At 60.0% G+C, this 194,933-nt stretch carries 176 protein-coding genes, 5 tRNA genes and 3 pseudogenes; 81 read left to right on the forward strand and 103 right to left on the reverse strand.

The window, feature by feature from the left end:
* The first annotated feature begins 111 nt into the window (after window positions 1-111).
* Together CKW11_RS04635 and CKW11_RS04640 are read left to right on the forward strand one after the other, a co-directional pair.
* The gene (locus CKW11_RS04635) at window positions 112-426 is read left to right on the forward strand and encodes a DUF2388 domain-containing protein (protein ID WP_025111286.1); all 315 of its coding nucleotides are present in this window, start codon (window positions 112-114) and stop codon (window positions 424-426) included.
* Window positions 427-494: 68 nt separating this feature from the next.
* Window positions 495-917 (forward strand): hypothetical protein, encoded by a 423-nt coding sequence (locus CKW11_RS04640; protein ID WP_095136594.1) that lies wholly within the window; start codon window positions 495-497, stop codon window positions 915-917.
* Here the strand turns inward: CKW11_RS04640 and ligD are convergent, their stop codons facing one another.
* Genes ligD through CKW11_RS04655 form a run of 3 tightly spaced genes read right to left on the reverse strand, consistent with a single transcriptional unit; the run spans window position 918 to window position 5,897 of the window.
* Window positions 918-3,536 carry a DNA ligase D gene (gene ligD / locus CKW11_RS04645; protein ID WP_095136595.1) on the reverse strand — a complete coding sequence of 873 codons (2,619 nt, stop codon included), beginning with the start codon at window positions 3,534-3,536 and terminating at the stop codon, window positions 918-920.
* A gap of 17 nt (window positions 3,537-3,553) precedes the next feature.
* Entirely contained in the window at window positions 3,554-4,507 is a 954-nt protein-coding gene (locus CKW11_RS04650) for a class I SAM-dependent methyltransferase (RefSeq protein ID WP_095136596.1), read from the reverse strand.
* 10 nt (window positions 4,508-4,517) lie between these two features.
* Window positions 4,518-5,897 (reverse strand): iron-containing redox enzyme family protein, encoded by a 1,380-nt coding sequence (locus CKW11_RS04655; protein WP_095136597.1) that lies wholly within the window; start codon window positions 5,895-5,897, stop codon window positions 4,518-4,520.
* 330 nt (window positions 5,898-6,227) lie between these two features.
* Here CKW11_RS04655 and CKW11_RS04660 point away from each other — a divergent pair, with 330 nt between their 5' ends.
* On the forward strand, window positions 6,228-6,686 hold the full coding sequence (locus CKW11_RS04660) for a transposase (RefSeq protein ID WP_095136598.1): 459 nt from the start codon (window positions 6,228-6,230) through the stop codon (window positions 6,684-6,686).
* A 92-nt stretch (window positions 6,687-6,778) separates the two neighbouring features.
* On the opposite strand, the gene CKW11_RS04665 is transcribed toward CKW11_RS04660, so the two are convergent.
* Entirely contained in the window at window positions 6,779-7,543 is a 765-nt protein-coding gene (locus CKW11_RS04665; protein ID WP_095136775.1) for a tellurite resistance TerB family protein, read from the reverse strand.
* Between the two features lie 250 nt (window positions 7,544-7,793).
* Here CKW11_RS04665 and pcsA point away from each other — a divergent pair, with 250 nt between their 5' ends.
* Entirely contained in the window at window positions 7,794-8,516 is a 723-nt protein-coding gene (gene pcsA, locus CKW11_RS04670; protein ID WP_095136599.1) for a phosphatidylcholine synthase, read from the forward strand.
* A gap of 137 nt (window positions 8,517-8,653) precedes the next feature.
* Here the strand turns inward: pcsA and CKW11_RS04675 are convergent, their stop codons facing one another.
* The 4 genes from CKW11_RS04675 to CKW11_RS04690 form a co-directional block, all read right to left on the reverse strand.
* Window positions 8,654-9,466, reverse strand: coding sequence for a class I SAM-dependent methyltransferase (locus CKW11_RS04675; RefSeq protein ID WP_095136600.1), 813 nt, complete (start codon window positions 9,464-9,466; stop codon window positions 8,654-8,656).
* 27 nt (window positions 9,467-9,493) lie between these two features.
* Window positions 9,494-9,766, reverse strand: a complete 273-nt coding sequence (locus tag CKW11_RS04680) for a DUF4242 domain-containing protein (RefSeq protein ID WP_095136601.1) — start codon at window positions 9,764-9,766, stop codon at window positions 9,494-9,496.
* Between the two features lie 250 nt (window positions 9,767-10,016).
* The gene (locus tag CKW11_RS04685; RefSeq protein WP_095136602.1) at window positions 10,017-11,228 is read right to left on the reverse strand and encodes a cytochrome c biogenesis protein DipZ; all 1,212 of its coding nucleotides are present in this window, start codon (window positions 11,226-11,228) and stop codon (window positions 10,017-10,019) included.
* A 26-nt stretch (window positions 11,229-11,254) separates the two neighbouring features.
* On the reverse strand, window positions 11,255-11,518 hold the full coding sequence (locus CKW11_RS04690; RefSeq protein ID WP_095136603.1) for a DUF2790 domain-containing protein: 264 nt from the start codon (window positions 11,516-11,518) through the stop codon (window positions 11,255-11,257).
* 297 nt (window positions 11,519-11,815) lie between these two features.
* Here CKW11_RS04690 and CKW11_RS04695 point away from each other — a divergent pair, with 297 nt between their 5' ends.
* From CKW11_RS04695 to CKW11_RS04710, 4 genes are all read left to right on the forward strand, one after another.
* Window positions 11,816-12,556, forward strand: a complete 741-nt coding sequence (locus tag CKW11_RS04695; RefSeq protein WP_095136604.1) for a response regulator — start codon at window positions 11,816-11,818, stop codon at window positions 12,554-12,556.
* Window positions 12,553-13,854: an ATP-binding protein gene (locus tag CKW11_RS04700; protein WP_095136605.1), complete on the forward strand. Its 1,302-nt coding sequence runs from the start codon at window positions 12,553-12,555 to the stop codon at window positions 13,852-13,854. The genes CKW11_RS04695 and CKW11_RS04700 overlap by 4 nt, the downstream gene beginning before the upstream one ends.
* A gap of 310 nt (window positions 13,855-14,164) precedes the next feature.
* Entirely contained in the window at window positions 14,165-15,211 is a 1,047-nt protein-coding gene (locus tag CKW11_RS04705) for a class I SAM-dependent methyltransferase (RefSeq protein ID WP_095136606.1), read from the forward strand.
* Between the two features lie 153 nt (window positions 15,212-15,364).
* Entirely contained in the window at window positions 15,365-16,207 is an 843-nt protein-coding gene (locus tag CKW11_RS04710; protein WP_095136607.1) for an NAD-dependent protein deacetylase, read from the forward strand.
* Window positions 16,208-16,331: 124 nt separating this feature from the next.
* Here the strand turns inward: CKW11_RS04710 and CKW11_RS04715 are convergent, their stop codons facing one another.
* The gene (locus CKW11_RS04715) at window positions 16,332-17,207 is read right to left on the reverse strand and encodes a LysR family transcriptional regulator (protein WP_095136608.1); all 876 of its coding nucleotides are present in this window, start codon (window positions 17,205-17,207) and stop codon (window positions 16,332-16,334) included.
* Window positions 17,208-17,468: 261 nt separating this feature from the next.
* On the opposite strand from CKW11_RS04715, the gene CKW11_RS04720 reads away from it, so the two are divergent.
* From CKW11_RS04720 to CKW11_RS04730, 3 genes are read left to right on the forward strand one after another with little or no spacing between them, the layout of a single operon-like run.
* Window positions 17,469-18,167: a CoA transferase subunit A gene (locus tag CKW11_RS04720; RefSeq protein ID WP_095136609.1), complete on the forward strand. Its 699-nt coding sequence runs from the start codon at window positions 17,469-17,471 to the stop codon at window positions 18,165-18,167.
* Window positions 18,168-18,191: 24 nt separating this feature from the next.
* A complete protein-coding gene (locus tag CKW11_RS04725; protein WP_003226176.1) occupies window positions 18,192-18,857 on the forward strand; it encodes a CoA transferase subunit B in 666 nt (221 codons plus the stop codon).
* Window positions 18,858-18,868: 11 nt separating this feature from the next.
* Window positions 18,869-20,050 carry an acetyl-CoA C-acetyltransferase gene (locus CKW11_RS04730; RefSeq protein ID WP_095136610.1) on the forward strand — a complete coding sequence of 394 codons (1,182 nt, stop codon included), beginning with the start codon at window positions 18,869-18,871 and terminating at the stop codon, window positions 20,048-20,050.
* A 226-nt stretch (window positions 20,051-20,276) separates the two neighbouring features.
* Here the strand turns inward: CKW11_RS04730 and CKW11_RS04735 are convergent, their stop codons facing one another.
* Both CKW11_RS04735 and CKW11_RS04740 read right to left on the reverse strand, forming a co-directional pair.
* Window positions 20,277-21,575, reverse strand: a complete 1,299-nt coding sequence (locus CKW11_RS04735; RefSeq protein WP_177439980.1) for an Nramp family divalent metal transporter — start codon at window positions 21,573-21,575, stop codon at window positions 20,277-20,279.
* A gap of 164 nt (window positions 21,576-21,739) precedes the next feature.
* Window positions 21,740-22,276 (reverse strand): chalcone isomerase family protein, encoded by a 537-nt coding sequence (locus tag CKW11_RS04740; protein ID WP_095136611.1) that lies wholly within the window; start codon window positions 22,274-22,276, stop codon window positions 21,740-21,742.
* Between the two features lie 131 nt (window positions 22,277-22,407).
* On the opposite strand from CKW11_RS04740, the gene CKW11_RS04745 reads away from it, so the two are divergent.
* Window positions 22,408-23,202: a hypothetical protein gene (locus CKW11_RS04745; protein WP_095136612.1), complete on the forward strand. Its 795-nt coding sequence runs from the start codon at window positions 22,408-22,410 to the stop codon at window positions 23,200-23,202.
* 75 nt (window positions 23,203-23,277) lie between these two features.
* A complete protein-coding gene (locus CKW11_RS04750; protein WP_095136613.1) occupies window positions 23,278-23,844 on the forward strand; it encodes a hypothetical protein in 567 nt (188 codons plus the stop codon).
* Between the two features lie 3 nt (window positions 23,845-23,847).
* Here the strand turns inward: CKW11_RS04750 and CKW11_RS04755 are convergent.
* From CKW11_RS04755 to CKW11_RS04770, 4 genes and pseudogenes are all read right to left on the reverse strand, one after another.
* Window positions 23,848-24,565: pseudogene (locus CKW11_RS04755) on the reverse strand (alpha/beta hydrolase).
* A gap of 170 nt (window positions 24,566-24,735) precedes the next feature.
* On the reverse strand, window positions 24,736-25,848 hold the full coding sequence (locus CKW11_RS04760) for a succinylglutamate desuccinylase/aspartoacylase family protein (RefSeq protein WP_095136614.1): 1,113 nt from the start codon (window positions 25,846-25,848) through the stop codon (window positions 24,736-24,738).
* 210 nt (window positions 25,849-26,058) lie between these two features.
* Entirely contained in the window at window positions 26,059-26,838 is a 780-nt protein-coding gene (locus tag CKW11_RS04765) for an ABC transporter substrate-binding protein (RefSeq protein WP_095136615.1), read from the reverse strand.
* A 318-nt stretch (window positions 26,839-27,156) separates the two neighbouring features.
* Window positions 27,157-27,585 (reverse strand): rhodanese-like domain-containing protein, encoded by a 429-nt coding sequence (locus CKW11_RS04770; RefSeq protein WP_095136616.1) that lies wholly within the window; start codon window positions 27,583-27,585, stop codon window positions 27,157-27,159.
* Between the two features lie 102 nt (window positions 27,586-27,687).
* Here CKW11_RS04770 and ftrA point away from each other — a divergent pair, with 102 nt between their 5' ends.
* Window positions 27,688-28,662, forward strand: a complete 975-nt coding sequence (gene ftrA, locus CKW11_RS04775; RefSeq protein ID WP_095136617.1) for a transcriptional regulator FtrA — start codon at window positions 27,688-27,690, stop codon at window positions 28,660-28,662.
* Between the two features lie 107 nt (window positions 28,663-28,769).
* Here ftrA and cobF read toward each other — a convergent pair whose 3' ends face one another.
* Both cobF and CKW11_RS04785 read right to left on the reverse strand, forming a co-directional pair.
* Window positions 28,770-29,525 carry a precorrin-6A synthase (deacetylating) gene (gene cobF / locus CKW11_RS04780; RefSeq protein ID WP_095136618.1) on the reverse strand — a complete coding sequence of 252 codons (756 nt, stop codon included), beginning with the start codon at window positions 29,523-29,525 and terminating at the stop codon, window positions 28,770-28,772.
* Window positions 29,525-30,094 (reverse strand): histidine phosphatase family protein, encoded by a 570-nt coding sequence (locus tag CKW11_RS04785; protein WP_095136619.1) that lies wholly within the window; start codon window positions 30,092-30,094, stop codon window positions 29,525-29,527. Before CKW11_RS04785 ends, cobF begins: the two co-directional genes overlap by 1 nt.
* 334 nt (window positions 30,095-30,428) lie before the next feature.
* On the opposite strand from CKW11_RS04785, the gene CKW11_RS04790 reads away from it, so the two are divergent.
* The 8 genes from CKW11_RS04790 to CKW11_RS04825 all read left to right on the forward strand — a co-directional run bounded on the left by CKW11_RS04790 (window position 30,429) and on the right by CKW11_RS04825 (window position 38,717).
* The gene (locus CKW11_RS04790) at window positions 30,429-31,283 is read left to right on the forward strand and encodes a MurR/RpiR family transcriptional regulator (protein ID WP_095136620.1); all 855 of its coding nucleotides are present in this window, start codon (window positions 30,429-30,431) and stop codon (window positions 31,281-31,283) included.
* 2 nt (window positions 31,284-31,285) lie between these two features.
* A complete protein-coding gene (locus tag CKW11_RS04795; protein ID WP_047601825.1) occupies window positions 31,286-31,930 on the forward strand; it encodes an isochorismatase family cysteine hydrolase in 645 nt (214 codons plus the stop codon).
* Window positions 31,927-33,258, forward strand: coding sequence for a glutamine synthetase (locus tag CKW11_RS04800; RefSeq protein WP_095136621.1), 1,332 nt, complete (start codon window positions 31,927-31,929; stop codon window positions 33,256-33,258). Before CKW11_RS04795 ends, CKW11_RS04800 begins: the two co-directional genes overlap by 4 nt.
* Window positions 33,242-33,994, forward strand: coding sequence for an N-formylglutamate amidohydrolase (locus tag CKW11_RS04805; protein WP_095136622.1), 753 nt, complete (start codon window positions 33,242-33,244; stop codon window positions 33,992-33,994). Before CKW11_RS04800 ends, CKW11_RS04805 begins: the two co-directional genes overlap by 17 nt.
* An 86-nt stretch (window positions 33,995-34,080) precedes the next feature.
* Window positions 34,081-35,430, forward strand: coding sequence for an APC family permease (locus tag CKW11_RS04810; RefSeq protein WP_095136623.1), 1,350 nt, complete (start codon window positions 34,081-34,083; stop codon window positions 35,428-35,430).
* Window positions 35,431-35,549: 119 nt separating this feature from the next.
* On the forward strand, window positions 35,550-36,566 hold the full coding sequence (locus CKW11_RS04815) for an arginine N-succinyltransferase (RefSeq protein ID WP_095136624.1): 1,017 nt from the start codon (window positions 35,550-35,552) through the stop codon (window positions 36,564-36,566).
* A 61-nt stretch (window positions 36,567-36,627) separates the two neighbouring features.
* Window positions 36,628-37,662: an arginine N-succinyltransferase gene (gene astA, locus CKW11_RS04820; protein ID WP_095136625.1), complete on the forward strand. Its 1,035-nt coding sequence runs from the start codon at window positions 36,628-36,630 to the stop codon at window positions 37,660-37,662.
* A 185-nt stretch (window positions 37,663-37,847) separates the two neighbouring features.
* Complete coding sequence (locus CKW11_RS04825) at window positions 37,848-38,717, forward strand: oxaloacetate decarboxylase (RefSeq protein ID WP_007968750.1); 870 nt, start codon at window positions 37,848-37,850, stop codon at window positions 38,715-38,717.
* A 710-nt stretch (window positions 38,718-39,427) separates the two neighbouring features.
* Here CKW11_RS04825 and CKW11_RS04830 read toward each other — a convergent pair.
* The gene (locus CKW11_RS04830) at window positions 39,428-40,663 is read right to left on the reverse strand and encodes a M20/M25/M40 family metallo-hydrolase (RefSeq protein WP_095136626.1); all 1,236 of its coding nucleotides are present in this window, start codon (window positions 40,661-40,663) and stop codon (window positions 39,428-39,430) included.
* A gap of 209 nt (window positions 40,664-40,872) precedes the next feature.
* Complete coding sequence (locus CKW11_RS04835; RefSeq protein WP_095136627.1) at window positions 40,873-41,946, reverse strand: diguanylate cyclase; 1,074 nt, start codon at window positions 41,944-41,946, stop codon at window positions 40,873-40,875.
* Between the two features lie 190 nt (window positions 41,947-42,136).
* Here CKW11_RS04835 and CKW11_RS04840 point away from each other — a divergent pair, with 190 nt between their 5' ends.
* The 18 genes and pseudogenes from CKW11_RS04840 (at window position 42,137) to CKW11_RS04925 (ending at window position 65,172) form a co-directional block, all read left to right on the forward strand.
* Window positions 42,137-43,588 (forward strand): NAD(P)/FAD-dependent oxidoreductase, encoded by a 1,452-nt coding sequence (locus tag CKW11_RS04840; RefSeq protein WP_095136628.1) that lies wholly within the window; start codon window positions 42,137-42,139, stop codon window positions 43,586-43,588.
* A 22-nt stretch (window positions 43,589-43,610) separates the two neighbouring features.
* The gene (locus CKW11_RS04845) at window positions 43,611-44,537 is read left to right on the forward strand and encodes an alpha/beta fold hydrolase (protein ID WP_095136629.1); all 927 of its coding nucleotides are present in this window, start codon (window positions 43,611-43,613) and stop codon (window positions 44,535-44,537) included.
* A gap of 184 nt (window positions 44,538-44,721) precedes the next feature.
* A complete protein-coding gene (gene glcD / locus CKW11_RS04850; RefSeq protein ID WP_095136630.1) occupies window positions 44,722-46,221 on the forward strand; it encodes a glycolate oxidase subunit GlcD in 1,500 nt (499 codons plus the stop codon).
* Window positions 46,221-47,270 (forward strand): glycolate oxidase subunit GlcE, encoded by a 1,050-nt coding sequence (glcE, locus tag CKW11_RS04855; RefSeq protein ID WP_095136631.1) that lies wholly within the window; start codon window positions 46,221-46,223, stop codon window positions 47,268-47,270. Before glcD ends, glcE begins: the two co-directional genes overlap by 1 nt.
* Before the next feature lie 2 nt (window positions 47,271-47,272).
* Window positions 47,273-48,493, forward strand: a complete 1,221-nt coding sequence (gene glcF / locus CKW11_RS04860) for a glycolate oxidase subunit GlcF (protein WP_095136632.1) — start codon at window positions 47,273-47,275, stop codon at window positions 48,491-48,493.
* A gap of 88 nt (window positions 48,494-48,581) precedes the next feature.
* Window positions 48,582-49,961 (forward strand): VOC family protein, encoded by a 1,380-nt coding sequence (locus CKW11_RS04865; protein ID WP_095136633.1) that lies wholly within the window; start codon window positions 48,582-48,584, stop codon window positions 49,959-49,961.
* Window positions 49,962-50,507: 546 nt separating this feature from the next.
* Window positions 50,508-51,023 (forward strand): Hcp family type VI secretion system effector, encoded by a 516-nt coding sequence (locus CKW11_RS04870; protein WP_003226246.1) that lies wholly within the window; start codon window positions 50,508-50,510, stop codon window positions 51,021-51,023.
* 133 nt (window positions 51,024-51,156) lie between these two features.
* Window positions 51,157-53,199, forward strand: a complete 2,043-nt coding sequence (gene tssI / locus CKW11_RS04875) for a type VI secretion system tip protein TssI/VgrG (protein WP_095136634.1) — start codon at window positions 51,157-51,159, stop codon at window positions 53,197-53,199.
* Complete coding sequence (locus CKW11_RS04880; RefSeq protein WP_095136635.1) at window positions 53,189-53,932, forward strand: DUF4123 domain-containing protein; 744 nt, start codon at window positions 53,189-53,191, stop codon at window positions 53,930-53,932. The genes tssI and CKW11_RS04880 overlap by 11 nt, the downstream gene beginning before the upstream one ends.
* On the forward strand, window positions 53,929-58,710 hold the full coding sequence (locus tag CKW11_RS04885; protein ID WP_095136636.1) for an RHS repeat-associated core domain-containing protein: 4,782 nt from the start codon (window positions 53,929-53,931) through the stop codon (window positions 58,708-58,710). The genes CKW11_RS04880 and CKW11_RS04885 overlap by 4 nt, the downstream gene beginning before the upstream one ends.
* 8 nt (window positions 58,711-58,718) lie before the next feature.
* Window positions 58,719-59,108: an Imm50 family immunity protein gene (locus tag CKW11_RS04890; RefSeq protein ID WP_095136637.1), complete on the forward strand. Its 390-nt coding sequence runs from the start codon at window positions 58,719-58,721 to the stop codon at window positions 59,106-59,108.
* A 32-nt stretch (window positions 59,109-59,140) separates the two neighbouring features.
* Window positions 59,141-60,155: pseudogene (locus tag CKW11_RS29005) on the forward strand (RHS repeat domain-containing protein); the annotation flags it as partial.
* Window positions 60,152-60,772, forward strand: a complete 621-nt coding sequence (locus CKW11_RS04900) for a hypothetical protein (protein ID WP_095136638.1) — start codon at window positions 60,152-60,154, stop codon at window positions 60,770-60,772. The pseudogene CKW11_RS29005 and the gene CKW11_RS04900, both read left to right, overlap by 4 nt.
* Window positions 60,773-61,089: 317 nt before the next feature.
* Window positions 61,090-62,343 (forward strand): annotated as a pseudogene (locus tag CKW11_RS29010) (RHS repeat-associated core domain-containing protein); the annotation flags it as partial.
* An 8-nt stretch (window positions 62,344-62,351) separates the two neighbouring features.
* Window positions 62,352-62,798 carry an SMI1/KNR4 family protein gene (locus tag CKW11_RS04910; protein WP_095136640.1) on the forward strand — a complete coding sequence of 149 codons (447 nt, stop codon included), beginning with the start codon at window positions 62,352-62,354 and terminating at the stop codon, window positions 62,796-62,798.
* Between the two features lie 720 nt (window positions 62,799-63,518).
* Window positions 63,519-63,989, forward strand: a complete 471-nt coding sequence (locus CKW11_RS04915) for a hypothetical protein (protein ID WP_095136641.1) — start codon at window positions 63,519-63,521, stop codon at window positions 63,987-63,989.
* A gap of 300 nt (window positions 63,990-64,289) precedes the next feature.
* The gene (locus CKW11_RS04920) at window positions 64,290-64,682 is read left to right on the forward strand and encodes an Imm50 family immunity protein (RefSeq protein ID WP_095136642.1); all 393 of its coding nucleotides are present in this window, start codon (window positions 64,290-64,292) and stop codon (window positions 64,680-64,682) included.
* Window positions 64,675-65,172 carry a hypothetical protein gene (locus CKW11_RS04925; protein ID WP_095136643.1) on the forward strand — a complete coding sequence of 166 codons (498 nt, stop codon included), beginning with the start codon at window positions 64,675-64,677 and terminating at the stop codon, window positions 65,170-65,172. The genes CKW11_RS04920 and CKW11_RS04925 overlap by 8 nt, the downstream gene beginning before the upstream one ends.
* A 38-nt stretch (window positions 65,173-65,210) precedes the next feature.
* On the opposite strand, the gene CKW11_RS04930 is transcribed toward CKW11_RS04925, so the two are convergent.
* Window positions 65,211-66,023, reverse strand: a complete 813-nt coding sequence (locus CKW11_RS04930) for a VanW family protein (protein WP_095136644.1) — start codon at window positions 66,021-66,023, stop codon at window positions 65,211-65,213.
* A gap of 215 nt (window positions 66,024-66,238) precedes the next feature.
* On the opposite strand from CKW11_RS04930, the gene CKW11_RS04935 reads away from it, so the two are divergent.
* Window positions 66,239-67,045 carry a glycosyltransferase family 2 protein gene (locus CKW11_RS04935; RefSeq protein ID WP_095136645.1) on the forward strand — a complete coding sequence of 269 codons (807 nt, stop codon included), beginning with the start codon at window positions 66,239-66,241 and terminating at the stop codon, window positions 67,043-67,045.
* 329 nt (window positions 67,046-67,374) lie between these two features.
* Here CKW11_RS04935 and CKW11_RS04940 read toward each other — a convergent pair whose 3' ends face one another.
* From CKW11_RS04940 to CKW11_RS04965, 6 genes are all read right to left on the reverse strand, one after another.
* Window positions 67,375-67,959 (reverse strand): hypothetical protein, encoded by a 585-nt coding sequence (locus CKW11_RS04940; protein WP_095136646.1) that lies wholly within the window; start codon window positions 67,957-67,959, stop codon window positions 67,375-67,377.
* 85 nt (window positions 67,960-68,044) lie between these two features.
* Window positions 68,045-68,227 (reverse strand): hypothetical protein, encoded by a 183-nt coding sequence (locus CKW11_RS04945; RefSeq protein ID WP_095136647.1) that lies wholly within the window; start codon window positions 68,225-68,227, stop codon window positions 68,045-68,047.
* Window positions 68,228-68,238: 11 nt separating this feature from the next.
* Entirely contained in the window at window positions 68,239-68,481 is a 243-nt protein-coding gene (locus CKW11_RS04950) for a hypothetical protein (protein WP_095136648.1), read from the reverse strand.
* A gap of 157 nt (window positions 68,482-68,638) precedes the next feature.
* Entirely contained in the window at window positions 68,639-69,709 is a 1,071-nt protein-coding gene (locus CKW11_RS04955) for a lipocalin-like domain-containing protein (RefSeq protein ID WP_095136649.1), read from the reverse strand.
* Window positions 69,699-72,170, reverse strand: a complete 2,472-nt coding sequence (locus tag CKW11_RS04960; protein ID WP_095136650.1) for an ABC transporter permease — start codon at window positions 72,168-72,170, stop codon at window positions 69,699-69,701. The genes CKW11_RS04955 and CKW11_RS04960 overlap by 11 nt, the downstream gene beginning before the upstream one ends.
* A complete protein-coding gene (locus CKW11_RS04965) occupies window positions 72,167-72,820 on the reverse strand; it encodes an ABC transporter ATP-binding protein (protein WP_095136651.1) in 654 nt (217 codons plus the stop codon). The genes CKW11_RS04960 and CKW11_RS04965 overlap by 4 nt, the downstream gene beginning before the upstream one ends.
* A gap of 138 nt (window positions 72,821-72,958) precedes the next feature.
* Here CKW11_RS04965 and CKW11_RS04970 point away from each other — a divergent pair, with 138 nt between their 5' ends.
* On the forward strand, window positions 72,959-74,932 hold the full coding sequence (locus CKW11_RS04970; protein WP_095136652.1) for an alkyl/aryl-sulfatase: 1,974 nt from the start codon (window positions 72,959-72,961) through the stop codon (window positions 74,930-74,932).
* A gap of 248 nt (window positions 74,933-75,180) precedes the next feature.
* Here CKW11_RS04970 and CKW11_RS04975 read toward each other — a convergent pair whose 3' ends face one another.
* From CKW11_RS04975 to CKW11_RS04995, 5 genes are all read right to left on the reverse strand, one after another.
* Window positions 75,181-76,572: a DUF1254 domain-containing protein gene (locus CKW11_RS04975; protein ID WP_095136653.1), complete on the reverse strand. Its 1,392-nt coding sequence runs from the start codon at window positions 76,570-76,572 to the stop codon at window positions 75,181-75,183.
* Window positions 76,569-77,918, reverse strand: coding sequence for a DUF1254 domain-containing protein (locus CKW11_RS04980; protein ID WP_095136654.1), 1,350 nt, complete (start codon window positions 77,916-77,918; stop codon window positions 76,569-76,571). The genes CKW11_RS04975 and CKW11_RS04980 overlap by 4 nt, the downstream gene beginning before the upstream one ends.
* A 145-nt stretch (window positions 77,919-78,063) precedes the next feature.
* Complete coding sequence (locus CKW11_RS04985) at window positions 78,064-79,401, reverse strand: DUF1329 domain-containing protein (RefSeq protein WP_095136655.1); 1,338 nt, start codon at window positions 79,399-79,401, stop codon at window positions 78,064-78,066.
* 11 nt (window positions 79,402-79,412) lie between these two features.
* A complete protein-coding gene (locus CKW11_RS04990) occupies window positions 79,413-81,239 on the reverse strand; it encodes a DUF1302 domain-containing protein (RefSeq protein ID WP_095136656.1) in 1,827 nt (608 codons plus the stop codon).
* A 98-nt stretch (window positions 81,240-81,337) separates the two neighbouring features.
* On the reverse strand, window positions 81,338-82,180 hold the full coding sequence (locus CKW11_RS04995; RefSeq protein WP_095136657.1) for an AraC family transcriptional regulator: 843 nt from the start codon (window positions 82,178-82,180) through the stop codon (window positions 81,338-81,340).
* Window positions 82,181-82,278: 98 nt separating this feature from the next.
* On the opposite strand from CKW11_RS04995, the gene CKW11_RS05000 reads away from it, so the two are divergent.
* Window positions 82,279-83,199 carry a LysR family transcriptional regulator gene (locus CKW11_RS05000; RefSeq protein WP_095136658.1) on the forward strand — a complete coding sequence of 307 codons (921 nt, stop codon included), beginning with the start codon at window positions 82,279-82,281 and terminating at the stop codon, window positions 83,197-83,199.
* 189 nt (window positions 83,200-83,388) lie between these two features.
* On the opposite strand, the gene CKW11_RS05005 is transcribed toward CKW11_RS05000, so the two are convergent.
* Window positions 83,389-84,321, reverse strand: coding sequence for a LysR family transcriptional regulator (locus tag CKW11_RS05005; RefSeq protein WP_095136659.1), 933 nt, complete (start codon window positions 84,319-84,321; stop codon window positions 83,389-83,391).
* Window positions 84,322-84,392: 71 nt separating this feature from the next.
* Here CKW11_RS05005 and CKW11_RS05010 point away from each other — a divergent pair, with 71 nt between their 5' ends.
* On the forward strand, window positions 84,393-85,487 hold the full coding sequence (locus CKW11_RS05010) for an AraC family transcriptional regulator ligand-binding domain-containing protein (RefSeq protein ID WP_095136660.1): 1,095 nt from the start codon (window positions 84,393-84,395) through the stop codon (window positions 85,485-85,487).
* Here the strand turns inward: CKW11_RS05010 and CKW11_RS05015 are convergent.
* A complete protein-coding gene (locus CKW11_RS05015) occupies window positions 85,444-87,141 on the reverse strand; it encodes a sulfatase-like hydrolase/transferase (protein ID WP_095136661.1) in 1,698 nt (565 codons plus the stop codon). The genes CKW11_RS05010 and CKW11_RS05015 overlap by 44 nt on opposite strands.
* A gap of 388 nt (window positions 87,142-87,529) precedes the next feature.
* On the opposite strand from CKW11_RS05015, the gene CKW11_RS05020 reads away from it, so the two are divergent.
* The 17 genes from CKW11_RS05020 to CKW11_RS27625 all read left to right on the forward strand — a co-directional run bounded on the left by CKW11_RS05020 (window position 87,530) and on the right by CKW11_RS27625 (window position 105,788).
* Entirely contained in the window at window positions 87,530-88,882 is a 1,353-nt protein-coding gene (locus tag CKW11_RS05020; RefSeq protein WP_095136662.1) for a UDP-glucose/GDP-mannose dehydrogenase family protein, read from the forward strand.
* Window positions 88,879-89,916, forward strand: a complete 1,038-nt coding sequence (locus CKW11_RS05025; RefSeq protein WP_095136663.1) for an NAD-dependent epimerase — start codon at window positions 88,879-88,881, stop codon at window positions 89,914-89,916. Before CKW11_RS05020 ends, CKW11_RS05025 begins: the two co-directional genes overlap by 4 nt.
* A gap of 18 nt (window positions 89,917-89,934) precedes the next feature.
* On the forward strand, window positions 89,935-90,681 hold the full coding sequence (locus CKW11_RS05030; protein WP_095136664.1) for a sugar transferase: 747 nt from the start codon (window positions 89,935-89,937) through the stop codon (window positions 90,679-90,681).
* Window positions 90,681-91,328 (forward strand): CpsD/CapB family tyrosine-protein kinase, encoded by a 648-nt coding sequence (locus CKW11_RS05035; protein WP_047601869.1) that lies wholly within the window; start codon window positions 90,681-90,683, stop codon window positions 91,326-91,328. Before CKW11_RS05030 ends, CKW11_RS05035 begins: the two co-directional genes overlap by 1 nt.
* Before the next feature lie 21 nt (window positions 91,329-91,349).
* Window positions 91,350-92,372, forward strand: coding sequence for a polysaccharide biosynthesis/export family protein (locus tag CKW11_RS05040; RefSeq protein ID WP_095136665.1), 1,023 nt, complete (start codon window positions 91,350-91,352; stop codon window positions 92,370-92,372).
* Between the two features lie 16 nt (window positions 92,373-92,388).
* Complete coding sequence (locus tag CKW11_RS05045; RefSeq protein WP_095136666.1) at window positions 92,389-93,978, forward strand: Wzz/FepE/Etk N-terminal domain-containing protein; 1,590 nt, start codon at window positions 92,389-92,391, stop codon at window positions 93,976-93,978.
* Complete coding sequence (locus CKW11_RS05050; RefSeq protein ID WP_095136667.1) at window positions 93,975-95,066, forward strand: glycosyltransferase family 4 protein; 1,092 nt, start codon at window positions 93,975-93,977, stop codon at window positions 95,064-95,066. The genes CKW11_RS05045 and CKW11_RS05050 overlap by 4 nt, the downstream gene beginning before the upstream one ends.
* The gene (locus tag CKW11_RS05055; RefSeq protein WP_095136668.1) at window positions 95,063-96,430 is read left to right on the forward strand and encodes an O-antigen ligase; all 1,368 of its coding nucleotides are present in this window, start codon (window positions 95,063-95,065) and stop codon (window positions 96,428-96,430) included. Before CKW11_RS05050 ends, CKW11_RS05055 begins: the two co-directional genes overlap by 4 nt.
* A complete protein-coding gene (locus CKW11_RS05060) occupies window positions 96,427-97,395 on the forward strand; it encodes a glycosyltransferase (protein ID WP_095136669.1) in 969 nt (322 codons plus the stop codon). Before CKW11_RS05055 ends, CKW11_RS05060 begins: the two co-directional genes overlap by 4 nt.
* On the forward strand, window positions 97,388-98,524 hold the full coding sequence (locus CKW11_RS05065; RefSeq protein ID WP_095136670.1) for a glycosyltransferase: 1,137 nt from the start codon (window positions 97,388-97,390) through the stop codon (window positions 98,522-98,524). The genes CKW11_RS05060 and CKW11_RS05065 overlap by 8 nt, the downstream gene beginning before the upstream one ends.
* 13 nt (window positions 98,525-98,537) lie before the next feature.
* Window positions 98,538-99,539 (forward strand): polysaccharide deacetylase family protein, encoded by a 1,002-nt coding sequence (locus CKW11_RS05070; protein WP_095136671.1) that lies wholly within the window; start codon window positions 98,538-98,540, stop codon window positions 99,537-99,539.
* Complete coding sequence (locus CKW11_RS05075; RefSeq protein ID WP_095136672.1) at window positions 99,536-100,843, forward strand: lipopolysaccharide biosynthesis protein; 1,308 nt, start codon at window positions 99,536-99,538, stop codon at window positions 100,841-100,843. Before CKW11_RS05070 ends, CKW11_RS05075 begins: the two co-directional genes overlap by 4 nt.
* Window positions 100,840-102,759, forward strand: a complete 1,920-nt coding sequence (locus CKW11_RS05080; protein ID WP_095136673.1) for a hypothetical protein — start codon at window positions 100,840-100,842, stop codon at window positions 102,757-102,759. Before CKW11_RS05075 ends, CKW11_RS05080 begins: the two co-directional genes overlap by 4 nt.
* A 61-nt stretch (window positions 102,760-102,820) precedes the next feature.
* Entirely contained in the window at window positions 102,821-103,510 is a 690-nt protein-coding gene (locus CKW11_RS05085) for a GNAT family N-acetyltransferase (protein ID WP_095136674.1), read from the forward strand.
* A gap of 4 nt (window positions 103,511-103,514) precedes the next feature.
* Window positions 103,515-104,705 (forward strand): GNAT family N-acetyltransferase, encoded by a 1,191-nt coding sequence (locus tag CKW11_RS05090; RefSeq protein ID WP_095136675.1) that lies wholly within the window; start codon window positions 103,515-103,517, stop codon window positions 104,703-104,705.
* Entirely contained in the window at window positions 104,702-105,394 is a 693-nt protein-coding gene (locus tag CKW11_RS05095; RefSeq protein ID WP_095136676.1) for an N-acetyltransferase, read from the forward strand. Before CKW11_RS05090 ends, CKW11_RS05095 begins: the two co-directional genes overlap by 4 nt.
* A gap of 193 nt (window positions 105,395-105,587) precedes the next feature.
* Window positions 105,588-105,788 carry a transcriptional regulator gene (locus CKW11_RS27625; protein WP_143499927.1) on the forward strand — a complete coding sequence of 67 codons (201 nt, stop codon included), beginning with the start codon at window positions 105,588-105,590 and terminating at the stop codon, window positions 105,786-105,788.
* A gap of 115 nt (window positions 105,789-105,903) precedes the next feature.
* On the opposite strand, the gene CKW11_RS05100 is transcribed toward CKW11_RS27625, so the two are convergent.
* The gene (locus tag CKW11_RS05100) at window positions 105,904-106,710 is read right to left on the reverse strand and encodes a class I SAM-dependent methyltransferase (RefSeq protein WP_095136677.1); all 807 of its coding nucleotides are present in this window, start codon (window positions 106,708-106,710) and stop codon (window positions 105,904-105,906) included.
* Between the two features lie 383 nt (window positions 106,711-107,093).
* Complete coding sequence (locus CKW11_RS05105) at window positions 107,094-107,981, reverse strand: LysR family transcriptional regulator (RefSeq protein ID WP_095136678.1); 888 nt, start codon at window positions 107,979-107,981, stop codon at window positions 107,094-107,096.
* A 236-nt stretch (window positions 107,982-108,217) separates the two neighbouring features.
* Here CKW11_RS05105 and CKW11_RS05110 point away from each other — a divergent pair, with 236 nt between their 5' ends.
* Window positions 108,218-109,234, forward strand: coding sequence for an alpha/beta hydrolase (locus CKW11_RS05110; protein WP_095136679.1), 1,017 nt, complete (start codon window positions 108,218-108,220; stop codon window positions 109,232-109,234).
* A gap of 207 nt (window positions 109,235-109,441) precedes the next feature.
* Window positions 109,442-110,869: a mechanosensitive ion channel family protein gene (locus CKW11_RS05115; protein WP_095136680.1), complete on the forward strand. Its 1,428-nt coding sequence runs from the start codon at window positions 109,442-109,444 to the stop codon at window positions 110,867-110,869.
* Between the two features lie 87 nt (window positions 110,870-110,956).
* Here CKW11_RS05115 and ycaC read toward each other — a convergent pair whose 3' ends face one another.
* The 6 genes from ycaC to CKW11_RS28775 all read right to left on the reverse strand — a co-directional run bounded on the left by ycaC (window position 110,957) and on the right by CKW11_RS28775 (window position 115,853).
* Window positions 110,957-111,580: an isochorismate family cysteine hydrolase YcaC gene (ycaC, locus tag CKW11_RS05120; RefSeq protein ID WP_007961287.1), complete on the reverse strand. Its 624-nt coding sequence runs from the start codon at window positions 111,578-111,580 to the stop codon at window positions 110,957-110,959.
* A gap of 67 nt (window positions 111,581-111,647) precedes the next feature.
* Window positions 111,648-113,486: an amidohydrolase gene (locus tag CKW11_RS05125; RefSeq protein WP_095136681.1), complete on the reverse strand. Its 1,839-nt coding sequence runs from the start codon at window positions 113,484-113,486 to the stop codon at window positions 111,648-111,650.
* Between the two features lie 30 nt (window positions 113,487-113,516).
* Entirely contained in the window at window positions 113,517-114,143 is a 627-nt protein-coding gene (locus tag CKW11_RS05130) for an antibiotic biosynthesis monooxygenase (RefSeq protein ID WP_095136682.1), read from the reverse strand.
* Window positions 114,136-114,552, reverse strand: coding sequence for a DoxX family protein (locus CKW11_RS05135; protein WP_095136683.1), 417 nt, complete (start codon window positions 114,550-114,552; stop codon window positions 114,136-114,138). Before CKW11_RS05135 ends, CKW11_RS05130 begins: the two co-directional genes overlap by 8 nt.
* A 188-nt stretch (window positions 114,553-114,740) precedes the next feature.
* Window positions 114,741-115,664 carry a LysR family transcriptional regulator gene (locus CKW11_RS05140; protein WP_095136684.1) on the reverse strand — a complete coding sequence of 308 codons (924 nt, stop codon included), beginning with the start codon at window positions 115,662-115,664 and terminating at the stop codon, window positions 114,741-114,743.
* A gap of 57 nt (window positions 115,665-115,721) precedes the next feature.
* Window positions 115,722-115,853 carry a hypothetical protein gene (locus CKW11_RS28775; protein ID WP_256582021.1) on the reverse strand — a complete coding sequence of 44 codons (132 nt, stop codon included), beginning with the start codon at window positions 115,851-115,853 and terminating at the stop codon, window positions 115,722-115,724.
* Window positions 115,854-115,972: 119 nt separating this feature from the next.
* On the opposite strand from CKW11_RS28775, the gene CKW11_RS05145 reads away from it, so the two are divergent.
* Complete coding sequence (locus tag CKW11_RS05145) at window positions 115,973-116,428, forward strand: helix-turn-helix domain-containing protein (protein ID WP_095136685.1); 456 nt, start codon at window positions 115,973-115,975, stop codon at window positions 116,426-116,428.
* A gap of 34 nt (window positions 116,429-116,462) precedes the next feature.
* Here the strand turns inward: CKW11_RS05145 and CKW11_RS05150 are convergent, their stop codons facing one another.
* Window positions 116,463-117,032: a flavodoxin family protein gene (locus tag CKW11_RS05150; RefSeq protein ID WP_095136686.1), complete on the reverse strand. Its 570-nt coding sequence runs from the start codon at window positions 117,030-117,032 to the stop codon at window positions 116,463-116,465.
* Between the two features lie 355 nt (window positions 117,033-117,387).
* On the opposite strand from CKW11_RS05150, the gene CKW11_RS05155 reads away from it, so the two are divergent.
* The gene (locus CKW11_RS05155; protein WP_095136687.1) at window positions 117,388-120,195 is read left to right on the forward strand and encodes a winged helix-turn-helix domain-containing protein; all 2,808 of its coding nucleotides are present in this window, start codon (window positions 117,388-117,390) and stop codon (window positions 120,193-120,195) included.
* Here CKW11_RS05155 and CKW11_RS05160 read toward each other — a convergent pair.
* The gene (locus CKW11_RS05160; protein WP_095136688.1) at window positions 120,160-121,629 is read right to left on the reverse strand and encodes a winged helix-turn-helix domain-containing protein; all 1,470 of its coding nucleotides are present in this window, start codon (window positions 121,627-121,629) and stop codon (window positions 120,160-120,162) included. The genes CKW11_RS05155 and CKW11_RS05160 overlap by 36 nt on opposite strands.
* Window positions 121,630-121,719: 90 nt before the next feature.
* On the reverse strand, window positions 121,720-122,670 hold the full coding sequence (locus CKW11_RS05165; protein WP_095136689.1) for a GlxA family transcriptional regulator: 951 nt from the start codon (window positions 122,668-122,670) through the stop codon (window positions 121,720-121,722).
* Between the two features lie 219 nt (window positions 122,671-122,889).
* Between CKW11_RS05165 and CKW11_RS05170 the strand changes: the two genes are divergently transcribed.
* Window positions 122,890-123,612 (forward strand): pirin family protein, encoded by a 723-nt coding sequence (locus CKW11_RS05170; RefSeq protein ID WP_095136690.1) that lies wholly within the window; start codon window positions 122,890-122,892, stop codon window positions 123,610-123,612.
* A 49-nt stretch (window positions 123,613-123,661) separates the two neighbouring features.
* Here CKW11_RS05170 and CKW11_RS05175 read toward each other — a convergent pair whose 3' ends face one another.
* Window positions 123,662-124,150 carry a hypothetical protein gene (locus CKW11_RS05175; protein WP_256582022.1) on the reverse strand — a complete coding sequence of 163 codons (489 nt, stop codon included), beginning with the start codon at window positions 124,148-124,150 and terminating at the stop codon, window positions 123,662-123,664.
* Window positions 124,151-124,321: 171 nt separating this feature from the next.
* Window positions 124,322-125,197: a LysR family transcriptional regulator gene (locus CKW11_RS05180; RefSeq protein WP_095136691.1), complete on the reverse strand. Its 876-nt coding sequence runs from the start codon at window positions 125,195-125,197 to the stop codon at window positions 124,322-124,324.
* Window positions 125,198-125,308: 111 nt separating this feature from the next.
* On the opposite strand from CKW11_RS05180, the gene CKW11_RS05185 reads away from it, so the two are divergent.
* The 3 genes from CKW11_RS05185 (at window position 125,309) to CKW11_RS05195 (ending at window position 128,613) form a co-directional block, all read left to right on the forward strand.
* Window positions 125,309-126,499, forward strand: a complete 1,191-nt coding sequence (locus CKW11_RS05185; RefSeq protein WP_095136692.1) for a YbfB/YjiJ family MFS transporter — start codon at window positions 125,309-125,311, stop codon at window positions 126,497-126,499.
* A 61-nt stretch (window positions 126,500-126,560) separates the two neighbouring features.
* A complete protein-coding gene (locus tag CKW11_RS05190) occupies window positions 126,561-127,559 on the forward strand; it encodes an NAD(P)H-quinone oxidoreductase (RefSeq protein ID WP_095136693.1) in 999 nt (332 codons plus the stop codon).
* A gap of 109 nt (window positions 127,560-127,668) precedes the next feature.
* The gene (locus tag CKW11_RS05195; RefSeq protein WP_095136694.1) at window positions 127,669-128,613 is read left to right on the forward strand and encodes an alpha/beta hydrolase; all 945 of its coding nucleotides are present in this window, start codon (window positions 127,669-127,671) and stop codon (window positions 128,611-128,613) included.
* Here CKW11_RS05195 and CKW11_RS05200 read toward each other — a convergent pair.
* From CKW11_RS05200 to CKW11_RS05225, 6 genes are all read right to left on the reverse strand, one after another.
* The gene (locus CKW11_RS05200; protein WP_095136695.1) at window positions 128,610-130,421 is read right to left on the reverse strand and encodes an ABC transporter ATP-binding protein; all 1,812 of its coding nucleotides are present in this window, start codon (window positions 130,419-130,421) and stop codon (window positions 128,610-128,612) included. The genes CKW11_RS05195 and CKW11_RS05200 overlap by 4 nt on opposite strands.
* Before the next feature lie 331 nt (window positions 130,422-130,752).
* Window positions 130,753-131,082 carry a hypothetical protein gene (locus CKW11_RS05205; RefSeq protein WP_041066178.1) on the reverse strand — a complete coding sequence of 110 codons (330 nt, stop codon included), beginning with the start codon at window positions 131,080-131,082 and terminating at the stop codon, window positions 130,753-130,755.
* Between the two features lie 106 nt (window positions 131,083-131,188).
* Window positions 131,189-132,217 carry an RNA 3'-terminal phosphate cyclase gene (rtcA, locus tag CKW11_RS05210; RefSeq protein ID WP_095136696.1) on the reverse strand — a complete coding sequence of 343 codons (1,029 nt, stop codon included), beginning with the start codon at window positions 132,215-132,217 and terminating at the stop codon, window positions 131,189-131,191.
* 8 nt (window positions 132,218-132,225) lie between these two features.
* A complete protein-coding gene (locus CKW11_RS05215) occupies window positions 132,226-133,014 on the reverse strand; it encodes a nucleotidyltransferase domain-containing protein (protein WP_095136697.1) in 789 nt (262 codons plus the stop codon).
* 14 nt (window positions 133,015-133,028) lie between these two features.
* Window positions 133,029-134,255 (reverse strand): RtcB family protein, encoded by a 1,227-nt coding sequence (locus CKW11_RS05220; protein WP_095136698.1) that lies wholly within the window; start codon window positions 134,253-134,255, stop codon window positions 133,029-133,031.
* 335 nt (window positions 134,256-134,590) lie between these two features.
* A complete protein-coding gene (locus CKW11_RS05225) occupies window positions 134,591-136,138 on the reverse strand; it encodes a TROVE domain-containing protein (protein WP_095136699.1) in 1,548 nt (515 codons plus the stop codon).
* Window positions 136,139-136,341: 203 nt separating this feature from the next.
* Here CKW11_RS05225 and rtcR point away from each other — a divergent pair, with 203 nt between their 5' ends.
* Entirely contained in the window at window positions 136,342-137,949 is a 1,608-nt protein-coding gene (gene rtcR / locus CKW11_RS05230) for an RNA repair transcriptional activator RtcR (protein WP_095136700.1), read from the forward strand.
* Between the two features lie 351 nt (window positions 137,950-138,300).
* Window positions 138,301-138,561 (forward strand): hypothetical protein, encoded by a 261-nt coding sequence (locus tag CKW11_RS05235; RefSeq protein WP_095136701.1) that lies wholly within the window; start codon window positions 138,301-138,303, stop codon window positions 138,559-138,561.
* A 31-nt stretch (window positions 138,562-138,592) separates the two neighbouring features.
* Here the strand turns inward: CKW11_RS05235 and CKW11_RS05240 are convergent, their stop codons facing one another.
* The 12 genes from CKW11_RS05240 to thrS form a co-directional block, all read right to left on the reverse strand.
* Complete coding sequence (locus CKW11_RS05240) at window positions 138,593-139,015, reverse strand: RDD family protein (RefSeq protein ID WP_095136702.1); 423 nt, start codon at window positions 139,013-139,015, stop codon at window positions 138,593-138,595.
* A gap of 99 nt (window positions 139,016-139,114) precedes the next feature.
* Window positions 139,115-139,459, reverse strand: a complete 345-nt coding sequence (locus CKW11_RS05245) for a hypothetical protein (RefSeq protein WP_095136778.1) — start codon at window positions 139,457-139,459, stop codon at window positions 139,115-139,117.
* Between the two features lie 96 nt (window positions 139,460-139,555).
* Window positions 139,556-140,218: a DUF2625 domain-containing protein gene (locus tag CKW11_RS05250; RefSeq protein WP_095136703.1), complete on the reverse strand. Its 663-nt coding sequence runs from the start codon at window positions 140,216-140,218 to the stop codon at window positions 139,556-139,558.
* A gap of 90 nt (window positions 140,219-140,308) precedes the next feature.
* Window positions 140,309-140,385, reverse strand: a tRNA-Pro gene (locus tag CKW11_RS05255).
* Between the two features lie 88 nt (window positions 140,386-140,473).
* Window positions 140,474-140,830: a MerR family transcriptional regulator gene (locus tag CKW11_RS05260; protein ID WP_003179985.1), complete on the reverse strand. Its 357-nt coding sequence runs from the start codon at window positions 140,828-140,830 to the stop codon at window positions 140,474-140,476.
* Entirely contained in the window at window positions 140,811-141,113 is a 303-nt protein-coding gene (gene ihfA, locus CKW11_RS05265) for an integration host factor subunit alpha (protein ID WP_002553164.1), read from the reverse strand. Before ihfA ends, CKW11_RS05260 begins: the two co-directional genes overlap by 20 nt.
* Window positions 141,114-141,116: 3 nt before the next feature.
* Window positions 141,117-143,495, reverse strand: coding sequence for a phenylalanine--tRNA ligase subunit beta (gene pheT, locus CKW11_RS05270; RefSeq protein WP_095136704.1), 2,379 nt, complete (start codon window positions 143,493-143,495; stop codon window positions 141,117-141,119).
* Between the two features lie 26 nt (window positions 143,496-143,521).
* Entirely contained in the window at window positions 143,522-144,538 is a 1,017-nt protein-coding gene (gene pheS, locus CKW11_RS05275) for a phenylalanine--tRNA ligase subunit alpha (RefSeq protein ID WP_003226365.1), read from the reverse strand.
* Between the two features lie 109 nt (window positions 144,539-144,647).
* A complete protein-coding gene (gene rplT / locus CKW11_RS05280; protein ID WP_002553161.1) occupies window positions 144,648-145,004 on the reverse strand; it encodes a 50S ribosomal protein L20 in 357 nt (118 codons plus the stop codon).
* Window positions 145,005-145,032: 28 nt separating this feature from the next.
* A complete protein-coding gene (gene rpmI / locus CKW11_RS05285; protein WP_002553160.1) occupies window positions 145,033-145,227 on the reverse strand; it encodes a 50S ribosomal protein L35 in 195 nt (64 codons plus the stop codon).
* Between the two features lie 60 nt (window positions 145,228-145,287).
* Complete coding sequence (infC, locus tag CKW11_RS05290) at window positions 145,288-145,839, reverse strand: translation initiation factor IF-3 (RefSeq protein WP_170929410.1); 552 nt, start codon at window positions 145,837-145,839, stop codon at window positions 145,288-145,290.
* Window positions 145,839-147,761, reverse strand: coding sequence for a threonine--tRNA ligase (gene thrS, locus CKW11_RS05295; RefSeq protein ID WP_003226368.1), 1,923 nt, complete (start codon window positions 147,759-147,761; stop codon window positions 145,839-145,841). Before thrS ends, infC begins: the two co-directional genes overlap by 1 nt.
* Before the next feature lie 372 nt (window positions 147,762-148,133).
* On the opposite strand from thrS, the gene CKW11_RS05300 reads away from it, so the two are divergent.
* On the forward strand, window positions 148,134-148,436 hold the full coding sequence (locus CKW11_RS05300; protein ID WP_095136705.1) for a hypothetical protein: 303 nt from the start codon (window positions 148,134-148,136) through the stop codon (window positions 148,434-148,436).
* A gap of 290 nt (window positions 148,437-148,726) precedes the next feature.
* Window positions 148,727-148,939: a cold-shock protein gene (locus CKW11_RS05305; RefSeq protein WP_003179963.1), complete on the forward strand. Its 213-nt coding sequence runs from the start codon at window positions 148,727-148,729 to the stop codon at window positions 148,937-148,939.
* A gap of 72 nt (window positions 148,940-149,011) precedes the next feature.
* Here CKW11_RS05305 and CKW11_RS05310 read toward each other — a convergent pair whose 3' ends face one another.
* Both CKW11_RS05310 and CKW11_RS05315 read right to left on the reverse strand, forming a co-directional pair.
* Window positions 149,012-149,329 carry an I78 family peptidase inhibitor gene (locus CKW11_RS05310; protein WP_095136706.1) on the reverse strand — a complete coding sequence of 106 codons (318 nt, stop codon included), beginning with the start codon at window positions 149,327-149,329 and terminating at the stop codon, window positions 149,012-149,014.
* 168 nt (window positions 149,330-149,497) lie between these two features.
* Window positions 149,498-149,803 (reverse strand): hypothetical protein, encoded by a 306-nt coding sequence (locus CKW11_RS05315; protein ID WP_095136707.1) that lies wholly within the window; start codon window positions 149,801-149,803, stop codon window positions 149,498-149,500.
* A gap of 132 nt (window positions 149,804-149,935) precedes the next feature.
* On the opposite strand from CKW11_RS05315, the gene CKW11_RS05320 reads away from it, so the two are divergent.
* Window positions 149,936-150,148 carry a hypothetical protein gene (locus tag CKW11_RS05320; RefSeq protein WP_027611555.1) on the forward strand — a complete coding sequence of 71 codons (213 nt, stop codon included), beginning with the start codon at window positions 149,936-149,938 and terminating at the stop codon, window positions 150,146-150,148.
* 33 nt (window positions 150,149-150,181) lie between these two features.
* Here the strand turns inward: CKW11_RS05320 and CKW11_RS05325 are convergent, their stop codons facing one another.
* From CKW11_RS05325 to CKW11_RS05360, 8 genes are all read right to left on the reverse strand, one after another.
* Window positions 150,182-151,210, reverse strand: a complete 1,029-nt coding sequence (locus CKW11_RS05325) for a nucleoside hydrolase (RefSeq protein WP_095136708.1) — start codon at window positions 151,208-151,210, stop codon at window positions 150,182-150,184.
* Between the two features lie 45 nt (window positions 151,211-151,255).
* On the reverse strand, window positions 151,256-151,660 hold the full coding sequence (gene rbsD / locus CKW11_RS05330) for a D-ribose pyranase (protein ID WP_095136709.1): 405 nt from the start codon (window positions 151,658-151,660) through the stop codon (window positions 151,256-151,258).
* Window positions 151,657-152,574: a ribokinase gene (gene rbsK / locus CKW11_RS05335; RefSeq protein ID WP_095136710.1), complete on the reverse strand. Its 918-nt coding sequence runs from the start codon at window positions 152,572-152,574 to the stop codon at window positions 151,657-151,659. The genes rbsD and rbsK overlap by 4 nt, the downstream gene beginning before the upstream one ends.
* A gap of 24 nt (window positions 152,575-152,598) precedes the next feature.
* Window positions 152,599-153,618 carry a LacI family DNA-binding transcriptional regulator gene (locus CKW11_RS05340; RefSeq protein WP_095136711.1) on the reverse strand — a complete coding sequence of 340 codons (1,020 nt, stop codon included), beginning with the start codon at window positions 153,616-153,618 and terminating at the stop codon, window positions 152,599-152,601.
* A gap of 3 nt (window positions 153,619-153,621) precedes the next feature.
* Complete coding sequence (locus CKW11_RS05345; protein ID WP_095136712.1) at window positions 153,622-154,599, reverse strand: ABC transporter permease; 978 nt, start codon at window positions 154,597-154,599, stop codon at window positions 153,622-153,624.
* Window positions 154,596-156,149 (reverse strand): sugar ABC transporter ATP-binding protein, encoded by a 1,554-nt coding sequence (locus tag CKW11_RS05350; RefSeq protein WP_095136713.1) that lies wholly within the window; start codon window positions 156,147-156,149, stop codon window positions 154,596-154,598. Before CKW11_RS05350 ends, CKW11_RS05345 begins: the two co-directional genes overlap by 4 nt.
* 57 nt (window positions 156,150-156,206) lie before the next feature.
* The gene (locus tag CKW11_RS05355; RefSeq protein ID WP_095136714.1) at window positions 156,207-157,163 is read right to left on the reverse strand and encodes a sugar ABC transporter substrate-binding protein; all 957 of its coding nucleotides are present in this window, start codon (window positions 157,161-157,163) and stop codon (window positions 156,207-156,209) included.
* Window positions 157,164-157,366: 203 nt separating this feature from the next.
* Window positions 157,367-157,822 carry a hypothetical protein gene (locus tag CKW11_RS05360; protein ID WP_095136715.1) on the reverse strand — a complete coding sequence of 152 codons (456 nt, stop codon included), beginning with the start codon at window positions 157,820-157,822 and terminating at the stop codon, window positions 157,367-157,369.
* Window positions 157,823-158,171: 349 nt separating this feature from the next.
* On the opposite strand from CKW11_RS05360, the gene CKW11_RS05365 reads away from it, so the two are divergent.
* The 3 genes from CKW11_RS05365 to CKW11_RS05375 all read left to right on the forward strand — a co-directional run bounded on the left by CKW11_RS05365 (window position 158,172) and on the right by CKW11_RS05375 (window position 160,421).
* Window positions 158,172-159,260 (forward strand): asparaginase, encoded by a 1,089-nt coding sequence (locus CKW11_RS05365; RefSeq protein ID WP_095136716.1) that lies wholly within the window; start codon window positions 158,172-158,174, stop codon window positions 159,258-159,260.
* 197 nt (window positions 159,261-159,457) lie between these two features.
* Window positions 159,458-159,727, forward strand: a complete 270-nt coding sequence (locus CKW11_RS05370; protein ID WP_371917862.1) for a DUF1654 domain-containing protein — start codon at window positions 159,458-159,460, stop codon at window positions 159,725-159,727.
* A gap of 4 nt (window positions 159,728-159,731) precedes the next feature.
* Window positions 159,732-160,421, forward strand: a complete 690-nt coding sequence (locus CKW11_RS05375; RefSeq protein WP_003226397.1) for an endonuclease — start codon at window positions 159,732-159,734, stop codon at window positions 160,419-160,421.
* A gap of 55 nt (window positions 160,422-160,476) precedes the next feature.
* Here CKW11_RS05375 and CKW11_RS05380 read toward each other — a convergent pair whose 3' ends face one another.
* Window positions 160,477-161,388, reverse strand: coding sequence for a siderophore-interacting protein (locus CKW11_RS05380; RefSeq protein WP_095136718.1), 912 nt, complete (start codon window positions 161,386-161,388; stop codon window positions 160,477-160,479).
* An 85-nt stretch (window positions 161,389-161,473) separates the two neighbouring features.
* Window positions 161,474-161,842, reverse strand: a complete 369-nt coding sequence (locus CKW11_RS05385; protein WP_095136779.1) for an SPOR domain-containing protein — start codon at window positions 161,840-161,842, stop codon at window positions 161,474-161,476.
* 250 nt (window positions 161,843-162,092) lie between these two features.
* On the opposite strand from CKW11_RS05385, the gene csrA reads away from it, so the two are divergent.
* Window positions 162,093-162,287: a carbon storage regulator CsrA gene (gene csrA, locus CKW11_RS05390; RefSeq protein WP_003179932.1), complete on the forward strand. Its 195-nt coding sequence runs from the start codon at window positions 162,093-162,095 to the stop codon at window positions 162,285-162,287.
* Window positions 162,288-162,501: 214 nt separating this feature from the next.
* Here csrA and CKW11_RS05395 read toward each other — a convergent pair whose 3' ends face one another.
* The 3 genes from CKW11_RS05395 to CKW11_RS05400 all read right to left on the reverse strand — a co-directional run bounded on the left by CKW11_RS05395 (window position 162,502) and on the right by CKW11_RS05400 (window position 163,560).
* Complete coding sequence (locus tag CKW11_RS05395; protein WP_095136719.1) at window positions 162,502-162,957, reverse strand: DUF2214 family protein; 456 nt, start codon at window positions 162,955-162,957, stop codon at window positions 162,502-162,504.
* Window positions 162,958-162,994: 37 nt separating this feature from the next.
* Window positions 162,995-163,258: a hypothetical protein gene (locus CKW11_RS27640; protein ID WP_143499929.1), complete on the reverse strand. Its 264-nt coding sequence runs from the start codon at window positions 163,256-163,258 to the stop codon at window positions 162,995-162,997.
* Between the two features lie 225 nt (window positions 163,259-163,483).
* Window positions 163,484-163,560, reverse strand: a tRNA-Val gene (locus tag CKW11_RS05400).
* A gap of 184 nt (window positions 163,561-163,744) precedes the next feature.
* On the opposite strand from CKW11_RS05400, the gene CKW11_RS05405 reads away from it, so the two are divergent.
* Complete coding sequence (locus CKW11_RS05405; protein WP_095136720.1) at window positions 163,745-165,028, forward strand: FAD-binding oxidoreductase; 1,284 nt, start codon at window positions 163,745-163,747, stop codon at window positions 165,026-165,028.
* Between the two features lie 147 nt (window positions 165,029-165,175).
* On the opposite strand, the gene CKW11_RS05410 is transcribed toward CKW11_RS05405, so the two are convergent.
* From CKW11_RS05410 to leuC, 23 genes are all read right to left on the reverse strand, one after another.
* Window positions 165,176-166,147: an XdhC family protein gene (locus tag CKW11_RS05410; RefSeq protein WP_095136721.1), complete on the reverse strand. Its 972-nt coding sequence runs from the start codon at window positions 166,145-166,147 to the stop codon at window positions 165,176-165,178.
* Between the two features lies 1 nt (window position 166,148).
* Window positions 166,149-167,384, reverse strand: coding sequence for a cytochrome c (locus tag CKW11_RS05415; RefSeq protein ID WP_095136722.1), 1,236 nt, complete (start codon window positions 167,382-167,384; stop codon window positions 166,149-166,151).
* A gap of 2 nt (window positions 167,385-167,386) precedes the next feature.
* Window positions 167,387-167,926 carry a (2Fe-2S)-binding protein gene (locus CKW11_RS05420; protein ID WP_095136723.1) on the reverse strand — a complete coding sequence of 180 codons (540 nt, stop codon included), beginning with the start codon at window positions 167,924-167,926 and terminating at the stop codon, window positions 167,387-167,389.
* A complete protein-coding gene (locus CKW11_RS05425) occupies window positions 167,919-170,750 on the reverse strand; it encodes a xanthine dehydrogenase family protein molybdopterin-binding subunit (RefSeq protein WP_095136724.1) in 2,832 nt (943 codons plus the stop codon). Before CKW11_RS05425 ends, CKW11_RS05420 begins: the two co-directional genes overlap by 8 nt.
* Window positions 170,751-171,246: 496 nt before the next feature.
* Window positions 171,247-171,323, reverse strand: a tRNA-Asp gene (locus CKW11_RS05430).
* Between the two features lie 94 nt (window positions 171,324-171,417).
* Window positions 171,418-171,494, reverse strand: a tRNA-Asp gene (locus CKW11_RS05435).
* Between the two features lie 55 nt (window positions 171,495-171,549).
* Window positions 171,550-171,625 (reverse strand) — tRNA-Val (locus CKW11_RS05440).
* Window positions 171,626-171,842: 217 nt separating this feature from the next.
* Entirely contained in the window at window positions 171,843-172,619 is a 777-nt protein-coding gene (locus tag CKW11_RS05445; RefSeq protein ID WP_095136725.1) for an SDR family oxidoreductase, read from the reverse strand.
* Entirely contained in the window at window positions 172,616-173,827 is a 1,212-nt protein-coding gene (locus CKW11_RS05450; RefSeq protein WP_027611539.1) for an O-succinylhomoserine sulfhydrylase, read from the reverse strand. The genes CKW11_RS05445 and CKW11_RS05450 overlap by 4 nt, the downstream gene beginning before the upstream one ends.
* Window positions 173,828-173,900: 73 nt before the next feature.
* A complete protein-coding gene (gene purF / locus CKW11_RS05455; protein WP_003226416.1) occupies window positions 173,901-175,406 on the reverse strand; it encodes an amidophosphoribosyltransferase in 1,506 nt (501 codons plus the stop codon).
* A 41-nt stretch (window positions 175,407-175,447) separates the two neighbouring features.
* Window positions 175,448-176,008 carry a CvpA family protein gene (locus tag CKW11_RS05460; RefSeq protein WP_045122548.1) on the reverse strand — a complete coding sequence of 187 codons (561 nt, stop codon included), beginning with the start codon at window positions 176,006-176,008 and terminating at the stop codon, window positions 175,448-175,450.
* A gap of 98 nt (window positions 176,009-176,106) precedes the next feature.
* Window positions 176,107-176,778, reverse strand: coding sequence for an SPOR domain-containing protein (locus CKW11_RS05465; RefSeq protein ID WP_095136726.1), 672 nt, complete (start codon window positions 176,776-176,778; stop codon window positions 176,107-176,109).
* On the reverse strand, window positions 176,762-178,069 hold the full coding sequence (gene folC / locus CKW11_RS05470) for a bifunctional tetrahydrofolate synthase/dihydrofolate synthase (protein WP_095136727.1): 1,308 nt from the start codon (window positions 178,067-178,069) through the stop codon (window positions 176,762-176,764). The genes CKW11_RS05465 and folC overlap by 17 nt, the downstream gene beginning before the upstream one ends.
* Complete coding sequence (accD, locus tag CKW11_RS05475; protein ID WP_027611535.1) at window positions 178,066-178,986, reverse strand: acetyl-CoA carboxylase, carboxyltransferase subunit beta; 921 nt, start codon at window positions 178,984-178,986, stop codon at window positions 178,066-178,068. The genes folC and accD overlap by 4 nt, the downstream gene beginning before the upstream one ends.
* Window positions 178,987-179,186: 200 nt before the next feature.
* Window positions 179,187-179,831, reverse strand: coding sequence for a phosphoribosylanthranilate isomerase (locus CKW11_RS05480; RefSeq protein ID WP_095136728.1), 645 nt, complete (start codon window positions 179,829-179,831; stop codon window positions 179,187-179,189).
* A 64-nt stretch (window positions 179,832-179,895) separates the two neighbouring features.
* The gene (gene truA / locus CKW11_RS05485) at window positions 179,896-180,720 is read right to left on the reverse strand and encodes a tRNA pseudouridine(38-40) synthase TruA (RefSeq protein WP_177439981.1); all 825 of its coding nucleotides are present in this window, start codon (window positions 180,718-180,720) and stop codon (window positions 179,896-179,898) included.
* Window positions 180,721-180,986: 266 nt separating this feature from the next.
* Window positions 180,987-183,623 (reverse strand): FimV/HubP family polar landmark protein, encoded by a 2,637-nt coding sequence (locus CKW11_RS05490; protein WP_095136730.1) that lies wholly within the window; start codon window positions 183,621-183,623, stop codon window positions 180,987-180,989.
* A 209-nt stretch (window positions 183,624-183,832) separates the two neighbouring features.
* Window positions 183,833-184,843 (reverse strand): aspartate-semialdehyde dehydrogenase, encoded by a 1,011-nt coding sequence (locus tag CKW11_RS05495; RefSeq protein WP_095136731.1) that lies wholly within the window; start codon window positions 184,841-184,843, stop codon window positions 183,833-183,835.
* Between the two features lie 247 nt (window positions 184,844-185,090).
* The gene (gene asd / locus CKW11_RS05500) at window positions 185,091-186,203 is read right to left on the reverse strand and encodes an aspartate-semialdehyde dehydrogenase (protein WP_003226428.1); all 1,113 of its coding nucleotides are present in this window, start codon (window positions 186,201-186,203) and stop codon (window positions 185,091-185,093) included.
* A gap of 66 nt (window positions 186,204-186,269) precedes the next feature.
* Window positions 186,270-187,352 (reverse strand): 3-isopropylmalate dehydrogenase, encoded by a 1,083-nt coding sequence (leuB, locus tag CKW11_RS05505; protein ID WP_003226430.1) that lies wholly within the window; start codon window positions 187,350-187,352, stop codon window positions 186,270-186,272.
* A 54-nt stretch (window positions 187,353-187,406) separates the two neighbouring features.
* The gene (locus CKW11_RS05510; RefSeq protein ID WP_095136732.1) at window positions 187,407-188,174 is read right to left on the reverse strand and encodes a class I SAM-dependent methyltransferase; all 768 of its coding nucleotides are present in this window, start codon (window positions 188,172-188,174) and stop codon (window positions 187,407-187,409) included.
* Between the two features lie 136 nt (window positions 188,175-188,310).
* Complete coding sequence (gene leuD, locus CKW11_RS05515) at window positions 188,311-188,955, reverse strand: 3-isopropylmalate dehydratase small subunit (protein WP_007969234.1); 645 nt, start codon at window positions 188,953-188,955, stop codon at window positions 188,311-188,313.
* Between the two features lie 11 nt (window positions 188,956-188,966).
* Window positions 188,967-190,385: a 3-isopropylmalate dehydratase large subunit gene (gene leuC / locus CKW11_RS05520; protein ID WP_095136733.1), complete on the reverse strand. Its 1,419-nt coding sequence runs from the start codon at window positions 190,383-190,385 to the stop codon at window positions 188,967-188,969.
* A 141-nt stretch (window positions 190,386-190,526) separates the two neighbouring features.
* Here leuC and CKW11_RS05525 point away from each other — a divergent pair, with 141 nt between their 5' ends.
* Window positions 190,527-191,417 (forward strand): LysR family transcriptional regulator, encoded by an 891-nt coding sequence (locus CKW11_RS05525; RefSeq protein ID WP_007969232.1) that lies wholly within the window; start codon window positions 190,527-190,529, stop codon window positions 191,415-191,417.
* Window positions 191,418-191,485: 68 nt separating this feature from the next.
* Window positions 191,486-194,764 carry a PAS domain S-box protein gene (locus CKW11_RS05530; RefSeq protein WP_095136734.1) on the forward strand — a complete coding sequence of 1,093 codons (3,279 nt, stop codon included), beginning with the start codon at window positions 191,486-191,488 and terminating at the stop codon, window positions 194,762-194,764.
* Window positions 194,765-194,798: 34 nt separating this feature from the next.
* Here CKW11_RS05530 and CKW11_RS05535 read toward each other — a convergent pair.
* Window positions 194,799-194,933: integrase core domain-containing protein (locus CKW11_RS05535; RefSeq protein WP_143499931.1), on the reverse strand; the 135-nt coding region annotated here is incomplete at its 5' end.

The raw sequence follows: 194,933 nt of genomic DNA on the forward strand, positions 1-194,933 counted from the left end.
TTCAGAGCGTTTCAGCAAGTATCCGCGCGTTCGACGGAACTCCGGCAAAGGTCGCACCTCTGAGATTATGTAGTCTTCCTTTTTGCTTCGCGCTTGTGGAGGAACACCGTCATGCGCAAGTTAGTGCTCGTTTCTTCTCTCCTGCTCTGCCTCCCTGTCGGCTCGGCGCTCGCCCGTGTCGATGCCGGCGATGTCGCCACCTCGGCGGGTGTTTCCGCGTCGCTGTACTCGACCTTCAAAGATCACAAAATGGTGATCCCGGCGCGCGACGACCTGTCAGCGTTCGTCGCCAGCGGCGGGGCCATCCGTGGGGTTTATCTGGAATCGGTGCTGCAACAGGTGCGTCACGATAACCCCGGCCTCAATGCCAGCGATGAAGATCTCGCCAACGCGATTCTGGTGCATTACGAAGGCCTGAATCAGTAATTCCCAGGGACGCAGCGGCCGATGGACGGCAGCTGAAGGCGCATAGGCAAAACTGTCCGACGGCCTCTATGATGGAGGCCATGACGACTCTTGCACCTGCTGCGCCTTTGCGCTCACCCTGCCCGCCCGGCGCCTGCAATTGCGGGCGCGAATCGTTGCTGGAAACGCCCGGCACCGATCTGCGCATTCTGCGCCTGACCCGCGAGCAGGAAAAAATCCTCTTGGCACGTCTGGAACAACTTAAAGACCTTGCGGACTTGCGGCATCTGCAACAGCGCATGCACGAACAGTTGGGCCTGCGCGTGGAAGTTGCTCCGGGGTTTCATGAGGTGCGCAGCATGCTCGGCATCGAGATTCAGATCGAGGCACTGCCGGGGCTGTGCCGCAAGACGCGCAAGTCCATCCCGGCCGCGATTCGCCGGGGCCTGAACAACCACCCCGAAATCGCCTTCGAACTGCTCAACGCCCACGACTTGCTGCGCGATACCTGATCAGCGTTTCATCCCGACCCGTTTGCGCATCTCTGCGGTGATGCTTTGGCGGGTTTTCTTCATGTCGGCCCACGGCTCATCGCCGACATCGTTCAAGCGCTCATGGACATTGCTGATGTTCCACTGATTGCCGCCCTTGATTTCACCCACTTCTTCGCGAAATAGCGGTACCGACACCGGCAGGCCCTCACGGGTACGCGCGGCATAGGTACAAATAGTGGTGGCGCCCAGACCGTTGCGCAGGTAATCGATAAAGATTCGCCCGACACGATTTTTCGGCCCGGACACCGCTGAGAAACGTTCCGGCAACAGCTTGGCCATGTGACTGACGATCGCATGGCTGAAATCCTTGACCTCGTCCCAGCCATGCTTGCGGGTCAACGGCACCACCAGGTGAATGCCCTTGCCGCCACTGGTCTTGAGAAAGGCCTTGAGCCCCAGTTCATCCAGCACGGTGAGGGTCAGTGCGGTGGCTTCGACCATGCTTTTCCACGGCAGCGCAGGGTCAGGGTCGAGATCGAGGACGAAGCGGTCAGGCTTGTCCAGATCGACGGTGGTGGCGTTCCAGGTGTGCAACTCGACCGTGCTCATCTGCACTGCGCCGATCAAGGCTTCGGCGTTGTTAATCAACATCACCGGTTGCCCGGTAACGTCCTTGTCCAGCGTGGTGATGCCGGGAATCGCCAGGCGCTCGGCGTTTTTCTGGAAGAACAGCTCGCCGGCAATGCCGTCCGGCGCCCGCACCAGCGCAACCGGGCGATCCTTGAGCTGCGGCAGGATCCACTCGGCGACGCTGGCGTAATACTCGGCGAGTTGCATCTTGGTGGTGCCGCTGACCGCATCGATCACCCGATCGGGGTGGGTGATGCGCACCTTGCCGCTGGCCAGCCCCAGCTGGGACGGCGCCGGTTCGGCTTTCTTCGGCTGAGTGGCTTTCTTTGATTCTGCAGTTTTCTTCGTCGAGGCAGCTTTTTTCGACGGGGTGGCTTTCGCTGAAGTCTTCACGGGTTTCGCGCGCTCCTCGGTAATTGACTTGGCCGGTTTGTCATTGCGCAGCCCATGGAACACAGCGTGGCGCACCGAACCGTCCTTGGTCATTTCGGCGAATGCCACTTCTGCCAACAGATTGGGTTTGAGCCAGTGCACACCTTTGGCCTCGAAGCCGCTCGGCGGATTGACCACGGCAGCCTTCTTCACCTGCAACGGCTTGAGCTGAGCGAGGATGCTTTTCAGTGTGGTTTCGTTGAATCCGGTGCCGACCTTGCCGGCATAGCGCAACTCGCCACTGTCGCGATCATGCAGGCCCAACAACAACGCACCGAAAGCACTGCGCGCACCTTTCGGATCGGTGTAGCCGACAACCACGAATTCCTGCCGATGTTTGCACTTGAGCTTGATCCAGTCACTGCTGCGCCGTGACACGTAAGGCGAGCCGAGGCGTTTGCCGATCAGCCCTTCCATCTGCATCTGGCAGGCGCTGTTGAGCAGCGCGTCCGGTGTTTCATCGAAGGCTTCGGAGAAGCGCAGCAACGGCTGTTCATGCCCACCGAGTACCGTGGACAACGCCGCGCGGCGTTCCTCGACCGGCACCTCACGCAGGTCGACGCCGTTGAGATAGGGCATGTCGAACAGGTAGTACATGATGCTGGCGCTGCGCCCGACTTCGAACGCGTTTTGCAGCGCCTGAAAGTCCGGCACACCGTGTTCGTTGGCGACCACCATTTCGCCATCCAGCCATGCCGATTCCAGCCCCAATTCGGCAAGCGCTTGCGCCTGTTGCGGCAGTTTGTGCGTCCAGTCGTGGCCGTTGCGGGTGAAGAGTTGCACCTGATCGTGATCGATGCGCGCCATGATCCGGTAACCGTCGAACTTGATCTCGTAACTCCACTGTCCTTCGGGTGCGCTGTCGACCAGAGTCGCCAGTTCCGGTTTGAGCTGCGCCGGCAGTTTGGCCTTGCGCGCACCGGTGAGCGTCCCGGACGCCGCCTTGCGCGGTTTGGCCGGGGACTTCTTCACTGGCTTGGCTTGCTCGGCGGCGAGCTTGGGTTTGCTGATCAGGGTACGTTCGCTGAGCACGCTATCCGGCTCGGCGCTGAGCACGTCGTAGTCGTCTTGCGGGCGCGCGGCGCTGTCCTGATGTTTGATCAGAAACCAGTTTTCCTTCTTGCCCGGCATGTGCGTGCGCACCAGGTTCCAGATCCCGGAGAGCTTTTCGCCCTGCAGCTCGAACTTGAGTTTGCCCTTGGCGTAAGCCTTGGCCGGATCCTCCAGCGGATTCCACACGCCACGATCCCAGACAATCACATCGCCGGCGCCGTAATGCCCTTCGGGGATGCTGCCCTCGAACGTCGCATAATCCAGCGGATGGTCTTCGACGTGCACCGCCAGGCGCTTGACCTTGGGGTCGAGCGACGGCCCCTTGGGCACCGCCCAGCTCTTCAGTGCGCCATCGAGTTCCAGGCGAAAGTCGTAATGCAGGTGCGAAGCGTCGTGCTTCTGAATGCAGAACTGCAGCGCATGTTCAGTGGCCTTGCTGCGGCCACGGCGTTTGACGGCGGCGGGCTCCGAGGTCGCCGAGAAATCGCGCATGCGGTTGTAATCGTCGAGGTTCCTGTTCATGGCGCACCTGCCTTGTGTCAGCCAATGCGGGTCACGGTCAGCGCGACCACGGCGATCCGGTCCACGCGCTGGTAACCGGGGTTCAACAACTCTTCACCGAACACGTCAGGATCCAGTTCGCGATAGGTCCAGCCGAATCGCGTCGAGTCCAGGCGTGGCACCACCGTGTCGAAAAACGGATCACGACCATCGACCATCGCTACCCCGGTGTACAACAGCAACGCGCCACCGGGCGCCAGTCGATTGAGCGCCTGCTCGACGATGCGCAGCGACAACCCCGCACCGAGCGAGCCACCGCCATGCCGATAAGCACGCCCGGCCGGATCGGCCATGTACGGCGGGTTGGCGACGATCAGATCGAAGTTGCCTTCAGTGCCCTGCAGTACATCACTGGCCAGCACCTCGACATTGGCGACCTCGGCCAATGCCGCATTGATCGCGGTCAGGCGCAGCGCGGCGGGATTGATGTCCACCGCAAGCACCTGCGCTTCACGGCGCGCGCGGGCAATCAGGATTGCGCCGACGCCAGCGCCGCAGCCAATGTCCACCGCACGCTGAATCGGCGCGAAGCTCTGTTGCAGATGCGCGTGAATCAGTTGCGCGAAACGGTAGGTGTCCGGGCCGAAAAACACCGAATCGGCGGCATCGGTGGGAAAGCCGGAATGCACGAACAACAAGTCATCCAGACTCGACCAGCGCACCCGGCTCTTCAAGCGGCCGTCGTAGACGTCAATCACTTGTGCCTCCTGCAATTGCCGCTGTTCGTCAGCGGACAACAGCCCCGGTTCAAACGGGCGCGACCAGCCGAACACGTCGCGCAGGGTATCGGCCACCTGCCCTTCGTCACGCTGGTTGACCCGCTGGTGGGTCAACGGCGTCGGCGTGATGAAACGGTAGCCGTCGGCCTGCAAGCGTCGGCCGAGTTGCAGCAGCGTCAGGTCGTTGGCGGACAGTTGTTCTTCCTGATTCATGGAGATTTCCTTAGCGCAGACTGGATTTGAGTTCGATGAAGCGACGTGTCGCCAGCAGCCCCGCCGGGTGGGCATGGCGGGCCGGTGCCAACCAAGGGATCAGCGTCGCCATTTGCGCGTGACCGCCCTGACCTTGCAGGGCAGACATCAGGCGCTGCACATCAGGATCGTGTTCGGGCACAGCGGCGTCCGGGGTGGCGACCTGACGGCTGCGCCGTGGCGCTTTGCGTTGGTCGGATGGGGTCCAGTCGCCGGCAATCCAGTTGTGCAGCAGCTGCTTTTCATACGGACTGAACACGCCGAACATCGCCGCACCGTCGCCGTCAATCAGTTGCCAGAAACGGCTGGCTTGCGGATCTTCGTTGCGTTTGATCCAGCCCTTGTCCTGCATCGCTTGAAGAAATCCGGGCAGTTGCTCGGGCGTGGCCAGCCATTGATTGACGGTTTTGCCTTCGAAACGGCAGTAGTCGGAGTGCATGTGCTGACCGAACGGGCGTTTGCGCTCAAGCATCGCCAGCACTTCCTGCTCCAGGTCAAAACCCTCGATGATCGCGCGACTGCCGTGCCCCAGGTCATTGAGTCGATAGCCCAGCGACACCCGGCGCAGAAATTCGTCGCGATCGGCTTCCAGCGGTAGCAGGTCGAGCACGGACTGCACGGCTTTTTGCGCATGGCCGGTGCTGGCGTTGTCGATGGTCACATGCAGGGTGAAGTAGTACGGATCGATGCCCAACTCGCTGAGTTCATAGGCGCTGATCAGCAAGTGCAGCGGCAGTTGTTCGTAGCCGAGGTTGTAGCCGATCACCTCCGGCAGCAAGCTTTCGCCACAGGCGCCGAGTGCCAGTTGCAGTGCACCTTGCAGGTAGCGTTCATCGGCGATGGCGCTGGCGTCCTGCAAACCGTGCTCAGCGAGCAGTTTGCGGTAGATCACCACGTGGTTTTGCGCCGGATTGCCGTCGCCGAGTTCTTCCAGATAGGTACACAGCAACCCATCGAAACGCGGGTCGCGCCACTGCGCCAACAAACCGTACAGCCAAGCACCATCGACCAGTTTGGTCGGCGCCACGGCTTGCAGAAAGTACAGCGCGTGAGCCTTGTTACGGAAGAACTGGCGCGGTCCGCCGGCCTGGCGCTGTTGCAGGTAATCGGCGTACTGCCGGGCAACTTCTGTGCAGTGCTCGGCGACCCAGCCTTGCCACGCCGACGGATCCTGCGGAAGTTCCTCGGGCAACAGCGCGGCGCGCTGCAACTGCTCGGCGAGAAAATCCTGCGCGAGGGTTTCAGGCGCATCCTCAAGCAGCAGTGCCTCATAAATGCGCCGCAGGTCACCGTCGGCAGTGATGGGCTGTTGCTGCGCACTCGGCGCATGCAGAGGGGTCAGGGCAGTCATGTCAGTGTTCTCACTCGGTTAGCCGGTCAGGGCGTTGTTTCACGCCTCTACATCAGCAGAGCAACCGCTACGGAGAAAAATTCAATCGACATGAAAATTACCCTGACGGACGGCCTGATCAGCGTCAGTTCTCTTTCACTTGATCAATTCATCACTTGGTCACTGTAGGAGCTGCCGAAGGCTGCGATCTTTTGATTTTGTCTTTTACGATCAAGATCAAAAGATCGCAGCCTTCGGCAGCTCCTACATTTACATCGTGTAATGGCTTGGGTTCGTGAACTGTCATTGGGCAGCTAGTGTTGAAGGACGATGGTTACAGAGGGCAATGGAATGCCTGAAGCTGCAAAAACCTGCGGTTTACGCAAGGGACGCTATTCGGAGGTTGGGCGGGTTTATTTGCTGACGGCGGTGATTAAGGAACGTCGACCGGTGTTTAGCGACTGGAGAATCGGACGACTGTTGGTTGAACAGATGCGCGCGACAGATGAGGCAGGATTGGTCGTGTCTTTGGCTTGGGTGGTCATGCCGGATCACCTGCATTGGCTGGTTGAACTGAAGCAAGGTTCTTTGGCGCAATTGATGTGTCGTGTAAAGGCAAGAAGTTGCCGGTCAATCAATTTGATTTCCGGTAGACAGGGCGGCCTGTGGCAACGCGGATATCACGACCGCGCTCTGCGTCGCGATGAAGACCTTAAAGTGGCTGCCCGCTACATTGTCATGAATCCATTGCGGGCCGGTCTGGTGCAGCGCTTGGGTGATTACCCGTTATGGGACGCAATCTGGCTTTGAAGAGCAAAAGATCGCAGCCTTCGGCAGCTCCTACATTTGGAACGCTTTTCCCCTGTAGGAGCTGCCGCAGGCTGCGATCTTTTGACTTTGCGTCAGGCAGTGCCCTTGGCCTGCTGTTCCAGATGCACCTGCAATTTCGGGTCAATCCGCAGCGCGGCAGCCAGTTCATCCAGGTAGTTGCGTTCGGCGTCTTGCTGGTCGTCTACCAGGATCACGCTGACCAGATACATTTCGGCGGCCATGGCCTGGTCGCCGTTTGCAGCCGTGGCGACTTCGTTGGCGTCCAGCGGTTTGGCAACTTCAGCGTTAAACCATTGCTGCAATTGTGGATCGTCGGTGTGTTTGCCAATCTCTTCATCGATCATCTGCCGTTCCCGGGCGTCAATCTCACCGTCAGCCTTGGCTGCGGCGATCAGCGCCCGCAGTACGGCATGACCGTGTTCTTCAACTTCGGGTCCGGCCAGCAGATTGGCCGTTTGCGGGATCTGTTGTGGCGCCGCCGAGGCCTGACTGCGTTGCCAGGCCTGATACGCCTGGAACGCCATCATCCCCAGCGAGGCCAGTGCCGCATAATTGGTGCCGCCGGAACGGTTTTGCGTACCGCCGCCGAGTGCTCCGCCAAGTGCACCGCCCAGGCCACCACCGCTACCGCCGCCGAGCAGGCCACCGAGCAAACCACCCAAACCGCCCAGCCCACCGGACTGCGCCGCTCTACCGCCGGAGCCTGCACCGCCACCCAGCAGACCGCCAAGCAAGCCGCCCAATCCACCCAGCCCACCGGCGGCCGGGCCAGCACCTTGTTGTCCCGCCGAGGCCTGGCCCCGTAGCAGCTGTTCGAGCAAATCGCTGGTGTTCATGATCTCGTCCTCAGCCATTGGCAATACATGCGTCAGGCAACAATAGACTGCCGACGCTGGCGCGCCAGCACCGTTTGGCTGACGCTGGAAGATTTCGCCGAGGTATTTTTCGAGCGGCGAGCTAAGATTCAAAGGTGGTGAACCTTATCCCGGCCAAACCGGTCGATAGCTGCAACCCCGACCCGGTTTGCCGGCGCCCTTTGCCCGAGGGTGATACCCGGCATGCTTCATTTTTCTGGAGAACGCCCCTGTGATATCGACCGTACACATCGCCAGGCTCAAAGCATGGGGCGCCCATGGTTTTACCGCGACCGGCGTGGTCACTGCATTTCTGGCGACCCTCGCCCTGCTGGAGAACCAGCCGACCCACTGTCTGATGTGGCTGGGCGTGGCGCTGATCGTCGACGGTCTCGACGGGGCGCTCGCACGCAAGGTCAATGTGCAGTCGGTACTGCCGAGTTTCGACGGCTCGATCCTCGATCTGGTGATCGATTACCTGACCTACGTGTTCATTCCGGCGCTGTTCATCTATCGCTACATTCCCCTGCCCGATTACACCCTGCTGCTGAGCGTGTCGCTGATTCTGGTGTCGTCGCTGTTCTGTTTCTGCAACGTCAACATGAAGAGCAAGGACAACTATTTCGTCGGCTTCCCCGCCGCGTGGAACGTGGTTGCCCTGTGCCTGTACATCATCAATCCGGGGCCGTGGATCACCTTTCTGACCATCATCGGTCTGGCGCTGCTGACCGTCACCCGCATGAAGTTCCTGCACCCGTTCCGCGTACGCCGGTTCATGCCGATCAACATCGCGGTGACAGCAATCTGGCTACTGTGCAGCCTGTCGCTGGTGCTCAATCACCCGGTGATCAATCCGCTGGTGATGGGTTTGTGGCTGCTGGCGTCGGCGTACTTTCTGGGGATCTGTATCTGGCGTACGGCGCTGGAGTGGTTTGATGGGGCGCACCTGAAATAGGCCCGATCACCATACCCAAAACCTGTGGGAGCGGGCTTGCTCGCGAATGCGTCTGTCCAGTCGATAACTCTGTCTACTGACCCACCGCATTCGCGAGCAAGCCCGCTCCCACAGGGGTTTGGCATGATTCTGAACATTCAGCGTTTGGTGATGACCACCTCCAGATACTCGCTCGGCACCACCAGCGACTTCTCTCCCACCCGGTTCGAACGGTTCAGCAGATCCGCCAGATCACTTTCCAGCGCCTGCCCGCTTTCCGGAGGCAATGCCGCAAAGGCCTTGTGCACCGGCCCGTACCAGTGGCGGAAAATGTCGATGAAGTGCGCCGCCGAGCGATAGCGGAAATTGAAGGTGCGGCGGGTGACCTGCAGCAGAAATTCACGCTCATCGAAGTGGCTGTGCAGCCACGCTTCGGTGCCCCAGTTCGACGGCGGCTGGGCCACGGCGGGGGGCGGCACGTGGCGACCGAGAACCTTGAACATCTGGCCGACGAAACCTTCCGGCGTCCAGTTCGCCAGACCGATGCGTCCGCCCCTTCGGCAGACCCGCGCCAGTTCCGCCGCCGCAGTCGCCTGATCCGGGGCAAACATCACGCCGAAGGTCGACAGCACCGCGTCGTAACTCTCATCGGCAAATGGCAACGCTTCAGCATCGGCGACCTGAAAAATTACATCCAGATGTTCGGCCCGCGCCCGATCCTGTCCGCGCTCCAGCAGCGCCGCCACATAGTCGGTCGAGGTCACCTGACAACCACGTCGCGCCGCCGCCAGTGTTGCATTGCCGTTGCCGGCGGCAACGTCCAGCACCTGCTCGTCATAGCGCAGGTCGCAAGCCTCGGCGAGATTTTCGCCGACGATTTGCAAGGTGGTACCGATCACCGCGTAATCGCCGCTGGCCCAGGCGACTTTCTGGCGCTCTTTCAAAGCCGTCAGATCAATGGCAGTACTCATCAATCGTGCTCCGCAAGTTGGAGAAATTCACTCGGCCGTGGTCGGGTCGATGACCGTCATCACCCGCGCCACACTGTCAGCCGGGAATCCACCCAGCCTGGCGTGCTCGCGCACCTGTTCTTCGTCAGGGGCGATGTAGACGCAATAGATTTTGTCGGCCGTGACGTAACTCTGCAGCCACTGCACCTCTGGCCCGAGGTCACGCAACACTTGGCAGGAGGTTTGCGACACGGCTTTGAGTTCTTGCTCCGACAGCTTTCCGGCCCCTGGAATCTCGCGTTCAATCACGAATTTCGGCATGGCAACCTCGCGTTCTTTTTATCAGCGACAGGGTCGGCAGTGGCCCTGCTTGTGCACTATCGCGCCGAGGGGCGATGGCGTCCCTGCCAATCGTCCGAAGAGCCCGGAAAACCGCGGCCGGGCCGATGAATGGCGGCTTTTTGTAAAGGCCTCGAAACACTCTCGGGATTGCCATGGCACGCGGGCAATCAGGTCGGACGAACAATGGCTCACGATTCGCGACCTGTGAGCCATTGATGAGTGTCGACACTTACGCCGCCGGTGCCTTGGCCTCCTCCAGCAACTGACGGATCATCTGCTCCTGCGTCTGGTAGCCGCCCTCGCCGAAATGGCTGTAACGCACCTGCCCTTTGGCATCGATCAGGTAATGCGCCGGCCAGTACTGATTGTCGAAATTGCGCCAGATCGCATAGTTGTTGTCGATCGCCACCGGGTAAGTGATGCCGAGTTTCTGCACCTGCTCCCTGACGTTTTCGATGATCCGTTCGTAGCCGTATTCCGGGGTGTGCACGCCGATCACCAGCAAGCCGTCTTTGGCGTATTTTTTCTCCCACTCTTTAACGTACGGCAGGGTGTGCTGGCAGTTGATGCAGTCGTAAGTCCAGAAATCCACCAGCACCACTTTGCCGCGCAGATCCTCAGCGTTCAACGCGGGTGAGTTGAGCCATTGCACCGCTCCGGACAGCGACGGCATGCTGCCCTGGCCTGTCTCCATCGGCGAGTCCGCGCGGACTTTGCTGACCAGGTAATCGAGCACTTTCGGTACGTTCTGCAGCACGCGGGTCTCGATGCCGGCGAGGCCTTCGGACGAGGTGCCGGCCAACAGGGTTTTGTCGGTGCCGGTCGCAATCAGCGCCGCGGCACCGAGCACCGCAACCCCGGCGCCACGGCGCAGCCAGCCGGTGAAGGGAATCGACGGCTTGAGCCGGTTGACCAGGCCCCGCCCGGCAAAAATCAAAATCCCCAGCGACAATGCACTGCCGGCGCCATAAGCCAGCAACAGCAGGCTGGTCTGCGCGTTGGCACCTTGCAGCATGGCGCCGGTGAGGATTACCCCGAGAATCGGCCCCGCACACGGTGCCCACAACAAACCTGTGGCCACGCCGAGCATGAGCGAGGTGAGCGGCCCGGACTTCTTGCGCATGTCGGGGTCAAGGCGATTGCCGAGCCAAACAAACGGTCGCGCCAGCCAGTCGCCGACCCGCGCCGAGATCAGCGACAGGGCGAACAGCGCCATCACCCCCAACGCGACGTGGCGTCCGGAATTACTGGCCTGAATCACCCATTCGCTGCTGACCACCGCCAGGCTGGAAATCAGCGCAAAGGTCAGCGCCATGCCAACCAGAGTCAGCAGGATCGACGAGCGCTGGCGCTGGGCACCGGCAAACAGGAACGGCACCACCGGCAGGATGCACGGGCTGAGGACGGTCAGCAGACCGCCGACAAATGCGATCAAGTACATAAGTTTCACTCCGAAAAAGGGCTCACTCAGTTCTCGTTGTTGCAGCCATCGGCGAATTTGCGGTAATCCAGCACCTGGGTTTTTCCGGCCGAATCCAGGTACGTCATGCGCGCATCGATAATGCCGCAGGTCAGCGAGTTGTCCTCGGTCATCGACAGCACTTTCTGGATGTCCAGGTGCGTGCCGTAGGTGTAGGTGTGCGGGCTGACATCGGCTTCGGCGCGGGCCGACAGGGTGCAGATGTTCAGGGCGGCGAACAGGCAGGCGGCGACAACGGTTTTGTGCGTCATGGTGGTTTCCTCAAGGCTTGTATGGGTTGAGCCGAGGCAAGCTGTGTGGGCCTCGATGGAGCCTATTTGAAGCGCTTGAGGTATCGCGTCTGTGTCAGGAAACGGTCGCTATCAATCGCTGTGTATCTCTGCCGCCCCGAGATACACAGCGATACAAAACCCTGAAAAAAATCGCGCTTTTGCGTGTGTATGTATCCGTCACGGCGCCAGATACACTGCAATACAAACCCGGGCAGGCAAGCCGGCGCAGGCTCGATAGACTGCATCGCATTGCCCTTTGATAGAGGTTCTGCACCGATGGAACATGTCGATCACATTCTCATCGTCGACGACGACCGCGAGATCCGCGAGCTGGTCGGCAATTACCTGAAGAAGAACGGTCTGCGCACCACTGTGGTCGCCGATGGCCGGCAGATGCGCAGTTTTCTCGAAGCCAACACCGTTGACCTGATTGTGCTCGACATCATGATGCCCGGCGACGATGGCCTGCAGCTGTGCCGCGAATTGCGCGTGGGCAAACACAAGGCCACACCGGTGCTGATGCTCACGGCGCGCAACGATGAAACCGACCGCATCATCGGCCTGGAAATGGGCGCCGACGATTACCTGACCAAGCCGTTCGCCGCTCGTGAGTTGCTGGCGCGAATCAACGCGGTGTTGCGGCGCACGCGAATGCTGCCGCCGAATCTGGTGGTCAGCGAAAGCGGCCGGCTGCTGGCCTTCGGCCGTTGGCAACTGGACACCTCGGCCCGGCATCTGCTGGACAATGACGGCACGCTGGTCGCCCTCAGTGGCGCCGAATATCGCTTGTTGCGGGTGTTTCTCGATCATCCGCAGCGGGTGCTCAGCCGTGATCAATTGCTCAACCTGACCCAGGGCCGCGAGGCCGATCTGTTCGACCGTTCGATTGATCTGCTGGTCAGCCGTTTGCGCCAACGCCTGCTCGATGATGCGCGTGAGCCGGCCTACATCAAGACCGTGCGCAGCGAGGGTTATGTGTTCTCGCTGCCGGTGGAGATCCTCGGGGCCTCGGCATGAGCCTCAAGCTGCATTGGCCACGCACCCTGGCTTCGCGGTTGTCGCTGATCTTTCTGGTCGGGCTGATCCTCGCCCAGGGCCTGTCGTTTGGCGCGCAGTATTACGAGCGCTACCAAAGCGCCCGCAGCACCATGCTCAACAATCTGCAAAACGACGTCTCGACGTCGATTGCGATTCTCGACCGCTTGCCCGCAGAGGAACGTCCCGCCTGGCTCACCCGGCTGGCTCGGGCCAATTACAATTATCTGCTGAGCGAGGGTGAACCAGGGGAGCCGCTGGACGCGGGCGAGATGCCGGTAGCCGGTACCTCGATCAGCGCCGCGATCGGTGATGCCTACCCGCTGACCTTCACCCGGTTCCGCGAGGAGAAAAAACACTTTCAGGGGCATTTGCGCCTCAGCGACGGCAGCCCGCTGACCATCGATGTGCGTCCGGCCATGCCTCCCCTGTCGCCGTGGCTGCCGGGGGTATTGCTCGGGCAACTGGCGCTGCTGATCGCCTGTACCTGGCTGGCGGTGCGCATCGCGATCCGCCCCCTCGCCCGCCTCGCCAACGCCGTGGAAAGCCTCGACCCCAATGCCCATCCAGTGATGCTCGACGAACACGGCCCGACCGAAGTGGCCTACGCCGCCCGGGCCTTCAACGCGATGCAGGCGCGCATCGCTGCATACCTGAAGGAGCGCATGCAACTGCTGGCGGCGATTTCCCATGACCTGCAAACCCCGATCACCCGCATGAAGCTGCGTGCAGAGTTCATGGACGACTCGGTCGAGAAAGACAAACTGTGGAACGACCTCGGCGAGATGGAGCACCTGGTGCGCGAGGGCGTGGCGTATGCCCGCAGCATCCACGGCTCGACCGAGGAAAGCCGGCGTACCGACCTCGATTCGTTCCTCGACAGTCTGGTGTTCGACTATCAGGACATGGGCAAGGACGTGCAGCTGAGCGGCAAGAGCGCCGCGGTGATCGATACCCGCCCCCAGGCCCTGCGCCGGGTGCTGGTGAATCTGACCGACAACGCACTGAAATTCGCCGGCGCGGCGCAGTTGCAGGTCGACACCGACGACGGTCTCTGCATCAGAATCCTCGATCGCGGGCCCGGCATTGCCGAAGCCGAGTTGCAACAGGTCATGCATCCGTTCTACCGGGTGGAAAACTCGCGCAACCGCAGCACTGGCGGCACCGGCCTGGGCCTGGCGATCGCCCAGCAACTGGCCATGGCCCTCGGCGGATCGCTGACCCTGAGCAACCGCGAGGGCGGAGGCCTGTGCGCGGAGTTGAAATTGCCCCTGCGCTGACCCCCACACCAATCCCCTGTGGGAGCGGGCTTGCTCGCGAAAGCGGTGTGTCAGCCCCTGATGCATCGACTGACCCACTGCTTTCGCGAGCAAGTCGAATCTTCGTACCGCCGCTCCCACATTGAAATTTGCACGGGGCACAAACACTGCATCTTGCCCCAGCACGACTAGACTGATTCATGACCCAGTCGAGGGGGAATGCAGGACGACGTCTGCTGTGCCCTGCCCACTTCTGTGACCACCGCCCTGCGGCCCATGCCTCGACAACGTTTTGCCACCGGACGGTGATCCTGTATCAGGAGCACTCGTGATGGACGAAACAAGACTCAACGCTTTCATGGGCAAGCTGGTCAACGACATGGGCGGCGCCGCGATGCTGGCGAACGTCATCGTTGGCGAAGAACTCGGGCTGTACCGGGCGATGGCCGACAGTCAACCGGTCACCCCGCAAGCCCTCGCCGAAAAAACCACCTGCAACCCGCGTCTGGTGCGCGAATGGCTCAGCGCGCATGTCGCGTCCGGCTACATGGAACATCACGATGGTCAGTTTCGGTTGCCGGAAGAGCAGGCGCTGGCACTGGCCGTGGAAGACTCGCCGGTGTACGTCGCCGGCGGACTCGGTGTGGTGGCCTCGTTTTTCCACGACAAGGACAAACTGGTCAAAGCCATGCGCGGCAACGGCGCCCTGCCCTGGGGCGATCACCATCCGTGCATGTTCAGCGGCACCGAACGCTTCTTTCGTCCCGGCTACAAAGGTCACTTGATCGCAGAATGGCTGCCGGCGCTGGACGGCGTGGTCGCCAAACTCGAAGCAGGCGCCAAAGTCGCCGACATCGGCTGCGGCCACGGTGCCTCGACGGTGATCATGGCCCAGGCCTATCCCAACTCGCGCTTCGTCGGTTTCGATTATCACGCGCCGTCGATCACCGTCGCCACTCAGCGCGCCGAAGAAGGCGGCGTCAGCAGCCGGGCAAAATTCTTCCAGAACAACGCCAAAAGCTACCCCGGCGACGACTATGACCTGATCTGCTATTTCGACTGTCTGCACGACATGGGCGACCCGGTCGGCGCCGCACGGCATGCGTTCGAATCATTGAAAGTCGACGGCACGGTGCTGCTGGTCGAGCCGTTCGCCAATGATGCGCTGGACGACAACATCAACCCGGTCGGACGCCTGTTTTACGCGGCCTCGACCTTTATCTGCACGCCGAATTCGCTGTCACAGGAAGTTGGCCTGGGGCTGGGTGCGCAGGCCGGTGAAATGCGCTTGCGCAAGGTGTTTACCGAGGCCGGGTTCAAGCATTTTCGCCGGGCGACGCAGACGCCGTTCAATCTGATACTGGAGGCGCGCAAGTAAATTACCGCTATCACCGGTGGCGAGGGAGCTTGCTCCCGTCGGATTGCAAAGCGAGCCCAAAAACAGGCCTGCTGCGCAGTCCAGCGGGAGCAAGCTCCCTCGCCACACGGTTAATGCTAACCTGCGGGCATCGTCCTCCCCGGAGTGCTGACCATGCTCGACAGCCCGACCCGCGAACACCTCGACACCCTGCACCAGGCCATGGCCGATGGCGATTTCCTGGTGCTGACCGGCGCCGGTATCAGCACGCCGTCGGGCATCCCGGATTACCGCGACAGCGAAGGTGTGCGCCGTGGCCGGCAGCCGATGATGTATCAGGAATTTCTCGCTGCCCCGGAATCCCGTCGTCGCTATTGGGCACGGGCCATGCTCGGTTGGCCACGGGTGCGCCAGGCGCGGCCCAATGCGGCGCATACAGCACTGGCCGAGTTGCAGCGCCAGGGGCGAATCAGCGACTTGATCACGCAGAACGTCGACACCCTGCACGATCAGGCCGGTAGTCAGAACGTGATCGAACTGCATGGCAGCCTGCACTGGGTGCTGTGCCTGGATTGCGGCCAGCGCAGTGCGCGCGATGACATTCAACAGCGGATGGTCGAGCAGAATCCGTACCTGGCCGGGGTCGACGCGGTGCAGGCGCCGGACGGCGATACCCTGCTCGACCCGGCGTTCGAAGCACGCTTTCAGACACCACAATGCCCTTATTGCGCAGGCGAGCGGATGAAGCCGGACGTGGTGTTTTTCGGTGAGAACGTGGCGCAGCCAACGGCAGCGCGGGCTATGGCCGCAGCGGAAAAAGCCGAGGGTTTGCTGGTGGTGGGGTCGTCGCTGATGGCGTATTCGGCATTTCGTCTGTGCCGGGTGATCGCCGATCGCGGCAAGCCGTTGCTGGCGATCAATCTGGGCAAGACTCGCGCCGATGATCTGCTGGATCTGAAGATCGAGGCGTCATGCGAACAGCTGCTGCCGTTGCTGGTGCAACGCCTGACGTCCTGAGTCCACAAATCCCCTGTGTAGGAGCTGCCGCAGGCTGCGATCTTTTGACTTTGTTTTTTAGAAGCAAGATCAAAAGATCGCAGCCTTCGGCAGCTCCTACAGGGATGGGATCTCAGTTCAGGGATCAGTGTTCGGCTTTGAGGATATCGAACAGTGCCTGCGCCGCTGCCGACAGCTCATTGCCTGGTTCCGTGAGCACACCAATCGCCCGCTCCACCGAATCATTCAAGGTCAGGCAACAGGCGCCCAGCTCCTGCATCTGCTCGGCACACAACGCCGGCACCGCGCTGACCCCCAGTCCGCTGGCGACCATGCGCCCAACGGTTGCCAGTTGATGACTTTCAAACTCCACCGGCAGTTTCATGCCCCGGGCCTGCAAGTGTTCTTCGAGCATTACCCGCACCGTCGACGGCCGTTGCAGGGTGATGAACGGTTCCTGCAGCAGGGTCTGCCAGTCGATCTCCGTGCGCTCGGCCAACGTGGAATCCTGCGGCACCACTGCGACGAAGCGATCGATGTACAGCGGGGTGAACGTCAGCGAGGTGTTCTGCATCGGTTCGAACGCCACACCCAGCTCAACGTGCCGGTCGCGAACCATTTCCAGCACTTGCTCGTTGATCACGTCGTTGACTGTGACGTTGACGTTCGGATAGCGCGCGCGAAAGGTCTTGAGGATCGGCGGCAGCAGGTTGCCGGCAAACGACGGCATCGCCGCCAGCGTCACCCGCCCGCGCTGCAGGCTGAAGCGCTGGCGCATTTCGTCTTCGGCGTTGTCCCAGTCGGCAATCAGACGCCGGGCCAGCGGCAGCAGCGATTCGCCCTCGGCGGTCAGCGCCACATTGCGCGTGTTGCGGCTGAACAACCGCCCGCCCAGCCCCTCCTCCAACGCCTTGATGGTCAGGCTCAGCGCCGATTGCGACAGGTGCAGACGCTCGCAGGCCACGGCGAAGCTCAGGCTCTGGGCGACAGCGAGGAAAGCACGGATCTGTTTGATGGTCATACTGGATACCTTACCGTTTCAACGTCGTACCCACTGTAGGAGCTGCCGCAGGCTCGGGCCGCGTTCGGACGATCTTTTGATCTTGATCTTTAAACAAAATCAAAAGATCGCAGCCTGCGGCAGCTCCTACAGGGAAAACACCAACTATTGAGCTTTATCAATCAATCGACCTTAAAAATCAACTTAACAAATATATCCTCCAGCGAGACACTCCAGTCATTCGGCTAGCCAGCCGCCCGACAAACAATAAAAGAGGTGCATATGGCAGGTTTCGACAAGCGCGTGAGTTCCTACGAGGAAGCCATGGCGGGTCTTGAAGACGGCATGACCGTGATCGCCGGCGGCTTCGGCCTGTGCGGCATCCCGGAAAACCTGATCGCCGAGATCAAGCGCAAGGGCACCCGCGACCTCACCGTGGTTTCCAACAACTGCGGCGTCGACGGTTTCGGCCTCGGTGTACTGCTTACCGACCGCCAGATCAGCAAAGTCATCGCCTCCTACGTCGGCGAAAACAAACTGTTCGAAGAGCAACTGCTCAAGGGCGACATCGAAGTCATCCTGACCCCGCAAGGCACCCTCGCCGAAAAAATGCGCGCAGGCGGCGCCGGCATCCCGGCCTTCTTCACCGCCACCGGCGTCGGCACCCCGGTCGCCGAAGGCAAGGAAGTACGTGAATTCAAAGGGCGCAAGTACCTGATGGAAGAGTCCATCACCGGCGACTTCGCCATTGTCAAAGGCTGGAAAGCCGACCATTTCGGTAATGTCATCTACCGTCACACCGCGCAGAACTTCAACCCGCTGGCGGCCACCGCCGGCAAGATCACCGTGGTCGAAGTCGAAGAAATCGTCGAGCCCGGCGAGCTGGATCCGTCGCAGATCCACACCCCCGGCATCTACGTCGACCGGGTCATTTGCGGCACGTTCGAAAAGCGCATCGAACAGCGCACCATCCGCAAATAATCCAGGCTGACGGAGAATAAAAACATGGCACTTACCCGCGAACAAATGGCTCAGCGCGTCGCCCGCGAAATGCAGGACGGCTACTACGTGAACCTCGGCATCGGCATTCCGACCCTGGTCGCCAACTACATTCCCGAAGGCATGGAAGTCATGCTGCAATCGGAAAACGGCCTGCTCGGCATGGGTCCGTTTCCGACTGAAGACACCATTGATGCCGACATGATCAACGCCGGCAAACAGACCGTCACCGCGCGTATCGGCGCATCGATCTTCAACTCCGCCGAATCCTTCGCGATGATCCGTGGCGGGCATGTCGACCTGACCGTGCTAGGCGCGTTCGAAGTCGACGTCGAAGGCAACATCGCCTCGTGGATGATTCCCGGCAAACTGGTCAAGGGCATGGGCGGCGCGATGGATCTGGTGGCGGGCGCCGACAACATCATCGTGATCATGACCCACGCCTCCAAGGACGGTGAGTCGAAACTGTTGGCCAAGTGCAGCCTGCCGCTGACCGGCGCCGGCTGCATCAAGCGGGTGCTGACCGACCTCGCCTATCTGGAAATCGAAAATGGCGCTTTTGTCCTCAAGGAACGCGCACCTGGCGTCAGCGTCGAGGAAATCGTCGCCAAAACCGCTGGTAAACTGATCGTCCCGGATCACGTACCGGAAATGCAGTTCGCTGCCCAGTGAGGAATTCGAAAATGCAAGACGTCGTAATTGTTGCCGCCACCCGCACCGCGATCGGCAGTTTCCAGGGTTCGCTGGCCAGCGTGTCCGCGGTGGATCTGGGCGCTGCGGTGATTCGCCAGCTGCTCGAACAGACCGGTCTGGACGGTGCGCAGGTCGATGAAGTGATCATGGGCCAGGTGCTGACCGCCGGCGCCGGCCAGAACCCGGCGCGTCAGGCCGCGATCAAGGCCGGCCTGCCCCACGCCGTGTCGGCCATGACCCTGAACAAGGTCTGCGGCTCGGGCCTGAAAGCCCTGCACCTGGGCGCACAAGCGATCCGTTGCGGTGATGCCGAGGTGATCATCGCCGGCGGTCAGGAGAACATGAGCCTGTCCAACTATGTGATGCCGGGCGCACGCACCGGCCTGCGCATGGGTCACGCGCAAATCGTCGACACCATGATCAGCGATGGCCTGTGGGATGCGTTCAACGATTACCACATGGGCATCACTGCCGAGAATCTGGTCGATAAATATGAGATCAGCCGCGAGCAGCAGGACGCCTTCGCCGCCGCCTCGCAACGCAAAGCCGCTGCGGCCATTGAAGCCGGACGCTTTGTCGATGAGATCACCCCGATCCTGATCCCGCAGCGCAAAGGTGATCCGGTGGCGTTCAAGGTTGATGAGCAACCGCGTGGCGATACCACCGCCGAATCGCTGGCGAAACTGCGTCCGGCGTTCAAGAAGGACGGCAGCGTCACCGCCGGTAATGCTTCGTCGCTGAACGACGGCGCCGCTGCAGTGATCCTGATGAGCGCCGAAAAGGCCAAGGCCCTGGGCTTGCCGGTGCTGGCGAAAATCGCCGCGTATGCCAACGCCGGTGTTGACCCGGCAATCATGGGTATCGGCCCGGTTTCGGCCACCCGCCGCTGCCTCGACAAGGCGGGCTGGAACATCGGCCAACTGGACCTGATCGAAGCCAACGAAGCCTTCGCTGCGCAATCGCTGGCAGTGTCCAAGGATCTGCAATGGGATCTGGACAAGGTCAACGTCAACGGCGGCGCCATCGCCCTCGGTCACCCGATCGGTGCGTCGGGCTGCCGCGTGCTGGTGACGCTGCTGCACGAAATGATCAAGCGTGATGCGAAGAAAGGTCTCGCGACCCTGTGCATCGGCGGCGGTCAGGGTGTGGCGCTGGCGCTGGAACGCGCTTAACCCCCGAGTTCACAGCGGGCGGTGGATCCACGACATCCGCTGCTCGCTGGCAACAAAAAACCCGGTGCGACTTACGCTGTACCGGGTGTTTTTTTGCCCATTCAAAATCTTCTTTGAATGGGCCTCCCTCTTCGCGAGCAAGCCCGCTCCCACAGGGGAATGCTTTCCAGGGTGGGAGCGGGCTTGCTCGCGAAGGGGCCAGCTCAGGCAACAGAAAAACCAGGGCTCACACCACCATCTGCAGAATCAACCACGCATTCGCCCCACTGATCACCGCAAACAGCCCCCACGCCAGCACCCGGGTCGGCAGCCGGTTCACAAACGGCCCCATCAGTTGCTTGTCGCTGGTCATGCGGATCAGCGGGTACAGCGCAAACGGCAGTTGCAGGCTCAGTACCACCTGACTCAGCACCAGCAGTTTGCCCACCGCGTTATCGCCCATCAGCCACACGCCGATGAACGCCGGAATCAACGCCAGCCCCCGGGTGATCAAGCGCCGCTGCCAGCAGGGAATCCGCAGGTTCAGATACCCCTCCATGATCACTTGCCCGGCGATGGTCCCGGTGAACGTCGAACTCTGCCCCGACGCCAGCAACGCCACGCCGAACAGCACACTGGCCAGCGCGCCGCCGACCAGTGGGTCGAGCAGGTGGTAGGCGTCCTGAATATCCACCACATCGGTATGCCCGGACTGGTGGAACGCGGCGGCCGCCAGAATCAGAATCGCCGCGTTGACCAGCAGCGCCAGCGCCAGCGAACCGATGGTGTCGATGCGCGCCAGGCGCACCGCGTCTTGCTTGCTGGCCAGATCCTTGCCGATCATCCGCGTCTGCACGATCGAAGTGTGCAGGTAGAGGTTGTGCGGCATCACCGTGGCGCCGAGGATGCCGATTGCCAGGTACAACGGCGCGGCATCGCTGATCGCCGAGAGCGACGGTTTGAACCCGGCGAACACGTCCGGCCAGTAAGGTTTGATCAGCACCAGTTCGACGAAGAAACACACGCCGATGGTCGCCACCAGCACCAGCATGATCGCCTCCAGCCGACGGAAGCCACGATTTTGCAGGGCCAGTACCAGCAGCGTGTCGAAGGCGGTCAGGGCAATGCCGAAGGTCAGCGAACAGCCGAGCAACAAGTGGAATGCCAGGGCGCAGCCGAGCACTTCCGCCAGATCAGTGGCGATGATCGAGACTTCCGCCAGCACCCATTGCAGGCGTGCGGTCGGGGTGCTGTAGCGCTCGCGGGACAATTGCGCGAGATCGCGGCCGGTGGCGATGCCCAGCCGCGAGCACAGGCACTGCACGACCATCCCCGCCAGACTCGCCAGCAACACCACGAACAGCAGGCTGTAACCAAAACGCGAACCGGCTTCGATGGCAGTCGCCCAGTTGCCCGGGTCCATGTAGCCGATCGACACCAGCAAGCCAGGCCCAGCAAACCGCAGCACGCGTTTGAAGAACGAAGCGTTCGGATCCACCGCGACACTGCCGGCCACTTCCGGCGGGCAGAACGGCGCGGTGGCGATTTTGGGTAAGCTGAATTTCACGCACACATCCAGAAACAAGTTCGAAAGACGCAGCTTAGAGGTTTCAGCTTCAGGCTTGAAGAGCAAAAGATCGCAGCCTTCGGCAGCTCCTACATTGGAATGCGTAGCCTGTAGGAGCTGCCGAAGGCTGCGATCTTTTGCTCTTACCGACTCACACCCAGTAACTGCTGACGCAACTCAGGGTTACGGGTACGCGGATCCAGCCAGATATCGAAAAACGCCCGGGCAAACTGCGGATCATCGATTTCATGCTGCAACTGCTGGCCGACAAAAAACCGCGCGCCCTGCCCCGGCAGATACACGCCGGTAATCCGCGTGCCGGCCTGCACATCGACGAACGATTGCTGCATTTGTTCTCGCCACCTGGCCAGTTGCGCAGGACTGACGCCTGCGCCTGCCAGCCGTTTGATTTCATCGACACTGGCCTGCACCAGATCATCACGGGAGATCTTGCGTCGGTAGATCAGCTCCAGAGCGAACGGCTGTTCGGTGGACAACGGACGTGCCGCGCTCCACAACCGCGCGTTGTAGACGTCGAAGCCGAACACACTGAAATCGCCGGTGCCGATGATTTGCGCGCCGGGCACGGCGTCCTGCCAATTGGCCCAGGTCGGCGTCAGCAACAGCGCCCACAAGCCAATGCCACACACCCCACGCATCACTTTTGATGGTTTTCTCATCGCGGCATCGACTCCGGTAAACCCTGATTTTCAGAGCATAGCGGATATCATCCACACACTTTGTATACAAAAATTGTCGATCAATGCAGCAATCGGTTACCTTGGCCATCCCATCCCCGGAGGCCTCCCGCGTGCTGATCCTCAAATTACTGCTGATCCCCGGATTTCTGCTGCTGATTTCTCTCGCCGGCAAGCGCTGGGGGCCGAGCGTGGCCGGGTGGCTGTCGGGGTTGCCGGTGGTGGTCGGGCCGATTCTGTTTTTCCTCGCTATCGAACAGGGGCCGCAGTTTGCCGCGCAATCGGCGGTAGCGGCGCTTTCGGCGATGTTCGCCATGATCGCCTTCTGCATCACCTACGCGCAGGTGGCACAGCGCGCGAACTGGCCGTTGGCGCTGACGATTTCCCTGACGGTGTGGGCGGTGCTGGCGCTGGGGTTGTCGCTGATTCCGTCGTCACTGACGTTCTCGGTCGCGGCGGCGGCGATTGCCCTGCTCGCCGCGCCGTACCTGTTCCCCGACGTGCAACCGGTGCTGAACGGCCCGGCACCAAAGTCGGACAAACTGCTCTGGCGGATGATTGCCGGCGCGGCCCTGACGCTGCTGGTGACGATGCTCGCGAGTACTGTGGGCGAGCGCTGGAGCGGCCTGCTCGCGGTGTTCCCGGTGCTCGGCAGTGTGATGGCGGTGTTCTCTCAGCAGACTCGTGGCCCGGCGTTTACCGCGGCATTGCTGCGGGCGACGGCGACCGGCATGTACTCGTTTTCAGCGTTTTGCCTGGTGTCGGCGCTGGCCCTGCCGAGCTTGGGCCTCAAAGGGTTCATCGCCGGTGTCGCAGTGTCGGTGGCGATGCTCGGGGTCACCCGCAAACTGCTGGCCCGGCCGGTCCCGGCAAAGGCCGACCAGCCCAAGGCTGACGCGAACGCCTGACAAACCGCGCTGGAATGCCAGGCATGCTCCGTGGGATCATCGCCGCCCTGGCGCGACCATCCCTCGGAGATTCACATGTCATTGCTCAGCAAGAAAGCCGTCGTCCTGTTGCTGGCGGCGGTCGCCGCTCTCGGTGCCCTCAATGCCCAGGCAGCCAAGCCCAAGGAAAAGACCTCGACCAACAACGTGTCGATGCTCGACGGCAAGTTCACCTTCGTTCTGCCCAAAGGCTTCACCGCCGACCCGCTGCCAGACGGGCCGACCGGTGCCAAGGGCACGATGTACACCAATCAGGCGACCAAGACCGTGGTCATCGCCGCGGAAAACCAGATCGCCGGTGGCGCCAGCGTCAAGGACAACGACAACGAATTTCTCGATGGCAGCCTGGCGAGTTTCATCGATGACCAGCGCAAGGCTTTGCCTGACTTCAACAAGCTCACAGAAAAGAGTCTGACCCAGAAAAGCAGCGGCCTCGGCGTGCGTCAGGTCGACAGCACCGCCACCCAGGGCGGCGGCCAGACCCTCAATACCACCCTGCTCGCGGCGTCCGGCAAACGCATGGCGCTGGTCCAGGTGATTTCCCGGGCCAGCGACAAGAGCGGTCACGATGCGCTGGTGAAAACCATCCTCAAGGACAAGTGATCCTTACGGATTGAGTTGCTGCAGCCAGGCATTCAGATCCCGCAGCTCGGCCGCACTGATGCTGTGGCCGACACCGGGATAGGCGTGAAACTCGGGGCTGTAGGCGAGTTTCTGCAGCAGCGCATTGGCCTCGGAGCCGTCGCGGTACGGCACTCGATCATCGGCGGTGCCGTGGCCGATGAAAATGTGCAGCGGCAACGGTTGCTGCTCGGCCTTGAGCTCGGCTTTCAACACCGGCAACAGGCGTCCCGCTCAACGCTGCGATGCCGCCGACCGCCACGGGCGGACGCAGGCCCACTTCGTAGCTCATCATCGCGCCCTGACTGAAACCGATCAGGTACACCTTGTCCGGGCTGGCGTGATATTTCTGCGCCGCCTGCGCGACAAACTCCCGCAACTTCTGGCCGCTAGCGTGCAGATCATCGGTTTCACCGTTGTAGGCCCCTTCGCCTTTCTTGCGAAACCACTGGAAACGCCCTTCGCCCAACGCCAGCGGCGCCTGCACCGACAGGTAGTTGTACTGCGCCGGCAACTGGAACTTCATGCCGATCAGATCGGCTTCGTTACTGCCGTAGCCGTGCAGAAAAATCACCAGCGGCCGGGTGTTCGCGTCCGGGTGGACCTGTTCGATGTATTTGAGTGGCAAGTCGCTTTGCAGCGTGGTTTGCGCGTGGACGGCGCTGGACGCCAGGAGGGTTAACAGGGCAAACGCCTTCAACATAAAGCCTTCCTTCACAGAGTGTCGGGTTCGTCGGTGAGCCTAACACTCTCTGAAGATTGTGGTGCTGGCGAGACCGCTATCGCGAGCAGGCTCACTCCTACAGGGACAACGCATTCCAAATGTAGGAGTGAGCCTGCTCGCGATGAGGCCGGAAAATCCAAGGAAATCTGTCAGTCGTTGATCAGCTTGCCCACCCGAATCGGCTCGCGCCCCGCGACCTTGGCCTGCCAGATCCCCGGCTGGGTGTAACGCCCACGATCGATCGCAAACAACACGCCGCTGGTGCCGGCACAAACAGTGGTGAGGCGGTCATTCAACGGGTCGACCACTTCGAACAGCGCGTCGCCCCGCTCGACCCACTCCCCGGCATTGCGCAGGAAACTGACCACGCCATGGTGCGGGGCGAACAGATATTCGGTGCCTTCGAACGGCATGCCTTCGCAGCATTCGCTCGGCGCCGCCGGCCATTCGCCGCTGATGAAGCCCTGTTCGGCGAGAAACCCCAGAATCGCCTCGCAATTGGCCTGCGCCTGATCAACCCGGGTGTCGCCCATGCTGCCCAGTTCCAGGGTGGTGGCGAGGTTGGCCGGGGGAATCGCTGCGTTCGGAAACGCCCGCGCCAGACGCAGCCACGGTGACGAACACGATTCGTCGAACGAACTGCCACCGGAGTCTTCGCACAGCAAGGCCACGCCGGCCTTCAGTCGCGCCGCCAGCGATTGCCAGCGCGGCCAGTGTTGCGGCAGCGCGTAGAGGTGAATAGCCGCGTCGAAATCGCAATGCAGGTCGAGGGTGATGTCGGCATCGCAGGCGTGGCGCAGCAGCAAGCGGTGCAGCGCTTCGAGTTGCGAGGCTGGGGCTGGCAGCTCATCAAGCACCTGACCCATGGTCTGGCGGATCAGCGCGATGTTGGCCTCGGCGTCGCTGCCCAGTTGCTCGCCGATTCGCGCCGCGACGGGCGCGCTGAGTTCGACAAACGAGCGGTTGAAATTCTTGCCGCTGCCCAGCTCGAAGCGCCCCATGTGACTGCCTTGCAGGTGCTGGTCGAGGCCGATCGGATTGGCCACCGGCACCAGCTCGATCACGCCTTGCAGACGACCCTGCTGTTCCAGCGCGTTGAGGCGTTGCTTGAGTTCCCACGCCGTGCGCATGCCCGGCAGCTCGTCGGCGTGCAGGCTGGCCTGGATGTACACCTTGCGGCTGCCGGCGCCGTAACGGAAGACGCTGAGGGAACGTTCGCTGCCAAGATGGCTCCAGGGCAGGACATGGTCGATGCGTTGCATGGGAAAACTCCTGCAGTCTGGTAGATCTGGATCGATGAGATCCCTGTGGGAGCGAGCTTGCTCGCGAATGCAATCTGACAGTCAATAAAGATGTTGAATGTTAAACCGCATTCGCGAGCAAGCTCGCTCCCACAGTGAATCTCCATCAGTAGAAAGAGAGCACAAAAAAAGTGGCCACCGCGCAAACGGGGCCACTTTTTTTACGGCGTATTAATGGCCGTACACGTCAAAGTCGAAGTACTTGTCCTGGACTTTTTTGTACTCGCCATTGGCGCGAATTTCGGTGATGGCCTTGTTGAATTTCTCGGCCAGCTCGGTATCGCCCTTGCGCACCGCGATGCCCGCGCCGCCGCCGAAGTACTTGGCGTCTTCGTAGGTCGGGCCGACGAATTCGAAGCCTTTGCCGGCGTCGGTCTTCAGGAAACCGTCGCTGAGGTTGACCGAGTCGGCCAGCATCGCGTCGATACGACCGGAGACCATGTCAAGGTTAGCTTCCTGTTGCGAGCCGTAACGCACCAGATCGATCCCGGCCGGAACCAGCACTTCAGTGGCATAACGGTCGTGGGTACTGGCACGCAGCACGCCGACTTTCTTGCCCTTGAGCTCGGTCAGCGGGTCTTTGACACCCGAGCCTTCCTTCATCACGAAACGTGCCGGGGTGTGGTAGTACTTGATGGTGAAATCGACGTTTTTCTTGCGGTCATCCGTAATGGTCATCGAGGACAGGATCGCGTCGATCTTCTTCACTTTCAGCGCCGGAATCAGGCCATCGAATTCTTGCTCAACCCAAGTACATTTGACTTTCATCTGCGCGCACAGGGCATCGCCGATATCGACGTCGAAACCGGCGAGTTTACCGTCAGGGGTTTTCATCGAGAATGGAGGGTAACCGGCTTCGATACCGATGCGGATCGGCTTGGCGTCTTCGGCCACAGCGGTGAGGGACAACATCGACAGTGCCAGGGCACCGAACATCACTAGCTTCTTCATTTATTACTCCTGTGTGCGGAGGTTTTTATTGGCAGCTTTCGATTGGCATTCGGTCATGGCCGTTGAGCAGCAAAAACCGAAGTGGACGGCAGTCTATGGCGGTGCGCACAGGGCAAATTGTGTTTAGGCGACAAATACTTACAGAAAATCGGCGCGCGCGTTGACCGGGATCAACGGTGCGCCGACATGGTGCAAAGGCTGTAGGACAAATCCTCAAAAAGGGTACCTATTGCTCATGTAGGAGCTGCCGCAGGCTGCGATCTTTTGACTTTAAAGAGCAAAAGATCGCAGCCTGCGGCAGCTCCTACAAAAGCATTTTCAGCATTCGCACGCGATGGGGGTTTTGGCGGGCTGTTCGACGCTCAGCGAAAAACCCTCATCCAGCCACCCGGTCACGCCGCCGATCATCTCCTTGACCGGGTAACCCAACGCCGCCAGTTTCACCGCAGCCTTGTTGGCGCCGTTGCAGTGCGGGCCGGCGCAATAGACCACGAACAGCGTGCTCGTCGAATACTCCGCCAAGCCCTCGGCGGTCAGCAAGCGCGTCGGCATGTTGATCGCGCCCGGCACGTGACCGCGCTCGAACGCCAAAGGGCCGCGCACGTCAACCAGAACAAAATCGACTTCACCGGCCTCCTGGCTGCTGTACACGTCAGAACAATCGGTTTCAAACGTCAGACGATTGCTGAAATGCATCAGGGCAATGGCCGACGGTGCAGCAGGAATGTCGCGAACCAGGCTGGTCATGTGGTGTGGCTCCTTCGTCTGTTGGGGTGTGAGCAGACTTTATCGGGCCGGCACTTGACGCTACAGTGGCGCGCAAGACACTCACCGGGAATTTTCCGCCAAATGCCTGACTCACCTGGATTGGTCGCGATTCTGGCCTACGATGGCCTCTGTACCTTCGAGTTCGGCATTGCCGTGGAGATTTTCGGCCTGCCCCGGCCGGAGTTCGATTTCCCGTGGTACGAGCACCGCATCGTCGCCGTCGATCAAGGGCCGATGCGCGCCATGGGCGGGATTCACGTACTGGCCGATGGTGGCCTGGAGCTGCTGGCACAGGCGCGCACCATCATCATTCCCGGTTGGCGCGACCGCGAGGCCCCGGTGCCGCCGGCACTGATCGACGCCTTGCGACAGGCCCACGCACAGGGTGCGCGGTTGCTGTCGATCTGCTCCGGGGTGTTTGTGCTGGCCGCCAGTGGCTTGCTCGACGGTCACGGCGCCACCACGCACTGGCGCTACACCGATGAACTGGCGCGACGCTTTCCGGCGATTGCGGTTGATCCGGATGTGCTTTACGTCGACTCCGGCCAGTTGATCACCTCGGCGGGCAGCGCCGCCGGGATCGATGCCTGCCTGCATCTGCTGGCACGGGACTTCGGCACTCAGGTCGCCAATTCGGTGGCTCGGCGGCTGGTGATGTCGCCGCAACGCACTGGCGGTCAGGCGCAGTTCATCCCGACGCCGGTCAGCGCGACGCCGCGCAACGACTTGTCGCGGGTGATGCAGTGGGCCCGCGAGCGCCTGCATCAACCGCTGGAAGTGCGCGATCTGGCCAGCGAAGCGGCGATGAGCGAGCGCACCTTTCTGCGCCGTTTCACCGAGGCCAGCGGGCAATCGCCCAAAGCGTGGCTGCAACACGAGCGGCTGGCCCGGGCGCGGGAATTACTGGAGAGCAGCGTGCATAACACCGAGCAGATCGCCCAGCGCTGCGGTTATCGCTCGGTGGAAAGTTTTCGCGTGGCGTTTCGCAGCGTGGTCGGGGTGCCGCCGTCGGTGTATCGGGAGCGGTTTGGGCGTGAGGTCAAAGCGATTTCTTGAGTTGACTGTGATGACCCCTTCGCGAGCAAGCTCGCTCCCACATTTGAAATGGGCACCCCTGTGGGAGCGAGCTTGCTCGCGAAGAGGCCAGTCCAGCCACAAAAAACCTACGGCTTGCGCAACAGATAGGTATCCATGATCCACCCATGCTCAGCCCGGGCAGCCTTGCGCACCCGCTCGATCTCAGCTGCCACATCCTTGAGCTTGCCGCTGATCAGAATCTCATCCGGCGTGCCCAGATAGGCCCCCCAGTAAATCTCTGTCTGCGGATCCGCCACATGGCGGTAGGAATCTTCCGCGTCGAGCATCACCACCAGGCTGTCCGTGTCACTCACCTGCCCCGCCGCCAGGCGCCGGCCCGTGGTGATTTCAATTGACCGGCCAATGCTGTTCAACGGCACCTTATGCTGCGCCGCCAGCGCCTGAACGCTGGTTATCCCGGGGATCACTTCAAACTCGAAAGCACAGCGGCCGGACGCCAGAATCGCCTGCAGGATACGAATCGTGCTGTCGTACAACGCCGGGTCGCCCCACACGAGGAAACCGCCGCATTCGTTTTCAGCCAATTCTGCATTGATCAGCCGCTCGAAGGTTTCCTGCTTGGCGCGGTTCAGATCTTCGACCGCGCGGCTGTAGTCCACGTCGCCACGCTCGCGTTCCGGGCTGTGGGCTTCAACGAAGCGATACGCAGGATCGGTGATGTAGCGCGCACAGATATCGCGCCGCAGATCGACCAGTTTGTTCTTGCTCTGGCCTTTATCCATCAGAAAGAACACGTCGACCTGATTCAGCGCCTTCACCGCCTGCATCGTGATGTAGTCGGGATTTCCGGCGCCGATGCCGATGACCAACAGTCGTTTCATCACAGTGCTCCCGCAAGATCGATACCCGCCAAGCGTAGCCGCCAGATGCCGTTGAACCGCAGTTCAACCACGGACAACGGTTCAACATCAATCGCGTTGAACGCCGCGCCCTGTAACACCTGCATCAGTGCCGCACGCACCACAAACGGATGGGTGACGGCGACGATGTGCCCCTGAACGCCTTGCAGACTGGCCAGCCACGCCGCCACACGCTCGCCCAATTGCCTCACCGACTCGCCACCATGGGGTGCCGCCTGCGGATCACTGATCCACGCTTGCAAAGCCTCGGCCTCGAGCACCTGCAGATCCTTGATTGCTTGCCCGTGCCAGCGCCCCAAATCGCAATCGCGCAGTGCTTCGTCCACTTGCGGCGGCGCACCGAACCATTCGGCGGTCTGGCGCGTACGCAATTCCGGCCCGCACAACAAACGGCTGGCACCGCTGAATTTCGCGGCGAACGCGCCGGCCGCCAATGGCGAATTTTCAACAGGCTCGTTCGTAGGAAAGCGCGACAATTTCTGTGCGACGGTTCGCGCGTGGCAAATCAAAGTCAAACGGGTGGACTGCACAGGATTTCACTCGATGAGCATCAACTGAATCGGCGGCAAATCGCCGGTCTTGTGGCAATTGTGCCGTAACCCGGGCGTTTCAGGGGATCTCGTTAGCTTCCAGCTCAGTACTCTGAAGTAGAAAAAGCGGCAATGTCTGACACGCCTAGAGGCAATGGCCTACAAGAGCCACAGACTAAGGTGTAGCCCCTGTTACACAGGACTCTGACCTTACTTAAACGTCGAATCGCCAGCGCTAAAAATTCACTAGACATGTAACCTGAGTTACATAAATACTGTTTTAACGGATTGTGAAACGAATTCAACACCCCCCCTTCATCCAGCAGGAGCCCGGATGCCCCCTCTCAGAGACTTGATCACCGACCCCGGCCTGGAGCTGACGCCGTCGGAGCGCAAAGTGATTCGCGCCCTGCTCGACCAGTATCCACGCAATGGCCTGGGACCGATGGCGCGGCTGGCCGAACACGCCGGCGTCAGCGATCCGACCATCGTGCGGCTGGTGAAGAAGCTCGGATTTGGCGGTTATGCCGAATTTCAGGACGCCCTGCTCAGCGACATGGATCACCGCCTGCGTTCGCCGCGCACCCTGTTGCAGCCACGCTCGCACCTCAATAAAGACGATGCCTGGGGCCATTATCTGGCTGACAGCCAACGCCTGCTGGTGGAAACCCAGGTTCTGACGCAACCCGAAGACGTGCGCATTCTGCTCGACTGGCTGCTCGATACACGGCACCAGATCTACTGCTTCGGCGGGCGCTTCAGCAGCCTGATGGCCAACTACCTGCTCAATCACTTGCGCCTGCTTCGACCCGGCTGCTTTGCCCTGGAAGACAACGCGCAACTGCCGGATCGCCTGTTCGATCTGCAACGCCAGGACGTGGTGCTGCTGTTCGACTATCGGCGCTACCAGTCCCAGGCCCTGCGGGTGGCCTCGGCGGCAAAAAGTAACAGCGCGCGGGTGGTGTTGTTCACCGACATCTACGCCTCGCCGCTGCGTGAACTGGCTGACCTGATCATCAGTGCTCCGGTGGAATCGGCCTCGCCGTTCGACACCATGGTGCCGGCACTGGCCCAGGTCGAGGCGCTGATTGCCTGCCTGACCCTGCGCAGCCCCGATCTGGCCGATCGCCTGGAAGGCATCGACGCCCTGCGCAACGACTTCAACACCCATTTGCTGGAGGATAAATAAGGATGTTCAGTCTTCCCCACCGCTCGCCGCGGGACTTGCCATTTGTCACCGGCCACACCGCGCTGTTGCTGGTGGACATGCAGCGTGCCTGGCTCGAACCGCAGTTCGACCCGCACCTGAACGGCCCGGACGCCGAGTATTTCCTGACCCGCGCGCACATGCAGGTGGTGCCCAACCAGCGCCGTTTGCTCAGTGCCTTTCGCGAAACGCGGCAGAACGTGCTGCACACCATCATCGAAAGCCTGACCGCCGACGGTCGCGACCGCTCGCTGGATCACAAACTGTCGGACATGCACCTGCCCAAGGGCAGTCAACAGGCGCGGATCATCGACGACCTGACGCCGGTGGAAAACGAGATCGTGTTGCCGAAAACCTCGTCCGGGGTGTTCAACTCGACCAACATCGATTACGTGCTGCGCAACCTCGAAACCCGCCACCTGATCATCGCCGGCATCGTCACCGACCAGTGCGTCGACATGGCCGTACGGGATGCCGCCGACCGTGGCTATCTGGTGACACTGGTCGAAGACGCCTGCGCTACTTACACCCCGGCGCGGCATGACGCCTGCCTCAACGCGATCAAGGGCTACTGCTGGATCAGCGACACGCAAACCGTGCTCGGCCGCTTGCAGGAGATGCGCCCATGAGCGAGCGCCTGACGCCGTTGCCGATGACCACCATCGTCACCACCGACCTGATCGGCATCACCCGTGGCCGCTCGTTTCCCACCGATCAGCTGGAGCACTATCAAGCTGCCGGTTGCGGCTGGGTGCCGGCCAACAGCGCGTTGACGCCCCAGGACATCATCGCCTCGACCAACCCGTGGGGCGCGTACGGCGACTTGCGGCTGATTCCGGATTTGAGCAGCCGCGTCACCGTCGGCAATGGCCCGGACGCCGCAGCACCGGCGCTGGACTTCATCCACGGCGACATCCGCGAGACCGATGGCCGGCCGTGGAGCGCTTGCCCGCGCACGCTGTTGCGCGATGAAATCGAACGCTACCGCGACGACCTCGGCTTGCAGGTCAACGCGGCGTTCGAACACGAATTCAATCTGCATGCCGGTTTTGCCGAGCATCTGGCGTTTTCCCTCGAAGCCCAGCGTCAGGGTGCCGAATTCGGCGGCTGGCTGCTCAGCGCCCTGCGCGCCGGCGGTGTCGAGCCGGAAATGTTCCTGCCCGAATACGGCAAGCACCAATACGAAATCACCTGCCGGCCGACCCTCGGCGTGGCGGCGGCGGATCGTGCGGTGAACGTGCGCGAGATCACCCGCGAAATCGCCCGGCAAATGGGCGTCGACGTCAGCTTCGCGCCGAAAACCAAGGCCGACGCGGTGTGCAACGGCGTGCACCTGCACGTAAGCCTGCTCGACCTACAAGGTCTGCCGCTGCTGTACGACGCCGGCACCAGCAACGGCCTGTCGACGCTCGGCCAGCATTGGGCTGCGGGGATCCTGCATTACTTGCCGGCGCTGTGTGCGTTCACCGCGCCGACACCGGTGTCGTACGAGCGTTTGCAGCCGCACCACTGGAGCGCGTCCTACGCGTGTCTGGGGCAGCAGAACCGCGAAGCGGCGCTGCGCATCTGCCCGACCGTTAGCCTCGGCGGCAAATCCGTGGCGGCGCAGTACAACCTGGAGTTCCGCGCCATGGACGCCACCGCCTCGCCGCATCTGGCGATGGCCGCGCTGCTGATCGCCGGACGGCTGGGTATCGAGCAGCGTCTGGCGCTGAACGCGATCACCGATGAAATTCCCGATTCTCTCAACGACGAGCAACGCAAGGCCCGGGGCATTGTGGCCCTGCCCGCCTCGCTGGCCCAGGCGCTGGATTGCCTGCGTGACAGTGCAGCCTTCAATCAATGGCTGCCCAAGCCGTTGCTCGACACTTACCACGCCCTTAAAACCGAGGAACTGGCGCTGACGGAACAGCTCTCGCCCGCTGACCTGTGTGAGCACTATGCACGCCTGTACTGAATCCGCCGAGCTGGGGTTGTACACCCGCCCGGTCTACAACCTGAGTCGCGAAGATTCATCGCATCCGTTGATTCTGGTGTGCGAGCACGCCAGCCGCTACATCCCCGAGGCCCTGAACAATCTGGGCCTGGACGATGCCGCCGCGCGCGAGCACATCGCCTGGGACATTGGTGCATTGCAACTGGCTGAAAAGCTCTCGGAGAGACTTGGGGCGACACTGTTGAGCGCCAACTATTCACGGCTGCTGATCGACCTCAATCGGCCCCGACATGCCCCCGACAGCATTCCGGCGCAGAGCGAGATTTATCAGGTGCCGGGCAACCGCGAGCTGGACGAAGCCACTCGCGAATACCGGCGCCAGACCCTGTTCAAACCGTTTCACGCCCGGCTGCAGACCCTGATCGACCAGCGCGTCGCACAAGGCCAGGCGGTGCGGGTAGTGGGGATTCACAGTTTTACCCCGGTGTACTACGGCCAGCCACGACCACTGGAAATCGGCGTGCTGTTCGGTCAGTCCAAAGCGTACGCCCAGCGCCTGCTCGACGGTTTGGCCGAGCACTCGCTGCAGGTCGCGGGCAACCAGCCGTATCGGGTTGATCCGCTGGGCGACATGACGGTGCCGGTGCACGGCGATGCCCGGGGGCTGGAATCGGTGCTGATCGAGGTGCGCAACGATCTGCTGCGCAACCCCGAAGCGGTATCGCTGTGGGCCGAGCGCCTGGCGCCGCTGCTGTAAACAATGCTGCAAGACTGCTGACGCGGTAACGATGGATCGACATAACAACTAAAAACGCTGGATAGGCTGACAAGGAGTTGCGCTTCATGGAAATAGAAGAGTTCGGCTACAAACAGGAGTTGAAACGTAGCCTGACACTGACCGACCTGGTGGTGTACGGGATGATCTTCATGATCCCCATCGCCCCGTTTGGCGTGTATGGCTACGTGAATGCCGAGGCGCCCGGGATGGTGCCGCTGGCCTATATCATCGGCATGGTCGCGATGCTGTTCACCGCGCTGAGCTACGGCAGCATGGCCAAGGCGTTTCCGGTCGCAGGCTCGGTTTACTCCTATGCGCAACGCGGCCTCAATCAACACGTCGGCTTCATCGCCGGCTGGCTGATGCTGCTCGACTACCTGCTGATTCCGCCGCTGCTGTATGTCTACGCGGCGATGGCTCTGAACCATTTGTACCCGGACATTCCGAAGGTCGGTTTCATTCTGGCGTTCCTGGTCAGTGCAACCTTCGTCAACCTGCGCGGCATCACCTTCACCGCACGGATGAACATCATCTTTCTGCTGGCACAACTGGTGGTGTTGGGGATTTTCCTGTTCTACGCCTGGAACGCCCTGCACAACGGCGGCGGCAACGGCGAGCTGACCCTGGCGCCGCTGTATCACCCGGAAACGTTCAACTTCGCCCTGCTGATGCAAGCGGTGTCGATTGCCGTGCTGTCGTTCCTTGGCTTCGATGCAATCTCGACCCTCGCCGAAGAAATCAAGGGCGATCCGGGCAAAAGCGTCGGCCGCGCAGCGCTGATCACTCTGGTGGTGATGGGCGTGATTTTCGTCGTACAGACCTGGATCGCCACCGATCTGGCCGCCGGCATGGGCTTCAAGTCCGCCGACACCGCGTTCTATGAAATTGCCGAAATCGCGGCTGGCAGCTGGCTGGCGACCCTGACCGGTGTCGCCACGGCGCTGGCCTGGGGCGTCGCCGTGGCGATCACCTCGCAAGCCGCCGTGTCGCGCCTGCTGTTCGGCATGGCCCGCGATGGCAAGTTGCCAAAAGTGCTGGCCAAGGTGCACCCGAAGCACAACACCCCGTACCTGAGCATTTATCTGGTGGCGGTGCTGTCGCTGGTGATCTGCTACCTGTTCATCAATTCGGTCGACACCCTGACCTCGCTGGTCAACTTCGGTGCCCTCAGCGGTTTCATGCTGCTGCACCTGACAGTGATCAACTACTACTGGCGTCGGCAGAAGTCCGGTCAGGTCGTACGCCATCTGATCTGCCCGGTGATCGGCTTCATCATCGTCGCCGCCATCATGTACAACATGGGCGTCGATGCGCAGAAACTCGGCCTGATCTGGATCGCGCTGGGTCTGGTGTACCTGTTCTTCCTGAACAAGCTCGGCGCCAGCACCGCGCTGCCTGACCCGAGCAATGGCTGACAAGAAAAAGAGCGGCGTCTGACATCAAATCAGGCGACCGCCGCTTTAAAGCGTGGCAACCGACAGTGATAGTCAGGTTCGGTGGGGAACACCGGACCCTTTGATACAGGAGTGCATCCATGCTGGTCTTACGCCCAGTCGAGACAACCGACCTGCCGCAATTGCAACAACTGGCCCGCGACAGCCTGGTCGGCGTCACGTCGTTGCCGGACGACAGCGAGCGCCTGCGCGAAAAAATCGCCGGGTCCTGTGCCTCGTTCGACAACGACATTCAGGTGCAAGGCCCGGAGAACTACTTCTTCGTCCTGGAAGATCTCGACACTCAACGGCTGGTCGGCTGCTCGGAGATCCTCGCCACGGCCGGTTTCAACGAACCGTTCTATAGCCTGCGCAACCGCCACTTCACCAGTGCCTCGCGGGAACTGAACATCGAACACGGCGTGCCGGCGCTGTCGCTGTGTCACGACCTCAGCGGACACACGCTGTTGCGCGGGTTTCACATCGACAACGCGCTGGTGCGCAGCGCCTTTTCCGAATTGCTGTCGCGGGCGCGACTGCTGTTCATCGCCGCCCACGCAGCACGTTTCGCCGATGCGGTGATCACCGAAATCGTCGGCTACAGCGACGAGAACGGTCATTCGCCGTTCTGGGACGCGCTGGGCAAGCACTTCTTCGACCTGCCCTACGTCGAGGCCGAGCGCCTGTGCGGCCTGCAAAGCCGCACCTTCCTCGCCGAACTGATGCCGCAATACCCGATTTACGTGCCGATGCTGCCCCCGGCAGCACAGGAATGCATCGGCCGGATTCATCCGGACGGTCAGGAAGCGTTCGACATCCTCGAACGCGAAGGCTTTGAAACCAACAGCTACATCGACCTGTTCGACGCCGGCCCGACCCTGTATGCGCGCACCGCGAATATTCGTTCGATTGCCCACAGCCAGACCGCCACAGTGCGCCAGCAAGCGCAAATCGACGCCCGTGGCCGTTACCTGCTGAGCAACGACGCACTGCATGGTTTCCGGGCCATCGTCGCCGAACTGGATTACCAGCCCGATCAACCGCTGTCGCTGACGCCGGCCCTGTGCGCGGCGCTGAAGGTCACCGATGGCAGCACGATCAGGCTGACCGCCCTGTGAATCGCGCCCGGTTGCATACCCAACGACAGTGCCCGAACCGGCGCGTACAAGGAGTTACCGCATGATCGTCCGTCCGGTCAAAGTCAGCGACCTGCCAGCGCTGATGACCCTGGTGCAACAGGCCGGCCCGGGGTTCACCACCCTGCCGGCCAATGAAGATCGCCTCGCCCACCGGGTGCGTTGGGCCCAGCGCGCGTTCTCCGGCCAAGTGGAACGGGCCGACGCCGATTATCTGTTCGTGCTTGAAGATGATGACCTGCGGGTGGTCGGCGTCAGCGCCCTGACCGGGGCGGTGGGCCTGCGCGAGCCGTGGTACAACTACCGGGTGGGGCTGACTGTGAGTTCGGCACCGGATCTGGGTATTTCGCGGCAGATCCCCACACTGTTTCTCAATAACGAGCTGACCGGCCAGTCGGAACTGTGTTCACTGTTCCTCCAGCATGAGCAACGCCATGGCAACAATGGCCGGTTGCTGTCGCTCGGGCGGCTGCTGTTCGTGGCCGAATTTCCGCAACTGTTTGGCGAGAAGATGATCGCCGAGCTGCGCGGCAGTGCCGATGAACTCGGTTGCTCGCCGTTCTGGGACAGTCTGGGCCGGCATTTCTTCCAGATGGACTTCAGCCATGCCGACCACTTGTCGGGTCTGGGCAACAAGTCGTTCATCGCCGAACTGATGCCGCGCCAACCGTTGTACACCTGCATGCTTACCGAACAGGCACAGGCGGCCATCGGCCAGGCGCACCCCAATACCGAGCCGGCGCTGAAGATCCTGCGCGAAGAAGGTTTTGTGCATAAGGGCTACATCGACATCTTCGACGGCGGCCCGGTGATCGAAGCACCGATCGGCAGCATTCGTACTGTACGCGACAGCCTGGCGCTGACCCTGAGTCTCGGCACGCCGGACGATCAGGCACCGTTGTGGTTGATCCACAACCGGCGCCTGGAGAACTGCCGCATCACCGTGGCGCCCGGTCGTCTGGTCGGCAATACCCTGGTGGTCGACCGCCTCACCGCCAAGCGCCTGCAACTGCAACCGGGCAATTCGGTACGCGCCGTGCTGCTGCCCAGGCAACAGCAACAGGCGGTAGCGGCCTGATCTGCGGTTTTGCCACTGAACATCCGCTGACTGTCGATGAAACCTTTCAGCCATTGGATCCGTCATCAACGCCTCACGCGCAAATTCGTCATGAACCTTGACCCATTCGCGTGATAGCCTTTTCATTCTTCGGCGTTGACACCTTTGCTCAAGCCGTTCCATTCCTTTGTATTGGTGGAACTCGTATGACCAGGCTTTCCCATCAAGATTTGCGCCGTAACTTCCGTCAATTGCTGGCTTCCGACACCTGCTACCACACCGCCTCGGTGTTCGACCCGATGTCCGCGCGCATTGCCGCCGACCTGGGTTTTGAGGTGGGGATCCTCGGCGGCTCCGTGGCCTCGTTGCAGGTGCTGGGCGCCCCCGACTTTGCCCTGATCACCCTCAGCGAGTTCGCCGAACAGGCCACGCGCATTGGCCGCGTCGCTCAGTTGCCAGTGATCGCCGACGCCGACCACGGCTACGGCAACGCCCTCAACGTGATGCGCACCATCGTCGAACTGGAACGCGCCGGCGTCGCCGCCCTGACCATCGAAGACACCCTGCTGCCAGCACAATTCGGTCGCAAATCCACCGACCTGATCTCGGTCGCCGAAGGCGTCGGCAAGATCCGCGCGGCGCTGGAAGCCCGGGTCGATTCGGAAATGGCAATCATCGCCCGCACCAATGCCGGGATTCTGCCGAATCAGGAAATCATCAGCCGCACCAAGCAGTATCAGGCCGCCGGTGCCGACGGCATCTGCATGGTCGGGGTGCAGGACTTCGATCAGCTTGAGCAAATTGCCGAACACCTGACGGTGCCGCTGATGCTGGTGACCTACGGCAACCCGGCGCTGCGCGACGACAAGCGCCTGGCCGAACTCGGCGTACGCGTGACCATCGATGGTCACGGTGCGTACTTCGCCGCGATCAAGGCCACCTACGACAGCCTGCGCGAACAACGCCAGATCTTCACCCAGGCCTCAGACCTGAGCGCCACCGAGCTGACGCACACCTACACCCAGCCTGAGGATTACATCCTGTGGGCGAAGGAATACATGAGCGTCAAGGAATAAACTGCTGTCAGGCCCGGCCTCTTCGCGAGCAAGCCCGCTCCCACAATGGATCTTCAGTGAACACAGCATTGGTGTTCGGCACAGATCCCATGTAGGAGTGAGCCTGCTCGCGATGACGTCGGCACATTCAACACCCATTTAGCCTGACCCGCCGCCTTCGCGAGCAAGCCCGCTCCCACAGTGGATCTTCAGTGAACACAGCATTGGTGTTGAACACAGATCCCATGTAGGAGTGAGCCTGCTCGCGATGACGTCGGCACATTCAACACCCATTTAGCCTGACCCGCCGCCTTCGCGAGCAAGCCCGCTCCCACAGTGGATCTTCAGTGAACACAGCATTGGTGTTTTCAGTGAACACAGCATTGGTGTTCGGCACAGATCCCATGTAGGAGTGAGCCTGCTCGCGATGACGTCGGCACATTCAACACCCATTTAGCCTGACCCGCCGCCTTCGCGAGCAAGCCCGCTCCCACAATGGATCTTCAGTGAACACAGCATTGGTGTTCGGCACAGATCCCATGTAGGAGTGAGCCTGCTCGCGATGACGTCGGCACATTCAACACCCATTTAGCCTGACCCGCCGCCTTCGCGAGCAAGCCCGCTCCCACAATGGATCTTCAGTGAACACAGCATTGGTGTTCGGCACAAATCCACTGTGGGAGCGGGCTTGCTCGCGAAGGCGTCAGTTGCAGCACCGCCAAACCGGGGAGTCAGCGTTTGGCCAACTCCATGATCATCCGCGACAACAGATAAATCCGCGGCGTCACGCTCGCCACTTCAGCGTATTCCTCCGGCGTATGAATATTGCCGCCGACAATCCCGAAACCGTCCAGCGTCGGCGTACCCACCCCGGCAGACAGGCTGGCATCCGCCGCACCACCGCTGCCCTCTTCGGTCAGCTTGCGGCCGATCTCGCCGTAAATCCCTTGCGCCATGGCCATCAAGCGATCCGACTCCGCCGTCTGCGGCATCGGTGGCAGCCCGCGTTTGAGGCTGGTGGTAACTTCGGATTCAGCGATCAGTTTGTCCTGCGACACTCGCGCCAGGTCTTTCTCGATCCGGTCAAACTCTTCCGGCACCGCCGCACGCACGTCAGCCTTGGCCGTGGCGTGATCCGGGATCACGTTGGTGCGATCACCGGCCTGGAGCACGGTGAAGTTGATCGTGGTTTTCTTCGCTTCGTCGCCGAGTTTGCCCAGTTGCAGAATCTGGTGCGCCGCTTCCATCGCCGCGTTCCGCCCCAGTTCCGGCGCGACCCCGGCATGCGCCGCCTTGCCTTTGACCTCGACCAATGCCGTCGCGCTGCCTTTGCGCCACACCACCAGTCCATCGGCCGGACGCCCAGGTTCGAGGTTGAGGGTCACGTCGTGAGCCTTGGCGGTTTTCTTGATCAGGTCAGTGGCGACGTCGGAGCCGGTTTCCTCGCTGGCGTCGAGCAGGAAGGTGATTTGCGCGTAGTCCTTGAAGTCGAGGTTCTTCAGAATTTTCAACGCGTAGATCCCGGCGACGATGCCGCCCTTGTCGTCCATCACCCCAGGCCCGTAGGCGCGGCCGTCCTTGATGTGGAACGGGCGCTCGGCGGCGGAGCCTTCCTTGAACACCGTGTCCATGTGCGCCATCAAGAGGATTTTCGCCTTGCCGGTGCCTTTGAAGGTGGCCAGCACATGATTGGATTTTTCCGGGGTGTTGGGCACCAGTTCGATGGTCGCGCCGAGTTTTTTCAGCTCGTCGATGGCGATCTCGCTGACTTGCTTGAGGCCGGGTTCATAACCGGAACCAGAGTCAATGTTGACCAGCCGCTCCAGCAGTTTCAGGGCTTCGGGCTGATACTGCTCGGCATCCGCCAGCACTTGCTTGTGCGGTTCGGCGAAGGCGCTGGCGGAGCTGAAGGCAAGGGACAGGCCGAGACTGGCGGCCAGCAGCGAGCGGGAAAATGAGAACGTCATGAATCGATCCTTGTTTCGCGTCGGGGGGATTGAACCGTACCTGACATCGACGCAAGGCTCTATACCGGATGCGACATCTCTGCGGCCGACACCGAACACCTGTAGGAGCGAGCCTGCTCGCGATAGCAATCTATCAGTACCGCGGATGTTGACCGATATAACGCTATCGCGAGCAGGCGAAGGCCTACAGAGGAAATTGTGCTGGGCAGTCAGACCGAATCGAGCACTTCCTGCTTCGGTAGATCATCACTGTTGCAGATCACCCGATTGCGCCCGGTCGCCTTGGCCTCATACAGCGCCTGATCCGCATCATTGAGCCAACGGGTCGCGTCGCCATGCGCCGGATCGTATGCCGCCAGACCAATGCTCAGACTGACCTTGAGCGCCGGGTTCTGCTCGTAACCCAGGGTAGCGAAACGCTCGCGCAAGGCTTCCATGGCCTGCGCGGCATTGAACAGCGGCAGGTCGGGCAGGATCACGCAAAACTCGTCGCCGCCATAGCGCCCGGCGACGTCCGCAGCGCGCAGGTTCTGCTTGAGCATTTTGCTCAACTGGCGCAGCACAATGTCACCCGCCACATGCCCGTAGGTGTCGTTGATTGCTTTGAAGTGGTCGATGTCGATCAACGCAATCGCTGCGCCCTGCTTCTGTCGGCGACAACGCTGAAACTCGACTTCCAGTTGATCCTTCCAGGCACCGTGATTGAGCAGACCGGTGAGGCTGTCGGTGCGGCTCAGCGCCAGTAGCTCACGTTTGTGCAGGCCAAGCGTGTAGGCCTGGCGAAAGCAGATCCAGCCCAGCGCCAACGGGTACAGCATCAGCAACGGCAGGCACGCATAGAGCTGCAACGGTGAGGTCTGCGGGATGAACGCCGGGGCGAACACCACCAGGCCGACGCCAATGCCGAGGATCTGCGCGGCCAGGCCCGCCGCGAGAAAACGCATACCGCCGATGGCGACGTTGTTCATCGCCATCATCGAGACGGTGGTGGCACTGGGCAGCGGATTGAAATGCATGGCGGCGACCCAGAAGCCGCCCATAAACGCGTCGATCAACAGATTGCGGTGTTCCGCGTGATAGGGAACCCTGGAGCGACGGGCCCATTGAAACGCCAGGTGCGGCCAGACCAAGCCGTTGAACAGCATCAGCGCCCAGGCCCACAACGGCGGGTCGAGCGGGTACATCGCCGCGCTCACACACAACAGCCCCAGCACCAGCCCGAGGGTTCGCGATGTATAAAGCCTCCTGGCCAATGAAAGTCCCTTTCCCCCCTTGTTTCGCATAAGGGCCTCGACCACTCAACGGAACCTGCGCACACCGTCAGACCGATGTGCTGGAAGTCTAACAGGCAGCCGTTAAATAGCCATCACCGGTCAGCCGCTGAATACCGCGCCATCGCCGTCGCGCACAGTGCAAATATTTAGCTATACCTGAAAGGACGAAAACGGAAAAACGACTATAAGAAGGAGGCCCATGCAGACGTTCCGAGTGTTGATCATCGGCAGCGGATTTGGCGGCCAATGTGCGGCGGTCAATCTGCTCAAGGCCGGTATCGACGATTTTCGCCTGCTGGAAAGACGCGACTTCCTCGGCGGCACCTGGTGCCAGAACACCTACCCCGGCGCGGCGGTGGATGTGCCGTCGCCGCTGTACTCGCTGTCCTTCGCGCCGTACCGCTGGACGCAGATGTTCGCCGCCCAGGCTGAACTGCACCAATACACCGAACATGTCATCGAGCGCTTTGGCCTGCGCGAGCGCGTGGAGCTGCAAACCAACGTCGAACGCATCGAATGGGACGACGCCGAAAAGCGCTGGTCGGTGCATACCAGCAAGGGGATTTTCTACGCTCAGTTCGTGATCAACGCCTCCGGACCGTTGAGCCAACCGGTGATTCCGCCCTTCCCCGGCCTGGATCGCTTTCAGGGCAAGACTTTTCATACCAACAATTGGGATCACAGCTACGACTACCGCGGTAAACGCGTGGCCATCGTCGGCAGCGGCGCCAGTGCTGCGCAGGTGATTCCGACGATTGCTCCAGAAGTCGAGCGATTGCACGTGTTCCAGCGCACACCACATTGGGTGCTGCCGCGCGCCGATCGCAGGTTCGGGCCTTTCCAGCGCTGGTTGCTGGGGGTGAAACCGGCCTACAAGCTGCTGCGCTGGTTGCTCTACTGGCAATTCGAAACCCGGGTCATCGCCTTCAAATATTCGAAACCGGCGATTCATCTGGTCCAGCGTCAGGCCCTGCGCTTTCTCAAACAGCAGGTGCCGGACCCGGTTCTACGCGCAAAACTCACCCCGGACTTCACTATCGGCTGCAAGCGCGTCCTGCTTTCCAGCACCTATTACCCGGCGCTGACCCGGCCCAACGTCACGCTGCACAGCCGCGAACAAGGCATCGCCGAAATCGACGAAACCGGCATCACCACCACCGACGGCCAGCACATTGAGGTCGACCTGATTGTCTGGTCGACCGGCTACGACGCCACCGACGGCGTGGTGTCCTACCCGGTCACCGGCCGTCAGGGCGTGCAGCTCAAGGATGTCTGGAGCGAGTACCCACGCGCCTATCTGGGCACCAGCCTGCCGGACTTTCCCAACCTGTTTATCGTCACCGGCCCCAACACCGGCATCGGGCATACCTCGGCGCTGTTCATCATCGAAGCGCAGATGAACTACATCCTCGACTGCATCCACACGCTGCAGTCAAAAGGCCTGCGCAGCATCGAAGTGCGCCCCGAAGCGGAACGTACCTACACTGCAATGATCCACCGTGAGATGGAACGCACGGTGTGGAAGTCCGGCGGCTGTCACAGTTGGTATCAGAGCAAGAGCGGTCATGTGATCGCGATATTTCCCGGCTTCAGTTTCAGCTACTACCGGTTGACCCGGGCGCTGAAACCGGCTGACCACATTCTGTCCTGAACAACGTAAAAGGAAGACGTCGATGCTTGTGCTGTTTGTCGCTCTCGCGGTTTTCGTGGCCTGGAGCTGGTTGAGTTACCCGGCGGTCGGCCATTTGCTGTACGACCTGAGCACGGCGCTCGAGGCCAAGTTGTACAAGTTGCACAAAATCGAGGTACCAATTGCCGAAATGACCGTCTCGACCTGGCAGGGCGGCCCCTATGAGGCGGCCAGCGCGATCCTGATGCTGCACGGCTACAGCGCCGAGAAAAATCTGTGGCTGCGCTTCGCCAGGCACTTTGTCCGCCAGTACCGGGTGATCATTCCGGACATCGCTGGTCATGGGGAAACCGGCTTCAAGGCCGGTGGCGGCTACGACATTGCGTTGCAAGCCAAGCGCATGATCCAGCTGCTGGACGTGTGTGGCGTGGAGAAAGTCCATGTAATCGGCAACTCGATGGGCGGCTACATCGCGGCGTGGCTGGCAGCGACTTACCCAGAGCGGATTGCCTCGGTGGCACTGATCGACCCGGCCGGCGTCACCGCGCCGCAGGCCAGCGACATGGAACGCCATCTGGCCCGTGGGCATAACCCGTTCCTGATCAACTCCCGGAAAGAGTTCCGCCAGTTTTACGCGATGACCATGGCCTCGCCACCGTGGGTGCCCGGGCTGGTGCTGGACGCCATCGCCCAGCGATACGAACGCCAGCGCGATGAACTGGAAGAGATCTTCCGCGACTTTCGCGCCAGCCCGCCGATGGAGCCGAAACTCGCAGACATCAAGTGCCCGGCGCTGCTGCTGTGGGGCCGCAAGGACCGCTTGATCGACGTCAGCAGCGTGCCGGTGTGGAGCAAGGGCATCGCCAATCTGCGGGTTGAGGTGTGGGATGGCGTCGGGCACATGCCGATGGTCGAACAGCCGGGGAATACCGCGCGGTTGTATCGGGAGTTTCTGGGCAATCAGCGATGAAACCCACCGCTGGCACTGTGGCGAGGGAGCTTGCTCCCGCTGGGGCGCGAAGCGGCCCTGCTCCAGCGCATGCGACTAGCCTGCCTCGCCACAGTATCGATCTCAGGTCTGCTGCGCAGCCCAGCGGGAGCAAGCTCCCTCGCCACAAAAAGCCCTCTTGGCGATAAAGATTCGGAAGGTCGAAATGAACATTCTCTACGACGAACGCCTCGACGGCCCGCTACCGGAGGTGAACAAGGCTGAGCTGCTGAAAACCCTGCAGCGCGCCCTTCCGGATCTCGACCTGCTCTGGCGCGAAGACGAACTCAAACCGTACGAGTGCGATGGTCTCTCCGCCTATCGCACCACGCCGATGCTGGTAGCCCTGCCCCGGCGACTCGATCAGGTGCAGACCCTGCTCAAGCTCTGCCATCAACACAACGTGCCGGTGGTTGCCCGGGGTGCTGGCACCGGGTTGTCGGGCGGTGCGCTGCCGCTGGAAAAAGGTCTGCTGCTGGTGATGGCGCGGTTCAACAACATCCTGCACATCGACCCGGCGGCCCGTACCGCGCGGGTCCAGCCCGGCGTGCGTAATCTGGCGATCTCCCAGGCGGCCGCGCCGTTCGGTCTGTATTACGCGCCGGATCCGTCGTCGCAGATTGCCTGCTCGATCGGCGGCAACGTCGCGGAAAACGCCGGTGGCGTGCATTGCCTCAAGTACGGCCTGACCGTGCACAACCTGCTGAAAATCGAAGTGCTGACCATCGAGGGCGAACGTCTGACGCTGGGCAGCGACGCCCTCGACTCGCCGGGTTTCGATTTGCTGGCGCTGTTCACCGGCTCCGAAGGATTGCTGGGAATCATCACCGAAGTCACGGTCAAATTACTGCCCAAACCGCAGGTCGCCAAAGTCTTGCTGGCCAGTTTCGACTCGGTGGAAAAGGCTGGCCGCGCCGTGGCCGACATCATTGCCGCCGGGATCATTCCCGGCGGCCTGGAGATGATGGACAACCTGGCGATTCGCGCCGCCGAAGACTTCATTCACGCCGGTTACCCGGTCGATGCCGAGGCGATTCTGTTGTGCGAACTCGATGGCGTGGAAGCCGATGTCCACGACGATTGCCTGCGGGTGCGCGAAGTCATGCTCCAGGCCGGCGCCAGCGAAGTGCGGCAGGCCCGCGACGAAGCCGAGCGCGTGCGTTTCTGGGCCGGTCGCAAAAATGCCTTTCCGGCGATCGGCCGCCTGTCGCCGGACTACTACTGCATGGACGGCACCATCCCGCGCCGCGAGTTGCCCGGCGTGTTGCAAGGCATCGCCCGCCTCGGCGCCGAATACGGCTTGCGCGTGGCCAACGTGTTTCATGCCGGCGACGGCAATATGCATCCGTTGATCCTGTTCGACGCCAACCAGCCCGGCGAACTGCAGCGCGCCGAAGCGTTGGGCGGGAAGATTCTGGAATTGTGCGTGCAGGTTGGCGGCAGCATCACCGGTGAACACGGGGTCGGCCGCGAGAAAATCAATCAGATGTGCGCGCAGTTCAACAGCGCTGAGCTGAGCCTGTTCCACGCGGTCAAAGCCGCGTTCGACCCGCAAGGCCTGCTCAACCCCGGCAAGAACACCCCGACCCTGCATCGCTGCGCCGAATTCGGTGCGATGCACATTCATGCCGGACAACTGCCATTCCCCGAACTGGAGCGCTTCTGATGGCTGATTTCGACGCCAGCAGCGCGCTGCTCGATCAGGTCAACCAGGCCCGGGCCAACGCCACGCCGCTGAAAATTCAGGGCGGCAACAGCAAGGCGTTTCTCGGCCGCGAGGTGGCCGGTGAAGTGCTCGACGTCCGCGCGCATCGCGGCATCGTGTGCTATGAACCGACCGAGCTGGTGGTCAGCGTGCGTGCCGGTACGCCGTTGCGCGAGCTGCTCGCGGCGCTTGACGCGGCCGGGCAGATGCTGCCCTGCGAGCCGCCGGCCTTCGGCGACAGCGCCACGGTGGGCGGGATGATCGCCTGCGGTTTGTCCGGGCCACGGCGGCCCTGGTCAGGTTCGGTGCGCGATTTTGTCCTCGGCACCCGGGTCATCACTGGCCTCGGCGAGCACTTGCGGTTCGGTGGCGAGGTGATGAAAAACGTTGCCGGCTACGACCTCTCACGCCTGTTGACCGGCAGTTACGGCTGCCTCGGCGTGCTCACCGAAGTCTCGCTGAAAGTCCTGCCGAAACCGCGCCAGTGCCTGAGTATCCGTCTCGATATCGACTGCGCGCGGGCGCTGACCAGACTGGCCGAATGGGGCCAGCAACCGTTGCCGATCAGCGGCGCCTGCCATGACGGGCAAAGCCTGTATCTGCGCATTGAGGGCGGCGAAGGCTCGGTCACCGCCGCGCATCAACGACTCGGCGGCGAGCCGCTGGATTCGACGTTCTGGCGCGACTTGAACGAGCAGCGCCTGAGCTTTTTCGACGAAGGACTGCCGCTGTGGCGCCTGTCGCTGCCGAACAATCTCGGGCCGCAGGACTTGCCCGGCCAACAGTTGATCGACTGGGCCGGCGCGCAACGCTGGCTGAAATCCGATCACGAGCACATTCAGATTCTCGCCCAGGAACTCGGCGGGCACGCCACCTGCTTTACCCATGGCGCCAGCGACACACCGTTCCAGTCGCTGCCGCGCACACTGATGCGCTATCACCAGCAACTCAAGGCGCAACTCGACCCGCAAGGGCTGTTCAACCCTGGCCGGATGTACGCGGAGTTCTAGCCATGCAAACCACCCTCAGCGAAGAGTCCCGACAACTGCCGCGTGCCGCCGAGGCGGAAAAAATCCTCCGTACCTGCGTGCATTGCGGGTTCTGCAACGCGACCTGCCCGACTTATCAATTGCTCGGCGATGAACTCGACGGGCCGCGCGGGCGCATCTACCTGATCAAGCAAGTGCTCGAAGGCGCGCCGGCCACCGAGCAGACACAACTGCATCTGGATCGCTGCCTGTCCTGCCGCAACTGCGAAACCACCTGTCCTTCTGGGGTCGACTATCACAACCTGCTCGACATCGGCCGTGCGGTGGTCGATCAGGCGGTGCCGCGCCCCGCTGCCCAGCGCTTGTTACGCGAGGGTCTGCGCGCACTGGCGCCGAATCCCGGGGTGTTCAAGGGACTGCTGCGGGTCGGCACGACGTTCCGGCCCCTGCTGCCGCGAATGTTCGAAAGCAAATTGCCCCAGCGCTCGCCAGCGTCCGGCACACGCCCAGCCCCGCGCCACGCACGGCGGGTGTTGTTGCTCGAAGGCTGCGTACAACCGGGCCTGTCGCCGAACACCAATGATGCGACGGCGCGGGTGCTCGATCGGTTGGGGATCAGCGCGACGCCGGTGGCCGAGGCCGGTTGCTGCGGCGCGCTGGACTATCACCTCGACGCCCAGGCCAAGGGCCTCGACCGCGCCCGGCAGAACATCGAAGCCTGGTGGCCGCACCTGGAAAACGGCGCGGAAGCCATCGTGCAGACGGCCAGCGGTTGCGGCGCGTTCATCAAGGATTACGGGCATCTGCTGGCGCAGGATCCGCGCTACGCCGACAAGGCGCGACAGATCAGCGAGCGGACACTGGATCTGGTGCAGATACTCGCGCAGGAACCTTTGGAGAAAGTGTGCGCCGCCGCTCAGCGACGGATAGCCGTGCATTGCCCCTGCACCCTGCAACACGCGCTGAAACTCGGCGGCGCTGTAGAGGCGCTGCTGATCCGGCTGGGCTTCAACCTCACGGCGGTACCGGACGGACATCTGTGTTGTGGTTCGGCGGGGACCTATTCGCTGACGCAACCGACCCTTGCCCGGCAACTGCGCGACAACCGCCTCAACGCCTTGGAGAGCGATCGCCCGGACCTTATCGTCACTTCCAACATCGGTTGCCAGAATCATCTGGGCGGCGCCGGGCGCACGCAAGTCTTGCACTGGATCGAACTGGTGGATCAGTCGTTGGCAGAATGAAGTTCGTAGGATTCTTCGTTTGCCGCCGCCGGCGAAGGCTGCGATCTTTTCCTCCATCCTTTACGTGACCGTGGCAGGAATTTTTTTCATGACCGTGCAGCCTTTCGTGAGCCCCGACCTGATCCGCCAACGCTTCTCCAAAGCGATGTCCGATATGTACCGCGAAGAAGTGCCGTTGTACGGCGCGCTGATGGAACTGGTGGAGCAGACCAACCGCGAAGTGTTGGCTGCTCAGCCGGACATCGCACGGCAGCTCGACAGCACAGGTGAAATCGAACGACTGGACATGGAGCGCCACGGCGCCATCCGCGTCGGTACCGCCAAGGAGCTGGCAACCCTCGCGCGCCTGTTCGCAGTGATGGGCATGCAACCGGTGGGTTATTACGATCTGACCCCGGCGGGCGTGCCGGTGCACTCCACGGCGTTTCGCGCGGTGCATGAAGCCGCGCTGCAGGTCAGTCCGTTTCGGGTGTTCACTTCGTTGCTGCGCTTGGAACTGATCGAGGATCCCGAGCTGCGCGCGTTTGCCGAATCAGTGCTGAACCAGCGTTCGATTTTTACCCCTGCTGTCTTGCACCTGATCGAGCAGGCCGAGTCAGCAGGTGGGCTGAATGAGGATGAAGCGGAGGAATTTGTCCTGCAGGCACTGGAGACCTTTCGCTGGCATCACAGCGCAACTGTCACTGCCGCGCAGTACCAGACCCTCAGCGCCCAGCACCGTTTGATCGCCGATGTGGTGGCGTTCAAAGGCCCGCACATCAATCACCTCACCCCGCGCACGCTGGACATCGACAGGGTTCAGGCGCAAATGCCGGTGCACGGCATCACCCCGAAAGCGGTGATCGAAGGCCCGCCGCGCCGGCACTGCCCGATCCTGCTGCGCCAGACCAGTTTCAAGGCGCTGGATGAGCCGATCACTTTCACCGACCAGCACGACACCCGTGGCAGCCACAGCGCGCGTTTCGGCGAGATCGAACAACGTGGTGCGGCGCTGACGCCCAAAGGCCGGGCGCTGTATGACCGCTTGCTGAATGCTGCGCGCGATGAACTCGGTGACTTCCCCAACGAAGGCAACGCCGCACGCTACAACGCGCTGATGACCCAACACTTTGGCGAATTTCCTGACAGCGTCGACGGCATGCGAGAACAAGAGCTGGCGTATTTTCGCTACTTCCCTACGGAAAAAGGCCTGGCAGCGGGTAGCCTTACGTCCGCATCACTGGAGGACATGCTCCGCGAGGGCCATGTGAAAGCTGAACCCTTGGTGTACGAAGATTTCCTGCCGGTGAGTGCGGCGGGGATTTTTCAGTCGAACCTTGGGGATGCTGCGCAGACGCACTATGGCGAACATTCCAACCGCCAGGCATTCGAGCAAGCGCTGGGGCGTGCGACCATTGATGAATTGGGGTTGTATGCCGAGACGCAGCGGCGTTCGATTGAGGAGTGCCTGGCAGCGCTTTCGCGCTGAAAGATCAAAAGATCGCAGCCTGCGGCAGCTCCTACAGATGGAATGTGTTTCCCCCTGTAGGAGCTGCCGCAGGCTGCGATCTTTTGCTTTTGCTTCTAGCGCAAGCGTGACAACAACGCGAACGCCGTCTGCGACTGGTTTGCCACCGCTATAAAAACGCTTCGATCAACGCAATAGGATGGCGATCCTGCACCAGATTCCGCAGTTGGAGGCGAATCGTTTCAAACGCCCGATGCTAGCCCTTGGCCTTACTGCGCAACTTCTTGCGCACTTGTTCGGCAAAAAAACCTGATCATCTCGCTGCAGGCCTTGACTGGCATGGCTTACAGCCAAGTGCGCAACTTCTTGCGCAGTACTGCGCAAGAAGTTGCGCACTTTCCATCTCGATTCAGCAAAAAACATCGGCCAAACCGCAGGCTAGAGCCACTCCACCCCCGGCTACCGGGGCCTTCGACAAACCTGGCACGCTCCTTGATAACAGTCAGGCACCCACCGGGCGATTTCGCCTCCCGGGCACCCTAAATTTATCCGCAAGGAGAGCACCCCATGGCAACACCAGCGTACATGTCGGTTACCGGCGAAAAACAAGGCCTGATCACTGCCGGCGCCTTCACCGCCGACTCCGTTGGCAACACCTACCAGGAAGGCCACGAAGACCAGGTCATGGTTCAGGCTTTCAGCCACGACGTGATCATCCCGCGTGACCCACAGTCCGGTCAGCCAACCGGTCAGCGCGTTCACAAGCCAGTGATCATCACCAAGGTCTACGACAAGGCTTCGCCTCTGCTGCAAGCTGCTCTGACCTCCGGCGAGCGCATGAGCGAAATCGTTATCCAGTGGTACCGTACTTCGGCTCAAGGTACTCAAGAGCACTACTACACCACCAAACTGGAAGACGCGATCATCGTCGCCATCAACAACAAAATGCACAACTGCCAGGATCCAGGCAACTCGCACTTCACCCACCTGGAAGAAGTGCAGTTCACCTACCGTAAAATCACCTGGACCCACGAAGTATCCGGTACTTCGGGTTCCGATGACTGGCGTGCTCCAGTCGTTTAATTACGGCTGATCGTTACAAGCATCGACCAGCCCTGCTGGTCGATGTTGTTTACGCCCCTCCAGAATTTCGCGTACGTTGAGCCGTTTTTTGCGGCCGTCGACGAACGCCGCTGTACAGCACGAGGAACAAGGGATGTTCGCGCCGGCCAATGAAACCCACTTTGCCCTGACCATCGAAGGGCTCTCCGCCGATTTTCAGGTATTCACCCTGACCGGCCGGGAAGCCATCAGCCAGCCTTTTGTCTTTGAGGTGGAGCTGGTCAGTGAGCAGCCGTCGCTGGACCTCGAAACCCTGCTGCACAAACCGGCCTTTCTGCAGCTGTCGCCCGATGGCAGCGGCATCCATGGCCAGATCTACCGCGCCGCGCAAGGCGATTCCGGCAAGCGCCTGACCCGTTATTCGGTGACCCTGCGCCCGCAACTGTCGTACCTGGCGCACCGCGTCAACCAACGCATCTTCCAAAACCTCACGGTGCCGAAAATCATCGGCATGGTTCTCGAAGAGCACGGTATTCAAAGCAACGCCTACGAATTCAAGACCGGTTCGATCTATCCCGAGCGCATCTACTGCGTGCAATACGATGAATCGGACCTGCATTTCATCCAGCGTCTGTGCGAGGAAGAAGGTATTCACTACCACTTCCAGCACAGCGCCACGGCGCACAAGCTGGTGTTCGGCGATGACCAGACAGTGTTCCCGAAACTCAAGCCAGTGGCCTACCAGCAAGATTCCGGCATGGTCGCCAGCAATCCGGTGATCAAGCGTTTCGACCTGCGCCTGGAAACCCGCACCAGCCGCACCACCCGCCGCGACTATGACTTCGAAAAACCACGCCTAACCCTGGAAAGCGAGAACCGTGGCGACGCCCTGCCCGACCTCGAAGACTACGACTACCCGGGCCGTTTCATCGACCGCGAGCGCGGCAAGCACCTGGCCAAACGCGCCCTCGAACGCCACCGCAGCGACTTCCAGCTTGCCGAAGGCAAGAGCGATCAGCCGCTGCTGGTCAGCGGCCATTTCCTCGCCCTGACCGAGCACCCGAAAGCCAAATGGAATGACCTGTGGCTGCTCACCGAAGTCCTCCACGAAGGCAAGCAGCCGCAAGTGCTCGAAGAGTCGGTGACCAGCGACACCACCGCACTGAAAGACGATTTCCACCAGGGCTATCGCAACCGCTTCCAGGCCACCCCGTGGGACGTGCCGAACCGTCCACCGCTGCGCCACCCGAAACCGCGCATCCTCGGCAGCCAGAGCGCCGTGGTCACCGGCCCCAAAGGTGAAGAGATTCACTGCGACCAGTACGGCCGGGTCAAAGTGCAATTTCACTGGGATCGCGAAGGCCAGGCTGACGACAAGACCAGTTGCTGGCTGCGCGTCTCCAGCGCCTGGGCCGGCGCCCAGTACGGCGGCATCGCCATCCCGCGCATCGGCATGGAAGTGCTGGTCACCTTCCTTGAAGGCGACCCCGATCAACCACTGATCAGCGGCTGCCTGTACCACAAGGAAAACATCGTCCCCTATCCACTGCCGGCGAACAAGACCCGCAGCACCTTCAAGACCCTGAGTTCGATGGGTGGCGGTGGCTACAACGAACTGCGCATCGAAGACAAAAAAGGTCAGGAGCAGATCTTCCTCCATGCCCAGCGCGACTGGGACGAGAACATCGAGCACGACCAGAAGATCCGCGTCGGCAACGAACGCCACGACACCGTCGAGCAGAACAGCTACACGGAATTCAAGGCCGAAGAACACCACACCGTCTACGCCGACCGCAAAGTCGAAGCCCGCGCCAACGACCACCTTACCGTTGGCGTGAACCAGCACATAAAGATCGGCACCGGCCAGTTCATCGACGCCGGCCAGGAAATCCACCTCAGCAGCGGCATGAAAGTCGTGCTCGAAGCCGGCGCCGAGCTGACCCTGGTCGGCGGCGGCAGCTTCATCAAGATCGACGCCGGCGGCGTGACCATGAGCGGCCCGGTGATCAACATGAACTCCGGTGGCAGCCCCGGCAGCGGCACCGGCGCCGCCCCGCTGATGCCCGGCGTGCTGAAACAGGCCGACGCCGACAAGGCCGGACAGGTCCTGACCCCGGCCCAGATCAACACCCTCAAACGTAACGCGCCGTTCTGCGAAGAATGCGAAAAATGCAAGGCAGGTGCCTGTGCCATCTGATCGACTGACACCCAAGGACTGGCTGGCACAACAGCCGCTGCAGAGCGGTGAACGCCTATACCTGATCATCAGCGCAGCAAGCGATGCCGACGCGCTGAAAACCCTGTACCTGACCGAACCCACCGCCCAGCTCCTGCCGATCTGGGGCGGCACGCCCTACTCCACCTGGCAACCGGTGATGCCCTACGTCACCGAGCTAAAGCCCAACTCGGCATTCCTGCCTTGGATCGCCGAAACCGACGCCCTCGACTGGGGTTGGCTGGCAGTATCGCGTTCGGAGCCGAACGAAGTGTTCGAGCATTTGCGCAGCCTGACGCAGGTGAAGATGCCGGACGGGACCGAGGTGTTTTTCCGGTTTTGGGATGGGCGGCATATCTATCCGATTCTGAAGGGGCTTGGGGAGAAGGCTGGGGAAGTACTGCCGGTGTTTGAGCGGTATTTGATTAATGGGCGAACGCTGGAGGTTGGGACGCGGGTGTTGCCGAAGGTGAAGGATTGGCCGTGGTGGGAGGTGCCGAAGGATTTGCTGGATGGTTTGATGGCCGAAAATCCGTCGACGATTATTGGCAACATGATGCAGTGGTTGCTGGATGAACATGCCGATCTGTACTTCTCGTTCCCCGAATCGAACCTGAAACAAAAAGTGGCGCGCTTTGTAAAACGCACGCCGCTCACGGAAGAAAATTTTGCCGGGCTGCTGAAAGCCCATCTGGAAAGTGAGGTGGTTGTATGAGCGTTTTGATGGGTGGGATCGTTGGCGGCCTCACAGCAAAGCAACCTGATGCTCAGGCAATCATCGCCGACTTCAAGAAGTGCCTGAAGGATTACCGCGAACACGCGGAAGCCTGGTATGGCGGCATTCTGGATGCCGAGCAGCAGTTCAAGGTCGGGGACGAAGTCGGCACGGCAGACAAGGACAGCAAAAAGGAAAATACCCTTTATGCCAACTGCCCGGCGAACGGCAAGCTGGTACTGGTGCATAGCTTCGAATCCGCACGCTTTGTCCCGATTGGTAATACGCCGGTACGCCTGACGCCGGTAGTGGATGGCCGCTTCATTGGCAAGAACGAAGTCGGTCCGACCATCAACAAAACCATCGACTCGACGGGGATTCTGGAAGTCTCCGGACTTACTCCGAATCAGCAGTACAAGATTACGTTCTTCCCAAATCCCACGCCTGCCCAGATCGACAGCCTGTTCAAATCCTATCAGGGAGTGATTGGTGAATTGGGCGGATGGCTGCAAACCGAGTGGAGCACCAGTTTCCTGCCGCTGTGGCAAGCGCATACCGATGCATCGCTGGGCGGCCGCGCCCTGCAAGAACTGGAAGCAGCGTGGGAAGGTTTTCTCAAAGCAATCATGGGTTTGTGGGGCGATATCAAAAGCCTCTATGACCTCGTTGCACACCCCCGCGAAAACTACGAAAAGCTGAAAAAATTCTTCACTGAAGAACAGATCAAGAAGATTTATGACGCCTCGTCAGAGGCCATCCACACGGCCCTGCTGATCGCAAGCGATGAACCACTAATGTGGATCTACGTCGCTGCCATTGTGGCGTGGATAAGAATGCTGCCGCCACAGACCTGCACAGAAGTGCTGGCGCAGATGAGCACAGAATTCTTGCTGAACATTCTGGTCGGTGTAGTTCTGACGGGTGGTCTGGGCCTGGCCGTGCGTATCGGTACGAAAGCAATCAAGGGTGTGCAAAGCAGCGGTAAGGTCATAAAACTGATTGAAGACTTTACCGGCATGCTGATGAAGGTCAGCAAGTCCAAAGCGACGCCGCATACCGAGGCGTCGAAGCCGTTATTGCTTAATGGTGATTCGAAGTTCAATCCGGCACGCAAGGCAGATGTTCAGATTGCGTCGCCTAAACCTGCCGAAACCGCCACAGCGCCGAAGAACAAGCCACCGGTGAGCGGTGGGAAGGTGGAATCTGATGCGCAGATTCAGGCCCGTAAAAAAGATGAGCCGGCTTCGCGTGTCGAACAGGTAGAACCCGTCGACAACGCGCCAAAACAGTCGAAAAACCCGGCTGACGAACCTGCACAATGTGTCGACAAAACCTGCTCCAACGGCGAACCCGTGTCGATGGTGACCGGTGAAGAATTGCTCACGCTGACTGATGGCGAACTAGGTGGTCTGCTGCCGTTCGAGTGGACTCGCCTTTATCGCAGCAGTGCGGTGGAAATCGACAGCCGCCTCGGCCATGGCTGGAGCCATTCACTCTCTCATCGCCTGCTGGTAGACGATGAAGGCGTGCTCTGGACCGACAATGAGAACCGCAAGACCCGTTTCCCGATGCCGACCGAGCAGCGTCCGGCCATCACCAACAGCCTTGCCCAGGCAGCGATCTTCCTGGGGGACACTCCCGAAGAGTTGGTCCTTACCCAGGCCGGCCCCAAAACTCGCTTCTACCATTTCCGAGTTGGCCGCCTGACTACCATCAGCGACGCTTACGAAAATCGATTGCACATCAGTTACGACTTCGTTGACCGCATCCAGCGTATCGATAACGGCGCAGGCCGTGCCCTATTACTGCGTTACGACGACCGACACATTGTGGCCGTCGATCAGCAGCAACAGCGCCCGGAATACAACGAGCGTGGTGAGCGCCAGGATCCATGGCTGACGATTCAGACGCTCGTCACCTACCGGTACAACGCACGCAATCAACTTCTTTCTTCCACAAATGCAGCCGGTGAAACCGAGCACTACCGGTACAACGATCAGCACGTCATTCTCGAACGGCAAATGGCCGGCGGCGCCAGCTTCTTCTGGGAATGGGAACGTGAAGGCAAACATTCCCGTTGCGTCCGCCACTGGGCCAATTACGCACAAATGGAAGCGCGGTACGAGTGGGACGACAAAGGCTCGGTCACCGTCTATAACGCTGACGGCAGTGAGTTGGTCTATGTGCATGACGAAAATGCACGCCTGGTCAGCGAGACCGCGCCCGATGGCGGCGAAACGCAAAATGCCTACGACGATCAGGGAAGGCTGGTCGCCGTAAAAGATCCAATGGGCGCGATCACTGAGTATCAGTACAGCGAAGCTGGGCGCTTAATCGCCGTTATCCCACCAGAAGGTGTACCGACCCGTTACAACTACTTCAACGGTCAACTCATTGATGTACAGCGCGGCAAAGCGCGCTGGAAATATGAGCGTAATCGCCAGGGTGATATCACCCAACAAACCGACCCGGACGGCAACGAAACCTACTACAGCTATGACCGTCAGGGTCGATTGCTGGAAATTCGTCATCCCGACGGTAGCCGTCATCAGTTGGGCTGGAACAACCTCGGTCAGTTGCTGGAAGAACGCCTGCCGGACGGCGGTCAACGCAAGTACCGTTACGATGCTCTTGGCCGACAAATCACTCGTCAGGACGAATTTGGCGCGATTACTCAATATCAATGGGACGCCGCTGATCGCCTGACCCAAGTAACCCTGCCCGGCGGTGCCACTCGCGCTTTCACCTATAACCCGTATGGCCGGGTCACTGCTGAACGCGACGGACTCGGGCGTATCACCCGCTACGAATACGCCGAGAACCTGCACCTAGTCAGCCGCCGCATCAATCCAGACGGCAGCCAACTGCGCTACCGCTACGACAACTCGCAACTCAATCTCACCGAGATCGAAAACGAACGCGGTGAACGCTATCAGCTCGATTACTACTCGAACGGCCTGATCCAACAGGAAACTGGCTTCGATGGCCGTCGTACTGCCTACGAGTACGATCTCAACGGTCAGTTGCTGAAGAAAACCGAGTTCGGCGATGACGGCAGCGAGCTGATTACCGAATATCAGCGCGATGCTGCCGGCCGACTGCTGGTGAAAACCCTAGCCGACGGCGAAGAGATTCATTACAGCTACGACGCTTTGGGTCGTCTGGTGAATGTCGACGACGGCCACTGGCCGCTCGCCTATGAATACGATGTGCAGGATCGCCTGATCACTGAACACCAAGGCTGGGGCACCACACGTTACGAATACGACAGCGTCGGCCAACTGAGTCACTGCCGTCTCCCTGACGGCAGCACACTCGACTACCGTCACCTGTCCGGCGGACGCCTGAGCAGCATCGACCTCAACGGCTCACGCCTGACCAGCCACCAGTTCAGCGCCGGTCGCGAACAACAGCGCCAGCAAGGCCTGTTGCTCAGCCAATACCAATACGACGAACAGGGCCGCCTGCAAGCCCATACAGTCGGCCAGCGTGATAAAAACCTGTTCCAGCGACGCTACAACTACGATGCCAACGGCAACCTCGCCGGTATCGATGACAGCCGCAAAGGCAAGCGCAGCTACCACTACGACCCGCTCGACCGACTCATCAGCGTGCGCGGCGCCACACCGGAAAGCTTCGCTCACGACCCGGCGGGTAACCTGCTCGGTCAGAACAATGAAGGCACAGCGAACCTGGCCAACGTCAAAGGCAACCGCCTGCTGATGCAGGGCGACCGCCATTACGACTACGATGCCTACGGCAACCTGATCCGCGAACGCCGTGGTACCGGCCAGAAACTCGTCACCGAATACCGCTACGACTGCCAGCACCGCCTCATCGGCGTCAGCCTGCCGGGTAGGAGCACCGCGTCCTACAAATACGACGCCTTCGGTCGCCGCATCGAGAAGACCGTCGACGGCCAGACCACCGAGTTTCTGTGGCAAGGTGAACGACTGATCGCCGAAAGTGCGGAAAACCGCTACCGCAGCTACATTTACGAACCCGGTAGCTTCCGCCCACTGGCGATGCTCGATGGCGAAGGCCCACATAAGGCCACGCCGTTTTACTACCAACTCGACCATTTGGGCACACCGCAGGAACTCACCGACTACAGTGGCGAGATCATGTGGTCAGCGAAGTACCGCGCCTACGGTAACCTCGCTACGCTGGATGTCAGTGAGATCGATAACCCGCTGCGTTTCCAAGGACAGTATTTCGATGCCGAGACGGGGTTACATTACAACCGGCACCGCTACTACAATCCTGGGACTGGAAGGTTTTTGACACCGGATCCGATCAAGCTTGCTGGCGGATTGAATAACTACCAGTACGTGCCTAACCCTACGGGGTGGGTGGATCCATTGGGGTTGAATGGGTGTCCGGGACAGAAAAAATTTACGAGAAATGATAAATTTTATGGTTCTCGCAGAGCTGCATTTCAAGACGCAAAACGTGATGCGAGAATACCTAAATCAGCCGAACCAATGGAAGTCAACCAAGTTGCCCTTACGAAAACGGGTGAGCATGGCATAGGAAAACAAAACGTTCTCGATGCAGATGGCAACATTGTCTACACTAGAGAATACCACTATAAAAACATTGACAATGAGCACGTAGTCATTCAAGAGCATTCATATGGACATGAAGATTTCCCAAGCGACCATGCTTCGCACAAACCGCATTTCAATGTGAGAGAGTATGATCCTAGTAGTGGCAACGCTGACCGCACTAGAACTTTCCATCTTAAAAGTGTTTCCAACCACTATGTTTTCGAGTGACAAATAAAATGTGGATAGACTACATTTCAGACAAAAAACAATGGCTAGCCATTTTTGGGAATAGCTATGAACCAGCGGACCTACATATCTCTCACGCCATTTTTAGAGACAACGCAATAACCTTAAAATTATTTAGCCACCTTAAAGGTGACAGCTATCCGGATAAATGGATAAAGAACGAATATAACGAGTATTCCTTTGATCTAATTATCAACGATGTAAAAACTGTAGAGATCAGAAACTTCAACCTCTATGGCAAGCTAAAGTTAGAAATCAAAAAAAACAATAATGAGCACGAGATAAAAGCCACAGTTAATGCTCTCTGCAATTTCACATGCATAGCCAGCGGTATTTTTATAGCTAACATCAAAGCTTACAACAATGACGGCGCAGTTTAAGTGCAAAAAAGTCGACATATGATTTTCATGGTCTAGCCACTAAATATTACAACTGTGAGCATCGACTCATCTGCGTCAAACCGCAAGGCAGGGAGTACGGTCATCTACAAATACGACGCCTTTGGTCGCCGTATCGAGAAAACCGTCGACGGCCACACTACCGAGTTTCTGTGGCAAGGCGAACGCCTGATTGCCGAAAGTTCAGACAATCGCTATCGAAGCTACATTTACGAGCCGGGCAGCTTCCGCCCACTGGCAATGCTCGACGGCGAGGGCACACGCAAGGCCACGCCGTTTTACTACCAACTCGACCACCTCGGCACACCGCAGGAGCTCACTGATTACGGCGGCGAGATCATATGGTCGGCGAAATAACGCGCCTACGGTAACCTCGCAGCGCTGGATGTCAGCGAGGTAGATAACCCGCTGCGCTTCCAAGGTCAGTACTTCGATGCCGAGACGGGGTTACATTACAACCGGCACCGCTACTACAATCCTGGGACGGGACGGTTTTTGACGCCGGATCCGATCAAGCTTGCGGGGGGGTTGAATAATTACCTGTATGTCTCAAACCCCACAGGCTGGGTGGATCCTCTTGGGCTTAATCAGTGTCCGGGTAGCGGCAGATATTTAGACAAACCCGCAGAAGCTGATGGTTCTTTAAACATTGGTGCCGGTACAAATCCGATAGAGGGTTATTACAATATCGATATTGATCCTAAAGCTCCGGGAGTACACGCTGGGAATGCAACGGATTTGTCGGGTATAAAATCAGGATCACAAAGTCATATCAACATGGATAACCCTTACGGCTACGACCCTTTAAACCCAGAAATATTAAGGGTATTATCCGAAAATGGAAAAATCACTATTACAGGCAGCGCATCCGCAAACAAATACATAAAGAAATCACTAAAAAGAATAGATGAATTAGGGCTAAGAATAGTTTCACAAACCAAAGTCGACCCAAAAGGCTTTAAAACAATTGACGGCAACCAAATCGAATCAAAACAACTTGATCAGTTTGTAATCGAGAGAGCAAAATGAATTTCTCAGTTGACATTACAGAATCCTTTGGCGCTATCGATTTCGATAATGCCGGCGGAGTTATTTCACATATAAATATACCCCCGAACGAAAATATTCAAGATAAATTTCGACTCGAATTATTTAATTTTGTACTTAACTTAATAGACAAACCGGTAATTTCTTCAATAGAAAACCAGAATCCAAATTTTCTAGAAAAGATGGACGAGGACGGATTCCTGGTCATTAAGAAAGCTATTATCACATTTGAAAAAATAAAAGGTCACGAAAAATTAATACGCCTATTGAACCAGGAAAGTGGCTACTTGACGCACGAGTCTTACGGCCCAAAACTAGAGAACAAAGATAAAATATACGACATCGGCGGAAGATCGTTTTCAACTCCTGAATTATTAATTAACCTCGCAATAATTTCACCAAAAAAAGTAACCCTCGACTTCAGCGCTTCAAACCACACCTATATACCCACATACGAAGAACTTCAGAAATCAGTAGAAATATTGAACTCACAAGCAAATCGCTCCCAACCTGAAATCCAGGGAGTATTCGATACTAACTTTAGCAATTCTCATATGATAAGCGACTTTGACGCAGGCTATCGAGTATACAAATTATAGAAAAGTAACGGACCGGGGCCATATGGAAGAGATTATTCAGGAGCTTTTGCTCAAAGTTTCAATCAGAGGTATCCTCACGAAAACCTGAATGTATAAATAGTTGCAGCACACACAACAAGAACCGTAACTGATGGATAGCATTTTTATAGACAAATCAAAGGACAAAAACAGGCAAAAAAATTTTACAGATTTATTTCGCTTGCAAAAAAGGGACAGATTTATTTTCCGGCTTGCCCCCTTTTTTTGATTCAAAATTTTTTTTGAAGACAGCCTTTCTTAGCCCCCTTTTCAGAAATAAATCCGTCCCCTTTTTTCTCAGCTATCACTACGACCCCCTTGATCGGCTGATCAGCGTGCGCGGCGCTACGCCGGAAAGCTTTGCCCACGACCCGGCGGGTAACCTGCTCGGTCAGAACAACGAAGGCACGGCCAACCTCGCCAACGTCAAAGGCAACCGTCTGCTGATGCAAGGCGACCGCCACTACGACTACGATGCCTACGGCAACCTGATCCGCGAACGTCGCGGCACCGGCCAGAAACTCGTCACTGAATACCGCTACGACAGCCAGCACCGCCTGATCGGCGTAAGCCTGCCAGGTGGCAGCACCGCGTCCTACAAATACGACGCCTTCGGTCGACGCATCGAGAAGACCGTCGACGGCCAGACCACCGAGTTTCTGTGGCAAGGTGAACGACTGATCGCCGAAAGCGCGGAAAACCGCTACCGCAGCTACATTTACGAACCCGGTAGCTTCCGCCCACTGGCGATGCTCGATGGCGAAGGCCCACCTAAGGCCACGCCGTTTTACTACCAACTCGACCACCTCGGCACACCACAGGAACTCACTGATTACAGCGGTGAGATCATGTGGTCGGCCAAGTACCGCGCCTACGGTATCCTCGCTACGCTGGACGTCAGCGAGATTGATAACCCGCTGCGCTTCCAGGGTCAGTATTTCGATGCCGAGACGGGGTTACATTACAACCGGCACCGCTACTACAATCCGGGCACTGGACGGTTTTTGACGCCGGATCCGATCAAGCTTGCGGGTGGATTGAATAACTACCAGTACGTGCCAAATCCTACGGGGTGGGTGGATCCGCTGGGGTTGAACTGCGTCCCTGGAGAATGTCCCGATGAGGTGCCAGCTCCCGAAAAAGATGTTCGCAAATTTTCCAGCACCAAGTACAAACCAGAGGAGGTATTGGGTCGTAAGGTCTATAAAAATACTATGGACGTAGAGCCTGGGGTTCCTACTACAATTGACAAGAGCGTTGACCCTAGAATACGCAAAAAAATCGAAGAAGACGGATGGAGTAACCTGGACCTGATGAAAAACGGAAACGCTCCCATTGGTCCAGATGGGAAATACATCAACCTTCACCACGTTACAGGCGATGAGCCAGGGCCGATGGTGGAGTTAACCGGAACCGTACACAAGAAATACCATAAAGAACTTCATGGCACTATTGAAGACGGTGATAGCTTCAGGAATGACCCAAAGCTAGAATTACAGTATTCAAAATTTAGAAAAGCATATTGGAAAGAACGAGCCAAAGACTTTGAGTGAGGAAACCCATGCATAACTATCAAGATTTGATAACAAAGCTCGACGACTCCGACGAAGAAATTTTTTGGCTCGGCTCCGCCACTACTGAGCAAATTAAAAAGCTCGAAATCATTTTAGACTTAAAACTACCTGAAGATTTCGTTGATTTCTTGAGTGTATGCGGTGGCGGTGGAGCAGCAGGCTCAGAAATATGTGGAATTGAGAACAATGATGCGACCTTAGATAATGGCGGAACTGTAAATTACAGCACCGTGTACTGTCGATCAGAATTTGAACTACCTAGCAACTTCGCAGTGATTTACTTAAAGGATGACGAAGTTTGCTGGGTAATAGATTGTGGACCCACAGGAAACGGCCAGATCATTAGCTACGATCTGTTTAAGAAAAAACCGTCAAAAAAAATAGCAGATAACTTTTATTCATTCTTTAAAGAATACGTCGAACTTAGAACCTGACTTATTCAACCCTGAACTATCTGATAAGCGGCAAGGGGCATTCTACATTCGATTTTCTAGACGTGGTCTAGCCCCGAACAGATATCTGTATCTCGGTCTCCGAAGGTGGCATGTACATCAATCACCTTGCCGAGGCGTAGATTTTCTTATAATCCAGGCATTTGCATCAATCTAGCTCGTGAGCTCCTTGGTTCTAGACAGAAACTAATCACCGTACATAGTCAGCCGCTATCAAATGGGCTAGAACAATCTCGGCCATTTGCTTGAGGAGCGCCTTATTGGGCGGAGTGCGTCGAAGTAGCGGGCACTGCTTCGATTCTAGAGTAGAACCAGAGGGCGACCCCAACGGAGAGTTTGTAATTGATTTCCTGAAAATCGATTATGACCAAAGAGGAAAACTGGTTAAAAACTCCGAAGTTTTTCTTGGTGAGTTCAGAACCAAAAGCAAAATTGAATTCATTAAAAAAATTGAATCATTCATGATCGAATCTTGAGACGCAGACATTTAAAACCCAGCACTCACCAATACGACGCTTTAAACCCCACATTTAATCGGCTAAAATAATGTTAGAAATCAACAAAAAAGATAGTACTTAACGGAGAAGATGCTCTCGAAGTCCTTGCAGATAAGGAAGCAGCTCTAATCGGCTCAGAAAACGTCACTCACAACAGTGATATTGGAACACTGTTGAAAAATTTCGATGACTGGGAAAAGCTTCAATGAAGACCACTTTTGAAACTGCTTTAGACCTTCACGAAATATCTGATTTCTTTAAAGGAAATGGACAATATTTTGCTCGAGACTCCGACTGGGGAGACCATCTTTTTATCAGCAACTGGCAGGAAATGTGCAGTGTTTTAAAAAATCAGAAAGCCGCACAAAATTTACTCACATCGATATTTGAAGATTACGCAAAATATTTGAAGGAAGATTATTCAGATGCCGAAGGATTATTCTCAAATATAAGCGCCTACTACACACTTAAAAATAAAATAGCCTTTTTATCGAGCAATAGTTACGACTTAATCGAAAGTCTTGACGAGAGAAGCAAGAAAAATATAGGAAAACTATTTCGTTTGCTTAGGCAACAGTACGATTTAAAAAACAAAGATCTGCCAAAGTACACTTTTGATGAGGAAATCAAACGATTAAAGCTCAAGGGATGCACTATTAATCTTGAACAGCTTTGAAAAAGCATACAGATCACGACTTCGGCACAGCTGATGATAGACATTTAAAGAATTCAAAGTCTAGAACTCTGCTAATCCCATAAAAATATCGCATTAATATCAGCGACCACCCGACACGATAAAAAAACGAATAAAGGGCACAGATTTTTTGTGTAGGCAGCCCAAAAAAGCAATCAAAATAAATCTGTTCCCTTTTGCCTCTTTTGCCTCTTTTGCCTCTTTTGCCTCTTTTGCCTTCGATGACACTAGGACCGGAAAGGTCCCCGACACCAATGAACACTACCCCTTCAAGGAAAAAAAATGAAAACCTGGAATGAACTTGATGGCAACACCTTATTCAATAGAGTGTTCACCAAACCTATTAAAATTAACACAATAAAGTTATTCCAAATAACAATCGACAACAACAGACCTAACATAACCTTCGAATTCGATATCCCAGAAATCCCCGACTCCGCACCTGAAAAATGGATAAAGATGGGATTCAACACTTGCCGCATTGGCTTGAGCTGCAACGGAGTCAAGGAATTATTCTTAAAAAACATACCTACTCAAGCGAGCCTCACTATCAAAATAGAGAAAATTGACGAGTATTTTTTAATCCGTGCAGAAAATGAAAGCTCTCTATTGGAGTTCAAAACAAAATACCCATTACTTTGCGGCCCTTCGGTTTACATGAGCACCCATGAATAAACATCAAATCATACTCACCAACAACTGGATCGCCACCTTCGAAAACAACGGTGAGTTCCGCATGGGAGCCGAAGGCTGGAGCTTGCTCCTGCAAGGACCTGACGGCAGAAATATCAATTACTTCGCGGACAAGATCATTTTGGTCAACGATGACGACGGCGCCCAGGCTAATTCGTGCATTCGTCTATCCAGCGAGGGTGTCTACGGTTATTTGAGCACAGCCGTTGACAGCTGCTGGGTGATCGATTTCTCGCGGTGCATGATCGCCCCGCACCGAGTGAGCATCCATCACTACCATGACGCCTATGACGAAAGCGTGGCAGCTTACGAACAACCCGCCTTCAAGCGTGTGAGGCAATACATCAGTGTGGTTGGAAGGTACATCTATCTGACCTTCCCGCTGACCAAAGATGAAGACTTCCCCAAGGTATGGGAAGAGTATCTATCCATACGCAAACGCCAACTGGATGAGCTCTATTTCAGAAACTGATCAGTGGGCGCCAATATCATCGTAGCTATTTGTGCGCCCTACCCGATCAACTCGTCCATCACCTCATACTTAACCACCACCCGATTCCGATACAATCTCACCCTCTCCACCAATTCCCCCACCTGCCCCTTCTCCCGCACTTCCCGCCAGATCTCATTCTCCCGATACACCCGCTCCCCTTCCCGCACAAACCGGTGCCCTTCCTGAAACACGTGATACCGATACTCCCGCACCTGATCGCACAACAACTCCCCCTCCAACTGCGTCACCCCCACGTTCAACTTCAACTGAAAACTCCGATCCGTCGGGTTGTGCAGTACCAGGTCAACGTAGTTGTAGAAAATCGCCGCGCCAGAACCGAATGGCAGGACTCGTCCTTCGTCCGGGAAGGGATCGAAACTGTGGTTGGAGCGTTCAACGACTATCAGTGGCGAGTGAATCGCCATCCAGTGGATCAGGTTGCTCAGCTGGCAGATTCCGCCGCCGATACCGCTGCGTGCTTCGCCGAAGGACAGTTCCATGCCTTCGACGTAGCCGCGTTTGCGGGTCGGGCGGCCGACGAGGCGGCAGAAGGAGAAGTGTTCGCCGGGGGCGATGATGAGGCCGTCGATGGCGGCGACGGCGAGTTTGAGGTTGATGACTTTGTTGTGTTGCAGGGCGAGGTCGGAGTCGCCGAGTTTGCGGATGAGTTTTGAGGTGTGTTTGAGGTAGCGGAATGGCAGACGGTCAGCGCCGGCAACCAGGCGTGCGTAGCGTTTGCTGGAGCAACGCCAGGCGATCTGGCGGAACAGTCTTTTTTGCCACACGCGCAGCCAGTACAGGGCCGGGTGGTAGAGGGAAAGTGGTTTCATCCGTGGGGCGACGGCTGGTGCCGTTTCTTCCTTGACGCATCTGAGGAGCGCGCAGTTTAGCCTGTGGGACGGCTTGCGTCGTGCGCGAGATGTCGTGTCTCGACACACTTCGAATGACTTGCTGAACGGCGAATTAAGCTTCAACTAAGCTTGCGTCGCTAGCATCCCGGCCAGAGAGATACCTGTCGCCGATCAACCGCGGATGAGCTTCCAGAATGAGCCAGTTTGATTTACCAGCCGTTACGCAGCCGAATTTCAGTCTTGTATTGGTAAATTACAAAACCCCGGACATCACCCGGATGTGCCTGGAGTTGTTGCGCCAGCATGTTCAGGAACAGCGCATTCCGGTTTGGGTGGTGGACAATGATTCGGCGGATGCCAGCCTGGATTACTTGCGCTCGCTGGACTGGATCAATCTGATCGAACGTCCCTCCCCCGGCAAAGAAGCCGGGCATATTGCGCATGGCAAGGCGCTGGATCTGGCGCTGGAAAAAGTTGAAACCGACTATCTGTTTCTGCTGCACACCGACACCTTTGTCTACGACAAGGAAGTCTTCTCGATGATGTTGCGTGAGTGCATGAGGACTTCGGATATCGCCGCAGTCGGGTGTGTCGAGCAAATCAATCGAGGAATTGTCAGAGACACCTGGCGACTAACTTCGCGCTTTTGCAAACATTATATTCGCCGGGCGAAAACCTCATTGGGTCTGCACAGTAAAGAGCCAAAACCTTATCGGGAAACTCATCTCAAAAGTTTTTGCACCTTGTGGAACGCCAAGTTGATGAAGTCCCAGGGACTGCACTTTTGCATGGATGACCGAGTGCCCGGTTATACCCTGCAGGATCGAATGGTCGGTCTGGGTTACGGCATCAAGCTGCTGTCACCGCGCAAGATTTTCCGCTACCTGGATCACATCCAGGCAGGAACCGTCGCCGCTGCCGGCACCTACGGCAAAAACCACCGCCGCACCAAAATGTATGAAGCCACCCTCAAACGCTTTGAGGGGCAGGCATCGGTATAATCGCGAACACAAAAAAGGGCGACTGCAAAGTCGCCCTTTTTTTATCTGAAATTGTATACATCCGCTCCGAAGAGGTGTTCGCCCAGTGTAATGGCCTGGCAATCCATGCACCGGTAAAGAGCCCTGACACTGGGCGAACGGGAAGGATTTTAATAGAAGTTGGCGGATATGTCGTCATACACAAAGGTAAATTTAATGTACGAAGAAGTTAATAGATATTTATCGACGAAATCCTTTCATGAAACTTTCAAAGCACGGCTCAAATCGTTTCAGATGATTGTTCTCATACAATAATCTGTACAAGAACAATCATCTTGTAGAGTTAATGCTCAGCTTTCATGCTGACTGGTCACTTTTAATACATCGGTATAAGTGACAACTACGCTTTGCCCGACTTTCAGATCTTTCAGCCTGGCTTGAATTTCAGGCTTTTGCACGTCGAGGGTTTTCGACTTACCTTGAGGGTTTTCCAGGGTCACCTGATTATTCTTCAAATCAATTTTGGTGATTTTCAGTTGCACCTGAATCTGGCGATAAGCCGCCCCGCCCGGGTTTTCAGTGCCCGGAGCGTTGCGCAGCTCGCCGCTGCGCTCGACGGTGCCAGGCAGACCTTTATCCACATCGGTATCGAGGTAAGCCGCCACCGAGCGTTCCACTTCGACTTTTACCTGGTCGCCAACCCTTAGATTGGCGAGGTTTTTCGCCTGGTCGCTCAGTTGAACGTGGACCTGTTGACCTTCGGCACCTTCAAGCACGACCTGATGTTTGGCCGCATCGACAGCCAGCACTTTGGTGGTGACCTGATCGGCCAGGACAGTGGCGGACAGCGGAATATCCGCCGCCATGGCGCCGAAGCTGGTGGCGGACAGAACGGTTGCGAGAGTGATGGCCTTGGCCAGAGCGTGGAGCTTCATAAGCGGTACTTTCCCTGTAATGAATGGCAGCAACCGGCGCCCACGCGTGGTAGGCGCCGACTGTGCCACTGAGCATAGACGCTGTTCAGGGCTTGGCTTTCGTTTCAGCCGCAGCGGTCTCCTGCGCAGTGGACTCGCCACTCGCGGTGCCCTTGCCGCTGTCCTCGCGCTGTTTGGGATCGGTCGGGCGCAGGGCGTCGTTGTCTCGCTCGGTTTCTCCCGGGGGCCGGGGTTCGTCGGGGTGTTCGCTGGGGGATACGGGTTTCATGGGATTGCTCCTCAGGCTTCAGGGTCATCCAGTTCATTGGTAACGTTCACGGCTGGCGAATCCTTGTGCAAATCGTCGGCCTCGGCGCGCAGGATCTGCCACTGCTCCAGATCGATCGCGCCTTGGCCGAGCAGATCGTCGGCGATGCGCTGCAGGTCGAAGTAGTGAGCGTCGGGGGACTGCTGCCAGTAGGTCTGGTCGTCGAACAGGCGCTGCCAGGTGGTGAGGTCTGGGGGTTGCAGGTCGTCGCTCATGGCCAATTCTCCGCGGATGTTACGTTGTAGAGGCTGCGCGACTAAACGGAGTTCAACCCAATCCCTGTAGGAGCTGCCGCAGGCTGCGATCTTTTTAAAGATCAAAGTCAAAAAATCGCAGCCTTCGGCAGCTCCTACATAAATTGCAGTGCAGCAGTCAGTACCCGGTCATTTCCAGATAGCCGCGCCCGCCATGGCTGCCGCTAATCCGCACCGGCCCTTCCCAGTAAGGGATGCGCAGGTTCATCCAGGCGTCGGGATTGAGCGCGTCGAGGCTGATGTCGAGGTGTTTGTCGGGAATGCTGATCGACCAGCGCACCGGCATCTTGCGTCCGGCGACTTTGGCGGTGTCCTGAGGCGTGAGTTTGATCTGCGCGCCGTGCAGGGTTTCAGTCCGGCCGTCGGCGTTAATCCAGGTGCCGGTCAGATACGGCGCGCCGTCGGTTTGCCGGGTGCGGAACAGCATCAGCGACTCACCACTGTCCAGGTGCAGGGAAAACCAGTCCCACCCGGTCTGATTGGCCGCCAGCGGCTGACTGCTCCATTCACGGTCCAGCCACGCCGGGCCGCTGACGGTGTAGGTCTGGCCGTCAACTTGCAGGGTGCCGCTGGCCTGAAAAAACGGCTGACTGTAATAGTACGAAGCCTGGCCTTGTTCGGATTTGCGGCTGAAGCCCTTGTCACCCTGCAACACCAGCGGCCGACTGGATGTGAGGTGCAGTTGATAGCTGAAAGCTTTGTCGCTGGCACTGAGTTGCAGATCGGTCAGCGGATCCTGTGCCTGACTGGCGAAGCGCCAATCATCGATCCACGCCTCGAACGGCGCGACGTTCACCCCGGCCTGCCCTACTCCGCCCCGGGCATAGCGCTCGGCGGCATGGTGCGCGGTGGCCGACGTCACGGCGGCATGGCCGAGCCAGATTGTCTGGTTGGCCCAGCCCGGTTGCTCTGCTGCAAGCTTTAACGCACTGCGAAACAGAGTCCATTGCACACCGAAATCGTGACCCTGCCGGTCCTTGAGATTGGCGGTGACATACCACCACTCGATACGAAAACCATCATGCGCGCCGTGATCCGCCGGGAAGCTGAACTCTCGCCCCGGCACCACGGCGGTGAACTGCGCAGCCTGATCGCCAAGCCCGGCGAAGCCCTTTTGCTCAGGCACAGACTGATCGCAACCGCCCAAGAGCAGCAGCGCGAACAGCAGCGCAACCTGATTAGTTCTCATGGGCAAACGTCCTCAGCAGATCCGCCGGTTGCGTGCGGTACAACGAATACAGCGGCCATGCCGAGGCCAATAGCGTCGCCAGCAACGCCAGCCCGAGCAATTGCAAGAGTTGCAGCGGAAAGATCCGCAACGGCAAACGCCAACCAAATGCCTGCACGTTGATCACCGCATCCAGACACCACGCCAACGCGATCCCCAACGGCAACGCCAGCACCAGCGTCAACACCGCCAGCAGCCAGGTCTGGCCGAGGTTGAGCAGCATCAATTGGCGGCGCGTCACGCCCAAGGCCCACAGCGGCGCCAGTTGCCCGAGGCGGCTCTGGCTCTGGGTCAGCAGGCTGATGAACAGCGCCACACCGGCCACCGCCAAAGTCAGGCTGTTCAGCGCAGCAGTGGCGGCGAAGGTGCGCTCGAACACTTGCACCGACCACCCCTTGAGCCGCGCCTGATCGACGATGCGGCTGTCATCGAGTTGAAAGTGCGTTTGCAGTGCGCGCAAAAACGGCGGGATGTCGGGCGGTGCGATGCGCAAGTTGAATCGGTTCGGTGTCAGTGATGGCCACAACCGCAGCAGATGATTACTGTTGATCAGCACGTGGCCCTTGGGATTGCCGTAGTCGGCGTAGATCCCGACGATCCGCGGCGACCACGTTCCACTTGGGGTCGGCAGACTCAGATGTTCACCCGCGCGCACCTTCAAGCGCCGCGCCAGTTGTTCGCTGAGCATCACCGCGTCGTCATTTGCCAGATGCGCCCACGGATCTCCGGCAATCGCCTCGAGCAACGGCCAGTGCTGCCGGTAATACGGATGATCGATCACCCCGAAGACATCCGCCGGCCAGCCTTGCAGGGTCACCGCGACTTGCCAGTTGGGCAACACGGCGCTGACGTTCGGTTGTTGTTTGAGCCAGGCGTACATCTCGCGCGATTGCGCCGGATTGACCGGGTTGAGGTACAGCTCGGCACTGAGGCGTTGTTCGAGCCAGTCGTCGAAGGTCTGGCGAAAACCGGCGGTCATGCTGCCCGCGCCGATATTGGCCGACAGCGCCAGCAGCAACGCCATCAGCGCCAGGCTGAGTGCCGGCAGTTGCTGGCGGCAATCGGCGAGAAACCACTGACCGAGCACCGAACGACTGCGCCCGAGCAACGGATTGAGCACTGCGCTGAGCACCACCGGCAACGCCAGCGCGGCGCCGAGCAGCAACCCGGCCATCAACACAAAACCACTGCTCAGGCTGTCACCGAACAGCAACGCCAGCAGCGCGATCAGTCCCAACACCGCCGCCAGCCAACCCTGACGGCGCAACCAGCGCGCATGTTGCTGATGCCAGGCCTGCGGATCCGCCACCGCCAACAGCGGCAAACGTGCCGCACGCAACAGACTGTTGGCACCGGCCAGCAACGCGCCGAACAGGCTCAAACCGATACCGCTGAACCACCACCAAGGGCTCAGGCGCAACTGCCCCGCCACTTCCGCGCCGTACAGACCGCGCAGGCTGGCGGCGACATCCGGCAGCAACACGCTCGCCAGCCAGTAACCGCTGAGGACCCCGAACACCCCGCCAACCAACGCCAGCACACCGAGTTCGACGATCAGACAGCCGATCAGCATCCGCGCACTGACCCCGCAGGCACGCAACGTGCGCAACAGACCACGACGCTGTTCCAGCGCCAGACCGATGGCCGCGTGCACGATGAACAACCCGACCAGAAACGAGAGAAAGCCCAAGGCATCCAGGTTGAGGTGAAAGCTCTCGGTCAGGCGCGTCAGATTGTTTTCCTCGGCGCTGCTTTTGAGCTGCAGCCGGCCATTGAACGCGCCCGGCAGATCGGCGTGAAAATCCTTCGGCAGCAACATGCGCGACAGTTGCCCGGGCTGTTCGAGCAGGGTTTGCGCAACACCGATGTCCACCAGCAACATGCCCGGCGCCATGTCTTGTTGCGCGTGCAGTGGCGGCAGTGTCTGGCCGTTGACGGTTTGCGGCGTAGCGCCTTCGGTCAAGCCAAGGGCCTGCAGGGTTTCCGGTGAAATCCAGGTGCTGCCAGGCGGCGAGAAGAACGCGACGATGCGCTCGATCGGCATCGCCTGCCCGGCCACCGCAGCGTCCGTGGGCAGCGACACCGGTTCGATGCCCATCAGTTGCAGCCGCTGGTCCGGGTGATCCTTGAGAACCAAACGGCCTTGCAACAGCGGCGACACCGGCCAGCCTGCGCGGCGCAGATCGACAAACCACTGCTGACTGAAGGTCGCACCGCTCGGTGTGGCCAGACTGGCCTGGGGTTCACCGCCGATCATCTGACTGGCCCGGGCGTAACTGTCGCGGGCCTGACTGTTCAGCGCCTCGACCCCGGTCAGCAGACTGGTCGCCAGCCACAACCCGGTCAGCACACTGAAAAACTGCACCGGATGCCGCCGCCAGTGGCTGAGCAGCGCGCGCAGGGTTTGCCAGAACACGTTCACGTCAGGCGACCGTTGGACAACTCCACCCGTTGCGCCAGCCGCGCCGCCACGCGTGGGCTGTGCGTGACCATCAGCAGCGTGGTCGGCGTGTCGTCGAGCAGCTCCAGCAACAGGCGCAGCACTTCATCACTGGTGGCTTCGTCGAGGCTGCCGGTGGGTTCGTCGGCGAGCAGCAATTTCGGCCGTGAGGCTAAGGCCCGGGCCAGCGCCACCCGCTGCTGCTGACCGCCGGAAAGTTGTTCGGGATAACGCTTGAGCAAATCGCCCAACCCCAGACGCTGCACCAGATGCGCCTGCCAGCGCGGTTCATGGCGCCCGGCCAGACGCGCCTGAAACGCCAGATTATCCTCGACCCGCAGACTGCCGATCAGGTTGAACTGCTGGAACACCAGACCGATTTCAATGCGGCGCCAGTCGGCCAGTTGCGCTTCGTTCATCCGCTCCAGCCGATGCTCGCCGCTGTGGATGCTGCCGCGATCAACCTTGTCGAGGCCGGCGATCAGGTGCAGCAAGGTGCTTTTGCCGCTGCCGGATTCGCCCATCAGCGCCAGACTGCTGCCGGCTTCGAGCGTCAGGTCGACGCCTTGCAGCACCGGGAGCGGGCCTTGGGGAGTGAGGTAACTTTTGAACACGCCTTGAACCTGAAGCATGAGCCAACCTGATCGATGAACCTGGCCCCAAGGATAGCGGCCCTGAATGGTTTTTGTCCGTTGACGATCATCGCCGCGCCAGACCAGCGCCCTACCCTCCGGGACGGATCCCCCATAACGATAAAAACCGGAGACACCATGCCCCGTTTCATATTGAGCCCCCGTGGCCTGCTCGCCTGCCTGATCACCGCATGCCTGAGCCAATCGGCGATGGCCGCCAACGCGCCTGTTGCCCCCAGCGCCCAGACCATCGCCAGTAATGCTGCCGTCCTGCAACAGCTGCCCTTCAGCGACCGCACCGATTATGAGTCAGTCAGCAAAGGCCTGATTGCGCCATTCAAGGGCCAGGTCAAGGACGCTGCCGGCAAGGTGATCTGGGACGTGCAGGCCTACGATTTCCTCGATAAGGATCAGGCGCCGGAGTCGGTCAACCCGAGCCTGTGGCGCCTGGCCCAACTGAGTGCCCACGCCGGTCTGTTCGAGGTCAGCCCCAGGCTCTATCAGGTGCGCGGTCTGGACCTGGCGAACATGACCATCATCGAAGGTGATGACGGGCTGATTATCATCGACCCGCTGACCATGGCTGAAACCGCCAGGGCGGCGCTGGATCTGTACTACGCCAACCGCCCGCGCAAGCCAGTGGTGGCGGTGATTTACAGCCATACCCACGTCGACCATTTTGGTGGCGTGCGCGGAGTCATCGACGAGGCCGACGTCAAGGCCGGCAAGGTCAAGGTGTTCGCCCCGGCCGGGTTCATGGAACACGTGATGAGCGAGAACGTCTACGCCGGCAACGCCATGAGCCGCCGTGCGCAGTACCAGTTCGGCAGCCTGTTGCCGCGCGGTGAACAGGGTCAGGTCGACGCCGGGCTGGGCAAGAGCACGCCTTCTGGCGGCACGATTACCTTGATCGCGCCCACCGATCTGATCGCCAAGGAACTGGAAACCCGTACCATCGCCGGCGTGCAAGTCGAGTTTCAGCTGACGCCCGGCACCGAAGCCCCGGCGGAAATGAACCTGTATCTGCCCGAACTGAAAGCCTTGTGCATGGCCGAAAACGCCACGCAAATGATGCACAACATCCTCACGCCACGTGGCGCGCAGGTGCGCGATGCCAAAGCCTGGTCGCAATACCTGGACGACAGTCTGGCGCGCTATGGCGACAAGGCAGATGTATTGTTTGCCCAGCACAACTGGCCGACCTGGGGTGGCGAACGGATCCGCACATTCCTCGCCGATCAGCGCGACATGTATGCATTTCTCAACGACCGGACGCTGCACCTGCTGAATCAGGGCCTGACCCCACTGGAAATCGCCGACGCCATCAAGCAACTGCCGGGGTCGCTGGATCAGAAGTGGTACACCCGCGGTTACTACGGCTCGCTGAGCTTCAACACCCGCGCGGTGTATCAGCGCTACATGGGTTTCTATGACGGCAACCCGGCCAACCTCAATCCGCTGCCGCCGGCGGACACCGCCAAACGTACCGTCGAGGCCATGGGTGGCGGCGCGGCAGTGCTGGACAAAATGCGCACGGCGATGGCCGCCGGCGACTATCGCTGGGCCGCACAATTGGGCAATCAGTTGCTGTTCGCCGAACCGGACAACGCCGACGCGCGAAAGGCTCAGGCCGAGACCCTGGAGCAGTTGGGTTACCAGAGCGAGAACGCCACCTGGCGCAACATGTACCTGACCGGGGCCATGGAATTGCGCAATGGCGTGCCGGCACACGCCGGGACTTCGGTGTCGGTGGACATGGTGCGCGCGATGAGCCCGGAGATGTTCTTCGATTATCTGGCAGTTCGCCTGGACAGCGACAAGGCCGTCGGCCATGACCTGACGCTGAACTGGACATTCGAGGATCAGAAGAAGGACTTTAATCTGACGTTGCGCAATGGTGTCCTGACGCACCGCGCCGGTCTCAATCCGGCGGCAGATGCGGGCATCAGTCTGAGCAAGGACACGCTGGAGAAGATCAGCCTCAAGCAACTGGATTTCCCGACCGCAATGCAGAAAGGACTGATCAAGTTGCAGGGTAACGGCAAGAAGTTCGCCGAGTTGATGGGCAGCCTCGATACGTTCGGGCCGCAGTTCAACATCGTCACCCCTTAAACCGCGTCACGCCCTTCGCGAGCAAGCTCGCTCCCACAGAGTTGCGTGGCACCCTGTGGGTGCGAGCTTGCTCGCGAAGGCACTCCCACAGCATTGCGCTGCACCCTGTGGGTGCGAGCTTGCTCGCGAAGGCGCTCCCACAGCATTGCGCTGCCCCCTGTGGGTGCGAGCCTGCTCGCGAAGGCGCTCCCACTGCATTGCGCTGCACCCTGTGGGAGCGGGCTTGCTCGCGAAGGCGTCGGTTCAGACTACACAGAAACCACTTCAACCACCGGCATCCGCCAGCGCTGTTCAATCACATCCCGCGTCGGCCCATACAACCGCAAGATCACCGTAAACACCCCGCTCTGTGGCGTCGGCAACCAATTGCTCGACACGCCCTGTTCAGGCGCCCCACTCTGCATCATTAACGTCAGGCCGCCATCGTTATCCGCCTGCAATACATCGCGACTGCTCAGGCAATAACGATCGATCGCGTTCGCCACCAGTTGCCGATCGGGCAAGTCATACAACGTCAGCGACCAGAACTCACTGGCTGGCGGCAACTGTCCCGGGGCGAAGCGCAGACGATAACGCCGTCCGCCCTGCAACGGTTGCCCCTGATTATCCAGACGGGCGCCGGTATAGAACGCCTCCTCGACGCTGTTGCCGTAGATCCCGATGTTGGCGGCCACCGCCCGATTGAGGTAATTGCCGTGCATCGCTTCACGGTTGCCGAACAACCCGAGCGTGGTGCGGGTCTTGCCCACCGCCTCCTGCAGTTGAGCTTGCGCCTGCCGGATACCGGCGAGCAGCGCCTGCTGCGCCTCGGCAGGCAGCGTGGCGAAATCGAACGCCTGTCCCGGGACGATGCCGATTCGCGCAAAACGCTCGCGCAACCCTTGCTCCGCAGACGGCATCGGACACAGCGTCAGGATCTGGTTGAGCACGCTAATAAACGCCGGCCCCAGCCCGGTCTTGCTGTCCCACGCCGGCCAGGCAATCGCCGGCGCCGCGACAGGTGCAGCGCTGCCGGTGTATTCATGCAAACCACGCAAGCGGTACTGTGCCTGCAACGCACGCACGGCGGGCATGTCATCAGCGTTCTTCAGGCCCGTGCGGCCAAGGATCATGACGATCTCGGTTTCGCTGCGCAGCACGGCTTTGATTCCGTCCGGCACTACGCCCTGCCAGTGCGGCCCGGCGATCAGGTAATCCCCCGCTGCGCGACCGGTACTTAGCACACCGAAGTAGCCAAAATTGTGGGTGTACTGATCGACCAGTTGATGCACGTAGTAGCGGTCCCGGGTTACCGCCGGAACGCTCAATACTTGCGGTTCGCTGCGCAGATCGAGCCAGGCCCAGGAGTACGGCGTGTCGTTGTTCGGTGTGACGATTTCGCGATTGGCCGGAGTGTAGAGCTGGCTGTAATGACGAAAGCGATTGAAGCCGCCGACGTACTCCGGCGCACTCGGATTGAACAGCTGTTTTTCCAGGGTCTGGTAGTGCATGAGCATCGGGTAGGCGTAAATCCATGCCTGCTGCGCAATCGCTTGCAACTCAGAGGGCTCGCTGGCCAGCAAGCAGCGCGGAACCATCAGACTGGCGCCCAGCAGCCCCATGCCACCGAGTACCGTGCGGCGGCTGTAAACAAAGCTCATGGCTCGACCCTCGCAATGCTCGGCAACTGATAACGGCCATCCAGCGCCGGTTGTTTGGGCAGGTACAGCCGCAACAGCAGATTGAACGGACCCTGCGGAGTCGGCAGCCAATTGCCTTGTTGCGCCTGCGCCGGAGCATTCGGTTGCAGCAGCAGGGTCAGACCACCATCGGCGTCGTATTGCAGATTTGCGCTGCGATCACCCAGGGCGTAACGCTGGATCGGATTGGCCGCGAGCAACTGGGTCTTGCCGTCGTACAGGGTCAGCGACCAGAACGCATTCACCGGCGGCAATTGTCCGGCCGGGAAGTGCAGGCGATAAGTGTGATGGCCATCGAGCAACTGACCTTCGGCATCGCGCAGGGCCATCGGGTAAACCGCTTCGGCTGCATCATTGGCATAGATGTAGCGCCAGGCCACGGCGGCGCGCGTCAGGTCATCATCGCCGAACTTGCCGACATTGGTTGGCGACGGCAACCAGCCTTGCTGCTCGCGAGCCAACTGACTGGACGCCACGCGCACCTGCTCACGGCCCGCCTCAGCACCGGCCGCCACCGCGTCACGCAGGGTGTCTGCCGGGGTAAACGGCGCTCCGGGGATCACTCCAATGGCGGCGAAACGCGCCAGTCTGGCCTGCTCGCGGGACGGCCATTCATGCAACGGCGCCAAGGCGTTGAAGGTTTCGAACAGCGTCTGCGCCGCGCCCTGTTTGGTGTCGTGATACGCCGGCAACTGCAGCGGCGGCAGTGGCGCCGGCGCGGTGCTGTCCAGCACTCGCGACAGAGGTTGCAAGGCATAACCCGTGAGGACTTTTGCCGCTTGTTTCTGATCGCTCTCACCTTTGACTTCAGTGCGGCCGAGCAAAAACACCAGGCGGCTGGGCGAACGGATCACGCCGTTGAAGCCGGCCGGGACTGCGCCTTTCCAGTCCGGCCCGGCAATCAGGTAGCGCCCGGCCTGATTGCCGGTGGCGCGCGTGCCGATGTAGTCGAGGTTGTCGGTGCGCAAGTCGACCAGTTGAAAGCTGTAGTAGCGCTCTTCAACCGCTGGCACCTCAAGCACCATCGGCTCGGCGCGCAGGTCGAGCAAGGCGCGGGAATAGAACGTGTCGTTGTTCGGCGACACCACTTTGTTGTCTTGCGGGCCGAGCAGACGCGGTTCGCTGTAGAGCCGGTTGAACGGCAGTTTGGCGTTGATCGCGGTCAGCACCTTGTCGTGTTCGACGGTGGCATAAGCGAACACATACGCCTCTTGTGCCAGGGCTTTGGCCTGGTTTGCATCAAGGTCGGCGGCGTGCACGGTGCCCAGGCTGGTGCCGAGGGCAAGCGCGGAAATCCAGTGGCGCATAAAGATTCTCCTGAAGCAATAAATCCCCTGTGGGAGCGGGCTTGCTCGCGAAAGCGCTGTTTCAGGCGATGAATACCGCTGAACGTGGCGACGCCTTCGCGAGCAAGCCCGCTCCCACATCGGGTTTTGCATGGCTGTTGAAAAATTACTTGGCCCAGCGCCGCAGATCCGACGGCGTGTAATCGTCGGTCTTCGCGGCAAACCCGACCCGCATCGGCTCGGTCTCTTCGTTGGCCAGACCGCCGGCGTAATAACGCCCCGCGATCAGGTCATAAGAGGTCTCGAGCACGTTGTAGGTAAAGCCATGGTCGTATTGGGCAATCGCGTGCAGCTCACCGCTGCGCCACAGTTCGCCGCGACTGTCGTACTGGTCGGACTGGGCGATCTGCCAACTGTCCTCGTCCACATAAAACCGTCGTTTGGCGTAGATGTGCCGGGCATTGGGTTTGAGCGTGGCTTCCACCACCCACACCCGATGCTTCTCGTAGCGCGCCAGATCCTGGTTGATGTGGTTGGGCTTGATCACCTCGTCGTACTTGAGCGAATGGCTGCCGATTTTGTAGCTGTTGTAGGGAATGAACAGCTCCTGCTTGCCGATCAGTTTCCAGTCGAAACGATCCGGGGCGCCGTTGTAGCCATCGATGTTGTCGGCGGTGATCAGGCCGTTGCTGTATCGCGCGCTGTTGTCATAGGCGAGCATCGGCGCACGCCGTACCCGGCGCTGGCCCGGCAAGTATTGCCAGGCCGAACGCGGCTCGGCGACCTGGTCGATCGGCTCGTGCACCAGCACCGCTTCGCCGGACAACCGCGCCGGTTCCAGTACCCGGCTCTTGAACAGAAACAGCGTGTTGGCATTGGGCTCAAGCCCGGAAACGGTCTCGGCAAAGTTGATCAGCGACTGATTGCGCACGTAGCTGGTGGCACCGTTTTCGCGCACCAGCGCCGCGCTGCTGATGCGCTCGTAACTGCCGCCGCGATAGCGGGTCATGTGGTTCCACATCACCTCCAGCCCTTCGGTCGGCAATGGAAACGGAATGCCCCGCGCATAGTCATGCAAACCGTTGCCACCGTCGGCCAGGCTGGTTTTCGCGACGTTGGTGCGGCTCTGCTCCAGGACATCCTTGGGCAGGTTGGCGCTGCGGTGCGTGGGGTAGATGTTCATCTTGTAGCTGTCGGGATAGCGCTTGAACAAGGCGATCTGCCCGGGGCTGAGAAACTTCTGGTACTGCGCGACGTTCTGCGCGGTGATGGTGAACAGCGGTTTTTCTGCCGCATACGGATCGCTGTAACTGCCCTTGCTGTCGACCGTGCCGGCATCGCTCGCCAGGCCGCCGGTCCAGGCCGGAATGGAACCGTCAGCGTTGGCCGCCATCTCCGAACCCATCGGCGTCAGCGTCTTGCCCAGCGGCGCCGGATCGTTACCTTTGGCCTGCGCCAGACCGACACTGCACGCCAGCGCGAGCACACACATTTGCATACGCATGATGATTCTCCTTAGAAGTCTGCCTTGAAGCTGACGGATGCGAAGTCGCGGTCGTCGAGGGTGCTGTAATCGTTGGAACCGAAGAACGCGTTGTAAGCCAGCTCCACGCTGTAATCGTTCATGTAGACGCCCGTCAGGCTCAGGCCGAGGGCCTGCTGACCTTCCTGAAACGGCCCTTGCGGGTCGTAGGAATAGCCCGAAACGTCGTGCCGCCAGTTGATCGCCGGAATCAGGTTGATCCCTGGCAACACGTCGCTGTATTCAAGGCTGGCGCGCAGGCGATAACCCCACGACCATTCCGTGGCAAAGCCCTTGTCGGTGCAGTACTGATTGGTGACGCCGGAAGCGACCGTGTTGCACGCCGTGCCGTTGCGCGGTGCGCTGCGCCCGAATGCCGAGTTGCGCCCCAGACGCTCGTCGCCGAGGTCATCGATGTGCACGACCCCCACCTCACCGAACAGACTCAAGCGTGTGGCGCCGAGGATGTTGTCGAAGGCCTGGGTCGCGGAGCCGGTCATCTGCCACACGCCTTTGCGCACCCAGCCGTCATAGCGACTGCCACCATTGGTGTTGAAACCCGGCGGCAGGTCGAGCCAGGAACTGCCGCCCGCGCCGGAGATCACTGCGACGTTGATGTCCGGTGCGTTGATCGCTAACGGCATGTTCGGCCGATAGCTCAGTTCACCGGCGAGCGAGATGCCGCTGACCGGTTCCACGCCGTTGAGGCTGATGCCATACAGGTGAATGTTTTCCGGAAACGCCGCGGCGTAGCTCGGTGCCTGAATGCCCCCGGGAAAGGTTCCGGGCAGCGCCGAGTTGCGCGCATCGAGGCTGAAGTACGGCAGCCGCGAGTGATAGTTGATGTAGTAGAACGCCGCCTCGGCATCGTTCAGCGCCGCAATGATGTTGCGCAGGGCAAAGCCGAACTGGCCGTTGTCCGACGGCGACTCGTTGCCGCGCGAATAGGCGTACAGCCCCGCAGCCTGCATCTGTTGATCGGTCTGCACCTGGCTCAGATAGAGCGGCCCGCAGCCCTTCTGGATCGCATCGCTGGAAGCGAAAAATGTCCCGCAACCATCCAGCACGCTGGGGCGCCAGTTGTACTGGTAAAAACCTTCGAGGTTGAGGCTGTCGGAAATGCCGAAACTGAACGAGACCATCTCCACCGGCAACTGGCCTTCCTTGATTTCCACGCCGGGCCGGTTGAAAGCGGAAATATCCAGCGGGTTGATCACGTTGATGCCGTTCTGGATCAGCAACGATTCGCCCCACGACAACACCTGATTGCCCACCTTGACGTTGAGCGGATGATCGTCGATCTGAAAGTCCTTCCAGACATACGCGTCGAGAGCCTTGAAGCCTTTGAATTTCGACAGGTCATCCCAGCCCGAATCATCGAATTTCTTGAAGCGGCCGTTGCCATCCTCGTACGCCGCGTCATACCAGTATTTGAAGCGGATGAACGCGCCCTGCCCCTGACCGTCGAGGCTGAAGTCGGTCAGGCCTTTGAAGTTCTGCGAGATCGGATCCCCCCTCTCGAAATTCAGCCGATTATCGTCGGCGCTGACGCTCGTGCCATTGGCGCGTACGCCCTGGGCCTGCAAGGCGTTGGCGCGGGTCATCAGGCTTTTGTCAGGGTTTTGCGTCGACCAGCTGCTGCCCAGGGTCAGGGTGGTTTTGGTCGACAGGCTCCAGTCTTCGTCGAGTTCGAAACTGGTGGCGTAGGCGGGACTCGACAGTGCGGCAAGGATCGCCAGAGTCAGGGGTTGCGTACGGCTGTGGCCACGCCGAAAAAGTCGCGGACGGACTTGGGGCGTGACCGAGCATATTCTTGTCATTATTGGGCTCCGGTCAGGTTTGCTCAGCACTGACACGGTGCCCAACCCTCACCCGCTACACGCAAGCGATGGCCGACAAAAAACAATCATCGACGCGCTTATATCGGGTTGAGGCGAAACTGCTTGGGCGTGATGCCGAACTGTTTGCGGAATGCGCGGATGAAGTTGCTCGGCTGGCGGTAACCGAGACGCTCGGCGATACGTTCGATCGGCTGATCACCGGCAGTGAGCCAGTGCCGCGCCAGTTCCAGGCTGTCATTGCGACTGGGCGTACAAGGTTCGGCCTGCCAATGCCGGAGCATGCTCTGGTGCAGAAACGGATTGGCGCCGAGCAGCGTTTCGTCGAGTAACGAGCGATGCAGCGTCAGCCGTGGATATTCACTCTGCGCGACGTCGATTCCGGCGTCACGCAGCCAGGCGCCGGCAGCTTGCGGGGGGCATAGACCGACGCTGGCAAACACTTGCCCGGGCGGCTTGCCGAGCCGCCGGGAGATGTTGCGCACCAAGGTGATCGTCGCCGCATCCAGGCCAAAGTGATGCGCCTGACCTTGCACCGGGCGCAGCTGCAAATGGGCGAACGCGCCGCTCTCCTGCAACTCGGCGGCCACGTAATTGGTGACCCTGGGCACGAACGTCACGAAGCAATCGAGGCTGGCGCGCAGGGTCGCTGCCGAGTCGAGCAGAATATTCAGCCCTTGCAGGCACGTTGTCGCCAAACCATTGACCAGTTCGCAGCCAAAGGTCGACGCAGCACCCGCCTGCTCACACTCGCGCCACAGTTGCTCGACTGCCTGCGCAGGAATCTGCCGACCCTGATCGTCAAGCGCTGTCGGGCAGATCCCGGCCCGAACCAGCAAGGTCTGCGGGCACAGGCCGGACTGCTCGGCATGGCCAAGAATGGTGCGGGTGAAAGCGCTGGAGGCGAACAGGGGTTGGGGCATGACGACAAGCTTTGCGAAGGACAGGCGTGTACTTATGCCAGCCAACGTGGTATCGATCCAATGCATTAAAAGTATCCGCAAAATGCAGGAGACGCATGATGGATTTGCGCCAGCTTCGCCACCTCGTGGCCCTCGCCGATTACCGCAATTTTGGCCGCGCCGCCGAGGCAATCAACCTCAGCCAACCGGCGTTCAGTCGCAGCATTCAGACCCTGGAGCGCGATCTCGGCTGCGAGTTGGTCGAGCGCAGCAGCCGCGAGTTCCGTCTGACCGGCCAGGGTGAACTGGTGCTGCAACACGCGCGGCGCCTGCTGGCTGGCAGTCAGGCATTGCACAACGAGTTGACGCAATACAACGGCCTGACCGGCGGCGAACTGCAATTCGGCTGTGGCCCCTACCCGGCGCAAGTGCTGGTTCCTGAGGCATTGGCCGAATTCATCCAGGCGCACCCGGCGATTCGCACGCGTTTTCATCAGGGCGACTGGCAGCAACTGTCACTTTGGCTGCGCGAACAGCAGATCGAATTCCTGGTGGCGGACGCACGCTACTTCATCGGCGACCCGCAGTATCAGGTGCAATTGCTGCGCACCCGGCCCGGGCGTTTTTTCTGCCGCGCCGGACACCCGCTCGCCGGGCAGAAGAACCTCAAACTGCGGGCGTTGCTCGACTATCCGGTGGTGGGTACGCGGATCCCGCCGATGATCCGCAAGATTCTTGCCGACGTACTGGGCGAGCCGGATTTCAATCCCAGCGTCGAGTGCGCCCAATTCGACGCGATCCAGCGCGTGGTGCTGCGCTCGGACGCCGTGGGCCTGGCCACCCTGGAAGCCCTGCGTGAACAGGTTGATCAGGGCTTGATTCACCTGCTCGAATTCATCGACGTGCCCCGCGACGATCCGGCCCTGCATCTGAGTTACGGCATTGTCACCCGCGTCGGCTATTCCATGACCCCGGCCGCGCGGGCGATGGTCGAAGCAATCCTGAACGTCGATCAGCGCCTGCTGGCGGCCAACCAATAACCCGGAAGGTTTCGCAACTTCAAAATCCCGCAGCCTGACCTTCCGCTTTCGCGAGCGGGCTCGCTTGTAAGTTTAGACTTGAAGGGGTGGGGTCGATTGCTCCGTGCTGATCGAACGCGGTCAAGTGTGGGAGCGGGCTTGCTCGCGAAGAGGCCGGTACGCATAACCCGTCCATAGGCTGACACACCGCTATCGCGAGCAGGCTCGCTCCCAAAGTGTCGGGGAAATGGCCGGGGTCTGTGGATCGCCCAAGGCGCACAGCAGGCAATGCATGGCTTCTTCGCGACTGCGTTCGAAGCGATAGCGCGCCTCGATGTACAGCGCCAGTTTCAGTTCCACCGGATCCTCCAGCGGCAACGGAGCCTGGTGCAAGCCCAGCACACTGGCGACGCGACTCGGCAGACTCAGGCCAAAGGGCTGACGATCGGCGATCAGCTTCGCCGCCAGAGTACTTTGCGTGGTCAGGCTAATCGTGCGACGCATCCCCTTGAGGCCCAGGTGCAGATCCACCGGACTCAGGCCGTCGCGGCGGCTGGACACCTGAATCTGCGGTTGCTGCAAATACGCCTGCAAGGTACGCGGCGGCTCTTTCAATGCCGAGCCATAGGCGAACACATAGTGATCCGCCGCAAGGCTGCGCTTGTGCAAGCCACTGAGCCCGGCCAGCGGTTGATCGATGTCGATGAGGATGTCGAGCTTGCCGCTGGCCAGTTCCTGCAAGGCATCGCGCCGGCGTGGCTGAAAGTAGCGTACCTGCCAGTCGGCATGCGGCACTTGCAGCAAGGCATCGAGCAATACCGGCTGCAGACAATCCAGGCAACTGATGCGCAGCAACGGGTTGTTCTGCCGCGCCGCCGGAATCATCCGCAAGCCGTCACGCAATGATTCCAGCGCGTTACGCACGTAATCCGCCAACCGGTGCGCCACCAGTGTCGGTGTCACCCCCAGACGACTCTTGATGAACAACGGATCCCCGCACAATTCGCGCAGACGCCGCAGCGCATTGCTCATGGCCGGCTGCGACAGACACATGACTTCGGCGGCGCGGGTGACACTGCGCTGCTGATAGATCGCATCAAAGGCAAGCAGCAGGTTGAGGTCGAGCTGGCGTAAATCAAGCATGGTCTTGCTCCGGCAAATCGCTTAACGTCGGGCAGCCTAACCAGTGTCCCGGAACAAGCGGTGAGCCCTACATGACAAAAATCAATCAGCCGCCCGCCAACGCCTTTTACGCCCCGACCTTGCTGCCGGCGATCGAGGAATTGCTCGCGCGCGGCGTTGCCCGCGAAGCCATTGAAGCGCAGTTTCATCGCAGCCTGTTCGACTTACGTACACCGTTCATGCGCATTCCGTTGATGCTCTCGCGACGCTTCTGGGCCTTCGCACAAGCGCAGACGAACGATCCACTTTTTGGCCTCGCCGCTGGACGCCGATTCGTTTCAACGGCGACCAACGGCCTGACTTATCTGTTCGACATCGCGGTGTCGCTGGAGAGTGCCTGCGCTTACTTCGTGCGTTTCTTTCCGTTTTTCAACGGGCACTTTCAGGCGCAGATCGTGCGCGAAAACGGTGAGGTCCAATTGCGCCTGATCGAGTCCGGCAGCCTGCGTGCCGCTCCCGCCACCGCTGATTACATCCTGATCAGCCTGTGCAGCATGTTGCGGCGCAAATTGCTCGCCAGCGGTCTGGGGCGCGATCCGGTGCTGGGTGTGCAACTGACTGCGCCGGGCAGCGAAGAACACGCGCGCGCCTTTCGTGCTCCGGTGCAGGGCTCGCGGCAGTACCTGGCGATCCACCTCGATCCGCAGTTGTTCATCGCGCCACTGACGCCGGGCAGCCAGGCACTGGAACAGACTCTGGTGGAGCTGCTTGAGCAGACCCGCCGCAACAGCGAAGCGACCTTGCTCGAACAGCTCAGCGACTATCTGATCGAGGATCTGGCGACGGCAGACTGGAAGCAGTTCTGCGCAGACCGGCATCTGCTGGAGCGCACGGCTGCGCGGCGCTTGAAGGCACTGGGCTGGCGTTTTTCTGAATTGCTCGATGAATACCGGCGTTATCGGGCCGAGGACTTGTTGCGGGCGGGCGAGTTGGAGCTGGTGCACATTTCCGATCGGTTGGGCTACAGCGATGTGCAGAGTTTCAACCGTGCGTGTCTACGCTGGCTGGGCTGCGCGCCGGGGGTTTATCGAGGTCGGTGGCTGTCGGTTGCCAGCGATGAGGTCAGTGAACCCCGCGCAAATCTCACTGCCCGGTTGCCACACTGGTCGCCGCCGCCCCCGGCGTGACGATGGTATTCAGATCAATATGCTTCCACTCAGGCTTGGCCCCCAACCGCGCATTGAAGCGGTAGTTGAAGGTGAAGTCATCCGCCGTCGGCAGCGTCAATGGTTTGCCGTACAGCGCCTCGACTCCCGCCAGGTCATAACCCATCAACTGCAGCAGCGTCGGAAAAATGTTGTAGTGGCTGGAGCGATCCTTGTTCGCCGATAACGATTGCGCCCAGTCCGGGCCGTGCACCTGATCACCCTGAATCACCACCAGCGGCACCAGCCCTTCTTCCTCCACCGGATTACCGCCGCAATGGGTATTGAGCCCGGGGTTGCCGCGTTCATGCAGGTCCTGGCCGTGATCGGAGGTGTAGATCAGCAGCGCATTGTTCAACCTGGCCTGGGCGAATACCCGGGCGAAGAACTCGCCGACGTTCCATAGCACCGTGTTCTTGTAGGCGTTGCGGTACAGCACCCAGTCATCTGACTGGCCGTTGAAACCGTCGCGTTTGCCGGTTTCGGCCACTTCAGTGAATTGCCCGCGCGGCAAGGTCGGCCGATAGGCCATGAAGGCGTCGGGATATTTGTCGTGCACCGGGAAATGCGCGCCGACCTTGTTGATCACCACCAGCTCCGGCTGATCGTCGTTGAGCAATTCGATCAGCTTCGCGGCGGCAGCCATGTCGCGGTCACGCACGCTGGTCTGGTCAAACTGGACGAACTGGTCAATGTCCTTTTTCTCGGTCTCGGTCATCAGGTTCTGCAAATTGCCGCCGGTGCGCTGGGCGTCGATGTACACCGTGCGCAGCCCGGCCTTTTTCGCGTACTGCCAGATCGACGGCAGCGTGCTGTTGATCCGTATGTAGTCGGCACGGGTGCCGCCGTAGCGCAGGGTGACGTTGGTGTCGGCGCTGCAATTGGCGATGGACGCGGCGTAGCCGTAGTTGAAAATGTCGACGCCCGGATGTGCCTGCTTGAGGTTGCTGTGCACGCCGAACGGCGCGTTGATGTCCAGGTAATTGCCGGAGATGCTCTCGTCGATGATCAGCACGATGTCGTGATTGACCGTCACTGCGTTGCGCACCAGCGTCACCGGCTCTCGCGGGCCGACAGTATTATGCAGCGCTTCATAGGCGAACAGGTTCAGATAGGCCAGCGGCGTGTACATGATCGGCAAACCGCGCGCGCCCTCGCCCGCCCGCAGGAACAACACTGCGCTCAACAGCAGCACGCCACACACCGGCGCCGCCATGCGCAACGCGTTGGGCACCACCAGTGCATGACGTGGTTTCAAGCCGATGCCGAACAGCAACAGCAGACCGCTGAGCGCGCCATGAATGATCGCGTCGCGATACTGGTAGGCGGCTTCCTGGATGAAACCACCGGAGTACACCAGCGAGACAAAATTGCTGTAGCTCAGGTAATCCGCGGTGACCCGGGTATAGACATCGAAAAACACCGCCGAAACAAACAGTGTTATTGCGAACAAGTGGCGAATGAGAGTCTGACGAATATAAGCCGTCAGATATAATGCCAAAGTAAGCGCCAAAAACATCGCGCCAAAAAGAAGTACAGCAAAACCGACGCCGATAGCATTTAACCGATCAATGTAATATTCGGAATAAAGCAGCAGATAAACAATTAAAAGTACTTCTTTGGCATATCTGAACATGGCGATACCGATCGTTCAAATGGCAGGGAGTCAAAGGTTTGTCGGTCAGAACCTGACACTAGCACCCAGCCCTCAAAGCGCAAGAATTGACTGTTTTCTTCAGAAAGCGTCAAAAAACCGGTGACTCAAATCTGACACACAGAAAACGCTACAAGCCTTTAGATTAGCGGCTTACAACCGTTTATCGCTTATTTTAAATCTGAACAAATCTGCAATTAAACAACAAATTCAATCGCAGCAATGACTTGATGGCCAATCGCCAAAAAACGCTCAAGTGTTATACAGGTGCAACATGTCATTTTGCTGACACGCTTTTCAAACCCTGCGCTATACCCCTTTTACAGTCTTCTTCCGAACTTCTTCTTTTCGCTCTATCGAGGGTGCGCAGATGGACGTGAGCGTATTTGGCACCGGCTATGTCGGATTAATTCAAGCCGCCGCACTTGCAGATGTTGGGCATCGGGTTTTATGTGTCGATATTGACCCAAACAAGATCAAACAACTGCAACAAGCCGTGCCGCCTATTAGCGAGCCGGGGTTATCCGCCGCACTGGAAGAAAACATCAAGGCCGGGCGCTTGCTGTTCAGCACCCAGGCCAGCGACGCCGTGGAACATGCCGAGCTGATCTTCATCGCCGTGGGCACCCCGGCCGATGAGGACGGTTCCGCCGACCTGACCCACGTGCTCAACGTCGCCCGGGAGATCGCCTCGCACATGGAGGCTGATCGCACCCTGATCATCAAGTCCACGGTGCCGGTCGGTACGGCGGACCAGGTGGCCGCCAAGGCCAACGAAGAATTGCTCCGTCGTGGCAAAAGTGCCCTCAAGGTGCGAGTGGTGTCCAACCCCGAGTTCCTCAAGGAAGGCAGCGCCCTCGCCGATTGCATGCGCCCGGACCGGATCATCGTCGGCACCCGCGATGAGACAGCCCGCGAGCAGATGAGCGAGTTGTACGCGCCGTTCTGCCGCAACCGCGAAAAACTGATGTTCATGGACAACCGCAGCGCCGAGCTGACCAAATACGCGGCCAACGCGATGCTCGCCACGCGCATCAGTTTCATGAACGAGTTGGCCAACCTCACTGAACTGCTCGACGCCGATATCGAAGCGGTGCGCAAAGGCATCGGCTCCGATCCGCGTATCGGCTACCACTTCATTTATCCCGGCTGCGGCTTCGGCGGCTCGTGCTTCCCCAAGGATCTGCGCGCGCTGCTGCACACCGCCGAACACAACGGCATGCCGCTGAAACTGCTGCGCAGCGTCACTGATGTCAACGACCTGCAGCGGCACATTCTCTTCAGCAAATTGAAAGCGCAATTCCCCCAAGGCCTGGCCGGCAAGTCGATCGCGATCTGGGGGCTGGCGTTCAAACCCAACACCGACGACATGCGCGAAGCCCCCAGCCGCTATCTGATGGACGCGCTGTGGGCCGAAGGCGCCAGCGTGCAGGCCTACGATCCGGAAGCCATGTCCGAGTGCCGGCGCCTCTACGGTTACCGCAACGACCTGCACCTGTGCGCCACCCGCGACGACACCCTGGAAGATGCCGATGCGCTGGTGATCTGCACCGAGTGGAAGAATTTTCGCGTGGTGGATTTCGAGCTGCTGGCGAGCAAGCTGCGCTCGAAAGTGATTGTCGACGGACGCAACCTCTACAACCCGGAACACGTGGCCGCTGCCGGTCTGCATTACAGCGGCATCGGCCTGCGCCACATCGCTCCGGAAGGACTGCGCCCATGAAAATTCTGGTCACTGGCGCAGCCGGCTTCATTGGTGCCCATTGCGTGTTGCGGCTGATGCGCGACGGGCATGCGGTGGTCGGCCTGGATAACTTCAACGGCTACTACGACCCGCAGCTCAAACATGATCGGGTGCAATGGGTACGCGATCAGGTAGGGAATTTCCCGCTGGCGCGCATTGATCTGGCCGATGCCGCGGCGATTGAAGCGCTGTTTGTCCGCGAACAACCGCAAGTGGTGATCCACCTCGCGGCGCAGGCCGGGGTGCGCTACTCGCTGGAAAACCCACGGGCCTATCTGGACAGCAACCTCAGCGGCTTCCTGAATATTCTGGAAAGCTGCCGGCACCATCCGGTCGAGCACCTGATCTATGCCTCGTCGAGCTCGGTGTATGGCGCCAATCAGCACACCCCGTATTCGGTGCACGACGGCGTCAATCACCCGCTGTCGCTGTACGCCGCGACCAAGAAAGCCAACGAGCTGATGGCCCACAGTTACAGCCACCTGTTCGGCATTCCCAGCACCGGCCTGCGCTTTTTCACCGTGTATGGGCCATGGGGTCGGCCGGACATGTCGCCGATCCAGTTCGCCCGGGCGATCAGCGAAGGCACACCGCTGAAGCTGTTCAACTACGGCGAGCACCAGCGCGATTTCACTTATATAGACGACATCGTCGAAAGCATCGCGCGCCTCATCGACCATCCGCCGCACAGCCAGCCGGAGTGGGATCGTGAACATCCCGACGCTGGCAGCAGCATGGCCCCCTGGCGCCTGTTCAACATCGGCGGCCACCACCCGGTGGCGCTGAAAAACTATCTGGCGCTGATGGAAAAACACCTCGGCCAGAAAGCCATTGTCGAGCTCTTGCCCCTGCAACCGGGCGATGTGCTCGACACCTGTGCCGAGACCGACGATCTGGCCCAGGCCACCGGGTTCCAGCCCCGGATCGAGCTGGATGAAGGACTGGGGCGTTTCATCGCCTGGTTTCGCGACTACTACCCCACTGCCTATCGCCCACGCGCCGCTCGCGGCTGAACATCAGCGGAGGACCCCATGACTGGACATGAACAAGGTGTACCGATCACTCAGATGCGCCGCGACAAGCGCATGGATCCCGAGCACCGAATGCGCCTCGATAGCGCCATCCACAGGCAGGGCCGTGGCTGGCTGACCGGCCGCGACGGTGGCCGGCCATGGACCCTGTCGCGCACCAATCGCGTGCTCGCCTGCATCGGTGCATTGCTGATTCTGCTGGTGTTTTCGCCGCTGCTGCTGAGCCTGGCACTGGCCATCAAATTCACCAGCCCGGGACCGGTGATGTTTGTGCAGAAACGCACCGGTTATCGCGGCCGCACCTTCGGCATGTACAAGTTCCGCACCATGGTGTGCAACGCCGAAGAACTCAAGGAATCGCTGCGCCACCTCAACAAGCACGGGGTCGACGCCATCGATTTCAAGATCGACAAGGATCCACGCATCACCGGCATCGGCGGTTTCCTGCGGCGTACCAGCCTCGACGAACTGCCCAACCTGTTCAACGTGGTCAGCGGCGACATGCGCCTGGTCGGCCCGCGGCCGACCTCGTTCAATGCCTATCGCTACAAGGACAATCACCTCGCGCGCCTGAGCATCTACCCCGGCATGACCGGCCTCTGGCAAATCTCCGGGCGCAGCAACATCGACTTCGACCAGCGCGTTGAGTTGGACCTCAGCTATATCGCCGAGCAAAGCCTTTTGCTTGATCTGAAGATCTTGTTGAAAACCCCCTTCAAAGTATTCAGCGGCCACGGAGCAAGCTAATGGACGGTTCAACCAGCAAAAGCCTGAGCATTGCCAACCCCAGCGAATCGAACCTGATTTCGACCGTGCTGGATCTGGATCTGCGGATCCTGTTCCTGACCGCCGCCAATCCCGGCGCGGGCACCACCACCAGCGCCCTGGCGCTGGCCAGCCAACTGGCGCAGATGAGCAGCGGCCAGGTGCTGGTGGTCGATGCCAGCCATTCGGCAGGCAACCTCACGCAGCAATTGAACCTGGGCAAGGAGCGCGGTCTGCGCGACCTGCTGTTCAACCCGGACAACCCGCCGCTGTTGCAGGACTGCGTGGTGCAGGTGTCGAGCCTGCCCTTCCACGTACTGCCCAACGGCCGGCCGATCCGCACCCTGGAGCACCTGACCGCCGAGCGCCTGAGCCCGTTGCTCGATCGCCTGGGCACGCAGTACCGCTTCGTGGTGATCGACGGCGACGCGGTGTATTCCGCCGCCGACACGCTGGTGCTCGCCACTCAGGTCGATGGTGTGGTGTTCGTGGTGCGCGCCGAGGACACCCGCTGGGAAGTCGCCCAGGCCGCCGTGCAACGCCTGACCCAGGCTGGAGCAAAAGTGGTCGGCAGCGTGTTCAACCGGCGCAAGTACTACATGCCCAAGTGGCTTTACAAAAACCTGTAAGCGAACGCAAAGGATGACGCCATGAACGCCAAGATACTTGTTCTGCTGATGCTGCCGCTTGCAGGCTGCTCCAGCAATTCCGAGACCCGCAACATGCCGGTGAATATCCTCACCGCCACACCGGCCAATGCCCAGGCCACTGACATGCCGAGGGTCGAACAGACCCTGCGCCCGAAAGACGTGCTGGATGTGATTTTCCACATCAGTACCAGCGGCTCGGACGCTTATCGCGTGCAGTCGGGTGACCAGATCGGCCTGAACTTCACCGCCGCCAGTCAGCTCAACGGCACGCAACTGGTGCTGCCCGACGGCACCATCGAACTGCCGGGCGCCAACACCTCGGTGAAAATCGCCGGTTTGACCAGCGACGAGGCCCGTCAGGAAATCCAGCGTGCCTATCAGCGCAAGCAGCTGTTCCAGCCCAACCGCAATCAGCTCTCGGTGCAGATTCTCAGCCCGCTGAGCAACGAGCAGAACCTCAAAAGTGCGCTGAACCACCCGGCCACCGGCATGAGCCGCGAGATCACCGTCGGCACTGACGGCTACGCGAGTTTCCCGGAAATCGGCGCCGTGCCGCTGCAAGGCATGACCGTCAATCAACTGGAAACCTTCCTCAACCAGAAGTACGCGCAACTGCCGGGGCGGATGACTGTGGATGTGCTGCTCAAATCCACCGCCGGCAATGAGATTTACGTGCTCGGCGAAGTCGCGCAACCGGGCTCCTACCCGATCCGCCGGCCGGTGTCGGTGCTTGAAGCGTTGACTCTGGCGCGCGGCACCAACGTCAAGGCGCGGCTCGATTCGGTAGTGATCATGCGGCGCAACGGCAATCAGGTGCAGGCCATGAACTACGACGTGGAGAAAGCCCTGTCGGGCGATGCGCCACAGATCGCCTACCTGCAACCGGACGACATGCTTTACGTACCGAAAACCAAACTGGCCAGCGCCGGCGAACTCGCCCGCCAACTGGCCGACGTGGTGCTGTTCCAGGGCGTGGGTTTCAGCTTCGGCTACCGCGTCGACAACAAAGGCAGTGACAACTGACTCTCAGGTGAACGACATGAACCCAAAAGAAAATTACCTGCACGAGTTCTTCAGGATTTTCTTCGCCAACAAGCAACTGGTGAAGCGCATCTTCCTGATCTTTGCAGTGATCGCGTTGTTGCTGCCGCTGTTGCTCAAACAGAGCTTCGATATCACCGCGCAGGTGATCGTGCAGTCGAAAAAACTGTCTCAGGGCGATGCGACCACCTCGCTCACCCAGGACAACGCCACCTTCATTCCACCATCGCTGGCGGACATGGAGACCGAGAGCAACATTCTCCGTTCGCCGGCGCTGATTCGTCAGACCATCAGCGAACTGCGCGACCAGGGTCAATACAACCCGCCGCCGGGGATGCTCAGCAAGCTGGCCGAACCGTTCAAGCGTTACGTCAGCACGCCGCTGCGCGAATACATGATCAATCCGCTGCGTGATGCATTGGGCATGGAAACCGATCCGGTGCGCGACACGGTACTGGATGGATTGACCCAGGACGCCATCGACAATCTGAAAATTGAAACCCTGCCGGGTTCCAATGTCATCTCGATCGTCTACAGCTTCCCTGATCCGGCCCAGGGCACGGTGTTCGTGTCCACGCTGCTGCGAAACTATCTGGTCGATCGTCAGGCGTTGCAGTCGATCGAACTGCCGCACTCGTTCTACGAGACCAAGAAGCATCAGTATCAAGTCCGGCTCGATGGCCTGGAAGGCGCGCGTCTGAGCCTGCTGGAAAGCGTCGGCTCGTCCGATCCGAAAGAGGAAATCACCTTTCGCCTCAACGCGATCAACACCGAAGAGCAGGCACTCAACCTGTATCGCGATCGCCTGTTGCAAAGCCAGCGCTGGCTCGATTACCTGAAATCCAGCCTGGCCGCTGCCAACACCAACAAGCTCAATGACTACACCTTCCCGTTCACCTTCACCACTACGGTGGACAACATCGCGTTCGAGGACCGCGAGATCCGGCAAATGGGCGAGGCGCTGACCACTCAGGTCAGCCGCTACATGAACGACCTCGCGGTCTTTCAGCCCGGTAGCGAACCGATGTTGCTGGCCCGCGAGCAAATTGCCCGCACCCGCCAGCAGTTCCTCAAAGTGGTCAACAACCGCATCCAGGAACGCACGATCGACCTGTCGGTGGTCAGCCAGGTGATCGAGCAGAAAACCGCGCGCATCGCCGAGTTCAAAAATCGCATCCATCAATTGCAGCAGACCCAAAGCAAGCTGCGTCAGATGGACACCGAGATCGGCGCGTTGCACGCAGCGTTTTCAACCTATGCGCAACGCTTTGCCGAAAGCAGCACGACACGCGCGCTGGACAACGACCTGTCCAATGCCCGGGTCTTGAGCCCGCCGTATGAACCGACCGAGGCGGCTTTTCCGAAACCGATGCTGATCATTCCGTTCGGTCTGCTCACCGGTCTGCTGCTGGCCATTGCCTTTGTCTATGTGCGTGAGTTCTTCGATCACCGCTTCAAGCATCCAGCGCAGATCAGCCATGAACTCGGCCTGCCAGTGCTGATGGTGCTCAACGAAGAAACCTCGCAGCCCGGCAATCCGCACAAGAACTGGACCATGCCGAGCCTGGTTCACTGGGTGCGCAATTGAACGCGGCGTCCACCCCGTGCGTCGCGCTGCCGATCATTCATTTGCTCAGCAGCGGCGGCTTCTACGGAGCCGAGCGGATGTTGCTGGATCATTGCCTGGCGACGCCGGGGCAGCATCAGGTGCTGTTCCTCGACGCGCCACCAGAGCTGATCGAGCGCTTTCGCCAGGCCGGGGTGGATGCTCGCGGCTGTGCCGGGCTCGGCGGACTGCTGCGCCACTTGCGTCAGCGCCGAGGCGATCAACCGTTGCTCAACACGCACAATTTCAAGGGGCTGCTATTCGGCTGGGTTGGCGCAACGTTGTTGCGCCTGCCGCTGGTGATCACTCAGCACGGCTTCACGCCGCGCAGTCGCAAGCAGAAGTTTTACACCTGGCTGAGCCTGCAACTGTGCCGCACGGCATCGGTGAAACAGGTGGTCTGCGTGGCACAAAGCATCGCCTCACTGCACCTTGACGCCAGCGTGCAGGCGGAGAAGTTGCAGGTGATTCCCAACGGTTTGCCAGCGGCACCCGCAATACCGCCGGCGCTGGAACGCCAACGCTGGCTGGCCGGTTACGTCGGTCGGTTGAGCAGCGAGAAAGGCCCGGATCTGTTTCTCGATGCACTGATTGCGTTGTGTCACCAGCATCCGCAACTGGACGCCGTGATGCTCGGTGACGGCCCGGAACGTGAGGCTTTGCAGGCGCGCATCGACGCGGCCGGTTTACAACAGCGGATTCGCTTGCCGGGCTATCAGACGGCGATGCAAGGCTGGTGGCAGCAACTCGATGCGCTGGTGATCAGCTCGCGCACCGAGGGTACGCCGATGATTCTGCTCGAAGCGATGCAGGCCGGTGTGCCGGTGGTGGCGTTCGCGGTCGGTGGCATTCCCGATGTGTTGCAGGACCGCCACAACGGCCTGCTCGCCGCACCGAGCGATACCGTCACCCTCGCCCGTCAGCTCGACACGTTGCTGGCCGAACCGAAGCTGGCCGCGCAACTGCGCGACAACGCCAGACGCACACAACAGGAACGCTACGACCTCAAGGCTTTGGCTGAACGCTGGTCGCAGCTGTACATCCACACGGCACGGGAGGCACGCGCATGATTTTCCCGCTCTCGATCGTCAGCCTGCTGGCACTGGTCTGCATGGCTTTGCTGGTCAGTCCTTATCCGTATCTGGCGCCGGGGGCGGTGCTGGGGCTGCTGGGTTTCACGGTGCTGTACCGCAAACCGTCCTGGGGCCTGCTTGGCATTGCCGTGCTGGTGCCGTTTGAAGGGTTCTTCAAGGACAGCCTGGTGTCCGGGAGCAAATTGCTCGGTGTTTCGCTGGCGCTGATTCTGATGTTGCAACTGGCATTGCATCAGATTCCAGCGCAGCGCCTGCGCAGCAATCTGTGGCGCTACCTGATCGGTTTCATGGCGCTGTACTTTCTCAGCCTGCTCGCCTCCGACAACCTGGGCATGTCACAGGGTCATCTGCGTGAACTGAGCGTGGGGCTGATTCTGTTCGTGATCACCTTGTTGATCGGCCGCGAGCTGAACCTCGATCTGTTCGCCCGACTGGTCACGCTCAGCGTCAGCACGACCTGCGCGATGGCGATGTTTTCCAGCCGGTTCCAGGACAAGGGCCGCGCCGCCGGCCTGCTCGAAGACCCGAATGCCTTTGCTCTGCTGATCGCCTTCGCCGTGCCGCTGGGCCTGCTGCTGGTGATTCGCAGCCCGAACCTGCTGCACCGTTTGTTCTGGGCTGGCTGCTGCCTTCTGCTGCTTGGCGGCATGACCAAAACCGAGTCGCGCTCAGGCCTGGTGGTACTGGCCTTGAGTCTGGCGATCGGGGTCTGGCATTACCGCCAGCACCTCAACCGCATCCGTCCCCGGCATTTCGGATTCGCCATGCTTGGCGCCGCCATCGTGCTGCCACTGGCGATTTATGCAATGCCTGCCGGTTATCTGGCGCGCATCCAGTCGCTGAGTATCTTGAGCGCCGGGGCCAAGGCGCAGGATGAATCCCTTGGCCGTCGCGCCTCCTACATTGTCGTCGGCAGCCAGATCATCCGCGAACATCCGCTGCTCGGTTCCGGCCCCGGAACCTTCCCGTTGCACTACGCAACCACCGGGTATGCCAAGGCGTTCTCGGCCAACCGCAAGATCGGCGATCTGTATCGCCGGGCGCATAACACGTATCTGGAGATTTTCAGCGAACTGGGCATTCCTGCCGGTCTGTTGTTTGTCGGCATGCTCGTGCAGGGTTTCTACAACCTGATCCGCGCACGACGCGCGTGGCTGCAACGGCGCGAGTGGCAGCACGCGGACATGGTGACTCATCTCGGAATGAGTTTTCTCTCGCTGACGTTGTTTCTGATGTTTCTCAGCGCGCCGAACCTGAAGTACCTGTGGATCATGCTGGCGCTGACCTGGGTGCTGCGCCTGAAAGCCGAGCAGGCACCGCTGACGGAGGCCAGGGCATGAGCCGGATCAGCATCGTCATTCCGATGTACAACGAGGCCCGGCACATCGGCCGCACCCTCCTGGCCGCGCGCAAAGCCGCGAACGTCGCCGACATCGACTGCGAACTGATTGTCGTCGACAACGGCTCCACCGATGACGGCCCACGGATCGCCCGCGCATTCGGCGCACAGGTTCTGGTGCTGCCCGGGCTGCTGATCGGCGCGTTGCGCAATCGTGGCGCAACGGTTGCCAGCGGTGAATGGCTGGCGTTCATCGATGCCGATATCGAAATGCCCGAAGACTGGCTGACCCCGTTGTTTGCCCTGGCTGCGAGCGGTCAGGGCGACGTCTTCGGCCTGGACCTGCACACCCCTGCCGCCGCGCCATGGTATGCCGACGCGTGGCAGCGCCGCTCTTTGCGTCCGTCGACCCGCGCCGCTCGCGCCGTGCAATGGCTGCCCAGTGCCAACCTGCTGATGCGCAAGCAGTGGTTCGACAGTGTCGGCGGTTTCAACGAAACCCTGCGCACCGGTGAGGACAAGGAGTACACCCTGCGTCTGAGCGGACACGGCGCGCGCTTGCTGTCGGTCAACTCCAGCGTAGCCCTGCACTGGGGCTATGAAATGACCTGGCGCGAATGGATCGGCAAGGAACTGTGGCGCCAGGGCAGCCACCTGCAATTACTGCGCGCCCACGGCATGAGCCTGCGGCTGCTGCGTTTTCCGTTGCTGTCATTGCTGGTGTGGGTGCTCGATGTGCTGGCGGTGTTTGCATTGCTTGCGGGCCATGCGCAGCAAGCGTTGCTGCTGCTGTTGCTGGGCCTGCTGCCGAGCCTGTCGCTCAGCGTACGGCAAAGCATTCGCCAGCATAACGTCAACCTGACCTTGCAACTGTGGGGCCTGCACTGGGTGCGCCTGCACCTGGCCAGCGCGGCGTTGATTCTCGGTCTGTGTCATTGGAACGCCAGGAGGCCCGCCCGTGGCTGAATTCATTTTTTGCCTGTGCCTTCTGCTGCCCGCGTACGCCTACATCGGCTATCCGCTGCTGCTGACCTTGCTGGCGCCGCTGTTCCCGGCCTGGCGGCACGCGCCGGCACCGCCGCTGAACGTCAGCATCGTCATCGCCGCGCACAACGAGGCGCGACACATCGAGCACAAGTTGCGCACGCTGCTGGCCCAGGACTACCAACCGGCGACACTGCAGATCATTCTCGCCAGCGACGGTTCGAGCGATGACACCGTGGCCTGCGCGCACAAAGTGCTTGATCCGCGCATCACCGTCCTCGACCTGCCGCGGCAGGGCAAGGCCGCCACACTGAATGCCGGTGTTGCCGTGAGCAGCGGCGACATTCTGGTGTTCACCGACGCCGACAACCAATGGTCGCGCGACACCCTCGGCCACTTGCTCGCGCCGTTGAGCGATCCGCAGGTCGGTGCCTGCGCCGGGCACATGGTGATCCCGGTCACCGGTGGCGGCCTGAGCATCGGCGACAGCCTCTATCGGCATTATGAAGGCTGGTTGCGCCGGGTCGAGAATCGCACCGGCTGTATGGTCTCCGCCGACGGCGCCCTGCTCGCCTTGCGCCGCGAGCTGTTCCAGAACGTGCCGGCCGAGGTCAACGACGATTTCTTCATCAGTACCTGCGCGCCGGTCGCGCACAAACGCATCGTTTACGTCCCCCAGGCGCAGGTGATCGACCAGGGCGTCGACGCAGCGGACAAGCAATGGCGGCGCCGCCAGCGGGTCACCGTCGGCGGCCTGCAGAGCCTGGCGCAACGCAGCGAACTGCTCAATCCATTCAAGCACGGCCTGTATTCGATCGCCTTGATCAGTCACAAGCTGATCCGTCGACTGGCGCCGGTGCTCTTGCTGCCGCTGCTGCTGAGCAATTTCTGGCTGTGGAACGAACACGGTTTCTATCGCCTGAGCCTGATCGCGCAACTGATCGGCTACGGGCTGGCCATCGTCGGTCTGCTGGATTCGCAACACCGTTTGCCCAAACCGTTCCGCCTCGCGGCGTTTCTGCTGGTGACGCTGGCAGGCATGAGCGTCGGCCTGTGGCAGTTCTTGCGCGGGCAACGTTACGCACAGTGGAATCCTGACCAGAATCGTTGAGAGGACTCAAGCCATGGCGATCAAACAACTGATAAAACGCACCAGCGGCTGGCTCTATCTCAACTCGCCAGTGGGGCGCAACCAGTTGCACGGGGCCGGGGTCATTCTGATGCTCCACCGGGTGCTGGCCAACGACCGCGCGGCCAGCCTGCCGCATCGCAATGAACTGTGCGTCGGCCCGCAAGCGTTCGAACACCTGCTGGTGTGGCTGCGCAAACATTTCGATTGCGTGCCGCTGATGGAGTTGTTGCAGCCCAACGCCCTGCGCACCGAGCGCCCTCGGGTGGCACTGACGTTCGATGACGGCTGGCGTGACAACGCGGTCAACGCCTATCCGCTGTTGCAGAAACACCAGGTGCCGGCGAGCATTTTTCTCTCCACGGATTTCATTGGCAGCCGGCAACGCTTCTGGTGGGAAAGCGTGGGCGAAACGCTATGGGGCAGCCATGGCGAAAAAGCGCGCATGCATCTGATCGAGTACCTGCGGATCACCGGTCATCCACTGCCAGTGCTGCTTGACGATATCGATGTCGACCGGCGCAGCCTGGCGCTGCTGCATTACCTGCAAGGCTTGAAGCGTCTCGAACCGCAGGCACTTGAACGGCTGACCGATGAATGTCCGCCGGAATCCTTGCCGCAAGCCCTGGACTGGCACCAGGTGCGCGCCATGGAAGCGTCCGGGCTGGTGCGTTTCGGCCCACATGGCGCCAGCCACGCGATCCTTACCGAACTCGATGCAGTGCGTCTGCGCGAAGAAATCAGCCGCAGCCGCGATGCCTTGCACAACGGCTGCAATCGGCCACTGCCGGTGTATTGCTACCCCAACGGCGACAACGATGAGCACGTGCGCGAGCAGGTCGCCAATCACGATTATGCGTTTGCCCTCGGCACGACCAGTGGCCTTTATCGCGGCGTCGGCGACCCGTTGAACCTGCCGCGCTTCGGCGTCAGCCAACGTACCGCACGCAACCCTGAACTGCTGTCATTACGGATCTTTCGCGGGGCACGGCCATGAGTCGCGGTAGCTACCTCAAGCATCTGGCCCTGAGCATGGGCACCAAACTGGCGATGATCGCCTTGCGCCTGCTGCGCAACGTGTTGCTGGCGCGGATTCTCGGCCCGAGTGAACGCGGCTTGTTCGCATTGCTCAGCACCCTGCCGGATCTGATCAGCGCGGCGACCAGCGGCGGCCTGAATTCGGCAGTCGGGTATCAAGCGGCCAATCAGCGGCCGATGGGCTTGTTGCTCGCCCAGGTATTGGTGTTCGGTTGTTTCCTGGCCGGGCTGCTGACCTTGCTGGTGGTCGCGCTGGCGCGAGAATTTGGCAGCGAACTCGATGTCACGATGCAGCTCGGCCTGCTCGCGTGGCTGTTGCTGCTGGCGGTGCCGCTGACCGTGCTCAAGAGCGGACTGCTGACCTTGCACAACGCGTCGGGCGGCGTGGTCGCTTTCAATGTTCTGCGTCTGATCGAATCCCTGGCGCCGCTGCTGCTGTTTCTTGCGCTGTTCTGGATGTGGAAACAGGCAGCACTTGAAGCGGCGCTGATCAGTTGGCTGGCCGGCATCAGCCTGGTGGTGCTGGTGGGCTGGATGTGGCTCAAACGCGCACAGCCGCTGCAACTGCAATGGGATCGTGCGAGCCAGAACGAGCTGCTGCGCTTCAGTGCGCGCAGCCATCCGGATCTGCTGTTTCAACAGATCATTCTGCGCTCCGACTACTTGTTTATCGGCGCCCTGCTGGGCAGTACCGCGCTCGGCCACTATGCCATGGCCAGCGCTGCCGCCGAACTGTTGTTGATCGTTCCGGAAGCGGTCACCACACCGCTGATGAAGCGGCTGCTGCAACAGGACAAAGGCATGGACAAGGTCACGCCGCTGGCGCTGCGCCTGACCGCCACGGTGATGCTCGGCGCCTGCCTGGCCATGGCAGTGATCGGCGAATGGTTGATCGTCACGCTGTTCGGCGCGGCGTATCAACCGGCGTATCCGGCGCTGCTCGCGTTGCTGCCCGGCCTGCTGGGCCTGTGCTATGCGAGCATTCTGCGTCTGGATCTGATCGGCAAGGATCGCCCCGGCACGGTGTCGTTGCTGATGGGCATCGGCGCGGTGCTCAACCTGGCGCTGAATCTGCTGTTGATTCCGGCCTTCGGCATTGTCGGTGCAGCGGCGGCTTCATCAATCGCCTATCTGGCGGTGACGGTAGCGATGCTGGTGCTTTATTGCCGCTTGAGCGACGTGCCGTTCTGGCAAACCTTGATCATCCTGCCCGGCGACATCAGCCCGATGTGGTTGATGTTGCAACGTCGGAAGGCAGCATGAAACGCCTGGCCCTGCTGTTCGGACTCGGCCTGACGCTGAACGGCTTCGCGGCGCCGATGCACTGGGGCGATATCCGCGACGGCAGTCTGTATCTGCAAACGGATCGCCCGGACACCGTGACAGTGCGATGGGTGCCGGCATGGCAGGCCGAGGCCAATGAAGAGCGTATTTATCTGCTTGATGGTCAGGGCAAGCTCCAGGGCGAACGGCTGATCAAAGCCAGCGAAACTCGCGGTTCGCAGAGCTGGACTTTGCGGCCCGGGGCTGCCAGCAGTCGCCTGGAAATTCCCGGCTATAGCTTTCGTGGTTATCGGATTGAACATGACGAAAAAACCGTGGCGCTGTTCGCCCCGGCCAAAGTGCATTTCAGCGCCGAAGCGCGTAACGGCGACGAGTTGTACTTCAAAGTAGCCGCCGGCGAGCGCGCGGTGCTGGCCGGCAAGTTTCATGGTGGCGTCAGCGGTTTGCAGGCACAGCGGGTCGGCGATCAGCAAACGCTGACGCTGACACTGAAACCCTATCGTGCCTATTGGCAGTTCGATCAGGTTGCCCTGCCGGTCAGCCAGCAGGAACAAGTCTGGCGCCTGCGTCTGCGCGGCACTGGCAAAGCGGCCTTCTGGCTCGACGGCACGGTCAATCTGTTTGCGCAAAATCCGCAGCAGTTGCAGCCCGTGCGCGAAGATCCGGGGCAAACGCATTTGACCCTGCACGACAAAATTCTCGGCCGCACGCCGGATCTGGGCATTGCTCTGCCGTACCTCGTGCCGCCACCCGCCAGTCATGCCTTGCTGGATGCGCTGAAGCCGGGGGCAGCCAGTTACTACAGCTTCGTTGACGTCACTTCGAAGAATCCGCATTTCGAAGACGCGTTCCGTGAGCTTTATCAAAATCGCTTCGGCATCCGCCAGGACATCACCCTGCTCGCCGGCACCGGGCGTCAGGCCGATCTGCGCGCCGATGTACAGAGCAACAGCGGCCTCGACGCCTGGCTCGCCGGCACCCGCGCCCTGGGCGGCAAAGGCACGCATTACATCGGTTTCGCCGACGAGCCCAACCTCAACTATTCAAGCTACGAACAATACCGGGCGATCTTCAGCAGCATGGCGCGGCAGGTGCGCAGCGACCCGGCCAACGCCAAGGCAGGCGTGCGCATCGCAATGCCGGCCAGCTCACGGCTGGTCAACGGGCCGTTCACCGACAACGCAGCGGACAAGCGCGGCATTGACTGGGCCCGGCGACTGCTCGGCGAGTCCGCCGATCAAGTCGACGCATTGGCCTGGCACGAATGGATGATCCGCGACCTGCTCGCAACCCGGGTCTACCGCGACAGCGTGCGCCGCGCCGCCGATCTGGTGGGGCTGGACGCCAAAGGGCAGCCACGCAAAGCGTTGCTGCTGGATCAGACCAATCTGTCCAGTGGCTCAGCCCTGAGCCCCTACGATCAGGAAACCCATTACGCCGCACTGTGGTGGGCCTCGGTGGTGATCAACGCCTCTCAGGATGGCCTGCTGAGCATGCTCAACTGGTTTCAGGCCGCCGACGAACCGCCCTACGGCAAGGGCATGGTGCGCATCCATGACGATGGTCGCTTCGAGCTCAAACCCGTGGGCCTTGCCCAGCAATTCATCGCCGGGCATTGGCTGCCGCAAGTGCTGCAACTGGATAACGACGCTTTTGAGGTGGATGTCCTGGCGATGGCCGGCGACGAGCAGCGCGCCTTGCTCGGGGTGAACAAAGGCACGCGTCTGCAACGCGTTGAGCTGAGCGGCGCCAGGTGCCCGCCAAACCCCGGTGCCCTGCGTTTCTTTGGTGCCGACAATCGCAGCCGCGACGCACCGTTTGCCTGCGAAAACGGGCGCGTGCGTTTCGAATTACCGGGGCAAACCCTGTTTGCCCTGAACTGGAGCGCGTCATGAACCGCCCTTCTGCCCTGCGAGCGTCAGGCTGCGCATGGCATCTTCATCAGGAGAAGTAAGTATGGATATTTTACGAAAACTCAGCGGACATATCCGTCGTAAAGGCCTGCGAGCGACCTTGGCGAAGATCCGCAGAATGTACATTTTCAGCCATCAGGAACTGTTGTGGATGGAGCGCGATCTGGTCAGCCCCGTGCCGCCGCACAGCCTCAAACCCTACCCGCCGCTGCGCGTCATGAAGATTACTGCAGACAACGCCAGCGCCTTCACCCGTCACTTCGGCGACCGTGTCGGCGTCATGGCCGAGCTGGCCAGTGAAGGTCACACCGGGCACATGCATATCGACGAGCAAGGCGATGCCGTGGCGTTTATCTGGGGCACACCGCGCGATTATGTCGATCGGCATTACTACGGTTGCCGGTTCCCGGTGAAACCTGGCGAGTTCTTCGAATTCGGTGGTGAAATGACCCGCGCCTACTGGGGCAGCGAATTGTCAGTCGATGTGCAAGTGCTCCTGTGGAAAGCCATGGCCGCCCAAGGCTGCCGCAAAGTGGTCGATGTCTGTGACGCAAGCAACACCCCGGCACTCAAGCTGCACCTGCGCATGGGCTATACCGAACAACAGCGGATCATGAATATCTACACGCTGTTCGGCCGCTGGCGCTTCTACAGCGAAACCCGCTACAGCGGCTCGCGTCTGGCGGCGCTTGGTAAACCTTCCCGTCCATCTGTCCCAGCAACGGCGGCCTGAACCCATGGTGATGCGATTCGAATGGCGCGCGTCCCTGTGCGCTGCCGACTTCCCGGCAACAGCCTACGAGGCACTGCGCCTGCGTGTGGCCGACCACACGCCGTTCAACAGCCTTGGCTGGCTGTGCGCAGCAGAGCAGGCCCTGGGCGAGGATCAGCGTCTGCAGATTCTGCTCGGCTGGGAAGCCAGCCAATTGCTGCTGTGCCTGCCACTGGTGGCCAGCCGCGAACGCTTCGCTGGCGTGCCGTTTCGCGTTTTGCATCACTTGGGTTATCCAATGGCCGATCGCCTCGCGCTGCTGTCGTTGCTCGGCAGCGAAGACATGCACAAGGCGCTGCTGCTGATCCGTGAACATCTGCCCCATGCGCTGCTGCAACTCAACGAACTGTCGGAACCTGCCGGTGAAGAAAGTGCGCTCACCGAATGGATGGCGCGCAGTTCCACGGCTGAACGACGCCTGAGTTGCCGGGTGCCGGTGCATCTGATCAGCGACGCCGATCATCAGGAAGTCTCTGGCGACCCGCGCTACAAGTTGCGTCGGGCGCGCAAACGGATTGCCGCCTGCGGTGCGCAGATACGCCGGATCACTCCGAATGCGCTGAGCATGGGCGCCTTGCTGCAGACCCTCGGCGAAGTCGAAGCGGTGAGCTGGAAAGGCGATGAAGGCGTGGGGATTTTCGCCACGCCGCGCACTCGCCAGTGGATCGAACACGCCTTCACCACGCTAGCCGGCCAAGGCCTGGTACGCGTGGTGACGCTCGAACTGGACGGCCGCTGCATCAGCTATCGCCTCGGCCTGCTCGAACAGGGCCGGCTCTACGATTACAACCTGGCGTTTGTGCCGCAGTACGCCGACCTCGGTAGCGGCCGGGTGTTGCTGGAGGAATGGATTCGCTGGGGGCTGGATGAGCACTGGCGCTGGATCGATGCGTCGCGGGTCAGCCTGGAAAACTCCAGCCATCAACTGCACGAACGCATGACCGGGCAACTGGAACATTGGCGCTGGAGTTTCTACTCGTGGCGCCCGAGCGGCTTGCTGCTGGGCCTGGGGCTACGCCTATGGCACCACGTCAAACCGCTCCTGCAAAAATGGCGCGCCCAGCGTGCCGGCAACTCGCCAGCGGCGAACACATCCGACATTCAACCGGCAACACCACCCACCACACCTGGGCTAGCGCCTCGGAGGGCATCATGAGCATCATCGATAGTCTGCTTCTGCGCATCAAACAAAAAGGCCTGCGCCGCACCCTGGGCGCGCTGTGGAAACGTTACGTCTTCGCTCACCGCGAATTGCTGTGGATGGACCGCGACCTGGTCACGCCGATTGCCCCAAACAAACTGCGCCCCTGTGAAGGTTTGCGCAGAGTCGACATCACCGCGCAAAACGCCAAGGCTTTCAGCAAGTACTTCGGTGACCGCGTGCAGACCATGGCCGAGTTGGCCACTGAAGGGCATACGGGGCACATGTACCTGGATCAGGACGATGACACCGTCGGGTTCGTCTGGGCCAGCACTCGCGACTATTACGACCGCCACTTCTACCGCTGCACGTTCCCGGTCAAGCCCGGTGAATACTTCCAGTTCGGTGCCGAAATTACCCGGCACTATTTCGGCAGTAGCCTGACCGTCGATGCTCAGACCGCACTGTGGCAAGTCATGGCTGCCCGAGGCTACAAAAAAGTGGTGGATATCTGCGACGGCGCCAATATTCAGGCCCTGAAGATGCATATACGCCTGGGCTATCAGGAACAAGGGCGGATCACGCATGTTTACGACCTGTTCGGGCACTGGCGGTTCTTCCGCGAAACCCGCTACGACGGCTCCCGCCTGGAACTGCTGCGCAAACCGGAACGGCCGGCAGTGAGTGCGGCGGCGCAGGCGTGATTCAATCGTAAAAGCGATGGCGGCCATTAGGGCGCCATCGCGAGCAGGAAAGTCGTTCGCTATGTTCTCTGCGTAATTCACGACTTTGCCCACACCCGAAAAAGAATCGCCCTCCTGGCCTAAAGGCTATGCCTGACTGTTGCCAATCGCGTGATCAAGTAAATTGGCGCAAAAAAACACAAGGGGCAGAACGTTGAGCTACAAACTCACCAGCCTAGAGATGCCGTCATTACTCGTTGATGTCGCGGCAATTCGTGAATATCTGAAACAAGTGCTGAGCGATGACGATGATGTAGAGTTGCTTCGAGCCATCGGCTATGTAGCACAGGCTTGCTCGAAAATTCAGAACGATCAAACGGGCGAAGTTGGTTCAGAGTCTTTCAGCCAGACTTGAAACCTTATCGACGCCTTCGCGAGCAAGCCCGCTCCCACAATGGATTTATGTATGACGCAGATCCAATGTGGGAGCGGGCTTGCTCGCGAAGAGGCCGGTTGTCGCGATCAACCATTCAGGCCTTGCTGGCGACCAGGGTAAAGCACAGCGGCATCTGCGCTGGCTGATTCAGGTACTGGTCGTACACCTCTTCCCGGTTCGAATGCGCATATTCCTTGAAGTGCGCGATGTTCAGGCCGGCCGCGATGGCGCCGCTGAAAATGGCGCCGAGGGTGTGCACAAACCAGTAGGACTTTGCCGCCTGCTGCTCAACCTTGCCGACGTAGACAATCGGCTCTTCCTGCACAAATGGCTCGGCGCGGAAGTAGGAGCTGGCGAGGCGGTACGGGTCTTGGCCTTCAGGGTCGACCATTTCCAGAAACGGATGGGTTTCGTAGATCACCAGTTTGCCGCCCGGTTTCAGGGTCAGCGCCACGTGGCGAAAGAACTCGCCGATGTCGGGCATCCAGTTCAGCACGCCGATGGTGATCAGCGCCACGTCAAAGCGGCTATGTAATGACGCTGGCAGGTGATGGATATCGCTTTCGATGAATTCGGCGTTGTGTGGCGAGCGCTGGTTCAACTCGCGTGCCTGTTCGAGAAACGCCTCCGATTGATCGACGCCGACCACATTGCGCGCACCGAGGGCAAACAGCGACAGGCTTTCGCGACCGTTGTTGCAACCGAGTTGAATCAGCTCTTTGCCGTCGACGCCGACCTGCTCCAGCACGCCACGCAAGGTGTCGTCGAGACAGGAGAAGTCAGCCTTCGACACGTCGTTCAACAGCGCTTGCCATTCCGCTGATTCACGGTGATGGCGAGCGGAATCGTTCCACGCCTGTCGATTGCTGTCGATGGCGGTTTTATTGTTGGGCACTTCCATGGCGCACTCCGGGCGATGCTCGTGATTGAGCGGCCCCGAGTCTAGAACAGCCCGGCAATTCGGATTGTTGCAAACTTGTAAGCCAACCCACAGTGCCATTGTGGGAGCGGGCTTGCTCGCGAAAGCGGTGAGTCAGGCAACGGAGATGTTGGCTGACAGGACACTTTCGCGAGCAAGCCCGCTCCCACAGGGGTAATGCGGCGGCTTCGTAGAGCTTTTTACGACCCGGCCTCATCGCTGCAAAAAGCTCCCACAAGGTTTCATGCACACGCCACAAAACCTGTGGGAGCGGGCTTGCTCGCGAAGGCGGTGTATCCGTCAGCATGGATATCGACTGACACGACCTCTTCGCGAGCAAGCCCGCTCCCACACTTTTGGCGTGGTCACATCTGATTCAGGCGTTCGCGCAGGAATTCCACCAGTGCCTGCACCGGGCGCGAAGCCTGGCGGTGCTGCGGGTACACCGCCGACAGGGTCAGCGGTTCGGGGCGGTAATCGTCGAGCACTGGCAGCAGCCGCCCGTCCTTCAGCGCCGCGCCGACGATGAACGTTGGCAGATAGGTAATCCCCATCCCCTGCACCGCCGCATCGCGCAGCAACTCGCCGTTGTTCACCCGCATGCGTCCGGTGACGTTGACCAGCAGCGGCTTGCCCTGACCTGCGTTGAAGCGCCACTGCACCGAACGACCGTGGCCGTACGGCAGACAGTCGTGGCTGTGCAGATCTTCGGGATTGAGCGGTGTGCCACGTTCGGCCAGATACGCCGGGCTGGCGCAGTACACCCGTTCGATGGCGGCGATGCGCCGGGCGATCAGCGTCGAGTCTTCCAGCACACCGATGCGCAGCGCCAGGTCGTAGCCTTCGCCGAGCAGGTCCACCGGACGGTCGCTCAAATCCACCTCCACGGTGACATCGCGATAGCGCTGCAGGAACAGCGGCAGCAGACAGCCCAGATGCGCGACGGCAAATGACAGCGGTGCACTGACGCGAATGGTCCCGCGCGGCTCGGCGGTCTGCCCGGCGATGCCCTGCTCGACCTGTTCCACTTCGCCCAGCAGACGCAGCGCCGATTCGTAGTAGCTCTGGCCCAGTGGCGTGACGTCGAGGCGTCGGGTGGAACGGTTCAACAGCCGCACACCGAGGCGCTCTTCGAGCTGCATCAAACGGCGGCTGACGAACTGCTTGGACAGGCCCAACTGATCGGCCGCGGCGGTGAAACTGCCGGAGTCCATGACCTGGCAAAAAATACGCATGTCTTCGAACGGGTTCATTGTCACTCTCTGGTAGACAGTCAAACGCTTTATAGCCGCTTTTTCACTTTTCGACAGCTCATTAATCTGTGCTCACGGTGTTGGAACCAAACCCCAACCCTGTAGGAGCTGCCGAAGGCTGCGATCTTTTGATCTTGATCCTCAACTCACGGGGACAAAGGCAAAAACAGGATCAAAAGATCGCAGCCTTCGGCAGCTCCTACAGGGCACTCAAACAATCGAAAATGGAATTGAGCATGAACATCAAAAATACCCTGACCGCATCCCTCCTCGCCCTGTCCATCGGCAACGCGTTCGCCGCCGGCAGCCCGGGTGTCGAACACCAGACCCAGGCCTTCCTCGAAGCCCTCGCCGCGGGCGGTGGCAAACCGCTGGAGCAACTGAGCCCGAAGGATGCGCGTGCAGTGCTGACCGGCGCTCAGGCCTCGGTGAAGGTTGATCTGTCCGGAGTTGAAGTCAGTGACAAGGCAATCAAGGTCGATGGCCAGACGATCAACCTCAAAGTGGTGCGGCCAGCCAAGGTCAAAGGCGAGTTGCCGGTGTTCATGTTCTTCCACGGTGGCGGCTGGGTGTTGGGCGATTACCCGACCCACCAGCGCCTGATTCGCGATCTGGTGGTCGGCTCTGGAGCGGTCGCGGTGTACGTCGATTACACGCCGTCGCCGGAAGCGCAGTACCCGACGGCGATCAATCAGGCCTACGCCGCGACCAAATGGGTCGCGGAAAACGGCAAGCAGATCGGGGTCGACGGCAAGCGTCTGGCGGTGGCCGGCAACAGCGTCGGCGGCAACATGGCGGCGGTCGTGGCGCTGATGGCCAAGGAGCAGCAAACCCCGGCCCTGCGCTTCCAGCTGCTGATGTGGCCGGTGACCAACGCGCAGTTCGACGACGGCTCGTACCAGCAGTTTGCCGAGGGACATTTCCTCACCAAGGGCATGATGCAATGGTTCTGGGACAACTACACCACCAACCCGGCCGAGCGCGCACAGATCCACGCCTCGCCGCTCAACGCCAGCGCTGAACAGCTCAAGGGCCTGCCCGCCGCGCTGGTGCAGACCGCCGAATTCGACGTGTTGCGTGATGAAGGCGAAGGCTACGCGCGGCATCTGGATGCGGCCGGTGTGCCGGTGACCTCGGTGCGATACAACGGGATGATTCATGACTTTGGCTTGCTCAATCCGCTGAGTCAGATTCCCGAAGTGAAAGCGGCCGTGCGGCAGGCGGCGGCTGAGTTGAAAACACATCTGAACTGAAGCCCCCTCACTCGCCACACCTGACGGTGTGGCGAGTTTTTTGATTGCAAGAACCCTTGTGGTGAGGGGATTCATCCCCGATGGGTTGCGAAGCGACCCCACTGCTAACCAAAAAGGCAGGGGACTGCTGCGCAGTCCATCGGGGATGAATCCCCTCACCACAAAAGCCTCTTCAACACCGACGTTCATGCAGTTCCGGAGATCGCCATGTCCATCCTCCTCACCCACCCACTGTCCTGGAGCGCCGCCCTGCTGCTGCTCGACGCGCTGCTCTGGCACCTCGCGCCGTTCAGGCACCGCGCACCGAGAGTCGGTATTCGCCTGGCGCTGTTTCTGGCGTTCAGCGCATTGATCATCAACGCCGAGATCAGCCCGTTGCAGGCGCCGCTGTTCGCCGATGACCGGGTGATGCAACTGGGTGCAACGGCGCTGGGGATTGTCTGGTGGCTGTACGCTGCGCGGGTGCTGACCGAAGTGATCGGTCTGGCGCTGATGCGGCGCATCGGCCACAGCGGTCGGCTGTTGCAGGATGTGATCGGCGCGCTGGTGTTTCTGGCGGCGATCGTCGCGGCCGCCGGCTATGTGCTGGAGCTGCCGGTCAAAGGCTTGCTGGCGACTTCCGGGGTGGTGGCGATCGTCGTCGGTCTGGCGCTGCAAAGCACCTTGAGCGACGTGTTTTCGGGGATCGTGCTCAACACCACCAAGCCGTATCAGGTCGACGATTTCGTGGTGATCGACGGCGTCGAAGGCAAAGTCATCGACATCGACTGGCGCGCCACGCATCTGCTGACCAGCACCGGCACCCTGGCCGTGGTGCCGAACTCGGTGGCAGCCAAGGCGAAGATCGTCAATCTGAGTCGCCCGACTAACCTGCACGGCGTCTCGATCAGCATCAAGGTGCCGAATCACATTCGCCCACGACGGGTACTCGACGCCCTCGACCGCACCCTGCAGGGCAGCAGCAGTCTGCTGCTCAATCCGCCGCCCAAAGCCGTGTTGAAAGAGGCCGGCGAGGAAATGTCGGAGTACGTCGCCAGCGGTTTCATCAGTGAACTGAGCAAGAAAGGCGAAGTGCGCAATCAACTGTTCGACCTCGCCCATCGGCATCTCGAAGCCGCAGGTATTTCCCGCCATCCCGATGGCGTGATCGAACCCTCGACCCGCGCCCGGGCACTGCTTGATGAAGTGAAAGTTTTTCGCTCGTTGAGCCATGAGGAACGTGATCGCCTCGCCGAATCGATGGTCGCGCAGCAGTACGCGGCCGGCCAGGTGGTGTTGGGTCTGGATGAGGTGCCCGACAGTCTGTTTGTCATCGCCACTGGCGTGGTCAGTGCGACCGTGCCCGATGGCAGCGGCCAGACCGAAGCCGGACGCATGGGGCCGAGCGAGGTCATGGGCGAACAGAGCATCCTCGCCGATACCCCGTCGCAGGCCACGTTCACCGCGCTGACGTCGAGCATCATCTATCGTCTCGATAAAGCCCTGACCCGCCAATACATGGCGCAGCGCAGCGAAGTCGGCCAGGCGTTGAACAAATTGCAGGCGGTGCGACAGCAGAACAGCCGGCTGGCGTTGATGGCCAAACCGGTGGCGGTGCGCAAGGGTGGTTTTCTCGGTTGGTTGCAGAAACGTTAAAAGCAAAAGATCGCAGCCTGCGGCAGCTCCTACAGAGGAACACGTTCCAATGTAGGAGCTGCCGCAGGCTGCGATCTTTTGATCTTCTTACTTGGCCGTGAACTTGGTGTAGCTGTTGATCAGATTGCGGTAGTTCGGCAGGCGTTCGGACAGCAGATGCGCCAGGCCTTCCATGTCGTTGCGCCAGTCACCTTGCAGCTCGCACGCCACCGAGAACCAGTTCAGCAGATGTGCGCCGGCCGCCGACATCCGCGCCCATGCCGCTTGTTGCACGGTGGTGTTGAAGGTGCCGGAAGAATCGGTGACCACAAACACTTCGAAACCTTCAGCAATGGCCGACAGGGTCGGGAATGCTACGCAAACGTCCGTCACCACACCGGCGATGATCAGTTGCTTGCGGCCGGTGGCCTTGATCGCCTTGACGAAGTCTTCGTTGTCCCAGGCGTTGATCTGGCCTGGACGCTGAATGAACGGTGCATCGGGGAATTGCTCGCGCAACTCAGGCACGATCGGACCGTTCGGGCCGGCGTCGAAACTGGTGGTGAGGATGGTCGGCAGCTTGAAGAACTTGGCGATGTCACCCAGCGCCAGCACGTTGTTCTTGAATTCGTTAGGGGTGAAATCCTGTACCAGCGAGATCAGACCGGTCTGGTGGTCGACCAGCAGCACGACCGCATCATCTTTGTTCAGACGCTTGTAGGGAACGCTCATGGGAAACTCCTCGGTGGATGGTTGTTGCGTGAGGCGCCGACCGGTTGGCCGGCGCTTTTTGTAATGATCAGAAAGCGAAGCAGGAACAGCCGAACGCGCCCCAGAACCCGGCGAAGTCGCTGACCGGTGCGTTCGACAGTCGGGCTTTTTCATGGCTGTGCGAGTGCACCGCGCAGGCACCGACGCACTGGTGCACTTGCGCCTGCAAAGGCGAGTTCGGGCGCCAATGGCCCGGCACCTTGACCACCGGCGACCAGTCCGGCAGCACGGGGATCGAGCGTGGGCCGAGGTCTTCGAAATCGCCGGCGGCGTAGACGATCTTGCCGCCGACCACGGTCAGCACCGACTCGATCCACTTGATCGCTTCTTCCTCGACGTGGAAGAAGTCCGCGCTCAGCGCCGCCAGATCCGCCAGTTGCCCGACCTTGATCTGGCCCTTCTTGCCCTGTTCCGACGAGAACCAGGCGCTGCCGTGGGTGAACAGTTCCAGCGCGGTGGTGCGTGGCAGACCTTCTTCGTACAAGGCCAGACCGCCGACGGTGCGACCGCTGACCATCCAGTACAGCGATGTCCACGGGTTATAGCTGGAAACCCGCGTGGCATCGGTGCCGGCACCGACCGGTACGCCTTCGGCGAGCATGCGTTTGATCGGCGGCGTGGCTTCGGCGGCTTTCGCGCCATAACGGTCAACGAAGTATTCGCCCTGGAACGCCATGCGATCCTGAATCGCGATGCCGCCGCCCAGCGCCCTCACCCGCTCGATGTTCTGCGGTGTGATGGTTTCGGCGTGGTCGAAGAACCACGGCAAGCCATTGAACGGAATGTCGCGATTGACCTTCTCGAACACGTCGAGCATGCGGCTGATCGACTCGTTGTACGTGGCGTGCAAGCGGAACGGCCAGCGCTGCTCGACCAAATGGCGCACCACCGGTTCCAGCTCCTGCTCCATGGTCTGCGGCAGGTCCGGGCGCGGTTCGAGGAAGTCTTCGAAATCGGCGGCGGAGAACACCAGCATCTCGCCGGCGCCGTTGTGCCGCAGGTAATCGTCGCCCTGGTGCAACTTGACGCTGCCGGTCCAGTTCTGGAAATCGGTCAGCTCTTCTTTCGGCTTCTGGGTGAACAGGTTGTAGGCGATGCGCACGGTCAACTGGTCGTCCTTGGCCAGTTGCTCGATCACCTGATAATCGTCGGGATAGTTCTGGAAACCACCGCCGGCATCGATCGCGCTGGTCAGACCGAGGCGATTGAGTTCGCGCATGAACTGCCGGGTCGAGTTGACCTGATATTCCAGCGGCAGCTTCGGCCCCTTGGCCAGCGTCGAGTACAGAATCATCGCATTGGGTTTTGCCACCAGCATCCCGGTCGGATTGCCGTTGGCATCACGCACGATCTCGCCGCCCGGTGGGTTCGGCGTGTCGCGGGTGTAACCGGCGACGCGCAGTGCGGCGCGGTTGAGCAGCGCGCGGTCGTACAGGTGCAGGACGAATACCGGAGTGTCCGGTGCGGCCTGGTTGAGTTCTTCGAGGGTCGGCATGCGTTTTTCGGCGAACTGGAATTCGTTCCAGCCACCAACCACGCGCACCCATTGCGGGGTCGGCGTGCGGTCGGCCTGCTCCTTGAGCATGCGCAATGCATCGGCCAGCGACGGTACGCCTTCCCAACGCAGTTCGAGGTTGTAGTTGAGGCCGCCACGGATCAGGTGCAGGTGCGAGTCGTTGAGGCCAGGAATGACGCAGCGCCCGTGCATGTCGATCACTTGCGTGGCCGAACCACGCAGGGCCATGGCCTGAGTGTCGTTACCAACGACGACAAAGCGGCCGTCCTTGATCGCCACCGCACTGGCCAGCGGCTTGCTGCGGTCTACGGTATGAAATTGGCCATTGAACAGAATCAGATCGGCGTTCATCGCAGTTCCTTTCGAGTAGATGAATGGGTGTCAGCGTGACGGCTGTTTCGCGGGCTCGACGTGAGCATGGGCCTGACCGGCTTCCAGCCACGGCGCGAACAACCGGGTCACGCGGGGCATGAACACGTACACCACCGACAGGACGATGGTCAGGGTGATCAGGAACGTGGCGACCACGTAGTTGGAAAGCAGCGGATGCAGCTTGAGCAGCGGCCCCCAGATCAGTGGCACCAGCAGCGTGTGCGGCAGGATCACCAACAGGGTGATCACCGCCTGCTTCCAGCGCGGCGGCGGCTTGGCGGCATCGGCCAGCGGCGCAAACCAGAATTCGTTGACCGGTGCGACTTCAGTCTGGTCGCCATCGGCGAGCATCGGCGCTGCTTCATCCACCAGCGCCTGACGCTGCGGCGATTCCAGCCACAGCTGCATGGCCTCGGTGGAGGAAAAGCGCAGGACGCAGGTGTAGGTGTCGAGACCGGCCAGTTTGCCGCGCACCACGTCGACCCCGAGGTGACCGTCGCGCTGCCCGGCGACCCGGACGATGTTGCGCAACCATGCCTCGTAAGGCTGTTCAAACCCGGCCTTGACCCGGTGCTTGACGATCAGGGTCACGGTTTCACCGACCCCCGGTGCTTTTGGACTCAGGGCTTCAGGCATAACGCAGCACTCCGGGCAGACGAACATTGAGCGCCAGGCGTCCCGGCCCGGCGATAAACACAGTGGCGAACAGGATCAACAGCAACCAGCCGAACTGCCCCTCGGCCACACTCCATTGCGGGTGCACGACCAGCAGCGCCACCAGCAGAACAAAAAGAATAGGCAAGCAGGCCAATCGCGCCAGCACCCCGGCGACGATCAGTAGCGGGCAGAGGACTTCAGCGAAAATCGCCAGGCAGAGTGTGAGGTGCGCGCCGAGGTGGAACGGGTCTTCGATCTGCTGCAATTGCGCGTTGAAATCCAGCAGCTTGGGCAAACCGTGGACCCACAGCAGGAACAGTCCGCCGCTGACCCGCAGAAACAGCAGACCGACATCCTGTGCCTGTTCTTCGTGTTGTGATGCGCTCATGACCCTACCCTTTAATCCTTATCGGGTTGAATCATGCTCGGTACGGGCGAGGGAAAATTGAATGGATGTGCTCAGTTACCAACAGACTCGATTGCGTTGTGTTGGAGCTGCCGAAGGCTGCGATCTTTTGATCTTCAACAAAAAATCAAAAGATCGCAGCCTTCGGCAGCTCCTACACGGAGAAGATGTCAGACAGGCGGGATATCCAGCGGCGCCGCCATGAACTGGCTGATCCGCGAACGCAGCCAGCGCTCGGCCGGGTCGTTGTCGTGCACCCCGCTCCAGGCCATCGACAGCTGTGCGGCATCGATCGGGAACGGTGGATCTTCAGCGCGCAAGGCGCAGCCTTCGACCAGCGCACACGCGGCATAGTCCGGTACGGTGGCAATCATTTCAGTGCCGGCGAGCAACGCGCGCAAACCGCTGAACTGCGGCACGCCGAGCACCACGCGCCGACGCCGGCCAACCTTGGCCAGGTCCAGGTCGATGTTGCCGCTCAGGTCACCGGAGAACGACACCATTGCGTGCGGGCGCTCGCAGTATTCGTCCAGCGTCAGCGGCCCCGGGCGATCATCGCCGCGTAGCACTTTGCAGGGAATGTCGCGCAGTTTCTTGCGCTTGGCGTTGGCCGGCAGATCAGTGGTGTAGCTCACGCCGACGGAGATTTCCCCGGACGCCAGCAGCGCCGGCATCAACAGATAATTGGCACGGCGCACCACCACGACAATACCGGGTGCTTCCTGCTGAAGCTGTCGCAACAGCGGCGGAAACAGACCGAACTCGGCGTCGTCCGACAGGCCGATGCGGAACACGTCGCAACTGCTCGCCGGGTCGAACTCCTTGGCCCGGCTGACTGCGCCGGAGATCACATCCATCGCCGGTTGCAGCTCCTGCAGAATCGCCAGCGCGCGGGCGGTCGGCTCCATGCTGCGACCGTTGCGCAGCAGCAACGGATCATCGAACAGGTCGCGCAAACGCCCCAGCGCGGCACTGACTGCCGGTTGGCCCATGAACAGTTTTTCGGCGACGCGGGTCAGGTTCTTTTCGAACATCAGCGCTTCGAAAATCACCAGCAGGTTCATGTCGACGCGACGCAGATCGTTACGGTTCATGGGCTCGTGTTCCTTGCTTGGGAAGTCGTGTTCAGTCGGGTGCGATAGCGCCGTACTTTACTTGATCAACAGTACGTTGGCCGCACGTTTGTATGGGCCGTATTTCACCGGCACCCATTGGAAGTGTTTGTCGATGGCGACGACTTGCGGCGGTGTGCTGAGTTCAACGTTTTGCAGCGCAATTAACAACGTTTAACTCGTCAGTCTTCCGGCCCCGTCCAACAATGAAACCCTCTGCGAAACATTGTTTTTTTGACCAGAGGGAAACGTGCCGAGCGTGCGTTGCCCCCCCGACACGGACATTGGCCATGGCTCACTTACAACAAACAGTCGCCCTCGCCCCCTCCAGCGAATTCCGCACACCGCGCATCGGCGGCCTCAGCCCGCAACGCGAACGACGGGCCAAACAATTGATCCTCGAACGCCTGGGCGAAAGCCTGGAAGTGACCGAACTGGCAGAGGCCTGTTCGTTGTCACGCAGTCATTTTTCCCGGGCGTTCAAATGCAGTACCGGACTCTCGCCACAGGACTGGATCCGCACCCAGCGCATCGCTCGCGCCAAGCAGTTGATCCGGTTCACCCACTTGAGCCTGACGCAGATCAGCCTGGAGTGTGGTTTCTGTGATCAGGCGCACTTCTGCCATATCTTCACCCGCAGCGAAGGGATCAGTCCGTTCGCCTGGCGGTGTCGTGAGGTGGCGGGCATGAAGTCCGAAAAACCGCGAGCGTCGGCCGCGCCTGTCGACATACGCCTGGCGGTCTAAACGCTGTCGCGCGCCAAGCTCATTTCCCTGCGCTTCATTGCTGCCTCAACCGCTGCGCCACTTGCGCCACCCGCTCGCCCAGATGTGCCGCCGTGCGCCGGTCTTCGAGCGGCGGCGCCTGCTCGGGGGGCTGTTCGACATTGGATTGGGACATGGCCCCGAGCGAGCTGCCCAGACGATTCAACTGACCATCGAAGCAGCCCGCCACCGAGCGCGCCGGGAGCAGGTCGAGCCCCACCCAGATCATCGAATGCTGCGCGGCGAACACCGCCATTTGCAGCAATGTATTGAGCTTGTCGCCGCACAGGCTTCCGGAATTGGTGAACCCGGCCGCAACCTTGTTGCGCCACGGTTTCGCCAGATAGAACGCCGCGCTGGCCTCCATGAAATGCTTGAAGCCCGCCGACGCGCTGCCCATGTAAGTCGGCGCACCGAAAATGATCGCGTCGGCGCGGTGCAACTCATCCCAATAGAACTCGACTTCTTCTACCGCCACCAACCGACAGGTACTGCCCAAGTGCCGTTCGACGCCCTGCGCCACGGCTTCTGCCATGACGCGAGTGTGGCCATAGCCGCTGTGATAGACCACCACCACGTTGCTCATTGCGCCGTCCTCCGCACGCGTGCACTCCATTGCAGCCATCAGGTCCTGGCCTGAGGGCAGGCTCGATTCAGCGGATTTTTGGGCTTGAAGCGGACACAGACGAGTTAATCGTTGTTAATTGTCCGCGAGACGCAGCGCTGGTCTGAACATTGCAGCGGGCAAAAATGCCGATCGCTGCATCACTTTCGAGCATTGCCGGCAATCTGCACGTTGCACTGACGCCAGAACCTGCGGAATATGTCCGCAAAACTGCGGATTAGAAGGCTTGCGTGCCGCTGACGCTGATCCGCGCTGCCCTTCACGGAGGCTTCACACGCCGTGGGCAGGATTATAAAAATTTCGCAGGAGTGAGCTGTTGAGTCTTCCCCCGAATCAGGCCCTCGGTTTCGGCCCCTATCGGATCCAGCCCGGCAAACGGCTGCTGCTTGAGGGCGAGCAGCCGTTACGCCTGGGCCGACGTGCCATGGACATTCTGCTGATCCTGCTGGCGCATGCCGGCGATGTCGTGAGCAAACAGCAACTGATTGCCGGCGTATGGCCGGACAGTATCGTGGAAGACATCAATCTGCGGGTGCACATGGCGGCTTTGCGCAAAGCCCTGGGCGACGGTCAGGGCGGGCAGCGATACATCGTCACGGTGGCGCAGCGCGGCTACAGTTTTGTCGCACCGATCAGGCTGCAATCGATCGAACAGCACACCTGCGCCGAAACCGGCACCCGGCATAACCTGCCACTGCGCCGCACGCGAATGATCGGCCGCCAGCCGCTGGTCGACAGCCTGATCAGGCAGTTGCCGCGCCAGCGCTGCATCACACTAGTCGGCCCCGGCGGCATCGGCAAAACCACCGTGGCCCTGCGCGTTGCCGAACAGATGATCGGCCACTATCGGGACGGTATCCGGCTGCTGGATCTGTCGCCGATCAACGACGCGCGAATGATCTGCTCGCACCTGGTGGCCCTGCTGGATGTGGTGCTGCATGACAACGATCCGCTGACCCACCTCGTCAATGCGCTGCGCGAGCGCCAGATGCTGCTGGTTATCGACAATTGCGAACACCTGATCGACGCCATGGCACTGCTCAGCGAGAACATTTTGCGCGGTGCACCGCAGGTTCACATTCTGGCCACCAGCCGCGAGAGCCTGCGTGCCGAAGGCGAGTATGTGCAACGTCTCGAGTCCCTCGATTACCCGCCGCCGATTGCCGTGCTTGATCGTGCGCAGGCGTTGAGTTTTTCGGCACTGCAACTGTTTGCCGAACGCGCCCTGGCCGCGCACGAGGGCTTCGAATTGAGTGACTCCGAGCTGCCCGACGCAATTGAAATCTGTCGGCGTCTGGACGGCATTCCACTGGCGCTGGAGCTGGCGGCGGCGCAGGTCGGAGAGCTCGGCCTGCAGGGTTTGCTCAGCCAGCTGCAAGGGCGTCTGCCGGTAGTGGCGGCCGGCAATCAGAGCAGCGTGGAGCGCCATCAGACGCTGCGTGCCACGCTGGACTGGAGCTTCAACCTGCTGACCGATTGCGAACAGACCTGCCTGCGTCGACTCGGTGTGTTTCGGGGTGGCTTCACCCTGGAGTCCGCCGCTGCGGTGATCGGTGGACAGCACATTCAGCCCGGCGAAGTGTTCGGTTCGATCACACAACTGGTCGCCAAGTCGTTGCTCAACGTCGAAGTCGGTGACGAAGAAGTGTTCTATCGTTTGCTCGACACCACGCGCCGCTATGCCCTGGAAAAACTCGAGCAAGGCGCCGAACTCGCCGAAACCCGCGAACGCCACGCTGAACGCTGCCTGGCGCTGATGTATCAGGGGCAGACCGATTGGGAAACCACCTCAACCGCACTGTGGATCGAACGCTACGCACGCGGTCTGGAAGACCTGCGCGCGGCGCTCGACTGGAGCCTGAACGGTGCAGGCCCCAACGATGTGGGGATTTATCTGGCCGCGACCTCGGCGCCCCTGTGGCAAGAGTTGTCGCTGCTCAAGGAATACGGCGGTTACGTGCGTCAGGCGCTGGCCCTGTTGGAAAACGCTGCCGAACCTTGCCCCCGGGTGAAGATCGCGCTGAAGCTGGCACTCGGCAGCGCCTGCTACCACACCTGGGGTGGCACCCCGGAAACCATCGCGGCGTTCGTCGATGCCCATGCGCTGGCGCAAGAGTACGACGACGTGGCCGGCCAACTGCGTGCAGTGTCCGGGCACATGGCGGTCAACCTCAGCTGTGGCCATTATCAGTCGGCGCTGGAACAGAGCGAGCAGTTCGATCGACTCGGCCTGCACGGCGACCCGCAGCTGTCGCTGAGCACACATCGCCTGCGGGTGTTGGCACTGCATTACGCCGGCGACCAGCAGCAGGCACGCCTGCATGCCGAGCAAGTGATTCAGCACATGGCGCAAAACGGCAACCCCAACCGCTTCACCCATGGCTTCGGCGTGCAGTACGACCAGAGCGTCGCCTCGCTGACGGTGCTTGCCCGGGTGTTGTGGCTGCAAGGTTTCCCTGAACAGGCCTGGCGGACGGCCAGGCAGGCGCTGGACATCGCCGTGCAGATCAACCACGGCACCTCGATCTGCTACACCCTGGCATTGGCCAGTTGCCTGATTGCTCATTACAACGGTGACCCGCAAAACGCCCGTGCGTTGCTGCAGCAGTTGCTGGAACAGGCGCAGAAGCACTCCGTATTGCTGTTCTATCGCTGGGCATGCCAGTACGCGCAGGTCCTCGACGCCGATGCTGCCGTGCCGATAGCGACCGAAGACAGCGGCCTGATCAGGGAGATCATGGTCACCCTGGACAGCAGTTTTGTTGATGACGCGTTGCTAGAGCGGGCACGCAGCGGAGCGGCAGGCTGGAGCACGGCGGAGATTCTGCGGGCTCGGGCCGATCGGATGTTGATTGAAGATTCGGCTTGCCCCGACAGCAACACCCGGCAGGCCGAAAAGGTCTTGCTCCAGGCACTGTCGATCGCGCAAACCCAGGGCGCGCTGGCCTGGGAACTGCGCAGCGCCACTTCGCTGGCGCAGTTGTGGCAACGGCAGAACCGCTACCGCGAAGCACTGGAATTATTGAGCCCGATCTATCAACGCTTCACTGAGGGCTACGCCACCCCGGACTTGCGCAAGGTGCGCTGGTTACTCGACGAGTTGGGCCGCCAGCTGCGTGCCTGACACCCAACGACTGCGGTTGACGAAGCGCGCATACCGACGCTCGTATTCGTTGTATTCACCGCTGCGTTCAAGTTGTTCGCGGGCGTAACGACGGGTGGTGTTGAGCATGCGATAGCGCAACCCGGCACTGCCCCGCTCCACCGCCAGCAAAGACTTCTGCGCCAACCGATCAATCATCAGGGCCAACGTCGACGGGGGTAATTGCGCGCAGCTGATGACCCCCATTGCCGCATCGATGGCAAACGCCGTTTTGAAGACCGCCAGGCGTTGCAGCACCCGCTGCTCCTGCTCGTTCAGCCGTTGATAGCTCCAGTCCAGCGCGGCTTTCAGGGTTTGATGGCGTGGCACGGCAGTACGCCGACCATGGCTGAGCAGCTGTAAACAATTGTCGAGTTGTGACTGCAAGCCGACCATCGCCAGCGCATCAATGTGCGCCGCCGCCAGTTCAATCGCCAGTGGCAGCCCATCCAGCCGCCGACAGATGTCGCGCACAGCATTGAGATCCTGTTCACGCAGGGTAAAACCCTGCTGCCGGGCCCGGGCACGACTGACAAACAATTGCACGGCCGAATAGCTCATGGTCTCTTCGACACTGCCCAACGCAGAGGACTTGGGAATGGAAAGTGGCGGCAGGGTTTGCACGGTCTCCAGGCTGGCCTGCAATGCTTCGCGACTGGTCGCGAGAATCGACAACCGTGGCGCGGCCTCCAGTAAACGTTCAACCAGAGCCTTGCAGGCTTCACGCAGATGCTCGCAGTTATCCAGCACCAGCAAGCTGTGACGCGCTGCCAGCGTGACGAGATCGGTATCGAGGGTTTGCAACAGATAATCGAGCAGTGGCGTGGCGTCGTTGACTACCGCCAGGTCCACCAGCCAGACCCCGTCGCGAAAATGCTGTAACAGCAACTCTGCGGCACGCAACGCCACCGTGGTTTTGCCGACCCCCGCAGGCCCCGTCACGGTCATCAATCGGCACAGTGGCAATTGCCGCACCATCGAGCCCACCACGGAGTCGCGACCGGTCACCGGCGTCAGCCGCACAGGCAGGTTGTGTTGGGGGGCTTGCAGATTTTCCAGGGCCACGTGCTCGAAATTGTCGCCGTGCACCGGAGCAACGAAGCTGTAGCCACATTGCGGGACATTGACGATATAGCGTTGGCCGTTCTCACCGTCACCGAGCGCCCGGCGCAGGGCGGCAATGTGGACGCGAAGATTGATCTCTTCGACCACCGAAGTGGGCCAGACCCGTGCAATCAACTCTTCCTTTCCGACCACTCGGCCTGCGCGCTCGACCAGCACCTGCAGAATGTCCAGTGCACGCCCGCCCATGCGCAGTTGCCGATCCCCGTCGAGGATCAGCCGTTGGCGCAAATGAAAGGCATAAGGCCCGAAATACAGGACTGACGCCGAGTGCAAATCGTTGAGGCTGTTCATGCCAACTATCTTGGCAGCCTGCTATGACGGCACAACCTTCACACAGGGCGCAGCACGGACATCCGGGTGCGCACAACGGACAGAACCGCTCTAGCTGAACTGTTCGCGGTATTGCACAGGAGTAAGACCGAGTTTTTCCACGAACAACAGGCGCATGTGCCGGACACTGCCAAAACCACTCTTGTAGGCCACGGTTTTCAAAGGCAGGTCAGTGGTTTCCAAAAGATTTCGTGCGCAGTCGATACGTGCACTTTGCAGGAACTCCATCGGCGTCATGTTGATGTCGCGAACAAACGTCCGCGCGAAGTGCCGTGCACTCATGTTGGCCAATCCAGCCATGCGCTCGACAGTGAACGCTTCGTCGAGATGGTCCAGGACGTAATTCTGTACTCGGGTGATCGGTGTTTCCTGAGGCGCCACCGCCGCCATCAATGGGCTGAACTGCGCCTGTCCGCCTTGACGTTTCATCACCACCAGCAGCACTTTGGCGACGTCCTGGGCCAACTTCTTGCCGTGATCCTGCGCCACCAGCGCCAGCGCCAGGTCGATGCCGGCCGTGACCCCGCCAGAGGTGATCAGATTGCGATCCTCAATAAAAATCTGGTCGGTGGCGACGCTCGCTTTTGGAAATGCCTTGATCAGGCGCTCGGTGTAATTCCAGTGAGTGGTCACCCGATAGCCATCGAGCAACCCGGCATGGCCGAGTACGAAGGCGCCGGTGCAGATCGACCCATATCGCTCGGCACAGGGTACGGCCGCTTTCAGCCAGGCCAGCAACCCCGGGTGTTTTTCGTTGTAGGCCCCCGGCCCTCCTGGCACCAGCAGCAAGTCGTAGCGCTCAGTGGCTTGTTCGATATGCCGGTCGGTGTGTACCAGCACACCGTTGGACGCACGCAACGGCCCGCGCTCGGTGCCAAGCGTGGTCAGTTGATAGTGCAACTCCGGTTTCAAATAGCGATTGGCCACCGAAAACACCTCCAGCGGCCCGGCCATGTCGAGCAGCAGAAAGTCGGGGAACAACACCATTGCCACGGTTTTCATGGGATACACATCACTGATAATCAAAGGTAAACGGACAAGACCGGCTGAGCATTATGGCCAACTGCGGCACAATCGTCGGAAAAAATACGTGATCGAGCGCAAACAACTGTCAACCAGAAACGGACAGTATTTCAATTTCCATCTACTTATTAGCCCGAAGAGTAAACAGTAATCTTCTCCTCACTCGGACGAATTCACGTCCCCCCAGGAGATTTCATCATGCTGACTCTTCGCAAAGCCTCCGATCGTGGCCTCGCCAATCATGGCTGGTTGAAGTCGTTCCACACCTTTTCCTTTGCCAGCTACCGCGACCCGCGTGAACAAGGTTTTTCCGACCTGCTGGTGATTAACGATGACCGCGTTGCCGCCGGCAAAGGTTTCGGCCAGCACCCGCATCGTGACATGGAGATCTTTTCCTACGTGCTCGAAGGCGCACTGGAACATAAAGACACGTTGGGCACCGGCTCGGTGATCCGCCCTGGCGACGTACAACTGATGAGCGCCGGCAGCGGCGTGGCGCACAGCGAGTTCAACCATTCGGCCACCAAACCCGTGCACTTTTTGCAAATCTGGATTGTGCCGGAGATCAGCGGCGCCAAACCGCGCTATCAGCAGGAGCACTTCAGCGCGCAGAAAAAACGCGGTCGTCTGCAACTGATCATCTCGCCGGACGGCAGCGATGGTTCGCTGACAGTGCGCCAGGATGCGCGGGTTTACGCCGGGTTGTTCGACGGCAAGGAAAGCGCCACCCTGAAACTGTCCGCCAACCGTTACGCCTACGTGCATGTGGCTCGCGGCAGTGTTGAACTCAACGGCCAGTTGCTGCAGGAAGGTGACGGCGTGCGGGTTCGCGAGGAACAGGCGTTGACCCTGAGCAATGGCGTGGATGCCGAAGTACTGGTGTTTGACCTGCGTCCGCAAGAGCTGCCGCAAATGCCATGAGGCATGGGTTTCCCAGCCAACAAAACGGCCTTCAATTGAAGGCCGTTTTTTATTTTGGCAACACCGATGATGGCTGCTCGGCAGGCTTCGCTGCACCGACATCTTTGCCCGCCTGAACCGCCGCCAATGTTGTTTGTATCGCTGCATACAGGTTGGCCTGACTGGCGAAATAGCCACCGACGACAATGCTGACCACACCAAACAGATGCACAGCCGTTGCCATCCAGACGTTGGCATTCACGGTACCCGCCTTTTTGAGTGCCTCTCTGGACTCGATGGCGATGCCTTGAATCACCGAGTCGTAGCGTTTATCCCGCTCGAACTGAATGCGCTCGTTCGCCTTGTCTCGCTCTGCCTGGGAGCAAAGGAACTCTCGAATATCGGCGTGCACTCGCTCTACCCGAGCATCCATCCTTGCCTCGATGGTCTCGATCCTGGCGTTGAATTCTTCACGGCTGATAGCGTTCATGATTTGTGCGTTACGACCTTTGCTCAATGTGTCGAAGCTTTGATATTGCTCGAATTCCCTGGCTTTCAATCCGATCCCCTTCCCTGGGTTACCGATACCTTCACTGGCGCACCGATTTCCTGGCGCTGCGAGTTGCATCAACCTTAAGGCTGGCGCTCCAAGCCCACAAGCCGGCAGATTCTGCTGTGGATGTAGGGCGTTTCGTCAGACGCTGTAGCTTGTCCAAAACGCTTTAAGCCGTCACTCATTCTCCAGTGCAAACGCCTCGACAATCTGCTCAATCACCGCCCTGACCCGTGCGGTGTGGCGCAAGTCCGCGTGGGTCACCAGCCACACCTCATACGGTTGCGGGCGATTGCGCTCAGGCCAAAGCCTGACCAGGCCATCGCGCTCGCCCATGTACACCGGGATTTCTCCTACGCCCAGGCCAGCCGCAATCGAGCGGCGTACCAACAGACTTGAACTCAGGCTGGCGACAATCCGTCCGCGATGCAGCGGTTCGCAAACCAGCGTCATGTCCTTGTGCGTCTGCAAATACGGCTGGTAGACCACCAAGTCATGGCCTTCGAACGCCGTACCCTGCGGCGGGATGCCATGGGCGTCGATATACGCCTGTGAAGCGAACAATCCCACGGGCCAGCGTGCAATCCGCCGCGCGATCAGATCGGGATTGTCAGGCCGGGTATTGCGCACGGCGATGTCCGCCTCGCGCTTGGCCAGGCTAAGGATCTGCGTGGAGGCGTCCAGTTGCACACGCACGTCCGGGTGCAGCGCGTGCAGGCGACTAATGGCCGGAATCAGAAAGTCGATGGCCAGCGAGTCGGTGGTGCTAACGCGTACGTTGCCGGTCAGACGATCATCCAGGCCCTGAATCTGCCGTTCAAGTTCCAGCGCCGACTGCTCCATTTTTTCCACGCTTTTTAGCGCGGCTTCGCCGACTGCGGTCAGTGCGTAGCCGTCGGAGGTGCGCAGGAACAAGGTCGCACTCAGGGACTTTTCCAGCGCCGTGATCCGTCGTCCGACGGTCGCCTGATCCACCCCCAGAACCCGCGCTGCGCCGCGTAAGGTCGACTCTCTGCATACTGCGAGAAATACCCGCGCATCATCCCAGTTCATGCTGCCCCCAACCGATGCGAATTTGCATCACTATAAAGCCAAATCGCTGCATTACCGCAGCAAAGATAGCCGATATCCTGAGCGCCATAGACCTTCCTAAGGAATGCTGTCATGCGTACATCAACCTCAGGCTTACCGATTTTCTCGGGACTCTGCGCCAGCCTGGTCGGCATTGGGCTGGCGCGTTTTGCCTACACACCGCTTATTCCCTCGCTGATTCAGGCGCAGTGGTTTTCTGCCAATGACGTGGTCTACCTCGGCGCAGCCAATCTGGTCGGCTATCTGATCGGCGCCCTGCTCGGCCGACCGATCGCGCGGCAACTGGGCAATAAAAACGCCCTGCGACTGATGATGCTGCTGGTCACCGCAGCGTTTTTTGCCTGCGCATTTCCGTTGTCGGTGAGCTGGTTCTTTGGCTGGCGATTGCTGTCGGGGATTACCGGCGGCGCGATTATGGTGCTGGTGGCGGCGACTGTACTGCCCCACGTGCCGGCATCCCGCAAAGGACTGGCCAGCGGTGCGATTTTTCTCGGTATCGGCCTGGGCATTGCCGCCTCCGGAACCATCGTCCCGCCCTTGTTGAATATGGGCCTGCACGCCACCTGGCTGGGGCTGGGCGGATTGTCGTTGTTGCTGACCGCAATAAGCTGGTTTGGCTGGCCTGTTGATCTACCGCACCCGACCGCCACTCACACAGGCGCGGCGATTGAGCCAACGCCCTCCGCCGTCTATTTGCTTTTCGGCCAATACGCATTCATGGCCGCAGGTCTGGTGCCGGCCATGGTGTTTCTGGTGGATTACGTGGCTCGCGGGCTCGGTGCCGGGGCGCAGATGGGCGCACTGGTTTGGGTGATGTATGGCCTGGGCGCAATTGTCGGCCCGGTAAGTTACGGCTTTCTCGCGGATCGGCTTGGCGCGCGGATGGGCATTCGGCTGGTATTGCTGGTACAGGCGATTGCGCTGGGACTGCTGGCGGTTTCCCACTCTTTCATGGCGTTGGCCGTGCTGGCAGTGATCATCGGTTCATTCCCGCCCGGCATCGTCCCTCTGGCCTTGGCCCGCGTGCATGAACTGGTGCCGGATCACCATCGCCAGCAAATCGCCTGGAGCCGCGCCACCGTATCGTTTGCCACGTTTCAGGCGCTGGCCGGATTTGCCTTTTCGGCGCTGTTCAATGCCACGGGCGGTCAGCACGCAATGCTCTTCGTGATCGCCGCAGGGGCGATTGTCGTGGCGATTCTGTTGGAGCACGCCCTGAAATGGCTGCCCTCAGCGACTGAACCACGCGTCTGTGAAAATTGAAGGGAATCATTGCCTGCGGGCTGCGCTCCCATCTTCAGAACCTCAAGCAACAGGAATCGACATGACTTTGCCCAACGAAATGACCCGGATCGAAATCACTCAACCCGGTGGCCCGGACGTCTTGCAAGCCAAACGTGTGCCCCTGCCCGTCGCTGCAGCCGGTGAAGTGCTGATCCGCGTGCATGCCGCAGGGATCAATCGCCCGGATGCGCTGCAACGGGCCGGCAAGTATCCAATGAAGCCGGGGATGAATCCGATCCCCGGTCTGGAAGTGGCCGGCGAAGTGGTGGCGCTGGGTGCCGGTGTCAGTCAGTTTGCCGTCGGAGACAAGGTCTGCGCGCTGACCAACGGTGGCGGTTACGCCGAATACTGCAACGTCCCGGCCGGACAAACCCTGCCGATCCCCCATGGACTGGATTGGGTGCAGGCCGCCGCTATCCCGGAAACCTTCTTTACCGTGTGGGCCAACCTGTTCGGCCTCGGCGACGCCCAGCGTGGTCAGCGCGTGCTGATCCACGGCGGCACCAGCGGCATCGGCACCACCGCACTGATGCTGTGCCGCGAATTCGGCATCGAAGCCTTCGCCACCGCCGGCAGCGCCGAAAAATGCGCGGCGATCAGCAAACTGGGTGGGCAGCCGATCAATTATCGCGAGCAGGATTTCGCCACGGTCATCGCCGAAAAAACCGCTGGCCAAGGCGTTAACGCGATTCTCGACATCATGGGCGCTTCGTACCTCAACGGTAATGTCAGCGCGCTGGCGATGGATGGCCGGATGGTGATGCTGGGCTTTCTCGGTGGCGGCAAGGCCAACGACATCGACCTGCTGGCGATCATGGCCAAGCGTGCGGTGATCACTGGCTCATTGCTGCGTGCGCGAACCGCTGAGGAAAAGGCCGAAATTGCCGAGCAACTGCGCGAACACGTGTGGCCGGCGCTGGCCGCCGGACGCTGCCTGCCGATCATCGACAAGGTTTATTCGCTGAACGATGCGGCCCAGGCGCATGCGCGCATGGAAGGTGGCGACCACATCGGCAAAATCGTTCTGCGCGTGGGCTGAGCCGCAGCATTTTGTAATCGTTGCGAGTAGACGGTGGTCGAAAAAGTCACGCGCAGACCGAGCCTTCTGGTAAAAAGCCTTCTTTGTCTGCGCTGTGGTGAACCGTTTAATGTTCCTGTCCTTCATGACCCGTTTGCGTCGTCGCCGTCTGGCGTTCGCCTGCATAGCTGCGCTGATCATTGGCGTGCCGACGAGTTGTGCGGTGCTCGAACACACCGAGCGCAAACTGCTGTTTCGCATCGAACCGGGCACGGCCGGCTGGTATCACGGTTTGCCGGGCAGCGTGCAGGAACTCGACTTGCAGCCCAAGAGCTTCAAGGCCGGGCAGAATATTCATGCCTGGTGGTGGCCCGCAGAACGACCGAACGCTCCGGCGATTCTCTATCTGCATGGCGTGCGCTGGAACCTCACCGGACAGCTGTTCCGCATCGAGCAGTTGCGCGCAGCCGGCTACTCGGTACTGGCCATCGACTACCGTGGTTTCGGCCAGAGCAAGGGCGATCTGCCTTCGGAAAGCAGCGTGTATGAAGACGCCCGTGTGGCGTGGGAGCGCTTCAAGTTGCTGCAGCCCGACCCGAGCAAGCGCCTGATCTACGGCCACTCCCTGGGCGGCGCCGTGGCCATTGATCTGGCGGCCGAACTCGGCCAGGACGCCGCACGGGACAAGACACCGCTGCCAGTCAAAGGTCTGGTGATCGAATCGACCTTCACCTCTCTCGCCGACGTGGCTGCGGCCGTGGCCAACACCTCGCTGCCGGTGCGCTGGCTGCTGTCGCAGAAATTCGACTCCATCGACAAGATCGCCGAGATTCACATGCCATTGCTGGTGGTGCACGGCATGGCCGACGCGTTCGTGCCGCCGCGCTTCAGCGAGCAGCTGTTCAACGCCGCCCAACAACCGAAACGACTGCTGCTGGTGCCGGGTGCCACCCATAACAACAGCATGGCGCTGGGCGGGCAGAATTATCGCAAGGCGCTCGATGCGCTGATGCAGTCCAAACCCGCGCCGCGCGTGGCCGGCCCAGCATTGGTGCGCAGCGCGCAGGATTCCTAGCGATAGCCGCGCGCCTGCAGATCGAACAGCTTGGCGTAGTGCCCATTGGCGGCGATCAGGCTGTCGTGATCGCCCTGCTCCAGTATCCGTCCGCCCTTCAGCACCATGATCTGATCGGCGTTGCGCACACTGGAAAAGCGGTGGGAGATCAGCAAGGTCATGCGACCTTCGGTGTGCTGGCTGAAATGCTCGAACACTGCCGCTTCCGCTGCCGGATCCAGCGCCGAGGTCGGTTCGTCGAGAATCAGGATGTCGGCATCGCGGCGCATGTACGCCCGGGACAAGGCAATCTTCTGCCATTGCCCACCGGACAACTCCTGACCGCCGGCGAACCATCGGCCTAGTTGCGTGGCATAGCCACGGTCGAGCCCTTCAATGAACGGCGCGGCCATGCCTTCGGTAGCCGCAGCCTGCCAGCGCGATTCTTCGTTGAACGCCGAGGTATCGCCCACGCCGATGTTTTCGCCCACGGTGAACTGGTAGCGAATGTAGTCCTGAAAAATCACCCCGATACGCCGACGCAAGGTGTTCTCTTCCCAATCCTGCAAATCGCTGCCATCAAGCAGAATGCGTCCCTGGTCGGGCCGATACAGGCGCGTCAGCAATTTGATCAGCGTGGTTTTGCCTGAGCCGTTCTCCCCCACCAGCGCCACGCTCTTGCCCGGCACCAGGTGCAGGTCAATGCCTTCCAGCGCCGCACGGTGGGCGCCCGGATACCGAAAACCGACGTTTTCAAAGCGCAGGCCATCGCCCGGTTGTGCGCCGACGGTGAGATGGCCGGAATCGGCGAGCACCGGTTCGGCCAGATATTCATACAGGTTGGACAGATACAGACCGTCTTCGTACAGGCCACTGATCGCGCTCAGACTGCTGCTGACCGCACTCTGCCCCTGCTTGAACAACACCAGGTACATGGTCATCTGACCGAGACTGATATTGCCGTGCACCGCATCGATCACCACCCAGGCATAAGCCAGATAGAACGCCCCGGTGCCGAGCAAGCCGAGACCGAAACCCCAGCCATCACGACGCAATGTCAGACGCCGATCCTCGGCGTAGAGCTTGGCAAAAGTGTCCCGATAACGCTGCAGCAGCAACGGCGCAAAGCCGAACAGCTTGACCTCTTTGATGTAGGCCTCGTGGGACAGCAAGGTTTCAATGTAATTTTGCTGCCGACTCTCCGGGGCACGGCGGGTGAACAGGCGGAAAGCGTCGCCGGAGAAATGCGCCTCGGCAAAGAACACCGGCAACGCGCCGATCACCAGCAACACCAGCGCCCACGGCGAAAAATGCACCAGCAGCACACCGAAGCTGATCAGCATGATCAGGTTCTGGATCAGCCCCAGCGACTTCATCACCAACGCCAGCGGCCGGGTCGAGGCTTCGCGGCGCACGCGCACAAGCTTGTCGTAGAACTCGGAGTTCTCGAACTGCACCAGCGACAGGGTCTGCGCTTTCTCCAGAATCAGCGTGTTGACCTTCTGCCCCAACTGCACCCGCAACAACGACTGCTGCACCGAGAGCGCCCGTTGCGTACCGGACAACAACGCCAACACCCCCGCCTCCATCAGCACATAACGCAACACCGGCCACAGCGGTGCAGCGCCCTGCTGCGCGTGCAACTGCATCGCCGCCACCACCGCATCGACGATCCGCTGACCCAGCCATGCGGCCAGCGCCGGCAGCACACCGGCAATCAGAGTGGCCAGCACCAGACCCAGAAACAAACCGCGAGATGTCGCCCAAACCAGTAGCAAGGCGCGCCGGGCCTGATCGAACAAAGCGTGGAAGCGGGGAATCAAAGGCATGGAACACAGAGCTCGACGGCGGATGGAGCGTGCCATGGTACTCCGCAGGTTTGATCCGTGCTGAAACTGCGCTTTTTCATGAGAAAAACATCTGGAAAAACACTGGCCTTTGCAGCGTCCAAAGCTCTGCTCTGTTTTAGCCGCCCTTCGCGGAACCTGGCGAAAATCGCCTCTCTCCGCGCCTACTGTCAGGAACCCCGCCATGCGAATCAATCCCTGCCTGATCTTCAACGGCAACTGCCGTGAGGCTTTCAATTGCGAGACTGACAAGTGATGCTGACTTTTCCTCAGGCATGAAAAAGCCCAACCTCTTCAGGTCGGGCTTTTTGGTTTATCGCTGGGCCAGCTCATGCCGCACGCATTGTTCGTAATAGGTCTGCTTGACCGCCGCAGGCTTGAGCTTCGACGTGCTGTTGTAAGTCTGCTCGGTAATCCCCATCGCCGTCATGCGCATCCACGGTTGCTGGAACTTGCGCACCTGCAACTGCTTGCGCGCGCCATACAACGAGATCCCCGACAGCTTCGACTGTTGTGCGCCGGCGGCGATGTCCGAGCCCCAGGTACAGGCAAAACGATGACTCTTGCTCAACTCCTTCGCTTCAATGGCCGAAGCGAAAGCAGCCAGGGAAAGCGTTGCAACGGTTATGACAATCGTCCGCATATAGCCAACCTAACCTTTTGAAAAAAGGCGAGTTTGCCGGGGAAGCCCAAGCCTGGGGGCCAGCAATTTGCCGCATTTGCGAGATTGATCCGGGCCTGCGACGCGATCAGCGACAGCTGCGGACCTCAACCCGCAGACGCTCGGCGCCCTCTTCCGAGCATTCGATAGTGACCGGCAAGAAGCGCTCGATCACCGCGATGTTGCTGTGCAGATGCTCGGTCATCCTTGGGGTGGTAAATGATCCACCGCCGGCCAGCGCCATCGGCAGCAGCAACTGATCGGCGAGGTGTTCTGCCACCGCTGCGTCACTGCGCAACCAGTCTGCCGCCTGATTGATTGCGCTATCAGCGACCTTCTCCGCCCGTAACAACACTTGGCCAAAGGCACTGAAAACTTCGGTGACGTGCTCGAACACGTACTCCAGCAACAACACATTACCGGGGCCACGCGCCGGATCGAGCGTGATCGGATGCAACGTATCCGCTGCCCAGCGCAAGCGTTTGGCTACCTGATTCAATTCGCGCTCGGCGACGCTCGGTGCGAGACCGGCCGTCAGCGCCAAGGCTTGCTGCGACAGCAGCGCCCCGCGTTCACACAGGTCCAGCGGCGTCAGTTGCGACGGCTGCACCGTGACGTAGATCTCACCGCCACCGGCCGGGACAAAGCCGTGACGCAGCAGATCCAGCTCAATGCCGGCCCCCATGCGCCGCATCAGCGGCAACCAGCTACGTGTAAGGAAATCGGCCGGCGGCGCCAATGGGTTATGCGTGCCGCCGCTGATCCGTACGCGACTTGTGCCCGGTGCCTGCAACAGCGCCGGCAGCAATGTTTGCAACACCAACGTGCAACTACCGGCCGTGCCGATCGCAAACCGGTAATCACCCGAACGAATCGCTCCCGGCTCGAAGCGCAGCTCCTGCGAGCCCAGTTCTGCTCCCGCGATCCGCGCGCCACAGACTTCGGCAGCCGCCATCACTGCCGTCAAATGCTGACGCAACAATCCCGGCCGACTGCGGCGGGCACGAATCTGTTTAATGCGAAACGCCTGGCCTGTCACCATCGACAGGCTCAGCGCGCTGCGCAACACCTGACCGCCGCCAATCGCGCCGTCCAGTTCAATCACTTGCGGTTCCATTTCAATCCTTACGCATACAACCCGACGATGTCCCTGAGGTAGTCATCCAGTCGTCGCGAGTCTTCCTGAGTTCTGAGTAATGTGGGCGCATCGCGCTCGAGTTCGGCAGTGATGAACCTGTGCAGTGCCGGACGACGCGGGCCGTAGGCGCGCTCGTCGGCATTGCGTTTAAGTGTCAGCAGTTCGTCGACTTCAGCGAGCAGTGCGCGGTCGTCAACCGTGGTTAGCAGCTCGGCGAAGGTCATCGGTGGACGTCCACGCCCCTGATCGATCCAGCGCACCGCCAGCAACGGCCGCAGCACGTAGAAGTACTTCTTGAACCGCACGCTGTCGCCTTGCAGGTACTGGCGAAAGTTGTTTTTCGCCATCGACAGATAGTGGTTGCGGGCTGCCGGCGGGCTGTAGAACGCTTCGGCCAGCTCCCGCAGTTGCGCAACCTGTGCGCTTTCGCTGCGGTACACCAATGGCGAGTCGAGCCACTCCAGCAACGTCGGATTGGACTTGCGCAACAACCCGAGGGTCTTGCGCAGTTCCCAGCCGCTGACGTCCAGTTCATCGTCCAATGGTCGCTCGATCACCGCGCGCGGCGTGTCGACCTGAACGAACCACTGCGGTTTTTCCACGTACACGAACCGTACGTCGTAGTCGCTGTCGGTCGAGGCAAAGCCCCAGGCCCGACTGCCGGACTCACAGGCGTACAACACCGTGACATTGCGCTCGCGCTCTATACGCGCCAACTCTTCCAGTACCCGCGCACGCATCGTGGCGCACAGCGGGTGGCGTTCTGCAAATTCCATGACTGCTGATCCTTTTATCCTTTGACGCACACCACTTGCCGCAGGGTGTGCAGCACTTCCACCAACTCGCGCTGGGCGTGCATGACTTTGTCGATGTCCTTGTAGGCCATCGGAATTTCGTCGATCACCGCTTCATCCTTGCGGCACTCCACATGCGCCGTGGCGCGGATCTGGTCTTCGACGGTGAAAGTGTTCTTTGCCTTCGTTCGGCTCATGGTGCGGCCGGCGCCGTGGCTGCAGGAGCTGAACGACTCTTCGTTGCCCAGGCCGCGCACAATGAAACTCTTGGCGCCCATCGAACCCGGAATGATCCCGAGTTCACCTTTCTTCGCCGACACCGCACCTTTGCGGGTGACCAGGATTTCTTCGCCGAAATGCCGCTCTTTCTGCACGTAGTTGTGGTGGCAGTTGACCGCTTCCAGCGCCACCTCGAACGGCTTGCGAATGATCTGGCGCGTGGCCTGAATCACCGCGCGCATCATCAGTTCGCGGTTCTGTCTGGCGAAGTCTTGCGCCCAGCTCACCGCTTCCACGTAATCATCAAAGTGCTGGCTGCCTTCTTCGAAGTACGCCAGGTCACGATCCGGCAAGTTGGCGATGTGCTGCCGCATATCCGCCTGAGCCATCTGAATGAACAGGTTGCCAATGGCGTTGCCGACACCGCGAGAGCCACTGTGCAACATGAACCACACCCGGTTGGCTTCATCCAGGCAGACTTCAATGAAGTGGTTGCCGCTGCCGAGCGTGCCCAGATGCCCACGGTTGTTGGTGTTGGCCAGTTTCGGGTACTTGTCGGTGATCAGTTTGAAACGTGGCTGAAGCCCCGCCCAGGCCTGATCGGCTTGCTGCGGAATCTCGTCCCACGCGCCCTTGTCGCGCCGCGAACGGGTCGAACTGCGGCCATGGGGCACCGCTTGCTCGATGGCGCTGCGCAGACCTTGCAGATTGTCCGGCAGGTCGGCTGCGGTCAGCGACGTGCGTGCGGCGATCATGCCGCAACCGATGTCCACACCGACGGCCGCAGGGATGATCGCGCCCACCGTCGGAATCACGCTGCCAATGGTCGAGCCCTTGCCCAGATGCACATCCGGCATTACCGCCAGATGCTTGAAGATAAATGGCATCTTTGCCGTGTTCATCAACTGCTCGCGGGCCTCGTTTTCCACCGGGACGCCTTCGGTCCAGAGTTTGATCGGCTTGCCGTTGGCGACTTCGAGCAGTTGGTAAGTGTGTGCTTTCATTTCTCTATTCTTTATTCGTTGGCCGATGATTCGGCGTTGTTCCGTCATGTGCAGCGACAAAAAAACAGACACTGTGGCTCTGCCAGTCGAGCCCCCGTTGCCGGGGCGGGATTCGAACCCGCGTTCCGATGGAGTACCTGTTGCATTCGCTGCCCTCTTTTTCAATAAGGTGGCACGACAAAAGTTGATGACTGTTGCGCGTTGCCGCGCACCGGGGTTAACCGGTCTCAGATGTACAGCCATCAGGCATTCGTGCCGTCACACACGCTGACAAGGGTTTGATGAGACGTCTTGGATGTAGTCCCACCGGCATTCAGCGCCTGCGACAAATCAATTCATTGCATGTTCTCGATCGCTTCGACCCAGTGCTGCGCGCCGTAACGACCGCAGGTGAACTGCTCGACCACATCGAACACCGCATCGCTGAAACCGCCGACATTCAGAATGTCATCGCGATCCGCTGCCTGCGTTGCATAACCCGGCTGGATATCGATGCACACCAGCCGTGCCTGCGGGTTGATCTGCTTGATTCGTTCCCATTGGCGCATGGTCTCGCTTGCTCCATGGCGTCGTGTATCGATCCAGGACTCGTTGTCCGATACCAGAATCAGCGTATCGACCTTGGCTTTGCTGTCCGCCAGTTTCTTCAATGGCGCCGAGCAGTTGGTGCCGCCGCCAAAAGCCGCGGCCAGTTTCTCCGCGTTGCTGATCACGCTGTCCCGTGGGTTGAGCTTGATATCCACCACCTTCACTTCGAACGGCATCACCCGCGCCGCCGGCTGTTTGCGCAACACCGCTGCCGCGACCAGTGCCGCCACATCAATGCAACGCACTGCGGTGGTTGCACCCTGACGATAACCGCTCGCCGGGCTGCCCATTGAACCCGATACGTCCGGGCATACCACCACCGCGCCTTCCAGCTTCGGCACGTTGGCCAGCGATAACTCAAGTGCGTCCTGCAATGCCTCGCGGATCTGCAGCGGAACGTTATCGCCAACCATCCGGTAGGCCGCCAGCAACTGGTACGGATAAACCCGCGCCTTGGCCACTTCTTGCGGATCTGCAAGTCGCGCTGCCACGTACTCGACGCAACCCGGTACCTCGAACGCGCCATGCCGCGCCAAGGTGTTGAGGTTGATGCGCAACCCCTGCCAGCCCATGTTGCAAGCCTGCGCCGCCCATTGCTCTTTGCTCAGGGTTTCGTTGCCGAGCAGTTGAAACGGTACTGCGGGTACTTCGTGACTCGCACCGCTGCGAAATGCCAACAAATCGCGGGTCAGTTGAGGCAATGCCTGTACATCCACCGGTTTGCCGATCAGCCAGGCGAAGAACGCTTCACGCCAAGCCTCAGCCGGTTTCGGATGAACCATCTTCACCACATCCGCCAGCGATGGCTGGTTGCCAATCGATGCTTGCAGCAGTTGACGTTCAGTCGCGCCGTTCAGCCAGTTCTGCACCAGACGCTTGGGTTGCGAACCAAGGGATTTGCGCCCGGTGGCGCCACTGCGCAGGATCTGCACGTAGTTGCGCAACATCTTGCCGCTGTCGATCACTTGTTCGAACACCTCAGGTACCAACGTCGAACGGTTCGCCGTCAACGCCGCCAGCAACAACGCCGGCATGTCTTTCATGTGGCCCTTTTGGCGAGCGTAGACAGCAGCCTTCGCCACGAAACGGCTGTCGAGTTCAGCCACCAGCTTCAACACTTGATCCAGCTGACTTTCAGCGCTGGCGTAAAACGTCTGGTTAAGGCAACCGGTGACCGCCAGTTGGGCCAGTTGATGCTTCGGGGTGTAGGCATACGCCGAGGCACCGGAGGCATTCAAAGTGTCGCAGGCTGGCAGCTGTTTCGATTGCGTGTTGAAGAGTTTGAAGTTGGCCATCGTGGCGTCTCGCTCTGTTGTCCTGTTCGTTGCGATAGGTATTGCAGCGCCTGTGCCAGTTTTTGAAAGGTACAGAATTTATTTTCTATATTATTGATTTATATAGCTTTTTATTTTTTATCGATTTTTTTGAGCTGAACCGAAGACAAACCCCGCGTGAGAAACCTATCATTTGATATCGTCATTTATCTTTTGAGATAGGCATGCCCAACAAACGTACTGTCGCGATCGGTTTTATCGGCGCCACGCTGGATCGCGTTGGCAAGGGCGCCAATCGCTGGAGCCACTGGCGACCGAGCGTTGGCCTGTGCCAGCAACCGGACGTGCTGATCCATCGTCTGGAACTGATTCACGGTATCGACGCGCGCGACATCAGCCTCGCTGAACGGGTTCGCGCCGATATCCAGCAGGTCTCGCCGGAAACCGAAGTCCACCTGCACCCCATGGCACTGCGCAATCCGTGGGATTTCGAAGAGGTCTACGGCGCGCTGCATGACTTCACGACGGCCTACAGCTTCGATACCGAGCACGAGGACTATCTGGTTCACATCACCACCGGCACCCACGTCGCGCAGATTTGCTGGTTCCTGCTGACCGAAGCACGCTATCTGCCGGCGCGCCTGATCCAGACCTCCCCCGCCCGACGCAAAAGCGAAGATGAACAAGCCACCGGCACCCACGCCCTGATCGACCTCGACCTGTCGCGCTATGACCGCATCGCCTCGCGTTTCGCCAACAAACGCCTCGAAGGCCTGGAGTTCTTGAAGTCCGGCATCGCCACACGCAACGCGGCGTTCAACCGCTCCATCGAACAGATTGAACGGGTGGCTGTGCGTTCCAAGGCGCCTATGCTGCTGATCGGTCCGACCGGCGCCGGCAAATCGTTCCTCGCCCGACGCATCTACGAACTCAAACGCAGTCGCCATCAAATGCAGGGCCGGTTTGTTGAGGTCAACTGCGCCACCCTGCGTGGCGACGGCGCGATGTCGGCCTTGTTCGGTCACGTCAAAGGCGCTTTCACCGGCGCGCAGAACGCCCGCGACGGCCTGCTGCGCGCCGCGGACGGCGGCATGTTGTTTCTCGATGAAATCGGTGAACTGGGCGCGGACGAACAGGCGATGCTGCTCAAGGCGATCGAAGAAAAGCGCTTCTTTCCGCTCGGTTCCGACAAGGAGGTCGATAGCGACTTCCTGATCATCGCCGGTACTCACCGCGATCTGCGCAGCCGCGTCGCCGAAGGCCTGTTCCGCGAGGATCTGTACGCGCGCATCAACCTCTGGACATTTGATTTGCCCGGCCTGGCCGGCCGCCGCGAAGACATCGAGCCCAACATCGATTTCGAGCTCGAACGTCACGCTCGCGATCACGGCCAACTGGTGCGCTTCAACCTCGAAGCACGGCGGCGCTACCTCGCCTTCGCCAGCTCTCGCGAAGCGGCATGGCTGGGCAACTTTCGCGAACTGTCAGCGTCGATTACCCGGATGGCCACACTGGCGGACAGCGGGCGAATTGATGAGGCGCAAGTGCAGGAAGAAATTGATCGGCTGCGTTATGCGTGGGGGCTGGTGCAAGCGGACGGCGTGTTGGATGACCTCCCGGGAGACGCCGATAGCCTCGACCTGTTTGATCGACTGCAATTGAAGGCGGTAATTGAAGTATGTCGGCAAGCGGACAGCCTGTCGGATGCCGGACGCAGACTGTTCGGCGTATCGCGCCAGGCCAAGGCGCAGCCGAATGATGCAGATCGCTTGAGAAAATACCTGAGCCGCTTCGGGATTGAATGGGCCGACTTGCAAGGCCGCAAAACATAGCGCCCTCGACTGGCGCACACAGCTTGCACGAAAGCAGATGCATTCATAAGCTCGACATTCATTGCCGGCCACCCGAAAAATAATGCCCCATGAGAGCCACTACAACTTGAGCGAGCTTTTTGATTTCCTGGCAGCACTCGTCGCTTACGATGACTTCAGATCAAGGCGGCGCAGTAATCGTGTGTTTTCGCGCCGTTTTGTCGCGGTCATGTTTGTGGTCGGCTTGGTAGAAATCCTTCTACTTTCACATTGGGCCGGGTATCTGTGACTTTACCGCTCGTCCAACGGCCAGCACCTTAGGCCCGTTCATGCCTCCAATGAGTTACCCCCCATCGCGCGGAAGACTCAGATATGAACAAGTCGATTGCAACCCTGACGCTTGCAAGCCTGCTGTTGACTGGCTCGTTCCTCACGCAGACCAGTTCGGCAGCAACACCGACGGCCTCCTCCGAGACAAATCAGGCGCACAGCTCCGAGTCCAACGAGGAAAAAGCCAATAAAAAGGGCGAAGAAGCGTCAGGTTCAAACTCCGGCGCCGAACCGCAAGAAACGCAGAAGGACGCCGCAACCTCCAGTGACTCGGAGGACATTAAGCAAGATTCGAAACCTTAATACCTGGGCGGCTGCCGCCGCCCCACTTGACTCACCTGACACGAATCACAATTGTCGACGCAAGCATGTCGCCCAGACGTTTGCGCGAGCCAAAGAAGATGAAAATCCAGTCGAGGATGTTCAGAAACGGCGTTGTGATGTTGCGTATGAACGATTGATACAGATTGCAGTTCAAGTAACTACGCTCATCAATCACCGACATCCCCAGCAGCTTTTTACCCAGGCTTTGCCCATTGGGCATTGCATCGGAAAACAGGTAATACGACACACCCGTACCAAGAGCCAGGACAGCCACCGCATTTGGCGGCAAACCAATAAACTCCGCCAGCCGTCCTACGAAGAGGATCAAAAAGTAGGTGATCAACGTATCGATGATCTGCCCACCCCAGCGACGGCCCAGCCCTGCGAGATTTTTCGGCTTTTGATATTCACTGCTGGTATTGCTGATGTCCATGCGCCTTCGCTCGATCGGAATTTAGATGACTGAGTATCGGCAACCGATCGCCAATATTTAGTGGCGCATCAGAGGCGAGCGCACTGACAGTACGGCCTATCAAACCCCGCAATACTGCTGCGCATGGCTCGGCTCGCTGAAGGTAAAGAAGTAGAAGGAAATTTTTTCGTCCTCTACGTCTCTTAATTCATATCTGATTCTGTCGAGCCCACGATCGATTCGGGTAACGACGAGCTCCATGAATTGAGTCAATCCGCCGCCAAATCCACTTAGATTAAGCGCACTGACATCCTGAAAATTTATGGTGATAGTGTTTTCTGCCGCGTCATCGAGCGACGACATCGTCAAGGCCAGGTTGTACTTGAAGTCTTGAATTTCGATATTCAGCGAAACGACCGCATTGTGCTGAATCAAAAGTGAATTCAAGCGAGATAACTTATCCATTTTCTTATGAACCAATGACGGAAAAGATGTGGCCTGCAACATTCGTGTATTTGAGCGAGCATCTTCAGCCCTGGCAGGCAGAGTATCAACCCGACATCAGAGTAACTGCGCAGAACCTTTGCCGAGCTTGCGTGCCAACTCGACATTCATTTCGAACTGTTCGCTAACATCAATCGCCGTACGGCGACTCTTTTCGACTGAGCCTTCCCGAGTCCAGAGAAACGGGAAAAACGAAAAGCACTGATCCGCTTCCAGCGCCTGCAGGTCGCGAATCCAGCCGTTCCAGCGCAAACCGTCGTAGAAGGTCGCGAGCCGATCACTCAACGCCCAACCCAGAAAGTCGGTGTAAGCAATGTGCAATGGCTCCCACAACAGCGTGTCAGGCGCCCAGTAATACATCGCCCCAACCTCTTCACCCAAACCACCGCCATTGAGAGCAAAAAAACCTCCAGCGGCATCGTCGGCGACCAACATATAAGCATCAGCACGGCCGCTATTCCAATCCAGAAGATTTCTCGGTAATTGCGGATGCCCGGAGCCGAGCACGCGTAACCAGCCGTGATCAATCAGCAGCCCACCCGTTTCGAAGGCGATCGCACCCAAAGTCGATTTAGTCGTGACCTGAAGACCTGAAAGAACTCTGCCATTTTCGGTGGAGGGAGTGAGTAACTGATAGTTGAGTACGGCGTCCCCCAGCATTTTTTCAATGATGGGCAGCGCCGGATCCCGCTTGTCTATCAAGTGATCCAAACTTTTCATCCAGCGACCTTTTTTTGCGCGAGCTTTGCGCAGGCACAAAAAAGCCGATCTAAATGATCGGCTTAAGTGTCTGATTTTACTCAGGAATAATGGTCGGGACGGAGTGATTCGAACACTCGACCCCTAGCACCCCATGCTAGTGCGCTACCGGACTGCGCTACGCCCCGACTGGTTTGAAACCGGCCCTTCATCTCGAAGAGCGCTCAAGAATATAGCGCAAGCTTTTGAAAACTGGAAGTATTCAAACGCAGCTTTTTATTTCTTGAGAACCACCAGCACATCTTCAAGCTCAGCGATCATCTGGCGGATCATTTGCTTGTACTGGGTGGTGTCGTCTTTGGCTTCATCACCGGACAAGCGCAAACGCGCGCCGCCGATGGTGAACCCTTGATCGTAAAGGAGCGCGCGGATCTGCCGGATCATCAGCACGTCCTGGCGCTGATAATACCGGCGGTTTCCGCGGCGTTTGACGGGGTTGAGTTGAGGAAACTCCTGCTCCCAGTAGCGCAGCACGTGCGGTTTTACCGCACACAGCTCGCTGACTTCACCAATGGTGAAGTAGCGTTTGCCCGGGATGACGGGTAGTTCGTCGTTATGACTTGGTTCCAGCATAAGCCTCAACTCGGGCCTTCAACTTCTGCCCTGGACGAAAGGTGACCACACGGCGAGCCGTGATCGGGATTTCTTCCCCCGTTTTCGGGTTGCGGCCAGGCCGCTGGCGCTTGTCCCGAAGATCGAAATTGCCGAAACCGGACAATTTGACCTGCTCGTTGTCTTCAAGAGCGTGCCTGATTTCCTCGAAAAACAGTTCTACCAATTCCTTGGCTTCCCGCTTGTTCAGGCCCAGCTCTTCATACAGACGTTCCGCCATCTCAGCTTTCGTCAAAGCCCCCATACGTCACTTCCTTAACGTGGCGTTCAACCTTTGTTCGAGCGAGGTGAGGATATTTTGCGTCGTCGAATTCACCTCATCGTCATTAAGAGTGCGCGATGGATGCTGCCAGGTCAAGCCGACTGCAAGGCTTTTTCTATCAGGATCAATACCTTTACCCTGATACACGTCAAACAGCCTGAGATCCGTGAGCCATTCGCCTGCATTTTCACGGATTACGTCCAATACAGCCGAGGCCGCGACGTCTTTGTGCGCGATCAGTGCAAGGTCACGACGCACTTCAGGAAAACGCGACAACTCGTGGAATTGCGGCATTTTTCCGGAGGCGACTTCAGCCAGAACCAGCTCGAAGACGAAGACCGGACGATCCAGGCCCAAGGCTTTGGACAGCTCGGGGTGAATCGCACCGATAAAGCCGACTTCACGCCCGTCACGTTCGATGCGCGCGGTTTGACCCGGGTGCAGCGCCGGGTGTTTACCCGGAGTGAAAGTGAAGGTATCCAGTGCACCGGCAAAGCCCAGCACCGCTTCGACGTCAGCTTTCACGTCGAAGAAATCGACGGTGTCGCGACCCTGCGCCCAACCTTCCGGCAGACGGCTGCCGCAAACGACACCCGACAGCATCGGCTCTTGCTTCAGACCTTCCAACTGACCGACGAAACGCAGACCACTTTCGAACAGACGCACGCGATCCTGCTGACGGTTCAGGTTGTGCTGCAACGCCTTGACCAGACCTGGCCACAGCGAGGAACGCATGGCCGCCATGTCATTGGAAATCGGGTTGGCCAGCAACAGCGGCTCAACGCCCGGGTTGAACAGCTCGAACTGTTTGGGATCGATGAAGCTGTAAGTGATCGCTTCCTGATAACCACGGGCTACCAGCAGACGACGCAGTTCAGGCAATTCGCTGCGTGCTTCAGCCTTGGCTTGTGGCGCCAGACGCGCTTGCGGATAACGAACCGGAAGCCGGTTGTAGCCGTACAGACGCGCCAGCTCTTCGATCAGATCGACTTCCAGGCTGATGTCGAAGCGATGGCTTGGCACTTCTACGCGCCACTGCCCTACGCCGTCAGCGGAAATCTTCAGACCCAAGGCGCTGAGCAGACGCTCGACCTGAGCCGAATCCATTTCCATCCCCAGCATCTGGGTGATGCGCTGAGCACGCAGGGTGATCGGTGCGATCGACGGCAGGTATTGCTCGCTGACGGTCTCGATGATCGGACCGGCTTCACCACCGGTGATTTCCAGCAGCAGGCCAGTGGCGCGCTCCATGGCTTCACGGGCCAGTTGCCAGTCCACACCACGTTCGTAACGATGCGAAGCGTCGGTGTGCAGGCCGTAGGAGCGAGCCTTGCCAGCCACAGCGATCTGATCGAAGAACGCACTTTCCAGGAAAACGTCGCGAGTGGTCGCGGACACACCGCTGTGCTCGCCACCCATCACACCGGCAATCGCCAGAGCGCGGGTATGGTCGGCGATCACCAGCGTATCGCTACGCAGGCTGACTTCCTGACCGTCGAGCAAAACCAGCTTCTCGCCCTCTTCCGCCATGCGCACGCGGATGCCGCCATTGATTTCGGCGAGATCGAAAGCGTGCAGCGGCTGACCCAGCTCGAGCATCACGTAGTTGGTAATGTCGACGGCAGCGTCGATGCTGCGCACGTCGGCGCGGCGCAGACGTTCAACCATCCACAGCGGCGTTGGTTTGGACAGGTCAACATTACGGATGACGCGACCCAGGTAACGCGGGCAGGCGGCAGGCGCCAGCACTTCTACCGGACGCACTTCGTCGTGCACAGCCGCAATGGTCATGACCACCGGGCGAGCGACGGGCGTGTCGTACAGCGCACCCACTTCACGGGCCAGACCGGCCAGCGACAGGCAGTCGCCACGGTTCGGGGTCAGGTCGACCTCGATGCTGGCGTCTTCCAGATCCAGGTACACGCGGAAATCTTCGCCCACTGGCGCATCGGCCGGCAGCTCCATCAGACCGTCGTTGCCTTCACCGACCTGCAGCTCGGATTGCGAGCACAGCATGCCGTTGGACTCGACGCCGCGCAGCTTGGCCTTCTTGATCTTGAAGTCGCCCGGCAATTCGGCGCCGATCATGGCGAACGGAATCTTCAGGCCCGGACGCACGTTTGGCGCACCGCACACGACCTGGAAGGTTTCCGCGCCATTGCTGACCTGGCACACACGCAACTTGTCGGCATCAGGGTGCTGCTCGGTGCTCAGCACCTCGCCCACTACCACGCCGCTGAATACACCGGCGGCCGGGGTCACGCTATCGACCTCCAGGCCCGCCATCGACAGACGAGCAACCAGCTCGTCGCGACTTACCTGCGGGCTAACCCAGCCACGCAGCCATTGTTCACTGAATTTCATCCTGCTCTCCTAAGAATTCGTTACGACTAGCGAAATTGCGCGAGGAACCGCAAGTCGTTGTCGAAGAACAGACGCAAGTCGTTCACGCCGTAACGGAGCATTGCCAGACGCTCGACGCCCATGCCGAAAGCAAAGCCGGAGAACTCTTCCGGATCGATGCCGGACATGCGCAGCACGTTCGGATGGACCATGCCGCAGCCCATGACTTCCAGCCAGCCGGTCTGCTTGCAGACGCGGCAGCCTTTACCGCTGCACATCACGCATTCCATGTCGACTTCAGCGGATGGCTCGGTGAACGGGAAGTACGAAGGACGGAAACGTACGGCCAGCTCTTTTTCGAAGAACACCCGCAGGAATTCTTCGATGGTGCCTTTGAGATCGGCGAAATTGATGTCGCGATCGACCAGCAGGCCTTCGACCTGGTGGAACATCGGCGAGTGGGTGATATCGGAGTCGCTGCGATACACACGGCCTGGGCAGACGATGCGGATCGGCGGCTGCTTGGACTCCATGGTGCGGACCTGTACCGGCGAGGTATGGGTGCGCAGCAACATGTTCGCATTGAAGTAGAAGGTGTCATGCATCGACCGGGCCGGATGGTGGCCTGGGATGTTGAGCGCTTCGAAGTTGTGATAGTCGTCTTCGACCTCAGGGCCTTCGGCGATGCCGTAGCCGATGCGGGTGAAGAACTGCTCGACTCGCTCCAGAGTCCGGGTCACCGGATGCAGACCACCAGAGGTCTGGCCGCGGCCCGGCAACGTCACGTCAATGGATTCGGCAGACAGTTTGGCAGCCAGCTCGGCTTCTTCAAACAGAGCCATGCGCGCATTGAGAACGCCTGTAACACGCTCCTTGGCAACGTTGATCAGGGCGCCGACTTGCGGACGCTCTTCTGCCGGCAAATTCCCCAGGGTCTTCATCACCTGAGTCAATTCACCCTTTTTGCCAAGGTATTGAACCCGGATTTGCTCCAGGGCATTGATATCTTCAGCGCTTTGCACAGCCTCTAGTGCTTGAGAGACCAGCGCATCCAGGTTTTCCATGTACAGACTCCAGATACAAAATAGGGGAAGAGCTTGAAGGCTCTTCCCCTATTTATGACGTTTAACACCTGGCCCCACAGAGGTGAGGCCGGGTGACTGTCGGGGGTACTTAAGCCAAGGTGGCTTTAGCTTTCTCGACAATCGCAGCAAACGCCGCTTTTTCGTTCACTGCCAGATCAGCCAGAACCTTACGGTCGATCTCGATGGACGCTTTTTTCAGGCCAGCGATGAAACGGCTGTAGGACAGACCGTTAACACGAGCACCAGCGTTGATACGAGCGATCCACAGAGCGCGGAACTGACGTTTTTTCTGACGACGGTCACGGTAGGCGTATTGGCCTGCCTTGATTACCGCTTGCTTGGCAACACGGAATACGCGGGAGCGTGCGCCGTAGTAGCCTTTAGCAAGTTTCAGAATTTTTTTGTGACGCTTACGGGCAATGACGCCACGCTTTACACGAGCCATGAGTTACTTCCTCTATTCTTGACTAAAATTAACGAAGGCGCAGCATGCGCTCGACTTTTGCCACGTCAGACGGATGCAGCAAGCTGCTACCGCGCAGTTGACGCTTACGCTTGGTCGACATTTTGGTCAGGATGTGGCTCTTGAAAGCGTGCTTGTGCTTGATACCGTTAGCAGTTTTCAGAAACCGCTTAGCAGCACCACTTTTGGTTTTCATTTTTGGCATGTTCGGATACTCCGCATTCAGTTGATAAACATAATCAGAAGGCCTGCCGTGCCCTGTTGATTACTTCTTCTTTTTCGGGGCGATGACCATGATCAGCTGGCGTCCTTCCATCTTAGGATGCTGTTCGACCGAACCGTACTCGAGCAGGTCAGCTTCAACCCGCTTGAGGAGTTCCATCCCCAGCTCCTGGTGGGCCATCTCACGGCCGCGGAATCGCAAGGATACCTTGGCCCTGTCCCCGTCACTCAGGAAACGTACCAGGTTGCGCAGTTTTACCTGGTAATCCCCTTCCTCCGTCCCTGGACGAAACTTGATTTCTTTTACCTGAATCTGCTTCTGGTTTTTCTTCGCTGCTGCAATCTGCTTCTTCTTCTCGAAGATCGATTTGCCGTAGTCCATCACCCGGCAAACCGGTGGGACTGCGTCAGCAGAGATTTCTACCAGATCAAGCTTTGCTTCTTCAGCAATACGAAGCGCTTCATCAATCGAGACGATGCCAATCTGCTCGCCATCAGCGCCAATTAACCGAACCTCGCGTGCCGAGATATTCTCGTTGATCGGGGCTTTCGGTGCAGCTCGTTTATCTTGTCTCATTTCACGCTTAATAATAATTACTCCGAATCTGGGCGACCACGCCGGGAAACCGCTTGCGCGAGAAACTCAGCGAACTGGGCGACGGGCATCGAGCCCAGGTCAGCACCTTCACGAGTACGCACAGCGACAGTCTGCATCTCGACTTCCTTATCTCCGATAACCAAAAGATAGGGAACCTTGAGCAAAGTATGCTCGCGGATTTTAAAGCCGATCTTTTCATTTCTCAAGTCGGACTTGGCACGAAATCCGCTTTCGTTGAGAGTTTTTTCTACTTCTGCAACAAAATCTGCCTGTTTATCAGTGATATTCATGATCACTGCCTGGGTTGGCGCCAGCCACGCAGGGAATGCACCTTCGTAATGCTCGATCAGAATCCCGACGAAACGCTCGAAGGAACCGAGGATCGCCCGGTGCAACATCACTGGGTGTTTGCGGCTGTTGTCTTCGGAGACGTATTCAGCACCGAGACGGACAGGCAGGTTGAAATCGAGCTGCAAGGTACCACACTGCCAGACGCGACCGAGGCAATCTTTCAGCGAGAACTCGATTTTCGGACCGTAGAACGCACCCTCGCCCGGCTGCAGATCATACGGCAGACCCGCGGAATCAAGGGCTGCAGCCAGTGCCGCTTCGGCGCGATCCCACAGCTCGTCGGAACCCACGCGTTTTTCCGGACGAGTGGACAGTTTCATCTCGACATCGGTGAAACCGAAGTCGCGGTAAACGTCCATGGTCAGCTTGATGAACGCAGCGGATTCGGCCTGCATCTGCTCTTCAGTGCAGAAAATGTGGGCGTCGTCCTGAGTGAACGCACGCACACGCATGATGCCGTGCAACGCACCTGATGGCTCGTTACGGTGGCAGGCACCGAACTCGGCCAGACGCATCGGCAGCTCGCGGTAGCTCTTCAGGCCCTGGTTGAACACCTGCACGTGGCACGGGCAGTTCATCGGCTTGATGGCGTAGTCGCGGCTTTCCGACTCGGTGGTGAACATGTTGTCGGCGTAGTTGGCCCAGTGTCCGGATTTCTCCCACAGACTGCGATCAACCACTTGCGGAGTCTTGATCTCCAGGTAGCCGTTGTCGCGCTGCACCTTGCGCATGTACTGCTCGAGCACTTGATACAGGGTCCAGCCGTTCGGGTGCCAGAACACCATGCCCGGCGCTTCTTCCTGGGTGTGGAACAGGCCCAGGCGCTTGCCGATCTTGCGGTGGTCGCGCTTTTCAGCTTCTTCGATGCGCTGGATGTAAGCCGCCAGCTGCTTCTTGTCTGCCCAGGCAGTACCGTAAACGCGCTGCAGTTGCTCGTTCTTGGCATCACCGCGCCAGTAGGCGCCGGACAACTTGGTCAGCTTGAAGGATTTCAGGAAGCGCGTGTTCGGCACGTGCGGGCCGCGGCACATGTCGACGTATTCTTCGTGATAGTACAGGCCCATGGCCTGCTCGTTCGGCATGTCCTCGACCAGGCGCAGCTTGTAGTCTTCGCCACGAGCCTTGAACACTTCGATCACTTCGGCACGCGGAGTTACTTTCTTGATGACGTCGTAATCTTTGTCGATCAGCTGATGCATGCGCTGTTCGATGGCGGCCATGTCGTCCGGAGTGAAAGGACGTTCGAAGGCGATGTCGTAATAGAAGCCTTCGTCGATGACCGGCCCGATGACCATTTTCGCAGTCGGGTACAGCTGCTTGACCGCATGGCCAACCAGGTGCGCGCAAGAGTGGCGAATGATCTCCAGCCCCTCTTCATCCTTTGGCGTGATGATTTGCAGCGTCGCGTCGCTGTCGATGATGTCGCAGGCGTCGACCAGCTTGCCGTTGACCTTGCCGGCCACGGTGGCCTTGGCCAGGCCGGCACCAATGGATGCGGCGACCTCGGCTACGGAAACCGGGTGATCGAATGAACGTTGACTGCCGTCGGGAAGAGTAATAGTTGGCATGGCGCCTCCTCTCCTAGTGGTGACCCCTACCAAAGGTCACGTGGGTTGGGATGAGCCAGTACAAGATCCGATCCAGGCCATTCAATGACGAACGCCTGCCTTACAGCGGCAGGAGCCTTGCGGCCAACCGGAAAACCGAACCAGAGTGACTGGGATTCAAATCAGAATTTTTCGCACGCTGACCGCTGCCGGGGCTGAAGGCCGTCCGGAGCCTGAGAACGCTTGAGCCGGGCATGCTAGCACAGATGAGCGGTCATTTATGCCTCTGTTTGATCACAAGGCAAATCGTCTGTTTTTATGCCAGAGTGCTGAACTTGATTGGCCTTTCAGCCCTCAGATAACAAGACATTGACCCAAAAGGAGCATCCTCGCATGCGTCTGAATACCCTGTTCGCCGTAGTCGCCCCTATCGTTTTGCTGCTGCCGCTGAGCGCCCACGCCGACTGGCCGAAGGGCGAGCGCGAGAAGTATATGGCGCAGTGCACTCAAGCGGCGACTCCGCAAATTGGCGCAGCTGCGGCCAAGTCGCACTGTGCTTGTGGTGCTGATGCCATCAAGTCGTATCCTGCCGCCGACATTCAGGCACTGATGGACAACAAGGCCACCCCTGAACTGCAGCAGAAAGCGCTAGGCCAAATTGCCAAATGCAAGGCAAATACACCGGCGAAAAAGTGATTGAAAACGTCTTATGAGCGGGTTCAGCGCTCCTGAAAAGGGCTGAATTTGCGCCTTTTCAGACGATTTATGCAGGTTTTACAGGTTTTTTTATTGTCTTTACGTTCTGCCAAAAGCCTTGTAAACCGGGGCTTTCAGTCGAATAAGGCGGTAAAGAAAACACGACTGATTGGCAAACAGCACGTCCGGGGGGCTACCAAAGCGAACATTTCGACTATGATACCCGGGTGTGCCCAGTTGGCCTGAGCAGCACAGTACTACTGAAAATATATGTTTCTTGGAGATACACCATGTCTAATCGCCAAACCGGCACCGTTAAATGGTTCAACGATGAAAAAGGCTTCGGCTTCATCACTCCTCAAGGTGGCGGTGACGACCTGTTCGTACACTTCAAAGCTATCGAATCCGACGGTTTCAAAAGCCTGAAAGAAGGCCAGACCGTCTCTTTCGTGGCTGAGAAAGGCCAAAAGGGTATGCAAGCTGCACAAGTTCGCCCAGAGTAATTTCCTGGCGCACTAAAAAAACCCCGTCCATGTGACGGGGTTTTTTATGCCTGCAACAAAAGCGCTCTGTGATCAGCCGCAGTTGACGCGGGTGACCACCAGGTTGTTGTCAGTGTTCAGATTCAAGCGATCGGAACGGTACTCCAGCGTGATCATGTCGGTTGGCTTGAGGAAGCGAGCGTTTTGCGCGCCAGCCTTGGCACGAGCCTGATCGAGCAGTTCCGGCGACGCCTTTTTACCGATGGCAAATTCCGCTGCCTTTGCTTCACAGCGGCTGTGACCGGCATCGGTCGCCACGGAATCCTTTGCCGACTCGCTAGAGGTTGTGCTGCAGCCGGCCAACATGGCAACGGTCATAAGTGCACCCAGAGACGCGAACTTCAAAGGCATGAAGCCTCCTTTTTTCAAATGGTTAAGCTGAGATCGTGCGACCGCCAATCCGGCGTTTGGTTTCACAGCCGGTGCCATCACCCTGCCCCACGACCCGGAAAAATGCCGAGTCTGCCTGAAGAGCGGGCATCGCATCTTCAGACAATCGTCACCGAATATTAACGCAGCTCAATAGACGTCGATGTAATCGAGCGGCGGATTCGGCCAGTTGGCTTTCAGCGCGTTGAAAATCTGCATCACCCAGACCTCATCACTGGCCGCGACGTTGCCGACATACCCCGAACCCTTGGCCCAGGTCTCCAGGCGAAACAGCAGGCCATCTATGTCCTGGCCACCCGTCACGCCGGAAGAAATATAGGCAATCCCGCCCTTGGTCACGCGCAGCTGCGTGTGCACATCATCGCTGGCCGACGCCAGTAACTGGCGCACAGCGTCGAGTGTCAGGCCGTCGGGGGTGTTCAAATCGATCTGCACAGCACATTCCTTGGATCAACCGCAAAAGACCAAGTGTCGCATAGCGACGCGCTCATGCCTAAGTCGCAGTGCCAAACGCCCGACAAAATGGTTAACTCGGACGCAGACATTCCTGACTTTTCGAGCACATCCATGAGCACTGTAAGCATCACCGCCGACATCAAGGTTCTTTGGCCTAAAGGGCACAGTTCGTATAGCCCTGGCAGTTCGGAGGAGCTGGCGTTGATCAGCATCGATCTGCTGGTCAAGACCATGGGCACACAAGGTGCGCAGACGTTTATCGCCCAGGTTTTCGAACGCTATCAACACGAGAACAAGGGCGCGCAGGACGCTGAGAGGGAGTAGTGACCCGCAGGCTGGCACCTGCGGGTTCATGCCTTACCTCAAGCGCTTCAGACGCTCGGTCAGCAGATCGAAGAAGCCCTGGGCATCGCCGTTCTCGACCCAGAATGCATTCTTCGGTTGCTTCAGGCCGTCGTACCAGTCGACGACGGTCTGGCCGAAGGTGATCCCTTCGCGGCTGTCGATGGCCACGTTCACCGAACGACCGGTAAACAGCTCAGGCTTGAGCAGGTAAGCGATGACGGTAGCGTCATGCACCGGGCCGCCCGGGATGCCGTAATGCTCCATGTCGCCCTTGATGTACTCGTTGAGAATGTCGCCAACGATCTTGCTTGCGTTGTTGTTCAGCGCGGCAATCTGCTTCAGGCGTGCGTCGCTGGTGAGGATCTTGTGGGTCACGTCCAGCGGCAGGTAGGTCAGTTTCACGCCGCTCTTGAGTACCACTTCCGCCGCTTGCGGATCGGCGAACAGGTTGAATTCGGCCACCGGGGTGATGTTGCCGCCATTGAAGTGCGCACCGCCCATGATCACCACTTCCTTGATGCCATTGACGATCTCCGGCTCCTGGATCAGCGCCAGCGCCAGGTTGGTCTGCGGGCCAAGCATGGCGATGGTGATGCTGTGCGGCTTGGCTTTTTTCAGGGTATCGATCAGGTAGTTGACCGCATTGCCTTCGGCCAGGCCTTTTTTCGGCTCATGCACGGTGACACCCGACAGGCCTTCCTTGCCATGGATGTTCTCGGCGTAGATCGGCGTACGCATCAGTGGCTTTGGCGCACCGGCATAGACCGGAACATCCTCGCGCCCTGCCCACTCGCGGGCCAGGCGCGCGTTGCGCGAAGTCTTGTCGAGGCGCACATTGCCGGCCACGGTGGTCAAGGCGCGGATGTTCAGTTCATCCGGCGATGCCAGGGCGAACAACAAGGCGACCACGTCGTCGGCACCCGGGTCGGTGTCGATGATCAGGTCGATCTTTTCAGCAGCCTGAGCGCCGGTGGCGGTAATAAAAGACAAAAGCAGCAGACTCCGAAGCAATTGGTGGAGTTTTTGAGCATAGCGGTGCATGGCGCATTCCTTGTGCGGATGAAAATGAAAGGGTCGAAAACCCGATTAGAACGTTACCCCGGCCACCAGCACGATGTTGCAGTACGGCTGACATTCGCCTGTACGAACAATCGCCCGTGCCTGTCGGCTGAGAACCTTGAATTGCTCATGCTTCAGCAGATCACGCCGACCGAGGGCGCCCTCTTCTTGCAACTCGTCCAGCGCGACCAGCGCGGTCGGCTGCTTGTCGAGGATTTCGTTGGCCAGCACATGGCTTTCCACCTGCATCTCGCTGAGCACGACTTTCAGGGTACTGACGAAATCCGGAACGCCGTGGGTCAGCGCCAGATCAATCAATTCAACGCCAGGCGGAACCGGCAGTCCGGCGTCACCGATGACCACCATGTCACCATGGCCCAGGGAGGCGATCAGCCGCGACAACGCGACGTTGAGCAGAGGTGTCTTTTTCATGCGGGTTTGAACGCCTGTACGTCAGACATGGTTGGAATGGAAGGTTGTGCGCCGGCCCGGGTCACAGACAGCGCTGCAGCGACTTGCCCGTAACGGATCGCCTCGGCCTCGGATTTGCCACTGGCCAGCGCCGCGGCAAAACCGCCGACGAAGGTATCGCCCGCAGCAGTGGTGTCGACCGCCTGCACCTTTGGCGCCGGAAAATGCTCGAAACCTTTGCCATTGGCAAACAGTGAACCTTGCGCACCGAGGGTAATGATGACCTTGCCCGCGCCCATTGCGATCAACTGGCTGGCCGCGCTTTCTGCGCTTTGCAGCGAATCGACCGGCAGTCCGCTCAACGCGGCCGCTTCACTTTCGTTGGGGATCAGGTAGTCGATGGCGGCAAACCAGTCTGCCGGTAGCGGACGACTGGCCGGCGCCGGATTGAGGATGACCGTCTTGCCCAGCGCACGTGCGCGTTTGAGCGCATGCCCCACCGTTGCATCGGGGATCTCGAGCTGGCAGATAATCACATCGGCCGCCTGCAGCACCGCATCAAAGCGGTCGATTACCGCCGGGGTCATTGCACCGTTGGCGCCGGCAACGATCACGATGGCGTTCTGACTGTTGTCATCGACTACAATCAGCGCAACGCCACTGGAATCTTCAACCGTGCTCACCGCCTGACAATCGATCTGCTCGGCCAGCAATGCCTCACGCAATTGCACGCCGTAGTCATCGTTGCCAACACAGCCGACCATCGCGACCTGTGCACCCAGGCGCGCAGCAGCGACTGCCTGATTGGCGCCCTTGCCGCCGGACACGGTGGCAAAGGAATGACCGATCAGCGTTTCACCACCCTTGGGCAGCCGTGGCGCCCGGGTGACCAGATCCATGTTCAGGCTGCCTATTACCACTACATTTGCTGGCATACATCACTACTCGTCAATTCGGTTTCAGCGGTACTCGGTGAACACGCCGGACAGCGGCGCAGTCGATTCGCGCAAGACAATACTCGGGGTCACGATCCGTTGATCGGTAACCAGACTCGGGGTAGCAATCCTTCGCAGCAACACTTCGGCAGCCATTTCGCCCAACTGCAGGATCGACTGGCCGACCGTGGTCAGTGCCGGGTACACATAGCGACTCATCTGGATATCGTCGAAGCCGATCACCGACAGCTCGCTTGGCACGCGGACATTGCGTTCGGCCGCCGCGCGCAGCACACCGATACCGATCATGTCGTTACCGGCGAAGATCGCGCTCGGCGGATTGCTTTCGAGCAGGGTCGCCGCCGCGTTGTAACCGCCAGTGCTGGTGAAATCGCTTTCCAGCATGCGCTCGGGGCGCACCGTGACGCCCGCCTCTTTCAGCGCCCGGCAAAAACCGGCCTGACGCATTTGCGCCACGCTGGTGCTCGACGGACCACCGATGGTGGCGATGTCACGATGGCCCAGCTCCAGCAGGTGCCGCGTCGCCAGATAAGCGCCATATTCATGGTCGATGCGCACCAGATCGGCATCCACGCCATCCAGCCCGCGGTCGACAATGACCATTGGCGTTTTCACCCCGGCCAGCCCTTGCGCAAGTCCGATGTCGCCACCGGCGGAGGCGACGATCAGGCCGTCGATGCGTTTTTCCAGCAGCACACGCAAATAACTGCGTTGTTTATCCGGGTTGTCGTCAGAGTTACAGAGGATCACGCAGTAGCCGTTACGCTCGCAGTAATCCTCGATGCCCCGAGCCAACTCGGCAAAATACGGGTTGAGGCTGTTCGGCACCAATAAGCCAATGGTCGCAGTGGTCTTGGCTTTCAGCGAACGCGCCACCGCACTCGGCACATAGTCGAGGCTTTTGATGGCGGCCTCGACCTTCAGCCGCACTTCCTGGCTGACCGGGCGTGTCTTGTTCACCACATGCGAGACGGTCGTGTAGGAAATCCCCGCGAGCGCCGCCACATCCTTGATCGTTGCCATCTCTTAGCCCCGTCGACTGGCGCGGTGGCTGCGATAGGTATCGAGCACCACCGCGATGACAATCACCGCGCCGGTGATGATGCGCTTGGTCGGCTCGGTCGCACCGATCTGCGCCAGACCGGCGGCCAGTACCGAAATGATCAACACACCGAAAAAGGTGCTGATCACCGAACCACGGCCACCCATCAGACTGGTGCCGCCGATGACCACGGCGGCAATCACCTGCAGCTCCAGGCCGGAGCCGGCATTCGGGTCTGCCGCTTCCAGACGGGAAATCTGGAACAGTGCGGCGATCCCGGCCAGCAGCCCCATCAGGCTGAACACCAGAATCTTGTACGGTTTTGGATTGATCCCGGCCAGCCGCACCGCTTCTTCGTTGGTGCCGATACCAATCAGGTAACGACCAAACACGGTGCGGGTCAGCACAGCTTGCGCAATAAAGATCACCAGCAAGGCAATGATGAACGATGGCGAAATACCGAACGCGATCGGATTCGACAGCCAGGCAAACGAATCACCAATGTAAGCGGTACGCGAACCGGTCATCTGATACGCGAGGCCTCGGGCCATTTCCAGCACGCCGAGCGAAACGATGAACGACGGAATGCGCCACGCCACGGTGATCGAACCGGTCACCGTACCGGCCAGTGCCGCCACCGCCATACCCAGCAACGCGGCTGGCAACACACTCCAGCCCCAACCGAGAATCGCCACGCTGACTGTCGAGGCGGCAAGCGCCAGCACCGAACCCACCGACAGGTCGATGCCGCCGATGATCAGTACAAAGGTCATGCCCACCGCCAGCACCATCAGATCGGGAATCTGGTTGGCCAGCGTGCTGAAAGTGTCATAGGACAGAAAGTGGCTGCTCATCATCGAGAACAGCGCCACCATCGCCAACAGGGCCCCGGCCAGGCCCAGATAGGTGCCCAGTCCGTAGAAATTGCCACTACGTTTGCCGGCGGAAGATGCAGTTTTCATGGGAGATCCCTAGGCGCCGCTTCATTGAGCAACGCATCACGTTTTTGATAGCCGGCGAACGCGGCGGCAAGCAAATCATCCTGGGTCCAGCTGTCGCGCTCGAAGGTATCGATCAGACGCCCTGCCGACAGCACACCGATCCGGTCACAGATCAGCATCAGTTCGCGCAGGTCACTGGATACCACCACCAGCGCCTTGCCCTGGCGCGTCAACTCGCCCAGCAAGGCATAGATATCGAACTTGGCACCGACATCGATGCCGCGGGTCGGCTCGTCGAACAACAGCACCGAGCAATCACGCTCCAGCCAGCGGCCGATCACCACTTTCTGCTGATTGCCGCCGGACAATTCCGACACCAGTTGAGTCGGGCTGGAACTGCGGATGCGCATGGCATCGATCTGACGCTGCGCCAGGGAAATTTCGTCGCTGGCATTGACGATTCCTGCTCTGGAAATCTCCGGCATGTTGCCCAAGGCGATGTTGGCGCTGATCGACTGACTGAGCAGCAAGCCTTCGCCCTTTCGGTCTTCGGTGATCAAGGCAATGCCATGGTTCACCGCATCAACCGGCGAACGCACACTGACCACCTGCGCCGGCGAACCCAGCGCAATCGTGCCGCTGTCGGCCAGATCGGCGCCGAAGATCAGTCGCAGCAATTCGGTGCGCCCTGCCCCGATCAGCCCGGAAATCCCGAAGATCTCGCCGGCACGCACTTCGAAGGAAACATCGCGCACCTTGTCGGAGCGGGTCAGGCCCTTGACCGTCAGTGCCGGGGCGCCAATCTTGCGTGGGCCCATGTCGATGTGTTCGCCCAGTTCGCGGCCAACCATCAAGGTGACCAGTTGCTCGCTGTTGTAGTTGGCCATCGGTTCGACGCAGACCAGATTGCCGTCGCGCAGCACGGCAATGCGTTGCGCGACTCGCGCCAGTTCTTCTAGACGGTGGGAGATATAAATGATCGAGACACCACGTGCCTGCAAGCGAGTGATCTGCTCGAAGAGCATTTCCACTTCACGCGCGGTGAGCATCGCGGTCGGTTCATCGAGGATCAGCACATGGCAATCGCCGATCAGGTTGCGCGCGATCTCGACCATCTGCTGATGGCCGATACCCAACTCACCGACCAGGGTGTCCGGATCGATGGCATCGAGGCCAACCTGCGCCATGGCTTCGATGGCGGCTTTGCGCAATTGCTTGCGACTGATCCAGCCGCCGTTGCTGGGCAGGTTGTCGAGAAACAGGTTTTCCGCCACCGACAGGGTCGGCAACAGATTGAGTTCTTGCATGACCATGCGCACGCCAAGCTCTTCGGCCTGGGTACGACTGCCCGGACGGTAGTCCTTGCCCTGGAATTGCATCTGACCGGTGGTGGGCGTAACCAGCCCCCCAATGATCTTCGACAGCGTGCTTTTACCGGCGCCATTCTCACCGGTCAGCGCCAGCACTTCACCGCGCATCAGCGTCAAGTCGATGCCTGTGAGCACCGGTTGCGCATAGGTCTTACCGATACCGCTGACCGAGAGGACAGCGTTCGGGGCGGAAACTGACATAAAAAACTCTCCATGCGCTCGTCGGGACGGACGAGCGCCGTTGTGTCGCCGGAAGACTTACTTGGTGACCAGCTCGACTGGCGTTTCGATCACGCCATTGGCGCCGCTGTCGACTTTCTCGCCCTTGAGGATTTTCAGCGCGGTCTCGATACCGAACACGGCCTGTTTGGCAGCGAACTGATCAGCCGTCGCCAGCACACGACCGTCCTTGAGCATCGGCTTGATCGCATTGATATTGTCGTAGCCGACCACTTGTACCTTGCCTGCCTTGCCGGCAGCACGCACAGCGGAAACAGCGCCAACGGCCATGCTGTCGTTACCCGCCAGCAGCGCCTTTACATCCGGGTATTCGCTGAGAATCGAAGCAGCAACCTTGTTGCCCTTGTCGATCTCCCAGTCACCGGATTGCAAGGAGACAACCTTGATCTGCGCCGCCTCCATCGCATCCTTGAAGCCTGCGGTGCGTTGCTGGGCGTTGGTGGTGGTGGACACGCCTTCGATGATGCCGACCTCGTCACCGGCCTTCAGTTGCTTGGCCAGGTATTCGCCGACCAGACGCGCACCTTTGCGGTTGTCCGGGCCTACGAAAGGCACGCTGATGTTTTTGCTTTTGACGATCTGCGGATCGAGCTGGTTGTCGATGTTGATCACGGTAATGCCGGCATCGACGGCTTTCTTGATCACCGGCACCATGGCTTTGGAATCGGACGGTGCGATGACCAGCGCGTTGACCTTGGCCAGAATCATCTGCTCGACGATACGGGTCTGGCCGGCGGTATCGGTCTCGTCCTTGATGCCGTTGGAGATCAGGTCGAAATCGGCGGAGTGTTCTTTCTGGTAGGCCTTGGCGCCGTCTTCCATGGTCAGGAAGAATTCGTTGGCCAGGGATTTCATGACCAGTGCGACTTTGGGTTTTTCCGGGGACTCGGCGAAGGCCGAAGAGACAGGTAGTGCGGCGGCTGCAGCAGCCAGCATAGCGACAGCAAGAAGACGTCCAGCGAATGGCAGCTTCATGGGTTCACTCCGATCTTATGATTATTGTGAGCAACGCTCGCGCTGGCGTAAGCTTCAGCGCTCTCTTCCGGATAATGATGCACCGGGGAAGCCGCGCAAACGTTTGCGTAGACCGAACTATGCGAATCCCGCCGACATTTGTCAACAATCAGAAATCGTCGTTTATGGCAGGAGGACGAGTCTTGTGACTCGCCTCTCATTGCTTAGGCCGTGGTGCTGACCAGGTTGCCGCTGGTGGAATCCTTGGACATTTCCTTGACCAGTGCCGCGGCGACTTCCATCAGCGCACCGCTGGTTTGCGCGATCTGCCCCTGAACGGACATGACGGCCTGCGACTTGGCCTCGGGCGTCGGATAGCTCGCAGCCTGGGCCGCCGCCAATTGCTGTTGCTGCTCCTGCAGTTGCTTCTGCAATTCCTGCATGCGCTTGAGCAGCATTTTCACCGTGACGCTCAAGTTATTGCCGCTGTCAGCGCTGTCCGCCTTTTCGGCTTCCTGTGCCGGACCACCGGTGCGGACTTGATTGCTCTGGTCTTTTTCAACGCCCAGCGCTTCGGCAGAAGCGTCCTCTTCCGCCTGACTCATTGCGTTGATTGTCGCTGCGGTTTTACCGCCGATGGTGACTGCACCAGGGTTTGAAAAACCGATCGTCAGTGACATGTGAACTCCATAGGTTTTCAGTTTCCTTGAACACCCATCGGCCTGCTCGCAGGTTTCTTTAACAACAAATCCACAAACGGCATGCGGATTTGTTCGCCAGAAGCCGTCGCCCTTTCGGAGAGCCGAACACGAGAGCCTCCATTGTTCGGAAACCCGGATAAACGATTCACCCTGAAATTAATCACTCCACAAAATCTTGATGTAAATCATCAAGTTAAACATTTCTCTCACGCAAAGTACGGCTGGTACAGATCCTGCTCCGTTCACCGCACCCCGAGTCTCCAGATCGACCCGGGGCGCATCTAGATGAACCTGCATCAGCACCGTCTCACTACTAGAGAGAAAAATAATGAAATCTGCTTTCAACACCTTGGTTCCGGGCGCTTTGGCCCTCCTCCTGCTCCTGCCCACCGCCCTCCAGGCAAAAGAAGTCGAAACCCAGACCAAACTCGCCAACGTCGTGGTGCTTGCCACGGGCGGCACCATTGCCGGTGCCGGCGCCAGCGCAGCCAACAGCGCCACCTATCAGGCGGCCAAGGTCGGCATTGAACAACTGATCGCCGGCATCCCCGAGTTGAGCAAACTGGCGAATGTGCGTGGCGAACAAGTCATGCAGATCGCCTCGGAAAGCATCACCAACGACAACTTGCTGCAACTGGGTCGCCGCGTATCCGAACTGGCCGACAGCAAAGACGTCGATGGCATCGTCATCACCCACGGCACCGATACTCTGGAAGAAACCGCGTACTTCCTGAACCTGGTGGAAAAAACCGACAAGCCGATCATCGTGGTCGGCTCGATGCGTCCGGGCACCGCCATGTCGGCGGACGGCATGCTCAACCTGTACAACGCCGTGGCCGTGGCCAGCAGCAAAGAAGCGCACGGCAAAGGCGTACTGGTGACCATGAACGACGAGATCCAGTCCGGTCGTGACGTCAGCAAAATGATCAACATCAAGACCGAGGCGTTCAAAAGCCCTTGGGGCCCGCTGGGCATGGTGGTCGAAGGCAAATCCTACTGGTTCCGCTTGCCGGCCAAGCGTCACACCATGGATTCGGAATTCGACATCAAGAACATCAAGAGCCTGCCTGACGTAGAAATCGCCTACTCCTACGGCAACGTCGACGACACCGCTTACAAGGCTCTGGCCCAGGCCGGCGCCAAAGCGATCATCCATGCCGGTACCGGTAATGGTTCAGTGTCTTCGCGCGTAGTGCCGAGCCTGCAAGCCTTGCGTAAAGATGGCGTGCAGATCATCCGCTCGTCCCACGCCAACGCCGGTGGTTTCGTCCTGCGTAACGCCGAACAGCCTGACGACAAGTACGATTGGGTGGTCGCTCACGACCTGAACCCGCAAAAAGCCCGCATCCTGGCCATGGTCGCCCTGACCAAAACCAACGACAGCAAAGAGCTGCAACGGATGTTCTGGGAATATTGATTGCCCCTCGCCTGAGCCTTTCCGGCTCGGGCAGCATGCTCACCACTCGCCTGCGGCGGGTGGTGCCGCCATCTACGCCAAGCGCGACTTTTTCGCACAAATTAATCGACCCGACCTACACCAAAACCGGAAAAGCGCTGTCAGAGGATTTTCTTGAATTTTAAGCAGTTGCGAAAATGCCTACAGTTAAATACTGTATGCCCGTACAGCTTAATAAGGATAACCTCGTGGCCACCTCTCCTGATGCTCCTGACGCTTACGAACGCATGGGTATGCGCGTTCAGAAAATCATCAATTCCCCTACCGCACAAAAAGCCAAAGCAGCACTGATCTTCCGTCTGCCGGACGAGCCTGTGGATGCATGGGAGCAACTGCTCGAGGAAATCGACGAAAACGACAACGTCACACTCGCCTATCGCGACGATGGCGGCGTGCAGATTTTTTGGGTTGTGCCGAAGGAAGATTGATTCAATGAGTGTCCGCTGTTTTGCCTTGCTGTTGCTGTTCATCGCTTTTGGCGCCCAGGCTGGCGCACCCCGCACTTTTACCGAGGCTAAAAAGGCCGCCTGGAAACTGTATGCACCGCAGTCCACCGAGTTTTACTGCGGGTGCAAATACACCGGCAACAAGGTGGATCTGAAGGCTTGCGGTTATGTGCCACGCAAAAATGCCAAGCGTGCTTCGCGCATCGAATGGGAGCACATCGTCCCGGCGTGGGAATTCGGCCACCAGCGCCAATGCTGGCAATCGGGGGGACGCAAGAACTGCACCCGCTATGACCCGAGCTATCAGAAAGCCGAAGCCGACCTGCACAACCTGGTGCCGAGCATTGGCGAGGTCAACGGAGATCGCAGCAATTTCAGTTATGGCTGGCTACCGGTGCAATCCGGGCAGTACGGCTCGTGCCTGACCCAGGTCGATTTCAAGGCCAAGAAGGTCATGCCGCGCCCGTCGATTCGCGGCATGATCGCGCGCACCTATTTCTACATGAGCAAGCAGTATGGCTTGCGCCTGTCGAAACAGGATCGGCAGTTGTACGAAGCGTGGGACAAAACCTATCCCGTGCAGGACTGGGAACGTCAGCGCAATCAGAGCGTGGCGTGCGTGATGGGACGCGGCAATGAATTTGTCGGCCCGGTAAACCTGAAAGCCTGCGGCTGATCCTCCAGCGCAAAAGAAAAGGCCTCGAACATGATGTTCGAGGCCTTTTTTGCTTTTAGCTTCCAGCTTTGTTGTAGCGCCAGTAACCCATCAGATTGAGTGACTCGCGGGGAATACCGCATTCCTTGATCATGTATTTGCGCAGGCGCATGACCGCAGCGCTTTCTCCGGCGATCCAGCCATAGAATCCTTGAGGGGCCGTGTTGGCGATCTCCCAGAGTATGTCTTTGTCGATATCGACTTCAGCGAGTTCGGCAGCTTGCCCGACCGAGGAATCCTCTGCCGGCAGGAACGCCTGCTGCACCGCCTCCACCATCAGCGTCCCAGCCACTGTGGCCAGCGCCTGATCGCGAACCAGCCACTGCACCGACAGCCCGGGCCAATCCGGTACCGGGAGCATGTCTGGCGCGCTGTCCACCTCAAAGTACGCCTGAGTCTGAGGCGGTTCAGGCATGGCAGCCAACTCGTCAAGAATGCCCATGGCGGCCGGCAATGCCGTGGCATCCGCCACCAGCAAAACCTCCTTGAGCAGCTGCGGCGGTTTCCATTCGAACCCTCCGGCGTCCTGTGCCGAAAAATTACTGTCGGGAGCGAGAATCTGCATCGACGCTCCCGGCTGCGCACGCAGCGCCCAGCGCGAAGCGGGACCGGTCTCGCCGTGCAGAACAAAGTCGATGTCGACCTCGCCCTGATCGGCGCGCAAATGACGAATGGTGTAGGTGCGCATTGCTGGCCGCCGGCTCGCCAGCATCGAACGAAAACGGGTGTACCAGCCCTCCTCCTGCACAAGCCTTGCAGGCGATCCATCTTCAGCAGGAAAGAACAGTTTGACGCGCTGATCAGGCGCCCAGGTGGCCATGTCACCTATCGAAGGGTCGGCGAGCGTGATCCGCATCATGTGCGGACTCACCAGCGTCTTGCGGTGCAGAACCGCATTGAAGAGTTTGTAGGGAGCGGCGGAAGCCATGCGGAGCTCCTTCAAGAAATCGTGGTTGACTCGTATAAGACGAATCGCCCGCGATGTCCTTTAGGCCGCTCCGCTGATGCGCTGCTTAAGGCGCGAGCGGATGCTCCACGATTACCGACTCGATATTCTGCTTCTTGGCCTTCACCAATGCTGCATCCACTTGCACCTTGCGCGCTTCAGCTTCGGCCTGCGAGTTGAACGGGCCAATCAGGATCCGCGTCTTGCCGCTGCTGTCCTTGATCACGGTCGGCACGAACGCATGCTCGATCAACCAGCCACTCAGGTCACTGACAGCCTGAGGTGTTTCACCGCGTACTTCGAGGTCCCATTGCGGGGCGGACGCTGCCGCAGGTGCGGCCGCGACTGCCGTTTTCGGCTTCTGCGCGTCTACACTCTTGCCTTCACCACATCCTGCCAATGCCAGTGCCGCGACCATCCAGACCAATTTGCGCACAACGCTTTCCTCGAAAATCACAAAGCGGCGATCTTAACATTCATAAATACTTCGCGAGGCCCGCAAAATGGGCACAAAACAACGAGATTGATGATTGCAGCCTCTGTATAGTTACGCCCTGGGAATTAATGCCGCATCTGCGCGTCAGAAAGAGGCACCCAAACCGTGAGACTTCGCACTAATCTATACGTACCACCGACCTCTGCACTGTCTGAATCAGGTGCCCTACAAAGCAATCAAGGAGAAGACCATGCTGATACTCACCCGCAAAGTCGGTGAAAGCATAAATATTGGTGATGACATTACGATCACCATCCTCGGCGTAAGCGGTCAGCAAGTCCGTATCGGCATCAACGCCCCGAAAAACGTTGCCGTGCACCGTGAAGAGATCTATCAGCGCATTCAGGCTGGCCTGACCGCCCCGGACAAGCCACAAACGCCCTGAGCCACCCCGCAGTCAGTAGCCAGTCCGTTTGCCTTCGCGTAAGACTGGCTAAAGATTCACGCGCCGTACTGCCATCCGCGCCCCACTCCGCTGGGCACGGCGCCTGACACCCCTCCTCGCCTTTACCCCCTCTTCTGCTGCAGCGCGATACTACCTGCGACTACCCAGGCTGGCTGTCAGACGTTTCCGAGAGAACACAGGGAATTGCTCCTTGTTAGCCGAACGTCACGCCGCGCGCCATGCCGCTAGCTGCAATCGCCATCAATACCAACAGCAGCGCCTCGACATGGCTGATCCGCGCGAACAGCTTTGCACGTCCGGTATCGAGCGCCTTGCCCCGCGCCAATGCGATCCGCCATTTGACCAGCGTGATCATCGGCGCCAGCTCTGCCAGCAGAATCAGCACGAACAACGTCATCTTCAAATGAAACAGCGGCTGGTGCAGATAGTAGTCAGTGCCCTTTTCAAAGCCACCGAAGGCGCGCATGCCACCGGTCACCAGCAGCACCAGCGCAGCAATCCCCCACAGATTATCGGCAAGCAAAACCCGCTTTGCTTCACCGACGCCAGCGGCCAGACGACTGAACGCCGTGCCTCGGGTCAACACGGCCCAGAAGCCCAGTGCAAAAGCCAAGAGATGAATCGCGGCGAGAAACCAGTGAACCAGCATCGACGAACTCCTTTGAGAAAGCCCTGGAAAACGCCAGTCAGTAGTAGTCGAAAAAAACCGGTTTCGCCCGCACGCGATAGTGGGGTTGGAAAGCTTCGCACTGGAAGCCGGGAGACAGAAAGCGCGATTCACCAAATCGCAGGCAAAAAAAATCCCAAGCAGCTGATGGAAGCTTGGGATTTAAAAATGCATAAACCGTGGTGGTGAACGCGGGGCAGATGTTACTGAAGTTCACGAACTGCAACAACATTTTTTTGATAACCGGTCGGTTAAAAATACCGGTAACCCCTTCAATATCCACACTTTTTCGACGGATCCAAAAAAGCACAGAACGCCATATCACTAGGTCGTGTTATTTCGAAACACGCTAAGCGCATGGGTAACGGAAGAGGTGAGGTGTCGAGGGAGCAGATAGAGCGGTGCTTTGAGGCGGGATCTTTGCAAAAGTTTTGCAAATCGCAGACAACAAAAAAGGGCCCACCTTTCGGTGAGCCCTTCCAGACCGCCCAGCAGAGCGGATTTTGTTTGGTAGGCGCGATTGGACTCGAACCAACGACCCCCACCATGTCAAGGTGGTGCTCTAACCAACTGAGCTACGTGCCTGCTGTGAGGCGGCATTCTACGGAATTCCGGAGGGGTGTCAACACCTTTTTTTCACCTAACCCTATGAATATGCAAAATATTTAATTTCGGGCCGGTGAAGAAGATTTTTCCGGTGGCTGGCGGAGGTTTTTCAACTCGGGTAGGATCGGCGCACTCGTAAAATATATTAAACAGAGGCTGCAGGATGGCGAACACCCCTTACCCAGAGTCTTATTACGCTGCGTCGGCCAATGCCGTACCGCCACGTCCGGCCTTGCAGGATGATGTGGAGACGGATGTCTGTGTGATCGGCGCCGGGTACACCGGGCTGTCCTCGGCGTTGTTTCTGCTGGAGAACGGTTTTCGCGTGAAGGTGCTGGAAGCAGCCAAGGTCGGCTTCGGTGCGTCGGGGCGTAATGGCGGGCAGATCGTCAACAGCTATAGCCGCGATATCGACGTCATCGAACGCACGGTTGGCCCGAAGCAAGCGCAACTGCTCGGGCAGATGGCCTTCGAAGGCGGCCGGATCATTCGTGAGCGCGTGGCCAAGTACAACATCCAGTGCGACCTGAAGGACGGCGGCGTGTTCGCCGCCCTCTCTGCCAAACAGATGGTTCACCTGGAATCGCAGAAGCGCCTTTGGGAGCGCTTTGGCCACACCCAACTGGAACTGCTCGATCAGCGCCGCATTCGCGAAGTGGTGGCCTGCGATCAATACGTCGGCGGCATGCTCGACATGAGCGGCGGCCATATTCATCCGCTGAACCTGGCGCTCGGTGAAGCCGCTGCGGTCGAGTCCCTCGGCGGCACCATCTATGAGCAATCGCCAGCCGTGCGCATCGAGCGCGGCGCCAACCCGGTGGTGCACACGCCGCAAGGCAAGGTCAGGGCCAAGTTCATCATCGTCGCCGGCAACGCCTACCTCGGCAATCTGGTGCCGGAACTGGCGGCCAAATCGATGCCGTGCGGCACTCAGGTGATCACCACCGAACCATTGGGCGATGAGCTGGCGAAAACTCTGTTGCCGCAGGATTACTGCGTTGAAGACTGCAACTACCTGCTCGACTACTACCGACTGACCGGCGACAAGCGCCTGATCTTCGGCGGCGGCGTGGTTTATGGTGCGCGAGATCCGGCGAACATCGAAGCGATCATCCGCCCGAAAATGCTCAAGGCGTTCCCGCAACTGAAAGACGTGAAGATCGACTACGCCTGGACCGGCAATTTCCTGCTGACCCTGTCGCGCCTGCCGCAGGTTGGGCGCTTGGGCGACAACATCTACTACTCGCAAGGCTGCAGCGGCCACGGCGTGACGTACACGCATCTGGCCGGCAAAGTGCTGGCCGAGGCATTGCGTGGTCAGGCGGAGCGTTTTGATGCGTTTGCCGATCTGCCGCACTATCCGTTCCCGGGCGGGCAGTTACTGCGCACGCCGTTTGCGGCGTTGGGTGCGTGGTATTACGGGTTGCGTGACAAATTGGGTTTCTGATCAGTTTTCTTGACTGCCAAACAACTGTGGCGAGGGAGCTTGCTCCCGCCGGGTCGCGCAGCGGCCCCTCTTTTATCTAGAAAGAAGGCCTGCTGCGCAATCCAGCGGGAGCAAGCTCCCTCGCCACAAGTATTTGCAGAATTCAGATCAGAGCTGGTCTCGGGCAATTCCGCTACGGATCCGCAAGATATCCGCCAGCACCGCCAAGGCGATCTCCGCCGGTGTCTTGCTGCCCAGGTTAAGCCCGATCGGCGCATGAATCCGCGCCAGTTCGGCCTCCCCCAGCCCACCAATCCTGCGCAGGCGCTCGAAGCGTTTCTGCGAAGTCTGCTGCGAGCCCATGACGCCGATGTAAAACGCCTCGGTGCGCACCGCCTCCATCATCGCCAGATCGTCGATGCGCGGATCGTGAGTCAACGCGACCACCGCGGTATCGCGATGACAACCGCCATCGGCGATGAACACTGACGGCAACTGTCGACGAATCTCCACGCCGTTGAGCACCACGCCTTCGAGCACTTCATCGCGCGGATCGCAAAGAATCACTTCGAAGCCGAGCCCGACCGCAAACTCGGCACAGGCCTGCGCCACGCTGGAGTAACCCGCCAACAGCAAGCGCTGGGCGGCACCAATGCGAATCCGCACCCGATCAATCTCGCGTTCGATGCGCGCACCCTGCTCGCGATCAGCGAACAGACTGCGCGCACCGCTGGCCAGATCGACCTCGCGAATCAAACGGCGCTGACCGAGCAGCGCCGATTCAAGCTCACGCAGATGCGCCTGCACCTCACAGTCGGCGTCAAATTTCTCTACCAGTACATCGAGAATGCCGCCACAAGGCAGGCTGACCCGCGAGCGCGGATCATCACCTTCGCCGTAACGCACCACGTTGACCGCATCGAGAAACGCACCTTCAGCGACGCGCTCAAGAAAGTCTTCCTCGACGCAGCCACCGGACAGCGACCCGATCCACTGGCCGTTATCGTTCACCGCCAGCAGCGAACCCGGCGCACGCGGCGCCGAGCCGTAAGTGGTCAGCACCGTGCAGAGCCAGATGCGCTGCCCCGCCACCGACCACTCCAGTGCCCGCCGCACAACCTGTAGATCGAGATGCTGCATGTCAGTGCGCCTTGTGCTCGACCGCCGGAACTTCCGCCTGCAGCTTCTGCACGTCGCTCACCGCCAGTTCTGCCGACTGGCCGCCCCAGCCTTGACGCAGGTAGTTGAGCAGATCGGTCAGTTGCTCAGGTTTGAGCTTGTCGGCGAAACCCGGCATTGGCTGCATGTGTTCGAACCCGGCGAATTTCTGCTCACCGATACCGTCCTCGATCACCCGCAGCAGGTTGCGCGGATCTTCCAGGCGCAGCGTGGTATTGCCACGCATGGCCACGGCGATGTGCGGTTTGCCTTCACCACCAGCGGCATGGCAACCGGCGCAGACGTTCAAATATTCCTGACGACCGCGCTGAGCGCTCGGGCTGAGTTTGTCCAGCGACACTTCAGTCAGCTCTTTGGCTACAGGTGGTTTGTCGCCAAGCAGGAACGTCGCCATCGCCGCCAGATCCTGATCGTTCAGGCCCTGGGTGCTGTTGTGGAACACCGGGAACATCTCGTTGAACATCGTGCCCTGGGCGCTCATGCCGTGCTTGAGGAACGTGCCCAGATCCTGCTGATTCCAGCCGCGCGCCGCCAGATCGGTAGCGAGCAGGCTCGGCGCCAGATAACCGTTGAGGATGCCGCCGGTCAGGCGTTTATCCAACTGCATCGCACCCGGCAGGCCACGTGGTGTGTGGCATTCGCCGCAGTGACCGAGCACCTCGACCATGTACTGGCCGCGCTTCCAGGCTTCGCTTTTGCCTTCGCCAGACTCCAGCTTCAAGGCTTTGCCGTACAGCATGTTCCAGCCGATCAGGCCCGGACGCACGTTGAACGGAAAGCTCAGGCTGGTGACCGGCGCGGCGCGCTCGATCGGCTCGATGGTTTTCAGGTATGCATGAATCGCATCCGAGTCTTCCCGCGGCATCAGGTGATACGAGGTGTACGGCATCGCCGGATACAGATTCGCCCCGTCGCGACGCTTGCCTTCGGTCAGCGCAGCGAAGAATTCGTCATCGCTGTACAGACCAATGCCGTGCTCTTTACTCGGGGTGATGTTGGTGCCGTAAATCGTGCCGAACGGCGAGACGATCGGTAGTCCGCCGGCAAACGGTGCGCCGCCCGGTGCGGTGTGGCACGCCATGCAATCGGCAGCGCGAGCAAGGTATTCGCCGCGCTTGACCTGATCATCAGCGTGAGCAAACAACACCGGCGCAGCCAGCCCGACCGCCAGGGTCAGGCGGGTCAATAGATGCTTCATGCTCAACCCTCCTTGACCAGGCCGAGATCGGTCAGCACGTTGCGCGTAGCGTTGTAGTAACGCACGTACCCGGTGCAACGGCAGATGTGATGACCGAGGCTGTCCTCGATGACTTTTTCCAGCTGGCTTTTGACGATTGGCTGGCGCTGCAGCTTCTCCACCAGCACCGTCGCGGCGTTGACAAAACCCGGCGCGCAGTAGCTGCACTGGAAGGCGAATTCGTCGACGAAACATTGCTGGATCGGGTTCAGCTCAGTGACCTGCCCTTGCTCGTCACGCTTGGCGTGAGCTTCGATGGTGCGGACTTTCTTGCCTTCGAAATAATGCGCGCCAGTGATGCAGGTGCGCACTTCTTCACTGGTGCCGTCCGGGTTGTCGACGATCACCACGCAGGCGTGGCAGATACCCTGGCCGCAGCCCAGGCGCGAACCGGTGAGGTTCTTGTATTCGTGCAGGTAGTCGATCATCGGCAGGTCATCAGGGATGTCCACCGGGCCGACGGATTGACCATTGAGGGTCAGTTGAAGCGGACGGTTAGCCATTGAGGGCCTCCTTGATGCGCGCAGCAGTGATTGGCAGATCGCGAACACGTTTACCGATGGCGTGCGCCACGGCGTTACCGATGGCACCGACCACCGGGATCATCACCACTTCGGCGATGCCTTTGGACGGATCGCTTGGCGACAGCGGTGGCAGAATCTCCGCGGTCTGCTTCCACACCGCCACGTGACGGGCCATCGGCAGGCGATAACGGTTGAAGTTCCAGTCACCCTCCCCCGGCCCGCCTTCGTACAGCGGCATCTCTTCCATCAGTGCGTGACCGATGCCCATGGCGATCCCGCCTTCGAGCTGGCCCTTGACCAGTTCTTCGACCAGCACCCGACCGCACTCGACCCACGAATGGTGGTTGAGCACTTCGACTTCCGCCGAGCCTTTGTTGACCTTCAGCTCGACCAGCGTGGCCACCGGGCTGTAGTAAGTCACAGCGGCGTTGTTCAACTGGACCACCGGGTAGTTGATGTTCTGTCGATCCAGCAGGTGGAAACCCGCCGTGCTCATCAACGCTTTCTTCGCTTTCGGCGCACCATCGCCGTACTTCACCGCCAGACCGTCGAGCGGCAGACGCTCGCGCACGCCGTCGATGCTGTATTCGGCCTCGGCCCAGCTCCAGCGATTGAACGCGTGCACGGTAGCGCCGGTCACCAGACCACGCTCGTGAGCGTGCTTGGCCAGTTCTTCGAAGCTCAACGGCTGCATGCCATTGGCGGTGAGTTTGCCGTCGACCCAATGCGCATCTTCGCGACGTACCACGTAAGGGTTGGCTTGTCCGCCGTAAGGGCCCTGACGCCAGATCTCCATGGCCGCCGGCCACAAACCGTTGTTGAACAGCACGCGCGCCGCTTCACGGGTGGCGTGGCTGAAGTAGTAAGCCGAGTTGGTGGCAGACGAAGCGGAGGCCAGTTTGCCGACCCAGCGCGGGTTGCGCAGCAGGTTGTCCTGCTCGGCCTGACTCATGATGTAAGGGTTGCCGCTGGTGATCAGCTGCATTTCCTGCCATTCGGTTTCGCCGGTCTTCACCTCATGTGCCGGGCTGCCGAGAAAATCGGCAACGACCAGTGCTTGCGAAGTGGACATGCCGGTGCCGATTTCGATACCGATGTGGCGCAGAGTGATGCGACCTTCAGCAGTGAATTCGATACTGGCCATCGGCGCTTCGGAACCGGTGCCGAAGTCTTTCTGGCAAATGGCGAAACCGACGCCGTACCAGTTGTCCGGGTCGGCGGCTTCGCGCTGCTTCTTGATCGCGTCGCGGTTTTTCCAGACTTCGTGCACCGAGGCCTTGTCGAGAATTTCGTGCAGGCGCAAGGCACCTGCCGGAATCGCGCCCTGGGTGTTTTTCATGCCCGAACGCAAGGCGTTCTTGCGACGCAGATCAATCGCGTCAACACCAAGGCGATTGGCGATTTCGTCGATCATCATTTCGGTCGCCGCCATGCTTTGCAGGGTGCCGTAACCGCGCATCGAACCCGCTTCAACACCACGCGAGTGGTAAGCGGTGACCTGCAGGTCGTTCTGCGGCATGTAGTAGATCGACTGCGCTGCGGTGGCACCGACTGCCGCTACCGACGGGCTGTAGTTGATGCGGCCGCCACCGTCGACGCTCATTTCGGCACGGAAAATCTTGAAGCTGTAGTCGCTCTTGTCCACTGCGAGCTGGTAGCGGATGTCGAACGGGTGGCGCTTGATGCCGCTCTGGAACTGCTCGTAGCGATCATTCGCCAGACGCACCGGCACACCGGCGCCATACAGCGCAGCGAGGGCCGCGTAGTAGACGAAGATGTTGTGGTCTTTGGAACCGTAACCCACGGTGTAACCCGGGTGCATGTTCAGGTTGGCCAGGCCGAAGCGCGACGGCGCGATCATTTTCGCGGTCTCGGTCGCAGCTTCCAGCGGGCACTGAGTAGCGACCACGAAGTGCAGGGTCTTGGTTTTCGGGTCGTACCAGCCGTTGCCGTTGTCCGGCTCCATCGCAGCCGGTTCGATCGACGGGGTCTTGTAGCGCTCGTCGAACACCAGCCAGTTGTCCGGCGGCGTGTCGATCTGCTGCTTCATGCGGTCAGCGTAGAACAGGCCGCGCTCGGTCAGATTGCCGTGCAGGTTCGGCTGGGAATTCCATACCGGGCGCCGGTTCTTCAGCATCGGGAACAGGATCGAATCCTTGAGGCTGGCGAATTCGTCTTCGTCGGCCGAAGTCGGGCCACCTACGCGCACGTAGCGGAAGCTGCCATAAGGGTCGCCTTCGTAGTACGGCACTTGTGCACCGTAACGAATCGCCTTGTCATTGAATTTGAGTTTGTTCTTGGCCTGACGAAAACGCTCGAAATCGTTCCAGATCAGGATCGCTACCGGGTGGCCGATGAACATCGGCACTTTGCCTTCCGGCAGCAATGGATCCGGCGCGTGTTCTTCCGGGAACACGATGCCGTCCTTGTCCAGATCGGCAGCGGTGACGATACGGTCAGGTTGCAAGTCGGCGCCAAGCCACGACAGGTCGTAGCCTTCGTAGATTCGGTCGGCCTTGATGGTTTTCAGCAGCATGGCGTGGCCTTGCTGCTCAGGCCAGCCCGGCATGTCCTTGGAGCGAATGTCGCGGGCAAACACTTTGTTGCCGCAGACCTTGGACAGGGCATCGTTACGTTGGCGTGCCTTGCCGTTGTTGCCGAGCCACTTCTCAGACGGCACGGTTACGCTGTTTTCCATCAAGGCAGCCAGCGCCTGACTGCTGAGCGGCGTGAGCGTGACGCTCACACCCGCCACCAGCCCGCCCTGGAGGAACGAGCGCCGGGATATATCACGGTTGGACATGGATCATCCTCTGGGCGGTTATGTGTCCGCCCTTCTGGTTATCTACTGGGAATCTCGAGTCTTGCAGAAGCCCTTCTTGGCGAAACAAAGGGCGTGTTGACAGTGCAAAGCTGACCGAAAGGTTAACTTTAAAGGTTTCTGAGCGTCCGGCAAACAACCAGTTACAAAAATTTGACTAAAGAATCAAAAAATCAATGCGACGTGGCACCGCAGCAGATCGCCGGGCAATTCGACAACCCCCTGTGGGAGCGGGCTTGCTCGCGAAGGCGTGGTGTCAGGCAGCCCTTTTTCAACTGACATACCGCTTTCGCGAGCAAGCCCGCTCCCACAGGGGGATTTGTGTTGGATTCGGGGATAGGGGGAGGAAAAAGAAGAATTGCCAAATTTCAGACACAAAAAACCCCGGCCTTTCGACCAGGGTCTTTGCTATCGATTCCGAAACAACCAACGGTTGCTTTCGGTGTTTCAAGGCGTTCAGTGGTCCTTGAAACAGATATGGCGCAGCGGACGGGACTCGAACCCGCGACCCCCGGCGTGACAGGCCGGTATTCTAACCGACTGAACTACCGCTGCGTATCGCTTTGAGCTTGCGCTCAAGTAACTCGTTTTGATTGAAAGCTTCGGTGCTTTGCAATCGCGAACCAGACAATGTCTGACTCGTAAAATATGGCGCAGCGGACGGGACTCGAACCCGCGACCCCCGGCGTGACAGGCCGGTATTCTAACCGACTGAACTACCGCTGCGCGTCGGTGGAGGCACTTTCAGCCTACCTCTTGCTTTCGCAAGTTTCTCGGGGAGTGGTGGGTGATGACGGGATCGAACCGCCGACATTCTGCTTGTAAGGCAGACGCTCTCCCAGCTGAGCTAATCACCCGTTTGCATCTCCGAGGCCGCGAAATTTACGCAGGTAGCGAACCTAAGTCAATAGCAGGATTGAAGTTTTTCTGAAAAAGACAAAATTGTTTCCACCCTGCAAGACCGCATTCGCGAGCAAGCCCGCTCCCACAGGGGGATCGCATTCCAAATGTGGGAGCGAGCTTGCTCGCGAAGACGGCAGACCATTTGACGCAAATTCAGGAGAAGAACGCGATCTACTCGGTATAAATCATCTTCTTGGTCATGCCACCATCCACGACGAACTCCTGCCCGGTCACAAACCCGGCATTGCGCGACAACAGCCACGCGACCATCGCCGCCACATCCTCGACCGTCCCCACCCTGCCCGCCGGATGCTGAGCATGATCGGCATCGGCCAGAGGCTCGGCTCGACGCGCAGAAGGATCCCGCGCATCGATCCAGCCCGGGCTGACCGCATTCACGCGAATCTCCGGCCCAAGGCTGATCGCCAGCGCATGGGTCAACGCCAACAATCCGCCCTTGCTCGCCGCATAAGCCTCGGTATCCGGCTCCGACTGCGCCGCACGGGTCGAGGCCAGATTGACGATCGAGCCGTTGTGCGCCCGCAGATACGGCGCACAGTGCTTGGCCAGCAGCATCGGCCCACTGAGATTCACCGCCAGCACCCGATTCCAATAGGCCAGATCAAGACTTTCCAGGGTGATGTTGTGCGGGTCGGCCACCGCCGCGTTGCACACCAACGCATCGAGACGACCGAATTGCCCGAGCACTTCGGCAACGCCGAGCGCCACCTGACTTTCATCCGCCACGTCCATGGCGATGAACCAGGCATTCTCGCCCAGCACCTTCGCCACTTTCGAACCGCGCACCCGATCAAGATCGGTCAGCACCACTTGCCAGCCTTCGCTGATCAACCAGGCCGCGATACCCAGACCGATGCCGCGCGCAGCACCGGTAACCAGCGCCACGCGGCCATGGGTGCCCGCCTTCGGAGTAGACAATTCGATCACAACGCCGCCAGACCGCGCGACAGATCAGCCTGCAGGTCCGCCACGTCTTCCAGTCCGACCGCGATGCGGATCAGGCTGTCACGAATCCCCGCCGCTTCCCGCTCCTGTGGCGCCAGGCGGCCGTGGGAGGTGGTGCTCGGATGAGTGATGGTGGTTTTGCTGTCACCGAGGTTGGCGGTGATCGAGATCAAACGGGTGGCATCGATAAAGCGCCACGCACCCTCCTTGCCACCCTTGACCTCGAAACTCACCACCGCACCGAAACCCTTCTGCTGACGCTGGGCCAGTTCGTGCTGCGGATGGCTCTTGAGACCGGCGTAATGGACTTTCTCGATACCGTCCTGCTGCTCCAGCCATTCAGCCAGTTGCTGGGCGTTGGCGCAGTGCGCCTTCATCCGCAGGTTCAGGGTTTCCAGGCCTTTGAGGAAGATCCACGCGTTGAACGGGCTCAAAGTTGGCCCGGCGGTGCGCAGGAAGCCGACGACTTCTTTCATCTGTTCGCTGCGACCGGCCACCACACCGCCCATGCAGCGGCCCTGGCCGTCGATGAACTTGGTTGCCGAGTGCACGACAATGTCCGCACCGAGTTTCAGCGGCTGCTGCAAGGCAGGCGTGCAGAAGCAGTTGTCGACCACCAGCATTGCGCCCTTGGCGTGAGCGATTTCCGCCAGTGCGGTGATATCCACCAGCTCGGCCAGCGGATTGGACGGCGACTCGACGAACAGCAATTTGGTGTTCGGCTTGATCGCCGCATCCCACGCCGAGAGATCGGCCAGCGGCACGTAGTCGACTTGCACACCGAAACGCTTGAAGTACTTCTCGAACAGACTGATGGTCGAACCGAACACGCTGCGCGACACCAGCACGTGATCGCCGGCACTGCACAGGCTCATCACCACCGCCATGATCGCGGCCATGCCCGTGGCGGTGGCGACCGCTTGCTCGGCACCCTCCAGCGCAGCGATGCGCTCTTCGAACGCGCGCACGGTCGGGTTGGTGTAGCGCGAGTACACGTTGCCCGGCACTTCGCCGGCAAACCGCGCAGCCGCGTCGGCAGCGGTGCGGAACACATAGCTGGAGGTAAAGAACATCGGATCACCGTGCTCGCCTTCCGGCGTACGGTGCTGACCGGCACGTACGGCCAGGGTATCGAACGCTACGCCTTCGAGGTCGCTGTCCAGCCGACCGGCATCCCATTCCTGACTCATGCTGTCACTCCTTGCCCTGTTCTTGAAAATTAAAAGTCAGATACAAAACCGGCCCCTCAGGGCCGGTAGAAACTCAGTTGTTGTACAGATCGATGATCGCACTGACCGCCTGGGTCTTGACCTTGGAGGCATCGTTGCGTGCCTGCTCGATCTTGTCCAGGTAGGCCTCGTCGACGTCGCCGGTGACGTACTTGCCGTCGAACACCGCGCAATCGAAGTTTTCGATCTTGATCTTGCCGCCACCGACCGCTTCGATCAAGTCAGGCAGGTCCTGATAGATCAGCCAGTCTGCGCCGATCAGATCCGCCACGTCCTGAGTCGAACGATTGTGTGCGATCAGTTCGTGAGCGCTCGGCATGTCGATGCCGTAAACGTTCGGGAAGCGTACGGCCGGGGCCGCCGAGCAGAAGTAGACGTTTTTCGCGCCGGCCTCACGGGCCATCTGGATGATCTGCTTGCAGGTGGTGCCGCGTACGATCGAGTCGTCGACCAGCATCACGTTCTTGCCGCGGAATTCCAGTTCGATGGCGTTGAGCTTCTGGCGAACCGACTTCTTGCGCGCCGCCTGGCCCGGCATGATGAAGGTCCGGCCGATGTAACGGTTCTTGACGAAGCCTTCGCGGAATTTCACACCCAGGTGGTTCGCCAGCTCCAGCGCGGCGGTGCGGCTGGTGTCCGGAATCGGGATGACCACGTCGATGTCGTGCTCTGGACGCTCGCGCAAGATCTTCTCGGCGAGTTTCTCGCCCATGCGCAGACGCGCCTTGTACACCGACACGCCGTCGATGATCGAGTCCGGACGCGCCAGGTAGACGTGCTCGAAGATGCACGGGGTCAGGGACGGGTTCGTCGCGCACTGACGGGTGTGCAGCTTGCCGTCTTCAGTGATGTAGACCGCTTCGCCCGGGGCCAGGTCGCGGATCAGGGTGAAACCGAGCACGTCCAGCGAAACGCTTTCGGAAGCGATCATGTACTCGACGCCTTCGTCGGTGTGACGCTGGCCGAACACGATCGGACGGATGCCGTGCGGGTCACGGAAACCGACGATGCCGTAACCGGTGATCATCGCCACCACCGCGTAACCGCCGACGCAACGGTTGTGCACGTCGGTCACGGCGGCAAACACGTCTTCTTCGGTCGGCTGCAGCTTGCCGCGCTGGGCCAGCTCGTGAGCGAAAACGTTCAGCAGCACTTCCGAGTCGGAACTGGTGTTGACGTGACGCAGGTCGGATTCGTAGATTTCCTTGGCCAACTGTTCAACGTTGGTCAGGTTGCCGTTGTGCGCCAGGGTGATGCCGTAAGGCGAGTTGACGTAAAACGGCTGCGCTTCGGCCGAGGTCGAGCTGCCGGCAGTCGGGTAACGGACGTGGCCGATCCCCATGTGGCCGACCAGGCGCTGCATGTGACGCTGCTGAAACACGTCACGCACCAGACCATTGTCCTTGCGCAAGAACAACCGGCCATCATGGCTGGTCACGATACCGGCAGCGTCCTGGCCGCGGTGCTGGAGCACGGTTAGCGCGTCATACAGCGCCTGATTGACGTTCGACTTACCGACGATACCGACGATGCCACACATGCGACGCAACCCCTACTTAATGGATCTGAACTGAACAACACTCACTGAGGCGTTTTGGCCGACGGCAAGAGTTGCTCCTTGAACGGAATATCAGCGGGTACGCTGATTCCGCTGGCAAGCCACTGACTGCTCCACCCGAGAATCAGGTTTTTGGACCAGTCGGCGACCAATAGAAACTTTGGCACGAGCTGTGATTCTTTCCACCACCCGTCCTGCTGTACCGGCCCCAGGCTCAACAGCCCGACTGCCACGACCACCAGCAACACGCCACGCGCCGCGCCGAAGGCCATGCCCAGGAATCGGTCAGTGCCGGACAACCCGGTCACGCGCACCAACTCGCCGATAAGATAATTGATCATTGCGCCCACGATCAGTGTGGCGACGAACATGATGGCACAGCCCGCGATCACGCGAGCCGATGGGGTTTCGATGTATCCGGCGAGGTACTCGGACAGTGAGCCACCGAACATCCAGGCAACCGCTCCTGCGATGATCCAGGTCACCAGCGATAATGCTTCCTTGACGAAGCCGCGGCTCAAACTGATCAAAGCGGAGATGGCGATGATTGCAACAATCGCCCAGTCAACCATGGTAAATGGCACAGTGCAGCCTACAGACGGATAAGGCGGCGCATTTTAGCAGAGCGCACCGCTGTCGGTAAGCTGCGATTTTCAGTGCATTTCAATCGAATCGATAGATCCTAGCCGCGCTCGGGCTGGAAGCGCACGACAAAACCCTTGAGATTCTGCTGGCGGCTCAACAGATCACGCAGACGATCGGCCTCGGCACGCTCGATCAGCGGCCCGACGAACACCCTATTCTTGCCGTCGGCGGAACGGATATAGGCGTTATAGCCTTGGCTGCGCAGGGTTTTCTGCAGGCTTTCGGCGCTGGCGCGACTCGACAGGCTGGCCAGTTGCACTGACCAGCTGACCGACAGACCGTTGGCATCGACACGACTTTGCGTGGTGTCAGGTTTCGACGCAGCAGCAATAGGCTGAGCAGGCGCCGGAATCGGCTTGGCCACCGCAGGCGGCGCAGCCGGTTTGGCGATTGCTATGGGCGCCGTTGGGGCCGGGGTTGGGGCCGAGGCCGGGGCTGCCGCGATTGGTGCAGCAGGCGCAGTATCTTCTGCGACTTCTTCATCCGCTGGCACCGGCTCTTGCGGCAAAGCCTGCGGCTCAGGCACGGCCACCGGCTCCATTTGCACCTGCGGCATCGAAGGGGCTTGCGGCGCGGCGGGCGCCTCGACCGTCACTTGACGTTGCTCGTCCTGGCGGGAAAACAGCATCGGCAGGAAAATCACCGCCAGTGCCACCAGCACCAGGGCGCCAACCATGCGCTGCTTGTACGCTTTATCCAGCAAAGCCATTTGCCGCTTCCTCCGTGGAGCGCCGGGCCAGCCATTCAAGGGCCTCGGCGACACAATAAAATGATCCGAACAACAGAATCTCGTCGTCGCTGGTGGCCACTGCGCACTGCCCTTCCAGCGCCGCCGCGACACTGTCATAGGACGTGACGGACGCGCCAAGGTTCTGCAACCCGGCGTGCAATTCACTGGCCGGACGCGAACGCGGCGAATCCAGCGGCGCGACCGCCCAATGCTGGACACTAGCATTCAATTCACCGACAACACCATCCAGATCCTTGTCGGCAAGCAAGCCGAACACCGCCAGACGCTTGCCCACCGGTTGCCGGCCGGCCAGCCGCCGCGCCAGATACTCCGCCGCGTGCGGGTTGTGCCCCACATCCAACAACAGGTTCAGGCGCTTGCCATCGAATTCGAAGGAGCGACGATCCAGCCGCCCGACCACGCGAGTGGTCTGCAAGGCCGCCACAATTTGCGCCGGATTCCACGGTAAACCGAGCAGCAGATATGCCTGCAAGGCCAGCGCGGCGTTTTCCATCGGCAGATCGAGCAGCGGCAAGTCGCGCAGCTCGACCGGCTGGCCTTGCGCATCGGTGCCGCGCCACTGCCAGTGCTGGTCTGTGATGCCGAGGTCGAAATCACGCCCGCGCAGGAAAAACGGACACGCCAGTTCGCGCGCCTTGTCGAGCAGCGGTTGCGGAGGATTCAGATCGCCGCACAGGGCAGGTTTGCCCTGACGGAAAATCCCGGCCTTCTCGAAGGCCACGGATTCGCGGGTATTGCCCAAGTATTCAGCATGATCGACGCCAATGCTGGTGACCAGCGCGATATCGGCATCCACCACGTTGACCGTATCCAGACGCCCGCCCAAACCGACTTCCAGCACCACAGCGTCAAGTTTTGCCTGTTGAAACAGCCAGAACGCCGCCAAGGTGCCCATTTCGAAGTACGTCAGGGAAGTGTCGCCACGCCCGGCCTCGACCGCAGCGAAGGCTTCGCACAGCTGCGCGTCAGTAGCTTCGACGTCGTTGAGCTGCACCCGCTCGTTGTAACGCAGCAGGTGCGGAGAATTGTAGACACCCACGCTCAGGCCCTGCGCCCGCAGCAATGCAGCCACGAAAGCGCAGGTCGAACCCTTGCCGTTGGTGCCGGTGACCGTAATCACCCGAGGCGCCGGCTGACCCAGTCCCATGCGGGACGCTACCTGTTGCGAACGCTCCAGCCCCATGTCGATGGCCGATGGATGCAACTGCTCAAGGTAGGCGAGCCACTCGCCAAGGGTACGCTCGGTCATACGTTGGCAGGCACCGGTGGAACGACGATTGGCTCCACAGGAGCGGCGACGTAGGTCGGTGTCGGCTGGCCGGTCAGTTGCGCCAGCAGGTTGCCCAGGCGTGGACGCAGTTCACGGCGATCGATGATCAGGTCAATCGCGCCATGCTCCAGCAGGAACTCGCTGCGCTGGAAGCCTTCCGGCAGTTTTTCCCGCACGGTCTGCTCGATCACGCGCGGGCCGGCGAAGCCGATCAGGGCTTTCGGCTCACCGACGATCACGTCACCCAGCATTGCCAGGCTGGCGGAAACGCCGCCGTAGACCGGGTCGGTCAGCACCGAGATGAACGGAATGCCTTCTTCACGCAGGCGCGCCAGTACGGCCGACGTCTTGGCCATCTGCATCAGCGAGATCAGCGCTTCCTGCATGCGCGCACCACCGGAGGCGGCGAAGCAGATCATCGGGCAACGGTTTTCCAGGGCGTAGTTGGCGGCGCGCACGAAGCGCTCACCGACAATGGCGCCCATGGAGCCGCCCATGAAGCTGAATTCGAACGCCGAAACCACCACCGGCATACCCAGCAGGGTGCCGCTGACGGAGATCAGCGCGTCTTTTTCGCCGGTCTGCTTCTGTGCAGCGACCAGACGATCCTTGTACTTCTTGCCGTCGCGGAATTTCAGACGGTCAACCGGCTCCAGGTCTGCACCCAGCTCGTTGCGGCCTTCGGCATCGAGGAAGATGTCGATACGCGCCCGTGCGCCGATGCGCATGTGATGGTTGCACTTGGGGCAAACGTCCAGGGTCTTTTCCAGCTCAGGGCGATACAGCACAGCCTCGCAGGACGGGCATTTGTGCCACAGACCTTCAGGCACCGAGCTCTTCTTGACCTCCGAACGCATGATCGAAGGGATCAGTTTGTCTACCAACCAGTTGCTCATGCTTTCTTTCTCCAGTACCGGCGGCCCGAACGCTCTGGTTCGCAGCCCCGCGTATGCCCTTCAGCTAAATTCATGTGTGTGGCGATGGTTGGTGGAACGCCGCGGTCAGCGCGAAACATGACCTGCGTGCAACTCCAGAAACCCTCAGCCTCGCCTGCTTTGTGCAAGTGCATTGATGGACGGCGGCAGTTCGCCAGCCGTCACATCGAAGTAGACGCTCCCTGCGAGCTTCTGCGTACGGCATTGATGAACGCGCGGATCTTCGCATGATCCTTGATGCCCTTGCTCGCCTCTACCCCACCGCTGACATCGACCGCGTACGGTTTGACTCGCGCCACGGCGTCGGCGACGTTTTCCGCGGTGAGACCACCGGCCAGGATCAGCGGCTTGCTCAAAGCTTGCGGAATCAATGACCAGTCGAACGCCTCGCCGGTTCCGCCAGGCACGCCTTCGACGTAAGTGTCGAGCAGCACGCCGCTGGCGCTCGGATAGGCATCGACGGCAGCCGCGATGTCATCGCCGGCCTTGACCCGCAATGCCTTGATGTACGGACGATGCCAACCTTCGCACTCTTCAGCGGTCTCATCGCCATGAAACTGCAACAGATCCAGCGGCACGGCATCGAGGATTTCCCCCAACTCGCAGCGGCTGGCGTTGACGAACAGGCCCACCGTCGTCACGAACGGCGGCAAAGCCTGGATGATCGCCCTCGCCTGCTGCACGCTCACTGCACGCGGGCTCTTGGCGTAAAACACGAAACCGATCGCATCCGCCCCGGCCTCGACGGCGGCCAACGCATCTTCCATGCGGGTAATCCCGCAGATCTTGCTGCGAACGGCTGACATATCGAGAAAAACTCCGCGTCAAATTCGGGAAAGTCCCGGATGGTAACAAAAGCGTTCGAGGGCGTCAGCCGTCAAGTTCCGAGAAACCCGTAAGGAAATGTGGCCCGATAAAACGCTCGGGCAACGGGAATTCGTCGTGGTACTCGACCTGCACCAGATACAACCCGTAAGGATGCGCTGTCACGCCACCGGAACGGCGCTCGCGGCTTTCCAGAACTTCCTTCATCCACTCGACCGGACGCTCGCCGGCACCGATGGTCATCAGCACGCCGGCAATGTTGCGCACCATGTGGTGCAAGAACGCGTTGGCGCGGATGTCGAGCACGATCATCTTGCCGTGACGGGTCACGCGCAGATGATGCATCTTCTTGATCGGCGACTTGGCCTGGCACTGGCCGGCGCGGAATGCACTGAAATCGTGGGTGCCGATCAAGTATTGCGCCGCTTCAGCCATACGCTCGACGTCGAGTGGGCGGTGGTTCCAGGTGATCTCTTCGTTGAGATGCGCCGGACGAATCTGATCGTTGTAGATCACATAACGATAACGCCGGGCGATGGCTTTGAACCGCGCATGAAAATGCGCCGGCATCACCCGCGCCCAACTGACACTGATGTCGTGGGGCAGATTGATATTGGCGCCCATCACCCAGGCTTTCAGCGAACGATCGACTGGCGTGTCGAAATGCACCACTTGACCACAGGCATGCACCCCGGCATCGGTACGCCCGGCGCACTGCAGCGAAATCGGCGAATTGGCGACTTTCGACAAGGCTTTTTCGAGCTCTTCCTGCACCGTGGCCACGCCGGTCAACTGGCGCTGCCAGCCGCTGTAGCGCGAGCCTTTGTACTCGACGCCCAGTGCCACACGGTAAAAGCCTTCGGGTGCCATTTCGGCGACCGGGTTATCTATGTTTGCCAAGGTGGGACAGCCTGCTGATGTACAAAGGCGGGCATTATAAGGCTGTGGGTCGGGGATGCCAGTCTGTTCTGTGTTGACCGATCTGGCCTCTTCGCGAGCAAGCCCGCTCCCACATTTGAAATGCGCTCTACCTGTGGGAGCGGGCTTGCTCGCGAAAGCGCCGTTCCAGGCGCTGCAGAATCCAGCCCAAACAAAAACGGCAGCCTCAATGGGCTGCCGTTTTTTTTACCGCTGGCTCATGCCAGGTGCGAAAGCATTTCCTTGGCTTCGCCACGCTGCTTTTCGTCACCCTCGGTCAGCACTTCGTTGAGGATGTCGCGTGCGCCGTCGTTGTCGCCCATGTCGATGTAGGCCTGGGCCAGATCGAGTTTGGTGGCCGCTTCGTCGGTGCCGGCGAGGAAGTCGAAATCGTCTTCGCCCAGATCATCGCCCACGGCCGCATCAGCTTCGGTGAAGGTCGGCTCGGCGATGCTCTGCGACAGGCGATCCAGCTCGGCGTTGACGTCATTCAGTTCCGCTGCGAATGCGTCAGGCTCGGCCGCCGGGTTGCTGTCCATTTCGTCAGCCAGCGACAGATCGAAATCCGCCGGCAGCTCCAGATCGTCCTGCGGCACTTCGTTGGCGACCACAGGCTCGGCTGGCGACAGATCTTTCACGCCTTCGTCCAGATCCAGCAGGAAGTCATCGTCCGCCAGGTCAGCCGCCGGGGCTGGCGCAGGCTCGGCACCCAGATCCAGATCGAGGTCGAAATCCGACAGGTCGTCGAGGTTCTCTTTGATCTCGGTCTGCTGTTGCAGCACCGATTCAAAGCTCAGATCGTCGTCGGCCGGGAACTCGTCCAGCTCCACCGGCGCTTCAGGCTCAACGACAGGCGCAGGCTCAACCGGAGTGATGTTATCGAGATCGTCCAAGCTCAGGTCGAACGCGCTGTCGAGGTCGTCTGCCGCAGGCTCAGGTGCAGGCGCCTCAGGCTCGTCGAGCAGCAGCTCCTTGACGTATTGCGCATCGAGTTCGGCGGCGGCCGCCGCTGCAGCCAGACCCGCGACAGCGACCACCGCCATGGCCGGGAAGCGTTTTTTCAGCTCTTCGACCTTGGCGAAGTTGTCACCGTTGGCCACCAGCTGACGCTCCTGAGCAACGAACGCATCGCGGTCGCCTTGCTGACCGTAGACTTCCATCAGTTTCAGACGCAGATCACTGCGTTGCGGCTCGAGGCTGACACCCTCTTCCAGCAGCGCCGCAGCCTGATTCAAGCGGCCGGCATTGATGTGCGACTGGGCCTTGTCCAGCACGTCATCGGAACGCTCGGCGGACGGCGCGACCAATGGCGCGGCAATCGGCTCAGCCATCACCACCGGAGCCACGACCGCAGCAGGCGCTGGCGCAGGTGCCGGGGTGTTGAGCTTGACGCTGGCAGCAGGGGTTTCCAGGCCTTCGAAGCTGCTTTCCGGCAGATCCTGCTCGGCGGAGAACTCTTGCTCTTCCGCCAGAGCGCGGGCCATGCGCAGGTGTTTCTCGGCTTCCTGCTGGGCTTTGCGGCGACGCGCCAATAGCAACAGCAGGAGCAGCAGCACCACCGCACCGCCGCCGATCAGACCCAGCAGGATCGGATTGGTCAGCAGTTCATTGAAGGTTTTGTCTTCATCGACTACCGGTTTTGGCGCAACCACTGGCGTCTCGGCAGGCGTGTCGACCGGTGGCGCAATCGCCGATTCAGGTGTTGGCGCCGCTTCTGCCGGGGTGGCTGGAGGGGTTGCAGCCAGTTCGGCGGTGATCGCCGGTACGGCAGCAGTGGCGGCTGGCGCAGCGCCCGGGCCTTCGGCCTGCATCTTCGCCAGTTGATTGTTCTTCAGCTCGATCAGGCGTTGCAGCTTGTCCAGCTGACTTTGCAGATCGGCCATGCGGCTTTTCAGTTCCTCGTTGTCACGACGGGTCGTGTCGAGGCTTTCCTGAGTCACCGCCAGTTTGTTGCTCAGGGCCTTGGCATCGCCGGCCGGGCCTTTGCCGCGAGCCTTGGCGTTTTCGGCAGAGACCAGACTCAGGTTGTCCTTGGCATTCTGGCCGGCGCCGACATTGCTGCTGCCACGCTTGGTGGCATCGAGCTGTTGCTGGCCGGTGCCAGGCTTGGCCACATAACGACGGCCCTGACGCCAGGCTTCGTTCTGCGCGGCGACTTCAGCAATCGCTTTGGACTGTGGCAGCGCGGTGCTTTCCACCGAGTCCGGCAGACGCAGCACCTGACCGGTTTTCAGCCGGTTGATGTTGCCGTCGATGAACGCGTCCGGGTTCAACGCCTGAATCGCCAGCATGGTCTGCTGCACCGAACCGCCGGTGCGCGCCTTCGCGGCAATTTCCCACAGGGTGTCGCGCGGCGTGGTGGTGTATTGCGACGGGTGCGTGGCGCCGGTGGTCGGTGCGGTGATGGTCTGCGACGGTGCCGGTTGCGCAGCGGCGTCAGCGGTCTGTGGCGAGAATTTCGACGGATCCAGCAGCACACTGTAATCGCGCAGCAGACGGCCGTTGGGCCACATCACCTGCACGAGGAATTTCACCATCGGTTCCGACAGCGGCTTGCTCGAAGTCACGCGCAGCACGCTTTTGCCGCTGGCGTTGAGCACCGGGGTGAACGTCAGGTCGTTGAGGAAGGCCTGGCGATCGACGCCGGCCTTCGCGAAATCTTCGGGTGAAGCCAGGCTCGGCACCACTTCGGCAGCGGTGAGATCCGCGACGTCGAGCAACTCGATCTCGGCCACCAGCGGCTGGTTCAGGGTCGACTTCAGGGTCAGCTCCCCGAGCCCGAGGGCATGCGCCATACCGGAGGACAGCGCCGAGGCGGCCGCTATTGCTAACACCAGTTTGCGAACTTGAACCATAGCCTCATCCTTTGTTTGAACGTTCCTCGGCCAGCGAGAAGATGTTGATTGCCGCTGCCGTAAGGCATTGCGCGCGACGACGACAGACTGCCGCGCGCGATCATTTCTTTGATGCCCCGGAAAGTCCCGGAGGGTGACACGTTATCAAGTGCTCCGGGCAAGCATAGCGCTCACCTAGAATCAGTCGACAAATTGTTGCCAAGTATCTTTTACAGCAGGTCTTTTATCAACAATTCAGCGACCTGCACAGCATTCAGGGCCGCGCCTTTGCGTACGTTATCTGACGTCAGCCACAGATTAAGTTCCGCCGGGTCGTCGACACCGCTGCGTACACGGCCAACATAGACAACGTCCTGCCCTACCGCGTCACCCACCGCGGTCGGATAATCGCCGGCCTCAACCAGCTCGATGCCAGGCGCGTCCTCAAGCGCAGCGTTGATCTTTGCCAGGTCGACCGCGTTCGCTGACTGCAAGGTCACGCTATAGCTATCGCCAAAAAACACCGGGGCTTGAACGCAAGTGGCGGAAATCTTTAATAAAGGCTGCTTCAGCACCTGACGCAACTCGCGCACCAGACGTTTTTCCAGCAGCGTGTGGCCTTGAGCGTCGGGCGTGCCGACCTGGGCCAACAGGTTGAAGGCCATCTGCCGATCGAAGAACGTCGGCTCCAGCGGACGCATGTTCAGCAGCTCGGCGGTCTGCCGGGCCAGCTCGGTCACGGCTTCGCGACCTTGGGCGGACACGGCCAGATTGGCAGTCACGTTGACGTATTGCAGCTCGAGCAAATCGAGCAGCGGTGCGAGCACCACGGCCAGCGTCGTCGCCGACGGACTTGGGCTGCTGACCTGGAACGGCGCTTTCAGACCGGCAATCACCTCAGCGTTGGCCTCCGGCACCACTTGCGGCGCCTGCTCGGCCGGCAATGCGCCGGACAGGTCGATCAGCGAGCAACCGGCCGCGTGGGCACGCGCGGCGTAGCTCAGGGAAACGGCAGCGCCAGCGGCGAAGAACACCAGTTTGACCTTGCTGAAATCGAACTCGTCGACTTCACGCACGCGCACATTCTTGTTGCGGAACAGCACCGAACTGCCAGCGGATTCGCTGCTGGCCAGCAGGTGCAGGTTGCCGACCGGGAAGTCGCGCTCTTCGAGAATCTGTACGAGGGTTTCGCCGACAGTACCGGTGGCGCCGACGACGGCAATATCAAGGGTCTGGGTCATGGTTCTACCTCTGGCGAAACGGGGGGAGCGGCACTTTACCGGGTGACTGGCATGCAGGCAATTTCTGTCGGAATTTGTAGCGCCTGTACCGGCCCCTTCGCGAGCAAGCTCGCTCCCACAGGGGAATGCATTTCTAATGTGGGAGCGGGCTTGCTCGCGAAGGCGTCAGACCAGACAACGCGAAACCTCAGGCATAAAAAAACCCGCACCTCTCACAAGGCACGGGTTCTTTCACTGCATCAAGCGATCAACGCTCCAGCAAAATCCGCAGCATGCGACGCAGCGGTTCGGCCGCGCCCCACAGCAGTTGGTCGCCGACGGTGAACGCACCGACGAATTGCGAACCCATGTTCAGCTTGCGCAGACGACCCACCGGTACGTTCAGGGTGCCGGTGACCTTGGTCGGGCTCAGCTCCTGCATGCTGATGTCGCGGTTGTTCGGCACCAGTTTGACCCAAGGGTTGTGCTGGCTGATCAGCCCTTCGATATCAGCGATCGGCACGTCTTTGTTCAGCTTGATGGTCAGCGCCTGGCTGTGGCAACGCATGGCGCCGATGCGCACGCAGATACCGTCGACCGGGATCGGGCTCTTGAAACGGCCGAGGATCTTGTTGGTCTCGGCCTGGGCCTTCCACTCTTCACGGCTCTGGCCGTTCGGCAGTTCCTTGTCGATCCACGGGATCAGGCTGCCGGCCAGTGGTACACCGAAGTTCTCGGTCGGGTACGCGTCGCTGCGCATGGCTTCGGCCACGCGACGGTCGATGTCGAGGATCGCGCTGGCAGGGTCTGCCAGTTGATCGGCCACCGCAGCGTGGGTCGCGCCCATCTGCTTGATCAGTTCACGCATGTTCTGCGCGCCGGCACCGGAGGCCGCCTGATAAGTCATGGCGCTCATCCACTCGACCAGACCAGCCTCGAACAGACCGCCCAGGCCCATCAGCATCAGGCTGACGGTGCAGTTGCCGCCGATGTAGTTCTTGGTGCCCGCGTCCAGTTGCTGGTCGATGACCTTGCGGTTGACCGGGTCGAGAATGATGACCGCGTCATCATTCATGCGCAGGCTGGAAGCCGCGTCGATCCAGTAACCCTGCCAGCCGGCCTCGCGCAGCTTCGGGAACACTTCGCTGGTGTAGTCGCCGCCCTGGCAGGTCAGAATCACGTCGAGGGTTTTCAGCTCTTCAATGCTGTAAGCGTCCTTGAGCGGAGCAATATCCTTGCCCACGGACGGGCCTTGGCCACCGACATTGGAAGTGGTGAAAAACACCGGCTCGATAAGATCGAAATCCTGCTCTTCCAGCATCCGCTGCATGAGCACGGAACCGACCATGCCGCGCCAACCGATCAGACCTACACGTTTCATCGCAACTACACCTTCTTGAAAAGTGGGCCGCTGCTTTGTATTGAATTTCGCAGCGGGCCCGAGAGATTACAGATTCCGCAGCGCGGCGACTACTGCGTCACCCATTTCCTGCGTTCCGACTTTAGTGCAACCGGCCGAATAGATGTCACCGGTACGCAAGCCTTGATCCAGCACCACGCTGACGGCTTTCTCGATGGCATCGGCCGCATCGTGCAGATTGAAGCTGTAACGCAGCATCATCGACACCGACAGAATGGTCGCCAACGGGTTGGCAATGCCTTTGCCCGCGATGTCCGGCGCCGAACCGTGGCAAGGCTCGTACATGCCCTTGTTGTTCGAATCCAGCGAGGCCGACGGCAGCATGCCGATGGAGCCGGTGAGCATCGAGGCTTCGTCGGACAGGATGTCGCCGAACATGTTGTCGGTGACGATCACGTCGAACTGCTTCGGTGCGCGCACCAGTTGCATGGCGGCGTTGTCGACGTACATGTGGCTCAGCTCGACTTCAGGGTAATCCTTGGCGACCTGCTCGACCACTTCACGCCACAGCTGGCTGGACGCCAGCACGTTGGCCTTGTCCACCGAGCACAGTTTCTTGCCGCGAACCATGGCCATGTCGAAACCGACGCGGGCGATGCGGCGGATTTCGCTTTCGCTGTACGGCAGGGTGTCGTAGGACTGACGCTCACCGTTTTCCAGGGTACGGGTGCCGCGTGGCGCGCCGAAGTAGATGCCGCCGGTCAGCTCACGGACGATCAGGATGTCCAGACCGGCAACGATTTCCGGCTTCAGGCTGGAAGCGTCGGCCAGTTGCGGGTAGAGGATCGCCGGACGCAGGTTGCCGAACAGGCCCAGTTGCGCACGGATTTTCAGCAGACCGCGCTCAGGGCGGATGTCACGCTCGATGGTGTCCCATTTCGGGCCGCCCACTGCGCCCAGCAGCACGGCGTCGGCAGCACGGGCACGATCAAGGGTTTCGTCGGCCAGCGGCACGCCATGCTTGTCGATGGCGGCACCACCGATCACGTCATGGCTCAGCTCGAAGCCCAGGCTGTACTTGTCGTTGGCCAGTTCCAGCACCTTGACCGCTTCGGCCATGATTTCCGGACCAATACCGTCACCTGGGAGAATCAGAATCTGCTTGCTCATGCTTTCCTCGTGTCTTCAATCGGTGCGCCACTCAGGGCGCGCCCGGAAAAATTCTTATCGCTCAGCCATCAATACGATCACATCTGTACTGAACGAGCCGTCGGCATCAATCTCAAAATATTCGCGCACTTCGTTGCCCATCGACTGCTGCAACTGGCGGATCGCAGCGCGCATCACCTCGGGTGTGCGCATGCGCTCGACCCAACTGCTGTACTCCAGACGCAGGCGCTGACGGGTGGTGCTGCGGGTATGCAGCCCGGCCTCGCTGACCTGACGCAACCACTCAGCGGCGGAATAATTGCGCACGTGACTGGTGTCGCGCAGCACCTCGACGCTTTGCAGGTAAGTGTCGAACAACGGACTGCCCGGTGACAACACGTCGACGAACGCCGCCACGCCACCCGGTTTCAGCACCCGGCGCACTTCGCGCAGGGCCACCCCGAGGTCGCTCCAATGGTGCGCCGAATAACGGCTGAACACGTAATCGAATTCGCCATCGGCAAACGGCAGGCGCTCGGCGGCGCCGTTGACCGTGGCAATGTTGTTCATGCCGCGATCAACCGCCGCAGCGGCGACCACATCAAGCATTTGCTGCGACAGGTCGTAGGCCACCACTTCCTTGACCAGCGGCGCCACATGAAAACTCACATGACCGGCGCCGCAACCGAGGTCCAGAACCCGGGCTTCGCCCTGCCCGGCCAGTTCAGCCTGTAGCAGCGCGAATTCGGTGCCTTGAGCGTGAACGGCGCTGCTCAGGTAGGCGGCGGCCTGTTCACCGAATTGCTTTTGTACAACCTGACTGTGCTGGGCGGTGCTGGTCATGGGGAATTCCTTTTTGGCTGTAGTTTTGTGTTGCCTTTGCGGGCCTCATCGCGAGCAGGCTCACTCCTACATTTGGAATGCGTACACCTGTAGGAGTGAGCCTGCTCGCGATGGCGTCATTAGCCATACACAAAAATCATGCGTCGCGGAACAACCACGGCTGGCTCACACGATGCTTGGCCTCGAACGCCGCAATCGCATCACCGTCCTGCAAGGTCAGGCCGATATCGTCCAGACCATTGAGCAGGCAATGCTTGCGGAAGGCGTCGATCTCGAAGCGGTACACCTTGCCGTTCGGACTGGTCACGGTCTGCTCGTGCAGATCGATCTGCAATTGATAGCCCGGCTCGGCCTCGACCTGCTTGAACAATTCATCGACTTCAGCGTCGCTCAGGATGATCGGCAGCAAGCCGTTCTTGAAGCTGTTGTTGAAGAAGATGTCGGCGTAGCTCGGTGCGATGATGCTGCGGAAACCGTATTCTTCCAGTGCCCATGGCGCGTGTTCACGGCTGGAGCCGCAACCGAAGTTTTCACGGGCCAGCAACACACTGGCGCCCTGATAACGCTCGGCGTTGAGCACGAACTCCTTGTTCAACGGGCGCTTGGAGTTGTCCTGATACGGCTGGCCGACATCCAGGTAACGCCACTCGTCGAACAGGTTCGGGCCGAAACCGGTGCGCTTGATCGACTTCAAGAACTGCTTGGGAATGATCTGGTCGGTGTCGACGTTGGCACGATCCAGAGGCGCGACAAGACCAGTGTGCTGGGTAAAAGCTTTCATGCTGCGCTCCTTTAGATCAATTCACGAACGTCGATGAAACGACCGTTCACCGCCGCCGCAGCGGCCATGGCCGGGCTCACGAGGTGGGTACGACCACCGGCGCCCTGACGGCCTTCGAAGTTACGGTTGGAGGTCGAGGCGCAATGCTCGCCGGACTCCAAACGGTCCGGGTTCATCGCCAGGCACATCGAGCACCCCGGCTCACGCCATTCGAAACCGGCTTCGAGGAAGATTTTGTCGAGACCTTCGGCTTCCGCCTGCGCCTTCACCAGGCCCGAACCCGGCACCACGATCGCCTGCTTGATCGTCGAAGCGACTTTGCGGCCCTTGGCGATCACGGCCGCAGCGCGCAAGTCTTCGATACGCGAGTTGGTGCAGGAGCCGATGAACACGCGATCCAGCTGAATGTCGGTAATCGCCTGATTGGCGGTCAAACCCATGTATTTCAGGGCGCGGACGATCGAATCGCGCTTGACCAGATCCATCTCTTTGGCCGGATCCGGCACGTTCTGATCAACGGCCAGGACCATTTCAGGCGAAGTGCCCCAGCTGACTTGCGGCTTGATCTGCGCAGCATCGAGTTCAACTACGGTGTCGAACTTGGCATCCGCGTCGGAGACCAGGTCTTTCCAGGCTTCAACCGCCTGATCCCACTGCGCGCCTTTCGGCGCAAACGGACGGCCCTTGACGTACTCGACGGTCTTCTCGTCGGCAGCCACCAGGCCCACGCGGGCGCCGGCTTCGATGGACATGTTGCAGATGGTCATGCGGCCTTCGACGGACAAATCGCGGATCGCGCTGCCGGCGAATTCGATGGCGTGGCCGTTACCGCCGGCGGTGCCGATCTTGCCGATCACCGCGAGGACGATGTCCTTGGCGGTCACGCCGAACGGCAACTGACCTTCGACGCGCACCAGCATGTTCTTCATTTTTTTCGCGACCAGGCACTGGGTGGCGAGCACGTGCTCGACCTCGGAAGTGCCGATCCCGTGTGCCAAGGCACCGAAAGCGCCGTGGGTCGAGGTGTGCGAGTCGCCGCAGACCACGGTCATGCCCGGCAAGGTCGCGCCCTGCTCCGGGCTGATCACGTGGACGATGCCCTGACGGATGTCGTTCATCTTGAACTCGACAATCCCGTACTCATCACAGTTGTCATCGAGGGTCTGAACCTGCAAACGCGAGACCTGATCGGCAATGGCTTCGATGCCGCCCTTGCGCTCCGGTGTGGTCGGTACGTTGTGATCCGGGGTCGCGATGTTGGCATCGATGCGCCAAGGCTTGCGCCCGGCCAGACGCAGGCCTTCGAAGGCTTGCGGCGAGGTCACTTCGTGGATGATGTGACGATCGATATAGATCAGCGCCGAGCCATCGTCGCGCTGTTTGACCAAATGCGAATCCCAGAGCTTGTCGTAGAGCGTTTTGCCGGCCATCAGACGGTTCCTCATCAGCTTGTTTCTATGCCTTGGGCTTATCAATAACCCTTTGGCTTGTGAGGCCGATCCTATGGGGTTACATTAAATAACTCAAATTCATATTTTTTATGCTTTGGATAACCAATTGGAATACAAACCATGGATCTGGCCAACCTCAATGCTTTTATCGCCATCGCCGAGACCGGCAGCTTCTCCGGCGCCGGGGAACGCCTGCATCTGACGCAACCGGCGATCAGCAAACGCATCGCCGGGCTAGAGCAACAATTGAAGGTGCGGCTGTTCGACCGACTCGGTCGTGAAGTCGGCCTGACCGAGGCTGGCCGCGCCCTGCTGCCCCGGGCTTATCAGATTCTCAACGTGCTGGACGACACCCGCCGAGCCCTGACCAACCTGACCGGCGAAGTCAGCGGCCGGCTGACCCTGGCCACCAGTCACCACATCGGTTTGCACCGTTTGCCGCCACTCTTGAGGGAATTCACCCGCCGCTACCCACAAGTGGCGCTGGATATTCAGTTCCTCGATTCGGAAGTGGCCTACGAAGAAATTCTCCATGGCCGTGCAGAACTGGCCGTGATCACCCTGGCGCCGGAGCCGCACACGCTGGTCAAAGCCACGCCGGTGTGGGACGACCCGCTGGATTTCGTGGTGGCGCCGGAACATTCGCTGATCAGCAATGGCGCGGTGAGCCTGGCGGACATTGCCGGTCATCCGGCGGTTTTTCCCGGAGGCAACACCTTTACTCATCACATTGTCCAACGCTTGTTCGAAGCCCAAGGGCTGACGCCGAACATCGCCATGAGCACCAACTACCTGGAAACCATCAAGATGATGGTCTCCATTGGTCTGGCCTGGAGTGTTCTGCCACGCACCATGCTTGATGAACAGGTGGCGCGCATACCTTTGCCGGGCATACAGCTCAGTCGCCAGCTAGGCTATATCGTGCACACCGAACGGACGCTGTCGAATGCGGCAAGGGCTTTCATGGCCTTGCTGGATGCGCAAATCGATCTGCCAGGGACTCCAGGCTAACTTGTGCTACTCCTATAGAGCCGCTGTCCCTGTGCCTAACGCCACCATCAGCTCAAGGCCCGTTAACAATGCCGAAATCTGTTGACCGAATTCCGCCGATGCCGCGTATTCAGGCCATTGATCCGCGACGTTCCGAGCAGAGCTGGGAGAGTGCGCCGCAATTGCTCGCCGCGCTCAACGGTGCCCGGCTCGGCGCGTGGTATTGGGACATCGAGCGCGGGCAGATCAGTTGGTCACGTGGCACTCAGGCGCTGTTCGGCTTCGATCCACGGCAACCGCTGCCGCGGGATCTGGAATATCTGGACCTGCTGCCGCCCGAAGACCGAGCTAAAACCGTGCGCGCCTTCCACGCGGTGATTGCCGGCGCCCCGCTGGAGCAGGCGATGCACCACCGCATCCGCTGGCCCGACGGCAGCCTGCACTGGCTGGAGATCAGCGGCAGCCTGCTGCCGGATAAAAACGGCCGTCCCCGAATGATCGGGGTGATTCGCGAAATCACCCACCAACGGCAACGCGAACAGGCCCTCAGCAGCTCGGAGAAACGTTTCGCCACACTCTTTCACCTGTGCCCGAACATGGTGCTGCTGACGCGCCAGGAAGACGGCCTGATCACCGAAGCCAACCAGTATTTCGAAAGCCTGTTCGGCTGGCCGGTCCAGGACGCCATCGGTCGCACCACGCTGGAACTGGGCCTGTGGGTGCACCCCGAACAACGCGCAGAGCTGGTGAAAAAGACCAAGGCCAAAGGCGAATTGATCAGCATGGAAGTGCAGTTCCGCGCCAGCAACGGGCAGATTCATGACGGCATTCTCAGCGCGCAGAAGGTCGAACTCGAAGGCCAGCCGTATCTGCTCAGCACGTTTCTCGACACCACCGAACGCAAAGCCGCCGAACACGCCTTGAAAGACAGCCAGGAACGCCTCGATCTGGCGCTGGACTCGGCGCAGCTCGGCACTTGGGACTGGCACATTCCCAGCGGCATGCTCTACGGCTCGGCGCGGGCCGCGCAATTGCACGGGCTGGAGCCGATCCCGTTTCACGAATCGTTCGAGGAGTTCTTCGAAGGCGTGCCCGGCGAGGAGCGCGACAGCATGCGCGACGCCTACCGCAGCCTGCGCGAAGGCCCGGCCGGCAATTATCAACTGACCTATCGCGTGCAACTGCCCGACGGCAGCTCGCGCTATCTGGAAAGCCGCGCCCGCCTGTATCGCGACGAAAACGGTGCGCCGCTGCGCATGGCCGGGACGCTGTTGGACATCACCGATCAGGTCGAGCGCGAGCAACGTCTGGTTGCTTCGGAAGAGAAATTCGCCACGCTGTTCCAAGTCAGCCCCGACCCGATCTGCGTCACCCGCCAGGACAGCGGCGAGTTCATCGAGATCAACAACAGCTTTACCCAGACCTTCGGCTGGAGCGCCGCCGACGTGATCGGGCGCACCGCCGAAGACATCGGCCTGTGGGACGCCTCGGCGAAAAGCCTGCAACGCATCGAGCGGGTGATCCGCGAACAGGGCCTGAGCAATGTCGCAATCATCGTCCAGCACAAGGACGGCCAGTCGTTGACGTGCGTGATTTCCAGCCGGCAGATCAGCGTCGGCAATCAGCCATGCATCGTCACCACCCTGCGCGACATCACCCAACAACAGCGCTCCGAAGCCGCTCTCAAGGCCAGCGAAGAGAAATTCGCCAAGGCGTTCCACTCCAGCCCCGACGCAATCACCATCACCGAACGTGACACCGGGCGCTATCTGGAGGTCAACGACGGTTTCTGCCGCCTCACCGGTTATCGTGCCGACGAGGTGGTGGGCAAAACCGTGTACCAGATCGGCATCTGGGCCGAAGAGAAACAACGCTCGGCGCTGCTCGCCGAACTGCAGATCAAGGGCCGCGTACACCATCAGGAAATGCTCGGGCGCAACAAGCGCGGTGAGTTGCTGACCGTTGAAGTGTCGATCGAACCGATCACCCTCAACGAAACGGCATGCCTGCTGCTGACCGCCCGGGACGTCAGCCTGTTGAAAAACGCTGAAGCGCAGATCCGCCATCTGGCCTATCACGATCCGCTGACCAATCTGCCCAACCGCGCCCTGCTGATGGATCGCCTGAGCCAGCAGATCGCCCTGCTCAAGCGCCACAATCTGCGCGGCGCGCTGCTGTTCCTCGACCTTGACCACTTCAAGCACATCAACGACTCGCTGGGCCACCCGGTCGGCGACACGGTGCTGAAAATCATCACCGCGCGGCTCGAAGCCAGCGTGCGCATGGAGGACACGGTGGCGCGTCTCGGCGGCGATGAATTCGTGGTGCTGCTCAGCGGCCTCGAAGGCACGCGCAACGAGGTCAGTGCACAAGTGCGGGAACTGGCCGACACCATTCGCGAGCTGCTCTCGGAGCCGATGTTCCTCGACGGCCAGCGCCTGCAAGTGACGCCGAGCATCGGCGTGGCACTGATTCCCGATCACGGCTCGACCCCGACCGACCTGCTCAAGCGCGCCGACATCGCCCTGTACCGGGCCAAGGATTCCGGGCGCAACACCACGCAGATGTACCACAACACCATGCAGAAGGCGGCCAGCGAACGGCTGCGCATGGAGACCGATCTGCGCCTGGCACTGTCGCGCGGCGAGTTCAACGTGCACTACCAGCCGCAGGTCGATGCGCAGGACAACCGCATCATCGGCGCCGAAGCGCTGGTGCGCTGGAACCACCCGGAACTCGGCGCGCAATCGCCCACCGAATTCATCAAGGTGCTGGAGGACAGCGGCCTGATTCTGGAAGTCGGCACCTGGATCCTCGACGAGGCGTGCGGGGCGTTCAAACAACTGATCGCGCTGAAACTGGTCGATCCGCTCAACTTCAGCCTGTGCGTGAACATCAGCCCACGGCAGTTCCGCCAGAACGACTTCGTCGAACGCATCGAACACAGCATGAGCAGCCACGGCCTGCCCTGCTCGCTGCTGAAACTGGAGATCACCGAAGGCATCGTCATCCAGAATCTGGATGACACCATCATCAAGATGCGCCGCCTGAAAAAACTCGGCGTGAGCTTCGCCATGGACGATTTCGGCACCGGCTATTCATCGCTGACCTACCTCAAGCGCCTGCCGGTGGACACCCTGAAAATCGACCAGTCGTTCATCCGCGACGCAACCACCGACCCCAACGACGCCGAGATCATCCGCGCCATTGTCGCCATGGCCCGCAGCCTGGAACTGGAGGTGATTGCCGAAGGCGTGGAGACGCCGGAGCAACTGGCGTTCCTGCAAGGTCTCGGCTGCCATTTATATCAGGGCTATCTGCACAGTCGGCCGGTGGCGCTGGAGGCGTTGAAAAAGATGCTCGAATGACGATGTCTAGTCCTGAAATAGGTTTACACCTGTTTCACCCTGACGCCCGATGCACCGCATCGGGCGTTTTGTATTTCAAAGACAGGTGCGGACGCTCACCGTTGTAGATCGATACCGACTCACTCACCATCTTCTTCGCCTGCGTTAAATCCTGTGGTCGCTGGAGCAT

Source organism: Pseudomonas sp. Irchel s3a10, assembly GCF_900187525.1.
GTDB lineage: Bacteria > Pseudomonadota > Gammaproteobacteria > Pseudomonadales > Pseudomonadaceae > Aquipseudomonas > Aquipseudomonas koreensis_G.

Coding starts and splice junctions, on each gene's coding strand:
- CKW11_RS05345 (WP_095136712.1), bottom strand. CDS start 154,599: ATGAAAACTGCATCTTCCGCCGGCAAACGTAGTGGCAATTTCTACGGA.
- CKW11_RS05325 (WP_095136708.1), bottom strand. CDS start 151,210: ATGCACCGCTATGCTCAAAAACTCCACCAATTGCTTCGGAGTCTGCTG.
- rpmI (WP_002553160.1), bottom strand. CDS start 145,227: ATGCCAAAAATGAAAACCAAAAGTGGTGCTGCTAAGCGGTTTCTGAAA.
- CKW11_RS04685 (WP_095136602.1), bottom strand. CDS start 11,228: ATGTACTTGATCGCATTTGTCGGCGGTCTGCTGACCGTCCTCAGCCCG.
- CKW11_RS05190 (WP_095136693.1), top strand. CDS start 126,561: ATGACTTTGCCCAACGAAATGACCCGGATCGAAATCACTCAACCCGGT.
- CKW11_RS05260 (WP_003179985.1), bottom strand. CDS start 140,830: ATGCTGGAACCAAGTCATAACGACGAACTACCCGTCATCCCGGGCAAA.
- CKW11_RS05370 (WP_371917862.1), top strand. CDS start 159,458: ATGCCCGTACAGCTTAATAAGGATAACCTCGTGGCCACCTCTCCTGAT.
- CKW11_RS04825 (WP_007968750.1), top strand. CDS start 37,848: ATGACCAGGCTTTCCCATCAAGATTTGCGCCGTAACTTCCGTCAATTG.
- CKW11_RS05300 (WP_095136705.1), top strand. CDS start 148,134: ATGCGTCTGAATACCCTGTTCGCCGTAGTCGCCCCTATCGTTTTGCTG.
- CKW11_RS05495 (WP_095136731.1), bottom strand. CDS start 184,843: ATGACCCAGACCCTTGATATTGCCGTCGTCGGCGCCACCGGTACTGTC.
- CKW11_RS04710 (WP_095136607.1), top strand. CDS start 15,365: ATGCTCGACAGCCCGACCCGCGAACACCTCGACACCCTGCACCAGGCC.
- CKW11_RS05010 (WP_095136660.1), top strand. CDS start 84,393: ATGACAAAAATCAATCAGCCGCCCGCCAACGCCTTTTACGCCCCGACC.
- CKW11_RS05015 (WP_095136661.1), bottom strand. CDS start 87,141: ATGTTCAGATATGCCAAAGAAGTACTTTTAATTGTTTATCTGCTGCTT.
- CKW11_RS04910 (WP_095136640.1), top strand. CDS start 62,352: ATGCATAACTATCAAGATTTGATAACAAAGCTCGACGACTCCGACGAA.
- astA (WP_095136625.1), top strand. CDS start 36,628: ATGATCGTCCGTCCGGTCAAAGTCAGCGACCTGCCAGCGCTGATGACC.
- rtcR (WP_095136700.1), top strand. CDS start 136,342: ATGCCCAACAAACGTACTGTCGCGATCGGTTTTATCGGCGCCACGCTG.
- CKW11_RS04680 (WP_095136601.1), bottom strand. CDS start 9,766: ATGCCGAAATTCGTGATTGAACGCGAGATTCCAGGGGCCGGAAAGCTG.
- CKW11_RS04840 (WP_095136628.1), top strand. CDS start 42,137: ATGCAGACGTTCCGAGTGTTGATCATCGGCAGCGGATTTGGCGGCCAA.
- CKW11_RS05420 (WP_095136723.1), bottom strand. CDS start 167,926: ATGGCTAACCGTCCGCTTCAACTGACCCTCAATGGTCAATCCGTCGGC.
- CKW11_RS05215 (WP_095136697.1), bottom strand. CDS start 133,014: ATGGAATTTGCAGAACGCCACCCGCTGTGCGCCACGATGCGTGCGCGG.
- CKW11_RS04800 (WP_095136621.1), top strand. CDS start 31,927: ATGAGCGAGCGCCTGACGCCGTTGCCGATGACCACCATCGTCACCACC.
- CKW11_RS05070 (WP_095136671.1), top strand. CDS start 98,538: ATGGCGATCAAACAACTGATAAAACGCACCAGCGGCTGGCTCTATCTC.
- CKW11_RS05135 (WP_095136683.1), bottom strand. CDS start 114,552: ATGAGCGCATCACAACACGAAGAACAGGCACAGGATGTCGGTCTGCTG.
- CKW11_RS05095 (WP_095136676.1), top strand. CDS start 104,702: ATGAGCATCATCGATAGTCTGCTTCTGCGCATCAAACAAAAAGGCCTG.
- leuB (WP_003226430.1), bottom strand. CDS start 187,352: ATGAGCAAGCAGATTCTGATTCTCCCAGGTGACGGTATTGGTCCGGAA.
- CKW11_RS04950 (WP_095136648.1), bottom strand. CDS start 68,481: ATGAGCGACGACCTGCAACCCCCAGACCTCACCACCTGGCAGCGCCTG.
- CKW11_RS05525 (WP_007969232.1), top strand. CDS start 190,527: ATGGATCTGGCCAACCTCAATGCTTTTATCGCCATCGCCGAGACCGGC.
- CKW11_RS05030 (WP_095136664.1), top strand. CDS start 89,935: ATGACTGGACATGAACAAGGTGTACCGATCACTCAGATGCGCCGCGAC.
- CKW11_RS05340 (WP_095136711.1), bottom strand. CDS start 153,618: ATGGCAACGATCAAGGATGTGGCGGCGCTCGCGGGGATTTCCTACACG.
- CKW11_RS05490 (WP_095136730.1), bottom strand. CDS start 183,623: ATGGTTCAAGTTCGCAAACTGGTGTTAGCAATAGCGGCCGCCTCGGCG.
- ftrA (WP_095136617.1), top strand. CDS start 27,688: ATGCCTGACTCACCTGGATTGGTCGCGATTCTGGCCTACGATGGCCTC.
- CKW11_RS04750 (WP_095136613.1), top strand. CDS start 23,278: ATGTCATTGCTCAGCAAGAAAGCCGTCGTCCTGTTGCTGGCGGCGGTC.
- glcF (WP_095136632.1), top strand. CDS start 47,273: ATGCAAACCACCCTCAGCGAAGAGTCCCGACAACTGCCGCGTGCCGCC.
- CKW11_RS04870 (WP_003226246.1), top strand. CDS start 50,508: ATGGCAACACCAGCGTACATGTCGGTTACCGGCGAAAAACAAGGCCTG.
- CKW11_RS05005 (WP_095136659.1), bottom strand. CDS start 84,321: ATGCTTGATTTACGCCAGCTCGACCTCAACCTGCTGCTTGCCTTTGAT.
- CKW11_RS04925 (WP_095136643.1), top strand. CDS start 64,675: ATGAATAAACATCAAATCATACTCACCAACAACTGGATCGCCACCTTC.
- CKW11_RS04640 (WP_095136594.1), top strand. CDS start 495: ATGATGGAGGCCATGACGACTCTTGCACCTGCTGCGCCTTTGCGCTCA.
- CKW11_RS05080 (WP_095136673.1), top strand. CDS start 100,840: ATGAAACGCCTGGCCCTGCTGTTCGGACTCGGCCTGACGCTGAACGGC.
- CKW11_RS04835 (WP_095136627.1), bottom strand. CDS start 41,946: ATGCGAAACAAGGGGGGAAAGGGACTTTCATTGGCCAGGAGGCTTTAT.
- CKW11_RS04730 (WP_095136610.1), top strand. CDS start 18,869: ATGCAAGACGTCGTAATTGTTGCCGCCACCCGCACCGCGATCGGCAGT.
- CKW11_RS04650 (WP_095136596.1), bottom strand. CDS start 4,507: ATGAATCAGGAAGAACAACTGTCCGCCAACGACCTGACGCTGCTGCAA.
- CKW11_RS05145 (WP_095136685.1), top strand. CDS start 115,973: ATGGCTCACTTACAACAAACAGTCGCCCTCGCCCCCTCCAGCGAATTC.
- CKW11_RS05025 (WP_095136663.1), top strand. CDS start 88,879: ATGAAAATTCTGGTCACTGGCGCAGCCGGCTTCATTGGTGCCCATTGC.
- CKW11_RS05360 (WP_095136715.1), bottom strand. CDS start 157,822: ATGTCACTGACGATCGGTTTTTCAAACCCTGGTGCAGTCACCATCGGC.
- CKW11_RS04690 (WP_095136603.1), bottom strand. CDS start 11,518: ATGACGCACAAAACCGTTGTCGCCGCCTGCCTGTTCGCCGCCCTGAAC.
- CKW11_RS05220 (WP_095136698.1), bottom strand. CDS start 134,255: ATGAAAGCACACACTTACCAACTGCTCGAAGTCGCCAACGGCAAGCCG.
- CKW11_RS04845 (WP_095136629.1), top strand. CDS start 43,611: ATGCTTGTGCTGTTTGTCGCTCTCGCGGTTTTCGTGGCCTGGAGCTGG.
- CKW11_RS04635 (WP_025111286.1), top strand. CDS start 112: ATGCGCAAGTTAGTGCTCGTTTCTTCTCTCCTGCTCTGCCTCCCTGTC.
- CKW11_RS05130 (WP_095136682.1), bottom strand. CDS start 114,143: ATGCCTGAAGCCCTGAGTCCAAAAGCACCGGGGGTCGGTGAAACCGTG.
- CKW11_RS05205 (WP_041066178.1), bottom strand. CDS start 131,082: ATGCGGACGATTGTCATAACCGTTGCAACGCTTTCCCTGGCTGCTTTC.
- CKW11_RS05000 (WP_095136658.1), top strand. CDS start 82,279: ATGGATTTGCGCCAGCTTCGCCACCTCGTGGCCCTCGCCGATTACCGC.
- CKW11_RS05395 (WP_095136719.1), bottom strand. CDS start 162,957: ATGCTGGTTCACTGGTTTCTCGCCGCGATTCATCTCTTGGCTTTTGCA.
- CKW11_RS05510 (WP_095136732.1), bottom strand. CDS start 188,174: ATGACCAGCACCGCCCAGCACAGTCAGGTTGTACAAAAGCAATTCGGT.
- leuD (WP_007969234.1), bottom strand. CDS start 188,955: ATGAAAGCTTTTACCCAGCACACTGGTCTTGTCGCGCCTCTGGATCGT.
- ycaC (WP_007961287.1), bottom strand. CDS start 111,580: ATGAGCGTTCCCTACAAGCGTCTGAACAAAGATGATGCGGTCGTGCTG.
- CKW11_RS04995 (WP_095136657.1), bottom strand. CDS start 82,180: ATGCCCCAACCCCTGTTCGCCTCCAGCGCTTTCACCCGCACCATTCTT.
- CKW11_RS04720 (WP_095136609.1), top strand. CDS start 17,469: ATGGCAGGTTTCGACAAGCGCGTGAGTTCCTACGAGGAAGCCATGGCG.
- CKW11_RS05105 (WP_095136678.1), bottom strand. CDS start 107,981: ATGAACCCGTTCGAAGACATGCGTATTTTTTGCCAGGTCATGGACTCC.
- rbsD (WP_095136709.1), bottom strand. CDS start 151,660: ATGAAAAAGACACCTCTGCTCAACGTCGCGTTGTCGCGGCTGATCGCC.
- CKW11_RS05075 (WP_095136672.1), top strand. CDS start 99,536: ATGAGTCGCGGTAGCTACCTCAAGCATCTGGCCCTGAGCATGGGCACC.
- CKW11_RS05355 (WP_095136714.1), bottom strand. CDS start 157,163: ATGAAGCTGCCATTCGCTGGACGTCTTCTTGCTGTCGCTATGCTGGCT.
- CKW11_RS04975 (WP_095136653.1), bottom strand. CDS start 76,572: ATGAGCTTTGTTTACAGCCGCCGCACGGTACTCGGTGGCATGGGGCTG.
- CKW11_RS04740 (WP_095136611.1), bottom strand. CDS start 22,276: ATGAGAAAACCATCAAAAGTGATGCGTGGGGTGTGTGGCATTGGCTTG.
- CKW11_RS04965 (WP_095136651.1), bottom strand. CDS start 72,820: ATGCTTCAGGTTCAAGGCGTGTTCAAAAGTTACCTCACTCCCCAAGGC.
- CKW11_RS04970 (WP_095136652.1), top strand. CDS start 72,959: ATGCCCCGTTTCATATTGAGCCCCCGTGGCCTGCTCGCCTGCCTGATC.
- CKW11_RS05110 (WP_095136679.1), top strand. CDS start 108,218: ATGAACATCAAAAATACCCTGACCGCATCCCTCCTCGCCCTGTCCATC.
- CKW11_RS05240 (WP_095136702.1), bottom strand. CDS start 139,015: ATGGACATCAGCAATACCAGCAGTGAATATCAAAAGCCGAAAAATCTC.
- CKW11_RS05115 (WP_095136680.1), top strand. CDS start 109,442: ATGTCCATCCTCCTCACCCACCCACTGTCCTGGAGCGCCGCCCTGCTG.
- CKW11_RS04675 (WP_095136600.1), bottom strand. CDS start 9,466: ATGAGTACTGCCATTGATCTGACGGCTTTGAAAGAGCGCCAGAAAGTC.
- CKW11_RS04955 (WP_095136649.1), bottom strand. CDS start 69,709: ATGAGAACTAATCAGGTTGCGCTGCTGTTCGCGCTGCTGCTCTTGGGC.
- CKW11_RS04830 (WP_095136626.1), bottom strand. CDS start 40,663: ATGACGTTCTCATTTTCCCGCTCGCTGCTGGCCGCCAGTCTCGGCCTG.
- csrA (WP_003179932.1), top strand. CDS start 162,093: ATGCTGATACTCACCCGCAAAGTCGGTGAAAGCATAAATATTGGTGAT.
- glcD (WP_095136630.1), top strand. CDS start 44,722: ATGAACATTCTCTACGACGAACGCCTCGACGGCCCGCTACCGGAGGTG.
- CKW11_RS05060 (WP_095136669.1), top strand. CDS start 96,427: ATGAGCCGGATCAGCATCGTCATTCCGATGTACAACGAGGCCCGGCAC.
- CKW11_RS04665 (WP_095136775.1), bottom strand. CDS start 7,543: ATGAACACCAGCGATTTGCTCGAACAGCTGCTACGGGGCCAGGCCTCG.
- CKW11_RS04985 (WP_095136655.1), bottom strand. CDS start 79,401: ATGCGTATGCAAATGTGTGTGCTCGCGCTGGCGTGCAGTGTCGGTCTG.
- CKW11_RS04885 (WP_095136636.1), top strand. CDS start 53,929: ATGAGCGTTTTGATGGGTGGGATCGTTGGCGGCCTCACAGCAAAGCAA.
- CKW11_RS05140 (WP_095136684.1), bottom strand. CDS start 115,664: ATGAACCGTAACGATCTGCGTCGCGTCGACATGAACCTGCTGGTGATT.
- CKW11_RS04810 (WP_095136623.1), top strand. CDS start 34,081: ATGGAAATAGAAGAGTTCGGCTACAAACAGGAGTTGAAACGTAGCCTG.
- CKW11_RS04815 (WP_095136624.1), top strand. CDS start 35,550: ATGCTGGTCTTACGCCCAGTCGAGACAACCGACCTGCCGCAATTGCAA.
- leuC (WP_095136733.1), bottom strand. CDS start 190,385: ATGGCCGGCAAAACGCTCTACGACAAGCTCTGGGATTCGCATTTGGTC.
- CKW11_RS04695 (WP_095136604.1), top strand. CDS start 11,816: ATGGAACATGTCGATCACATTCTCATCGTCGACGACGACCGCGAGATC.
- CKW11_RS04770 (WP_095136616.1), bottom strand. CDS start 27,585: ATGACCAGCCTGGTTCGCGACATTCCTGCTGCACCGTCGGCCATTGCC.
- CKW11_RS04990 (WP_095136656.1), bottom strand. CDS start 81,239: ATGACAAGAATATGCTCGGTCACGCCCCAAGTCCGTCCGCGACTTTTT.
- CKW11_RS05415 (WP_095136722.1), bottom strand. CDS start 167,384: ATGAAGCATCTATTGACCCGCCTGACCCTGGCGGTCGGGCTGGCTGCG.
- CKW11_RS05045 (WP_095136666.1), top strand. CDS start 92,389: ATGAACCCAAAAGAAAATTACCTGCACGAGTTCTTCAGGATTTTCTTC.
- CKW11_RS05055 (WP_095136668.1), top strand. CDS start 95,063: ATGATTTTCCCGCTCTCGATCGTCAGCCTGCTGGCACTGGTCTGCATG.
- ligD (WP_095136595.1), bottom strand. CDS start 3,536: ATGAACAGGAACCTCGACGATTACAACCGCATGCGCGATTTCTCGGCG.
- CKW11_RS05425 (WP_095136724.1), bottom strand. CDS start 170,750: ATGTCCAACCGTGATATATCCCGGCGCTCGTTCCTCCAGGGCGGGCTG.
- CKW11_RS05100 (WP_095136677.1), bottom strand. CDS start 106,710: ATGGAAGTGCCCAACAATAAAACCGCCATCGACAGCAATCGACAGGCG.
- CKW11_RS04805 (WP_095136622.1), top strand. CDS start 33,242: ATGCACGCCTGTACTGAATCCGCCGAGCTGGGGTTGTACACCCGCCCG.
- CKW11_RS05350 (WP_095136713.1), bottom strand. CDS start 156,149: ATGTCAGTTTCCGCCCCGAACGCTGTCCTCTCGGTCAGCGGTATCGGT.
- CKW11_RS05195 (WP_095136694.1), top strand. CDS start 127,669: ATGTTCCTGTCCTTCATGACCCGTTTGCGTCGTCGCCGTCTGGCGTTC.
- CKW11_RS05410 (WP_095136721.1), bottom strand. CDS start 166,147: ATGCAGCATCTCGATCTACAGGTTGTGCGGCGGGCACTGGAGTGGTCG.
- CKW11_RS05225 (WP_095136699.1), bottom strand. CDS start 136,138: ATGGCCAACTTCAAACTCTTCAACACGCAATCGAAACAGCTGCCAGCC.
- thrS (WP_003226368.1), bottom strand. CDS start 147,761: ATGCCAACTATTACTCTTCCCGACGGCAGTCAACGTTCATTCGATCAC.
- CKW11_RS04980 (WP_095136654.1), bottom strand. CDS start 77,918: ATGCGCCACTGGATTTCCGCGCTTGCCCTCGGCACCAGCCTGGGCACC.
- CKW11_RS05085 (WP_095136674.1), top strand. CDS start 102,821: ATGGATATTTTACGAAAACTCAGCGGACATATCCGTCGTAAAGGCCTG.
- CKW11_RS04795 (WP_047601825.1), top strand. CDS start 31,286: ATGTTCAGTCTTCCCCACCGCTCGCCGCGGGACTTGCCATTTGTCACC.
- CKW11_RS04930 (WP_095136644.1), bottom strand. CDS start 66,023: ATGAAACCACTTTCCCTCTACCACCCGGCCCTGTACTGGCTGCGCGTG.
- CKW11_RS05310 (WP_095136706.1), bottom strand. CDS start 149,329: ATGCCTTTGAAGTTCGCGTCTCTGGGTGCACTTATGACCGTTGCCATG.
- rplT (WP_002553161.1), bottom strand. CDS start 145,004: ATGGCTCGTGTAAAGCGTGGCGTCATTGCCCGTAAGCGTCACAAAAAA.
- CKW11_RS05375 (WP_003226397.1), top strand. CDS start 159,732: ATGAGTGTCCGCTGTTTTGCCTTGCTGTTGCTGTTCATCGCTTTTGGC.
- CKW11_RS05185 (WP_095136692.1), top strand. CDS start 125,309: ATGCGTACATCAACCTCAGGCTTACCGATTTTCTCGGGACTCTGCGCC.
- CKW11_RS04715 (WP_095136608.1), bottom strand. CDS start 17,207: ATGACCATCAAACAGATCCGTGCTTTCCTCGCTGTCGCCCAGAGCCTG.
- folC (WP_095136727.1), bottom strand. CDS start 178,069: ATGACCGAGCGTACCCTTGGCGAGTGGCTCGCCTACCTTGAGCAGTTG.
- CKW11_RS05245 (WP_095136778.1), bottom strand. CDS start 139,459: ATGGATAAGTTATCTCGCTTGAATTCACTTTTGATTCAGCACAATGCG.
- CKW11_RS05200 (WP_095136695.1), bottom strand. CDS start 130,421: ATGCCTTTGATTCCCCGCTTCCACGCTTTGTTCGATCAGGCCCGGCGC.
- CKW11_RS04890 (WP_095136637.1), top strand. CDS start 58,719: ATGTGGATAGACTACATTTCAGACAAAAAACAATGGCTAGCCATTTTT.
- CKW11_RS05180 (WP_095136691.1), bottom strand. CDS start 125,197: ATGAACTGGGATGATGCGCGGGTATTTCTCGCAGTATGCAGAGAGTCG.
- CKW11_RS05235 (WP_095136701.1), top strand. CDS start 138,301: ATGAACAAGTCGATTGCAACCCTGACGCTTGCAAGCCTGCTGTTGACT.
- CKW11_RS04655 (WP_095136597.1), bottom strand. CDS start 5,897: ATGACTGCCCTGACCCCTCTGCATGCGCCGAGTGCGCAGCAACAGCCC.
- truA (WP_177439981.1), bottom strand. CDS start 180,720: ATGGCACCCGAAGGCTTTTACCGTGTGGCACTGGGCGTCGAGTACAAA.
- rbsK (WP_095136710.1), bottom strand. CDS start 152,574: ATGCCAGCAAATGTAGTGGTAATAGGCAGCCTGAACATGGATCTGGTC.
- ihfA (WP_002553164.1), bottom strand. CDS start 141,113: ATGGGGGCTTTGACGAAAGCTGAGATGGCGGAACGTCTGTATGAAGAG.
- tssI (WP_095136634.1), top strand. CDS start 51,157: ATGTTCGCGCCGGCCAATGAAACCCACTTTGCCCTGACCATCGAAGGG.
- CKW11_RS05125 (WP_095136681.1), bottom strand. CDS start 113,486: ATGAACGCCGATCTGATTCTGTTCAATGGCCAATTTCATACCGTAGAC.
- CKW11_RS04920 (WP_095136642.1), top strand. CDS start 64,290: ATGAAAACCTGGAATGAACTTGATGGCAACACCTTATTCAATAGAGTG.
- CKW11_RS04865 (WP_095136633.1), top strand. CDS start 48,582: ATGACCGTGCAGCCTTTCGTGAGCCCCGACCTGATCCGCCAACGCTTC.
- CKW11_RS04660 (WP_095136598.1), top strand. CDS start 6,228: ATGCCTGAAGCTGCAAAAACCTGCGGTTTACGCAAGGGACGCTATTCG.
- CKW11_RS04765 (WP_095136615.1), bottom strand. CDS start 26,838: ATGAAGAAGCTAGTGATGTTCGGTGCCCTGGCACTGTCGATGTTGTCC.
- CKW11_RS04935 (WP_095136645.1), top strand. CDS start 66,239: ATGAGCCAGTTTGATTTACCAGCCGTTACGCAGCCGAATTTCAGTCTT.
- cobF (WP_095136618.1), bottom strand. CDS start 29,525: ATGAAACGACTGTTGGTCATCGGCATCGGCGCCGGAAATCCCGACTAC.
- CKW11_RS05380 (WP_095136718.1), bottom strand. CDS start 161,388: ATGGCTTCCGCCGCTCCCTACAAACTCTTCAATGCGGTTCTGCACCGC.
- CKW11_RS05040 (WP_095136665.1), top strand. CDS start 91,350: ATGAACGCCAAGATACTTGTTCTGCTGATGCTGCCGCTTGCAGGCTGC.
- asd (WP_003226428.1), bottom strand. CDS start 186,203: ATGAAACGTGTAGGTCTGATCGGTTGGCGCGGCATGGTCGGTTCCGTG.
- purF (WP_003226416.1), bottom strand. CDS start 175,406: ATGTGTGGCATCGTCGGTATCGTCGGTAAGTCGAACGTCAATCAGGCG.
- CKW11_RS04900 (WP_095136638.1), top strand. CDS start 60,152: ATGAATTTCTCAGTTGACATTACAGAATCCTTTGGCGCTATCGATTTC.
- CKW11_RS05305 (WP_003179963.1), top strand. CDS start 148,727: ATGTCTAATCGCCAAACCGGCACCGTTAAATGGTTCAACGATGAAAAA.
- glcE (WP_095136631.1), top strand. CDS start 46,221: ATGGCTGATTTCGACGCCAGCAGCGCGCTGCTCGATCAGGTCAACCAG.
- pheT (WP_095136704.1), bottom strand. CDS start 143,495: ATGAAATTCAGTGAACAATGGCTGCGTGGCTGGGTTAGCCCGCAGGTA.
- CKW11_RS05150 (WP_095136686.1), bottom strand. CDS start 117,032: ATGAGCAACGTGGTGGTGGTCTATCACAGCGGCTATGGCCACACTCGC.
- CKW11_RS05250 (WP_095136703.1), bottom strand. CDS start 140,218: ATGAAAAGTTTGGATCACTTGATAGACAAGCGGGATCCGGCGCTGCCC.
- pheS (WP_003226365.1), bottom strand. CDS start 144,538: ATGGAAAACCTGGATGCGCTGGTCTCTCAAGCACTAGAGGCTGTGCAA.
- CKW11_RS05405 (WP_095136720.1), top strand. CDS start 163,745: ATGGCGAACACCCCTTACCCAGAGTCTTATTACGCTGCGTCGGCCAAT.
- accD (WP_027611535.1), bottom strand. CDS start 178,986: ATGAGCAACTGGTTGGTAGACAAACTGATCCCTTCGATCATGCGTTCG.
- CKW11_RS04940 (WP_095136646.1), bottom strand. CDS start 67,959: ATGAAGCTCCACGCTCTGGCCAAGGCCATCACTCTCGCAACCGTTCTG.
- CKW11_RS04760 (WP_095136614.1), bottom strand. CDS start 25,848: ATGCAACGCATCGACCATGTCCTGCCCTGGAGCCATCTTGGCAGCGAA.
- CKW11_RS05465 (WP_095136726.1), bottom strand. CDS start 176,778: ATGGCTTTGCTGGATAAAGCGTACAAGCAGCGCATGGTTGGCGCCCTG.
- CKW11_RS05450 (WP_027611539.1), bottom strand. CDS start 173,827: ATGAGTCAGGAATGGGATGCCGGTCGGCTGGACAGCGACCTCGAAGGC.
- rtcA (WP_095136696.1), bottom strand. CDS start 132,217: ATGGAACCGCAAGTGATTGAACTGGACGGCGCGATTGGCGGCGGTCAG.
- CKW11_RS05035 (WP_047601869.1), top strand. CDS start 90,681: ATGGACGGTTCAACCAGCAAAAGCCTGAGCATTGCCAACCCCAGCGAA.
- CKW11_RS05530 (WP_095136734.1), top strand. CDS start 191,486: ATGCCGAAATCTGTTGACCGAATTCCGCCGATGCCGCGTATTCAGGCC.
- CKW11_RS04725 (WP_003226176.1), top strand. CDS start 18,192: ATGGCACTTACCCGCGAACAAATGGCTCAGCGCGTCGCCCGCGAAATG.
- CKW11_RS04945 (WP_095136647.1), bottom strand. CDS start 68,227: ATGAAACCCGTATCCCCCAGCGAACACCCCGACGAACCCCGGCCCCCG.
- CKW11_RS04790 (WP_095136620.1), top strand. CDS start 30,429: ATGCCCCCTCTCAGAGACTTGATCACCGACCCCGGCCTGGAGCTGACG.
- CKW11_RS05170 (WP_095136690.1), top strand. CDS start 122,890: ATGCTGACTCTTCGCAAAGCCTCCGATCGTGGCCTCGCCAATCATGGC.
- CKW11_RS05480 (WP_095136728.1), bottom strand. CDS start 179,831: ATGTCAGCCGTTCGCAGCAAGATCTGCGGGATTACCCGCATGGAAGAT.
- CKW11_RS05165 (WP_095136689.1), bottom strand. CDS start 122,670: ATGAAAACCGTGGCAATGGTGTTGTTCCCCGACTTTCTGCTGCTCGAC.
- CKW11_RS04705 (WP_095136606.1), top strand. CDS start 14,165: ATGGACGAAACAAGACTCAACGCTTTCATGGGCAAGCTGGTCAACGAC.
- CKW11_RS05365 (WP_095136716.1), top strand. CDS start 158,172: ATGAAATCTGCTTTCAACACCTTGGTTCCGGGCGCTTTGGCCCTCCTC.
- CKW11_RS05020 (WP_095136662.1), top strand. CDS start 87,530: ATGGACGTGAGCGTATTTGGCACCGGCTATGTCGGATTAATTCAAGCC.
- CKW11_RS04700 (WP_095136605.1), top strand. CDS start 12,553: ATGAGCCTCAAGCTGCATTGGCCACGCACCCTGGCTTCGCGGTTGTCG.
- CKW11_RS05090 (WP_095136675.1), top strand. CDS start 103,515: ATGGTGATGCGATTCGAATGGCGCGCGTCCCTGTGCGCTGCCGACTTC.
- CKW11_RS05160 (WP_095136688.1), bottom strand. CDS start 121,629: ATGAACAGCCTCAACGATTTGCACTCGGCGTCAGTCCTGTATTTCGGG.
- CKW11_RS05320 (WP_027611555.1), top strand. CDS start 149,936: ATGAGCACTGTAAGCATCACCGCCGACATCAAGGTTCTTTGGCCTAAA.
- CKW11_RS04915 (WP_095136641.1), top strand. CDS start 63,519: ATGAAGACCACTTTTGAAACTGCTTTAGACCTTCACGAAATATCTGAT.